Consider the following 230,686-nt stretch of genomic DNA (forward strand, 5'->3'; position numbering starts at 1 on the left):
GGCCTCGGATTTGGATTGCTGTTTTTTCTCGGGCTCGGGTACCCGCTGGTCACGGGCTGGACGGCATTTGCTTTCTTCACCATTGCCTATGCCATGGCGGTGGGGGGCCTTATGGCTTCAACTTTCCACCTGGGCCGTCCCGAACGCGCGATGAAGGCTTTCACGCAGTGGCGCTCAAGTTGGCTCAGCCGTGAAGCCTGGTGCGCTGTGGGCGCTCTTGTTTTCATGGGGCTTTACGCAGCAGGCTTGGTCTTTTTACAGACCCGATTCACCCTGCTGGGATGGCTTGGCGCGTTGTTTTCATTGGCCACTGTGTTCACGACATCCATGATCTATACTCAGCTGAAAACAATACCGCGTTGGAACATGGGCATTACACCGGTCAAATTCCTGACGCTGTCACTGGCAGGTGGCGCATTATTTGCAGGCCAGGTGTCCATGGCGCTTGTCTTGCTGGTGATCGCAGGCGTCGTTCTGATCCTGACCTGGACCGAAGGCGACAAGGCATTGGCCGCCTCTGGAACAGATATGGCCACCGCAACGGGTCTTGGCGGTATTGGCAAGGTGCGCGCTTTTGAGCCTCCCCACACCGGAACGAATTACCTGCTGCGTGAATTCGTGCATGAGATTGGGCGCAAGCACAGTCAAAAACTTCGGATTATTGCGCTTGTTTTGATGGTCTTGGTGCCCTTCATCCTTCTGCTTCTGCCGTTTTCCCACTTCATTGGCATACTTGCGGTGCTCAGCCACGTGGCTGGTGTTCTGACGGCGCGCTGGTTGTTTTTCGCCGAAGCCGAGCATGTGGTCGGCTTGTATTACGGCAAGCGCTAAAAACGAATTTGCGCCACGCGGTGTATCGCGTGGCGCAACATCAAAGACGCCTGACCAAACGAGACGGGCAGAAATCTACCCGCCTGATTGTCTCAGTTCATTAGGCCCGCGTGGCGCAGACCATCCTCGACAAGACCTCTCGTCGCGTCAGACAATCCGCACAGAGGCAAGCGCACTTCATCTGAACACAGATCAAGACGCGACATCGCATATTTCACACCAACCAGGCCTGGCTCTGTGAAGATTGCCTTGTGCAATGGCATCAAGCGGTCCTGAATTTCAAGCGCCTGCGCATAATCGCCTGCAAGGCATGCCGCCTGCATTTCGCTCAGAAGTTTCGGGGCGACATTGGCCGTCACGGAGATACATCCCGTTCCGCCCTGGGCATTGAAACCATGCGCGGTGGCATCCTCACCCGACAGCTGAATGAAATCAGGCCCGCAGGTGATACGCTGATCGCTGACCCGTGCCAGATCTCCTGTAGCATCCTTGACCCCGACAATCCGAGGCAATTTGGACAGTTCACCCATTGTTTCGGGCGACATATCTACAACCGACCGGCCAGGGATATTGTAAATGATGATAGGCAGTTCACAGCAATCATGCAGCGCAGTAAAATGCGCGATCAGACCCGTTTGCGTCGGTTTGTTATAGTAAGGCGTCACGACCAGGGCGGCGTCGGCGCCGACTTTTTCAGCATGGCGTGCCAGACGCATCGCCTCGATTGTATTGTTGGACCCGGCACCGGCAATCACCGGTATCCGCCCCGAAGCAGCCTTGACGACTTCTTCAACGACAATTTCGTGTTCACGGTGAGTCAGCGTCGGGCTTTCTCCAGTGGTTCCGACAGGCACCAAACCATTGCTGCCTTCGCCAATATGCCACTCAACAAGTTTCTTAAGTGTCTCAAGATCCAGCTCGCCGTTCCTGAACGGCGTGACGAGGGCAGGCATTGAGCCTATGAACATGTGCACGCTCCTTTTTTGTGTTTTGGCCGGCAAATGGCCTGAGATTAACGACATGTCAGCACGATCGTGATTTGATACCTCACAACGAAGCTGTATGTAACAGAGGCTCTAGCCTTCAATCACTGGGAATTGCAAGTGACCAGACACCTGCTAACGACGCTGACTTTGGTTTTTTTGACTGCTGTGCCCGCCTTGGCAGAGCGGCCAAGACCCTTGGCCTGGGCTATCGATGCTATGCGCAGCGGGGATTGGCAGACCGCCGCCAAGGCCGCTGCGCGCGATGGCGATGTTGCCGCTGATGTCATCGAATGGTCTCGCCTGAGAGCTGGTAAAGGCAACTATAGCGACGTTGTCGCCTTTCTGAAACGACGCCCCGACTGGCCCGGCGAACCCTATTTGCGCAAAAAGTCCGAACATGTGGTCATTACGCGCAAAGACTCCGACGTTAATGCGTTTTTTGCGGAGCAGGCAGCGCAAACACCCGAAGGTGTGTTGCGGCATTCTGAAGCTTTGGCGCGCACTGGCTCTGAAGTGGCGGCCAGGGACATTGTCGTTATGGCATGGCGGTCGATGCCCATGGGCTCATCCGCACAGAGCCGGTTTCTGGCGTCTCACAATACTCTTTTGAAGAAACATCATACCGCCCGGCTGGATGCAATGCTATGGGCTGGTGCGTTTGAGAACGCGCGGCGCATGTATGATCTGGTGCCCGCATCGGATGTCGCCGTCGCCAAAGCACGCATTGCTCTGCGCGCCCGGGAAAAAGGTGTCGATACGCTGATTGCGCGTATTCCAGCCAGCCACGCTAAGAATCCGGGATTGCAATACGAGCGATTTGTCTGGCGGGCTCGTAAAGGCCGCTGGGATGACGCCAAGTCTCTTTTGATAGAAACCTCAACAAGTGCGGAGGCCCTCGGCAACCCTGAGGCTTGGGGGAATCGGCGCAGGTCAATGGCTCGGGACGAAATGCGGGATGGCAATCCGGAACGCGCCTATGAATTGGCAGCACGCCACTTCCTGACCCGCGGCTCGAATTACGCAGATCTGGAATGGCTTGCTGGGTATATCGCTCTGCGCAAGCTGAATGAGCCGGAAACGGCATTGCAGCACTTCAATAATCATGATTCCGCCGTCCGCTCTCCCATTTCCAAGGGCCGAGCAGGGTATTGGCAAGGACGTGCATTGGCAGAAATGGGCGACGTGGCGGCAGCGGATCAAGCCTATACCCGCGCAGCCCAATACCAAACTTCGTTTTATGGTTTATTGGCAGCCGATCGCGCTGATTTACCTTTCGATGCGGAGTTACAAACGACCGAAGTCCCCGGCAACTGGCGTGAAACATCTCTGGCTGAGAATCCCGTGTTTATGGCAGGCCTCTTGCTTGAAGCATCCGGGGAGCTGAATTTAGCGGAACGGTTTTGGACCCACTTGGCCGAAAGCTTGAGTGAGGAAGACGCTACTCTGCTTGCCGAAGCTGCGATTGATCTCAATCAACCGCATCTCGCTGTCATGATTGGCAAACGCACAGCGCGACGTGCCATTGTTGTGCCGCGCGGGTATTACCCATTGCATCCCGTCGCGGAGCAAAACCTGCCGATGGCCCCTGAAATGGTTCTCGCGATCGCCCGGCGCGAGAGCGAATTTGATCCCGGTGTCCAAAGCGGGGTCGGCGCACGCGGGCTTATGCAGATCATGCCAGCGACAGGCCGGGAAGTGGCGGCCTCGATGGGACGCGCCGGTCAACACTCAACCGATCGCCTGATATCAGATCCGACCTATAATGCCGAACTGGGTGCCGCATATCTGTCGGGACTCGCCGCACGTTTTCGCGGCAACGTTGTAATGATGTCCGCCGGCTATAATGCCGGTCCGAGCAGACCCGATCGTTGGATGTTGGCCTATGGAGATCCCAGAAAAGGCGATGTCGACATGATCGATTGGATAGAGCATATCCCGTTCCGTGAAACCCGTAACTATGTCATGCGCGTCACAGAAAGCCTGCCAATCTACCGCGCGCGTCTGGGTAAGCCTCCCATGCCGCAACCCTTCATTGACGAATTGACGGGTTCAACGCTGTTGTCGTTCGCGCCAAAAGGTGAATAGACCCGCACCAATGATGATCGCAACGCCTAGTGCAACATTGGGACGAATGACTTCCCCAAAGATCGTAACACCCATGAGCGACGCAAATACCAGCTGGAAGTAGGCAAACGGTTGTACGGCACTGGCTTCAGCCGCTTCGTAGCAACGTATCAGCAGCCAGTGACCCGCGACACCGGTCAGGCAAAGGAGCCCCATCCACATCCAGTCGGTGCCAGTCATCGGTTCCCAAAACCAAATACCAATCATTGTCATGATCACTGCGCCCGCAGTTCCGGTCCAGAAAAAGCTAGTGGCAGTGTCATCCTGACGGGCAGCAAAACGGGTCAGGAGCCCATAGAGGGCGAACATCAGCGCCGCGATAAGCGGAATTATTGCGAAAGGGTCAAACACGGAACCATCAGGTTGGAGAATGATCAAAACACCAATAAACCCCACACCGATTGCGACCCATCGGCGCCATCCGACTTTCTCGCCCAACAATGGGCCCGACAGCGCAGCCACCAGCAGAGGGTAACAGGCAAATACAGCGTGGCTTTCCACAAGACCCAGAAGCGTGAAACCCGTCACCATGACGCAGACCTCTAACGCAAGCAATATGCCTCTAAAGGCCTGCAGGACAGGCTGGTTGGTCTGCGCGGCGGCTTGAATTCCTCCCGCCCTGCGGCAGGCAACCGCAATGACAAAGGCTGCGAAGAACCAGTACCGCACCATAACGACCAAATAGACGTTGTACACATCTGCAAGATGGCGCGAAATACCGTCCTGAAAGGCGAAGACCAAAGTCGTGAGGAGCATCAGCATCACTCCCAGTCTTACGTTATTTGACTGGGTCATGGCCTCATGACACCCCGGGACATATGTCGTTTTCGACCGAAACCAACGGATCGTGAAACGTCAAAGCCAGCCGCTTCCAAAGCACGCCTTACAAACCCCGCCGCCGTATAGGTCGCAAAGGTACCATTTGCGACGGTATGCTTTGCCACCTGATGCAATATGGTTTGTGACCACAATTCAGGGTTTTTTGCCGGTGAAAACCCATCAAGATACCAGGCGTCGGCGAAACCAGTCCAATTCGAAAGCTCAACATTTGCATCGCCAATGATGACGTTGAGCAGCACGTCATCATCAAGTTCAAAGGTACCGCCCTCCGGACGCCAGCAGGCGGTGAGTGGTCGACTTATCTCATTCAGCTCCGCAAACACCGCAAGAGCTCTGCCAATGTGCTGAACGCTCAAAGGAAATGCCTCGAAACTAGTGAAGTGCAATCGACCACTCACCCCAGACTCGCGCCATGCCAACACCGTCGTCAGAAAATTAAGACCTGTGCCAAAACCGAGTTCAGCGACGTGAAATCCGTCACAAAATCGTTCCGGCAACCCATTGCCTTGAAGAAATACGTGGCGCGTTTCTTCCAATCCGTTTTCCAGACTGAAATACGGGTCATCGAATCGGTTGGAGACTGGAACGTCATTTTTGTTCCAGCTAACATCTGTGGACTGGTTCTGCATGGATGAGCCTTGCCATGTCGCTGAGATCTGGCGCGACACTGAGGGAGACAACAAAGTTTGGCAATGGTCGATGTAACTGTGCGGGGCGCCGGAATTTTTGGCCTTTCGATCGCGTGGGCTTGCGTGAAACGTGGTGCACGGGTCCAGATAATTGATCCTCATGGAGTCGCGGCCGGAAGCAGTGGCGGCATTGTCGGGGCATTGGCTCCGCATGTCCCTGAAAACTGGAATCCAAAGAAGGCTTTCCAACTGGATAGTCTGCTCATGGCGGAACGTTTTTGGTCTGAGGTTGAAGCGACAGGTGGAGAAAATGCGGGATACTGCCGATCAGGGCGTCTGCAGCCGATAATGGATCCGGCAGGATTGGAGCTGGCCAGACGTCGATCCCATAGCGCTGGAGAGCTGTGGCAACACAACGCGATCTGGGCCGTTGAGGAAAACGCACTTGAGGACTGGCAGCCAAATTCGCCGACCGGATGGATCATTCGTGATACGCTAAGCGCACATCTGCATCCGCGCCGGGCTTGTGATGCTTTGGTCGCTGCACTCAATGTAAGGGGTGTTTCGATCAAGGCCGAGGGGAAAGACAGAGGCAATATTCTGTGGGCAACCGGCGTGGATGGTTTGGACCGCCTGAACAACGAGCAGGAGCGCAGAGTTGGCAGTGGCGTCAAAGGCCAGGCCGCGCTCTTGCAATTTGAAGCCCGCGGTAAGGCGCAGATATTTGCAGATACGATTCATATCATCCCACATCTGGATGGCACTGTCGCAGCTGGATCAACTTCTGAGCCGAATTTCGACAACCCGGTGACCGTCGACGACCAAATTGATGTAATCATAGAAAGGGCGCGTCGTGCAGTGCCCGTTTTAAAGCATGCTCCCGTTATCCAAAAATGGGCTGGTGTGCGCCCGCGCGCGCGAAGTCGAGCGCCTATGCTGGGAGAATGGCCAGACAGGCCGGGCCATTTCATTGCCAATGGTGGTTTCAAAATCGGTTTCGGCATGGCGCCAAAAATCGCCGAGGTCATGGCCGACCTTATGTTGGAGGGTCGTTGTGAAATTCCGGAGGGGTTTGAAGTCAGCGCTTCTTTTTGACTATAAACTCTTGGTCAACCATGCAAAACTTGCAAGCGAGCTTACCACGGACGATCCATGGAACATTTGTATTAATCGGGGACTACACGATGGAGCACGCCAGTATCCAATGCCGCGTTCGCGCGCTCGATCATCTGGTCTTGACCGTAAAAAGCATACCGGACACGGTTCGGTTCTACACGCAAGTTCTGGGCATGCGCGGCGAGCAATTTCAGGTATCAGACGGAACCCGCAGGTGGGCTCTCTTGTACGGTCAAAGCAAGATCAACCTTCACCAGCAAGGGCGTGAATTCGAACCAAGAGCCCAAAATGCTCATCCGGGAACGGCGGATCTGTGTTTTTTGACAGATGCGCCGGTTGAGGCCTGGATGGATCATCTGACCACACATCAGATTGAGATTGAGGACGGGCCAGTTCAAAGATCAGGCGCAATAGGGTCTATCATCTCGATCTATCTCAGAGATCCTGATCACAACCTGATCGAAGTTTCCGTTCCACAGGGCTAACGCTCAATTTCCTCGCGCAGAGCTTTCATCAGTGTCGTAAGCTCGCGTATGTAGATTTCTCCCTTGAGATGGCCTCTTTCATCGAATTGATTGTTGCAGTCAGCAAGGTGAATTTCGGGGCCCTGCAAAATGCACGGGCGAAAAGGCACCATATACCCACGCAAAACCATCTGAGCACGTTCCCCGCCGGAGCGACCCGCAGACGCGGACATCACGGCAAGCGGTTTACCATTCCACGGTTTGGCCTTGGTTCGGCTGATCCAATCCAACGCGTTTTTGAGAACCCCTGAGGGTGCTTTGTTGTATTCCGGTGTTGAAATCACGACCGCATCAGCCCTCAAGATACTTTCTGACAGGGCCTGAACCGCTTCGGGAACTCCATCTTTGCTCTCGAGATCACCGTCATAAAGCGGTAACCGCAGATCCGCGAGTGTGAACTCTTCAGCCTCGAACAGGCGCGCCGCTTCTGACAGTAATTTTGTGTTTGCGGAATTTGCACGGAGGGATCCCGACAGGCCGATAAGTGAATATTTTGGCATTGAGCGTCTTTCAAACAGTTGGTCTCTCACAAGAGCTTGATGCCGGGGTCACAAAAGACAAGAGCCTCGGCGGCAAACCGAGGCTCTTTGAACAACAATTTCTGAGAAAAACTAAGAAGCCGTTGGAAGAATGACGATTTCCACACGACGATTTTGAGCTTTTCCTTCTGCATTCAAATTGCTGGCAATAGGCTGGCTTTCACCGCGCCCAAAGGTTTGAATGCGCGCACCGGATACACCAGCATTCGTAAGGACACCGCCAACAGCGCTGGCCCGTCGTTCAGAAAGCTGTTGATTGTAACCGGCTTCGCCATCGCTGTCAGTGTGACCGATGATCTGAACTGTGGATTGGGAATACTGCTGTAAGTTGCCCGCAACGGTGAAAAGGTCATTTTGCAGATCTGGGCGCACTGCCGCACTATCGGTTGCAAACAGGATGTCCTGGGGCAGGCTTACGATCAAACGGTCGCCAGTGTTTGTGATCGTAACGTCGTCATTCCCGAGCTGTGCACGCAATTCTGCTTCTTGTCTGTCCAGCGAATAACCTACGCCTGCACCGAGCGCGCCACCGACGACCGCACCAACAAGTGCCCCATCCCCGCGATTGCCATCACCTTTGGAAAGAGCCCCCAGAAGCGCACCTGCACCTGCGCCAATCAGCGCTCCTTGCTGTGTTTTGGGGTTGCTGGAATTGGCACCGATCTGGCTTGGGTCCGTGCATGCCGCCAGACCCAGGCTGCCGGACAGGGCAAGGATCAACGAAGCTCGTGAAAATGTCATATTATACTGCCTTCAATGGTTGCGGCCCCGTTCGGGCGGGGTCTTTGTGTGAACTCAGTATATATGGCGCGCGTTCCGATCCAAACCAAGGGGGAAAAAGCGTCGGCAGCAACCCGCCTGCAACACGCACGTTCAACTCTCCGCGCGTACGGCCTCATAAGCAAGCATTGCGCGCTTCATCGGCAAACCCCAGTGATACCCTCCCAGACCGCCGGATTTACGCAGGGCGCGATGGCATGGGATCAGCCAACTGATCGGATTGCGGCCAACAGCAGTCCCAACGGCGCGCACGGCACGCGGCTTGTCGATGGCCTGTGCAATTTCGGAATAGGTTGTGACCTGTCCCGAGGGGATGCTGAGAAGCGCCTCCCACACTTTGATCTGAAACGGCGCTCCAATCAAGTAAAGCGGTGCTGTATCCAGTTGCCCGTCTCCCGCGCCAAAAGCTTTCAGAACCCAAGGGCGCAGCATCATTGGATCTTCTTTGAATTCCGCTTTGGGCCAACGCGACAATAGATCCTGAAGTGCGGCCTCTTCACCCATCTCGGCGGCAAATCCCATACCACAGATGCCCTTTTCAGTTCCCATGACAATCGCGGGACCAAACGGACTTTCAAACCAGCCCCAAAAGATTGTCAGCCCTGAACCACCGCGCGCGAAATCCCCCGGACTCATTGCTTCCCACCGCACAAACAGATCGTGCAACCGCCCGCTGCCGGACAAGCCAACAGCATGTGATGCCTCAAGCGTTGTAAACCGATCGCGCAACAGGTTTTTGGCATGATCCAATTTCAGATATTGCTGATAGCGTTTTGGCGATACACCAACCCAACGGGAAAAAACCCGTTGGAAATGAGCCGTACTCATTCCCATTTCTGTGGCAATTTCATCCAGTGAAAGTTGATCTTCAGACTGATCAATCAAGTCGATGGCGCGTCGCACCACTTGATAATGATAGGCTGCTTCGGATGCATCGGGGAGAGATTGATGATGTGTCATATGTTTCTTTTATGAGGATCGCGCCGTACTGGCGACCCGAAACCTGCGGTTTGCACGTCATTGAACTGCTCGTCGAAGACCGTTCCGTGACATCGGGGATATGCGGCGATTGTAGAACTTGTTTTTTTTGCCGGCCATTCACTGCTTTCCTATCCGCCGATATAGTTTTTCCAGTAATCAACTCACCCTGAGGCCACCAATTGGTTTCGTCTGGGATTGCTCCCGTTTCGCCGTTGATAGGGCGGCGCGCAGCAACAACGTGCCTTACCGTGGAAATTTTCGTGGTGGTGTCGAGACATGTAAATGCAATTCCGTCCGTGGCTTTGGTGCCGCCGGATACACCTATCGGTCGGAATTCCGGGATTGAGTTCCCAATGTCGCAGCGCGCTTGAAACGAAGCCATCATCGGAATTTTAACCGAAGCCTGCCACGCAATGTCCCCTTGTGATGTGTCCAGTCGAGCGGGTTTTGACCAAAATCACCTCAGCTTTTTTGCGGCGCTAATGACGGGGCCACTGCTGTGCCAAAAGTCTTGCATGAACATCCCTCATCGTTCTTCAGGCATTTGCATTGATCTACCCAACAGAGCTGCATCCTTGAAGCCGTTTGGTACCCATCCCAAGGCGCATGGCTCCCTCCCCAACACTCCGAAACGACAAGATCCTGATCGGTTCACACTGCCGCCATAACTCGGTCATTGAACAGCATCGGGATCATTTGTCTGTTGCCTAGAATTAGTAGCAGGCAAAGACAACTGCAGGGACTTACTCCCTGACTTTGACGGGGGTGGCAACACGCCTGTCATCTGTCTGGGTGACAGTTTTCTGCGCTTGTACGATTGGCGCTGGGACCAACGGCGCAGCCCGAAATTCTGTTCCTGGACGGTCTAGTGCTGCATCGCATCCCCAGCTCAGGAATCGTCACACCTCATCGGCCCCTCGTGAAGTTCTCGCTGTGCAATCGATGGTGAGGCGACGAACAGGCCGTTCTTGAAACAAACAGCTTTTTTCATCCTCTTTTGTGTCAAACTTAAGGCTGCCTCACCGAAACTGCAGACACCGCCAGAAGGTCAATCCAAACACTCAGGTCAACAATGTCGCCCTGGAGCAACGCGACGGTTTTGCATCAGATCTCATGCAATACGTCTGGTTGGCCTTGCTCCGCATAGGAAATCCTCGCATACCGGGCATATGGCAAAGCAGCTTGGTTATCATTCTATACGGGAGATATTCTCCCGTTTTCAGGAGGCAGATCCCGCACCAAAGGGGGAACTGGAACATGTTAACGTCTATACGCTGGTTGTCGCCGTTGCGCTGAGCGCTCAGGCGACGGATGCGGGCGTAAACAAGGCGACGCGCAAGTTATTTGCCATTGCAGACACACCGCAAAAGATGCTCGATCTTGGCCTAGAAGGCGTAACAGAGCACATCAAGACGATTGGCCTTTTTCGCCAAAAAGCCAAAAATGTCATCAAGCTTAGTGAAATTCTGGTCCGCGAATACGATGGCGAAGTCCCCAACAGCCGTGCGGCTCTGCAAGGCTTACCGGGGGTGGGTCGCAAAACCGCTAATGTGGTTCTGAATATGTGGTGGCAGTTTCCATCCCAAGCTGTCGACACACATATTTTTCGCCTCGGTAACCGTACAGGGATTGCCCCTGGCAAAACCGTCGAGGCGGTAGAACGTGCGATCGAAGACAATATCCCAGCTGATTTTCAGCTTCACGCCCACCACTGGATGATTTTGCATGGGCGGTATCATTGCAAGGCCCGCAAGCCTATGTGTCCAACCTGCATCATCCGCGATCTCTGTCCATTTGAGGATAAAACAGTATGAAAACCTACGAAGTTGTTGGCATCGGAAACGCCGTTGTCGATGTGATCACCCATGCGGATGATACGTTTCTCGATCACATGGGGATCGAAAAAGGCATCATGCAACTGGTCGATCAGGATCGATCTGAAAAGCTCTTTGGTGCGATGAATGATCGGCTTCAAACGCCGGGCGGTGCTGTGGCCAATACTGTGGCGGGCGTTGGATCGTTAGGATTGCAAACGGCCTTCATCGGGCGCGTGCGTGATGATGCATTGGGCAGGTTTTATGCCAGCGCCATGACCGACAATGGAATTGATTTTGTGAACCCTCCCGTTTTGGACGGTGATACCCCGACTTCCCGGTGCATGATTTTTGTAACGCCTGACGGCGAGCGTTCCCTCAACACCTATCTGGGCATTTCAACGGGGCTAACGTCGGTTGATGTGCCAATAAACGTTTCAGGGAACGCGCGGATCATGTTTTTGGAAGGCTATCTGTTTGATCACGATGCCGGCAAAACTGCCTTTCGTGAAGCGGCACGCGCAACCAAAGCAGGCAATGGCATCGCCGGGATCGCTATTTCGGACCCGTTCTGCGTGGAGCGCCATCGGGCGGATTTCCTTTCTCTGATCGAACATGATCTGGATTATGTCATTGGCAACGAACACGAAATCAAATCGCTGTTTGAAACTGACCTTGAGACGGCGCTTGCCAGAACCGCAGATATCTGTCCTTTGGTCGTGTGTACCAGATCAGGTGACGGCGTCACGGTCCTGTCTGAGGGGAAACGCATTGACGTGCCTGTCCAAGAGGTCATCCCCGTGGATGCCACCGGCGCGGGAGATCAATTTGCCGCCGGGTTCCTTTATGGTTTGGCGACGGGGCGAGATCTGGAGATTTGCGCCCGCATGGGCAACCTCTGCGCCGCAGAAGTCATCAGCCACGTCGGGCCACGACCTCAGATCGACATGAAGGAAGTCTTCCACAAGGAAGGTCTTGTCTGACATTGTTGAGCGATGGCTTTCATGACGTGCCTGCCGGAAAGGTCGCGATGATCGTGACCTATCTGGAGATGACGACGCGTGTGGAAACCAAAAACATCCCCTTGCCTGAGGGCGTGACATTTCACCGTGCCACCCCCGATCTGGACTGGTACCGCGACATATTCCGACGCGTCGGTTCCCTTGATTGGCTCTGGTTCGGTCGGCTGACCTTGGATGACGCGGCTCTGCGGGAAATCATCGAAGCCCCGGATGTCGAGATCTTTACGCTCTGCCGCGATGGTCGGGACGAAGCCTTGCTGGAGCTCGACTTTCGCCAAAAAGGGGCCTGCGAGTTGGCATATTTCGGACTGACATCCGAACTCATAGGCACCGGATCGGGTAGATACCTGATGAACGAAGCGATAGCGAAGGCCTGGCAACGACCGATCACAAAATTCCACGTGCACACTTGCACAATCGATAGCCCTCAGGCGCTTGATTTTTATCGGCGCAGTGGGTTCTTGCCAGTCCGCCAGGCCGTCGAAATTGACAACGACCCGCGTGTGAGCGGCATATTGCCAGTCACAGCGGGGCCGAATATCCCGCTGCTGCGGCCTTAGATCAAATCCCCGAATTCCGCCATGACCGCAGCGTAAACATCACGTTTGAAGGGCACAATATTATCCACAAGATCATGCGCGGCCAGCCAGCGCCATTCAGAAAACTCCGGATGTTCTGTTGCGATGTTGATATGGCTGTCTTCCCCATTGAACTGTAACAGAAACCAGCGCTGTTTTTGCCCGCGGTACCGGCCCTTCCAAAGCCTGGGCACCAGATCAAATGGCAACTCGTAGGGCAACCATTGATCGCTTTCCGCAACGATATCCACCAGATCAGACGTCACACCTGTTTCTTCCCAAAGCTCGCGCAATGCGGCGTCCCGGGCGGGCTCCCCTTTATCAATGCCACCTTGGGGCATCTGCCATGCTGCAATCTGACTGTCGCGGCGCTGACCAACAAAGACTTCTTTTTTGGCATTGATCAACATAACGCCCACACAAGGGCGATAAGGCAGTTTTGCAATCTCTTCAGGCGTCATGTGAGCGGTTTCTCCATTTTGGCGCGCCTCAGATTTTGCCCGTGGCGCGCAACCGTTTCATGATGGATAACGACAAAACCCATCGCCTTAAAGGCTGGTTGCGCCATGAGGCTTGCGTGGGTCCACAATCGCGGCTCACCCCCCTTGCGTGCTTTTAATTCGATATCGGCATAAAGTCGGCGGAACAAACCAGACCCCTGATGCTCTGGCCGGATGAATGCAAGGTCAATGTGGCCCCCCGCCTCAATACTCATAAAACCCATGATCTGGCGATCGTTCTCCGCAATTAAGACATCCATTCTGGCGAGCCGGTCGGTCCAGGGCTTCCCTGAGGGCGGGGTGGATAACCACGCAATACGCTGCTCTTGCGAATAAGGGCTCGCCCCCTTGCGCACCGCTGCATAGAACACCTGCGCCAGTTCCGGCGAATCTTGCGGTTTCGCCCATCGCAGCAGCATCCTATAGCCTCTCGGTTGTTATTGCCAAAGTGACGCCGCGTTCGACGTGACAGCAGATATGTGAAAATGTGATCTCAACACAACCATAACCGGGGAGGGTTCATCATGGCCAATTATCCACATCTTCTGGCGCCGCTCGATCTGGGCTTTACCACATTGAAAAACCGCGTGCTGATGGGGTCCATGCATACCGGTCTTGAAGAAACTCGGGATTGGAACCGCGTTGCGGAATTCTATGCTGCACGCGCGCGCGGTGAGGTCGGGCTGATGGTTACCGGCGGAATCGGCCCAAACCTTGAAGGCTCTGTATTGCCCGGTGCGGCGATGATGGCCAGCCAGCAAGACGTAGACAATCACAGTGTAATTACGCAGCGGGTGCATGACGCTGGCGGCAAAATTGCCATGCAGATCCTGCACGCAGGGCGCTATGCTTACGGACCCAAATGCGTGGCACCTTCTGCGATCAAATCGCCGATCTCGCCCTTCCCACCCGCCGCTCTTGACGAAGAGGGCATCGAAAAACAAGTCGGTGACATCGTCGCCTGTGCCGAGCGTGCCCAACAAGCAGGGTATGACGGTGTGGAAATCATGGGGTCAGAAGGGTATTTTCTGAACCAGTTTCTGGTGACGCATACCAACAAGCGTGATGACGCATGGGGGGGATCTTATGAGAACCGAATGCGTCTTCCTATTGAGGTCGTGCGACGGGTCCGTGCGGCCGTTGGTACAGATTTCATAATCATTTACCGCCTGTCGATGATCGATCTGGTGCCAAATGGCTCGACCCACGACGAAGTTGTGCAGTTGGCACAAGAGATCGAAAAAGCGGGTGCGACGATCATCAATACGGGTATCGGCTGGCATGAAGCCCGCATCCCGACGATTGCCACCTCTGTTCCACGGGCGGCCTTCGCATGGGTAACCAAAAAACTAATGGGGAAGGTCAGTATCCCGATCATCACGTCAAATCGGATCAACACACCCGACGTGGCAGAGGAGGTGCTGGCAACGGGCTGTGCGGATATGATATCCATGGCGCGCCCGATGTTGGCGGATGCTGACTTTGTCGCCAAGGCAAAGGCGGGCAAATCCGCTCAGATTGCTCCCTGCATTGCCTGCAATCAAGCCTGTCTGGATCATACCTTCAGTGGCAAAATATCCAGTTGTCTGGTCAATCCGCGCGCCTGTTATGAAACTGAGTTGGTGATCACGCGAACGGATCATCCCAAATCCATCGCCGTGGTGGGCGCCGGTCCGGCTGGTCTGTCCACGGCGGTAACCGCCGCCGAACGGGGGCACAAAGTCGTACTCTTTGATCGCGCTCAGGAAATTGGTGGCCAGTTGAATATGGCCAAGCAGGTGCCTGGCAAAGAAGAGTTCTGGGGGCTCGTGGATTGGTATAGCACGATAGTCGCCGATCTTGGGATAACGCAGAATTTGGGTCAAAATGTGGTTGCCGCAGATCTTGCAGAATTTGACGAGGTGATCGTCGCGACAGGAGTGGTACCGCGTGATCCGGAAATTCCCGGGCAAAATGCGCCAAATGTGGTAAATTACATCGACGTTTTGCGCGGGAAAGTGCCTGTTGGCAAACGCGTGGCAATCATTGGTGCGGGTGGCATTGGATTTGATGTGGCAGAATTTCTGGTGCACGAAGGTATCAGCCCGACCACAAGCCTACCAGATTGGATGCGAGAATGGGGCGTTGCCGACCCCGCAGAACACCGCGCCGGATTGGCGCCTGAAGGCCCGCAACCGCAAGCACCTGCACGCCAGATCACCCTGTTGCAACGCAAGGCCGAAAAACCTGGAAAACGGCTTGGGAAAACGACCGGCTGGATTCACCGCGCCGCATTGGCGATGAAAGAGGTGAAAATGATTGCGGGGGTAAATTACGAACGGGTCGAGGAAGGCGGCATCATGGTATCTTTCGGTGAAGGCCGTGAAAAGCCAACGCTGATTGAGGCAGATACGATCGTATTATGCGCAGGACAGCTCCCGGATCGCACGCTTGCCGACGTTCTGGAAGCACAGGGAACGCCCTGTCACGTAATCGGCGGGGCTGATGTCGCCGCAGAACTGGATGCAAAGCGCGCTATTGATCAAGGCACCCGCCTTGCCGCAATTTTATAGTGAAAAGGCATACCAGCGACGGGCCTTGGACGGAATGTGACCACAGACGCGCCTGATCCGCGGTGTTGATACATCAGAATTGGCATGGTTTGGCTCAACGCCGGGTGTGGGATGAGCGAAATCAACTTCTGAAGAAGAAAGGCGTGCAACAAAGCGGTAAGCGATGATCTGCCAGAGGTCTACCCTGTGCTTTGGAGATTTTGCATTTCCTTGAACGGCCGCAAGGATTGGGATGAATTGGTTGCACGGTAACCTGCTTCAGAGCCATCGAGAAATCAGATTGGGTTAAGCCGGGAACACACCTTGACCGCTAGATGATGCGTATGGCGCATCGCCTCTGACTGTATGACCTGCGAACCCGCAAGATACGCACTGCTGGCAGGCTTGTTCCCATAGAACAACAGGATTTTGAAGATCAGGAAAATGCCAGTACCGAGGCGAATACCTTCGTTTCTAAAGTGTTTAAGGTCAAAAACGACTTTCCAGAGGCACAGGGCTATGTAGTGTTTTAGGTCGAGGGAATGAGTTACCGCGAGGCCGTCGAAATCATGAAAATGCCTATTGGCACCGTAGTGAACCGTTTGTCCGCCGCACGAAAAACACTGAACCTCAAGATGCCGGATGAACAAAGGTCCGCCCAATGAGCGAAGCCTACTCATATCACAGATGAAGGCCTGAAGGCCTACCTCGCCGGTGAGTCGAGCATCGACCCGAGCCGTCGTATGGAAACGGCATTGGGTCATGACCTTTCGCTTAGCGCGCGTCTGACAGCCATCATTCTTGACGTCAAATCGTTGCGACGAGAAGTCCTTGCCAGCGAACCTGCGACGCCGCAATTGCCTGAATGGCCCGAAGTGCAGAGGGGCCATGGCAGGTCCGGCGTGTTTGTGGCGGGGTCGGCCGCAAGATCGAGCATAAGCGCGCTCCTGATCTCAGTAGATTTGATGCGGCCTCACACCGCCGAAGGCTGGGAAAATTTCGTAACCAGCTATCAGGTGCTTTGCAAACCAGACACGTTGCGTACCGCCGATCCAAGCAGGGCCGACAGGATCAATCAATTGCAACCGGTATCCAGTGCCGTGGGGCTTGACCTGAATGATCTGCGGCAGGCGCCCGGGCTGACGCTCAAGCGTGCGCGAGTGCCGGGCTTTGGCGAGAGCCACTGGTTTAGATTGCGTATAGACGTCCCGGCGGGACACCGGTTGCCCAGTGCATCATACTGTCTGATCCGCCGACGGTTATGTCCGAAAGACCGCGGACACTGCACCGAAGTCGCCCGCGCCATCCGTTCCTTGTGATATGTGATGTAGACGCGGCACCCTTGCCGTAAGCCGCAGAGGTTTTCGCGAGATCTCCGTGACTTTCAAAGCCCATTGGAAGGGTACTATCTTGTTTCCATGATCGGAACGATCCGCACGGAAACCTCTGTATTGTCTCACCTCTGCCGCATTTACGCCTGAATTGGCGAGCACATTGAAGCTAGGAAAGTGGTTTGGGAGATGGCAATGGATCGCCTAGCAGAAATGGAAGCCTTTGCCACAGTAGTGGACCAAGGCGGTTTCACAGACGCAGCCCGCAAAATGGGGATTTCAAAATCCGCCGTCTCGAAACATGTCTCCTCCCTCGAAGCGCGGCTTGGTGCACGCCTGCTAAATCGGACCACGCGCCGCGTCAGTCCAACCGAAATCGGATTGGCTTATTACGACCGGGCGCGCCGGGTTTTGAATGATGCAGGTGAAGCAGATGCTCTGGTGACCTCTATGCAAAGCGCGCCTTCCGGCCTTTTGCGCATTTCGGTGGCGACAGATTTTGGCGTAAACCATTTGTCCCCGGTCCTCAGCGAATTTCTGTCGGATTTTCCGGACATCACAGTCAACATGGTTTTGAACAACCGCTATGTCGAGCTGATTTCAGAAGGTTTTGACATGGCCGTACGCATCGGGGAACTCGAAGACAGCAGTCTCAGGGCGCGCAAACTGACTGAAACCACCAAACGCATGATTGCCAGCCCGTGCTATTTCAAAAAACACGGGCGCCCGGAAAAAATTGACGATTTGAATAATCATAAACTGCTGCACTATTCAGCCCAATCCTCTGGCAATGTCTGGAAGCTCACGGCACCATCTGGTGAAAAACGTCAGGTTCGTACCGCCGGTTGGTTGAGCGTCAATGACGGACAATCCCTGTTGAATGCCGCAATTTCGGGCCTTGGCATCGCCTATTTGCCCAGTTTTCTATACGCGGATGCACTGGACAAAGGCCTCGTGGAAGACGCAATCCCGCAATTACCCATAGAGAGCCAGGGCATCTATGCAGTTTATCCGCCCGGGCGCTTCACACAGCCCAAAGTTCGCGCATTTATCGATTTTCTCGTACATGCCTTTGCGGAAAAAGGCCCTGCTGACTGGTAAGCCTTTCCCGGGTCATTCAACGTTCAAAATAACGGCTTCGACGCGGCGGTTTTGACGGCGTCCCGCCGCAGTCAGGTTTGTTGCCACAGGCGCCAGATAACCCATGCCTTCGGCGTCCAACCTGCCTGCGTCAATACCATATTCCTCAATAAGCCGGGTTCGAACTGAACGTGCGCGTGCGCGGGACAAAGAGATATTCACATCCAAGGCACCCACAGTGTCCGTGTGTCCCACAAGCGCCACGCGCAGATCACGACGTTCTGTCAAGGTAGCGGCAAGTCGCTCCAGCGATGCAAACGGACCCGCGCCCAAGTCTGTTGTCCCTGGTGCAAAATCAAGATCCTCCAGGATCGCAAACCCCTGATCCACGAACTCGTCTGATTGCGGTTGAGAACTTCTGTCGCTATCGGGCAGGAGAGGATCTGTTGGAGGGCTTGCTGAGGATGAGATCGGATTTGGATTGATTTGTGATCCCGCAACCGCCTCGATGATTTGAACATAGGCAGACGCGCTGGTCACAGATACAAGTACGCTGATGGCTTCGACCGGTGCATCGCGTGGACCTTTGAACGCCGTCAGATAGCGGTAAGCGGCAATGTTCACGTACATATTCGGACCCGGAAGGACTTCGACTGCGAAACGGAAGTCAAATCCACCGCAAGACGTGTTCTCACATTCAAATGCCAAGACATACCCCAGGCTCTCGATCTGAGCCCTCAGCGGAGCGATAACCTGCAAGGTCGTCAATCCGCTTGAATCTATGCGCCATGCTCTTCGCGTTATGGATCCTTCCACCGTTTGGAACGGCACAACACCATCGGAAAATACGCCAATGGGTGCCGCAAAACTATCCGGTTGCGTGGCCCGTTCGACGGTCAGGCGTGCCGCATCAGGCAAGGCAAGCTGCGCCGACGACGCTCCAGCGATAAGGCAGAGGGCAAACCCGGTCAGGAAAGCATGCTTCAGGCTCATCTCGCCTGCGCGTGATAGTCATCATTCGGTCGCATTGCCGTCGCGCTCGCCACCCGGTTAGTCATGTTGAAAAAGCCCGCGACATTGGCAATGTCCCAGATATCGCGATCCGTGAAGCCAACTTGTCGCAAAGCGTCACGGTCGCTTTCCTCTATGGTGGCGCTGGATGATGTCATCAGAGCTGCGAAATCAAGCATGGCGCGTTGGCGGGCGTCCAGTTTGGCCACGCGATAATTCATCACCAGCGCTTCGCCGAGCATGGCATCACCGGACATTGCCCGAACGGCGGCGCCATGCGCGACAAGACAGTAAAAGCACTTGTTCACCGAGGAAACGACGACCGCGATCATTTCACGCTCCAGCTTGCTCAGGCCAGATGGCGCCAGCATCAGATCGTTGTACATGCCTGTAAACGCATCCAGTTTGTCAATGTCGAAGGCATAGGCACGCAAGACATTCGGGATCATACCCAGTTTGTCCTGACACACATCAAAATATTTTTGCGTCGGAGCCGGGAGTGGATCCACCATAGGCAGATTCAGGGCCGTTGGGGGTGCAGTGTCAGCCATGTCTCATTATCCTTAAGCAGCTTTGTGACGGTAATGGTAATGCCCCACCCGTTCAAAGCCCAGAGAGGAATAGAGTTTGTTCGCGGGGCGGTTTGCCGCGGTGCACAAGACCGACATATGGGAGGCACCATGTTTTTGTCCCCAAAAAGCCGCAGCACGCATAATCCATTGCGCAACGCCCTGACGGCGCTGTCCGGGCAGGACCTCAACAGCGTGCACCATGCATATGTCACCGTCCACCGCTGCAAAAGCGGCACCGGCGGGCTTTTCATTCCAGCGAGCCAGAATACCGGTCTTCACATGCGCACGCTCCATGACATCAATGCGTTCAGGTCCGATCCCGCCTTTCGCCCAAATTTCGCACATGATGGCCAAAGGCTCCCAAATGCAAAAGGCCGTAACACGCGGCAGCGGAACTTCCGTAAGGCGCTCGATGGCAACGCTATAAACATTGGTCGGATCAATAATGCCGTACCCTTGTGCCGCCAGCAGCGCGTCCAGCTCCTGATCATGAGGGCGGATCATAAAGAGCGGGTCCTGACCCCAATTGTCCATGGCGACCACGGCCTGTTCCACGTCTGGCTGTTGCACAGATCCATGAGCGGTCGCGGATGACACTCGTTTGCCACCCCCCGCACCGCGTCGCAATAGCCACGGGTCCACCATCGCTGTTTCAGCCGCAGGCCAGGTCGCATCGATAGCCGAATAAAACCGATCCGGGTTCATTCCAGAAACAACGCGGACAGACGTTCAAGAGCGACATGCACCAAAGTCGCATCTGATCCACGGATCACCACGTTAGACCCATATTGTCCGCTTTTGAGTTGAAACGGATAAGACCCCATGCTGAGTGTTGGATACTCTGCGGCAAGCACGCCGAGAGGCCCTGCAATATCACCCTCCCCACGTTCAATTCGCAGGGTTTCTGATACCAATGGCGCCCCACCGGTCAGCGTAGGCAACAAACTTTCAACCATCGCCTGAAACACCGACGGAACCCCCGCCATTACATGCACATTCCCGAGCGTGAAACCCGGTGCCCGTGAAACCGGGTTTTCGATCAATTGCGCGTCGTCGGGTATTCGTGCCATTCGCAAACGCGCTTGGTTCAGCTCCATACCCGTTTGAGCATAGTGTGCTTGCAAAATACGGCGCGCATCTTCGCGCACATCAATATGTTTATCAAATGCCTCCGCGATACAATCGGCTGTGATGTCATCATGCGTTGGCCCAATCCCGCCACTGGTGAAAACGTGGTCATTGTCGGAGGAAAGCGCCTTAACCGCTTGTATGATGGCAAACCGGTCATCGCTCACGACCCGCACTTCACGCAGATCAATCCCTGCCTCGGTGAGCTTGCCTGCGAGATGGTACATATTGGCGTCACGTGTCCGACCGGACAGAATTTCGTCGCCGATCACCAGCATGGCTGCCGTTGGGTTGGGCATCGCTTCGCACTCCTTGCGTCTTACCTGTTGCGAGGTATAAACCTGCACTCATGCGCTTTCAAACCGATCTTGTTCCTGCACGGCTGAGCCGGCGGTATAAACGCTTCCTTGCTGACTGTGTTTTGGAAGGATCCGGCACCGAGGTCACAGCACATTGCGCCAATCCCGGTTCGATGATGGGTCTTGCTGATCCGGGCACACGTGTCTGGCTTGAACCAAATGACGATCCAAAAAAGAAACTGAAATACGGATGGCGACTGGTGGATCATGGAAATGGCCACTTTACCGGCGTAGATACCTCGCTGCCAAATCGCGCTTTGAAAGCTGCCCTGCAAACACAAACGTTACTTCCCTTTGCGGCATATGATGTGATCCGCCCCGAAGTGAAATATGGTCAAAACAGCCGGATCGATTTCTTGCTTCAGGCCCGCGAATTGCCGGATGTTTACCTCGAGGTAAAAAGCGTGACTCTGTCGCGCCAGCCGGGCCTGGCTGAATTTCCGGACAGCGTGACGGCGCGAGGCGCCAAACATCTTGATGAGCTGGCCAAAGTAGCGGCGGCGGGTCATCGCGCCGTGATGCTCTATCTGGTTCAGCGCACTGACTGCACCCATTTTGACCTCGCCCGGGATATTGATCCAACTTACAGCGCTGCTTATCATGCAGCGCAAGCGGCAGGTGTTGAAACTCTATGCTATCGTACAAATATTTCACCTGAAGCCATTATAATGGCGGACGCGTTGAAAATTTCGATCTGAGGATCCTCTGGTCCTTCGATATGTTGCGCGTTAAAAGCACACGTAATACAGATGATGGAGCACTTGCGTGAACGAAGACCTTCGGGGCCGTCACACCAAAGACGGCATACGCATATACGAAAAAGCCGACTTCGCAGGCATGCATGCTGCGGGCGCATTGGCGGCGCGAATCCTTGATGAAATGGCGGCTTTGGTTTTCGTGGGCCAGTCGACCGGTGCCATTGACAAAGCGATCACCGAAATGGTGGAAGACGCGGGGGCGACGTCGGCGACCATTGGCTACAAGGGTTATAAGCATGCCAGCTGCATTTCGGTGAACCATGTGGTTTGCCATGGCATCCCGGGCGCGCCCATACCTAAAAACGCCAGCGAAACCGTTTCCAAGGATCTGGAAAAACGCCGCGCTGACGACAAATTGCTGCAGGGCGATATCGTCAATATTGACGTGACGGTGATCGTTGATGGGTGGTTCGGGGATACCAGCAGAATGTATGTCGCAGGGTCACCGCCCAAAAAGGCAGCAAGACTCATTCAAGTCACACATGATGCACTGATGAAAGGTATCGAGAACGTCAAGCCAGGCAATACATTCGGCGACATCGGCCATGCGATCCAGACCTATGTCGAGAGCCAACGCTTGTCGGTGGTACGAGACTTCTGTGGCCACGGACTTGGCCGCGTGTTCCATGCCCCGCCCAACGTTCTGCACTATGGAAATCGAGGCACAGGCGCGGTTTTGGAAGAGGGCATGTTCTTTACCATTGAACCTATGGTCAACCTCGGGCGTCCAGAGACCAAGACACTGGCGGATGACTGGACAGCCGTCACGCGAGATAGATTCTTGTCAGCACAATTTGAACACTCCGTCGGTGTAACGTCGGACGGGGCTGAGATCTTCACGCTCTCTCCCAAGGGCATGTTCCATCCGACTTATGCAACCGGCTAGTCCTCTTTCTGCGCGTTCTGGAGAATGCTCAACAGCATGGTTTCCTGACCCCACGGTTGCACCGCATCGCCAATGAAAACGGGTGATGGACGCGGCGCGGGCGGCTTTTGAGCGCTGCGATCAGGAGTGCTCAGCGGCCAGAAAAAGGAGAGCGTGGAGGCAAACATGGGTTTATACTAACACATCACTCCAGTAGTTTCGACAATAAGGTTATGTGCGTATCGCCATATTTCCGTTGATCCACAGGACGAAATCCATGTGGGGCCGGCATTGCTTCGGCTTCTTCCCAGACGACAAAAGCGTCAGGAGCCAGCCAACCCGAGCTATCCGCATGGATGAGCGCTTTGACACCAAGACCTTTCCCATAGGGCGGGTCGAGAAAAACCAGGTTGTACGGGTCAAAGTTACACTGCGGTAAGTGCCGCACATCGCGTTGAAGAATTTGACTGCTGCCCCCGACCTGCAATTTGGCGATGTTTTGACGAATGAGGCTTTGGGACGCGCGGCCGTCATCAACGAATGTGACAAACTCAGCGCCCCGAGAAAGGGCTTCCAGCCCCAACGCGCCTGTACCGGCAAACAGATCCAATACCCGGGCTCCCGCAATGACATCGTGATGAGTGAGAACGCTGAACAGGCTTTCACGAACCCGATCTGTTGTGGGGCGCAGATGCGCAGATCGATCCCCTTTTCCCACGCTTGCTAGGGCCGTGCCACGGTAGTGTCCTGCGATGATCCTCACGCTTTCAAGAGCGGTTTGAGGTCTGCAGAAGCATCCGCCACAAGAGCTGGATCCGCCGTTTTACCAGCCTCAATCAGACGTTTGCCGATCATATATGCACGCGGGTCGTTCATGGCATCCACGGCGATCAATTCATCGCCGCGATAGTACCAGAAAGAGGCCGTCTGCCCGTCTCCTACCCGGCTCACCACATCTGTATATCCGCTGTTTAGTCCCGCGATCTGCAGTTTTACATCGTATTGGTCAGACCAGAACCACGGTTTTGCGACATAGCACTTTGCGGCCCCCATCAGGTTTTCTGCCACGGTCTCTGCTTGCTCAATCGCGTTCGGGACACTCTCCAATCGGATGCGACCCCCTTGATAGGGCAACGACGTACAATCTCCGGCAGCCCAGATATGCGGATCGGACGTGTGCCCCTGAGCATCAACCTTTATGCCATTCTCCAGATCCAACCCTGCATTTTCGGCTAAGGCCGTCGCCGGGCCGATCCCAACGCCAGCGATGACAAAATTCGCGTCCAGCTTAACCCCATTGCTTAACGTGGCACCGGTTACCGCACCTTCGCCGGTCAAACGCTCCAGCCCCACGCCTTCCAGGATTTCGACACCGTGTGATTGGTGCAGCGCGCGAAAATAGTCACTCGTCTGAGGGGCCGCGACACGTTGCAAAATACGCTCAGCCATTTCCACCAGCGTGACTTTCAAACCCAGTTTGGCCGCGACTGAAGCCGCCTCAAGCCCAATGTACCCACCGCCGACGATAAGGACTTTTTTGCCCGCCTGAAAGCGCGGTGCCATCGCGTCCACGTCCTGCAGATCGCGCACCACAAAGACCCCATCCAGATTGCCCCCAATGCTGTCCGGCAAGCGACGCGGCACGGATCCGGTGGTCAGCACAAGATCGTCGTACTGCAGCGTTTCGTTGCCAAGCGCCACTGTTTTCGCCTCAGGGTCAATCCCAGTAACCGTCTCATCCATCCGCAGGGTAATTGCGTGATCCGCGTAAAAGGCAGCAGGACGCAGGTAGAGACGCTCTAAAGTCATGTCTCCCATCAAGTACGCCTTGGACAAAGGGGGGCGTTGATAGGGCAAAACCGGTTCTGCACCGATGAGAGTGATCTGATCCTCGCAACCGCTGTTTCGCAGCTTTGCCACACAAGAGGCACCCGCCTGCCCGGCCCCGATCACAACGATGTGGCGCATACTGCCCCCTTTATTAACGAAATCTTCTGGTCCTGACCAACGCCGCAGCCTATATCCACGACAACGACAAACGCAATTGCAAGAAAGGCGTATCACATGACGATTTCACAAGGCGACCAACTTCCCGACGCAACTTTGATGGAAATGGGCGCGGAAGGACCAGCGCCTGTATCTCTTGCGGACAAAACCAAAGATCGCAAGGTCGTCATTTTTGCAGTGCCGGGCGCTTATACCCCGACCTGCCACTCCGCGCATGTCCCGAGCTTTGTACGCACCAAGGATCAGTTTGATGCCAAAGGTGTAGACGAAATCATATGCGTGTCGGTCAACGACCCGTTCGTCATGAAATCCTGGGGCGAGGCGACAGGGGCTGCCGCAGCCGGTATCACCATGTTGGGCGATGCGGATAGTTCCTTTACCAAGGCCATTGGCATGGACTTCGACGCGCCACCTGCTGGGTTGCTTGCACGCTCCAAACGCTATGCGATGCTGGTTGAAAACGGTAAGGTAACCCTGCTTCAGCCCGAAGAAAGTCCCGGCGTGTGCGAAGTATCTGCTGGCGAAGCGCTTCTGGACAATATGTAAAACGCGAAAGGCCCGGAACAAACGTTCCGGGCCTTTTCATCAGGGTTTCCCACTTCAGGACGCTTGAACGATCGTTGTCGTTGGAAACGGAATGTCGATGTTCCCCGCATCCAGTGCCTCTTTGACTGCACGTTTCATATCTGCCTGATAGGCAAAGAATTCCGACGCTTCGACCCAGACGCGCACAAGAAAATCGACTGAACTGGCACCCAGATTATTCACTTGGATAAAGGGTTCGGGATCGGACTTGGAGCGTGGATCAGCCATAATCGTGTCGAAGATTATTTTCTCGGCCTCGGCCAGATTAACACCGTAACCAACCCCAAACGTCCACTCGGCGCGTCGCGTTGAATTACTGGAGTAATTGGTGATGACATTGCCCCAAACTTGCGAGTTTGGAATGATGACCTGAACATTGCTCATATCCGCAAGCTCTGTAAAATTCAGTGTGATCGCCTTGACGCTTCCCAGCGTCCCGCCCACATCCACGAAATCACCCAGTTTAATTGGACGAAACAGGATCAACATCACGCCCGCTGCGATGTTTGAGAGCGTCCCTTGCAAAGCCAGACCGATGGCAAGGCCCGCCGCACCGATGATTGCAACAACGGATGTGGTTTGAACGCCAAAGGTATTGAGAACAAAGAGGAATGTGAAACCCAGAACAATGTAACGCACGATCGACGCAAGAAAGTCGAAAAGCATGTCATCCAGATGCGCGTTTTTGCTCCCCAAGGCCTTTACGCGCCGTTGTAGCCATGCCGAGATCGTCCAGCCCACAAAAAGGATGGCAACGGCGGCAAAAACGGAGCCCGCCGCGCCCAGAAGAAATTCCAGCGTCAGAAGATCCGCCAGCGTATTTCCCTGCCAGATTTCAGTATTTAGTAAATCGTCCATTGCTTACTCCGCGAGGCTGTCCATTTTTCGTGCAAGTTTTGCGTCGAGCGCGCTGATGCCACCGACATCATGCGTGGTCAACACGACTTCTACCGTCTTGTACACATTGTGCCATTCAGGGTGATGGTCCCATTTTTCAGCCCAGATTGCCGCGCGGGTCATCCACCCGAAAGCTTCAACAAAATTCTTGAAAACAAAGGTTTTCTTTAGGGCATCCCGTCCGTCGACCATCTCCCAGCCAGCGGCAAAGAGGGGCTCCAGCAAGGGTCCTCGCGTTTCTTCGCTCAATTTTTCGGTCATTCCTGTTCCTCGATTTCTGCCCGTTTAAATGGGCCGTATTCTGTTAACACGTTGATCTCTTCATCCACAGCGTCGCGTTCTGCTTTGAGATAACTGTCTATGGCACCGGCAAAACCTGCATCATTCACCCAATGCAAGGACCAAGTCGGCGTCGGCAAATAACCGCGCGCAAGTTTGTGTTCACCCTGTGCACCCGCCTCTACCCTGGATAACCCCTGTTCGATGGCGATATCGATGGCACGGTAATAGCAAAGCTCGAAGTGCAGGCACGGATGATGTTCACTACATCCCCAGTAACGGCCATAGAGCGCCCGAGCTCCGATGAAATTCAACGCGCCCGCCACCCAGCGCCCGTCCCGTTCAGCCAAAACCAAGGCCATGTCATCACGCAGCGTCTCTTGTGCGATGTCAAAAAACTTGCGTGTCAAATAGGGTGTGCCCCATTTGCGCGCACCCGTATCCTGATAGAACTGCCAAAAGGCATCCCAGTGTTCGGGCTTTAAGTCGTCGCCTGAGAATGTGTGGATATCGCCGCCGAAACGCTGTGCTTGGGCGCGCTCCTTACGGATGTTCTTACGCTTGCGTGAACTTAACGTGGCAAGAAACCCGTCAAAGTCGGCATAACCATCGTTACGCCAATGGAACTGTTGGGTTTTGCGGCGCATCAGGCCAAGTGCCTCACCACTCTCGGCCTCGTCTTCGGTGCAAAACGTCAAATGAAGCGACGAAATATTGTTGTTATCCGCGAGTTGCACGGCACCTTGGATCAACGCCGCGCGCCCTGCGTCCTCAAACCCCGGGCGCACCAGCAGACGCCGTCCCGTGGCGGGCGTATGAGGCACGGCAATCTGCAATTTGGGATAGTAACGGCCGCCTGCGCGCTCATAGGCATGCGCCCAGTTGTGATCGAAAATATACTCGCCCTGACTATGCGATTTAACATACATCGGGGCGACTCCGATAAGCTGATCATCAGCATATGCTGTCAGGTATTGCGGCTGCCAGCCAGTACCCGCGCCCACGGATCCGCTTTCCTCCAAAGCGCTGAGGAACCGGTATGTCGTGAAAGGATCGTTTGGTCGCGCACCGTCAACCGCCTCTGGGCAGGCGCAAGCATCCCAGTCACGCGCAGCGATCTCGCGTAACGACGGAATGATCCGTATTTCAAATTCCTGTTGCTGCATCGCCCCTTACCCTGCCATGTCTAACCTGTAGCACTCATGCGCAGGTTCAAGCGGGAAAGGCCGCGAGGTAGCGTTCAAAGGTAATATTTTGCGCAATTTTGCGTGCGCACGCCTCTTGTTGCGGCGATTTGACTGTCCAACACAGAACAGCAGCGCCTTGTGATTTCAGGTCGGCCACACGCGCACGATCAAGGTCGTCGATGTCGTGACTGATGAAACTGCATTCTGCCTTTTCATAATCGGGGATGTTCCGCAGATGTTCGCGCGTTTCAAGAGGTAAGTTCCAATTTTTTTCCGCGAAGGATTCAGTTACCAACCCACGCGCAATACCCGGGCACAACTCCGCCATGAGTCTTACCGAATTTGGATTGAAGGACATGACCGCAACGGGACCCGGGTACCCTTTCAACGCCTGGGCTACAGCCCTTTCCAGCGGCCCGACATCCTGTCCCATTGCGCCGTCCTGATCCTTGATCTCGATCAGCAAGGGGACTTGGCCGGCCACCAGCTCCAGAACCGCGACAAGATCTGGAATGCCTTCATCCCCTCCGCGCAAAGGTGTCTGGCACAAGGCATCTTTTGTCTGCGCTCGAATTGGACCTGTAGCATCTGCCAGACGGTCCAAGGCGTAGTCATGGAAAACCATGGCCTGCGCATCCGAACTTTGCTGGACGTCGATCTCAATACCGTAACCGGCCGAAATCGCCGCACGGATGGCCGCGCGGCTGTTTTCGGGACGCCCCTTCGCCACATCATGCAAGGCGCGATGTGCAATTGGCGTCGTCAGGAAGGCTTGAGGCAGAGCGACCTTCATTTGATCTCGAAGATACCTTCGATTTCAACTGCAACGCCAAGCGGCAAGGAGGCCGCCGAAACAGCAGATCGCGAATGACGGCCCGCATCGCCCAAAGCTTCAACCAGAAAGTCGGAAGCGCCATTGATGACCTTTGGTTGATCAGTAAAATCAGCGGTCGAGTTCACAAATCCGGTTAGTTTGATCACGCGGACCAAACCATCAATGTCCCCGCCACAGGCGGCCTTGACCTGCGCAAGCAAACTGATCGCGCAAAGGCGTGCAGCTGCGGCGCCATCTTCGGTTTTCATGTCAGCGCCTAATTTACCTGTCACGAGCCCGTCCGGACCGTTCGAGATTTGCCCCGACACATAAAGCGTGGTGCCGGATTTTACAAAAGGCACATAGTTGGCCGCTGGTGCAGGGGCGTCCGGCAAGGTGACGCCCAATTCGGCGAGACGGGAAGCAAAACTCATTTCAGTATCCTTTTGGTGAGATCGGCGTTACGTTTTCCACTTTTAATGACGCATTCTTTTCAGAGGTGCAATTTCGCTTTTCAAATGCACTATGTGCTAGCCAAAGCGAAAGGCATATCCAGCACTCTGGTTCCCCTGTGTCTGCTGACTTACAACCAGATCAATAGCCGTTAGACACGGCTTGAAGATCACTTTATTGAGAGGAGAACATCGTATTTTGCAGTTGCTCCCTGTTTCTAAGGAAGGTTTTGATTGCGAAGTAGACGCATTTCCGCTTACAGGTTTTAATTTACCGCACAGATTGTGGACCTTTCAGGCATTTAGACGTTAAGGTCTCGATGTCGCGTTGCGGCCACATGATACTATTTCCTAACCTTTGCCCCCTAGGCATCTCCCGAAAAACAATTACGTACAGTCAAAATTTCTCACAGGATCCTCCCAGTGTCTTTTTCCCACCAAACGAAGCCTCCGATGCGCCTCGCCGTGCTGTTGGCAGCAGTTCTTTCCATAAGTGCGTGTGCCACTTCTCAGGATGTCGCAACACGCTCGGATGGGATCAATGACCCCTATGAAACGCAGAACCGCAAAATTCACAGCTTCAACAAGGGCTTTGATAAGAACGTGTTCCGGCCTGTGTCGCAAGGATACGGCGTTGTGCCCGTAGAAATGCGGAACACCATCAATAACTTCTCTGAAAACCTGGATATGCCTGGGGTTGCTATCAATAGCCTTTTGCAAGGCGATTTGCGCGGCACCGGTCTTGCGACGGTGCGTTTCATAATGAACACCACCATTGGTCTCGCTGGATTCTTTGATGCGGCCGATGAGCTGAATATTCCGGCCCACACCACCGATTTCGGCGAAACACTGGCAGTTTGGGGTGTCGGCGAAGGTGCCTACATCGAACTGCCTTTCCTTGGTCCGTCGACGCAGCGCGCCACGACCGGTCTGGTTGTAGATTTCTTCACCAACCCGCTGACCTTTAGCACCATTGATGGCGACGCCCGGATCATACCGCCAGCCTCAAAAGGCGTTGCGGCATTGAATGACCGCGAGCGTTTCAGTGACAGCTTCGATTCCGTATTGTATGAAAGCGCCGACAGCTATTCACAGTCACGCCTGATCTACCTTCAGAACCGCCGCTTTGAATTGGGACAGGACGCGGCCAATGACACGGATCCCTTTTCCACCGACCCTTACGAGGACCCCTATGCTGAGTAACTTCAATCGCCGAAATTTCATTCTGAGTGCGGCCGCGGTTTCTTTGCTAGGCACAAATCAGGCGTTTGCCTTGACAGAAGACGCCGCGCGCAGGCTTGTGGATCAAGTCGTTGCCGACATCGACCGGGTCATTTCGTCCGGCAAGTCGGACGTGGCGATTCTGCGAGAGTTCGAGAAACTCTTCGTGCGGTACGCTGATGTTAACATCATGGCACAATATGCCCTGGGTGCGGATGGGCGCTCCGCATCGGCATCCCAAAAAAGAGCCTTCAATGATGCGTTCACGGGATACATCGCCCGCAAATATGGCAAACAGTTCCGTGATTTCGTCGGGGGGCGCGTCGAGGTTCAATCAGCCCGCCAGATCAAAGCCGGTTATGAAATCAAGACGCTGGCGTACCTGCGGGGCGATGGGCCTTTCGAAGTGGCATTCCATGTGTCCGACAAATCCGGACGCGACAAGTTTTTCAACATCTACATCGAAGGTGTGAATCTATTGCTCACGGAACGCAATGAAATTGGCTCCATGCTCGATAGCCGGGGCGGCAATCTCAACGCTTTGATCGCAGACCTCAAAAAAACCAGCTAGTGGATCCGCTGACACCAGTGTCAGCGATCCTCGCCCTTAACGTTGGGCGCGCGTGCGCCATCACCACCGCCACCTAGAATATCGCGCAGCAGACCTTCGAGAATGCCGACAGCGCCGCCGTCGCCTTGCTGCCCTCCGCCGGTGTCACGCGTTTCGCCCGCCTGAGAGGGCGTGACACTGGGCAGCGGTTTGAGCGGCACACCCTCATGCACTCGCATCATCGTCTCGCGCCAGATCTCGGCAGGCAACCCGGCACCGGTGACGCCTGTCAAGGGTGTGTTGTCATCATATCCCATCCACACACCAGCCACGTAATCTGCTGAAAAACCAACAAACCATGCGTCCCGCGCTGCTTGAGTGGTCCCGGTCTTACCCGCCAGCTCACGATCGCCAAATTGGGCACGCTTCCCGGTTCCCTCTGAAACGACCTTCTCCATCATGTAAACCAACTGACGTGCCGCCGTGTCTTGAATAACCCGCTCCCCGATCCCGCCACCGGTCCCCATCAGGGGTTCATTATCGCCCAGCAATCGTAGCTCCACCAAGCCATAAGGGATGACGGAGGAGCCACCGTTCAGAATACCCGCATACGCTCCGGTCATTTCAATCAACGTGCTCTCAGACGCGCCCAATGCCAGAGCAGGACCTGCCGCCAGATCGCTGTCCAACCCAAACTCGCTTGCCACTTGCCGCACGAGGTCGCGTCCCACAAATTCGGAAACCTTTACCGCTGGGATGTTCAGACTGTCCTGCAAGGCGCGCGTCAGCGACACTTTGCCATAAAACTTGTTGGTATAGTTGCGCGGAGACCAAGGGCCTGATCCAGGGATATCAATGGTCAGGGGTTCATCCGTTACCGTGTCATTGGGCGAATAGCCCAGATCCAGTGCCGCAGCATAAACGAATGGTTTGAATGCAGACCCTGTCTGACGTTTGGCTTGTACCGCCCGATTGAAGGCGCCAACAACTTTCGCCTTGCGCCCTCCCACCATAGCCCTCACCGCACCATCGGCAGACATCACCACGATTGCCGCTTGCGCTTTGCTGCCCTCACGGATCTTGTTTTCAAATACCCACTGCATCGCCTCATCCGCCGCACTTTGTATGCGCTGATCCAGCGTTGTCTTGATGATCACATCCTCAGTCGTCTTGCGGGTGAAAAATTCGGGGCCGGATGACATCACCCAGTCGGCAAAATACCCCCCCGCACGCGCTTCAGCGGCTTCAGACAATTCAGCCGGGTTGTCTTGCGCCTCGCGCGCTTCGGCATCCGACAGATACCCCTGTTCGTTCATCAGCCGGACAATTGTCGCCGCCCTCCCTTGCGATCTGGTCAGGTCATTGGTGGGCGCAAAACGCGTGGGCGCCACCAATAAGCCGGCCAGCATCGCAGATTCCGCTGGGTTCAGATTCGCCGCAGACTTACCGAAATAGCGCTGGCTGGCGGCTTCAAACCCCCGCGCGCCCGCCCCCAGAAAGGCGCGGTTCATATAGATCGTCAGGATGTCATTCTTGGAATACTTGGCCTCCATCGCCAGCGCATAGATTGCCTCAGAAGCCTTGCGCTTGATGGTCCCGCGCCGGCATTCCGCTTCGTATTCCGCTTCGCTCTGTGTGGTCGGATCATAAGGCACGCCAAGGCACAACAGTTTGGACACCTGTTGCGTGATCGTTGAGCCGCCATGCCCGGACAACGGGCCACGTCCTTCACTCAGATTGATGCGCATAGCGCCCGCAATCCCCCGCGGACTGAGCCCAAAATGGCGATAGAAGCGTTTGTCTTCGGTGGCTACAATCGCGTTTCTCAGGTGCGGCGATACGGTCTCTGCCGTGACCACACCACCAAACTGATCTCCGCGCCAAGCGAAGACGCGACCCTGATCATCCAGCAAGGTCACCGAGCCCCGTGCGCGACCATCCAGCAAGTCGTTCACATCAGGCAAAGTGGTATAGTAATAGCCAACGGCAAGTCCGAGCAAAATACATACCACTGCGCCAATTCGCCATGTAATGCGCCAGATCAAACGCAGGATCCAGCGCACAATTCTTTGGAAGAAACCGATGATGCCACCTCGGCGCTTCGCCGGTGCTTTGCGGCGCGCGGTCTTGCGTGGCTTGGCCTTGGGTTTGGCCGTTGATTTGGCAGGCGATTTGCGCGCCTTCCTGGACGGCGCAGCATAGCGCTTATCCGCGACCAACGGTCGCTTGCCTTTACGTGAATCACTCATGAAGAACCTGCCCGGCCCAATTTTGTTAGACGTAGTGTAGCGCGCCTGATCAAGATTGTTGAGATCGTCTTGCACAGAAAGATCATCAATTATTTGATTACTTTTTATGCATTTTTGGTATTTCGCTCATTTTTTAATCATGCGACTTCGAAATCTCAACGGGTCAGGACTGTGAATCTTCCATGTTCGCCGGGCGATGGCGTTTTCTGCATGCGCAAACATTGCAGAGAACTCTGCCAAGTTAAGGGGACACGAGGTGAAACTCATCATTGCAACAATCAAGCCGTTCAAGCTGGAGGAAGTGCGTGAAGCACTGACCGAAGCCGGTGTGCGCGGCATGATGGTGACCGAGATCAAGGGGTTTGGCTCTCAGTCAGGCCATACAGAAATTTATCGCGGCGCGGAATACGCCGTGAATTTTGTGCCAAAGGTCAAAATTGAAATCGTTGTTGCGGCAAGCGCCGTCGATCAAGTGGTCGAGACAATCACCAAGACCGCACATACGGGCAAAATCGGCGACGGAAAGATCTTCGTCCTGAATGTTGATCAGGCTGTCCGTGTCCGTACCGGCGAAACCAACGAAGACGCGCTGTGAAGCGGCACTTCACAAACAGGGATACTCACTATGACACATTTTAAGACTTTAGCTGCCGCCGCTGCGCTGGTTGCGCTGCCGTCGCTGGCGCTGGCGCAAGACGCAGCGCCCGGATTTGACGAAATTGGCCCCTACATCATGACAACGCTTTTGTTCTTGATGGCTGGCTTCCTCGTATTCTTCATGGCCGCTGGATTTGCCATGCTTGAAGCGGGCCTCGTGCGTTCCAAAAACGTGGCGATGCAGTTGACAAAAAACATCTCTCTATTCTCTTTCGCCGCCATCATGTACTGGCTCATTGGCTTCAACTTGATGTATCCGGGTGACGGCTGGACCATCTCCGGTTGGGTCGGCCCGTTCTTCTCCCAGACTGTGCTTGACCCTGTTGGCATCGCCGCCGCAGACGCCGCACTGGACTATGCTTCTATCGGTTCGGACTTCTTCTTCCAGCTTGTGTTCGTTGCTGCGACTGCGTCAATCGTTTCAGGTGCTTTGGCTGAACGCATCAAGCTCTGGCCTTTCCTGATCTTCGTCATCGTGCTCACCGGCGTCTTTTACCCCATTTCCGGGTCCTGGCAGTGGGGCGGCGGCTGGTTGTCTGAAGCCGGCTTCTCCGACTTTGCAGGTTCCACAGTTGTACACTCAGTTGGTGGCTGGGCAGCTCTTGCAGGTGCCATCGTACTTGGCCCACGGATTGGCAAATACGGGAAAGACGGGCGCGTGAACCCGTTTCCTGGCTCCAACTTGGCACTTGCGACCTTGGGGACATTCATCCTGTGGCTCGGTTGGTTCGGCTTTAACGGCGGCTCGCAGTTGGCTGCTGGCACTGTCGGCGATATCTCCGATGTATCGCGTATCTTTGCGAACACCAACATGGCGGCGGCTGCCGGTTCAGTTGCGGCCCTGATCATGACCCAGATGATGTATAAAAAGGTCGACCTTACAATGGTGCTCAACGGCGCTTTGGCGGGGTTGGTCTCCATCACTGCTGAACCTCTGGCACCGACGCTCTTTGGGGCGCTCTGGATCGGTGCAGTGGGTGGTATCATCGTCGTGTTGGCCGTGCCAATGCTTGACAAGTTCAAGATCGACGACGTTGTCGGTGCAATTCCCGTCCACCTGCTTGCGGGTATCTGGGGCACGATTGCCGTGATTTTCTACGGCGACGCGAGCCTTATGACGCAGCTCACAGGGATCGTCGCTTATGGTGTCTTCACCTTTGTCGCATCACTGATCCTCTGGTTCATCCTCAAAGCGACGATGGGTATCCGGGTCAGCGAAGAAGCCGAGATCAATGGTCTGGACACAAGCGAGCTCGGGATGGAAGCCTACCCGGAGTTCTCGAAAGGGTAAGTCTTCACCTCAGAAAAACGAGCGAACCCGGGCTTAAATGCCCGGGTTCTTTCTTTTAAGCGGACAGGAATGCACTGGTCCGAACTTTGAATGCTTCCGCTTTAAATGCCCGCGTCGATAATCGCCTTCGCAAGGATTGGCACGGTATGGGCATTCAACCCAGCGATATTCATGCGGCTGTCGGACACCATATAGATCCCGTTTTGTTCGCGCATCTGCTCGACCTTTTCCGGTGTGGTACCCAACCGCGAGAACATGCCACGATGCTGAGCAATAAAGCCAAACCGATCAGAGCCGGACAAACGCTGTAACTCGGCTGCCAATTGGCTGCGCAGACCCAACATGGAGTTTCTGACCTCCTCTAACTCTGCCATCCAATTCGCGCGCAATTCGGCATCATTCAGAATCATCGTCACAAGACGCGCGCCGTGATCAGGCGGAAACGAAAAATTTTGCCGGTTCAGAAACGCCAAAGTATCTTGATGCAATTTTCGTGCTTCGGTGTTCTGGCTAAGCGCCATCAACAGGCCAGTGCGTTCACGGTAGATGCCAAAGTTCTTGGAGCAACTCGCCGCAATCAGGCATTCCGGAACCGATGAGGCGACCAATCGCGTAGGTGCGGCGTCTTCTTGCAGACCATCGCCAAACCCCTGATACGCGATGTCGATCATTGGCACGGCACCGGTTTCGTTCAAAACATCCACAACAGCGCGCCATTCCGTCATGTTCAGGTTTGCACCCGTTGGATTATGGCAGCACCCATGCAGGAGGACCACATCACCCGGCTTGGCTTTCTTGATGTCCTCGATCATGCCAGTAAAATCGACACCGCGGCTTTCTTCGTCGAAATAACGGTAGCGCATGATTTTTATGTCAAGGTAGTTCAGGATCGAAATGTGATTGGGCCAGGTCGGGTCTGAAACGAACACGCGCGCCTCTGGCCGTGCCAATCGAATGAGTTCGAATGCCTGACGCACGGCACCCGTTCCACCTGGCGTAGCGACAGCAGCAATATTTTCGCGTTTGACCGCCTGCGCTAAAACAAGCTCGATCATCGCATCCGCAAAAGCAGGATCGCCGGCAAGACCCGTGTAGACCTTGGTATCCTGCTCTTCCCACAGCTGTTTTTCAGCAGATTTGATAGCACCCATTATGGGCGTCAATCCAGATGAGTCTTTATAAACACCGACGCCCAAATCGATTTTTGTTTGGCGCGGATCGTCCTTGTACATCTGCATCAGGGCAAGAATGCCGTCGGCAGGGCGGTTTTGCAGTGTTTCAAACATCACGCTTCTCCGGTTGCAACAGGGACGGTCGGGAACATACCCCATTCGGCCCAGGACCCATCGTAAAGAGACCAGTTCTTGTGACCCATACGCTCCAGCGCGAGCGCAAGAACAGCGGCCGTCACGCCAGATCCACAAGAGGTAATGATCGGTTTGTTCAGATCGACACCGGCCGCTTCAAAAATCGCGCGACAGGTTTGCGGGTCTTTCATCGTCTTGTCCGCATTCAAGAGGCTTGTGTATGGCACATTACGCGACCCCGGAATGTGACCAGCACGCAGCCCCTCACGCGGTTCGGGGGACTCGCCGCGAAACCGGGTGGCGGCACGCGCGTCTACAATGACGTGATCCCCCAGTTTGGCAGCTGATGATACCTGAGTGACGTCACGCACCAGCTGATTCTGCACCCGAACGGTCATATGACGGTCTCGAATGACAGGCGGCATATCTTCGAGCGCGTGGCCTTCAGATTTCCATTTGGGAAAACCTCCATCAAGAACGGCTACATTTTCCTGACCCATCAGACGAAACAACCACCAAACACGGGCCGCAGAAAGAAGCCCCGCACCATCATAGACGACGACCTGATGACCGTCGCCGATGCCCATAGCCCGCAGGCGTGACATGAATTTCTCGACAGGTGGCGCCATATGCGGCAAATCTGACCGATTGTCTGAAACATCCTCGATGTCGAAAAACCGTGCACCAGGTATGTGCTCGGCCTCATACTCCGCGCGCGGATCACGCCCTGCATCGGGAAGGTACCACGAGCCGTCTAGAACCCGTAAGTCCGGGTCTTTCAAATGCTGGGCCAACCAAGAAGTAGACACCAGTGTTTTTGGATCATTGGTCATGACAGGCCCCGCAGCATTGATATGCCTCTGGGTAACGCCAGCAGGCTGTGGTATCAAGCCCAGTTGGACCGGAGAAGTATCCTAAAGCGTACCCTGCTTCATACCGCTCCAGACATGACAGGTGGGTAAGGTGGGATTTAGGCCACCTTGGATCATCCGTGATCTTTCATGAGGCGGGATTTTTGCCGCGACCAGTCACGTTTTGCAGCCGTTTCGCGTTTGTCGTGCAACTTTTTACCCTTGGCGACACCAATTTTTATCTTCGCCATGCCGCGATGATTGAAGTACAGCACCAGAGGCACAAGCGTCAGGCCTTTGCGTTGAGTGGCGTTCCAAAAATCAGACAGTTGTTTGCGCGAAATGAGCAATTTGCGGCGGCGGCGCTCCTCGTGCTGAAATGTCTTGGCCTGTTTATATGGGGCAATATAGCTGTTGACCAACCAAAGCTCCCCGTCTTCGACAGCGGCATAGCTTTCGGCAATATTCGCCCCCCCTGAACGCAGAGACTTCACTTCAGATCCTTCCAGAATGATCCCGCATTCAACATCATCCTCAATTTCATAGTCAAAACGCGCCCGCCGATTTTCGGCGACCACCTTGTAATTGGGATCGGACTTGGATGCGGATTTCACTTGGGCCATGGTGCCAGATGTAGGCGTAGACTGGGCCTCGTGCAACCCACGAGCCTGCGCGTGTCCAAGTGGTCACAAAAGCCCCGGATAGGCGCAGCGTTCAGAATGGTGTATGACAAATGCATCATACCTGACCGGAGACCATGATGTTTAATCCGACAGCCACATTGGCATCCTCTTTTGGAGACCACTTGTCGGAGACCTTTCTTGATTACTTTTCCGGCCGCGATCCGCAATACGCGGCCTACATCAATGGGTGCGCAAAGATGGTTCTGGAACGTCTGGCAAACTCAGATGCCCTTTACCACAACGCCGAACATACGATAATGGTCACGCTTGTTGGTCAGCAAATTATGCGTGGCAGATTGGTGACAGAAGCGATCCAACCCCGTGACTGGCTGCACTACATCATCGCATTGCTTCTGCATGATATCGGTTATCTGCGAGATATCTGTGAGGGCGATGGAGCGATTGATGTGGTGATTGACGCCAAAGGCAACACTATAACGCCTCCGCGCGGTGCTTCAGACGCATTTCTGGCACCCTATCATGTGGAGCGCGGTATGATGTATGCGCGCCGTCGGTTTTCTGACTCGACCTTCATCGATCAGGAGCGCATTGCCAAAGCGATTGATTACACGCGTTTTCCGGTACCCGAAGATGAATATTATCATTCAACTTCCAGCGAACCCGCCCTGGTGCGCGCTGCAGACTTGATTGGCCAAATGGCCGATCCCTTTTACCACCGCAAAATCGGAGCCTTGTTCCTCGAATTCAAGGAAACCGGGATGGCAGAACAGCTGGGGTATCAAAGCGCAGTGGATCTGATGGAAAAATTCCCGGACTTTTTCTGGTCGCAGGTTCAGCCCCTAATTGGACCCGCGTTGGGCCATCTGGAACAAACGATGGAGGGCAAACAATGGGTCGCTCAACTCTACAATCACATCTTTCAAGTAGACCATCGAACCAGCGTGCTCGGCCCTTTCGGCGGCTCTTGAACAGAGCGACCAATCGCTTGTTTCGGTTCAGATTTCGCTCCAATCCAATCCGCTGAGCGCCAGTTTGCAGACGGGGGATTAAGCGTCCGGAGACGGCTTTTGCGATGGTTCATTCCCGAAAGGTCCGCGACCAACATTGGTAGAACGCCACATGTGGCAGTTCGGACAATATTGGCCCTGTGCAGGAATCCATTGCAACGTTCTTTCCGATACGGGCTACTTTCTAACGGGACCTAGAACTCCAAGTACTAACTGTCGCAAAAAGTTCTTATGGATTTCATCAAGTCGTTCTTGTCACAAGAGGCGCAAATGCAACCATTCTGGAATGATCCCGAACTTTTAGGAAAAGTTGGGGGCTGGAAAAACCACCTGAAAATTTCGCGAATATAATTCTCGCTGAGGCTCAAACCTTACTTTTTTACACCTACGGATGATAAAAAGCGCCCTTCGGAAGTATGTCAGGATGGTTTCTTTGATCTAAGCTGTGCACCCACCGAGCCCTGCTAGAAATTTCAGCATTCAAATGCGGGCTGGCCAGATGCCTCCATCAAGCCCTTGGACAAAATGCAATCTATCTCGCAGGATGCCCCAAAAGTACATCGCGCACGAAAAACATCAATTTGACGCTCAAGGAGACCCTATGAGTTACGCCTATGACGACCAGAACATCTTCGCCAAAATTCTGCGCGGTGAGATCCCGAACACCACTGTCCTGGAAACGGAGCACTGCCTTGCATTTCGGGATTTGTATCCACAGGCACCGACACATGTGCTGGTCATTCCGAAAGGACCTTATGTCAGCTATGATCATTTTGCCGCCGAAGCGTCCAACGCCGAGATTGTCGACTTTACCCGCGCGATTGGCGAAGTGTGTCGCCAAGAAGGCGTGTCACTGGTAGCTGGCGACGGTTTTCGACTGATCTCCAATGCGGGGGCAGACGGCGTGCAGGAAGTACCCCATCTTCACGTTCACATTTTGGGTGGGAGACCGCTGGGTCGTATGTTGGCAAAAGCCTAATACCCTCGACGTTTGGCGGCCCACCAACGGCGCAGACGGTTACGCTTTTCCGCCATATTGTCTTCTGCCGCTTCCCAACTGTCTTGCATCTCTTCGAGTTTTGGATCGATCCGGGCTTGTCTGAAGCGCCGCCAGCGCACCCAAATTGCGCCAAAAAGCACAGCCAAACCACCCAAAATAAGGATGTTCATCCAAGGCAAAGGTTTACTGGCGTCCGGACCATCCACCGGCCACAGCGAAATAGCATTTGGGAAGATCGTGAAGAACTCTATGCGCCATCCATAGTGTCGAATCGCGACGTATTGAGGCGCAGCCGAAGTTGATTTGGCATCCGCCGCCTCGGCCTGAAGGTTAGAGGTATCGAATTTGAAATACGGCGGCCAACCCCAACCTGTGTCTTCGTTCCGGTACACCATGACCTTGTCGTCCACGCGCCGGGATTGAATAAAAAACACATCTCGACTTGTGGCATTTGCATTGGTCCCCACATCCGCCTGCGCCCAGAAAAGGCGATTTTCGCCGGGGTCAATTCTTTTCTCATAAGTGTCCGTAACCCGAACGATATCTACCTGAGGCAATGTGTAATGAAACACCGACGCAATCAGTGCCCAGAGCAAGATTATGAAAACCCATTTGACGTAAAACATAACAGACCCTTTCTCAGGCGAAATTCGTAAAATAGATGAGCAGGCAGACCGCGATTGTCGGGATCACATAGACGCCCAGAATTAATTTGCGACGCAACGAGCCATCGTATTCCCTCAGACCAGCTTTCACAAAGCTTTCCCGATTGCCCGGTCCGCGGTTTTCATCCCACTCTGCTTCCAGTTTACCGCGTCTGACAGCACGTGAATAGAAGGACAGGCATATATAGACAATCGTCAAAACGACGAAGCCCATTCCCAGCAAACGTGCCAGTGCGAACATTACGGTCTCCCTGTCTCTGCGTCTTGCTATCGTTATAACGCACGTCAAGCCAAATAGTATCACGCGTGCTTAAGACGTGCGCCTGTCTTTTCAAATGTGGTCTGTTTTGGAAAGGTCAATTCCAATCGCAGCGACAAAACCTCTGAAACTCGAAACGCCGAATCCTCAAAGGTCAAAAATTGCCAGAGGCCGGGGTGACCCCGGTGTCGGTCCCACAGCACACGAAACGCACTGCGGGACCCTCAATCAGCCTACAACATTGAATTCGGGGCCATAGGGATATCCGGTGATGTTTTCATTGCCGTCCTCTTCGATCACCAAAATATCGTGTTCACGGTACCCGCCTGCGCCGGGCTGATCGGCCGCAAGGGTCAACATTGGCTCCATCGAGATGACCATGCCGGGTTCCAGAACCGTGTCGATGTCCTCGCGCAACTCCAATCCGGCCTCGCGACCATAGTAATGGCTAAGAACGCCAAAGGAGTGGCCATATCCAAAAGTCCGATACTGCAGCAGGTCGCGCTCGGCAAAGAACTCATTAATTTTATTTGTGATTGCCGCGCAGGACGCTCCGGGCTGCAAGAGACTCATCCCGTATTCATGGGCCGCAACATTGGCTTCCCAGATCTTCAGGCTTGCGGGGTCCACCTCGCCGACGAATAGGGTGCGTTCCAAAGCGGTGTAGTATCCTGAAATCATGGGAAATGTGTTCAGCGACAGAATATCGCCCCGTTGCAGGACTCGTCCCGTCACCGGGTTATGCGCCCCGTCCGTATTCAGGCCCGATTGGAACCACACCCACGTGTCGCGGTATTCCGCATCCGGGAAGCGTTTAGCGATTTCCAGTTCCATCGCATCACGCCCTGCCATGGCCACGTCAATTTCGCGAACACCTGCCTTGATCGCATCGCGAATGGCATAGCCCCCCACATCGGCCACCTGAGCGCCGTGACGGATTAACGCGATCTCGGCCTCGGATTTATGCATCCGCTGACGCATTGTCGTTTCGTACAGATCCACCATCGTCAGTGGGTTCAGGAACTCTTCGAGTTTATCGCGCTGCATTAGTGTCAGGTGGTCGCCTTCATACCCGATGATTGCATTTTTGCCCGCAACAGATGCCACCGCGCGCCAGAAATTATCGCGCTGCCAGTCGGTATAGGTAATATTGTCGGCAAAGCTGCGACGCCAGGGTTGTCCTGTATCAATGCCCGCGCTGATCGTGACCGCATCCGTGGCCGTCACAACCAATCCGTAAGGACGCCCGAACGCGCAATACAAAAAACCCGAATAATACGCGATATTGTGCATCGACGTGAACACAGCCGCCGAGGCCCCAATAGCTTCCATGCGTTCGCGCAACTCGGTCAGGCGCGTTTCATATTCACCGGCTTCAAACGGAAGCGGTGATTTTTCACCGTTGTGGTATCGGTACATTTCCGGACGGTTGGCGATATTTTGGGCGGTCATGTCAGACCCTCCTTGTTCAGAAAGGTCCCGGCGTTCAGGACGTATCAAGGCATAACAGGGGCGACGCCATCGCCCGCAACCTGTTTAACCCATGGTCGATTCACCGCGTGCGATCAAGTGTTATTGCCCAGTTAGAAACCGGACCATATCGCTTGCCGGATTTTCAAGAGCATCGATCACGTCAAAATGGTGTTTGCCCGGTACAATCACCTGCTGTGCGCCCCATGCTTTAGCCTGGAATTCGGCTTGCTCCAGAAACACCGGGCGTTCATTCGCGCCAACCCAGATTTTGACCTTCGCCTCCTCCGGTCGCGCCATGCTCGCCAGGCTTTCCGCACGCGCCTCCTCGGCGTCTAAACGCAATATTTCATTCATTGACGTCTCAAGCAGCGGTTCAAGGTCAGCAACCGGGGAAATTGAGGCAATCCGGTCGATCCTGCGGCGTACCGGTTCGGGCAGCACCAAAGGATCCATCATCCGCGACACCAAATGGCCCCCTGCCGAATGACCTGCCAGTGCGATGGGCTCAAACGTGCGATCCGCGATCTTCGTTACTGCGGCGGCAATTTGTTTCGTGATCTGCGAAATCCGCACATCGGGGCATAAATCATAGCCAGGCATCGCAACGGACCACCCGGACGCCAGCGCGCCTGTCGCCAAATGGGACCAATACGTCCGGTCAAAAGCCTTCCAATACCCGCCGTGCACAAAGATCAATGTACCCTTAGAAACACCCTCAGCGTTAAAGAAATCAAACACCTGCCGTGCGCTTGGACCATAGGCCAGACCCGTCTCGGCCCGTGCACCAAGCCGCGTTCGAAATGCCGCGGCGGTTGCTTCCCACCTTGGCGGATAGGCATCAGCCCCAGTAATGTAAGCGGCATTTGCGTAAGCATCGTCCAGTGGCATCATTTTGATCTTCCTCTTTTCGGAACTGGACAATCATACTCAGAGTTGATTTGAGAACCACAGCCATTTTCGCGGAGGACCCGAAATGAAAGATATTCTAAACACCGATCTCAAATCCTTGTTGAAGGACCCAAGCCTCTTGGAAACCCGTGCCTACATCGGCGGCGCGTGGGTCGACGGCGATGACGGAACGTTTGATGTAACGAACCCCGCGCGCGGTGATGTGATTGCGTCTGTGGCCAATCTGAGCCGCGCACAGGTCGCCGGTGCCATTGCCCAAGCGGAGCAAGCGCAAAAGGAGTGGGCCGCCTGGACCGGTAAGGAACGCGCCGGCGTCATGCGCAAATGGTTCGATCTGATGATGGAAAACGCCGACGATCTGGCCACCATCCTGACGGCGGAACAGGGCAAACCGCATGCCGAAGCCAAGGGTGAGATCGGTTATGGGGCCAGCTTCATCGAATTCATGGGCGAACAAGCCAAGCGCGTTTACGGCGAAACCATCCCCGGTCATCAACGCGACAAACGCATTACAGTATTGAAACAACCCATCGGTGTCGCAGCCTCGATTACGCCATGGAATTTCCCCAACGCCATGATCACACGCAAGGCCGCGCCCGCTTTGGCGGTTGGTTGCGCGTTCGTTGCACGTCCGGCGGCAGAAACGCCGCTCAGCGCAATTGTGATGGGGGTGCTGGCGGAACGTGCCGGTGTGCCTGCGGGGGTCTTTAACGTAGTGCCCTCTTCATCCTCCTCTGCCGTTGGCAAAGAGTTCTGCGAAAACCCCGCCGTACGCAAACTGACCTTTACCGGATCGACAGAGGTTGGTCGCATCTTGCTGAAACAAGCCGCTGATCAGGTCATGAAATGCTCTATGGAGTTGGGCGGCAATGCCCCGTTCATCGTCTTTGATGACGCCGATCTGGACGCCGCCGTAGAAGGCGCCATGTTGTGTAAGTTCCGCAATAATGGCCAGACCTGCGTCTGTGCCAACCGCATCTATGTTCAGGCGGGCGTATACGACGCATTTGCTGCCAAACTGAAGGTCGCCGTGGAAAACCTCAATGTCGGCGATGGTCTCACAGAGGGCGTCACCACGGGGCCACTCATCAATCAGGACGCGGTTGAAAAGGTCAAGGAACACATGGAAGACGTGGTGGCCCACGGCGGTACAATCCTGACAGGTGGTAAAGCGCATGAAATGGGCGGCACGTTTTTCGAACCGACCGTTGTCACCGGCGTGACCCAAGACATGAAGGTCGCGACAGAAGAAACCTTTGGTCCACTGGCCCCGCTCTTCAAATTTGAGGACGAGGACGAGGTGATCGCAATGGCCAATGACACGATCTTTGGTTTGGCGTCCTATTTTTATGCCAAAGACCTGAGCCGCGTTTACAAGGTCGCGGAGGCTTTGGAGTACGGGATCGTTGGCGTGAACACGGGTATCATTTCGACCGAAGTTGGCCCCTTTGGCGGTGTGAAACAATCCGGGTTGGGCCGCGAAGGGTCCCATCACGGCATCGAAGATTACCTTGAGATGAAATATATCTGCATGTCGGTCTAAACCCCATGCAATTCACGATGAGGGCCGCTTTTTGCGGCCCTTTGTGCTGGGGCCTATGCGGCAAGCGTCCGGTTCAGGGTTTGGGCCCGTTTCGCGCACGCTGGATGAAATTGAACAGCAAGGTCAACAACAGCACAACAATCAAAGCGCTGAGAAAGATCTGTGGCCAGACAGCTTTGTGATCGCAGGCCGTCAGCACCAACAGCATAGCCAGAATACCGGCCACGCCGATGCGTACGACACCCACCTTGAACGCGATCTTGTCGATCAGACCACTATAAAATGACCGCCAGACTAGCAGTACAACCACCGCAAAAACTGCTATTGTCACTAGCGCGATGTAAGCTCTGCGTGGACAGGACCAGGTGCAAACCTGATCAAAGGTGCCCTGCGCGAAAGCCAATTGGGTCGGCAGTGTCGATGCATTCCACTCGGTTGCTATGATGCGCGCGATCGTTGGGGTTTCAGGGTCGCTTAATTGAGGGATGGGCCAGAAGCCAATACCGGCGAAATTGTCCTGAAAATAGACCACGTCGTCCAGAAACTGACTGAAGGCCTCCGCGTTAGGATCGGAGTCTTGCCCTTTCAGGGGACGTTGCTTGACCAATTCATGCGCACTTGGTGGAATGACAGGGATCAGACTACGCAGAACAGTGGACCTCTCTGTCCCTCTGAAATTCCCCCGGTCCATACGCGCACGCAGGTTCTTTTTGGTTTCTGTCGTGGGGCGCTCCAGAAAAACCAGAATTTTATCTACGGTTTTTTCACCATCTTCACCCGGGATGAGCAGTTCGCGAAGGTCGTTCATAAGGGCTTCGCTGGGTTCCACATCGATCAGCGAAAAATCAAACGCCACATTCACAGTCTGGCCGCGCGGTTCTAATTCATTCTGGACCTGACGAATAATTCTGATCATCTTTGTGACGTTGACGTCATCGTTCGGCCGCCCCGTATAGTCTTCGAAAATCAGCGTCACGCCGTCAGGCTGCATTGTGTCAAAGAGCGTGGGAATAGCGCTTTTGACACCCGCGATCGATCTATCGCGAAAGCGCTCAATAGGACTGGAATGGTCAACGATGCGTTCAACCGCGTAGGAAATCTCCTGCTCCGACCACTCCGCCCAACTGCGCAAATCAAAAGACAGGTCCACCTCGGCGCGATGCTGATGCGCACTGTTGATGAAATCACGCCTCATATTGACCCAATGTGTCACGTTATTCAGCCGCAGGTTCCGGTCTCCTGATGCAGCCTGTGGGAATTCAAACCGCAATTCCAACCCATAAAAAGCAACGCGACTTATCAGCCCGAAATCAATCACTTCGAGCACTGGTGGCTCTTCCTCAGTATCACTTGGCGCCTCTTCAAGCGGCGCGAACCAAAATGGATAGAAGCCATAAACGTTGCTGTTGTCCGGCAGGTTGCGTTCGGGCACACAGTTGCAATCCGCTATCGCGAAGTCTCCGGTCAGACGCGGGTCCGAGGCGTTTTCTACGGTCGTTTCGGCAATGACGGTCGCGCGGGTCATCAGTGCCGGCGACAAAGGGGTATCCACCGGTTGACCAGTCGCGGCGGGGATCGAACCGAGGGCCGCACGAAACAGGCGTTCAGTGGGATAGGTGATGCGCAGGAGGCTTTGCATCCGCTCTTCCAGTTTGGCGGCGGTCGGATCATCAGCAGCCTGCGCCACATCCGGCAGCATTAGAATCTCGTCCAACAAATCCGGGGTCAACTGCCAGTCACTGCTGATGGCCGCTTCAATCAGGGCCATATCCTGCGTTACCATGTCATTTACCTGATCTGGAACCAGAGGACGCAAGAGTGCTCTGACATCCGCTTTTATCAGTTCTACGTTGGTCCCAATCAGGAAAGGGCCGTCATATATTGCCTGCGTGAATACGTCGTTGGTGATGGTTTGGAGCGCCGCTGTAACGCTCGCGTCCGTCACCCCGATCAATGGCGGCAATTCGAGTGGATCAAAGTTCTCAGGATCCACGCGGGGCTCATCAAGCGTCTCGGTGATTTCTTCTGCCGCACTGCTCAGCAAATCTGCTGCCGCCTCGATCTGCGTATTCAAAGCATCAGTCAATGCGTTTGAAAGGTTCACTTCCAATCCCGCGATCAGATCATCACGATTGGCGACCTTCACGCCCGTTAGTGGTTCCAGGATGGGGGCGCTGTCCAGTAGGTCAGGATTGAGCACGAAACCCGCCACACGTTCAGGATCAAGCTGGAAACGCAGGCCAAGTTGATCCGCGTTCAAAACCAATTGGCTGATCCTGTCCAAAGCGCACGGATCAAGCGCCTCACCAAGTGCCGCGCGAAGTGCGCCATCAAGGAGTTCAGCGCTGGAAAAGCTTTGCTCAGCCAATGGCGCCAACAAGCCCGCCACATCGACAGTCTGCACCAATTGATCCAGCTGTGGCTGATCAAAGCTGTAAAACGTAAGTGTGGTCGGATCCGAGGTCATCCGACATGAAGCGGGCTCGTCTGAAGCGTGATCCACTTCCTCGACGGGTTTCATCTTGGCAAAATCCGCCAGCAAGGACATCACCGTATGGCGTGTCCCGACCAGCAAAAAAAGGCGCCTCTGCAGATCCTTTGCCATCCACCGGGCAAAGGCGGGATCCTGCAAATCATCAAGCGCACCAGGAAAGGCGGCTTCAAGTTGGCCGTAGGTTTCCAGCGCATCCGGAAAACCAGAGCCTCCCGCCACCACGGGCATGACGGTGCAAAGATCTTCGAGTGTTTCATCCAAAGCCAGAATGTCAAAAGCCGTCTGCGCCTGTTCGGAGAGTGCAGCTCCAGAAAGGTCATCACAAGACGTGCCAGCCGCCGGGCGCAGAACAGCCGCCGTTTCGGCGGGCGGACCCGCAAGACGCAATAAGGTCATGTCGGGCGTGTCTTCTGGTGTCAGCGGAATGAATCCATCTACAGCCGTCAGACGCCCCCGCCAAAACGGCACGTAGGATGTCAGTTCGCCAAATTCGACCGCCAATTTAACTGTTTCCGCAGCACCGTTTTCGGAGGTGAGTCCGGGTATCTGCGTGCATAGGCGTGCCAGACTATTGCGCGTATAATCCCCCCATGTGCCGTCGGTCAAAAACCGGCTACTGTCCTGAAGGCCGGTGGCTAACCCGCTCTGCATGGTTGCAAAAAGTGTGGATTGGCTTTGATCACTGATCCGTTCGCTGAATTCCGCGCGCGTCTGGGAGGTGAACAAATCATCCGCCGACAAGGTGGCGAAAAGCGGCCCGCAAAACCCCGGATCATTTTCCTGAGCGTAGGAAGCGCCAGGCAAAGCACTGATGATCATCGTGAAAATTGCAAACAGAAACCGGATCAACAGGGTCATGCTGTGCGTCCTTCTTTGCGCATTTCACTGGCAATAGCGCTTTGAATATCCTTGCTGGACACAGTCGCAGACTTGCGCCGCAGTGCCGTAATCGCTGCGTGGCGTACCACATTGGTAATGGATCCGCCGACCAGCGCATGCGCCTGCGCGATCTTGGCAATGTCCACATCTGCGGCCAATGGGACCTGCGCCAACAAGCCTGACCAGATTTTTTTGCGTTGTTCCGGGTCGGGTCGCGAGAAACCCAGCGCCATTTGGAACCGCCGGAAAAACGCATCGTCAATATTGCCACGCAGGTTGGTGGCAAGAATAACCAGACTGCGGCAATCCTCAATTCGCTGCAGCAAATAGGAAACCTCCTGATTTGCATATCGGTCATTTGAAGAAGTGGTTGCGGTGCGGCTGCCAAAAAGCGCGTCTGCTTCGTCAAAAAACAGGATCCATTCGCGTTCCGCGGCCATATCAAAGACAACACCAAGGTTTTTCTCGGTCTCGCCGATGTATTTTGAAACGACCATGGATAAATCCACGCGGTACACATCTAGGCCGGTACGCTTACCCAAAAGTGATGCCGTCAACGTTTTGCCCGTGCCGGGTGGACCATAGAACAGCGCCTTGAAGCCATCTCCCAACTGGCGGGATAGCCCCCAATCCCCAAGAATCTGATCCCGGTTTTCCAGCCACGCAATAATATGGTCCAGATTGTGTTGTAAATCGCGGGGCAAGGCGAGGTCGTCCCAGTCAAGTCCCGTTTGCAACCGCTTCGCAGGAAAGTTGGGCGAAAAATCCGGCTTCGGGGCTGAACCTTCGCACAATGCCACCACACGGTGCACCGGCAATTGAAGCGTCGCGGCGAATACGGTGTTGGTTGTTGTACCCAAATCCAGCCCAGCGATCTGGCGCAGCGGATTATCCACGTCGAAATAGTGCATTGCGCCAATCCGCGCGGTCGGATCCGCGCCAGCTACCAGAAAAAGCGCCGTTTCCGCCGTGGGATGAAAGGCATGTTCACTGATCACGCCCCCAAACTGGGAAAATACACGATCGATCGGTGTATTTTTGACAAAGAATGGATCAAGGATGGAAGAGTGCACATGCGGTGCAAGTGCCAGAGCCAGGATCAAACGAGCGTGGACCGTCAGTTTGGCGCGGTGAACCAATTGTGCCAACGCAGAAGCGGGCGGTAACTCTGGCGGGCTTTCCATTTGAAAATCAACATCTTTACCCGCGAAGAAGTGCTTTAGTCGCGTTTCGATCACATTTGAAAGCCACGCCAATTCGGCAGTGATCGCCTGTGCGTGAATTTGTGCAGGCACGCTGTTTGGAATGGTAAAAAGGGCGGCATCAGACATCGCTGTCTCTCCAATGCACTATGCAAGGTTCGGGCATCCACGGCAAAGCGATGGTGCCAAAACTCCATGGCAACCTATCCAGCAACATATCAAACGGGCCGATGTCGACACGCAAAATCCAACCTGTTTCTTGCTGTTTCAACACGGCGTTTCGACGAATGAAGGCTTCGCGCAAGCCGTCTGCTGACGTTTGTCCCAATGCACCCCATCGTTCAATGACCGACACCAACAGACTATTGATCAGGGCCACATCAGATGGCGTCAAAACATGCGTTGATGGGAGTGCCCAATTCTGCGGAAGTCCCAGAAGCATCTTTTCCACCGGATCGGTCGGCTGATCTTGCGGTGCTTCCTGATCAGCAATGACTTGCAACGCGCGTCGCGCCGCAGGCATGTTTTCCTTTGGAATCTGGCGTTTTTCATCCAAAAGCGCCAGACGTTCAAACAGCATAGGCAGATAGGGATGGAACAGGATCAACCCGCCCCGCTCAGACAAAAAGGCCCGCGCGGGTGAGGCGGGGTGAGCATCTTGATCCACGCGGCCTGTTCGATCCGTTTCCGTACAAGCGTCACCTTCGGAGGGCGCTTTTGCAGATGTCAGCACGGACAAAAGCTGTTCAATTGATGACAGGGCAATCTGCCGCAGATGCGGCGGGTACATCCTATCGCTGTAACTCAGTCGCGCCGCAACCTGGCGCAACGCATTGCGCCGTTTTGGGATGTCCGGAAACAGGTCTGCGATGCGCGCTTCCAAAAATGCCTCAAATCGATCATCCGGACCGCGCGGCGCCGTTACCAACGCCATAATCGCGCGGATATGGTCAGTGTTATGGTTCTGCTCAACGGTCAGGGGCAGGTCCTGTTCAGGCGAATCCACATTTTGGTTTACTTCTGGGCGATCAGTTGCTGATTGGACCTCAAGCTCGGCACTGGAATGGATCTTGTTGTTGGATACCTTTGCGCCCTGATTTTCCGCGGATGCTTCGATCCATGGTTTTGACTCGGCACGTGGCTCACCTGATTGATCGCCTCCAGGCCTGCGAGGTGCCTTAAGTGATGGCTCCGTAGATTTTGGATCCGATACCGGTGAGGCTTCTGCGTCAGCAGCATCCTGATTTAGTTTCGCCGTCAAAGCATCCGGTTCCAGCATTTCATTGGAACTGCCGTCAGGTGAAATGGTTTGCGACGAGCTCGATTGCTTAGACATTGGCGCGACAAGACCAGGTGTTTCGATCTCCGAATTGGATCGGCTGTCTCCGAGCGGTGCAGGTTCTGCGACATTTTCTGCTGCACGACTGCCGACACCCAGGCTGTTCGCGTCTTGGGGGTCAATTGGCAAGGCACGCCAAATCATATCAAATACGGCCCGCCAATACTTGCCACTTTGGAAATCTATCTCTTCGGCAACGGACGTAATTGTCGACACGATGGGTTCACGGAGTGATCGCGGCTGCAGTTCCTTCGCACCTTTGGTGAAGTTACTTTGCCCAGACGACGCCGCACCCGCGAGCCCAATACTGTCCGATGTTTGATCTATCGCCTTTGCAGGCACATCAATTCCTTCGACATGCTGCGGATTATCCTCGTTTGGAATTTGTTTTCCAGGGTTGATCTGCCTTTCCTGATCCCGCGCCAGATCTTGCAAACTGCGCAGCAACTCTGTTTCACTTAACAGCGAAGAAGGATCCCCTTCCTTCGGTTTCGCCTTTGCAGTTTGTCCTGTTGGTGTTTCGAGAGCGGCGGGCGATGCATCGGGACCTTCGGACTCTGAGCCATAAATAACGGCGAGTGCTTCCAGAACGTCCTCTCGTGGATGGCCCGCTGCGATTAACAGACGCATCCAAAGATCGGGGTCTGAGACAGTCAAAGGTTGGGGATGAAACATCCGATCCATCGGCGCATCATGTTGGTTGAACTCTTCCTCGCCGGGATCAAGCGGTTTTGTCTCACGATCCGCTCGCGCCGTTTTATGACCCCGCTGAACAATATTTGGATCCGCTTGCACGCGATTTCGATCAGGTGCTGAGTCATGCGCATGGATCGGCGGATCATGATAATCCTGTCGTACTTTAATCTGATCGTCTGGTGAGATATCGGGTTCGGTGGGTGCCTGAAGTTGGCCGGTCGGAACAGGATTTGGATCAGATCGTGAGGCTTGATGATCCGTAGCAGAGGGTGACCGACGCGCAGTATCACGTGATGTCTGCTCTGCACGTCGATTGCGGCCCGTCTCCTGATCCTCATTCGATGCGGATGTTCGCAACGCAGGTTCGTCCTGAACCACATCTAAGGACAGCATTGCAATATGCGGCGCAAGCGCGTGGGCACGCTCTGCGGCCAAAGGCTGCGGCGTACCGGATTTCTGGATCAATTGTGCCAACGGTCCTTCTATCATCTGCGCACGTCTTGTAACGGCGGCAAGTTGTTCCACCAGTGTATCGGCAATGTCACGCTCCGTTTCTTGTGGCACATCCGAGCCAGCCTGTTCGCTCGCCAGCGCGTTTCGCGAGACGCTTTGAGGGGTATTCAAACGCTTGGCCTGATGTATCAGCTGAGATGGGTCCGCGTGATCCTGATCGTCCCACAACGCCTTGGGAACTTTCGCGAAGTCCTTCTTTGCGTCGTCTGATTTACCGCCGTTAGGCTCGCGCGCAGTTTTCTGCTGGGACGGTGCCGCAGCCGCGAGGTTTTCTGACACACCCTCTGACGGGTTCGTGTAAGACGGTTTCCGATCTATTATTTTCAAACCGGTCGATCGTTCTTGAGACCCAATCAGCGTGCGAAGTACCGACTGTGCCTCGGCATCTAACGAGCGAACAGCTTCTGAAACTGCACCTTGAAGCGACCAATCCGGTCCCGTACCAGGCTTTTCAACCCCAACCAAAGCTGCGATCGCACGGGACATGGCTGCCCGGCGCGCAGCGTCTACCTGCCCACGCATTAACAGACGTAAGCGCGCCAGGTATGCTATGAGACACGCGGCCTCATCTTTCGCAACACCCGAAACAGTTCCGTATTGCTCAGGTGGTTCGGTCGTATCAGGACGACCGCTTTGAGCCGATTTCTGACCGGTGGGTTCATCCGCCACATCGGCTTTGGCATCTTCATCCGTCGCAAATTCAGTTTTACGCGGCGATCTCAGATAAGGTCGCAGAGCACTCAACAGCTTTTCTGAAAAACTGCGGCGCACATCGCTCCATATCGGGTCCTCGGGCCAGTCACCCAAATCAATTTCCAGCACCTCGGCCCTTGCCTGCGCACCAGAATCGGAAAGATCTTCTAATACTTGCTCCAATACTGGTAGCAACTGCGTTCTGGTATGTGAGAGTATAGCTTCGGGCGTTGCGAGTGGACCATTTCCGGAGACCACGTCAAAGTCGATCACCATTGTGCCAACGGAATGCACGGGCTCTCCAGCCATTGTTTTTTGAGCAGCACCCGAACTCATGTCACGGCCCGCCCCTCGGACAGTAAGGCGCGCAATTCACGTTTGGCGTCAGCGTCATCTTGCAGATACCGTTCATGCAACACCTCGAAACGCGCCATTTCCGGTTGACTGAGCCAATACGGTACAATCCTCAGATGGGCCGGAGAGAGAGTCTCGATCAATCGCTCCACATAGGCGCGATATGTCGGTTGGCTGCTACGTGCCGTCCACCCGGTCAACACAAGTGTTGCAGTGTTGGGGCTGAAATCACTGCTGACACTGCGCAGCAGAATATCTTCGATGAGGAACGCACCTTCTGAATTTGCGTGGATCGCCCGCCAACTTGCGCGCATGCGCTGTGTGAATATTTTTGCCGCCTGCGCACTTGGAAACATTTCACACAAATAGAGATGGGTTTCATCGCCTGAGTCAAAGAAGACCGCATGGGAATTTTCCTCGGTTCGCGACACAATAAACGACCGCGGATCGGCGGCGCGCAAGAACAAGTCCGGGGAACACTTGCCATCCACGATCCAAGGGCTGGCGTGCAACAGATCGGCTTCCGGCAATTGTTGTGCAACTGGATCATGCGGGACCAGCATGTCGAAGGGATCATCAGGCAGTTTCAATGCGTTGCGTGGGTAGTCAGGCTCGAAGCCTTCGTTGTCAAACTGAAGCGAAAGGTCAAATCTGACCATCTCCTGAGCCAGATTGCTGTGGTGATCCAGATCCGCTAGCAGGCGAAACTTTGCAAGAAACGCACCGGGAACCTCACCGTCAGGACCCGTGCCGCGACCCCGGTTAAAGTAAGGTAGTGCTGCGAGAAAATCGAGGCGCCAACGGATATCAAAGAATGCCCGATCGGCAGCGCTGCGATAAGTATGAAGCCCTGCGTGGCGCGTGACAGGCATTTCTTCGCCCTGATGGGCGATCAGATAGTCCAACAAATCGACGCGGTGGCGTTGAACGGCGGGGTCGTCGGAAGCCGCATCCGTGGTGGCAGTCAGAAAAGCGGGCAAATCCCGTAATGTCCCTGACATTTCAGCCAGATGCGCGTTCACCGCTGAGCGATAGCGCGCCAGCAAGCTTGCTTCGGTCGACGTCTTGGCACCAGCCACATAGACACCCGGCAACAAGGCATCGACGGGCACCTGATCGAAGTTGCGACGCTGGCCCGCAGTGGGCGGGAGCCAATCATCGGCTTTGAGGTGATGCTGCGCCTGTGCGATATGTTCTGCCGAAACCCGTACGAACTCTTCAAGGATCTGACTCGGATCCAGTTTCAAGGGCACATCGTCCAGCGTCAGTTCCAACTCAATATCAGCGACAGTTTCCGGCAACGTCAGATCAAGGTAATAGGCTTCTGCCGGATCTTCCCCGTCGCGCGGCGTGATGGGCTGACTTGACAGAGAGAACGTGGACACATCAATGACTCCGGGAATCTCGCGAAAGTCGGCCAGGTAATCCTCAAGGTTCGGGACGCTGCTATCCTGATCAGAAGGCGCATGCAAAAAGGCCTGAGGATGATCATAAACTGTCTGACGCGTGGCCCCTTCATTGGCCCGGTGCCCAACCGCCTGTCCCCGTAGAATCGCAGAGACATGAAAGTATATTTCTGCTGCAACCCGTTCCGGAATGGCCGTCGCGGTTATTTTGACGCTCCCAGTAAGCATTGCAGACATACGTTTCGCCACATAGAGACGATTAAGATCACAGGCCAAAGGCCGCCGGGATCGAAAGGCAGTGCGAACTTTCTTTTTGGCCTGCTCACGATGGTTTTGTATCGTTTCGCCATGAGCAGAGCGCGCAGGGATGACAACCGCATCAAATAGCCCTGAACGCGGTCCACGAGACACCAGAACACGCGAAATTCCATCTACTTCGGTAAGTTCTGTCGCCAGATCGAGCATCGTTACCGGATCACCCGGCAAGACCTGCGACGGCAAAAACAGCGATAATCCGTTGAATCGAATATCGCCTCTGTCGTTCGTCAGTAAATCAGCCGTGCTGTGGACGGCCTGAAACGACACTTCACTCAATGCAAAACAAGTCTGTTCCAACAGAGTAACACCGGGGTCATGAAGGTTGTAATCGGTCCAGATGTTGCCAGAGGCGGCCTGCGCAAACCCAATCGCTGATCGACGCAGCGTATCAAAATCCTTGGGGGCAGGCGGTGAGGTCATAACAACCCCTCATCCCTGTCGGTGTTACGGCGTGATCCCTCCATCAGGGAATCGAACCACAAGCGTGTCAGGTAGTAGCGAATATTCTTGCCTGCACCGTAGTTTGCATTTGAGCGCAGTTGCAGTTTGAAGTGATGACGCTCATCTGTCGCCACCCAACGCAGTTTCAGCCGGTCCGCATAGCTGCCATAGACTGCGGTTTGCGCGCGAATACGACGGCGACCAAACATCCAGTTCAGGATCGGGTTTCGGGGATGAAATGCGTTCATCGCGATCGCATGTAGCATCGCATAGTGACCGGCATTCACTTCAGCCCCTGCGCCTGCCATGACTTCAAAGGCCTGGCAACCGGTCATCGCGGACGTAATATCATGCCATTTGCCATCGGCCGGGATATGCGCAATATCAGGTGATGGCATACCCACCCGCCCCGCCATTCGGGCCACGCCATTGACGTCGAGCCGCCATGCAGGGTTTTCGGCGTCCAGACCTGCTCTTCCGTCACGCGTCAGGCTCAAACCCCGTGCTTTGGTCTGAGGCGCATCGTTGTCAAGCTGGTTCGCCTGTGCTCCTTGCTGTGGTTTGAAATGCAATGCGCCGGGTGCCTGACCGGAAGTTGTTGAACCATGCTCGATGGTCCATGACGGTGTCGGCGTGCTGAGCCCCTGATACAGGCTCATTACGCGCAAAGACGTCCCGACAGAATTCAGGTTCAAACCGTCTATCGCAGTTTTGGAATACCCATCTTCGACAGTATTTACATTACTGTCGATCAGATCGCGATAGTGCTCTGCTGTCGGCAGAGCGCCTTCGCGGAAAAAGGATTTGAGCGTCGTACGATCTTGTTTTGTCACGAATTAGTCCCCTGGCCCACGATGAGCATGTCGCCAATTGACAACCGTCCAATACCGCTTTGCGTCGGTCGGTCGTCGTTAGTTCTTAGAAGTGGCTTCAGCGCGTGATCGGTAGCTGACAACGGCAGGCTCCACGGTTGGGCTGCGGTGATCCAGGGCCCATGCGGCCCACGCGTATCAGACTGCGCAGTGTCCATGAGGACATGTGTGCCCGCATCATCAGACGCGAGGTGCAGCACGGAAAAGTCATTTATGCGGTGCACGTAATCAAGCGCATTGATATGCGCGCGCAGCAGTTTGACATTCAAAGACCAGCCGAAACGTTTCAGTGGATCAGGTGCTGTCCAAACGGAGAGATACCGGTTCAGATGCGTTTTGAGGCGTTGCGCCATCGCCCCATCATCCCGGTCACGATCAAAGACCAGACTGGCCCGCACATGCAGACGCTCAAAGCTGGGGTTGACGATGTCATATGTGGCAAATTCCGAACCAAGCCGGGTCAGATGATCCCGTATCCGCTGCAGGGTTGCCACATCAAAGACCAGCGGCGTTATCGGCGCGTCTGCCTTAATAACAGGCGGTTTTCGCACCACGACAACTGTCACCTGCCCGGGGGCTGGTTGAGGGGAGCGGCGATCCAGATGCGGCAGGCATTTGACCATCCAGACTTCAGGAAAGGCATCCAGAACGAGCCGTTCAACGTCCCAGGGCGTGACGGCGCGCTTGCGATGACGTAACCGCTCACCTACCCGAGCGGTGAAATCACGTATTGTTTCCGGGGGACGAACGTCAGCAGCAACCGGCACTTCAACGGGCGCTGACAGACCCGCCTGAGCGGGTTCGAAATTCCAGGCACGCGCCGTATCCGACCCGTCGTAGCTGGCATCAGTACAAAGCGACCAGACGCCATTGATATCAATTGAAGTGACACTGGGAAACACGCTCAGGTCGGGCTTTGTGGCCACAGCCGCAAGCCATGCGCCCTCATTGGGCATTTCCGAGGTCACCTTGATTGCATCCTCGGGCAAGTTGATCGCAACAAGTCCGGACCGCATAAGGTCGGCAGTACTGTCTGATGCAATGGCTGTCGCGGGGAGAGGCGCCCATCCCGTAAACGTCAGATAATACCAGTCGACCGGGTTCGGCTCAGGCACCCGGCGCAGATGCCCTTTATCCGCAACGTTGAACAACAATGTCAAAGGCCCCGTCGCATCGCGGCCGCTGATCTGAATGAAAAGATGTCCGTATCCAAGCCGGGGGGGAAACAGCGATATACTGCGCAACGTTCTTTTGGGAAATACTTCGACCTGCCCGAAAGGCCCCACTTGCACGACCTTCTCGCCCAACCTTGCGGTTTGCGGCGCGTTTATCTCTATCTTTGCATGTGCCGTATATGAAAGTGAGATAGTGGAAATACGCGGCACATAGGGCGCAGACGGTACAGGACGCGGCGGTAAAACCGGTGCAGGCAAAAGTCTCGGACGCATCGCCTTGACCAAAGCAAACGGATACTCATCTGCCAGAAACCCGTTGGCGGTGCCGGTCAGGGTCAAGCTGATCATCCCCGCAGGTATTTTCTGACGCGCACTGAAATCCTGAGCGGTCAATTCGCGGTTCGCAGGGTTTGAGGGTGCATATAACGGGCTGTCAAAGGTCCATTCAGAACTGATCTCACCCAGATCCGACCGTTCAAACATCGGTAGCTCTTTGTCACCCAGCGCTTTCCAGCCATCTCCACTGAGAAACGCCAGTGTCAGTTTTGGATCGGGCACATCTCGGGTTTTGGCATAGTTTTTATAGTGAGCCTCAAACCCTCCCATCGCGGCTGGCGTATCCGCCCAGGTCACGTTGACGCCCACATCAGTGATCGGTTTTGTTGCCATTTCCATGCAGCCGACCCAGATCGAAGCGCCATCTTTTGGACGTGCGCCGAAAGGCATGAAGGACTGGTCCGTTACAACCGGGCCATCATCGGAAAATGCTACAATCTGCTTTACCCCTACCGCCTTCACCCGAATGTCGAAATTCTTGACCTGATACCGTTCGAAAAAGGACACGGGACACACCCGCGCATTGGCAGCGTAACGTAGTGACAATACAGGCGCTGATGCTGGCTCAATCGCTGCAATCGCGGGCAAGGTATCGTTCAATTTCAGCTTCAGGGTCAGCCCGGCATTGCCTGCATGCGTATTGGACAGAACCTGGGTCACTGATGCATGCACCGGCCCCTCTTGCGTACTCAATGTAATGGCAAAAGCATCACTGAGCAGTTTTTCGAAAACATCTTCTGATGCCAGAACGAATGTCCCGTCGTCTGTTGTCTCAAACGCATCAAATATCATCGACTGATGATCGGTATGTCCCTCCATCAATGCAGATTGGCCGCTCAGTTCTGCGCGACAAACATCTATTTTTGCGCGCAGCGCCTTCCAGTAATCACCGCTGGGAAACGTGCGTGTTTCAATCAAACTGAGAGTCACAATACGGCCCAGCAGAATACGCAGCGATGATACACTGAGAGCGTGATGGGCCAGCACTTCATACACCAGCGACAGCGACAGTGTAACGCGCCTCTCTGCCGCCAGAGCCTGAACCTTTCGCGCCACACGTTCAATGCTTACGTCAAGATCAGACTGGCTGAAGGCTTCCATCAACTCCGGGTCTTCGCGCAGCGACAAAACCAGATCAGGATCCAGCGGGTCCTTTCCAGTGCTCGTCATCGGCCTGTCGGGTCGATGGGTAGATTGCGCAGGTAATGCGCTGCGTCGCGTCATGTTGATTGACACTTCGATCCAGCGCTCACCTTCTGCCAGCGCAAACATCGGCGAAGCAAGATCAAGACCAAGCCTTACGGGGTCAGTGGTTGTCGGTGAAAAGACCGGTTGCGCATTGATCCGAGGGCCCGGTGGATAGGCTTCGGCACGCACGCCACTAATCCCGTTCAGCGTCGCATTGAGTGAGATCAGCGGATCCATATCATAGCTCAAGACCGCAGTTTGCGCCAATGTCGCCTGACTGACAGGCACAGTAGCTTCGGTTTCAAACTGTTGGATCGACCCCGTTTCTGTGCGGGCCTGAAGTTTTGTTCCCTTTGCCAAGGCGCCCGACTGGCGGCTGTTTGGCAAATGCAGCAGAACCCGCTCGCGCGAGGGTCCAGCGGGTTCCTGACCAATCACATCGCGGTAATAGTACTGCGTGAACCGATCCAGAAAATCATTGATCTGCGTCTCGACCAACATGGAAGTTCGCAGTTCCGCGATCAAAAGCCCCAGCGTCGGATCCATGTTACCCGATGCGATACGGGCCTCAAAAGCGGTTTGCGCCATGGGTTGGAGGGTGGCCACGGTATTGCGTAAAAGCGCATGGTTGCCACGCAGCCCTGTTTCAATCGCACGCGCTTTTTGCAACGCATCACGATCGTCAGACAGCGCACGTGCGGATACACCCCAGCTCTTGACAGCCGCCAGAACATCTTTGCTTTTGTTGCGTGACAGACTGTTCAGGCGGTGGATCAGATCGGCCTCGGCATTGATTTGAGCAATCTGTTTTGAAAAAATGGTCAGCTGTGCCGTTTCGATCCTTGCCAGCCAATCCCGAAGGCACCGCGACAAATCTCCAATCTGCTGAATGGCCGCGTCAGGATCTTCCTCCATTGCCCTTTCAAACCGGCGCGCCTCATCTTCGGGATGGAACGAGAGTACCTCGGCAAGAACATAGGCCGGCTCAGACAAAAACAGACGCGCCCATGGCCCTACATCGGCGGCGCTGATTAAATGGACATTCTGCGCGCCCAAGTGTTTCCCCGCGCGACAAAACGACTGGGCCAAGTCTAGCGGCAAAAGTTTCAATGACCGTTCTTCTAAAGGCTGCGGCAGGCGCAACCGATCCAGTGCACCCGGCGTGACCGCTATGTTTTTCCAGTCTGTCAGCACATCCAACCACGGCATTGGGAGCAAGTATAATGGCAGCGAACCTTCGGTCGCCGCGCGGAGGCACCTGTCAACGCAGTGATCAGTAACATAAATTCCCCCACTGGTAGAGTGCAGTAACCGAGTGTATCGCGCAAGTTAAACGTTCTCGCTTAGAGCGAATTATCAGAGAGGAAGACGGCTGATAACGTACCGATATCGCTCTCAATAGAAAAAATACCACCAAAGGCATCAGGTGGTGCGGGACGTTCCTGATTTGCAAACTGCATGGACTCGAAATTTGACCGCGCGGGTGCAACAGATCGGCCGATGGCAAATGGACTTGTGGTACGGCCTTCTTCAGAAACAACTTTTACGCTGCCCTGACCGCTGCTGATCACGCGTGTCCCGCACACGCCCAGATTTGCCCAGGTCAAGCTGTCGAATGGCAGAGCGGCACCTTCAGTCACCTCCAGCGACTTGGCCAGGAAACGTGCACGTCCGGAGCCATAGCCAATGTCAACACTGAAGCTCCCCTGTGCCAGTGAGGTATTGATCGTGCCATCTTCGAGAAAATTAGTGAGTGAAACCTGCACTGTCCCGCTATACAACGCACGCCCCGTCGTAGGGATTTCGAAACCCGCTGCGCTGGTTCCGACCACAAGCGGGCCCGTATAATCAATGCGATCCGCGCGATAGGTCATATCGTAAACCGCTGGCAATGTGTCGGATTTTGGAAACCCTTCGCGAGGGATTACAGTGGAGCGGCGCGAGCCGGACAATTCCCCTTCGCCTGAAAGGGACAGCCGCCGGATCTTACTGTCGTCAAATGCTAGATTTCGAGGCAACCCACTGCTACGCGGCACGCCTGTGATCGAGAACATGTCGTAGCCTTCCGTGGCTGTGACCTGCCGAAGGTAGGCCCCTATCAACCGCTTTCCTTCCAGTTTGGTGACGTTGCAGGGCTCAACCGGTGCCAGGCCCAGCCTTTCGCCAACAGCGCTGGACTTAAAGGCGTCAATCGGCCCGCAACTCGTCAGTGCCACCGCCGAAACCGTCAGGATCACGCAAAGACGTTTTATCCGGGGTCGACACGCGGAAGGTTTATCAAGAGCATTCGCCATAGAGCGCGTCACACTGCAGGGATGGGCAAATCGGATACCAAGGTGCCTTCGTTGATATAGTAGGGAAACACCATATTGTGGCGCGTGTTGGTCTGATTGACCGTATAGCTCAACTCAATTCTCAACACCCCCCCGGCCCAGTCCCGTGTCACGACATTAACGGATTTCAGAGTGATGCGCGGCTCAAAGAACAAAATTGCCTGCGTGATCGCAACCCGTATGGCGGCGGCGGTCTCGCCATTCATTGGCGCAAAAACCAGATCATGCAGTCTGCAGCCATAAGTCGGATGCATGACCCTCTCACCCGGCCGGGTTTCCAGCAAAATCCGCAGGCTTTCCACAATATCTTCTTCGCTTTGTGACAGATAGGCCTGCCCGGTATGACCATCAAACCGGGGCGGAAAAGACCACCCACGTCCCAGAAAAGAAGGATCATTTTGCGCCATCTCAGCCTCCGATCATCACTGTCGGGGCACCCACAACAATCGAACCGCCATGCGAGGTGGTATCACCCAAGCGTGCAGCAGGCTTGCCGCCGATCAGGACCGTCGCAGACCCTTTTACAATCGTTGCGGGCGGGCCCACGCAAACGCAATTATCCCCGACAACTGCGGCTGGCATGCTGACAATCAATACCGTTGCTTCACCCGGTCCGATGATCGGGCCACCCACATGTGGCACAAGCGCCGTCACCATTGGGCAGGTTTGCATATCGGTCAATCTGGCGGCGGGTGGCATCGCATATCCTCCTAATTGATCATCACGATGGAGCCTTTGACGACAGTCTGGCCACTTGACGAAATTTCCGCACCAGCAGCGCCCGAAGCCTTGAATTGCGTCTGCGCCGTCAATTCGACATTCATCCCTTTGACAGTCGCGTCACCCGTCGCCTGAAGCGCAATTTTACCTTTTGCTTTCAGGGTGATGTCCCCAGGGCTGTCCAGTGTAATTCCATCGCTGGTCATTTGCATTTTGTTACTGTTGCTGTCCGTAATGACGATGCTCTCTTCGTCATCGCTCAAAACAACACTGTGACCGCCTGGTGTTTCGAGCGTCAGAATTTTCTTCTGGTCCTCAAACTCGATTTTCAGTTGCGATTTGGTGACGATCGCCTTGAACGTGTTTGGATCATCGGGCGCATAGGGCTGTTCGTTTGATCCATTGTGCAAAGAGCCCAGGATCACCGGCGCATTTGGGTCCGCGTTGAAAAAGGCTACAACAACCTCGTCGTCTTTTTCTGGCATGAACTGTATCCCGGCTTGACCCGACGAATAGGGCGCCGCATATCGCGCCCAGACCAGCGTTTCCTCGGTGCCGAACATCGGTAGTTTGATCTGAATCCGCAGGCGTGCGTCCGGATCCTCGATTATTTGAACCACCTTGCCGATCTGCAATCCCGGGATTGGCGTGCTGATGGCCGCCGCATCCGCTCCCCCCAAATCAGAACTATCCGAGCGCCAGCCGTCGGGCAGCCCCATGATGACTTCGGTCGTCCACTCTCCGCCCTCTAATTTGTGTTCCACCCCGGCGACGTAGGCCTTACCGCCAAAGCGGTCCCCAACACCGACGATTTCAATCACGGTATCAGGCAAGGGCAATGCATTGCCAATAAAGGAGCACCGCCCTTGCAGCGCAGAAAGCGAAGACCGCAGTCTGCGCGCGGAAGCCATGACACCGATGTCTGAGGCTTCAATCATATCCGGTGCCGCAAAACTGTGCTCCTGCGCCCCGATGATCTCTGACAATGTGGCATCCGTCAGGTTTCCCCATCCCAGCGCGGGTGGATTGTCGCCCGTCTTTGAGACCGTCTTTTGGGTGCTGTCATCCCAGGACATCCCAGAGGCCGCGCCGATCAACCCACTGGTGTCGACGGCCGCGTCAAAGGAAATGATGTCTACGCCCAAGGTCAGCGTCAAAACTTCCGAGCCACTGGTATTCGGCTCGGATGCCTTAATTGTCCCATCGTCGGCCACAAGTACAAATCCATTGCGATCGGCCAACATCCTCAGGAAATCCCAATCGGTACTATTGTGCTGTACCTGATCCTGAACGCTCATCTTGCCGGCGGCCACATCCGCGGTGAGCCCGGCATTGCCAATGACCTGTTTCATGGCGTCACTGTCATTCTTTTCCTTGAACTGCGCCGTTCGTTTGATGACATTCAATCCAGCTGAATTGTCTCGGCACGTAAGGATCATTTGGGGCGGCTTGAGGCCGCGAATGCGCATCCTCTTACCGTATATCTTTCCCTTGAAGAGTAGTCCCGGATCATTTTCACCGAAATAGGCGGAAATCTCGATTGCTTTGCCAAGATCGAAATCCTTGCCATCAATTTCCGGAAAGTCATTTTCCGGGATTGAGCCGGTTTCAATGGTCACCACCGCTTCTGGGATGCGATTGATCTGTTTGTAAACCTTGACAGATGCAATCATCAAAGTATCCGCGGTGGCCGCACCGGCCACTTTGATGCTTACCCCAAGCGGTCCGTCGGTGTTCAGTGTTGGACTGTCAGCCATAGCTTACCTCACTGGCGGAAAGCGCAAGAGTGTGTTGGGCGCAAGGGTGCGAAAGCTGTCGAGGTTATTCAAGCGCGCCACTTCCAGATATCGCGAGGCATCGCTGTAGATTTTCTGACACAGCAAGGGGAGGGTATCGCCCTGCCGTACCCGCACCATATGCGTCATATCGGGAGAACTTCGGTCCGCTTCCCGCGCTTCCTGCGCCTCCGTTATGGCCTCCACAAACGCCAGCGTGAGTTTCGCGCGCAAAGCAGCGCCCTCGGGATGAAACAGTGTGTAATCCACCGAGAAACTGGTCAGCCGACCAAAGAAGGCTTCCAGCCCTTCGCCCCAAACGACTTTTACCGGGTTCGGTTCATGCGTGTCACCGTCATAATCATAGGCAATGTCACGCAGTTTCTCTATCTGTTCAGCGACGGTCACATCACGGGCATCCGCCACTACGCCGGTGCCATCCAGCGTTATCGCAAAATCCAGCTTTTCCGGTTCGGCGCTTGCGAATTTTGTAATTGCTGCGGATTTCCCGATCGCGCCTGCGCCACTTGCTTGCGACGTCCCGGAATATTTCAAACCCATTTTGTGGGTATACTTCTCCGGATTGATGGTGGCTTCAAAGATATTGTCATCGCCGGATTGCTCCTCGATCTGATCATTGTTGATCTTGCAGCGAATGATCTTGAGCTTGGCCACGGGCTACTGTTCCCGAGCGCGGCGGTCCGCCTCTTCCAATAAGTCGTGCATTTCGTCCAACAGCGTTTGGCGCACCATCGACAACTGCTCTTCGAGTTCTTCCGGGCTGACACCGCCCTTTCCCGCGGCTTGACCAAAGGTGCCACGCACAACAAGACTGCCAATTTCCACCGCCATCACATCATCCTTTTCAGCGTGGTATAGGAGAATTCGATCGTTTCGATCGCGAGTTCGTTTTTCATCGCATCCAGATTGCCAACGGTCCATTTGATCGGAAACGCATTGCCAATCGACCATGTCGCCACTGGGATCCGATTTTCGCTCAGCAGCGCGACGACCATGTCCTTGGGCACAATCGCCTCGGAAAAATCCCCTTCAAGAGTGGACTTGCACCATTGTACCAGCCCGCTCGCCATGGTTGTCATAGAGCGCTTGAGCACAAGGTTAGAGTGCTTAACCGACTTGGGCAACTGATGCACAAATCGGTTTTCACCGCCTTCCGTCAAGGGCTCCAGTTCGATTGAGCTTTCCAAACCGGAAACCTCCTGGAACGCCATATCCGGCACCGGTGGAATAAGCCCCACAAACGATACCGAAAAATGAAACGCGACAGGAGGGTCCATCAGTTTCATGGAATTACGCGTTCTCGATCACGAACCCTTCGTGGGCAATCTCAACGCTTTCCACGGCGACCTCGTTGCCATCCGCCTTGAGGTCCGTGCCCGTCACCTTCACCGGAAAGGCGTTTTGCACCTTCCAGACCATGGTGGGGTTTTGCGCTTCATCCAGTAATGAAATCGTCAGCGCTTTGCGCTTGATCGTGTTCATCTTGATCTCAGCGAACCAGTCGAAAATAGCGTTGTCTTTGACAAACACACCTTTCTTCATGGTGATGTTGCCGGACTTAATCATCCCCGGCATTTTGATCGTTGAAAACACGGGGTTGTTGCCTGCGCGGTATTCTATGACCTCGCTTTCGATATCGAGGCCAGAGACCTCCTGAAAGGCCAGTTCCGTGTCATCCCATTTCACCTGAAAATGAAACTTCGGGAGCGGCCAGACTGCCTGCGTTTGGGCGGAGCCATCATCTGCCATAACTATAATCCTTCATTCTGAGATCGTTCTTACGATTTTTGCATTTGCTGCTGGAAAGTGACTTCGATGAATTCTGCAGGGCGTGTCACGGCCACCAGAACGGTGATCCTCAGAATGCCCTCAAGAATATCGACCGGCGTCATGGTCTCACCCAGACCGACGTGCACACTAAACGCATCCGTCGGCACAGCGCCTGCCAATCCGCCCGCTTTCCAGACCGAAGTCAGGAAGTTCTCGATCATGGAGCGCATTGTCACCCAGGTTTGCGCCGTGTTGGGCTCAAACACATAGGCCTTGGAGGCCAGCCGGATTGATTCCTCGATCATGATCATCGTGCGGCGCACATTGATGTAACGCCAATCGAGACTGTTCCCATCCAGCGTCCGAGCGCCCCAAACAAGCGTCCCCTCACCCACAAACGGACGGATCGCATTGATCGATTTACCCGTGGTCGATACGTTTAGGTTTTCCTGCTCCTCGTGATTGATGTTGACCTTGGGGCCAACTACAGAGTTCACCGACACATTCGCCGGGGCCTTCCAGACACCACGGTTTGCGTCCACCGCCGTATAAATCCCGGCCATCGCTGCTGCCGGCGGCATCGCATTCATATAGGCCGTGATCTCATTCATCACATCCGTGTAAAGTGGCACGGTTGCGCGCAATGTTTTGTCAATTGTGGCTGCAGATGGGTTGTCAAAGACCGGACCCGTCACAGGCCCATCCATCAAAATGCGCAACAAAGCCGGTGCGGTTTCCGCCCCGTCACTGTCCACAATGGTGTAACTTGCAACAGCCTCTGGTCCGGCAAATTCAGGGTTCGGCTTGAATGTCACCTTGCCCGTTTTGGCCACACTCCAGTCGCCCACACCTTTTTGCGACTTGGCTTTGCCCTCCGCATCATCGGAATCGATCAGTTTGACGCTTGCTTTATCCGCGCCAGGATGATCGGCGGCGACATTAATCTCAACGGCCGTACCCGCCTCAACCGCGCTTGGATCCAACAGTCCGCCAACGACTTCCACGTCGATGGTTTTTGCATCCGTTGCGATGCCGTTCTTATCCGTCACGATGAGATCGAACTTGCCCTTCGCACCAGCGTCCGCTTGGTGAACAAAAGACACCTTGCCCGCTTTCAGGTCGGCCTGCGTGAAGCTCGTCGCATCCGCGCCATCGACTTTCAGCGCACCGGCCATGTCATCCGTGCCACCGTCCAGTTGATAGATCAGATCTTCATCACCCGTATCATCGTCCTGGGAAACCACGTCCTTTTCCGTAACAGCAACAGTGCCGCCCCGCGTTACGGACAGGGTAAAATCACCCGCCAGAACCGGCGCACCGACGCGGTCGATTTCCGGCGAAAGTTCCGGGTCCCGCTTTACGCTGCGCTTCATCAATCCGATGAACATTTTGCGGCTTTTGGCATCAACATTTTCAAAGTCAAAATCGCGCGACTGATAAATCGAGGTATCAAGCCACGGATAATAGGTCGTACCAAAATCCAGATCGTTGATGCCGATGTCATTGCGGAACGTGGCAACGGGATTGCCCAGAGGGTCCGCCTGTGCCAGATGCCCGCCAGAAATGTCGAGGATCGCAAAGCGGTTCTTCATGTCCGAGCCGCAGTGTTTCAACATCGCCTGCTGCACTTTTACCGCATTCTGACGCACCATGCGCGTGGTTTCCGGGATGACCACCATCGTGGGTTCAGGTTCTTTCTTCAGTAAAGAAATCCCGGCCATGACCTTGTTGGCGTCGATCTCGTCATCCGCATATGTGCCAACCGAAACGATGTAGCAGGCGCCACCGCCGTTTTGGAAGAACAGCCGCATCGCGCCGTAAAGAGCATAAGCCTTGTTGGTTTGTTTGAGCTCGAAAGCTTCCTCTCCCTGCGGCCCCTGGGTGGTAAATTTCGCGCGCGGTAGTGCCGCAGGTTTGGCTGCGCCCTCAGGAGAGAGCGGTGACACATCGTCAAATTCCGCCCAGGGTATGATCTCGAACTTGGGGTCCGGCGCATAGCCAAAATAGCTGTGAAATTCGGACATCGATGTAATCCGCCACGGCGTATTGGACAGCGAAACGTTGCCGTTCATTGCCATCTCTGTGTAGCCGATAAAGGCCGGTACGGCGGTTGCAACCTGCACAACCGAATTGGGGAATGCGTTTTTCTCAACGATGTAAACGCCCGGCGTCTTCATGGCCATTTTCAGATCTCCTTCACCATAGTGAGACGTAAATGTCTGATTGCAGGCGCGCAGCGCTACCTGGCTGTTGTTCGATCGGTTTGAACGAAATCCCCGCTGCGGGGAGGACTGGTACAAGTGCTTCGGGCCCAAACGCACTGGGCCGCTGTAACGTGAATTTTTGGGTTGGCCGCGCGCGCGCTGGAAGCGGTCTGTCAGAGCGAATAACAAAGGCCTGTTTGCCGTTTGGCAAAACAACAGCGCCTAAAGGGGAAAAAGTCGTCTTGGATGCAGGATCCACGATCTCCAGATCCTCCGAACTTTGCGCGCCAGTGACATGATAAGCCCAAAGCGCTTCAACCGCGCTGAAGTGGACGGAACAAAACCTCTCCTGATCCGGGAGTAGCGCAAACCTCAGTCGCGCCAGACGTTGGGCCTGCGTCTGTGGTAGCCGGTCTGTCGCATCAGTGGCATGAAATTCAAACGCGTCACCCGCGACATCAAAGGCCAGCACATGATGCCAGTCCGCATCCTGAGTCACGATAAAAACGTCCGGGTTCATAGCGCCAATGTCGAGCAACAGCGCATCGGGACGCGCGTCCCCATCATCAGCAACAACCAGAATTTCATTGCCGCTTTGACGCAGAATTAAACCAGCTTTCGAAAACGCATGTGCATCTGCTGGTGAAACCCGCAACGGAACATTTTCAGATCCATAAAAGTCATGCGACAAGGTCAATGTCAGGATCTCGCGATAGGCCATCAGGACGCACCCCCGCCCTGACTTGCCGACTGGCCAGGTCGTGTAATCAGCGGCACCACTTCGGAAACGGCACCCGCATCAATCATCACCGAGCGCATTTTGAACATCACCGATGGTACATAACGTCCACCAAGATTGCCCCACAACTGACCCATTTCCTCAACCTTGAGGTTGGCGATGTCGAGGCTGAGTTGATTCAAACCCGAGGGCATGTCCGGCGTATTGCGTGGAGTCATGACCGGGTTGGCCTGAAAGTAGGTCAACGCCGAGGAGATCAGCTTAAGCCCCTCTCCGTAAGTTTCCGCATCATAGGCCGACGCCAGCATGAAATAGATATCTAGATGAATAGGTTGCGCCTGCATCATTTGCACGGTGCCGCGACCACCAGCGGACGCACGCGGCGTTGAATCCTGCGCGATGTTTGTCAGGAACAGAACCAACCGGTTGCGCGCGTCTGCCGTAGGCTTCCCCTCGGCATCCACCAGCGGCGATATACTGACCAATTCATCCGGAACGCCATACCGAGCGGTAAGATGACTGTTTAGTCGTTGAGCGACCAGACCCAGAGCCAGATCAATCACAACGCGTCACTCTGACGAAACCCATCATAATCGAACTGTCAGGTCCAGTAAATCTGACCGACATCAACAGCCCCCACTTTTGAATTCAATCTCTGTAGCGTAGACAAGCTGCTGCAAAAATCAACTCATGAGTGAATTTATTTTGCCTGTGTTTCCGGTCATTACCACACAGGAGAACGCACGAAATTATGCACCAAGTCCCATAAATACCGATCCCTTTCGTATTTATTACGGCGTGACATGACCGCAAGCCGCCGATCACAACAGTCATACACCTGACGAATAGCCCAACCGATCAATGATCCCAGGGTTCACCCCTCAGAGCCCCTTAGAGAATTGCAGGACGCGAGGTTGCGTGCGCACATATCATCAAGGCCAGTGCCCGCATGCCCAGAACGACCAGCAGCACCGTGAAGAAATCCGCATCAATAAACCCGAGCATATTCCGCATTGCAGACGCGTTCAGCAGTTCGTTTTGATCGTCACTTTCAGTCCGCAAGCCAGACAAATTTATCAAGGGCCAAAAGGAACGATGGGTCGCACAGCGCGGCGTTTTCCACTTGCTCTGTCGCTGGCATGCTCTCGGGCGTTGCGTCGGTACGAAACACTCCATGGCGATAGACTTTGATCTGATTTCGCCAATCGTGCGGCACGCATGCGATATTTTCATTTGCGTACTGGCAAAACATTGTTTCTACGCGGCGGAAAGACTCAGACTTGGCAAAAGACGGTTGGAAAAAAGACTTCCGACCCCACTCAAACCACGCCACACCCCCAAGCACCAAAATCAGACGCCTGTCTTGACGCAACAAAAGCAATGCAATCCGATTTTCGAAAATGCTGTCTTGTAACGAGACAAGTGTCGTCGAAGTCTTCGGGCAGATGCGTGCCTCGAAAACTAGGCACCTGCGCAAATGTCCAAGTCGTTACTGAGCAAGTCGCGGTACACCCATAAGACGATGCCGCGCGCGTGGATGTCTGCCCAAAATGGCCCCTGCTTTCCAGCGGTGCTTCGCAAAATCAAGCGTCATCGTGGTGTTCAAAGTGACTTACCCGTTGTTTTCCAGACCCTGTTGATTTTGTGACGTGACTTTCGCCGGTTCCAAAGCGAACCTGCAACGTTTCCTGCCAAATCGTGGCTGTATACTTCACTTTTGAATTTCGCCGCGGCATCCATCACGACGTCTGACCGGGTCACAGACCCTCGTTCCAATAACTAATTCATGAAGGTACCGCCTCGGCGATAATGCCGTACCCCCACCGTGCGGGACAAAGCGGCGTCAGGAGGCCGTCAATCCACCGCGCCACGCCGTTGTGCAGCAACCAGCTTTCCGGCAAAACACTTTCTGCATTCAGGCGTCGTAGCTCAAAACCAGCCTCCGCCAGCTCTCTGCACAGGCGCCCGGGATCATAAAGCTGGTAAGGCAGCACCACATGTGTACCGTTCATATGGCGCTTGTATTTTATTGCACCTTCGGCATCCGGGCCAGCCAAACGCTGCTCCGCAAAAAACCGCCGTGCCATATTGGGAACGGAAATCAACAATCGCCCCGTCCCCGGTTTCAAGGATCGACACATTTGACAGAGCGCGTCGCGACGGAGATCGGCGTCTTCGATGTGACCCAAAACACCGAAAAGGCAGAGCATGACATCCACTTGCCCCACCCGTTCAATATACTTTTGCAGTGCATCGGGCTCGGGTCCGAGTATGTCTAAATCGTCCCACCCTGCCTGACCCGCGCGCTCCTTGATCAAAGCAATCGCCGCAGGACTAATGTCAAATCCGGCAGCGCGGCCGATCATGCCCTGCAAACGCAGCAAATAGCGTCCACTGCCACATCCAAAATCCACGATATGTGTTGTGGATGTTACGATCTGGCAAATACGATGCCATGTGGTTCTATTCGGGCTCGGGTAGCGTCGGTCATAGTGGCCAGACGTGAAATAGGTGTGATAGGAAGACGCAATTCCGGCGCGCGTAGCTTTATCATCTGTTGGGCCCTCGTCCCGCATCAATTCGGTGCCACGGTGCCAACTCCAAGATAGCCTTCGATGCGTTTTCGCCATCTTGGATCTCGCATGAGTTCGATCATCGCCTTGTCTATGCCGCGCCGCAGATCGCTGCGATCTCGCGAGATTCCCCACCCGTAGGGCTCATTTCGATAGACTTTTGAGTCAACAGAAATCCGGTCAACATACTGTTCCAGACGCGATAAATACGTAAGAGCGACCCAATCCCCCAGAACCGCATCGACGTGGCCTTTGTCCAGTCCTTCAACAGCATCGGCCCATGAGGCGTAGACAAGGCAGGTATCCACTTCGCGGGCAATGGATGCCAATGCGCAGACCGCTTGGGTTTTGTTGACCTCTGGTCTCGGATATTGTGCGATCAGGAAGGCCTGCGCTGTTGAGCCTTCCAGTGTCGCAATGCGCATTTCCGGCAATCTGGCCGCGGGCGTGGCGCCACTGCCGCCAATGGAGCCCACAAAAGCGGTGGTCAGAACGCCCAGGATCGTCGCCGAAAGAACCGTCCCCAGCAAAGCCATGAAGATCTCCAGCAACCGGCCCCATCGCGTCCGAAATTGCTCTGACAGGCCTTTCAGTCCAATGGTGCGCACCAGAGCCTCAACTGTGCTGTCAAACCAGTGACCAACGCCAGCTTCGATTTCGCCCGCACTGGAGCCTGCACGCAATGCAGCCCGGATCAGAATTGCAAGCACAAGGTTGATTGCGAGAAACACCAGAATTGCGCGGATCACGCCCGGTTGCGAAATCGTCTGCACAATCACACCTGTGGCCGCGGCAAAATCAATCGCGCTGTTGGTGCGGTGCGCCAATGTCAGGCCCGACTGCAGGTATTGTTGTGAAAAATCAAATTCCTGCATGCGCTCAGCGGTAATGGTCAAAGGGGAAATAACAACGTCGACATCGCCATTCGCCAATGCTCTGATGTGATCACCAATCCCGTCACACGTGATGATATCGCTCTTGGACATCAGGCCGGATGTCGTCAATTCGTGTTCAATTGACGTCCAGATGTCGACGGCAAAACCTTCTGCCAAACCGTTGTGGCTTTCGGACGTAAAAGGGGGTGCATCACGGATTGCGACAATGACGTCTGGCCGGTCTGCTCCTGTGGCGGCCGTTCGGCAGGCGGCCTGTGCGACCTGCGAGAAAAGCATCAGACACACGAAGATGCCTGCAATTGTGCGGATCGGTGACGGCCAGGCCGTCACTGAAAACTCGCGAACTGAAAAATGCTTCTTCATTCTTAAAGGAGGGTCCGTAAAAGCGTGTGACTTGTTCAGCGCGTGCCTAGTCCGGCACAACGGCATTTCCCTCTCGCATCGCGCGCGCGCCCATTCGGTCGGCTTCGCCCTCCAAACCTGCGTCATCATTGATCTGCTGACCTGCCAACTGCGTTGTCGGTTTCACGCGGCCCTGCGCCTGTTGTGCGACGTGCCAGGCCTCGTGGGGCAAGTGATGTTCCTGCCCCGGACCAAGATGGATCGCCGATCCCTGAGCATAGGCATGTGCCTGAAGTTGGGAAGGTTTTGCGGAGTTGTAGTGCACCTGCACCGAACTCATGTCGACGCCAGACAGGTTTTCCACACCAGCTTGCAGAGCAGATGGCAATCCGTTTCCGGATCCCGGATCCGCTTGGCGTTGCACCGGTTGTTCGCTTGCAAGCTTGGACATTTTCGCCTTGCCTTGCAGCAACTCTTCATCTTCCATGCGTTGGACGGGGTCGCTGGACAATACATCTCCCTTTGCCTTACCCTGCAACATCTCATCCTCCTCCATACGCTGGACCGTATCGGCCGCGCATTGAAGCGTCGCAAGATGATTTTGACTGGCACTCGCGTCCGCCCGGTTCTGCAATCCGTTCAGGTTTGAACCCTTGACAGACCGACCCTCAGGTTGCGCAGATTTTTGCGGTTTTCGTCCGCGTTCAGAAGCAAATATTTGTGCCATCGAGTATCCTCTTCGGCACAACCGTAGCACGAAAATAATCGTCGCGTCACCTGACAATTGTAGCAGGTGAACAGGGTGTTGTTTAGAGGCTTCTTCGACCGCGCGATCGACTGGCGCCTTCTTCAGGCTTTTGCTCTCTCAATGGAAACAAATCATCGAGGCGCGCCAATTGCAAAGAACCTGAAAACCCTTTGTTCAGAAAGCCAGTTGCCTAGCGCTTGTCATCTCCGCAGGGTTTTACCTAGCCAAGAATAAGGCCCGAACACTCGGTCCGGGCCATTCTTATCGAGTCTTATCGAGCGAACTCAGAAGATCAGTTGACCGACTTGGCGTCGACAACGTCTTTTTCAATCTGCTTGGCGGAAGAGATCGAAATCTGACGGGGTTTAAGTGCTTCCGGCACTTCGCGCGCCAAATCAATGTTCAACATACCGTCAACATGTGCCGCGCCGGTTACGTGGACGTGATCTGCGAGGTGGAACCTGCGCTCGAACGCGCGCGTGGCGATACCGCGATGCAAATAGTTGCGCGCAGTATCCTCGTCGGCTTTTCGGGCCGATACAATCAGCGCGTTTTCACGGGTTTCAACGGAAAGGTCCGCGTCAGAAAATCCTGCCACAGCAATTGAGATCCGGTAAGCATCATCTTCGAGCTTTTCAATATTGTACGGCGGGTATGAGGGCTGCGTCTCCTCCGTTGTCAAGACGCGGTCCATCAGGTTGGCGATTTGATCAAAACCGACCGTTGCGCGGTAAAGTGGTGCAAAATCATAAGTACGCATAGTGTTATCCTCTTTTTGAGCGATTACGCGCCAGTGGCTCCTGTTGGACGCACACCGACAATGGTTGTTGCCAAAGCCCTGAACAGGCACTTCGGCTACTCATAATTTGGGGATGGTTTTTAGGCTTTCAAGACCCCTCGGCGAGAACAAATTGCGCGCCACTTTCGGACACAATACTACGACGGTCATCGCCCGAGAGAATAGCGCCTGCGTCAGCGACGGGCCTGTCAGAGTTCGCACGCATCTGCGCTTTCAGGTCCTCAACCAGCTTGGGCAGGATCATCCCATATGTAGTTTTCTTGCCTCGGAACAATCCAACACTGGACACCAAGGACACGATTTGACCACCCTCACCTGCTTGACTGAAAACCGGCGCTCCGGAAGAGCCGAACGTAGCCTCGCAATCCATCAGAATGACGTTTTTATATCCATCAAACACCTCGCATCCACTTTCGTGCGAAAGAGATTCCGCGCGCCCTAGGCCATATGAAACAACATTTACGGGCCCGTCGGTGTGTGTAGAAGAACGGACGGAAAATGGATTCAGAACATGTGTTGGAATAGGTTTGGCAAGGCGCAAGAGCGCCACATCATGACCTACACTTTGGGCCGTGGGACCAACGCGGACGTCATATCCGGGATGAACTTCGACCTGCGCCACTTGACTTTCGGCGACGGCCACCCCGCGGTGAAGACCAGCACGGAATTTCAGGCCCGCAGGTTTTATCAATCGTTTTGTTCTGGATGAGTAAACACAGTGCGCCGCTGTCAAAACGAGATCAGGTGCAATGAGCGTCGCTGTGCAGAATCCTGACATTGCGGCGTCCAACCTCCCGACTGCGCGCCACGCCTCTGGGTTGTCAGTGTCACCGAGACTCACGAGCGTTGCATTGTCCTGCGCCAAAGCACCGGCAGGCAAAGACATCATAAAAGCGACCACCAACGGACCCAGAAAACGTTTCATTGCATCACCTCCGGCTTTACGAATTTGGCACCGCTGGTCATGCGCCCTTGACCGACAGCGATCCGTGGTGCGATTGGCGGTGTGGTTTGATAAACACCCCTGCCCGAGACCAACTCTGCGCGCAGCAAAGACAAGGGCGCCGCCAAGGCGGTGCCCAAGGAGACATTTGCGCCCTCGATCTCTGCTTTGGCCGACACCACGGAAACGATCTGTGCCCTGCCATTGAAAAATTCGAAAATGGGTGCGCCGGAAGACCCGAAATCCACCTCGCAGGACGTCACCAACACGCCCTGCCGCACCGTCAGAACAGTACACATTTCTTGAAGGGATGGGGCTTCGGAACGATCGTGCGCGTAGCTGACGACGCCGACATGCGCGCCAATTGCAGGACGCGCCGCAGTCGCAAAAGGCTTGATTGTCGTATTGCGGATCGGGCGCGCAAGTTCAAGAAGCGCGACATCATTTTCCACTCGCGACGACGAAACCTTTTGTGAATAATCGTAGTCGGGATGCACCACTGCGCGGCGCACATTGCGATAAGCAGACGCGCGACCGTGCCGCCAACCGGCGCGAAATTCTATGATTTCAGGATTGAGCGGCTCACCGGAGGCTTTATCGAACAAACAATGCGCCGCAGTGAGGACCAAGTTGGGGCTGATCAATGATCCGGTGCAAAATCCTTTGCCACCAATATCCAACCGTCCCACGGCCTCCCAAGCACGCGCGTCAAAACCATTTTCCAGCGATTGCAGGCCGCGGTCTTGGGCGAACGCACCTGTTGTCGCGCCCACAACGAGCGCGGCTGAAACCAACCACTGGATCATCTTGAATTCCTTCGTCACTGATCCCTTGACGTTAAGGATCAGTTACGGCGGAAATGCGGCGCTCCCGGGGCCAATGATGGCGATTGTTTACCGTTTGTTTGTCTTTGGGTTAGCGCAGAATTGGGATTTCAGACCCAGGGTTGAAATCTTCCATCAGGGCGGGAGGCTTCGGACCGCCGGTGGCCCAATCCAGCAATTCAACCGTGTGCACGATCGGTAGTTCTGTACCGGATCCGATCTGCATCATGCACCCGATATTACCGGCGGCGATCACGTCGGGGTTCTTTGCCTCAAGTGTTCGGATCTTGCGATCCTTCAGTTTCTTGGAAATTTCTGGCTGCATCAGATTGTATGTCCCGGCAGACCCGCAGCATAGGTGTGGATCAGATGGTTCGACAATTGTATACCCTGCGCGCTTCAATAAATCCTTGGGATAAGTCTTGATCTGCTGGCCATGTTGCAATGAACAGGCAGCATGATAGGCGACCACTGTATTTTGATCCACGCCTTCCGGCAATTCCAGTTGGATCAGCACTTCCGAGACATCCATCGCAATTTCGGAAACCCGTTTTGCATCTGCGGCCAGCGGTTCGTTGCGGAACATATGCCCGTAGTCCTTGACCGTCGTGCCACAGCCGCTGGTGTTGATCACGATGGCATCCAACCCGTCTCCATCCATCTCACGCGCCCAGGCCTCAATGTTTTTGGCTGCTGTGGTATGGCTTTCGCTGGTCTTGCCCATGTGATGCGTCAGTGCACCGCAACACCCGGCTCCTTCTGCCACAACCACTTCGCATCCCAAGCGCGTCAGCAACCGGATGGTGGCATCGTTGATATCCGTATTGAGAGCACGCTGCGCGCATCCCGTCATCAATGCCACGCGTTTTTTACGTGGCGCTTGGGACGCAAAGGTCTGTGGATCATCATTGCGGCTGACCGGCGGAATTTTCTTCGGTGCCATCTCAAGCATCGCCCGCAGACGCGCATCTGGCATGAACCGCGCGAACGGCCGCCCGAGTTTAGCCCCCACAAGGGCCAGCCTGAACCGCATCGGATAAGGTAGGATCAACGCCAATACCCACCGCAACGCCCTGTCGCTCAGCGGTCTTTTGTAGCGTTCTTCGATGTATTCGCGCGCGTGATCGACAAGATGCATATAGTGCACACCTGAAGGGCAGGTGGTCATACAGGCGAGACAGCTCAGGCATCGATCGATGTGTTTGACGGTCTTCTCATCCGGATCGCGGTCGTTTTCCAACATATCCTTGATCAGATAGATACGACCTCGAGGGCTATCGAGTTCATCGCCCAACACCTGATAGGTCGGGCAGGTCGCCGTGCAGAAACCGCAATGTACGCAGGTCCGCAGGATTTCATTGCTGCGCTCAATGCCGGGGTCTTTAAGCTGCTCTGGGGAAAACGTCGTTTGCATATCGGTCAGGCCTAATAAATTGAAAGCAGGGTGGCTGCTAAGAACAGAGGTGTGGAAGCCAAAGCCACTATTGCGACAATCGCGTGCGGACCATTGCGCGTCGCACTGGTGGCCATGGCCCTTTTCGAAGTCGCCGATCCATTAATCAAAAGCTGCATGTCAAACTCCTGCCATCAATCCGGCATTCAAGATGCCGCGTGGGTCAAACCGGGCCCGCAAGCCAGAAGTGATCTTGGCGACGCCTGGCGCTTCGGGGTGAAACACTGGCAATGTTGCTCGCGCCTGCTCGGATGCTTTGACCAACGTCGCGTGCCCATCAAAAACGCCAAGTTTGGCGCGCAAATTCTCGCCTTGAGGCATTCGAACCCAGACTAGCCCACCGGCCCAATCGAAATACCAATCCGGAGCACCCGAGCGCGCCATAAGCGCCGGCGCGTCCGAGGGTTTGCAAGAGACACGCCAGATGTCTTCTGGCGCGTCTTTCCAGAGTTCTGCGTCGCGTACGCTGCGCCACACCTGCTCTGTCATTGCGGCATCTCCGACAGTCATGTCCTTGCAAATGGGCGCAAGCAGGTCTTTGAGGCGATCAAGACGATAGGCGACCGAGGACTCGAACCCTTCAACACGCAGCACCGTCACCAGCCCGTCATCCACAAGCTTGGCGCAATGTGCAGCGCCGCTGACCTCATAGGGCGACCCCATGGCCGCAGACATGGCGCGCACGGCCTCATGGTCATCCAGTCCGCGTAACACAAGCGTGCCTTGCGTCTCTGGAGTGGGCAACACTTTCAACGCGACCTCGGTCAAAACGCCAAGCGTCCCAAATGCGCCGCTCATCAACTTGACCAAATCGTACCCCGTCACGTTCTTCATAACGCGCCCGCCGTTTTTCACAACGTTCCCGGCCCCATCCACATAGCGCACACCCAGAGCGTAATCGCGCGCGGCACCTCCCTGGATACGACGCGGACCGCTAATGTTACCAGCGATCACACCACCAATCGTGGGCTCACCAGACGTGCCGAGCAATGTACGATGATCCATCGGTTCAAAAGCCAAACGCTGGTTTTCCGCCGAGAGCGCCGTGGTGATTTCCCTGATCGGCGTGCCCGCTTGAGCGACAATTGTCAAAGCACCGGGTTCGTAGAGAGATATCCCAGAAAGCCCGCCAACGGACAAAACATCACCGGCAATGTTCATGCCACGCGTACCGCCGCCTTGGATTGCCAATGGCCCTTTGGCTGCCTTGATGGTGTCGGCCAGAGCCGCTTCGCTTTCAGGTTTCATGCGTGTCTCATCTCAAAAAATATGGCCGCGGTGGGGCCGTGATCATTCAGCGGCCAATGCGACAGACCGGCGTAGTTCAGACACAGCAAGTGGAAAGACCTTTGCCGGATTGAGCAGCCATTGCGGATCAAAAACATCCTTGATCGCCATCTGCGCTTCCAGATCTTCGGGCGCGTATTGGTATGTCATCAGGTCGCGTTTTTCGATCCCGACACCATGTTCGCCTGTCAGGCACCCGCCCGCTTCGACGCACAGCTTCAAGACCTCAGCCCCAAATGCTTCGCACAGCTCCAGATCACCCGGTTTATTGGCGTCAAACAAGATCAGCGGATGCATATTGCCGTCACCCGCATGGAAGACATTGCCAACCTGCAGCCCGTATTCCTTGGACATTTCGCCAATTCGGCGCAGCACAAACGGTAGGGAGCTCACCGGGATGGTCCCGTCCAGACACATGTAATCATTGATCTGGCCAATCGCGCCGAACGCAGATTTGCGGCCCAACCAGATCAGCGCACTTTCCTCGGCAGACTTGCTTTCACGCAGTTCAACCGGGTTATGGCGGCGCGCGATCTCCATGATCAGGGCCAATTGGTGATCAATCTCGGCGTCTGAGCCTTCGACCTCAACGATCAGCAAAGCTTCGCAAAGAGGATAACCCGCATGCGCGAAGTTTTCACACGTCTCAATGCACAATCGGTCCATGAATTCGATGGCAACGGGCAAAACACCCGCTTTGATAATGTCGCTGACGCAGGCCCCAGCGACCTCGCTGTCGTCAAAGCCCATCAAAACGGGTCGTGCGCCTTCTGGTTTGGCCAGAATACGCAATGTGGCCTCGGTGATGACGCCCAGCTGACCTTCAGAGCCGCAGACAAGACCGAGCAGGTCGAGCCCACCGCTGTCCATGTAACCGCCACCGATCTCAACCACTTCGCCGTCCATCATCACCATGGTCACGCCGAGTAGGTTATTTGTGGTCACGCCGTATTTCAGACAATGCGCCCCGCCAGAATTCATCGCGATGTTACCCGCGATAGCACAAGCCAGTTGGCTTGACGGATCTGGTGCATAGAAAAAACCGTTTTCCTCAACCGCGCCCGTCACGCTCAAATTAGTACGTCCGGTCTGAACCCGGATCAGGCGGTTGTCATAGTCTGTTTCAAGAACGTCACTCATGCGCGCCACACCCAAAATGACGCAATCCGCCGTCGGCAACGCACCACCGGCCAACGAGGTTCCCGACCCACGCGGCACAACGGGAACGCCTTCTTCGTGGCAAATACGCAAGATGTCGGAGACTTCCTGTGTGGTTGACGGCAAGACGGCAACCATCGGCGGACATTTATAGGCCGTTAGCGCGTCGCATTCATAGGCACGCGTCTCGGACTCTTCGTGAATAACTGCGTCATTCGGCAAAACGGACTGCAAACGTCCCACGACCCGCGCTTTGCGGGCCAGTACGTCCTTGTCGGGAATCGGCATTTCCATCGGCATTCCTCCATTTGGTAAATTAATATTACCAATTTCACCCATTGGCAAGCTTTATTGGAGATGCGATGCGTCTCCTCATGACATTACTCGACCGCATCACCCTGTTTCAAACGCTCGATTTTGTCGGGCTGGCCCTGCTGTTTACGCTGTGGATTGCGATCGGCTTCTGGGTTGAGCACCCCTCGGCCAAACACAAATCCACCTCTTTGATCATGGCCGGCTATCGGCAGGAATGGATGCGGCAAATGGTGACCCGCGAACCGCGCATCTTTGACGCGCATGTTCTGGGCACATTACGGCAAGGCACAGCATTCTTTGCCTCAACCTCGGTCATCGCCATCGGCGGAACACTGGCGGTGATCGGCAACGCAGAACGGCTCGCTGGCGTCGCTTCAGACATCACATTGATGGATCACCCGACGATTGTCTGGGAATTGAAACTCATGGTTCTGGCGTTGTTCCTGACCAACGCGTTCCTAAAATTCGTATGGGCGAACCGGTTATTTGGCTATTGTTCCGTACTCATGGGCGCGGTACCCAATGATCCAAAGCATCCGGACGCATTTAAAGGCGCAGAAAAAGCCGCCCAGATCAACATCACAGGCGCAAGGAGTTTTAATCGCGGTCTCAGGTCACTTTACTTTGCACTCGCTGCTGCCGCATGGCTCGCTGGCCCACTTCCTTTGATCATTGCATCCCTTTTCACAGTGATTGTTATATGGCGCAGAGAATTCGCCTCCGTCTCTCGCAAAATACTTTTGGCCTCTTAAATACCACGTGGGTCGCATTGCATTGGTTGGATTTGAAATGAAGTACACAGTATTGGCTTTGCTTTTATCGGCGCTGCCCGCCCTGGCAGAACCCCCGCGCATAGATAACGTAAAGGCCAAAAAAACGGGCGACAGCTGGCGGTTTGATGTCACAATTTCGCACCCGGATACGGGCTGGGATCACTATGCGGACGCCTGGCGCATTTTGGACATGCAAGGCAATCAGATCGCCATCCGTGAATTGGCGCACCCTCATGTACAGGAACAACCCTTTACGCGATCGCTGTCCGGTGTGCGTATCCCAGAGGGAACCACGCAAGTTCAGATTCAGGCGCGCGACCTTCCGGGTGGCTGGAACAGCACGACGACTGTGATAAACTTGCGGTAACTTGCGCCAGGCGTTGACGGCCAGACGTTTACTCTGCGCATCAACCTGACACCCGTGACTATTTCGGAGGGAAGAAGTTGGAGAATACAGATGAGATCTGAGCTCGAACGTCGCCTGCAAGAATATGATGGGGTTGCCGTTTCAATTTTGTCGGAAGCCAAGACGGCGTACAGATCCATACCCGGCTATTTTGAAGCCCTCTTGCGCCTCACGGGCGAGCCTCGCCAGCACACATCGGAAGCGGCAAGCTGGCTTATAAAAGCAGAAGCCGATGACGGGACGCAATTCGACATAGAATTCACTGATCAACTGTCGCAAGTATTGCATGACATTCATCCTTGGCAAGCGAAACTCCATATATTGCAATCAATTGAGTCTTTTGAATTGGAAAGAGCACAAGCCCAGAGGTTTTTTGATTGGGCCACGTCGCTTGCAGATCATCCCCGGCCGTTTCTACGAGCATGGAGCCTGCACACCAGAGTGGTTATTGGATCGCAATTTGCGGATTTCCGGCATAAGGCCAAGATGGCCCTAACAGCCGCAGGAAGCGATTCCGCTGCATCAGTACGCGCCCGAGCCCGCAAGCTATCACAACAGTTTAGCGCTGGAAGGGGTGATAACAGTTTGCGCGACTGAATTCGTGATGTTCGCCGTGAAGGAAAGAACCCATAGCCGACATCTATCCAGCGTTATAAACCCAGTTCCGCCCATTTCTTCCGGCCCTTAGTCACGGTGGTAAGGCCCGCCCGACAGGATGGACGCTGCGCGGTAGAGTTGTTCAGCGAGCATTACGCGCACTAACATATGTGGCCAGACCATCTTGCCAAATGACAGAGAGAAATCCGCCTCGGCGCGTAGGTCCGGGGCGATGCCATCTGCACCTCCTATGAGGATCGCCAGATCGCGACGCCCAGCATCGCGCCATCTGGCCATGCGCGTGGCAAATTCGGGCGATGTTTCAAGCTTGCCACGTTCGTCCATGGTGACAATCAGCGCGCCCGCTGGGATTGCACGGCGCAATAGTTCTGCCTCCGCTCCCATGCCAGATGCTTTACGATCATCCACCTCGACAACGCGCGCAGGCCCGAGGCTCAGTCCACGCCCGCTTCGATCAAAGCGCTTCAAATAGTCGTCAATGAGTTCCTTTTGCGGCCCCGCACGCAAGCGTCCGACCGCAACAATATGCACGCGCATGATCAGGCCACCAACTCAGGTAAATCAGTTGGTCGCTGACTCCGAACCGGATACAGGCTGCCACATCTTTTCGAGCTGATAGAATTCGCGCACTTCCGGGCGGAAGACATGCACGATCACATCACCTGTGTCGATCAGAACCCAATCTCCGGCGTCTTTGCCTTCCATCTTCGCCGTGCGGCCAAATTCATCCTTGACCTTCTGCGCGAGTTTTTCCGAAATCGAAGAAACCTGACGGGTCGAGCGACCGGAACAGATGACCATATAGTCACCAATCTCCGTCTTCCCGCGCAGATCGATCTGCACGATGTCTTCGGCCTTGTCGTCGGAAAGGGATGAAAGAATAGTCGCCAGGAGCGCGTCGCTGGTGGCTGTGTCGGCAGCAGTGACCATTACTGCGTGCCCGTTTTGAGCAGCACCTGCTGCTTCAGCATGGATTGACAGGACATTGTCCTCCTTTGAACGCGCCGCCAGACCCCCGACGCTGGGGTGACTGAAGGGTAACAACTGAGCGGCAACAATTCAATGACGGGGTTGCAAATGCGTTAATCTTACGTTCCGTCAGTGCTGAAAAGCTAAGCGTCATCCAACATGCGTACTTCGCGCTGAGGGAAGGGGATTGAGATGTCATTGGCCTGAAAGATGTCCCAGAGAGCCAGATAGACATTACCCCGAATGTTTGTCAGACCCCCCGTCGGATCGCCAATCCAGAAGCGCAGAATGTAATCTACCGAGCTGTCGCCAAATCCGACGATATGGCACACAGGCAGCTTGGGGTGTGACAACACTCTATCCACACCGGTTGCTGCCTCAATGGCCAGACGACGGACATGATGCGGATCGCAGCCGTAAGAGGTCCCGAAGTAAATATCGAGGCGCACAAACTGGTCAGAATGAGACCAGTTCACCACCTGCCCGGTTATCAGATCCTCGTTGGGAATGAGATATTCGCGGCCGTCCCGCGTCACAACGCTGACGTAACGCGCGCCGAGCGCATTGATCCAGCCAAAGGTTTCACCCAGCGAAATCACATCGCCAGGTTTGATGGACTTGTCCAGCAGAATAATGACCCCGGAAACGAGGTTGGACACGACCTTTTGCAGACCAAAACCAAGGCCAACACCAATGGCACCTGACAAAACGGCAAGGCCTGTCAGGTCAATCCCAACAGCTTTGACGCCAATGAAAAATGCACATCCGTAAAGGGCAATCTGAATCCCTTTGACCGCCAGCACCTGCATCGAAGGGCTGATGTCTTCATTCATACGAATGCGTGCCGAGACCGTTGTGCTGACAAGGCGCGCGCCGGTAAAAAGCAAGCCAATAACGACGGCAGCCACGAGCATTGCCAGCATCGAAATCCGGAAATCGCCGACTTCAAGAGCCAGCCCGTCCAGAAAAGATGACACCTCATCGCCAAGGCCCGCGAACTGAAGGGTCACATAGACCCACAATCCCCAGACCACGATGCGCCGCATGAACCTGTTGCGCACCAGACGTCCCGCATAGGCGATCATCACCCATGTCGCCGCGAGCGTGGCCACCCCGCCGATCAGATAGGAACGCGACGGCCAGGTGAGGCTCTGCATCACCAGATACACGCTATAGGCCATCAAGGCGAAAAGGATCAGCCCCATGCGCCGCTTGATCTGAATGATCATCCTAAGCTGCCACTTGGACCAACCCTCTACAGCGCGCACACGCGCTTCGATGGCACGCCCGGACACACCGTGCAAAACATAAGCTAAACCGGCCAGAAACAGTAGAATCAGCGCCTGGTTCTGCCGCCAGCCCGGTTCAATAAGATCTTCCGCAAACAGCGAGATGAGGTTCCAGATCTCATCAACCGACATCAATACATGCCCAAGCGGTTCTTCTAGATTTGCAATTGGATCAGCCATTCTCGGACCCTTGCACAGTGCATTGATATCAACAAGCCAGCGGGCCTTGCGGCAGGGCCAACAGCACTGTATCTAAGCACAATGGAACGGGTCTTTGATATGGACGACCGCGCACGGTTGCGTGAACGCTTTTTCGGCGCGACCCATACCGTGCTTGCACGGCTATAACCCGCGCACTGCACCCACTGCTCATTTTCACATTACGGGAGAGGACCACATGTCCCCCAAAACGCTTTATGATAAAATCTGGGATGCCCATGTCGCCGATGAGGCCGATGACGGCACCTGCCTATTGTACATTGACCGCCATCTTGTGCATGAGGTGACTTCACCTCAGGCCTTTGAAGGCCTTCGGATGACGGGACGCACGGTCCGTGCGCCAGAAAAAACAATCGCTGTACCGGATCATAATGTTCCCACCACTCTGGACCGCGCCAATGCTGCAACGATGACAGAGGACAGCCGCATCCAGGTCGAAGCGCTGGACACCAACGCCAAGGAATTCGGCATTCATTATTATCCGGTAACGGACGTGCGTCAGGGCATCGTTCATATTGTTGGCCCGGAACAAGGCTGGACATTGCCCGGCATGACCGTTGTATGCGGTGACAGCCATACCGCAACGCATGGTGCCTTTGGCGCGCTGGCACATGGGATCGGCACCTCCGAGGTCGAACATGTTCTGGCCACCCAGACGTTGATCCAGAAAAAATCCAAGAACATGAAAGTCGAAATCACCGGAAAACTGCGCCCCGGTGTGACGGCAAAAGACATTACCTTGTCGGTGATCGGTGCAACCGGTACTGCGGGCGGCACCGGTTATGTCATCGAATATTGCGGCGAAGCGATCCGCGATCTGTCCATGGAAGGGCGCATGACCGTTTGCAACATGGCGATTGAGGGCGGCGCGCGTGCTGGACTGATTGCACCGGACGAAAAAACCTATGAGTATTGCCAAGGTCGGCCCCACGCGCCCAAAGGCGCGCAATGGGAAGCGGCCATGGCCTGGTGGAAAACCCTGTTCTCAGATGACGATGCGCAGTGGGATCAGGTGATCACGCTCAAGGGCGAAGACATTGCACCCGTGGTCACTTGGGGCACGTCGCCCGAAGACGTGCTGCCAATCACGGCGGCGGTTCCAGCTGCAGATGACTTTCAGGGCGGCAAGGTTGGCGCGGCGCAAAGATCGCTGGATTACATGGGTCTCACACCCGGTACGCCCTTGTCTGAAGTTGAGATTGATACCGTGTTCATCGGGTCCTGTACCAACGGGCGGATCGAAGACTTGCGCGCCGCCGCAGCCATCCTCAAAGGTAAAACCAAGAAAGAAGGGCTGCGGGCCATGGTTGTCCCGGGCTCGGGCCTTGTGCGCGCGCAGGCCGAAGAAGAGGGTCTTGCCGACATATTCAAAGAGGCTGGGTTTGAATGGCGCCTTGCAGGCTGTTCGATGTGTCTGGCCATGAACCCCGATCAACTGGCACCGGGTGAGCGTTGTGCTGCAACGTCCAACCGCAACTTTGAAGGCCGGCAAGGGCGTGGTGGGCGCACTCACCTGATGTCACCCGCTATGGCGGCAGCAGCGGCCATTACTGGCAAACTGACCGATGTGCGCGATTTGATGTGACCTCTTTCCAAGGACATTTCTCGGTGTCCTTGGGCAAAATCAGGAGAGTGAAACGATGAAACTTTGGGTGAAATGGCTTTGCGTTGGCGTCTTGTCCATTCTGTTCGGTGTATTTGTTCTGGCGAACCCTGTCGCGGCATCTATCGCGGTAACCGTGCTGGCGGGCGGTCTGTTTGCCCTCACCGGCGTAATCCAAATCATCGCTGGCATAAGTGAAAACCACACATCGTCCAAAGTCATGGGCATCGGGCTTGGCGCGTTGCTCGTTTTACTTGGCGGCTCGCTCATGTTTCAACCGCTGCAGGGCATCATTTCGCTGGTTACAATCGCCACCATCCTGATCGGTGCAAATGGCATTATGCGGCTCATCTCAGGGTATCAGATGCGCGAAACAGCCCTCTTCTGGCCGATGCTGCTTTCCGGCGCATTGTCAGTACTTCTTGCGGGTTACATCGTTGCAAACTTTTTTGAGATTGCACCACAATTGCTCGGCATCCTGCTTGGCATCGAATTGCTTTTCAATGGCGCGGGCCTCATCGCATTGGCCCTGTTCCTGCGCACGGCCAAAGGTTTGATCAAAGAAAAGCTCGATGACCGTTTCAACACCTAATTACACAGCAAGGGCATATGGCCCGGACTGGAGAGACCATGGATAAATTCGACAAACTTACCGGGATTGCGGCACCGATGCCGATGATCAACATCGACACGGATATGATCATCCCAAAACAATTTCTCAAGACCATCAAACGATCGGGTCTTGGCGTTAATCTCTTTGACGAGATGAGATATGATGATGACGGCGCAGAAATTCCCACCTTTGTGTTGAACCAGGACGCGTACCGCGCGGCAGAAATCCTTGTGGCGGGTGACAACTTTGGGTGTGGATCCAGCCGCGAACATGCCCCTTGGGCCATCAAGGATTTTGGGATCCGCTGTGTGGTTGCGCCTTCTTATGCTGATATTTTTTACAATAACTGCTTCAAGAACGGCATCCTCCCAATTGCGCTCCCGCAGGAACAGGTCGATGTTCTGATGAAGGACGCGGAAAAGGGATCCAACGCGCGGATCAGTATCGATCTGGATGCCCAAACGATCACCACATCCGACGGTGAAGTCTTTAGTTTTGACGTTGATCCTTTCAAAAAGCATTGCCTCATGAATGGTCTCGATGACATTGGTCTGACGATGGAAAAAGCGGCATCAATTGACACCTATGAAAAGGCGGCATCACAAGCGCGCCCTTGGGTTTAAAACCGACTGCTGCTGTTCCATAATAAACATCGCTCCGCCGAGCGATGATGTTGGGGGCGCGCTGGCCACGCCCACAACACCATCCTTGGCGCGCGGTGACCGCCCTCGCACTCCAGAACAGGCCAATATGCTCGCTAAGTCGCACGTTGTAATAAGCGCGGCAATAAAAGCTTATGCAAAGCGGTCAAAAGATGGGCCGAGGGGACCTGCGATACTGAGCCCGCACGCAAATCCAAAAAGATGGCGCGCCTCTTCGCCCAGAGCCCAATAGGCGTTTCAACGCCGTCCGACTGAATATGCCACTTGGATTTTGCGACCATAGTAGTCAAAGCTGCTTTTCTTCTGATAAACTCGAGATGAGATAAGATCACTGATCTGGAAAAAGACATCATGGACCTTCCAGCCGGCAAGATCGTGCACAGCACAACAGCAGACAAATCGTCAAACTTGGGTGCCCGTCTGGGTCACTTTGCGGTCGGGTTATTCGCTGTAACGCTTCTAACTCTTGGTCAAAGCGTTATTGCGGAGACCATACGCGTCGCGTCATTCAATGTGGAACTTCAGCGTAAAGGTCCCGGAATACTGCTGCGCGATATCGCGCGTGGCGAAGACGACCAGATCATCGCAACCCTGCGCATCATCGCAGAGGCAAAGCCTGACATTCTTGCATTGCAAGGTTTTGATTATGACCTGACTGGGGCGGCCTTGTCGGAATATGTCAAAGCTCTGGCCGGGATGGGTGTGGAATACCCGTTCCAATTTTCGGCGCGGCCCAACACCGGGATGCCCACGGGGTTGGATATGGATGGGGACGGACAGCGGGGGGACCCTCGGGACGCCCAAAGTTATGGACAGTTTTCCGGCCAGGGCGGTATGGCAATTCTGTCGCGGCACCCCATAGATTACATCGCAATCCAGGACTTCACACCGACCCTTTGGCGTGACATTCCGGATGCAGTGCTACCTGAAACGGCAGACGGGCCGTTTCCCTCAGAAGACGCACAAGCCATTCAGCGTCTTTCAAGCACAGGTCATTGGGTGGTGCCCATCGAAGTCCCCAAATTAGGGCGCGTCACCTTGATGACCTTCCATGCCAGCCCGCCGGTATTTGATGGACCGGAGGACAGGAACGGCAAGCGCAATCATGACGAGATAGTGTTCTGGCAACACTATTTGGAAGGCGCTTTTGGTCCCGCCGTGCAGGAGCGTTTCATCCTTTTAGGCGATTTCAATCAGGACCGGCGCGGCGGTGAAGGCATCAAGAGCGCCATCACGTCGGTTGTGGATGATCCGCGCCTTCAGGATCCAATGCCGACAAGTGTTGGCAGCGATTTGGTATCAGGCGATACGTTGGACACCGTTGATTGGACAGACCCCGTGCCCGGAAACCTGCGGGTGGACTATGTGCTGCCTTCCTCAGATTGGCGCGTTGTGGACACGGGTGTCTTCTGGCCAGATCGCGCGACCGAACTCGGCGAGATCGCGATGACGGCCTCCCGCCATCGTTTGGTATGGGTCGATATCACGCGGTGATGTTGGTATGGGACCGGCGCATCCATAACTCAAGACCCACCAAATAAGGCGCATAAAACGCAAAGTTCTGTATGAGATCGAACGCCCCTTCAAAAGTCGGCGTTGAGGCGAGCCCACCTGTCAGCGCGTACCAGACTCCATAATGCACGCGGTAGAGCCATGACCCGATGCTGAGCACAAAAAGTCGCAACGCCCAACGTTTGTGATCCGCGAAGCGACGCGCACGCGCGAACCTGATGGCCTGCAGGGCGCTTAAACTCAGCAATACGCCATAGAGTGCGAAACCGAAATCCATCCAAAAGCCCCCGATCGTTCCCCGCAACACGATGAACACCAGCCCGCCCAGGCCCGTCAGAACGGCGCAGGCGCACAAAACACGACCGCTCCAACGATGCAGCACGGGCAGCCGTTTCCTTAAGGCGGTCCATATCTGCAAGGGGATTAGCACCGTGAGCAACCCACCCAAGACCATATGTCCAAAAATCGCTGGATTACTGAAAATATGCCCTGCAATGAAAAAACGGCTGTCCAGCGTGTCAGGCGCAGCCAACCCGACAATGCCCGTACGCGTGGAATGGAGTGCGAAGGGCCACAAAAGAACGATCAGGAGGAAAACGCCGGTCCCAGTCCAGATGATGCGCGCTCTTGCGGTGGCCACGGGTTCGCCCCTCGTCGGTTCGCTTTGGATTTGCAGGTTTATCCAATGATTATGCAAGAGACCTAGGAATGCGCCAATAAGATCTTGGGGGTATCTAACATCCGACCCTGCAATCCGCCAATCGCAAGGCTCTGATCATCTGTCTGCGACAGGCAGGCCAGAAGCCAAGATCCACCAAAACAAGCAAACGCGGGGGGCCGGGTGGGTATAATTACACCCTCCGCTTCTTGACCCTGCCAAGGTCGCACGGTAGGCCGCGTGCAACACAAGTTTCAGGAGTCTCATCATGGCCAATCCCTCCCTCCTTATCCTCGCCGGCGACGGAATTGGCCCAGAGGTCATGGATCAGGTCAAACGGGTAATTTCCTGGTTTGGCGACAAGCGCAATTTAGCTTTTGACGTAAGCGAGGACCTGGTCGGCGGCGCAGCATACGACGCGCATGGCACCCCCCTGCATGATGATACAATGGCCCGCGCCTTAGAGGCCGATGCCGTCCTGCTAGGTGCGGTTGGCGGACCCAAATACGATGAACTTGATTTCAGCGTAAAACCAGAACGTGGGCTTTTGCGGCTGCGCAAAGAGATGGACCTTTTTTCGAACCTGCGCCCTGCCCAGTGTTTTGATGCGTTGGCAGATTTCTCGTCGCTCAAAAAAGACATCGTTGCCGGTCTTGATATCATGATCGTACGCGAACTGACTTCTGGCGTTTACTTCGGAGAGCCCCGCGGTATTTTCGAAGAAGGCAACGAACGCGTTGGCATCAACACACAACGCTATACAGAAGGCGAAATTGACCGCGTTGCGCGCTCCGCTTTTGAATTGGCGCGGCGCCGGTCGAGCAAAGTATGCTCGATGGAAAAAGCAAATGTTATGGAAAGCGGTATTCTGTGGCGCGAAGTCGTGCAGAAGGTGCGTGACACTGATTACCCTGATATCGAGTTGTCGCACATGTATGCCGACAACGGCGCAATGCAGTTGGTGCGTGCGCCCAAGCAATTTGACGTGATCCTCACCGACAATCTTTTTGGTGATATCCTCTCTGATTGTGCAGCAATGCTGACCGGGTCCCTGGGCATGTTACCTTCTGCCAGCCTTGGCGCGCCGACAGATAATGGCCCGCCCCGCGCGCTTTACGAACCGGTGCATGGCTCTGCACCAGACATCGCCGGTCAGGGTAAAGCGAACCCGATTGCCTGTATCCTGAGCTTTGCCATGGCCCTGCGCTATTCGTTTGATCAAGGCGATGAGGCGGCCCGTGTTGAAAAGGCTATCGAACGGGTTCTGGCAGACGGTGCACGCACCGCAGATTTAATGGGCGAAGAGGGCGGCACGCCCATAACAACCACCCAAATGGGCGATGCCATACTGACAGCGCTAGACGAAAGCCTGTGACAGCACAGGGCGGGTCATATTGTTTCTCGAAGGCCTCGGTCCCCCTGAAACCGCGTCCCGCCTGTTGGTCAACATCCAAAACCGAGACCCCCGAAGGCCATCGGGCGTGTGATCCATCAGCCTCTGCGATTTCCTCTATTGACCACGCGTTGGCTTTCAAACCACCAGTCCGACCAGAATTCCGGGAAATGCTACCATGAGCCCGAATACAAAAGGCGCGCTTTATGCGCTTGCGGCCTTTGGTATTTTCGCCAGCCACGATGTCATTATCAAAGTCCTTGGCGGTGGCTATTCGCCCGTGCAGATTGTCTTTTTCAGTGTCCTGTTCAGCTTTCCGCTCGCAATGCTTTACTTGCTGCGCGATGCAACGCATGGAACGCTGATACCGAGACATCCCTGGTGGATGACGGCGCGCACGCTTGCGGCAGTCATCACTGGCTTCTGCGCTTTCTATGCGTTTTCTGTTCTGCCGTTGGCAGAGGTTTACGCCATCCTCTTTGCCGCTCCGTTACTGATCACCATTCTTGCGATTCCTATCTTGGGCGAACAGGTTAAACTGCGCCGGTGGATTGCTGTGGGCGTGGGCCTGACAGGCGTTTTAGTCGTGTTGCGTCCCGGCCAGGCTGATCTGGAATTGGGCCATCTTGCGGCATTGATCTCTGCAATATGTGGATCCATCGCTTCCATCATCGTGCGCAAGATCGGGCGCGAGGAACGCACGGTCGTGATAATGCTGTACCCGATGATGGCGAATTTCGTTGTCATGGCGGCGCTCTTACCGCTGGTGTACCAGCCCCTCCCTCTCGAGGATCTGGGCAAACTTGGCATCGTTGCGGTTTTTGCGTGGATTGCAGGCCGGTTTCTTATTGCGGCCTATAACACCGGTGAGGCTGTCGTGGTTGCGCCCATGCAATATTCTCAAATCCTTTGGGCGTCATTCTACGGTCTCATGTTTTTTGATGAAACACCCGACACCCACACGATCATTGGCTCATCCATTATCATCGCAAGCGGGCTTTTTATCGTGTTACGGGAAAGCAAAGCGCCCGGTTCCGAACAACCCGTTTTACGGACCCGGTCGCGCGCGGAAACCGGCACGACACCCCGGATTTCCACGTTTATCAAGCCCCGCAAACCCAAGAAATAGACGCCAACGCCTCAATAGGCTTGCTTCCCCAAGCCATCTTATGAGCGCCTTAGCATGGTGTCTGTGTTTGATAAATCAAGAGGAAGAAAAAAGCGGCTGGTTCATTCGCGGCTTTCGGGTCGCCTGGCGGCTTCAAGAGTGCCATTTTAAACCCCTAGAGGAACATCACCCATTTTCGTGACTGGCCTTGCTCGATTTTTCGGGGGCGTTGGCACTGTTGATTGCACCGCTGCGAGATGCGTTTCGCCGGTGCGTGCGGCAAGAGTTTTGTGTGTCGCATGGCTATTGGCGGGAAATGGCTCGGCCGCCTAACGGGTATCGACAGATAGGGATTTGCTGTCCTGTTTTTGAAACCCTCGTGAGTATTTGCAAGTCGCTCAGTATCTCGGAGCAGTCCTGGCTCAGAAACAACTCCAGTCACCTGTGTCCAAAAGGGCAGGTAAACGATACGGCAACGGGCAGTATTCAGAACAGTATGAGGCTTGGTATTCACTTCGAGGCGCAATGTGAGCCTGACTATCAAACGGGCTCAGTCTGTACCCTTTGGGCTGATGGCGATAGGCAGTCTTCGTCCACCTTCATGTGTGAAACGGTTCGATACAATAGGGCGTTTTTTGATTTAAAATCTTGCATTTTTGTTGCCCTGATCGCCTCTCATCCCGCCATTTAAATTGCAACAAGGACAAAACCTTTGCGCAGCTTTTGACACCTGTTGAAGGGCGTCAAAAGCCCGGCGCCGCTAAGCCGCTAAGCATCCCGCCATAGTAAACGTCTCTTCTGGCAGATCGTGTCGCCGCAGACGATGCAGTCGCGGTGTCCGAATGGGTCAATTGCCATCCACGTAACCGCGCTGACCGGGTTTAACTCTGTCGCTTTTTTGGAGATCGCCACCAATCTAACGAGGCGGTTGTCAATGCGTTCACCTCATGGGCGGGAACGGCCGCTGAGAACAAGTATCCTTGTCCGTCCTGACATCCCATCCGGGCAAGTGCCTGACGTTGCTCTTCTGTCTCCACCCCTTCTGCAATCACTGAAAGACCCAGATTTGAACCTAACTGCACGATCGCATTGACAATAGATTGCGCGGATCTTTCATGCATATCCCGCACGAAACTACGGTCAATCTTGAGACGGTTCAGAGGCAACGCCCTGAGGTAGCTCAGGGAGGAATATCCCGTGCCGAAGTCGTCCAGGGCAATGGTGACGCCCATATCCGTCAGTTCAAGCAGGGTTGCCGCTGTTTTTTCGGCATCAGAAATCAGCACGCCTTCTGTTATCTCAATTTCCAATCGCGCGGCGTCCAATCCGGTTTCACTGAGCACGCGGCGCACAATCTGTGCGACATCCTCCCGTTCGAACTGAATCGGAGAGATATTCACACAAACCATCGGACAAACACCGCCAGAATGGCAACTTTGCCAGGTCATCGCATCCAAACACGACCGCTTCAGTAATTGCTCGCCCAATGCACCGATAAGCCCTGTCTGTTCAGCCACTGGAATGAAAATATCCGGACCCACAAAACCCAACTCGGCATCTGCCCATCGTGCCAAGGCCTCAAACCCGACCAATCCACCGTCAATCAACGAGTATTGAGGTTGATAGAAAGGCACAATCTGTTCGGCAACGATCGCTTTTTTCAGCCGCTCGGTCACGATCAATCTTTTTTGCAGGCCCTTTTGCATGTCTTCGACAAAGGTACGGCATTGATTGCGCCCACCGTTTTTTGCCGCATAGAGAGCCAGATCAACCTGTACCAACAATTCTTCGCCGTCTCTGGAATCAAATGGAAAACGTGCCAGACCGATAGATGCTGACAAAGACAGATCTAGATGATCGATCAGATAAGGCTGTGAAAGATCCTGTACCAGGTGATCCCCCATTGTAACCAATTCCGGCAACATGAGTTCTTGGGCTGATTTGACGAGCACCAGAAACTCATCCCCGCCCAGCCTCGCCACAAAATCATTCGCTGAAATTGTCTGGCACAGGCGTTCGGCAACCACCTGCAAAAGTTCATCTCCGACGCCATGGCCATAGCTGTCATTCACCTGTTTGAAACCATCAAGGTCAATCAGGAATACTGCCGCATGGTCATTTTCCGGGTCGAGCTTTGCCAATCTGTCCTGCAGCGAGTTCCTGTTGTGGATCCCCGTCAGCGAGTCGTGCGTAGCCAGGAACTCGACTTGCTTCTTAGCCTCCACCATCGCCGTCGCATCTGCAAAAATTCCACGGAAGCCGGAAAAGGTATCATTCTCGAATTGTGGTCGACCGCGCATCATGATCCAACGCCTTGCCCCGTTCTGCACGTCAGTGATCAAAAGCAATACGTCGTGAAAATCCACCTTATTGGAAAACGCGGTTTGCAGACGTTCAAGGTCGGGACAGTTTTCATCCGAAACACGGGCGGAAATGGCTTCCAGCAAAGAGAGCGACGTCGTTTCCCCAGGTGATACTCCGAGCATGTCCAGAACTTGTTGGGGCGCGCGTCGGATACAGAGGTCACCATTGGTCTGCCAGAGCCATTCGGTTGCCTGCTCCTCATAGTCCTTCAGCAAAAGGTCAACAACTTCACTCTTTTCCGCCAGCGACTCGCGGTCATTAAAGGCCCTCATCGAGGATTTGGCTCTTTCAAGCACTGCGTTAAAAACCCCGCCGCCCGCTGCCAGCGCCAGAAATGCGATGAGATAATCGGTACCAGATCCCGTTGCGATCCCAGTCCCCAAAGCGACCAGAAAGCTCGCAGTGGTTTGGACACCGAGATAGGAAAAAGCAGCGGCTGGCGTTCTGGAAAAACCAACTGTGCCAAGCGCGAGACTGCCCGCCATGATACAAGCCAAAACCGCCTTTTGATCACCGCTTACGACGGGATAGAAAAGTGCCATACCCAAGGCCCAGAGGCCAGAATTTGCATATGTTTCCAGTACAAAACGACGCAAGTCTTTGCGATTTCCGTCAGTCTTGTAAGTAGAGTTCCAAGAAAAAAATAGGGCCCATGAAAATGTGAGCATTGCAACCGTCCACAGAATGACCAGTGCATTGACGCCGCTGTTCCATGCCTGAAGGGAGAGTGCTGGCGCAAAGAACGTATTGGCCGCCAAGAATACACGCATCTGTTCGATTGAACCGCGAATCTGACCTCTGCGCATGCGGTTGGCGGCAGCTTCGCTTAAATGGCCCTCTTCAAGTTCATCGAGGCCGAGCAGCAAATAAAACCTGGTCCACAAACGTGCGGCAAACGACTGGCAACCCGCAAGCGCCATAACACTACTCCCTCAAACCCACCGTCAGAAGGCTTACTCTGTCATCGTTTAATTACCGTTTACATCTTGAGGCCGCACAGCTTGCTTGAAACACTCCTGCCCCGAAAAGACCTGCGTTTCGCGCATGCCCATTGTCAGCCATTGGGAAAAAACATTGGCGTTGACACTCGCGTGCCTTGTGCAAAGCGCGCTATTTCCATTCCGTGCATCTGTCACGTGGCGTTCTGCTCCGACCGGACCTTTCGCACATCTGCCGAATTTTCAACAAAGCTTGCATACAGCCGGGGGAGCGAGGATCTCGCTTCCTTTCCCCTTGCCCGGGTCACCGGAAACCATGCGAGGCTTTCACCATGATCTGACCGGATAGGGGGGCGTCCAGCTCATTTTTAACAAATCATCTTTGGTATGGCAGTCTGCATCGACAGAAATCAGTCTTTACAATTAATTTGCATGAAGGCTATCAGGCCATGCGTGGTCCCGTAGCTCAGCTGGATAGAGCACCAGATTCCTAATCTGGGGGCCGCAGGTTCAATTCCTGCCGGGATCACCAGTTTGAGAAGCAACGCGTCGGAATATTTGCTGGTAAGTCTTTTTCGCCACGGTCGCTATTGCATTCATCTAACTGAGGTGCTTGCAGTCTAACCCATTCAAGGAAAATTTCAGTACCGCCTCACTTCACCTGTTTTATGCAGCCAATTGGCGGATCACCGACCTTTGGCGCGCATCACAACTCCAGCACTTTGGATGCTTTGTGGTATTCTGTATGACATGCGCTTGATAGCGAGGGTTCAACTGCGTTACGAAGGTGTAACAAAACAGGATTCCAATTGTGACAAGACCTAAACAGCGCCCCTTGACCCTTCGTGATGTATCAGAAGCCTGTGGGGTGTCTGAAATGACGGTCAGCCGGGTTTTGCGCGATCGGGGTGATGTCTCTGCTGCAACGCGCAAGCGGGTCCTCGAAGCAGCAAAAACCCTTGGGTATGTCCCCAACCAGATTGCGGGGTCTCTGGCCTCACAGCGGGTCAATCTGGTCGCGGTGATCATACCCTCTTTGTCGAATATGGTCTTTCCCGAAGTTCTGACAGGGATCAATCAAGCTTTCGAAGGCACACCGTTGCAGCCAGTGGTCGGCGTCACAGACTACGGGCCGGAAAAAGAAGAACAGGTGCTTTATGAAATGCTGTCCTGGCGTCCCTCAGGCGTTATCATTGCTGGACTGGAACACTCCGAAGCAACCCGCACGATGCTGGAAAGCTCTGGTATTCCTGTTGTCGAAATCATGGACACTGACGGCAATCCCGTAGATGCGATGGTTGGGATTTCTCACCGCCGTGCAGGACGCATGATGGCGGCGGCGATCCTCAAGGAAGGGTATACTCGGATTGGATTCATGGGCACCAAAATGCCGCTGGATCACCGCGCCCGCAAACGCTTCGAAGGCCTGACCGAGGGTTTGACAAAAGCGGGCATCGAGATCGAAGCACGCGACTTTTATTCTGGTGGCTCTGCGTTGGCCAAAGGGCGCGAAATGACGCAATCCATGCTGGAACGTGCACCCGATCTGGATTTCCTTTATTATTCCAATGACATGATCGGTGCCGGGGGGTTACTCTACCTTCTCGATCAGGGAATCGACATTCCGGGACAGATTGGACTGGCCGGGTTCAACGGTGTGGAATTGCTGCAGGGATTGCCGCGCAGGCTTGCCACCATGGATGCGTGCCGGTCAGAGATTGGTGACGCCGCTGCCAAGATTATTCTGGATCGCAGCGCATTGCCCGAAGAAACCGAGCCCGGCGAACCGGTGCGGATTACGCTAACGCCGACAATTTCATACGGGGATACCCTGCGCCGCAACCAACACGGATGAATACTCTGACATTGGACAACACTGCGGCGCGCTGGTTGTTTCTGGACCGCCATGCTCTCAGTGACACACCAAAGGGCGATGCGCGGGGCGCTGATTTGTTGGGGTTGATTGAGCGGCTGGGCTTTGTTCAACTGGATAGCATCAATACTGTCTCTCGTGCCCATGATCTCATTTTGTTTTCACGTCGCCCGCGGTACCGACCCAAAGCCCTGAAGCGCCTATACGAAAAAGATCGTGCATTATTTGAGCATTGGACACATGACGCCGCTGTCATCCCGATGGGATACTATCAGTGGTGGCAGTTGCGCAGAGAACGCGACGCGCAAAAGCTCAAAGCACAATGGCGTGACTGGCGTGACTGGCGTCGAGATGGATTTGAAGCACAGTTTCAAACAGTCCTGGACCAGATCCGGGATCAGGGGCCGCTATGCTCGTCAGACGTTGGCGCTGGCGAGAAGCGCGGTTCCGGGGGATGGTGGGACTGGCACCCGTCAAAAACGGCACTGGAATATTTGTGGCGCTCCGGCGCGTTATGTGTCGTGGGGCGCGAAGGGTTTCGCAAGCGATATGACCTGACCGAGCGGGTCATCGACGCGGCACTTTGCAAACCCCAGCAGTCCGAAGAACACACGACGGCGACTATCGATTGGTGTTGTGCGGGTGCTTTGGATCGACTTGGGTTTGCAACACCCACCGAACTTGCGGCTTTCTGGGATCACATTTCGATTTCTGAGGCGAAAGACTGGTGCGCTGGCGAGCTCGCAGCCGGCAGGCTGCAACCCATCCGGATCACATGTGTTGGCGGTGCCCTGCGCGATTGTTTTGCGCGTCCTGATATTGGCGCGGACCCGGCACTGGACGTGCAGCCTACGCAACGACTGCGCATCCTGAGCCCCTTTGATCCGGCGCTGCGCGATAGAAAACGTGCCGAAAGGCTCTTTGGTTTTGAGTACCGGATCGAGATATTCGTGCCCGAAGCCAAACGACGGTATGGGTATTATGTTTTCCCCATTCTCGAAGGCGACCGATTGGTGGGGCGCGTTGACATGAAGGCCTTCAGGGACCGGGACACTTTGCAGGTGCGCGCTGTCTGGCCGGAACCAAAAGTGCGATGGGGCAAGGGTCGGATCGCCGCATTTGAATCCGAACTGTCGCGTATTCAGAGGCTCGCTGACGTCAGTCAATTGTCATTTGAAGACGGCTGGCTGCGCGATCCTCAATAGGTCGTCGCGGCGCGTGCGGCCTGATCGTACTGCCCCGACATCAGACGCAACAACGACGCGGCCCTGCTGACTTGTTCCGGTTCCAATCCTAACTCACCAACCGCCCGCAAAAGTAAACCTTCACGAATTTCACGGTAACGGACACAGGTTTCAGCGCCTTTTTCTGTTGCGGCCACCGTCTTTTCCTTTCCTTGCCGCCCGTCCTTGACGAGCCCCGCCTTGATCAGCTTTTTGATGGCGTAGTTGACGGTGTGGGTATCCTCCACATTCAGAACCAGACAAATATCTGCCAGTTTTTTGGGCCGCTCTCGATGATAAACTGAATGCAATACAAGCACGTCCAGCGCTCCCAGTTCTGGATAACCGGCCATGGCAATCGCCCGCACCATCCAGCGTTGAAACGCATTATTTGCAAGTGTGAGCCCGTACTCCAGTTCAGAGATTTCAGCGAACGAACCGCTCGCAAGATGGGCAGAGGACACTACAGGGCCAAGATAAGGATCAGTCATACCGATAGACTGCCACTTGCTGACAATTTGTCAACATTTTGTTGACGTGTTGCAAAAGATAGGCAGTATTACCAGCAGAGAATCACTCTAACTAAGATTCGCAACGGCTGACCGTGCCTGAGGCTCAACCTCTAAGCACCAAGTATTCCAGCGGGCGTTAGATCCGCGCAAAGACCAACCAACGGAGAGATCAATGAAAATGACACAGAAATTCATGGCCGGTACGGCCACGCTTGCAATTGCGGTGGGCGCGGTCGCACCAGCATTTGCAGCTGAGAAATGGGATATGCCCATGGCTTATTCCGCGTCGAACTTCCATTCTGAAAACGGCGTTGCCTTTGCGGAGTGCGTAGGCGCGGGCACGAATGGTGAGATCACCATCGAAGTGCATCCGGGCGGATCGCTGTTCGCGGGTGCGGACATCAAACGGGCCATTCAAACCGGTCAGGTGCAGATTGGGGAGCGCCTGCTGTCAGGTCACCAGAACGAAAGTGCCGTGTTCGGATTTGACAGTATTCCGTTCCTGGCTCCTTCGTTTGATGACAGCGAAAAGCTGTTCAAAGCAGCCAAGCCAAAAATCGACGCGCTTTTAGACGAGCAAAACCTCGAAATGCTCTACGCTGTGCCATGGCCGCCACAAGGGCTGTATTTCAAAAAAGAAGTGAACAGCGTGGCCGATATGGCTGGAGTCAAATTCCGTTCATATAACAACACAACCAGCCGTTTGGCTGAACTCACCGGCATGTTGCCCGTCACGGTCGAAGCCGCTGAAATCAGTCAAGCTTTTGCAACTGGAGTTGCTGAATCCATGGTATCCTCGGGCGCCACCGGATATGATCGCAAGGTCTGGGAAAGCCTGACACATTTCTACGAGGTTGATGCCTGGTTGCCCCGCAACTACGTGATGGTCAATCAGGACGTTTGGGCGAATGTGTCTGAGGCAAACCAAACCGCCATCCGGACCTGCGCGGATGAGGCCGCGGCACGGGGACTGGAAGCCTCCAAAGCCTATACACAATTCACCATGGACGGTCTCGCCGCTGGCGGTATGACAGTGCAGCCTGCAGGCGACGCTTTGATGGGCGAATTGCGCGAAATCGGTGCGACCATGACAACCGAATGGCTCGAAGCTGCCGGAGACGAAGGTGCCGCCCTCGTCGATGACTTCAAAGCGATGCAATAAACTTTAAGTAGCGGCCCTGAGTTTCGGGGCCGCTAATTTTCAATCTCCATTGGGTGGGGTGATGCCGTGACTGCGATCCGCAAGACGCTTGATTTCCTATACCTGCTTGCCGGAATTGCCGCAGCACTATGCCTGATCGCAATTCTCGTACTGATCGTGGCGCAGATGGTGGCGCGCTGGACCGGCGAAATATTCCCCGGCGCCCCGAATTATGCAGGCTACGCGATGGCTGCGGCAAGCTTTCTGGCCTTTGCCAACGCGCTGAACAAGGGCGCGCATATCCGGGTTTCCATCCTGCTGAATTCTGTCCCCGCGCATCTTAAGCGTGCTCTGGAAATCTGGTGTTTCACATTGGGCGCAGCGGTCGCATGGTATTTCACCTATTACGCCTATTGGTTTGTGTATTGGTCGTGGAAGTTCAACGAGGTCAGTCAGGGACAGGACGCGATCCACTTGTGGATCCCGCAATCTGTCATGGTTATTGGCGGCGGTTTGCTGGCCATCGCACTGACGGATAACCTGGCACATGTCATTTTCAAAGGCGATCACCGGATCACCCGCGATACCGTCGACGATACATTCGAGGTGTGATGCGATGACCGAACTCTACGCCATCATCCTTTTCCTTGTTGTCCTCTTCCTGCTTCTTGGCACCGGCGTCTGGGTTGGCCTCGCGCTGATGGGTGTGGCCTGGGTCGGAATGGAGCTGTTTACCACCCGTCCCGTGGGCGACACGATGATCACAACGATCTGGGCGTCTTCGAGCAGCTGGACCCTGACTGCCCTGCCCCTGTTCATCTGGATGGGAGAAATTCTCTACCGCACGCGACTGTCCGAGGACATGTTCAAGGGTCTCTCGCCCTGGCTTGCGCGTTTGCCGGGCGGATTGGTCCATACCAACATCGTCGCCTGCACCGTTTTCGCGGCGGTCTCGGGATCCTCCGCCGCCACGCTAACCACCGTCGGCAAGATGTCGATCCCCGAACTGCGCAACAGAAACTACCCGGAAAACATGGTAATTGGCACATTGGCAGGCGCGGCCACATTAGGACTGATGATCCCACCATCCCTTGCGCTAATCGTCTATGGCGTCACTGTGAACGAATCCATAACCAAGCTGTTTTTTGCAGGCGTATTCCCCGGATTGATCCTCGCGGGCATGTTCATGGCCTATGTGGCAATCGTCTCCTTTATGTCAAAGGATTGGAGCCCCACGGTCGAGACGGGAATGAGCTTTGGTGAAAAGCTTGCGAACTCCCGGTTTCTTGCACCCGTTTTTGCGCTGATCACAATCGTCATCGGCTCCATGTATCTGGGGTACGCCACAGCAACCGAGGCCGCAGCCATCGGTGTCATCGGGGCGCTGCTGCTGGCGCTGTTTCAGGGATCCTTGAGCCCAACCTCGTTCCGCGACAGCTTGATGGGCGCGATGCGCACCTCTGCCATGATCGCCTTGATCCTTGCGGGGGCGGCGTTCCTGAAACTCTCCATGGGTTTCACTGGGTTGCCCCGCGCATTGGCGGATGGGATTGCAGCGATGGAACTCACGCGGTTTCAGCTGCTTATGGCGTTGTTGGTTTTTTACATCATCCTTGGCATGTTTCTGGATGGTATCTCTTCGGTGGTTTTGACCATGGCTGTGGTCGAGCCAATGGTACGCGAAGCGGGCATCGACCTGATCTGGTTCGGCATCTTCGTTGTTGTTGTTGTCGAAATGGCCCAGATCACACCACCCATTGGGTTCAATCTCTTTGTGCTGCAAGGCATGACGAACCATGAGATGGGGTACATCACCAAAGCCGCGCTGCCGATGTTTTTGATTATGGTCCTGATGGTTTTTGTGCTGATCTGGTTCCCGGACATCGCGACCTGGTTGCCCGAAAATCTGCGACAGACCCCGAATTAGCAAAAGTGGTACGACTGTTATGGATGATATCCGACAACGCGCGCACCTGTTTGATCGCAGGTCTCGTGGCAGGTCTGGCGCTGCCGGGGCTCGCCAAAGCGATGCAGCCCTGGTTGCCACAAATGGTTGCGGCATTGCTGACCGTTACCGCTCTGCGCATCGGTCGGGATGCCGCGATGGGGGCGATATCGGATCTGCGCTGGGGGCTGGGGTCCGTCGCCGTATTGCAGCTCATTCTGCCGATTGTCTTGTTTGGCCTGTGCTGGGCCCTTGGCATTTCGCAAACGCCCGTAGCCATGGCAATCATTTTGGCAACAACGGCGCCTGCAATCACCGGGTCGCCCAATCTGGCGCTGCTGTTGGGACAGGATGGCGGGCGCATGATGCAAATCATGGTACTGGGAACTGCCGCTTTTCCCCTGACTGTCATCCCGATCCTGTGGTTACTGCCCCAACTAGGCGCGCTCAGCGCAATCCTGGCAGCTGCTGTAACCGTGTTGGTCGTCATAACAGTCGCAACTTTTGTCGGTTTCAGCCTGCGCGCGACCTTTTTCCCATCGCCGAGCGCAAAACAGATCAAGGCCCTGGATGGTCTTTCCGTGCTGGCGTTCTCGGGCATTGTGGTGGCATTGATGGCTGCACTGAACCCCGCTTTGCGCAGCGATCCCGCGAATGTTGCGTTATGGGCTCTTCTCGCTTTTGCCATTGGGTACGGTGCACAGGGCCTGACCCTCTTGTGTTTGCGGGGCTCGCGCCTGAACCATGTGGCGGGGCCGCTAGCCATTGGTGCGGGCAACCGCAATATCGCCCTCTTTCTGGTCGCCTTGCCAGCGGATGTATTGGCACCGTTGATGGTTTTTGTCGGGTGCTGGCAATTGCCCATGTATCTGACCCCGATCCTGCTGCGCAGGCTTTACCGTTCAAGGGCATCAAATGACTGAAACGCCACGCATCCGTACGGTTGGCTTGTCAGGGCTCCTTGTCAGTTTTGGCACATCCATGAGCGAACCCGCCAATCGTGCCGCATTGGCATTTCGAGCCGCCCTTGAGGCGCAAGAGTGGCCCGAAGTCCGCGAAAGCATGATGTCGCTTGTGTCTGTCTTTGTCGCCGTGGATCTGGTCACAACGCCCGCTGAGGCGACAACAGAAAAGCTTCAAGTGCTCCTGGAAACGCAGGATTGGTACGAAGCCGCCTTGCCCGCGGGCCGGACGTTGCTGCATGTTCCAACGCTCTACGGCACGGACCTTGCGCCACAGTTGGAAGAAGCCGCCGAGGTTGCCGGGCTGGACCCGGATGAAGCCATCCGGCTGCTGTCTACTTCCCGGGTACGGGTCCTGACTTTGGGATTTGCTCCGGGCCAACCTTACCTTGGTGAATTGCCCGAGGTTTGGAACATCCCGCGACAACAAAACCTGACCAAAAGTGTACCCACCGGCGCTTTGGTGGTGGCCATCCGACAATTGATCACCTTCACGGCTCCGACACCAACCGGATGGCGGCATATTGGACAAACTGCGTTTCGCAATTTCGTTCTGGAAGCCGAACACCCGTTTGCTTTGTCGCCGGGGGACGAGCTGATCTTTCCGTCCATTGATCGGGCAGCTTTTGACAAAATCGACCCCAGTGATCGTTTTGGCGCTGCTGATCGGGAAATGATCGCATGAGCGCGCACCTCAGGGTTTTATCGGCAGGCCCGGCCATGAGCATTCAGGATTTGGGCCGTGAAGGGCATCTGGCCTTTGGCCTTACGCGGGGCGGCGCGGCTGACCGATTGGCCCTCTTTGAAGGGGCTGCGCTTTTGGGACAACCCGCAGAATGCGCCACGATCGAGATGGTCGGTATGGGTGGTACATTTGAGGCCACTGCGGATACGATCATTGCCCTCACCGGGGCGCGCATGGCCGCAACCCTTGATGGTGCGCCAATGGTCTGGAATGCATCGCATACGTTGCCAGCGGGCGCCAAACTTGTGATTGGCGGGGCGCAAACCGGAACTTATGGCTATCTGCATATCGCAGGCGGGTTCGATACACCTCTCTACATGGGTGCGCGCGCCACGCATCTGACCGCGCAGATTGGTGCCGTGTTGAAGACCGGCGATGACATCGCCTTTCGCCCATCGACCCCGGCACGCAGTGGGTATTTCCTATTACCTGACACCAGATTTCAAGGCGGCGCTGTTCGGGTAACGCCTTCATTTCAATCGGAGCATTTCTCGCAAGAAACGCGAAACCGCTTTTGCCAAACCACGTTCCGCCGCGATCCACGCAGCAACCGTCAGGGCGTGCGCATGGATGCCGATGCCCCCGGCTTTTACGCCGAAGGTGGATTGAGCATCGTTTCCGAGGTGATCACCACCGGCGATATTCAGGTTGCCGGGGACGGCGCGCCTTATGTGCTTATGTGTGAAAGCCAGACCACGGGCGGATATCCCAGAATAGGTACGGTCATCCCGTCTGATTTGCCGAAAGTCGCGCAAGCACCTGTTGGGACCGTGATTGAGTTTGAGTTCATTTCACATGATACGGCAATCGAGATTGAGAAACGCATCCGAAATGAGATCAAAACGCTCTCCTCTCGTGCGCAACCTTTGGTGCGAGATCCGCACGACATTCCCGACTTACTTGCCTATCAACTCATCAGTGGCACGGTGTCGGCAACCGCCGATCCATTTGCGTCTTAAAGGAGATATCGCATGACCCATGTAGATCTTAACGCCGATATGGGCGAGAGTTTCGGCCCTTGGAACATGGGCGATGACGCTTCCTTGCTGAAAACTGTGACCTCAGCAAACATCGCCTGCGGCGCGCACGCCGGTGACCCGGATGTGATGGCCACGACCATGCGTTTTGCGCTGGAAAACGGCGTCGGAATTGGCGCGCATCCTGGTTTTGCGGATTTGCAGGGGTTTGGTCGCCGACGGATGGATGTGCCGCGCGCAACATTACAAAACTCGATACGGTATCAGGTGGCAGCCTCGATCGGGATGGCCAAATCGCTGGGCGCAGAGGTACGTCACTTAAAGGTGCACGGCGCTTTGGCCAACATGGCCTCTGAAGACGAAGCACTCGCCACAGATCTTTATCAAGCTGCCCTTTCCGTGGCACCTGATTTGATCGTCATGGTGTTATGTGCCACGGCGCAGGAAGCGGCGGCGCGCAAACTTGGCTGCGCCTATGCTGGCGAGATTTTTGCGGATCGTGCCTATAACGATGATGCGACACTGGTGGATCGCAGTCTTCCCGGCGCCGTAATCCACGACCCGGAAATCGCTGGAAAACGCATGGTGGAGATGGTTCAGGCCGGTGCAATCATTACGGAAACCGGCAAGCGGATCGAAACCGATATCGATACAATTTGCCTGCATGGCGACACGCCAACGGCGGTGCAGATCGCAGTCTCTGTGCGCCACGCCCTTGAGACGTCAGGTATCAGCGTCCGTCAATTCGAGGGTCGGCGCGTTTGATCACACGCCGCGATCATTGATCCGACGTTTCCTGCTTTAGAAAGGCGATAAGGTCGTCGCGATCCTTGCGCTTGGTAATACGCTGCATGGGCATTTTAGACCCCGGGATGTAGTGATCAGGCCCCTGATCAAACAACAGGTCAATCGTTTCATCTGACCAGATGATCCCGGAGTCTTTGAGGGTGGAGGAGTATAGGTAGCCCTCTACCGTTCCTGCAGGACGCTCGAAAAGCCCGTACAAAGTTGGACCCGCACGACGTTTTCCGTCAGCACCCAACGTATGACAAATCGAGCATTTCCGCTGGAACTGCCGTTCTCCGTTGGACATTTCTTCAGGCGCTTTCAGGAAGCTGCGTTTGGTGTCGGACATCTGCGGTGACGCACCCAAATCCTTGATCGGCCAGCTATACATCGCGTCATCCAGACCTCCTGCATGAATGTTTTCTCCACTTTCGGAAAACGCCAATGCCCATATGGGACCAGACAGTGTTGCGCGAAAATCATTGGAAATACGCCAATCCACTGTGTCGATCAGCATGATGTACCCTTGCGCATCCCCAACAGCGATGCGTGCCGCTTGCGGATGGTACGCCATCGCAAGAATAGGGCGACGGTCGGCTGTGAAATCGCGCAAAGGCTCCCCCTCAGGCAGACTGGCAAGCCGTGTCGTGCCATCCACCGCCCCATAGGCAATCCAACTGTCATCCGCCCCAATTGTCAGCGTATTGATACCGAACCCATGATTGACGAGGCGCCGCAGCGGTGCACCGGTCATCGCATCCCACACACGGATGGTCCCATCTGCGGAAGCGCTATAGAGTCTTTGCCCATCCGCGGAAAATGCCACGTCATTCACGATGTTATCATGGCCGGTAATATTAATGACCGGCGTGTCATCCACGACGGACCAGATCCGCAGGGTTCTATCCCAGCTTGCAGACGCCACGCGGTTGCCATCCGGTGACATGGCAAGTCGGATGACTTTGGCTGTATGCGTGCCGAGCACTTGAGACTGACTCGTGGCCTCATTCCAAACACGCACGGTAAAATCATCACCAGCCGAAACCACACGCCCTTTTGTTGCCAACACAACCGCATTGACGGCTGCGGTATGCCCTTCAAGCCAGACCGGAACGCCATCGCGCCACAAGCCGACCGAATTGTCAAAACTGGCGGTCAATATCGTTCCATCTGATCCCGCCGAGATGCCTTTGATCGGACCGCCATGACCTTTCAAGGTAAAAAACTCCTGGGCTGTACTGCTCGGCGCCGCGCAGAGATTTAGACATAGCACCAACAGACCAAAAACAGGCAAAAGCCTGCCTTTCAAGACGCGTGCTATCCTGTCATTTAAATCGGCCATGTCATCCCCGATTTATCAGGGACCGCGCAGGTCGGGAAAGATCTTTTTTCTTGCATGTCTGAACTATCGCAAAAATGCCCTGTGTGGTCCATCGGCGTGCACTTGCCTGCATTTGATGCGCGATCTAACGCATGGTCAATTCAGAAATTTCTGCACCCGGTTGATGTATTTGGCCTGCATCAGACCGGCGCGGTTTAGATGCAGGCGGTGATGGTTGCCGCCGTTGGGTTTTGGATTCTCCTATCCGGTCTCTTATCTCGACCAATTTCGCCACCAGACGGCGGCCAATTTCGGCGCCGGCGCCATGTATCGAAACACTACGAAATCAGAAGCTTATCCTTGCCACCAGGATCGACTCGCCCATCGAAGGCTGTGCGCAATAATCCGCCAAAACGGACTTAAAGAAAGCGCGTGACACCACAATGCTTCTGCGGAGCGCGCTCGCCGCAACCTCGACTATGGCGAGGTTTCCTCGCCGATCAATGAGAGCGCTTGGCCCCAAGCAGACTTGCCCGGATGCCTGACACTCTGCGACGCAGGACCCCCTGTCATCGCTGGCGAGCAGATGATTCATTGCCTTTGGACTGCGTCCATCACTGAACCCAAATACCAGATCAAACAAATTGCTTTAAACCATATCCTGTTCGCACACTTGCACGCTCGGGCCGAATTTCGCCTTGATGAACAGCTGTTACTTCTTGAGACAAGCCAGCAAACAACAACTGGCTTTTTACGTGAGCTTTTTAGGACTGTGCTTTTCGCTTAGCTGCTTTTCGATACGACGCGGAATGAATTGTCCCGGCATCGTCCAGTTGGGTGTTTCACCGGCAAATTCTTCAAAAAAACCGATGGCAAGATTCACGTCCTCACGCACGTTTTCCCGAAAGGACCACCAGGCACGCAGATCACCCAGCTTCGGCGCTGTATCGGCGGTCAAAGAAAAATCCTGCTCGATCACTGAATCCCGCACCGCGAGGCAAAAAGAAACATACAAGTAACCTTCAGGCCAAAAAGTGGCCGGTTGATCGCGATCACTGTCCGTTTCACTGGCGGTAACAGGCGCATGACGCACCAATTCACGTAACATCAAACCGGCGGCAAATGTAACGTATTCCAAGCGGTGATCTTCGGCCTTGTACTTTTGCGTCTCGAACGAACGAAACCACGTACCAAACGCCTCTAGGAGCTTACCTTCATCAAGTGTCAGGGTTTGACCCGTTTCGAGCTCTACTTCGGCAAGAAATTCCCGGAAAGAACTGACGAACCATCGCGCGCGACGGATCGTCTTGCGCACCGGCATGTCACTTTCTTCCAAAACGTGGAGGGATTCTTTCACGTCAGATCCTTTCAGACACGTCCAACAGGATCGCATTCAACGCTTCGGGATCGTTCCATGCGTTTTGGCATGCTTCCAGAGATCCCGCGCCCAGCCAACCCGAAATACGTACCAGTTCCTCTTCGGATGTTTTGCCGTCCCCGGGTTCGGTCAACAACCAGAGGACCGCGCCAATACATGTACGCAGCGGCAACCCGGCCTCGGGGCCCTGTCCTGAGCCCAGCAATCCCGGGGCAACGCCAAAAGGTTCGCGACGGATCATCGCGTGCAGCAAAGCCGCCGCACGGAAGGGCTCGTTTTCCGCATCATGCCAGCACAGGGCGAGGATCGTTTCGCTGACCAGAAAATCGGACTCTTTTGCCTCTGCCAGCAAGATGGAAATGGCAAAACCCGCGCATGCTGCCATCTCGGTCGCAGACATATCCGCACCCTGCATGGCTGCTGCTGCCTCCGCGACAACTGATGTCTCAGGCGGTCCGGAAATGCCGGCGCCCTTTGGATCAAACGGCGTGATGTTTTCGACGGCGTGGCGTAACGGACCCGGCAAGGCTTCCAGCGCATGAGAGACCACCGAGGCCGCAGGCCCCGCATGCTGGCGCACGCCCCGCACGAGGTCGCGCAACGGGAGCGTCAAGGCGCGTGGATTGGGATAGGAACTGCTCATCATGGCAGGCCTTCTATTGGAGTCACGCCCCAGTATACGCCTTCAAGCCAGTGTTAGCCATGAAAGAAAGAGTTGTATCCAGATCAACGACTCCTGCCTGCGATCCCAGACCAGTCGCATTCTGCGCCGAACTGGCCTGACCCAAACGGATACAGTCCTCGGTTGATTTGTCCAAGTGCAGACCCGTTGCAAACCCCGCATTAAAGCAATCACCGCAGCCGCAAGTGCACACCACGTCGATTTCATAGGCCGGAATATCGATATTCACGCCACTCTGATCTCGATACATGGCTCCGTCGGCCCCCAATGTCAGGATGACAGCGCCAGTTCCCTGATCCAGCAGGAATTGCGCAATGTCGTCAAAATCCGTGAGCCCGGATAGCGCCATTGCCTCTTCTTCTGAGGGCATAAATACATCGGTATGCACCAAAAGCGGCTTGATCAGAGCCAGATCATCAGGCGTCGAGGCAAAGACATCCAAGGTTGTTTGACAGCCCCGCTTCTTCGCTTCCGCCAGGACCTCGACGGTGCGGCCTTTATCCATCGCATCCATCAATCCTACGCCGCCAACGTGCAGGATTCTAGTGTCCAACACGCGATCCAACTGCGCGTCATCCACGTAAAAACCCGCCGTCGCACCCAACTTGTGTAGCGCGGGACGCGCGCCGTCAGGCCGCGTGGTGACAATGCTGGACGAGGTGGAAAAATCCGGACAGCGCTGCATCATGTCCCGATCAACGCCGAAATCATCAAGCCGGCGCAACACCCAATCCCCCATCAGATCGTTCCCAACGCCGCCAACGGCCTGCACCTGCAACCCATGTTTCGCCGCCACAATAGCCGCCGATCCGGCAGCACCTGAAACAGCCAGCGCGAAGTCATCCACAAAGAAAGTATTTCCACCCGGCGGGATATCGTTCACCGGCCGGCACAGTGCATCAAATGTGTAAAACCCCATGGAGGTGTAATCGAATGTCATAGGATCCCCCGGATGTTCGGCTTAGTCAGCGATGCGCTGCCCCGTCTGTGCATCAAATAGAAAAATGCGCTCTTTATCGAACTTCACTGAAACAGAGGTGTCAAGTTTGGCGCGAAAGTCACGATCGGCTTTGACCTCGACACGTCTATCGCCCACCTCAATCGTCAGGTAGGTCAAATCGCCTGTAGGCTCCACGCCAAATACCGTTCCCTTGAGCTGTGGCTGAGCGCCACCAACGGTACAGTCTTCGGGGCGAAAACCAAGCACCACTTGTCCACTCTGCGCCGCAGACAGGCCCGTCACTTCGATCCCGGGCGCGGTAAACACACCCTCCTGAACCTGACCTTCAACAAGGTTCATCGGGGGCGAACCAATGAAACCCGCCACAAAGGTATTGGCAGGGTCATTGTAAATTTCATCAGGCGTGCCGATTTGCTGGATCGCACCCCCTTCCATGATCACGATGCGGTCCGCCAGGGTCATTGCCTCGATCTGATCATGGGTCACATAGACAGTTGTTACTTTTAACTGCCGCTGAATATGCTTGATCTGGACCCGCATCGCTTGACGCAACTTGGCGTCCAGATTGCTGAGCGGTTCGTCCATCAGGAACACCTGAGGCTGGCGCACGATGGCACGCGCGAGTGCAGCACGTTGGCGCTGCCCCCCGGATAAAGCGCCGGGTTTACGATCCAGATACTCTGTCAGTTCGGTCATTTCAGCCGCGCGCTGTACCAAGGCATCCTGTTCGGGCTTAGGCACCTGCCGCATACGCAAAGGAAAGCGGATGTTTTCATAGATCGTCATGTTGGGATAAAGCGCGTAGCCCTGAAACACCATCGCCACATCGCGGTCCCGGGCGTCAACGTCATTCATGACCTCACCGTCCATGATCACATCGCCCTCGCTTGGCTCCTCAAGGCCGGCAATCATCCGCATTGTCGTGGTTTTGCCGCATCCGGACGGTCCAAGAAAAACAACAAATTCCTCATCCGCGATATCGATGTTCACATCGCGCACGCCCCAGACGTTGCCCCATCGCTTCTGGATGCCGGTAAGCTCAATGCGTGCCATTTTTATCCCTTCACCGCGCCCATCGTCAGACCACGTGACAGATGTTTCTGGATCAACACGACCACGATAAACACCGGCACGAAGGCCAGAAAGGCGACCAGTGCAATTGCGTTGTAAATAAGCCCGTCCGAGCCGCCGGTAAAATTCGCCAGCGCCACCGACATTGTATAAGCATTGGGTGTCGAAGCGATCAGCAGCGTGAACAAAAATTCGTTGATGGCAAAGATCATCGCGATGACGCTTGCCGTGATGATGCCGGGCAGTATGGCGGGGATGATGATTTCCCACAGGATGCGCAGATCACCCGCGCCATCCGTTTTGGCGGCATCTTCCAGTTCTTTGGGGATGTCCATCATGTAAGACCGGATGATCCACGTCACAAATGACAGATTAATCGCCGCGTAGATCAGCATTAAGGCCCAGACCGTGTCCAGCAATCCCATGTTACGAAACAGGAAGAAAATCGGGATCGCAACAATCGCGGGCGCCATCATCCGGGTAGATAGAATGTAAAACCCGATGTCATCGCGCCCCCGGTAGGTATAGCGCGAGAGCGAATAGGCCGCCGGGATCGCCAGCACCAGATCAATCAATACGGACCCGATGATGGCCAGCACCGAATTGCGCAGGTATTTGGCCATGGGCCAGTCTTCCCAGATCATATGCCAGGCATCGAGGCTAAATGTGGGCCAATAGATCGGCTGAGTGGTGATGATCTCGGTCCGTGGGCGGAAGCCGATGGACAGGAACCACAGCACTGGCATCAGACAGAACAACGCCCATGCTCCGAGGATCGCATACCGGAGTGTGAGGCTTTCGCCGCGGGATTTTCTGCGCACCGATGCCATAGTTATACCTTCGCCGACACAAAGGCGCGTTTGACCACAAACTGCGCGATGATGATGGTCAGGATCAGCATGATCACTGAAGCAGAAGACGCATAGCCGAAGTCAAAGAACTTAAAGCCTGTACGGTAGATGAAATAGCTGATTGTTTCTGTGCCAAAGGCCGGCCCCCCTTTGGTGATGACAAACACGTTAGTGAACATCGTGGTGATGTCGATGCCGCGCAGGATCAGGGCGACGGCAATCACCGGTTTCATCATCGGCAAGGAGATGTTCCAGAAGATCTGATACCATGAGGCGCCATCCAGACGCGCAGCCTCTTCGACCTCTTCGTCCTGACCCTGAAGGGCAGCCACAAAAATTATGAATAGAAACGGGGTCCATTGCCAGACATCCGCGAGGATCAGAATGGACCGGCTCATCCAGATGGAAGATTGAAAAGCGATGTTGCCGTCGATCAACCCCAGCCGGATCGAGATATCAGCAAAAACGCGAGCATCCAGAAAGAACAGTTTGTAGATGAACGCCACGGCGGAGGGCATGAACAGCATCGGGATCAGAAAGATGATCCGCCAGCCTTTGACCCATGGATCGCGGTAGGCATAAAACGCGATTGCCAGAGCGATCAGACATTGCAGCGTCAGGGAAATCGACCCGATCACAAAGGTATTCCAGAGCGCACCCCAGAATTGATAGTCGTTGAACAGACGCGCGTAATTGGCAAAACCAACCGGCTGCCATGGTCCGAACTTGACCGCATAAAAACTCTGAACAATGGCATAGATGCCAGGATAGAGCGTAATCAGCAGCAGATAAATGACTGCCGGGGCCACCAAAAGATACGGGAACCATGCCTTTAGACGCTTGCTGCGTCTTTTGAATGTCTTCTGTGTCGGCCTTGCCGGGGCGGTTTGATCCGCCCCGGTGCCCGACAGGTTTGAAGTGCCCATATTGAGGTACAGCCCGTCTTAAGGTCGTGGATCGTTTAGAACGGCAAATCCTTGCCTTCACCCACATAAAGACCCGGCGCTGCCGCGGCATAATCCACCGGATCATTGCCTTGGTAGAACCCGTTGCTGGACATGATCTGCTTGACTGCAGCGGCCGCATTATCGAGCGCCTCCTTCGGCGTGATCTGCCCCACAACAGCGCGGTTGATCTCATTGCCGATGGCCTGCTCAATCGGGAAAGCGCCAGGCAGGCGCGGCGAACACCACGCGTGTTCAAGGCTGTCGGCCCAGACTTTCGCAGGCTGTGAGACTTCTTGCAGGTTGGTGTTGGTCAGGACGGATTTGTAACCCGGAGCCACACCATTTGCATTGGCCTCGTTCATCGCCATGATCGACCCGGTGGTCAGGAAGGCCAGCATCAGGAATGCACCTTCTGGGTTCTGCGCACTGGCCGCGACACAGGATGTCGAGCCCGCGATATTTGGCGGTGCAAAACGACCCCCATCGATGCGTGGTTCGTAAATGGTGACGAAATCATCGACGATCTGGCTTTGATCCGGCCGCATCGCCTGCGTCCCTGAATCCTGCCAGCTGATGTTGGTGGCGACCTGCCCGCCCAACCAAGCCGCGCGATTTTCCGGCCAACCGGCACCCGCGTGACCTTCATTGGCGTTTTTGGTCAGCGCCATGATGATCTCCAGCCCCTTCATGCCTGCGTCACCGTTAAAGATCGGCTCCCAGTTTTCATCAAACAGCATCATGCCGGCCTGAGCGGCAATATGCTCCCACGTATAGGTCGACCAGAAGCCGGGTGCTGCCATCATGCCAACACCGGATACGCCAGGTTCGATCTTGTTCAACTCGCCAGATACACGGATCAATTCATCATAGGTCGGGATCGAAGTGACTTTATCAACAGAGCCCCCCAACAGGGTTTCCATGTAACCTTTGCGTACATGCACCATCTGAATGTCGCAATCGAACGGAATGCCATACATCTTACCATTAAAGAAGCCGTAATTCAGACGATAGGTGTCATAGAAGTCATCCAGCGGCAGACCCCATTTGTCAGCATAATCATCAAGGCTGGCGAGGAAACCCGGTGCCGCGAAGTCGCCTAACCACGGGGAGAAGAACTGCAACGCGTCAAAGGAGGCATTGCCGGAAATGAACTCGGCAAGCGCCTTGTCATAAAAGCTGTCATCCGGGATCGGGACCAATTCAACCGTGATGCCCGAGAGTTTTTCAAACGGCACCAGACCCTCGGCAGCCGATTCCGCATCCGCCGCGCCAATGGCGAAACGCACAGTCGTGCCCGCCAGTTCGGAGCGCACGGCTTCCCAATCTACGGTGCGGATCCAGTCTTTATTGCTGTCCCAGATCGGCTTGTCGTCGGACATGCCATAAAGGTCGCGGTAGTCCTGCCGCACGTATTTATTGATCGAAATATCATCCAGAACGCTTTGTGGATCGGGCAGATGCCCATCAGCAAGCGCTGCGCTGCCAAAGCTCAGACCACCTGCGGCAAAGCCCGCAGCGGATGAGCTTTTCAGGAAAGAGCGCCGTGATAGGTGATTGCTATTCGTCATTTTTGTTGTCCTCCCAATTGGTCTGTCGTGCCGTTACCATCCAGCCAGTGAAACAGCCCGGCATCAACCCCGATCCTCCCGATCCGGGCCTGAACATATGAATGCCCTTGTTAACGATTGTTCATTTTACCAATCCGGTCAACTCCTATTTTAATTATGACTGAACATTTGAATTGACAATAGAACCAAAGTTCATGCTATTGAAAGAACACCTCTTGCGCAGAAGGATCGTGCCTCATGGCCTCCAACATCTCCCTCACAGGTCTCGCCAAAGATCTTTCCGAACGGGCAGCCTCTGGTAAACCAGTACGCATTGGCCTGATTGGGTCAGGCGAGATGGGTACGGATATTGTGACCCGCGCCGCAATGATGGACGGTGTCGAGGTCGCTGCGATTTCGGAAATCAACCCGAGCGCCGCCCACAAGGCCGTGGAGATTGCCCGCAGCACAGATGGCTTTAGCGCGGATGCAAATTCGGCGGACAGCCTCAATACGGTGATAGAAAGCGGCAAGACAGCGATTGCGAATAACGCAGACGCCATTCTCGAATCCGGACTAATTGACGTTGTGATTGATGCAACCGGCATCCCGGCGGTCGGGGCTGAAATCGGCCTCAAGGCGATGGAACGGGGCAAGCACCTCGTCATGATGAACGTCGAGGCGGACGTGACAATTGGGGCCTACTTGCGCCGCGAAGCGGATCGCCTTGGCGTGGTGTACTCGCTTGGGGCCGGCGATGAGCCGTCTTCGTGCATGGAACTGATCGAATTCGTCTCCGCCATGGGGCACAAGATCGTCTGTGCAGGCAAGGGCAAGAACAATCCCTTGAACATCGACGCCCTGCCAGAGGCTTATATGGAAGAAGCTGCGCGGCGTCACATGAACCCGCGTCTGCTGGTCGAATTCGTTGATGGTTCCAAAACCGCCGTAGAAATGTGCGCAATCGCCAATGCAACGGGCCTGATCCCGGATTGCGATGGCATGCATGGTCCTGCTGCCGGACCCAAAGAGCTTGCCAAAACTCTGATCCCCAAGAAAGACGGCGGCTTACTCGACGGGATTGGGCGGGTGGACTATTCCATCGGCAAAGGCGTCTCACCCGGCGTTTTTGTGGTGATTGAGGCCGAACATCCCCGCATTCGCGAACGCTTGAAAGATCTGAAAATGGGGGATGGCCCTTATTTCGAATTCATCCGCCCCTATCACCTGACGTCTCTAGAGGTACCGCTGACCTGCGCACGTGCTGTTCTTTATGGTAAGGCCGACATGGTCCCAATGGACCAGCCTGTTGCTGAAGTTGCAGCCGTTGCCAAACGCGATCTTAAACCCGGCGAAACATTGGATCAGATCGGCGAATACACCTATCGCGCCTGGGCGATGGAAACGTCACGCGCACGGATCGCGCGGGCCCTGCCGGCAGGTTTGCTGACGGGCGCTACAACCACCGCCGCAATCGCAAAGGGTGAATTGATCACCGCTCATAACACCACTCTGCCTGATGCCCGCATCGTGGATCTGCGCCGTCGTCAGGACGAGATGCTTTATGGTAAGGACGCGGCGAATGTCTGAGCCCAAGAATACGCCCTATGCCATCCGCACCTATGACGCGGATAAGTTGAAGGGTGCGCTGCGCAAGATGTTCTTGATCCGGAAATTCGAGGAAGGTGCTGAGGACAGTTACACGCGTGGTCTGATCCACGGGACGATGCATTTATCCATCGGACAAGAGGCCTCGGCTGTAGCGTCCTGCATGTCGCTGAGCGATGAGGACAAGATCACCTCTACCCATCGAGGCCACGGCCATTGCGTGGCAAAAGGTGCGGACTTGGGCCGCATGTTTGCCGAATTTTTCGGAAAAGAAGACGGCTATTGCCGAGGTCGCGGCGGCTCGATGCACATCGCGGATGTGGAAAAGGGCAACCTTGGAGCCAATGGCATTGTCGGAGGTGGGTTGCCCATCGCCGTAGGCGCGGCGCTTTCAGCCAAACGCCTTGGTACCGGTGCTGTGACGGTCTGCTTTTTTGGTGACGGGGCCAATAATGAGGGTGCCTTCCATGAAGCTTTGAACATGGCTGCGGTGTGGAAACTGCCCGTGGTATTCGTTTGTGAGAACAACCGGTATGGCATGTCGACATCGACGGAACGCTCAACAGCCGTGAAAAACATTGCAGACCGTGCGTCGGCTTACAACATGCCCGGCGTAACCGTGGACGGAAACGATTTTTCAGCCGTGAGCGAAGCGGTTGATACCGCAGTTGCGCGCGCGCGCGCGGGTCAAGGACCAAGCCTTGTTGAAAACCTGACATACCGTTGGCGCGGCCATTCAAAATCGGACCGCAACCGGTATCGCACCAAAAAAGAGATCGCCGATTGGATGGCACGGGATCCCATAAAGCAGATGTCCAATCTGCTGGTGACGCATAAAATCATGTCAGAAGAGGACATCGCGTCTTTGGAAACGGAAACCGAACGGGTCATTGAGGACGCGATCGCTTTTGCCAATGCGAGCCCTTCGCCCGCCGCGAGTGATGCGACACGCTTTGTCTATACCGATGAGGCCGCTGCGTGAACATGCACGCCAAGCCCGGTTTGCGCGAGCTATCTTATGCGGAAGCGATCCGCGAAGCGATGGATATTGCCCTCGGGCGCGATGAGCGCGTCATTTTGATGGGCGAGGACATCGGTGTTTATGGCGGCGCGTTTCAGGTCACAGGCGACCTGGTCGAAAAATACGGCACGGGCCGCGTGATGGACACGCCAATTTCCGAGCTTGGTGGCGCGGGCGTTGCCGTTGGCGCGGCGATGACCGGCTTGCGCCCGATTTTTGAGTTTCAGTTTTCGGATTTCGCCACGCTTGCGATGGAGCAGATCGTCAATCAGGCCGCCAAGATCCGCTTTATGCTGGGCGGTGCGGTCTCTGTCCCGCTTGTGATGCGGTTCCCCGCAGGTTCCGGCACCGGGGCTGCGGCACAGCACAGCCAAAGCATCGAAGCGTGGCTGGGTCATGTGCCCGGTCTGAAGGTCATCCAACCCTCAACCCCAGAAGACGCCAAAGGCATGTTGCTCGCAGCGCTTGAAGACCCAGATCCTGTGATGATCTTTGAGCACAAAATTCTCTACAAGATGAAAGGGCATGTGCCGGAAGGGCATTATACAACCCCCATTGGCAAGGCCTCTGTGCGTCGCGAGGGTCGCGATCTGAGCATCGTCGCGACGTCCCTGATGGTGCACAAAGCGCTCGCAGCCGCAGATGATTTGGCTAAAGACGGGATAGATGCCGAAGTGATAGACTTGCGCACAATTCGCCCGATGGATCGTGAAACGGTGCTGGCCTCCGTGCGCAAAACCGGGCGGTTGATTTGCGTCTATGAAGGCGTAAAAACCCTTGGCGTGGGCGCCGAGGTTTCTGCAATGGTCGCTGAAAGCGATGCTTTTGACTATCTGGATGCACCTATCATCCGGTTGGGAGGTGCGGAAAGCCCGATCCCCTATAACCCTGAGCTGGAAAAAGCCGCCGTCCCGCAAATCCCGGATGTTCTTGAGGCCGCAAGGGCGTTGGTTCAAGGCCGCCTCTGATGCCCATCGAAGTGATCATGCCCAAGGTCGACATGGACATGGCCAGCGGTGTCATCAGCGCATGGCACGTTGAGATTGGGGCAACCGTCGCCAAGGGGGATCCCTTGTTTGATATTGAAACCGATAAAGCCGCGATGGAAGTCGAGGCGCAAAGTGATGGAATTCTCCATCATCCCATTGCTGAGGGCACCGAAGTCGCGATTGGCCAACCGGTTGCATGGCTGTACGCGGCGGATGAAGTCGTTGGCGATGCGCCCGAAGGTGAAAGGGCGGCCTCGGCCCCTGCTGCGCAAGACACGTCCGATAATGCGTTTGCGGAAGCGGATCAGGTTGCAGCATCTGCAGTTCCATTGACGGACAAAATCCGTGCCACGCCCCGCGCGCGATCGCTTGCCCGCGAGGCCGGTTTGGACATCACAACCCTCACAGGGTCCGGTCCCCGCAATCGCATCCAAGCCGAAGACGTGCCAAGCAAGCTCCATGTTAACCCATCATTGCCTGCGTCTTTTGTACCCGAAAACGGGCCTCTTTCAGTGACACATAAGAAAGGCAGCGGCGGAACACCCATTGTCCTGATCCATGGCTTTGCCAGCGATTCCAAATCTTGGGCGCCGCTGGAACATTATCTGGCAGATTGTCCCTTGATCCGCATCGACCTGCCTTGCCACGGCAAGTCCCCCAACCTGCGGATCACCGGTTTCGCTGATCTTGTAACAGTAGTGCGCCAGACTTTTGACGATCTGCATTTGGAGGCTGCGCAACTCATCGGCCATAGCCTTGGCGGCGCTGTTGCATTGGCGCTTGCGGATACGAGAGCTCGCAAGATCAAGTCACTAAATCTGATCGCTCCCGGTGGGCTTGGTCCAGACATTAACACGGCATCGCTCAACGGGATCACAAATGCCACGCGTGTGGAAAGCCTTACACCGTGGCTGAAAATGCTTGTCCATGACGAGGCTCTGATCACCGAAGGCTACGCTCGCGCCGTAATGGCAACTCGGATCAACGCAAACATGCGTGCCGCGCAAATGGCCCTCGCTGACGCCGTTTTTCCGGATGGCACACAAGCATTTGATCTCCGCGCTGCCTTGCAAAGGGTTGAAATGCCGACCCGTGTGATCTGGGGGCGTCAGGACAGAATAATTAAATGGCAACATGCTCTTAACGCTCCCGGCGATGTCGCGTTGCATCTTTTTGATGCCACAGGTCATATGCCTCAGATTGAACATACAGATGAGATTGGGAAGCTGCTGAAATCAGCGCTATAGTGGCGCAACCAGAATGACCCGCGCAGGAGCCACATATGCCCGATGATCTGAAAAAAACCGTCGAGCTGCACCGAGACCGGACGTTAAACGATCCGCACAGCCAGATGCGTATTCGAGCTGCATGGCTCTATTATGTTGAGGGAAACACACAATCTGACGTCGCGAAAAAGCTGGGTGTGAACCGCATCATGATCACCCGGTTACTGTCAGAGGCCAAGAAGCGAGGCGAGGTGGTCATACAGATCAAATCCAAGCTCACCTCTTTGGTACAAGCGCAAACAGAACTCGAAGAAAAATATGGTCTGCGCAAAGCCATTCTTGCACCTCACGCGGATGCTTCTGCCGATCCGACTCGTGTGATCGCCGCCGCAGCGGGCGAATACGTCTCAGGCCTTATGCATCACAATATCACTGTTGGGGTGGGGTGGGGTCGCACCTTGCATTCCATGCTGCCCTATATTGAAGGTCAGACACTCAAAGGCGCGCGCATCGTGTCGTTACTCGGGGGGATCGCTCAGGCCCGCCGCTTTAACCCTGCGGAATTTGCATGGCAATTTGCAGAGCTTTTCGACGCCGAAGGGTTCCTTGTCCCTGCCCCCGCCATCGTCGATTCCCCGCAAACCAAACATGCGTTGCTGGAACACTGCGGGTTGGATCGGATCATTTCCATGGCGGATGCTTGTGACGTGGCCCTATTGTCCTGCGGCGGCATAACGACCCTGACAACTTCGTATCGCGCCGGGCATGTGTCCGAAGCAGAGCGGACATCCCTCATTGAAGCAGGCGCGGTGGGGGATCTACTCTACAACTTTCTCGACCGGGACGGCGTGCCGCTGGACCATCCCGTCAACACACGCAACATATCTGCATCTGTGGATCACCTTGCGCGGCTCCCGAACAAGGTCCTCATTTCAGGTGGGTCAGAAAAAGTTGAGATTATCCGAGCCACTTTAAAAGCCATTATGCCCGGCACGCTGATCACCGACGAGGTTACGGGCGCGCAATTGCTCAGTGATACCGTTTAGATGTCTATTTCTGAGTGCTGTGCCAACTCAGGCGGAACCAGTCAGTGCACGCGTTGCGCAATTTGGCCTCTGACCTTTGCATTGGATGGAACATTTGGTTAGCTGCGCTCAGGTCGGGGGGGTCTTTCATAACTGCACATCCAAGGCCGATACCATATCAGCGCCTCTTTGTTGATGCGTTGATATTTTGGGTAAATGCGCTGTGCGACTGCCAAATTCATAAGATAATTGCGAGCGTCAACCAAGTAGACATTCACGAACGCAACGCCTCTGCTCCCTCCACGTTGAACCACAGTCCTGCGAGCGCAAAACACAAAGAACCAGCATCGATCTGGTCTTGCACCTCGTGGTTTTTGCGGAAAAGGAGAGGTTTTATCCAGTCTACGGCAGTTTTGGCCGGTCGGAGTGCGCATCCGTTGGCCACTTGCATTGTAAGGTCGAGGTCATCACATCATATCCAGGCCGCCGTCAGATTTGAAACTGACGCACGTCGCGCAGACACCTGAGAGTATTCTGCGCGCGCATACACGAAAACCGAAGGCTTGAATCGAAAAAGCTCAGGAATTCTCTTCAGGCTTCTGTGACGGCCTTGTTCCGAACAACCGCACCACCGTTGGTTTGGCTCATCAATCTCACCCGAATGGCTTTCAGTAGCCAGAATATCAGGCTTCTGAGCAGAGCACTGGTGTTCTCATGCGTGGATCTGTTGTCGGCATGAAACGATCCCTGATCACTGTGAAACATCCTCGGGACGCGCGCTTGCGGTCCTTGTGCAAATTCAAAAACCCCACGCTCTAAAAACCGGAAAAGACTTGCACCAGTAGCAGCAATCATAGAGGACTTTGTGGTTCGCCTGCCAATGTGAGGGCCGGTGCATTCGCTATCAATCTTGATCGCTCACGCGAGGCTGCTTTTGAATTTCCCCGCCCGGGAACAGCGTGAGCAAATCACGATGATTTAGTGTTTGAGTGAAACACATGTTGAAGCAACTGGAGAGCAAACCAGCAAGTGCCTTTGAAGATTTTCCTTTCCCGCTCGGTGTTACCAATATTGAGTCTGGCCGTACTTGTTTTATCCTGTGTATCGGCTTTCATCGGCTTGGAGGCTTCCAGCCTGTGGGTTGACGAATTGTTTTCCACCTACTTCGCCGACACAGCTTTGCCGGATTTGGAAGCAGTGTTTTCGCGGGCAACGGAAGATACGAATCCGCCAGGCTATTACCTTCTTCTTTGGGAAAGCCTGCGCCTAACAGGTATGTCATTCGTTCCGGGCGGCCGGGGACTTTCGGCGTTACTGGCCATCCTCGCGATCCTCGCACTTGTTCTGGCACCAACCAAAGGGATCGGTTTCACGCCGCGGCTTTTGGCAGCCGTCTTCGTGGTGGCAACTCCGATCTGGTTCTTTAACAGTCAAAACATAAGGGCTTACGCGCTGATCTTCCTGCTTGCCGTTGGTATGGCTGCAAGCGCCCTTCGCACAATGGATGGTCTTCTCGTAGGGCGCGCGCCTGTTGGTCCACTGGCACTGTTGGCAGTCCTGTCGCTCGCGGCCAGTCTGAGCCAATACTATGCGATTTTGCTCGCTGGCGGACTGTTCACTGTTTTGTTGTTTTTCTGCCGCTCGGTGACAGCGCTGACTGGGGTCGCACTATCTGGTTTACTCGTTCTTGTCCCATTTCTGGCTTTCATGACTTGGCATCAGGAAAGAATTATTCCTGAGATCGGCGACATGTGGTTTGCAACCGATCTGAGTTTCGAGTGGATCTTATCGAACTCCATCTTTGGGCTGAAACAATTGGTCGGGACGCAATTCTCACTCCTGATATTGGGTGTTCTGATCGCGCTGGCTGTCTGGGCGCTTTTTGCACAGGGCCCACGAAAGTTTTTCTCCGTACTGACCCGTGATCGTATTGGGGCCGCGCTTGCACTGCTCATGGGCAGTTTTCTAGTTGCCTACCTTTATGCAATTGCGGTGACCTTCGCATTCACGCCGATCTTTGCTGCCCGGCTATTTGATGTCTTGGCGCCCATGGCTTGGGTTGCGCTCGCATATGGGGCGCATGCTGTGCTTGGGCTGATGGACACCCCGGTTCGCAACGTCGTCGCGACGGCCTCGCTGTCATGCGTTGTGTTACTGGCAGGAACCAAAATGTTGGACCGTGGACAAGACGCCATGCAACCATGGCGCCACTCGGCTGAGGCAGTAGCCGCAAAAGATGGGTGCATCGGTTCAACCCTGCCCGTGGTGTGGTTCGAACAACCCCTTTTTAAAGAAAACAATCCAGAAAGGTTCTACGGTTTTTACTTGCCGCCGGATCAAGACCGCAAATGGTTACCGCTCAGTCGTCATGACCTTCAAACCGATCTCGGCAGCGAGAAAATGAGAGCGGTTGTGCAGAACACAGCGTCGGGACTGCGTGAGTGCACCCTACTTTTGTGGTCAGTCCATATGCAAATTGATGATCTGGGTGCCGTCACTGAAGCACTTGCAGCACATATGGGTCAGGATGTGATGTCATCAGGTATAGACATAGAGATTGTTCGGCCCAGACATTCCGTATCTTCTGGCTATCTTTTTGTTCTGCAACCGTCATCGACCGCAAATCTGCCTTAGTGCGGACTTGGCAACCGGGGCCAACGAGCCAACGAGCCAACGAGCCAACGAGCCAACGACTAATTCGCCAGTACGATGGAAATCACCAAACCAAAATGGCGCTGCAACTACTGTCCCGCTTTGACTGTCAGCAGAGAAATGACCGTCGGCGTTGTGAAAGTTGCGTATCGCAATGCTGATCAATCAATTCGCGGTCTGCCCCGTCGGGATAAAACCATCCGTCTTGTATAACTGATCGATGACCAGTGTATTTGTCGTCGCATCTAAATGTACGGCATCCGCGATCTGACACTGGCAATTCTTAACGTTTTACCCGCAACCAATGCTTTGCCGGCCCACGCTTGATGAACTGTCCTCATATGCCTGATAAGGCTAAAACGTTGGAATACCAGATCAATCGGCCTGTGCCCGTCGCCAAGCAGGCGGATGATGTTCAATCACGTCGGAAAACACCCGGTCAAGACAGTCCCACATCGCTCCGCTTGAAGGACGTGCCACGTTCCTCTTCATTCTTGCGAGAATGAGGTAGTAGCGGAAGTGGGATCTGAGTGGTGCGCGAAATTTGGGCTGACCCGGATCAATTTCCCAGGGGTGAGAATAAAAAATGGGTCGCAAATCGGCTCCGGCGGCTCGGTTTAATCCACGAAAAGAACGGGGATAGGGCAAAAGCCGGAACCACCCACTACACGAGACAGGCAGTCTCGTGCTTGCCGCACGGATCGTGGTCATGGGATTCTCAACAACAATTGAAGACATCGAAAACGGAAACTGTAGCGCATCCGGCTGGCCGCACTGATCATGTCGGATCGAATTAATGCCCGATCTAAAGACAAGGCCGGTCTCTGCCAAAACTTCGCAAGCCCACCAGATTGTTTGATTGAGCGCGAAATTGGCGGCGCAGTATCCGTTGATCTGCGCTTAAGGCACTTGTTCAAGCGCGGCCTTCGCGCGGGACACATCGGTTTTAAACTCCTTTGGCGGCTGATCACTCAAACGATGATGCGCCCATCCATGACTGGCCAGTTCGTGCCCTGTGCTGAAAATTCGGCAAATAAGGTCAGGATGTTGCTCAACCACTGTGCCGAGAACAAAAAAGGTCGCTGTGACCGAATGCTGGTTAAACATATCTAGATTGCGTGACGTTGTAGCCAGAACGCGACGTTGCTTGTTGACCCATTCCGCGCTCAGCGTGGCAGCGTGATGGGCTTCCTCCAAATCCACAGTCATCGCGCCGGTCCATGAAACCTTATGTGCATGTGTCACCGACCTCATGCCGCGTCATACCCCCGTGAGCGCCCGTCCACGGCCCGAGTTTAACTGGTCTGCGAATAGGAATGTCTTCGTCTAAACATCAAGAGTTTTTATCGCTGTCCAAAGATCACATTCTAAAGACAACACGGCATTGCTTCAGAGCCAGCAGCACAGGCTGTTCCAGCAGTTTCGTCACGCTCGTTACGTCAAGGTTTGAGGCGCAATGCCGCCGCAAAGCTTAGACATTTACCCGACTGAGCACTGAGAGCAGTTGCACCATCCCTATCGCGCGCCTTCGGCAAAAAAAGATAACGCGCATCGTCTGAAAGATGATCTGTACCGATAGCAAGGATCCGCGGTTGTGAATGCAATAGAGATCATAGCCGACCTTTTCAGCGGCACCTTCAAGGACTGCACCATAGGGAAAATTGACTTGCGCCTAACCAGTAAAACCGGAACGCACGCAATAACGATGATCCTAAAGTGGAATTTTTTGCCGCAGATCCGCAACAAAATCTGGTCGCTCGGGGCGCGAACCAATCTGTGACATTTCGCCACGAATGACATTGAAAAATTGCCGCAGTTCTTCCAGCGGTCCGCTATACTCGGCCTGAATCGCGCAAACAACATCAATTAGTACATTGCAGAACGGTTGTTATTTGATTTCTGCAGCTTGGCTCAAATTCTCATCCGCGTCCGTCGACCGATCAATGCCACAGATACTCAGTTCTTCTTCTTCGCCGCTGTGTTTGCCAATTGGGATATTATTGATGCGAAAAAGAATACTCAGGTTGGAAGACATCTGCGCATCAAATCGCCCTGTATAAAGACTTTCGATCGTCCCATCTTCGAACATACTATAGAGCGCGCATGAAAACTTTTCATGAAACCCTTCAATTTCTGAAGAAATTACAAAGGCGTACGGCTCATAGGTGTACTCTTCGGGATCCGCAAACTCGACGGGACATTCTAAACCAGTCTTGTCGCGATGCTCACCAATAGATGCACGCAGAATGTCCAGATCGCCATAGTATCTGTCCAGCTTACCCTGACAGAACGCTTCGGCTGCATCCCGATGCGAAGAGAAGGTGCAGGCGATCGGCTCCACGAAGTCCGCTTCAAAAGTCACCACTTTCTCGCTGATTGTGGAGCCTGAAACGTAGCCCAGGACCTGTACGCTTGTAATCGTTTGGGGCGCCGGATCTTCCGTGGGTTCAGGACGTTTGTACCGGAACTGAATGAGGTTGCGCCAGCTTTTTGCTTCCTCATCTTCGGCGATTTCTGTGTTTGGGGGTTGCTTACCATCAAGCCCATCTGCAGGCTTCGTTGCTTTCGCTGCCGTCGCCTTGATTGCTGCTTTGTCTTTTGCCTCACTAAAGAGGGTCTCACAGGTCAGCGCTGTCGTTCCGTCGGGCCGATGATCACCCAATCGCTTTTGAGAATCGACGGTCATACTGGCCCCGGGCATAACGTACCCACCGTTCGCAACGAAAATAATCTGTGAAAATCCGAGGAGTTTTGCCTCTCCGGTATCGGCGAAGTTTTTCATACGGGCAAGGGTGATTGTTGTCGGATCACACAAGACATCATACCCACCGTCACCGGTATTCAAGAAGACATCGCGCATAATCGCATTCACCGCTTTTTCTGTGAACTGGTATCCGGCACGGGTCACGGCCTCAGTGCAAATATCGTAAAAATAGCCGACATATGCACCCGAATTGGTGTCGATGGAAACAAAGGGAGGGGTATCAACGCGGACGCCAATACTGACCTGATCCTTTGCAAAGGAGGGTGTGAAAGGCATCAGCATCGCAAAGGCCACAATGAGAACATGAATGGACTTTTGCATCACTATTCCGCCGGTTCAGCCGCAAAAGAGCGCCGCCGACGCCCATCTATCGGCCATTGGTTCAACAACACTTCCGAGATTACGTAAATCACCACGAAACCGATCAACCAGGAATATAGTGTTGAATAAAAAATGAGCCCGTAGTCGATGGCGTCCAGGCCGGGTCGCGGCGGGTTGGCCACCCGCGCGGAAACGATGCCAAAAAATGTGCGAGAGAACGCACCGATGAGTGCCGTTCCTGCAGCAGCGCGAAGTGCCCAGCGCAAGCTTGCCCGCCACGTGGGTCGCCCGGACAGGGAGGCCAATCCGGCTGAGTGCCCGTCAAGCAGGAAGATCACAAACAACGCCAACACCGAACCGCGCAAAATGACAAACACCTGGCTCTCGAATGCGGTGCGAACGGCAACCCAGTCGTTATTGGCAATCCCGTTCGTGATCGCCACGTTCCAAAGATTGATCGCGACGACCAGGAACATTGCGAAAGCCCATGACGCAAAAAGAGCGAGTGCAATTTGCGGAAAGGACGACGTCCAATGCCCGCGGCACACATTCATCCAATGACCCGACTGCCGACCTGCATCCCGAAGCGCGAGCGCTATAAGCATTGGGACACAGAACCCGTTCAAAGCGTCAATTGAATAGCGGATCATGCGTTGATAAACGCTGCCACTATCGCCAAACCGCATCAATTCTTGCTCAAAAATACCAAGTCCCTGGCTCCAAGCCAGGGTAACGACCATCACAAGAAAGAGCGACCACAGTAAAGTCATAGTGGTGAACGAGGGCAGCCTTTCGTGTGCTGATTTGCCTACAATATCCTGCAGAAAAGTCATCAGCCTGTCGCGCGCAATGTCTTGTTGCGCAAAGATCTCGCGCATTTTGCCTTCGCTCGTCTTTGATCCGGAGTCTTCAATGGCGGCCTTGTCGTTCCCAGAGACAGCAAGGCTGGTATGAAGTTCTTCAGCCGTTTCACGCGGGATCAGTTCGTGCTCCACGTAAAGCGCAAGTAAGATACAGAGATCTTCGGCAAGCGCGTCTGCGTCCGACGCCATCCGTTCCCAAGTACCACGTTTTACTTCGGTTATCCCTGGATCATCTTCTGGCTGAACTTTTTCTTCTTCCGATTTCTGCTCGCTCCGTCCGGGCGTAAACTCTGTTCGCTCATCCAACTCCAAGATAAGGACATCCTTGCGCGAGCGCAGTTCCTGCTCCAGCAATTCGAAGCGTTCGCGCGCTTCGATATTTTCCAGTTTTACCCGCCGATCCAGAATCCACGATGAAACCGCAAAAATTAGGTCGAGGTTTGTGCTGAAATCTTCCGGGGCGGTGAGTTGACCCGCCGCAGATGTGCGATAATGCTCGCGTCGGTCCCAGTCGCCTTTCGGGATCAGCAGGCTTTCGTCATTCTTTCTTGACAAGTTGATCGCGCTGCGACGCAGGTCGTCGGTTGCACTCAGTACACGCGTCGGAATACCAGCAAGACGGTGTGCCGTAACGCGCATGGAGTCCTCAGCGCGCTTCAGGAATGGAACCGTTGGGGCCGCCCCTACCAAAGCGAGCGCCACACCCAAAGACACCGAGGCAGGGATGGCGAAAGTTCCGTCCTCGTTTTCACCTGAAGGCAAGTCGGTTGCGCCCACAATACTTGGATCGATGTTGAGCGCGGGCAGGACTTGCGCATAGACGCACAACATAAGATAGGCAATCAAAAGTGCCAGCGTGTAAAAGAACCATGCCTGCACGACGACACGCCGCGCCCGCAGCTTGTCTGGCGAAAGTAGCGATACAAGCCGTTCAAGCCGCTTTCCTACGTCATAGGTGGTGCGGTTGAAGCGTTCGTAAGAGAAAAACACGATAATTACCGCTCCGTAGAGCAGTGCAGCAAAATCAGACATAAAATAACTTAATCAGCTCGCGCGCGGGCGAGCTAGCGGCACTTTTGCACAGCAGGATTACAGGTCTGAGCAGAAGAAATGATGGGTGTGCTGAAGACGACGATCAGCGCTAAAAATAAAGCTTTCAAAGTAGGCCTCCATTATAGAAAATGTTTCAATGTATTATGGTTAATTGATGTTAACTGATTCTGCAACTATTGCTAGATGTCACCGCGGAGCGCTTGCCTTTAACGCACATTCTCTGCTCCGCGGCCTTCTCATCACGGTTAACGTCTTCGGCCTAAAACAGGTTAACAACGACTTTTTGAGCTTCTTCCGTAAAGGCTGAAGGAATTGCCCTATTTTGGAATTTTGGGCGTCGAATCGTTCTTTTCATTTGATGTCGAATCGTTCTTTTCATTGGATAATGCCCAAAAACTCGGACCTGAATGTGTAAGCATTTCGAATTTCCGGCGACCCGACCAGTCTCGCGATCCCAACATGTGTCAAAATTTAGGCAAAAAATCCGCAATTAACTCTTTGGTAGTTTATTGGATGGTTAATCCACCATGAGTTCAAAATCCGACTGATGTTTTTCAGACTGAAATGACACGGAAAGTTCAAATGGCACCAATTTCAAGTCGAACATGATGAGACCAGCAAAAATGCGCTTCTTTTTTTTGAAACACTGTGCGGCAAGACCAAAAACCGCTAAGTAATTTTTGATTTCGAAGAACATTCGGACAGTTGAGCCCACAAAGATTTGTTTGTTGGATTAGAGAGAAATCTCGGGGAATATAATGCTGATCAACCAAAACCTGAGTGTATCTGTTGGCTCAAGTGTCGCTGACCGCGGCGATCTCAACTCAGAACAGTCAAACACCAATTTTTCAAGTACCAATCCAAGTGGTTCGGGAATACAGGACGAGATGGACAAAATTGACCGGCCAGGCGATATCACTGCCTTTTCTGAAACGCGTACTGAAGTGTCTGTGGCCGTTTCCTATGACGAAGGATTGATCGGACCGGGACCGACAGTGAAAAAAATTCCATCTGTGGAATTTGAACATATTGGCGGCTGTGGTTGTCCCGGCTGCGGTGGTATGCGAACCGAAGATGCAATTCTGCGAGAGATGGTAACTGGCAATGACGCAAATACCGGGCTGAGCGGGGGCGCGCTGTCAGCGCCATCACAACTCAGCGATTTGGCGGATTTTCTGACCACAGGTTTTTGGAACAATTTCGGCCGGGCACCGGGTGAATTTAACATGACCGGGTCGGGCATAAATGCCAAAAGCGGCGTGCTGCATTACAACGTTACAGGCTTCTCGAATGCGGGCCGCGCTGGAACGGATACCAACGGCCTGTCGAGCGCCCGTGCAGATCTCGTCCGCGATGTAATGGACGTCTTTGGTGAAGTCCTTGGGATCTCCTTCCAAGAGACGACCTCGTCCAGCGTCAACGTCACTGACATCTTTTTCAAAGATACAGATGCCCGCAGCGCGTACGCCAATTCTGCGGGTTCTTCTGGAAACTTTCAATATTCCTGGATCAACGTATCTCAGGATTGGTCTGGCAGCACGTCAACATACAACGACTACACTCTACAAACGATTTTCCACGAGGTCGGTCATGCGCTTGGGCTCGGCCACCAAGGTGTTTACAATGGCTCTGGCTCTTATGCCACCGACGCCGATTTTGAGAATGACAGCTGGCAGGCGACGATGATGTCGTACTTCAGTCAGAACGAGAATACATCCATTCCGGCGAGCTTTTCTTTCCTTCAGACGCCGATGGCAGTCGACTGGATTGCGCTGCAGGACATGTACGGTGATCAGAGCTTTGGCGGCACAAATTTTGGCGTTGGGAACGCGTTTTTGGGCGACACGGTTTACGGCTTTAACACAAATATCTCATCAAACACCTCAAACATCTGGGCCGAATTCGCGACATATGCGGATAAAACTGCGTCAACAATTGTTGATGCGGGCGGCATCGACACATTGGATTTCAGCGGCTATTCGGCAACTCAACTTATCAACCTGACGCCAACCAACCAGTTTGACACGGCGCCTTCGATTTCTGACATCGGCGGACGGATCGGGAACCTAACGTTGGCCGAAGGGACCATCATCGAAAACGCAATTGGTGGGAGCGGAGCTGATACATTTTTTGGCAACAACGCCGACAATACGTTCACCGGTAATGCAGGAAATGATCTTTTCTACGACAGCCTCGGCGCAGATAGATACTTCGGCGGCTCGGGCACTGATACGGTTGATTTTCAGGATATTTTTGAGAGCTTCTCCTTTAACATCAGCGGCGCTTTTCTGCAGGTCATAAATGCGGCAACCGATTTTGTTGAAAACACCGTCGAGTTCCTGAAATTTGGCAATCAAACGCTCAGCTTTCAGTCGATTGTTGATGGTTTAGGCACCAATTCGGCACCGACAGCCAATAACGACACCTATGCCACGGACGAGCAAACAGTTCTGACAGGTGGGAACCTCCTCGCAAATGATACCGATACAGAGGATGGCGCCTTGGTTGTGTCGACCGTAAACGGCGGAGCTGCGAATGTTGGAGCGCAAATTTCACTCGCTTCTGGCGCGCTCCTTTCCGTGAATAGTGATGGTACGTTTGAGTATGATCCGAACGGAGCGTTTGACTGGTTAGCCGAGGGACAGGTAGGCACGGACGCATTTTCCTATACCGCCTCCGATGGTAGCGCGGTCTCAAATCAGGCGACTGTGAGCATTTCCCTTTCTGGCATCGATGATACTCCAGCCGCCACGGCCATTGGACAAAGCGGCGTAGCAACCGTTTCACAATCCGGCCCGAATGAATGGCACACCGTCACGTTTGGCGCAGTGATCAGCGACGCAGTTGTGGTTATGGGCCCGGCCACCAATTTAGATACAGCACCGTTGAGCACGCGCGTTCGCAATGTGTCGGACACCGGTTTTCAATTCCAGATTGACGAATGGGACTATCTGGACGGCGTTCATGGGCTCGAAAACATCGGATGGCTGGCGGTTTCCGAGGGCTCTCACACACTCAGCAGCGGGGAAAAAATTCTTGCGTCAACGGCTTCGGTCGGAGACGGCTTTTCCAATGTGTCCTTTGGCGAGACCCTTACGGACGCCGTTGTGCTGGCCGAGGTAACATCGGTTAATGAAAGCGACGCGGTCGTCACTCGCATCCGAGGGGTCAATGACACGGGTTTCCAGACGCGCATTCAGGAACAAGAAGCCGGTAACAGCCATGTGGATGAAACGGTGTCCTGGATCGCAATTGAGTCTGGTCTGAACTCTGCATTCGAAGCATTTCAAACCCCGAATGAGGTGCGCCACCTGGTCTCCAGCTATGAATTCACAAATGATTTTGGCGCAACGCCGGTCCTGCTTGCTGACATGCAATCCAACGATGGCGGTGACACCGCAACAACACGACTTGCTGCGCTGGACAGCGGTGGCGTTTCACTGTTTGTCGAGGAAGAGCAATCAGCAAACGTCGAAACGAACCATGCGACCGAAACTGTTGGCATTGCAGCTTTTGCGGGCGGTTTGCTCTATGCGAATGAACAACCCGATGCAGGATTGATCTTGCAGGACGATACAGCGACGGTTTCTGAAAGCAATGTCCTGTCACTCGATGTGCTTTCCAATGATGCAAACAAGGGCGGAGGCGCGCTGGTACTGACGCAAATTGAGGGCGTGGACGTCAGCGTTGGCGATAGCGTAACGCTTGCGTCAGGTGCGCGCGTCACACTAAACGCGGATCAGACCGTTACCTACGATCAAAACAGTTCATTCGATGCCCTGAACACGGGGCAAAGTGCAACGGATCAATTCGTCTACACGGTGTCCAATGGTGAGAGCGCAACCTCTGCCGCAACTGTAACAGTGACGATTTTGGGCGCGGATGACCCAACGCCGGCCGGGGACGTGATCGGGCAGAGCGGCGTCGTCTCTGTCAGTCAGGCTGGACCGGGCCAATGGCACAGCATTTCATTCGACGCGGCGATTGAAAATGCTGTTGTTGTGCTGGGACCAGCAACCAGCAACGACAGTGCACAGCTGACGACGCGCGTACGCAGCGTGACTGAAACCGGATTTGAGTTCCAGATTGACGAATGGAACTATCTGGACGGGGTCCATGGCGTTGAAAGCATCGGGTGGCTTGCGATTTCCGAAGGGTCTCATACGCTGGGAAGCGGTCAGACTGTTGTTGCCTCCACCGCATCCATCGACACGCGTTTCTCGACATTGTCTTTCGGCGAAACGCTGGACGATGCGATTGTCTTTGCCGAAGTAAGTACGGTAAATGAAAGCGACGCGGTCACCACGCGCATTAAAAGTGTCAGCGAGCAGGGATTTGAGGTCAAGATCCAGGAAGAGGAGGCTGGTGACGCTCACGGTTCCGAGACTGTGTCGTGGATTGCAATCGAGAGTGGCTTGACCGACGGGTTGGAGGCAGTCCGTGCCAGTAATCTATTTGGTAACGACGGCGCTGGTTTCGAATTTGAGAACGCCTTTGCGGCCACACCGGTCCTGATTGCGGATATGCAAAGCACGTTTGGCAGTGATCCCGCGACAATCCGCTTGAGCAGTCTTGATGCAAATGACGTATCAATGTTCGTAGAGGAAGAGCAGTCCGCAAATGATGAAGTCAGGCATATCGAGGAAGTTGCGGGCTATATCGCTTTGGATAGCGGTCTGATCTATGAGGACACGTTCATTTTCTGACCCCTTCGTCGCGCTCTGGAATTGTGTGCACACACTACATTTCCATGCAACTAATGGCACCGACTCCGCGGAGACAAGCGCCTCGTTGAAACGACCCCCGGTTTTTGGAGCGAAATGAACAGCACTGAAGAGTTTGTTCGACTTTTTGGTCCAGTAAGAAACACAGCGTTGTGGAAACAAAAATCTCTCCGTGGCATCGCGCACTCCATGCTGCCCTGCCCCAAATCTATGGGCCACTTTTGAGCAAGGTTTCTGGAACGGGTGGGCGCATGTTTAGCGCCTGATGTGGTCGGACACCATTGTACTGTCGCAGCCTAGTATTGATGACGATCTGTGCCTGTTTGGTGGTTTGGAACATTCTGCCTTGAAGACTTCGCGGCGTAGTGTGCCATTGAAGCGTTCTGTATAGCGGTTCTTCCAACGCGACCCCGGGTAGATCTGCATCGGCTTGATCCCGACTTTTCTCAGCCAGTCTTTCAGTGCCGCAGCAATGAACTCTGAGCTACGGTCTGAACGAAGATCCCCGGTCTTCCGGCGCCGTAAAAGCAGTGGGTAGAGCGCATCCTGCACATCTGCGCTGGTCATCTTTGGTTTGACCGCGAGACAAAGCGCTTCACAGCTATGTTCATCGAGCACTGCCAGAATTTTGTATGGGCGTCCGTTGCTCAGCGTGTCGTGCACGAAATTGGCGCTCCAGATGTGACTGGGATGTTGCGACAGCAGTCGGATGATGAGCTGTCCTTGTGGTGCAGCCGTTTGCGCTTCTTGTGCCACTGTAGAAATTGCAGACCTTCTTCGCCCCATAGCCGCTCAATCTTCTTGTGATTGACGAGCCAGCCTTCGACTCGCAGCAGTTCCGCAACCTTACGATAGCCGTAGCTGCCATATTGCTTTGCCAATCGGAGCATTGCCAGGCGCAACACGTCATCATCCGTGGAAAGCGCCTCGTATCGCAACGTGCTTCGAGCCACGCCCAGAACCCGACATATCCGCCATTCGGAGGTTGCCAGCTTTTGCTCAGTTTTAGGGGGCCAGAATAATGCAAGCACTCGTTTTCAAAAGAATGCAGCCTTTCTGTGTAAAGGACAGGAGCGTTGAAAATTCTTTGATTTTGCGGGATCTTCACAGTGAACACGGGATCTCGGCCGACGATGCAATTTTGGACCTGTCATCGAAGAGAATAGACGGCATTCTTTTCGTTTGGCACCCGGCAAGACCAGAGATGTCCTGTGCACGGCCAGAATGTAAGTTCGACCTACGACGCGCACATAAACCCAAAACGGTTTCCGGTTGGGAACTATGACTGCATGAAGGTCGTCATGAAATGCCTTCTTGGCAGCAGGTCACTAGCACTTTTTCGAAGGCACCTTTACAAATATCTGAACATCTGGATTTGCGAGGAGGTCGAAGGCGTGGCGTATGGGACGCCCTTTTTGCTGACGGTTGTGACCGCTGATCGAATCTATACAAGTGGTTGATTTATTGTCGAATATCCCGAAATCTATACGACAAGCATTTGGGATCGCGATATTAGGCAGAAACCTTCGAACCGTTCCAGTGGTCATCGCCAAAGATCACCCACCAAGGTAGACGGAAAATTGGACGTTTCGATCGGAAAGTGATGCAAAATCTGAATGACATGCTGATTCATCCCGAAAGTCCAAGCATTAGAATTCACAATGAAGCTGATCTCTTCCAATTTGCAATCATGCTGAAGGGTTGCCCAATCCACATTGATAAGAAGTGAGCCTCTCAAGGTCATTCAGGCGGATCTATTTTGGACCATTGCCCACGTCGTTCCGAAAAGTACGTATCTGCAGAGTAGTTTTCCGGAAAGCGGCGTAGAAAGATGTCCGCCCGTCCGCCTCAAATCATTCTGATCATCCCAACAGCCTCAAAAGTCACACATCCGTCACAACTCGCTGAATTGATGAACTGACCTCGCCAACCACTCCGGAGAAATCTCAACGCCCCAACCAGGTGCATCGGTCACAAAGGCTTGTCCGCCATCGATGGAATAGGGCGATTGAACGAAAAGTCCCTCTTGCCACGGGTAGTAGTCAAGACCTTCGATGGAGAATTCCAGATACTTCCCCGCATTCGGAATGGCGCGCAGCAAATGCATCGTGAACAGTGTCACCAACGACCAATTCGCGCAATGCGGTGTGACCGGCAAACCGGCCGTTTTAGCCATTTCCACGACTCTGAGGGTGCGACAGATCCCACCCAAGTAAAGGATATCCGGTTGGACGATATCCACGACTCGCATGTCAATCATGCGCTGCCACGTCGGCAGATCGCAGTCCTGTTCGCCGCCTGTAACGTCGATATCGAGAGCGTCTGTGACCTGTTTTGTTTGTTCAAAGTGCCAATAGGGGCACGGTTCTTCAAAATGGCAATAATCCTGATCTTCAAGCATGCGACCGACTTCAATGGCCCGGTCCGGTGTGTAGCAACTATTGGCATCTATCAGCAGGTCCACATCATGGCCTAACGCGCGGCGCAGGGTGGGAATGATCTCCTCGGTGCGCCCGGGCCATTCGTCCCGGTTGCGTCCCACTTCGGCACCTGCGCGTATTTTGAAGGCGTCAAACCCTTGTGTATCGCGCAGATGTTTCATTCGGATCGCTTCGTCCTGGGGTGTTATGTCTCGCTTCATTGAGGACGCATAGGCGCGGATCGGTCCCGGCGTTCCGCCCAGAAGCTCGACCACGGGTTTGCCCTGTTGTTTGCCACGCAGATCCCAGATCGCTGTGTCAACGCCGCCCATCGCGCGTCGCAGATAGGATCCCGGAAACTTGTGTTCGCGCTCGGTGACAATATCAAGCAGATCATCCAGATCGGTTATGTCCTGCCCAAGCATCCACGGGGCGACCTGGCGGTGCAGCACCTGACATGTGATGTCCGAATGATAGGTGGACACCTGCCCCCAGCCTTGCGCGCCATCTTCGGCGGTGACACGCACAAAACCGACGTCCTGTGTGGTAAAAGTCTCAATGGATTTCAGTTTCATATGCAAACGCCTCTCAGGATGTCGCGCTTTGGAGGATAATATCGGATGCTTTTTCACCGACCATGATGGCTGGCGCATTCGTGTTACCGGTTGGAATGGTGGGAAAGATCGAGGCATCAGCAATGCGCAACCCTTTCAACCCGTGAACCTTGAGCTGTGGATCGACCACGCTTGTGGCAGGATCTCGACCCATGCGACAGGTTGAGCAGGCATGGAAAACGGTCCAGGCGTTCTCTTGGATATATCTGGATATGTCTGCATCGCTTGTAGCCTGCGCACCAGGTAAAAGCTCGCTTTCAATCACGGAACGCAACGCAGGGGCTTGAGCGATCTCGCGCATCAATCTTGTCCCGGCCACCATCAAGGCCCGATCCTCTTCGGTGTCGAGATAATTGGGGTGTATTTCAGGCGATGCCATAGGATCTGGCGAACAGATGTTGAGATGCCCGACACTCGTCGGTTTGCACGGATTGAAGCCCATCAAGAACCCCTTGAAGGGATCCGGGCGCATCAGCGGGCGGATCCCTTCGGGCGCGCGGGTATAGCTGACGGGCGAAAAGTAGAGCTGCAGATCCGGGCCTTGAGACGCGTCGGACATGCTAATGAACCCACCCCCTTGATTAAGGCTCAGTGAAAGCGGGCCCGTGCGCATTAACGCATACTGAAGCGCGGCTTTGGTCTTCCCCCAAAGCGGTCCTAGAGCCTGATTGAGGCTTGGTACGTTTGAGGTATAGTAATTGTCGCTGCCCAGATGATCCTGGAGGTTGCGTCCAACATGCGACGCATTCAGTCGCACGGGGATGCCATGATCCTGCAAGACTTCACCTGGCCCAACGCCAGAAAGTTGCAGCAATTGTGGCGAGTTGATCGCGCCCGCGGATAGGATCACTTCGGCGCGCGCTTGCAGGGTTTTGGTCTGACCATTCTGTTGAAACTTAACGCCGGTCGCGCGCAGGCCTTCAAATAGCACCCGCGTCACATGGGCACCTGTGCGGATTTCAAGATTTTGGCGTCGCTTTGCGGGTTTGAGATAACTGCGCGCAGTAGAGGCGCGAAAACCTCCCTTGGTAGTGATCTGATAGCACGCGGCGCCTTCCATATTCTCGCCGTTGTAGTCCGGGTTGGTCGGGATGCCGGTCTGTCGTGCCGCCTCAAGGAAAATGCGCGTCAATGGATGCACTTCATCCGTGACATCATGCACGGGCAGGGGGCCGCCTTTGCCGCGCGCCGGGCTGGATGGTCCGTCCCAGTCTTCCATACGGCGAAATATAGGCTCTACGTCATCCCACGCCCAACCGGGTGCCGCCGCATTCCATTCCGCATAATCGCTAGGATGGCCGCGCACATAGACCATCGCATTGATCGAACTGGACCCGCCGAGCACCTTGCCGCGCGGCCAGTAAGAGCGACGATCCTTTAAGCCCGCAATAGGTTCCGTTGTGTATTTCCAGTTGACCTTTTCGTCATGAAAAACCTTGCCGTAGCCAATTGGCATCTGGATCCAAAGGTCCCTGTCATGCCCTCCGGCTTCGAGAAGGGCGACGCGAAAGCGGCCACATTCCGTGAGCCGGTTCGCCAGTACCGCCCCCGCAGAGCCAGCACCAACGATAACGTAGTCAAATGCCTCCAAGCTATTTCTCCGACCCGCCGCGTCCGAACACCTGTGCAAGGACCATCATCACTGATGTAATGATGATCATGATTGTCGAGATCGCTGCAATTGTCGGGTCGATTTGATCACGCAACGCGTTGAACATATTGCGTGTTAGCGTCGGGTTGTCGCCACCTGATATGAACATCGCGACGACGACTTCATCAAAGGAGGTCAAAAACGCCAGCAGGGCTGCGGTCACGATGGCAAATCGGATCTGCGGTACGGTTATCGTGAGAAATGCCTGCCAGCGTGGGGCACCCAAACTGCGCGCGGCAAGTTCCTGATTCATGTCATAACTTTTGAGCGCGGATCCGGTCACAATGATCACAAGCGGCAGCGCTAAAACGCTGTGTGCCAGTACAAGTCCGGTTAGTGTGTAAAGCAGGCTGAGTTTGACAAAGATGTAAAACGCCCCGATCGCGACCAGAACCACCGGCACCATCATCGGGGTGATCAAGGCAAGATAAGCAACCTTTACAAAACGCACGCCGCAACAATGCAGCCCGTAAGCCGCAACAACGCCGACCGGTGTTGCCACGAGCATTGTCAGGAAAGCGGCCTTGAGAGAGGTCGCGGTTGCCTGCATCCATTCCGGCGACCCAAAGTAATTCCGATACCAGCGCAGCGACCAGTTTTCCGGCGGAAATTCGAGGTATTGCGAATCCGAAAAGGACATCGGGATCACGATTAAGGTCGGCACCACCAAGAGCAGCATGACAACACCGGCAAACACATAGAGCCAAAGGCGCTGGCCGTGGGTGACCTGAGTGTCAGAGGCGGGTTTATCAAACCATGCGAACATCAGTGCCCACCTGCCCCCATATTTGCCACATTGGAGAAGCGAGACGCCACCCAGAGGATTGCGATGGTTAACACCAGAAGCACAACGCCAAGCGCACTTGCTGCTCCCCAGTTCACAAATAATTCGATGTTGGAGACGATTTTCATCGACACCATGATCACCTTGCCACCGCCCAACACGGCGGGCGTTACAAAGAAACCCAAGCACAATACAAAGACCATAAGCGACCCAGCCAGCAATCCAGGCGCGGACAGCGGGAAAAACACGGTCCAAAAGGCCCAGCGCGGGCTGGCCCCCAGATTGGAGGCTGCTTTCAGGTAATCGTGATCTATCGCTTTCATAGCGTTATAAACGGGCAGGATCAGGAACGGCAGCATGATATGGACCATGCCGATCAATGTACCCGTCATATTGTGCACGATCTTGATCGGCTCATCCCAAACCCCGAGCGAGATGGCCCATTGATTGACCAGACCCTGCTTTTGCAACAGCACCAGCCATGCATAAGTGCGTACCAAGAGTGACGTCCAGAACGGTACAAGGACCGTGATCAACGCCAGATTGGCCCAGCGGGTTGGCAGTTGGGACATGAAGTAAGCCAGCGGATAACCGATGAGAATACATAGGCCAGTGGTCAAAAAACTGACCTGAAATGTAGTCATGAAAATACGGTAATAGGACTTGCGTTCGATCATACGGGCGTAGTTTTCGAGCGAGAATTGCCCGTCCGCGCCAATGAAGGACACATAGAACAACCACCCGACAGGGATCACGAGTATCACAAGGACCAAGAGCAGCGCAGGTGAGCTGAGGCCAAACAACCGGAGCCGCTCAAGCACGCCATCGCGGTGCAGGCCCGCGCCTTGTGGCAGGGGAATGGAACTATCAGTCATCATCATTCGCAATCAAAACGGTGTCGGCGGCATCCAACGTCAGGGCGATCTGATCTCCGGGAGCAGGTAATTTGGCGACCATATTACCGCGGATACCGCCGCGCAGGCTGACTTCGGTACCGTCGGGCAATTGGGCATACAAAAGATAGCTGTCGCCCTGATAGACGACATTTGACACCGTTGCCTGAAACAGATTGGCCGTATCGGGTGCGTCATTTGATGCCATCCGCAATCGTTCGGGGCGTATCATCAGAAGTAGTTTTCCTGATGGCGCGTTGTTTCCCGCGTGTTTGAGGGGGGCGCCCGCGAACATTATCTGACTGCCTTCCCGCGATACCGGCAGAAAGGTTGAATCCCCGATGAAGTCCGCCACAAACCGGTTCGACGGTGCGTCATAGACTTCCTGTGGGGATGCCAGCTGCATGATCTTACCGTGATTGACCACGGCGATCCTATCCGACATGGTCAAGGCTTCGCGCTGGTCATGCGTCACATAAACCGTTGTCATACCTAGTTTTTCATGCAGATGGCGCAGTTCGATCTGCATCTGGTCACGCAATTTCTTATAAAGCGCGGAAAGGGGCTCATCCATCAAAAGGATACGGGGTTCAAACACAATTGCACGTGCCACTGCCACGCGTTGTTTTTGACCGCCCGACAGCTGGTGAATGCGCCGCGCGCCGTACCCCCCTAATTGAACGGTTTCCAATGCTTGCTCAACCCGCGCGTCAATCTCGTCCTTGGCGGTTTTACGCAGACGTAACGGATAGCCGACGTTTCCTGCCACTGTCATATGCGGAAAAAGCGCGTAATTCTGAAACACCATACCCACGTCGCGCAGATGCGGCGGTTTGCGGATCACTTCTTCATCGCCGAACTTCAAACTGCCGCCATCAGGTCGTGTGAACCCCGCCAAGACCATCAGCAAGGTTGTTTTGCCAGAGCCTGAAGGACCCAGAAGTGTCAGAAATTCGCCGCTTTTTACGTCGAGTGAGACATCATCAAGAGCGTGGACTGAGCCGTAGGTTTTGGTGACATTCCGCACCGAAATCGGCAATGCTTTAGACAGAACCTCGGTCACAACACACTTCCTGTATACCTCTGTGGGTGACAACCGTGCCCACAGAGGTCGTTTTTTGTCACCAAGCTCACTCGGTCAGCATTTCCTGATACATCTCGTCAGCTATGGTTTCCCATTTGGCGTACCATTCCAGTGAAACTGGCAGTTGCATAGCAGCGTTTTCCGGTGACGAGGGCAGTCCCGCCGCCACTTCATCGGTGATCACGCCGGTGCCATAGGCCGCTTTGTTTGTCGGGCCATAGGTGATGTAAGTGGGCAGATCATCCTGATATTCCGGTTTGGAGATTTCATTGAGAAACGCCATCGCCACATCCTTGTTTGGCGCACCTTTGGGAATGGCAAAACAATCATAATCAAGCAAAGCCTGGTTGAAGCTGTACTTTACCTGAGCGCCATCCTTGGCGGCGTTGTCAAAACGCCCGTTCCAGCCGGTGGTCATGTCGACCTCACCGTCTTTCATCAATTGCGCCTGCTGGGCACCTGAGGACCAGAAAACATCAATATTCGGCTTAAGTTCGCGTATTTTGTCCAGAGCCCGTTCGATGCCCTCTTCAGAATCCAATTCAGCATATACATCTTCGGGGGCCACGCCCAAAGCCATCATCGCAGGCTCAAGTGCGCCCGCCACTTTGTTGCGATAGGCTCGTTTGCCCGGGAATTTCTCAACGTCCCAGAAATCCGCCCAGCTTTGTGGCCCGGCATCGCCATATGTCGCAGTATTCCATGCATAGACGGTCGAAAAAACATCACCGCCGACGCAATAGTCGGTGTAGAGGCCCGGGTAGAAACTGGACACATCAATTACGCTGTAGTCGAGTTTTTCCAACAGCCCTTCTGCCGCTGCCCGCGCCGCGGAACCCGAGCCGCTGGCTACAATGTCCAATGAGACCGCGCCCGTAGACACCTGCAGGCGCACATCCGACATGCCGCCATAGGATTCCTGTTTGACAACAATGCCGGTATTGGCAGCTGCGGGCTCAAACAGTGCTTTACTTTGGGCTTCCTGATAGGATCCGCCCCAGGAAGCGATGGTGACAGTCTGATCCTGCGCATGTGCTGTTGAGCCAATCAAAATGGCGGCCAGTGTTAGGCCTCTTGCCGTGTTCATGTCTTACTCCTTGTTGTCTGTTTGAGCTTCCCATGCGGAAAGCACATACGCCTTTGATTTTCCCGAGCAGTACGGCGCATCAGCCGCCCGGTGTCAGTTGTCAGACAGCAGTCGCTGCGCGTTTCATTTCAAGGCGATCCTGCCTGCGATACCAGGCGACGGTTGCCGGCAAGAACCATGGTTTTCCAGTGTAAAATGGCCGCGTCGGGTTCGACAAACCGTCAAGTGCGGTTGACCCCTCGGCAAGTCCTAGCACTTTTTGACCCAAACGCTTCCCAAGGTAGCTGGCCATGGACACGCCGGATCCGCAATATCCCATCGCGTAATGGATGCCGTTATGAACGCCGGTATGGGCCAGTTCGTCAAAGGTGTAAGCGACGCGACCCATCCAGGAATGCGTGATGCCGTATGAGGCCAGCTCTGGGAAAATCTCACACATATCGGTAAAAAGCTTGGGGCCGCTGATGGATGTATCCGTTTCATTTGCCGAAACCCGCCCACCAAAAATTACCCGCCTGCCGTCCGGTGACGCACGATAGTAGTAAACAACCTTGCGCGTATCGCTGGCAATGCGGCCCGTCGGGAACAGAGCGGTGACGAGATCTATAGGCAAGGGCTCCGTTGCAATGATATAGCTGCCAATTGGAATGACACGCCGCTGGAGCCAGGGCGTCAGGCCAGTAGTATATCCGTTTGTGGCCACAATCACTTCTCGGGTGCGGACGTTACCTTTTTCGGTCGACAGAATAAAACCGCCGACATCTCTGGTGATTGCGGTAACCGCGCACCCGCCCAAGACGTCTGCACCCGCTGATCGCGCGAGCGACAGAAGCCCGCGATGGTATTTGGCCGGATCGATCGAGGCATGTCGCGTAAAGACCACGCCCCCATGATAGGCATCAGAGCCCAGTTCACGCCGTTGTTCAGCGCGCGGCACCACAAAGGCTTCGATGTTTTCGGTGCGCGACAAAGTTTCTGCATCGCGCGCAATCTCTTCATAGTGCGCGGGAGTATGGGCAGCATGGAACCTGCCACTGCGGGCAAAATCACATTCCAACCCTTCATGCGTGATAAAATCACCGATCCAATCCAACGCCGTCTCGCCTTCCTTGCGGATGGCGCGGGCACGTTCTGCCCCATATGTTGCGGTCAGTTTTTGCAAAGATGGTTTGACACTTGTGCTGATCTGACCGCCATTGCGTGTGCTGCATCCCCAACCCGGATCCTGCGCGTCCAGAACCAATGTCTGGCAGCCGCCGCGCGCGGTTTCAATCGCGGCGTGCAGACCAGTGTATCCCGACCCAATGACGACGACGTCGACGGAATGCGGTAGGTTTTCTGTGAGGGAGGAAGGAACTGACACTCCTTCCAGCCAATAGGAACTGTCTTTGCAATCTGGTCTGATGACCGTGTTCCCCGCCATTGTCCACTCCCTGGAGCACTTGACCTAAATGGGTCTGAATGCGTTGATCCGCAGGAAATCCCAGATCGCAAACAGATCATTCATCGACGATAGGAAGAAAGCTGTATTAAATCAATACAATTGGAATTACGGTAATATTCGATTTACTTATGGCGTAAGGCGTACGTATGGGACCATCCTTAAAGCTGCGGCATCTGGAAGTGTTCAATGCATTGATCGAGGCCGGATCTGTGTCCCGCGCTGCGGTCCGGCTTAATCTGACACAACCTGCCGTGAGTATTGCGCTCAGTAACTTTGAGGCCGACTTGGGGTTTGCCTTGTTTCATCGTGAGCGCGGGTTTTTCACACCCACAAAAGAAGCCATGCTGTTACATGAAGAGGTTGTGCACGGCTTGCAGGCGATCAGCCAGGTTCAGGAGCGGGCAGTCAGGATCCTTTCGGGTCAAACCGGATGCGTCCGCATTGCGACCAACGGTGTTCTGGCGTTCAACTTTCTACCCGGTTTGCTGGCGAATTTTCAACGCGAACATCCTGGAATCACGATTGAAATCAAGGTGCATTCTTCCCGCCAGATTGCGACATGGGTTGCCACGCAGACCATTGATATCGGGCTGATTGATCTGCCCGTCCCCGTCGCGGGTCTGGATGCTGAGATTTTCAAGTTCGATTGTGTCTGCGCGATGCACAAGGATGATCCGCTCACTGCATTCCAAGAAATCCATCCAAAACTGCTGGAGGGGCGTTCGGTAATCAAAATAACCGGCGATCACCAAATAGATCAACAACTTGACACGCTTCTGGCCGCGGCCAACGTGTCGGTTTCCCGGAACATGACAGCTTATTACTTCGCAATTGCCCGCAATCTGGTTGCTGCAGGCCAACATCTCGCCGTTCTTGATCCAGTGAATGGCAAGGCTGATTTACAAGACGATGTGACTTGGCGACCATTTACACCCAACATTTATAACAGTCTTGCTGTGGTCACCCAAAAAGATCAGCCCATCGGCCAAGCCGCGCTGGAAGTACATGAACGTATTCGGGGCGCATTGAATGCGCTGGCCGTCTGAAGGAAACCAACCCGTCGCAAGGGCCCTCTAAAGTGACAACAACCTCCCGCCTCAATGGATTCATGGCCGCCGCAAGTGCTCAGTTATTGCGTGACGACAGCAAGATAGCGGATCACATCGGCACGGCACTTGCTGCAGGATATGCAGGGCCGCGAGCACTGCCACCCGCCTCAATGCCAGCCTGCGCGATTCTGGACTCCATGCTATCCAATGCCGAAGAGGACCACATACAGAAATTGGCCGCTTGTGCCGAGGATCTGCACTGGCGCATGGCAGGTTTCGGCAAATTGTCAGGCGAAATCAATAATAAACTTGCAGTTGCCGAATTGATTGGACCGGATGGCCTGTTTGTCAGGCCGGATATTCGTATTGGCCTGCTGTTACAGCGAGAAGGCTTTCACTATCCTAACCACTCTCATGCAGCGGAAGAAATCTACCTCGTTCTTAGCGGCACTGCGATGTGGGCGGTAGATAACGCAGAACCGATCCCGCGCGGACCCGGTGGCATTATCCGCCACAGATCTTACCAGCCCCACAGCATCGAGACCATAGGCGAGCCATTATGCGCGCTTTGGGGCTGGGTTGGCGATGTCGCTGGCGGGTCCTATTCCGTGTGACGTCAAACCATGCGGCTCTGGGCCCGGGCGTCGTTTGAATGAAAGACTCAATGAATGAAGTTTGTCGGACCAAGGACGCCGGACCCTGATGATGCGTCGATTGGGGCAATAGCTTTACTTGCGCCACCGCGAGTTGGATCGGTAATTTGTGTAAATACGTGAGGAAGGTACATACCCGGGTTCGCCCAGCGCAGATGTTTTCCGCCCACTTCAACGATAACGGCCTGACTTCCGTAAACTACACCAAGGGACTGAGAATGTTGCAATTGCTCAAACGCAGCCGAAGTGTTGTTGCTCTGTAGGCACTCTTGATCTGTTGAATGATTTTTTAACCCACTTACTGCAGTGCAAGCGCGTTCCGGTAGAATGAATGTATTTTGAGGCAGGGCACTCTAACGCTTGGACCCGTATGATGCCAATACGCGGCCCTCTTACAGTCATCGTGCCATTTCACCCAAGAGTGTGCCTACTGGCGCAGCATGATGACCACTGCGGTTTGCACAAACAGCATGCACAGATATCGGCTGCCGTGGTTGTGTTCCTGCTCAATATCGCCTGCCCGCCAGTGCGACTCTGTCGCGGGATCAATCCGAGCCAGGCGTAAAATCGCGCCCATGGTCACAGGCCTCGTCCTTGCCGATTGCAGCACCCATTGCCGTCGTGCGGCTCGCAGCCGAATTCATAAGCCCGATTTGTTCAACCACGACCTCTTGGAGCCCGCCGAATTGCACGGCGCAAATACATTAGACTCGGATGATGCGCCCTTGAAGGTTTCTACTTTATCGGTGAACCCGATGAGCTTTTCCCGTCGGTCGCGAGCAATACTTGGAGCTTCATCTGATCGGAACGTTCTGCATCACTTCTAAAAAATATCCTTTTTCTGAAACACTTTGCGACTAGAGCAATCAATGATGCAACGAGAACGCGCCGTCGCTTGATCGGCCTGTTGATGGGCTCAGGGTCAATGCCCCCAGAAAGCTGGGCACAACAGACAGGACGAGATCGCGTGCGAAGTACGCAACTAGAAAGATCGCATCACTCGTCCGGGTGCCAACGCTTAGCTGCCGCGCTTTGGTGTCATCTTTCGCAGCTTATCGCGATTTTTTTGGCACATTCTGATCGCGACGAGCGGTGAAAACGGCGTGATAGTGTAATTATGTGCCAATCCTCTCCCCATCTGATGGGAATTGCAGAAACTTCGCGGGTCTAGTTTTGAAAAAAGGGCACAGTTGAAATTGACATTTTGGCGGACCCATCTTGAACCTCGCGCGCATGCGCAATGTAAATCAGGGTCTTATTTTCCTCATCCAGAATACGTTTGACGTTCAAGGACTTCCACACAATTGATCTACGCTCGGAAAAGACGTTTTCGCCCTCGTCCGATCGATCAATATCGCCGATTGATACAGGCCCGGTCTGGCGGCACGCGATCGAAGAGTTGGAGGGGTCTTCAAACCAATCGCCTTTTTGCAGCCGATCTATGAACCCTCTTTCGAAATAAGCGACATGGCAAGTGACACCGTCGACCAATGGATCGGCAAAGGCCTCAATGATGATATCATTGCCGAGCCAGTCCACATCGACTTTGCCGACTGTCTCTGCCTTGGCGGCACTGGAGATCAGCGTAACTATGGCAACGAACAAAGCGATCATTCTGCGGATTTCTGAACGGTATGACATCATTCGCATCAACCTAATCCCAGGAATGAAATGATCGCCAAAATCACTACCACCAGACCTATGACGTATATTAATCGATTCATGACTGTTCCCTTGATGGCCTGCTCTTGGACGCGCCTATTGGCCCGACGGAACACAACGCTCAGGCAAGAAACTGGTTCCAAAGTTTCGCAGCAATAATCCCAAGCCACATGCACCGTGGTTTCAGCATCGCGTCGGCGGCGTCATCCATGTCAAAATCGCGACGATGTATCTGCCGACTCTCTTGATGGCTCGTCATCAATGTGACCGCACAACTTTTATGAACAAGACGCTCGATGTCATCATGTTCTGCTGCAGTGAGCCATTCGCTAAGTATGATAGGCGACTTCTGATCTTTGGGCGTCGATCCAGCGGAGAGTTTCACTGCTCCAATGTATCTTGTCGGCCTACTCACGCGCCACCGTCAGAATGTGGTTGCCCGATGACATGCATCATCCCGTGACAAGATGGATCTTCTTTCTCGGGGCCATGTTACCCCGCCTGGGAACCGGTAAACGATATGCGACTTAGCGCAGTTCCTGACGGCCAAGAGGCATCTATCAAGACGGATGCATCCAAGTCCGCTGCATCATCCTCATCCTTTGGACCACCGGACGACACTTGGCATGACTTTGATGTGCACAAGAAAATACCCTTGAACAAGGGAGTGTTTGGTGGGCAAACGCATTGGCGATTGATCCAGCTTGGCACGGATGGCTGGTAATCTCACCGGGATAGACGTCGTAACCACGCATCATGCCGAAGCGTTCCTCGGACAACTAGAATTCCGCGACGCATTCTGGCGTCACCGGGAACTTTCATTGCCTTGGCGAATTTGTCCTGCAACATAGGAGGCGCCGGCAATTTTGTTGCTGAGAGCCAAATAGAGACCTTTGAAAACGCGGTGTATAAGGACGAAAGATGGGTTTGATAAAAGCGGTAGCCAGTGCCACCTTTTTGATGTGTTGGGTTTTGCTCCTGATGCCGCTCCAGGCTGCCCCCTCATTCGCTCAGTCCACCGCCACCACAGCTGACGCCGAACCCATCGAAACCGAACAACAAGTTGACATTGAGCCGGTCGCCGCGGATGCCGATATTGCGGGACGGATTGCGCGAATCCTGAATGCTACGGGCTGGTACCAAGGGATCGATGTGGGTGTCGATGAAAGCGTCGCCTTTCTTGATGGTGTCGCGCAAACTGAGGCGCATAAGACCTGGGCGCAAAACCTGGCTGCCAAAACAACGGGCGTAGCGGCAGTCGTAAATCGCATTCAGGTGAACGACGATGTTGAGTGGTCCTTTGATCCGGCCTTGGTCGAATTGAACCGGCTTGTTCAGGATACTGTCGCCGCGTTGCCCTTGTTTCTACTAGCGCTTCTGGTGCTGCCTTTAGCCTGGTATGCCGCGAAACTGGTCGCGCGTTTTGTGCGTTGGCTGCTGGGCGCACGTGTTCAAACACCCTTCCTGCGCTCCATTATATCGCGCATCGTGGCATTCCCGGTTTTCCTAACCGGTCTCTACATTGTATTGCAGGTTGCGGGCCTCACGCAGCTTGCGCTGTCACTTTTAGGTGGTGCTGGCGTGATCGGTATCGTCATCGGTTTTGCCTTTCGCGATATTGCCGAAAATTTTCTGGCCAGCCTGATCCTGAGCGTACGCCGACCGTTTCAGCGGGGCGACTTCATTGAGGTTGCCGGGCTGGCCGGTACCGTCAAGAGCATGACCACACGCAGCACGCTGTTATCCTCGGTGGAAGGCAATCAAATACACATTCCGAACGCCACAATTTTTAAGAACGTCATCGAGAATTTTACATCCTCTCCAAGCAGGCGCGGCGATTTCAACGTTGGGATTGGATATGATGCCACTGTTCCGGATGTTCAGGCCATTATTCTTGATTGCTTGCAGAAACATCACGCGGTCATGTCCGACCCTGAGCCAATGGTGTTGGTTGATGCGCTCGGCGCGTCGACGGTGAATATTCGCACATATTATTGGTTCAACGGTCATGTAATCTCTGCGATCAAGCTCAAATCAGCCCTGCTCAGGACAGTCAAAACCGCCTTGATGAATGCAGGTATTTCTCTTCCGGATGAAGCGCGCGAGGTAATTTTCCCGCAGGGCGTCCACGTGATCACCGGGGCCGAGCAAGAAGCCCCGACACTGACCAAGGACACTGCCGCCCGCCCGCCAGTAGAAGAACCCGATGCAACCGATGCGGAGGGCGATTTGCTGACAGAGAACACACCAGATGAAGAGGGATCTGATGTAGAACAAAAAAGTGATCTCTTGGGATCCAGCTAGTCTTCATTCGTGGAGAACGCCGATCTGCCTCGTTGGGGGCAAAACACACTATGTTACCACTTTCAGTGCCGGACATCGTTGCCGTGAAGTATATCAAAATCACAGGCTCCCTCCGGATGCTTTATCGCTTTTTTTGAAAATTGCGCGGCATCAATCAAAGTACACTGCAGCAAAAAGCAAAGTTTTTGCCTTGCAGTTTCAGGGCGGGAATTCCGTGCCAAAAAGAACGATGGTCGCACAGCCTGCAACTCAGGGCTTATACTGCAAACTGTCCTATAAAATGAAATCGCTACTCAGGTAGTCACTTGCCGTAATCCCTGATCCATCATTGATCCGAATTGCGAATTCTATGGTCGTGTCATTATCAGTATTCCCGAACACCCGCGTTTGACCGCCTGCATTTTGCACCCACAAACCCCCGGCACCAAAATTCAACCCAACCGTGTTGGAAACATTGCCAAGGAAGGTAAAGGACTGGTTGCCACCGGACATAGAGTTTGCGTCAATACCCGACACGTCGATGACGTCACCGCCTGCGTTACCGACACCTTCGATCCCGTCAATGATATCGGCAAGGGCCAAAGTCGACGCGCTGACGCTTCCAAAGACAAACGTATCAGCCTGCGCATTGCCGCGCAGAATGTCCATGCCAAAACCGCCCACCAGAATGTCTTTGCCGTTGCCACCGACCAAAATGTCATTTCCGGCACCGCCATCGAGGAAATCAAACCCATCGCCACCGCGCAGGATATCATTCCCATTCTCTCCAAAAAGTTCATCGGCCTGCGCGTTGCCTTCCAGCGTGTCATTGCCGTCGCCGCCCTGCAGAAAGTCTTCTCCGGCCGAACCAAACATCAGATCATCATTGCTGCCACCATCCATGACATCGTCACCGCCACCGCCGCGCATGATGTCATTGCCGTTGTCACCGAACAGGATATCTTCGCCGATTTCCCCGATGATCAAGTCATTGCCAGACCCGCCCGAAATGAAGTCATTGCCGCCACTGCCATTGAGCGTGTCATTCCCGGCGTCTCCTGCGATATTATCAGTACCGTCGCCACCATAGGCCGCATCATCGCCATCGCCGCCCTCCAGAAAATCATCGCCTTCCGCACCTCGAAGGATGTCATTTCCCAAACCCCCGACAATCCCGTCATCCCCGGTCAACCCAACAAGTAGGTCGTTGCCAATACCTCCGACGATATCATCCGCGCCAGCGCCGCCGAAAATCCTGTCAGCGCCGCCACCGCCATCAAGAAAATCATTCCCCTCACCTCCGTTCAGGGTATCATTGCCATTGCCACCCTGAAGGGAGTCGTCACCCGCATAACCCAGAATTTGGTCATTCCCACCGCGTCCCGACATGACGTTGTTTTGAGCAGTGCCAAACAATGTGTCGCTGCCATTTCCGGAGACGATGTTTTCAAAGTTAGAGAACAATTCGCCCACGATGCTGGTCAAGCCTGTGGCCAGGTTAACAGTGTAACTAAAGCCAAAAAGCGTCGTATTGAGGGTATCAATCCCACTGCCCCCATCAAGAAGTTCGGCAGCGCCCAGACCCGCAAAAATCGTATCATTGCCTGCTTCTCCAAACACCGTATCTTCACCCGACGATGTGATCGTGTCATTGCCGCTCCCAGCAAAGATCTGGTCTGCACCGCTGAAATTTGTCGATGTGATCACATCGTTTCCAGCGCCGGCTTCAATAGTGTCATTGCCGCCACCGGCATTAATGATATCGTTTCCCGCGCCCGCAAGAATGGTATCGTTGCCATTGCCCGCATTGATCGTATCAGCCCCATTCCCGGTCTCGATAACGTTCGCCCCCGCCGTTCCGGTAACTGTATCATTGCCGCTGCCCAATACTATGTTTTCGAAATCCGTGAAGACTTCCACCGGGAAGTTTGTATCTCCGGTTGCAAGGTTCACATTTTGATCGGTGGTTGTGGTGCTCATGTTCAGCGTATCAACACCGGTGCCGCCGCTTAATTGTCGCAAACCGACAACCGGGCTTGCTCCGGAGTAATGGATCGTGTCATTGCCGCCACCGCCAAAGTAACGACCAAAACTCGCTGTGAAAATCGTGTCATCGCCGTCTTGACCCAATACAATGCTATCGTCGGGGCCTGCCAGAACGGTCGATCCAGCAACGCCGGTTGTGACGGATCTCGACACCAGAAAGTTCTCCGTTACAACCATGTAGTCGTCCGGATCAATCGTCGACGGGCGGGGATCCCAGATAGAGGCGAATATCTCACCAAGATCGCCTTGCCATGTGAACAATATACGCCCATCACTGGCCAGGCCGACATCTATATTTGTCGTGTTGGCATTTTCCACAGTGAACCGTGCACCATCAGGCGTCCCGTCCGCATTGAAACGCCGTGCAAACAAGTTGCTGTTGGTATCATCATCCCAAGCTATGACATAGCCACCGTCGGTCAGCGCCACTACCGCTGCTTCATTCTGATTGTTGGGCCCAGAGGCAACGATGACCTGTCCCTGAAAAACACCTGTGTTTGAATAGGTTCTGGCAAACACATCGTTGTTGTTGGTCGTGTAGGTCACAACGAATCCGCCACCGGCCAAACTTGTGACCGCAGGATCTGTGGCGTTACCGGCCACGGCGCTGGCGACAACGCCAGCTATCCCCGCAGGGGTACGAATGACGAATTCGATGCCTTCAACACCAGCATCTGTCTCTTCGTAAACAGTTACGAAATTGCCATTGGTGAGTACCGCTACGTCACCCAAACGATCAGGATCCGCGCTGTTTTGTGCGGAAGCGAATTGCGCTCCCAGTAGTCCATCTTGGTCAATCACCCTGGCATTGATGTCCGTATCTGTGCCATCATTGTCATGAAAGTTGACATAGACATCATCGTTGGACGCAATCAGATTTGCTGAAATTTGAGGGTTGCGCAGATCGTCTTCAGCAGTGGTTTCTGTCGCTATCGTCGCGCTGTCAATTTGGAATCCAGCAAGGTTGAAACGCTCATAGCGTATGGCAGAGGCATTGGCGGAATCAATATCGTCATCGACATACGCGATCGCGAATCCATCATGCGTTGCCGTCAGATCAAAGTCGCGTTCGTTATCTACAAAAAAACTGCTGTTCAATCGGAATGGGTCACCCGAAGCCTCGCCGGTAGCGCTGTATCTCTGCGCGATGATGTCTGTTCCTGCTGCTGTCCCGATAGCTCCCAAGACACCTTCTTGCCACACTACGACAATGGTCCCGTTCGCAAGCCCTACTATTTTCGGTTGTGTCTGCCCGCCTGTTGTCGCCGATCCTGTATTTACCTGAAATGGACTTAGCCATTCTGTGGGCGCCGGCATAAAAAATTCCTTGGTTGTTAATAAATGCAGTGTGGTCCTATTCCATTGCATTGGTCAACAACGCCGAAAGAAACTGTCTCAAAATATGGGCGTTTTGCGCTCCCGGATCGTAGAAACTTGATGCCGCCAAGCGGATAGTTATCGTGAAGCAAGAGACTTAAACTTTGCCTCAATTTAAAAGGTAGTATGGAAAGCAACTGAGTCTTTCATGTCCCGCTTGCATTGAGCCGGTGAGATGTTGGTTTTTCACCTCTGTGCGTTTTGAGTGCTGTGTCTTGTGCCAGGGTAAAAAGACTAAAAAGCCGATACCCCTAGTGACAATTCAAAATTAAAATCTGTGGCGACCACAGTGCCCCACGGTGGTGACCAGAAGAGCGCAGCAGCAGGTGATCAAACCATTTGCAACAGACCTGTCGAAAAGAAAACATCAAGCGCTCAATGCGAAATGACGTTGTCACTCGATCTGTGCGATTAGATAACAAAGGCCAGCTCCGGGAGAACTCAGCCGAAGGTAAACAGATGCAAGTGGACTCTCAGCCTAATTGAAAATGCTGTTTGCGGTTCAACTGGCGCGGTTCTGCAAGCCCGCGTTGGTCTTTGACTGGCTACGTTTGGCGTTGTCCGTAGAGGTCAAGTTGTGCGAGTCCAACGCATCAGGCGACAAATCCAATGCCCGTTTCAACCATCCGGTTGCTTTGACGGCATCGGCTGTGCGAGACGTTGTTTCATCTACAGACAGACTTAATTGTGACGAGTCATGCTGCGCTGTGATTCTCAAACGATTCTGAAGCGTTACAGATTTTGGACGGTCCAATAAGAAAGCCGTCCGGCCCCAATGACCGTCGGAGTGCAACCCATTTGTCAACAAGACATCTGAGGCTAGTTGCATTTCGAAGCTCACAAACACAGCGTGAGCCGTACCTGCAACGGAACAGAAGAGGTCTTCTGTCGCACGCGCTGGTTTTACATTCGGTTTGGCGAAATCAAATTGAAATAGCTCCGATGCTGGTCCCAAAGGATTGAGGCCAAGCGCCGCAAAATCATTTGGCGTAATTTGCGCGATCTTTGAGAAGCGATGAAAAGCTCTGAGATCAAAACCTTCCGCCTCTCCCGGCCGCCACAGATCAAGCAGTTTTTCACTTTCAACGAGTTGGGCCTTTAGTGTCCCATGTTCAGGGACGGTGCGCGCCTGGGGTTTGGCAAGCATGAACATTGCATGCGTGAGTGTCGCCAACGCCCCTTCGCCGAGCAAGACGGTGTCCACGATTTCTGAGATTACGACATCAGCAGGTTCCGGAATGTCCACACCGACGACCAGATTGTGCGACGATTTCGGGATAACCGTAATGCGGTCGCTGAGCCCGTTGTCTTCAATGACCTGGATTGCTGCTTGTGCTATCAAGGGTTGCTGCTCGCAAGTATATACGTGTTTCGCACCGGCCTGAGCCGCCAACATAGCTGTCAAACCCGCACCACAACCGATATCGAGCACAATGTCTCCATGTTGCACTTTCGCCTCGATGGCCTTGGCATATGCGCTGTTGCGAGCCGTGTCTGCCAGCATTGGAAAGTGCCAGCGGGGAACAAACATTTGATGAAGCCGTTCCTGCAGTATCTGTGCGTCGTGGTGCTGGGGAACTAAGCTAAGGGCTTGCGAGAGAACCTCTGACGTCCGAATACCGCCATCCGTCAGGGGTTCAAGTTTGGCAATACCGACGAGGTTTTCCGCTTCTTGCGCGCTCTGCTGATCGCTTTCTTGTTTCATTCGCAAAGGATCAGTTGAAATATTCTTAGCCAATTTTGGTTCCTCGTCAGAAATGAAAGCTGCCGAATTTGCGTATGCATCAAAAGCATCTAAGAATGGTAAAGGGAAAACGGCGACTTCGCGCTGCGTTGCCTGACTAGTTTGCACGGCTTTTCGCCCGAGCGCATTACAAACAGGAATTGAACAGAGCTCGCTAACGCATGCATTAGCCTGGCATTTGGGACCTGAAAAGCGGGAATTGTTCTGGGAAGAAAGCTGTTCAAGAGACATCGCTTCTTTCGTGTGGTCATTCCATGCGCAGCCCAGATGCAAATGCGATATCTGCTGTCTTGCCAGAATGCGCAGATTTTCTAGCGGGGCATGGACGTGGATCGCGCGACCGTGTTTCTTCGGGCGCAGAAGTTTGACACGGAACTCGCAAAGAGAACGGAACATCCCTAGATCGCACCAGCCAGAACAGAAATGCCCCTCTCACCAGATTGTATCGCAATCGCCTGCCGAGCAGGGGATGAGACCTAAATAAGTGATGTAGCCGTTTCTCATCGCTGCGGTCGGCAACTGCCGATACCGAAGCCAAGCCAATGTTGCCAATGGGCATTTGGTGGATTTTCGTTTGACAGCCCGACAGGATGCAAAGGCTGCCAAAGCCGTTTTGAACACATCCGCCTTCACAGGCCACTCTCTTTATGCACGGACAAAGCGCCTGGGTATCGCGAGGCAATCGGAAAGATCAACCATCCGACCCACATTTTGACCCCATTGCGCCTATTGACGAGACGTATCGAAAGAACGGCATCTAGAGCGGCCATGCCGCCACAAAAAGGCTGATCGGTGACTAGCAGAGCGTCATCACTGAGGTCTGCAATGGTAACCAAACATGGGGTGACCCCCCAGAAGACTCAAAAACAGACCCATTCAGACGCAACAGCCGAGCTTGCGGGGCGAGATCGCATTCGGTCACCAACCATTTGGTTTGGCACCTTGAAATCAATGGCCTTGTGCAACGGAAATTTACAGACTGCCAACGCATGCAACAGGCCGATTGTGCGTGTCATCTAAGGTGGCGTCATGGGCAGGCGACACAAACATATTCGCACCCGGTTCACCTAAACAAATCATCAGTTATGTCGTCTGCTGCGGTGACGCCAACACCATCCTTGATCCTCAGTTGCCAGTTCCTGATATTCTTCATCATCAAGACTGGTGAAAATGCGGGTTTGACCCACAGTTTCCATAAGCCTCAACTCTCCGGCAGCCAGAGCGACACTGCCATCAAACGTTTGAACGCCGGCGAACACAAATGGCTGGGACCTGGGCAGAGAGCGGTTGGCGTCGGTCATGGAGAGATCGATTATGCCACCGCCGACCTTCCCGACACCTTCAAACCTATCGACCGTGTCTGGTGGGTTCATGCGGGCGTGGCTCACACCGTTGCTCGCAACTGAAAATTTTAAGACTTGAGCGTCCGTGCGTCCCACCAGCACATCTTCACCGGCGCCCCCGACCAGCGCATCGTCACCGACGCCGCCGAAGAGAACATCATCGTCTCCACTGCCAGAGACATAATCGTCGCCGCACCCACCGCGCAGCTTGTCATCACCGGCGTCTTACGCCGAGTTTTCATCGCCAGACGCTCCGGCAAAAACATCAGTTCCGTTACCACTGTTGATCTGATCGTCACCAGCGCCACCGTCTAGTTTGTTGTCCCGACTCTGGGAAAAGTCGTATCGTTGTCACCACCGCCGAAGGTTCTGTCACTACTGCCGTCGCCGAAATAGGACCCGCAGCCGGAAGCGATTTTCGTATCGTTGCCGTTCGCGCCCAGGCGAGGCGACCGGCACACGTCTGGCATGAAATTCGAGCCAACTGTCAAAGCGCATGGACGAATGCTTTGTCAGTCGGTTTACTGGGCCGTGAGACGTCTCACGGGACCTGGTTTGCACAGGTCCACAGCTTGACGCCAAGAGCGAAAAATTTGCTGCTGTTCTCCACCCGGATCGTAGCCGGACAACCGGTTTGACGCCACACGCGTGCTGGCGGGGCGATAAATATCACGTCCTTTGTGGCTGAACCTTGGATCCGCATCCGCTGGATCCGAGCGCTTTTATCCCCCGCTGTCAGCCGCTGCCTCTTGCGGCCCGTCGGCAACTGTTCATCGCCAGAATCCCGTTCGGCTGAGTGTGCTTGCACAATCGCCTGACAGGCAAAGCATGCCTCAAATCTCATTTGAACGGACCGTATCTGGTCGTTCGTCTCCCAGACCGGTTGTGCCCGGCACTTCGGGCGCCTGTCCCCGAGTTGCAGGCCCAACATATTCAAAACCCTGTAGACCTTCTTGACCGCTCTCGGGACATCGCAGCGCCATGCCCTGTCAGGCGGTGTTTGATCTGCCGATCTTCACGGTGCGGGACGTGGTGCGCCCGTCTGCCCCAGAGCGAACAGGTGTTGCGCAGATTTCTGTGAGGCGCTGTTTCAATGCGGCCAGCTCCCCTCTTATCGTGTGAAGGTAAACCACCGCTGGGGCAGTGGGGGGCGTCGTGACAGATGTTGACAGGCGGCGCGATCAAACAGAAGGACTTTGCACGAACGCCGAATCAATATCCACCAGTCCTTCCGAACACCATCGACAAGCGCACAGGTCCGATCCGACCTCAAGGTTTTCGCCTCGTGACATCCGCTCGCCATTGTGCCGGGACCAATATCGGACAAATCTCGCCGTTCAGGCGCAGGTTCGCAGGGAGGCGTTTCAATTGATTGCGCGCACCAGCCCGTTCTCTCAATTCCAACCTGTCTAACGACAAAGAGCTAGCAAGTTTCTTATCGATGTCCGCTTGGCTCGCCTGCCCCAGACTAGCAGAGTGCGGCGCAATCAGCTGCCAGACACTCGATGCCCACCGCCCGGCAAATCTGCGCAGCCGGCCTGCGAAACAGGCTGCGGAAAACGTCATTCAAAACGTGAAAAAAATCACACCTCGGGGCACCTTCCAATTAGTCATGCTCTTTCTCAATGACGGCGAGAAGCGCGACCGCCAACGCTTGATCTACCAATAGTTTCTTTACGAAACCAGCCCGTAGAACCGCCAGTGTTGCAGCGAGCTTACCAGCGCCTCCGGCAAGCAGAACGGTATCCATCTCCGCCATGTCCATTGGTCGAACGCAGGGTGTGCAGCGGTTCAATTCGATATCCGCGACCGATCCGTCCGCCTTGTAAAATACGCCACAACAGTCTCCGACCACATCTGCATGACGCAATTGCTGGATCTGGTCCGCGCTGAAAATCCCGCTATCAAATAGAATGGCGCCTTCGCCGCATTCGCCGACGCTCATCAAGGCATGATCTGCCCCACAGGCCGACTCCATTGCGTCACGCACAAGCCGCTGTGCCATGATGCGCTCACAGTCTGATGCGCTATCTGCTACAAAAGGCGCAGGCATCAGGATCGCCCGCCCGCCTGTCTGTGCTGCCAGCCGAACACAAACATCGCCGGGCGCAGTGTGCGAGGCATAGGTCACTGACCCCATCAGAGACACAAACGTCAGACCGCTGTTGCGCACACCGGTTAAGTTATCCGCCATCCCAGACAATGTGCGGCCCCAGCCAACACCGACAGTGACCGGCGCGTCCGAACTTGCGATCCGCGCAAGATAGCCACTCGCCAGTATCGCGACCGCATTACGCGCAAGGATATCATCACCGATCTCGCCCTCAATGGGTGCAACCTGCGCCTCTTGCAAGTTAAAGGCATTCACCAACCGGTCCGCCAAGGCCAACGTCTGTGCGGTGCGATGCTCGACCGTGATCCGAACAAGCCCCTGTTCACGTGCATCAGCCAGCATGCGCAACACTTTGAAGCGGGAAATACCAAGCCGTTTGCTGATTTCCTGCTGGCTCAGATTGCCCACGTAATACAACCACGCCGCCTGCGCGATATCATGATCAGCCTGACGTTTATGCATCAGCATGACCCGTTAAGTTGCTCCCGGAGAACTGCGACAAAATATCTTGACCTAGGGGTGTCAATTTATATAGTCACAAACGTGCAGTCAATGCACAAGTGTGAGATTAGCCGCTGCTGCCACAATGTGACTAACTGATACTGCGGCATGACACGACGCATTCTAAAGGAGTTTTGGCGCAGGCCTGACTCCGGCAAACGACCCGCTAATACGGGTTTAGGGAGGAAGAATAGATGAATACCCAGTTTAAATTGTTGGCCAGCGCGGCGCTGACATCGACGGCGCTTCTCGGCACACAGGTTGCAGCCGATGGACATTCCAAAGACATCGCCACGGTAGTCAAGATCGCGGGCATTCAGTGGTTCAACCGGATGGAAGAAGGCGTCACCAAATTCGCCGAGGAAAGCGGCATGAATGCATTTCAAGTGGGACCGGCACAAGCTGACCCGCAGCAGCAGGTTGCTTTGATCGAAGACATGATTGCCCAAGGCGTTGATGCGCTGGCGGTCGTGCCGATGTCACCCGAAGCGCTTGAGCCGGTTCTGGGACGGGCCATGGAAGCCGGTATTGCAGTCATCACCCATGAAGCCGCAGCCCAGCAGAACACGACCTATGATCTCGAAGCCTTCGTAAACGAAGATTTTGGCGCGAACCTGATGGAGCAACTGGCCACCTGCATGGGCGGTGAAGGTGAATACGCCGTATTCGTGGGCTCGCTGACGTCACAGACACATAACCAATGGGTTGATGGTGCCATCGCACATCAGGAAGCCAACTTCCCGAATATGACACTGGTGGGTGACAAGAACGAAACCTTCGATGACGCGGAACAGGCCTACACCAAGGCGCAAGAAGTGCTGCGCGCCTTCCCGAACATCAAGGGCATGCAAGGGTCGGCCTCCACCGACGTGGCAGGTATCGGACGCGCGATTGAAGAGCGCGGCATGGAAGACGCAAGCTGTGTCTTTGGCACTTCCCTGCCCTCCATTGCGGGCCAGTACATTGAGACCGGAGCGGTTGATGGCATCGGCTTCTGGGATCCGGCCGTCGCCGGCGAAGCAATGAATAAGCTGGCTGTTATGGTCATGGACGGCGAAGAGGTGACCGACGGCATGGACCTTGGCCTGCCGGGTTACGAAAGCATCTCGCTTGATGGCAAGGTCATCTATGGTCAAGCATGGGTGAACGTGAACGCGGACAATATGGCGGACTACCCGTTCTGATCAACTGTTCTGAGGGGCGGTCCATGTGCCGCCCCGCATTTTCCCGAAACACGTAATTCAAGTTGGCTGTTCATGTCCTCTGACCATGACACCGCATTCATCGACCTGCGCGCGATCACCAAACGCTACGTTGGTGTCACGGCGCTCGACTCCGTCGATTTCACCGTACAGCCGGGTGAAGCCGTTTGCCTTGCCGGGGAAAACGGGTCGGGCAAATCGACGCTCATCAAGATCATTTCGGGTGTCGAACCCGCCACTGAAGGCACCGTGCACATCGCTGGACAAGAACGTCCTGTTTTGAACCCGCGCATATCAGCCGCCGCCGGGGTCATGGTGATTTTTCAGGACTTTTCGCTGTTTCCGAACCTGAGCGTCGCTGAGAACATCGCCTTTGCGACGCAGCTTTCCAAACACGAACATTTCTACAAATCCGGAGCCACCCGGGAAATTGCGCAAAAAGCGCTAGAGCGCATCGGCGTCACGATCGACTTGGACGCTCGCGTGGAGTCCCTGCCCGTTGCACAAAAACAGCTTGTCGCCATATGCCGTGCGCTGGCGTCTCAGGCGCAGCTTATTATCATGGATGAACCGACAACGGCGCTCACCGAAAAGGAGGTGCGTCGCTTGCAAGGCATCATTCGCATGCTCAAAGAAGACGGTGTCGCGGTGATTTTTGTCAGCCATAAACTCGCCGAAGTGCTTGAGGTGTCTGAAAAAGTAGTCGTGTTGCGCAACGGCAAGAAAGTCGCGGAAGGCCCGGCGTCAGAGTTCGATACCCAATCCTTGACCTATCACATGACCGGACGTGACGTTCCCGAAGTGCCGCCCAGCGACGTGATGTCCGGGGCGGAAACACTCATGCAAGTGCAGGGACTCACGAAAGAAGGGTCCTTTGCGGACATTGGTTTCGACCTCAGGGCAGGTGAAGTCCTTGGCATTACCGGGCTTTTGGGCAGCGGACGCACTTCAGTCGCCAAGGCGTTGTTCGGTTTGGTCGCGCCGGATGACGGCACGATCACCGTTGACGGGCAGCCCATCCCCACCGGTGATCCGCAAGCAGCCTCGATGGCGAGGATCGGATATGTCCCCGAAGATCGCCTGACAGAAGGCCTGTTCCTGAGCCAATCCATCCTGCGCAACGTCGCCATCGGGCGGCTTGACGCCCACACAAACGGCAGTTTCCTGAACATGGGGGGGTTGGTGGATGAAGCCACCGACTGGCTTAAAAGGCTCAACGTCAAAGCGCCTGATGTTAACGCACCAGTCCAGTCGCTCTCTGGTGGGAACCAGCAGCGTGTGGCTCTGGCCCGATGGTTGTCGCGCGCGCCTCGGGTTCTGATCTTGAACGGGCCGAGCGTCGGTGTTGATGTCGGCTCCAAAGCCGATATCCATCACATCATTCGCGACCTTGCCAGTGAGGGCATCGGGATCATCGTGATTTCGGATGATTTGCCTGAATTGCTTGCCACCTGTCACCGCATCCTCGTGATGCGTGATGGGCGGATCATTGACGCGCTGGACGGACGGTCTGTGAGCGAAGAAGATCTTGCGCGCAGGCTGGCCTCATGAACGACTGGTTTCCCAAAGATTTCTGGACGCGCAATGAAACGCTGGTCGCTGGTGTCATCGTGCTGTTCTGCATCATCGCTACTATCTCGGACCCGCGCTTTTTTACGATCACGACCGTATCGGACCTTCTGCGCGCCTCTATTGTCATCGGCATCCTTGCTGTAGGTGCGATGCTCGTTCTGGTGTCCGGCGGGATCGACGTAAGTTTCACAGCCATCGCTGTCTTTGCGATGTATTCCTCGTCGGTGCTGTTTCTGACCATCTGGCCCGGTGCGCCGTGGCCACTGATTTTTGCTATGTCGGTGGTTTTCGGCGCCATGTTGGGAGCGATAAATGGCTTTTTCATCGCCTTTCTGGGGTTGCCCACGCTGATTGTGACGCTCGGCACCCTGTCGGTTTTCAGGGGCTTTCTACTGACCTTCATTGGCTCACAACGCATCTCGGATTTGCCGCCCGCCATGCGGGACTTTTCGCGCGGTGTGTTGGCGCGCGGCACAACTGAGGCCGGGAATTTTTATTCCATTCCATGGGCTGCGCTGGCGCTGCTTTTCGTGATTTTGCTGACGTGGTTAATCCTCAAGAAAACAATGTTGGGACGGTCGATCTATGCCATCGGCGGGTCGGTCGAAAGCGCACGGCGCATCGGGATCAACGTCAAGTGGACACAGTTTTTCGTCTATGTCTACGTCGGTGCGCTGGCCGGCCTTGCCGGGATCATCCACGGCTCGGTCGGGCGCATGGCGGACCCGTTCTCACTGGTCGGGCTGGAATTGTCGGTGATTGCCGCCGTCGTTCTGGGCGGTGCGAGATTAATTGGCGGCTATGGCACGCTGACCGGCACGCTGCTTGGTGTTGCGCTTATCGTCATCGTGCAGAACAGCCTGATTGTCATCGGTATCCCGACCACATGGCAATCCGTCACCATCGGCATTTTAATCCTCTTGGGCACCGGCGTTCCCGCCTACCGCGCCAAGCGGGCGGCCGCGCGGGCAGGATGAGGACATTATGACAACACACTCCCCCACTCGCGATATCACCGCATCTCCGGAATTCCGCCTGTTAGTCATTGCGGTGCTTGTCTTTGGCCTGATGTCTGTGCTGTCACCGGACAGGTTTCTCTCGGCGCAAAACCTCACGTCGATGGCCTTTCAGTTCCCTGAATTCGCCATTCTTGCCTTGGCGATGACCATCACCATGATGACTGGCGGGATCGATCTGTCTGTTGTTGGCATAGCCAACCTGTCGGCGGTCGCCGCAGCACTCATCCTGACGCAGTTCTCCGACCCGTCGATGCCTGCCTCCCAATCCGCAGCCTGGCTTGCCTTCGCCGTCACCGCCGCAATGTCCATTGGCGCCGTGGCTGGATTGCTAAACGGCGCGCTTGTGGCCTTCTTCGGCCTACCACCCATTCTGGCCACGCTGGGCTCAGGGTTGGTGTTTACTGGATTTGCCATCGCGATGACCGGCGGCAGTGCGGTGATGGGCTTTCCAGACACCGTGGCCCTGATCGGAAACTCGCAGATATTTGGCGTTCCCGTGCCGTTGATCCTGTTTGCGGTCCTTGCCATCCTGCTGCACCTGATCCTGACACGCACGGCCTTTGGCTTGCGCGTTACCATGTACGGCGCAAACCCCGTCGCCGCGCTCTATGCCGCGATCGATATCAACCGCATGCTGCTCAAGGTTTACGTGATCTCGGGCATGTTTTCCTCCGTTGCAGGGCTGATCATCATGAGCCGTGCGAACTCTGCCAAGGCGGATTATGGCTCGTCCTATCTGCTCTTGGCCGTTTTGATAGCCGTGTTAGGGGGCGTAAATCCATACGGCGGATATGGCCGGGTGATCGGCGTTATCCTTGCCGTCCTATCGATGCAATTCCTGTCCAGCGGGTTGAACATGCTTCAGGTCTCAAACTTTGCGCGTGAATTGATCTGGGGCGTTTTGCTGATCCTCGTCATGGTCATGAACACCCACGCCGTCGCCGCCCTGCGCGAGAGTTTTGCCAAATCACCGAAATAACGGGCCAGTCCCGACCGAGGGGAGAAGAAGATGAAAAAGATACTCAACAAACCAGAAGATTACGTAGTTGAAATGCTGGCCGGCATGACAGCCGCGCATCCTGAATATTACAAACTGCAGGGCGATAACGGCAAGGTCGTCGTGCGCGCCACGCCGGGAAAGAAGGGTAAGGTCGGCATCGTCACCGGGGGTGGCTCGGGCCACCTGCCTGTCTTCACCGGGTATGTGGGCGAAGGGTTGCTGGACGCCTGTGCCATTGGAGATGTCTTTTCCTCACCTTCTGCCGAGCAGATGGCAGATGCGATCCGGGCGGCAGATACCGGCGCGGGTGTCCTGCGACTTTACGGAAACTACGGCGGCGACGTGATGAATTTCGACATGGCCGGAGAATTGGTGGAATTTGAGGATATCACCTGTTCCACCGTTTTGCTGGCAGATGACGTAGCTTCGGCGGCCCCGGAAGAAGCTGAAAAACGCCGGGGCGTGGCCGGTATGGTCTACGCATTCAAGATCGCCGGTGCCGCTGCCGAAGAAGGCCGTGACCTTGATGGCGTGACAGCCGTGGCGCAAAAAGCTGCGGACGCTTGTCGCTCCATCGGTGCTGCGTTGTCGCCTTGCACTGTGCCTCAGGCCGGAAAACCGACCTTCGAGATTGCCGATGATGAAATGGAAATGGGCATGGGGATTCATGGGGAGCCCGGTGTCTGGCGCGGCAAGCTGCAAACGGCGGATCAGATCGCGGGTGAGATGATGGATCGTTTGTTGGCGGATATGCCCGTGGCCAGCGGTGATCGGGTTTCTGTCATGGTGAACTCGCTGGGAGCAACGCCGCCGGAAGAGCTTTATATTCTATATCGCACCGTGAAAGCCCGTTTGGAGGGCGCTGGTGCCACCATCGTCATGCCATTGGTTGGGCGTTATGCGACATCTATGGAGATGACAGGTGTATCTTTCACCCTGTGCAAATTGGACGCGGAATTGGAAGCCCTGCTGAACGCCCCCTGCGATTGCGCTTTCTGGAGCGTCAGATGACCATCACGCGGGACATGTTACTTGGCGCAATAGACCGTATCACTGAGGCGATGGAGCGGGATTTTGATATGCTCAACGCGGCGGATGGGGCGCTTGGGGATGGTGATTTGGGCGTGACCATGGCCCGCGGCATGCGCGCCATCACCGAGATGAAAGACGACCTGCCCGACGACATCGGCATGGCGCTGTTTCAATGCGCGCAGGCCTTTACCAAATCGTCCGGGTCGTCTTATGGCACGCTGATGGCCACCGGCCTGATGAGCGCGGCCAAAACCCTGCGTGGATCGCACACCATCGATCCCGCCGGCATCCCGGATCTGGTCGCTGGTGCGCGTGACAAGATGCAGGAGCGCGGCAAGGCGGAACTGGGCGGTAAAACCGTCCTGGACAGCCTTGATTACGTCGCAAGAGCTACGGCAGAAGAGGGTGACAAAGCACAAGCGGCAGCAGAAGCCGTCGATAAAGCCCTTGAGGATTTCCGCGACAAACCCGCCACTATTGGGCGCGCGCGCATTTTTGGCGACAAGAGCATCGGTATGGACGATCCCGGGATGCTGGCCATGCAGTCCATCGTGAAGGCTGCGACCGGGCAGTAGATCCAAGGCAACATGCTCAAGTTAGAATACGATTTGCCAGAGAAACCGGCCTCAAAATGGGCGCCGCGCCCTAAACCAGCGGGTCTTCTCCGCCGTAATGCCGATCCGGGTAGTCCGCATGCAAGGCCTGATCCGCGTCGCCGAAACGGGGCCGGGCAAAGTTGTGCTGGTGCCAGTACGGATAGATCAGTGGCAGGCGACTGACATCGTTGAGACGCGTCAAATCATCTTCTGACAGTGTCACATCAACCGCGCGGAAGTTGCGCTCAAATTGATCAGCGGTGCGCCCGCCCACCACCAGTGATGCCACCGCAGGACGGGTCAAAAGCCATGCAAGGGCAATTTGTGCGGCCTCGACGTTATGCGCCTCACCGATCTCAACCAGCGTGTCGACGATGTTCCAAAGACGCTCTGTGTCGCGGATCGGCGGCTCGTTCCAGCCCTCAGACTGGCGCGATCCTTCGGCGGGCCCTGTACCGCGCCGATGTTTCCCCGACAGCAACCCGGCGGCCAGCGGCGACCAGATCAGCACGCCAAGCCCCTGATCAACAGACAGGGGCAAGAGCTCGTACTCCGCCTCTCGTGCTTCGATTGTGTAGTGAATTTGCTGCGTGGCGAAACGACTGGAATGGCGCGGCGCGGCGGCCAGGGATTTCATCACATGCCACGCCGAATAGTTTGAACAGCCCGCGTAACGAATTTTGCCCTGCTGGATCAGTGTGTCCAACGCTTCCATCTTTTCCTCAACAGGCGTCAGCCCGTCCCATTCATGCATGTAGTAGATGTCGATATGATCTGTACGCAGCCGCTTGAGCGAACGTTCACATTCCCGGATTAAGTGCCAGCGCGACACGCCCTCATCATTGGGGCCATCCCCAATCGGCATCCGCGCTTTGGAGGTGACGAGAACATCATTGTATCTCCCTTCCAGCACTTCGCCCAAGATCTCCTCGGAGAGCCCCGTGGAATACATATTCGCCGTATCAAACAGATTAACGCCATGATCGATGCACGTGTCTACAAGCACGCGGGCATCGCTCACGCCCTGACTTGCTGTGCGCCCGAAATCGCCGCGCCCGCCAAAAGTGAACGTTCCCATGGTGATGGCCGATACCTTCAACCCGGTCCGTCCCAATGTACGATACTTCATGATGTCTCCCCTCGCTTTATGTGTCCTCAGCCGCCCGCGGTCCGTAGTCCTGAAAGGCGACCATCACCTCGGCAATCTCAGCGTCCGACAGAATGAAAGCCTCGCCGCCGATGCTGCTGAACAGATACGTGCGCGCCAACGTTTCAAGTTCTTCCAAACGCCAGAAGGCCTTGTCGATGGTCTCGCCCAGAACCGTCGCCCCGTGATTGGCCATCAGACAGCCATGCCTGTCTGCCATGATTTGCGCCATATTGGCACAAAGTTCCGGACTGCCAAACAGCGCGTAATCCGCAATCGGCACATCGTTCCCGCCAAAGGCCGCGATCATATAATGGCATGCCGGGATTGATCGACGTTGCACGGCAAGGACACTGCAATAAGGCGGATGTGCGTGCAGAACCACAGGCATGTCAGGGCGCGCCTGATGCATACCCTGGTGGAACGGCCATTCAGAGGACGGTTTCGGGCCATTGCTATCAGGCAAACCTGTCATCGGGATCGTGACCATCAAATCTGGGGTCAGCTCCTCATAAGGCACTCCTGATGGTGTAATCAGAATGCCACTGTCTATCCGGGCGGAGATGTTGCCTGATGTGCCTTGGTTCAGGTGCCTTTCGTTCATCCGAAGGCAGGCGTCAATCAGGGCTTGCCGTGTGGAGGTCGTATCAGAAAGCGGATGCACAGGCGTCATGATGTCATCTCCAACAATTCTTCTGCTACACTCGTGCTGGTCGCAAGATGCGTCACGAACCCACCTTTTATGGCTGCTCGCGCGGGTCCTGCCCTGCCTGGCCCGGCGGCAACCAAAAGCGCCATGTCTTTGCCCCTCATCTGGTCCAGTGAAACGCCAATCATCCGCTTTTCAACATCCGCGATCATGGGTTGGCCCTCTGCGTCAATCAATCGGCCACAAATCACCCCCGCTGCACCCTTATCACGGTAATCGGCAATGCCCTCGGCGCTAAGGATGCCGCTGCGCACGACATGCGCGTCCGCATCACAGGTCCCGCACGCCAGTACTGTCTTGTTACAGGTCGCCAATGCCCCAAGTTGATCCCGCACAACCGGTTCATCGCAGAGCGCGTCGCGCAGGCCTTTGTTGGACAGCACAAGTGGCACATGCAGGTTGATGCACTGTCCGCCCAGACGTTGCGCCAGCATCGACGTGCAGGCTTCAGCTTCAAAACCAAGTGCTGCCGGGCGCGAGCCCAAAAGCTGGATCACGGTGAGATCCGGCACCGGCGTATAGGGAACTTGCTGCGCCATCTGATAGACGGTTGCGCCCCAGGACACGCCCAGACTGTCACCGGGCTCCAACAGCCGGGGCAACCAATCCGCAGCAGCCCGCGTGACCCGCGCAACACTTGCCCCGGCCCCGTCCTGATCAACGGGCCCTTCTGGCACCACCAATGCCTCAGACAGCCCGTATTTAGCGCAAAGTTGCGCTGCCAGGCGATGGCCACAAAACACATCACTGTCCAGATGCACCCGCACCCAGTCCCGCGCACGCACCTCGTTGAGGTAGTTCACCACAGACGCGCGGCTGATCCGCATACGCGCCGCAATCTCGTTCTGATTCAAACCATCATGATAATAGAGCCACGCAGCCTCGACATAGAGCGCGTCATCGCGCGGAGGAAACCGCGCCAGATCAGGCGCGGCACTTTTCGCCTTGCCGATGGGCCCTGCCGAAAGAGGCACGGCCTTACTCTGCCGCTTTGGCAAAGTCCGGGAACAGGTCGGACAATCCGGCCTCAGAGGCCTCGCAGACGCCGCGTTCGGTGATCAGGCCCGTGACCAATCGATTTGGTGTGACATCAAAGGCCGGATTGCCCCCTGATGTCCCTGTGGGTGTGACCTGAACTGTGCCAAGGCCGCCCTCCTCGATCAGACCCTGCACATGTGTGACCTCTTGCACGTCGCGCTCCTCGATGGGGATCTCGGCCACACCATCGCTTACCGTCCAATCGATGGTGGGCGAAGGCAATGCAACGTAAAATGGCACGCCGTTATCACGTGCCGCCAGTGCCTTGAGATAAGTGCCGATCTTGTTGCACACGTCGCCGCGCCGGGTTGTGCGGTCGGTTCCCGTGATCACCATATCGACCATGCCGTGCTGCATGAGATGTCCGCCCGCGTTATCGGTGATATAAGTGTGTGGCACGCCGTGCTTGCCGAGTTCCCAAGCGGTCAACGCGCCTTGATTACGCGGGCGGGTTTCGTCAACCCACACATGCAAGGGAACACCTGCGTCCTGGGCATGATACATCGGGCTGGTGGCAGTGCCCCAATCTACCGTCGCAAGCCATCCAGCGTTGCAATGTGTCAGCAAACGCACTGGTTCGCCCGCCGGTTTGCGCGCAGCGATCTCGCGGATAAGGGCCAGACCATTCTCCCCGATCTGGCGGTTGATCTCGACATCCTCATCGGCAATCTCATGTGCCAGTGTCAAGGCAGCGGCGGCGCGGTCCGCCTCGGGCAAAGGCCGCAATGCTGCGCGACAGCGATCCAATGCCCACCGCAAGTTAATCGCAGTCGGGCGGGTTTTTTCCAGAAACGTCCAGGCCGCATCCATATTCGCATCCGATGGGTCTTCGGCCATCGCCAGCGCCATACCATAGGCCGCTGTGGCCCCGATAAGCGGCGCGCCCCGCACCCGCATCTGATAGATAGCATCGGCAAAATCCTGCATCGTAGCCACGGGGATGACGCGAAACTCATGCGGCAACCAGCGTTGGTCAATGATTTCGAGAACTTTGTTTTCGCTGTTCCACCACAAGGACCGGTAATGTGTGCCGTCGATCTTCATAGGAAGTCCTTTCCGTTAAAGTTCCGCGCCAGGGTGCAAACCGATTGCGCATTCGCCAGCGTATCTGCCGCATGGATCAATTCCGCCCCCATGCACAGATTGCGCGCTTCAAGCTGGGCTCGCACCGCCACATCGGCAATTTCCTCGAAATCAGCATTATGCGCCAAGGACAGACACCGTCGGTGCATCTCAATCCCGCAGACCGCCCATGCATCGCACCATATCCCCGCCAGCACCGCATCACAGGCCGCGCCGCTGTCGTGTCCCTGATCTTCAAACAGAGAGGCAGGGTAAAGGATGCCCGTCCGCTCAGTTGCCCACAGATGACGAAATTCTTCGTCAAAGATGCGACAGGTGTCCGCAATCACCCCTAAAATCCATTCCTGATACTCGGAAAGGTCCGAGCTGCGGTGCGCAGGCTGGCTGAAATAGGCCATCAGAAAATTCGCGCATAGCATGCCGATATCGAACCCCATCGGGCCATATTGAACGAACTCAGGATCAATCACCCTGCTATCGCTGTCCGTTGACATGATGGAGCCGGAATGCAAATCGCCATGCACCATCGTTTCTGTGTTTGAAACGAACCGCTGCAATGCTTGCTGCGCCTTGACCTTGAGCCCGGTATCACTGCGCAGTTTCGTGATGATGGGCTCCAGACCTTCGGTGTGGCTGTTCATCTCAGCATCATGATACGGGTCGGTGAATACCAAGGATTCGGTAATGGCCGGAATTTCCACATTGCCGGCAAAGAGCGCCACGTCCGCTTTTTTGGCGGGACTCTGCATCGAGAGCTCGGAGCCGCGAAAGGCTGTCCTTGCGCAATACCGGCCCAGAAAATCTGCAAGACCCGCCACTTTTTCCCCGGCAATCAGCTTGCGACGCAGGATTACATGCGGCGCGAGAAATTCCATGATGATCATCGCCTGTGCTTCATCGAAATGGAATATGACCGGCACAGCGCCCGGATCGCGGGCAGCCTGACGGGTCAGCGCATGATATTCATAAAATGCTCGATAGAGCGGCAAGGGCCAGCTGTCGCCGACAAGGCGCACGTAAGGTAAAGCTTGCTTTACAATTGCCCTGCCGCTGGGGCCACTGACGATAAAGACGAGGTTAAGATTGCCGTCCCCGACCTCATTGACCTGCCAGGTCGCCGCGTCTTGTCCAACGTGTTGCGTCAAGGCGTCGAGGTCTTTCAGGCGCTCTGACAATGTATCAACGGTTAAGGCCTCATACACCGTATCTGCGGTCATCGCTGGCCTCCCTCTCTCGCTCCAACGCACCTTACCTTCAATTACATACCGGCGGATTTATACTTATGTCAAATCATTTGACAAAAGTATTTCACCCCGCCTATCGTCGGGCCACCAAGGGGAGGATGTGAGTGGTCGATGACGCGCTCCAAGTGAATGGTTTGCAGAAATCGTTCGGGAAAAATCATGTGTTGCGCGGCATTGACCTGACCCTGTCACCAGGGTCTGTGACGGTCCTTATGGGGGCAAATGGCGCCGGGAAATCCACTTTGGTCAAGGTCATCTGCGGCCATTATCGCGCCGATGGTGGAACCGTGACATTGACCGGGTCCCCATTTGATCCCATCGATGAGGCAGACGCGATCCGCAAAGGCGTGGTGACCGTGCATCAATCTATTGATGACGGTGTCATTCCTGACTTGGATGTGGCCAATAACCTGATGCTAGATCGCCTTGTCGAGCGTGACCATGGCATTTTTGTGCGCGAACGCCATCTGCGGGCCGAGGCCTCCAAGGTAGCCGCATCTATGGGCATCCATGTGGATCTGCGAGCACGGGTATCGGATTTGTCCGTCGCCGACCGTCAGATGATCGCAATCGCCCGCGCCATGGCACGCGCGCCAAAAGTACTGATCTTGGATGAACCGACGTCATCGCTTTCGGCCTCCGAGGCAGAACGCTTGTTTGACCTGATTGGACGTCTGCGCGCGCAAGGTGTGGCGATCCTTTACATTTCTCACCGCATGTCAGATATCCGGCGCATCGCTGACCGTATTGTGGTGATGCGGGACGGCGCGATTTCGGGCCTGTTCGACACAGAACCCTTAGATTATGCCGCCGCCGTCACGGCCATGCTGGGCCACCGCATGACCGATGTAGACGTCACCGTGCAAAGCGGGACGTCTCCGGTTTTAGAACTGTCCGATCTGCGCCTCTTTGCAGATGCCACGCCTTTCGATCTGACAGTGCATGACGGTGAAGTGATCGCACTTGTGGGTCTCTTAGGGAGCGGTAAAAGCCGGCTGGCCGATGTCCTCTTTGGCATCGCAAAAACCGCAGATGGTCATATTCGCATCAATGGAGACGACTACGCGCCCCGTTCGGTCAAAGAAGCGGTTGCAAAAGGCGTGTTCATGTCGCCCAAGGACCGGAGCACCAACGCGGTGATCCAGGCATTTGACATCGCCGACAACATGACTCTGCCCTTCCTTCAGGGCCTAAGTGCCGGACCATTCCTCAAATCGCGACAACAGCGCAAACGCACCGGCGACATGGTGGATCAGCTTGGTATCGTCTGCCAGTCAACGGGCGATGGTATCGGGACCCTATCGGGAGGCAACCAACAAAAGGTCATGATTGCGCGCTGGCTGCTCGAGCCATCGAAGGTCCTGTTGCTGGATGAACCGTTTCAGGGCGTGGACATCGGCGCGCGACGCGATATCGGAAAACACATCCGCGCCACCGCACAGGGACGCGCCACCCTCGTGTTCCTTGCGGAAATAGACGAAGCCCTCGAAATCGCAGACCGCATTTTCGTGATGAATGAAGGCACAATTGTTGGCGAACACATCAATCAGAAAGTCGATCTCGCTGCATTGGTCGCAGACGTGACCGGGACCAGATCGACCGCATCAGGCACATCCCCATGAACGACCGATACCTCGATTTCGCCATTCGCTATGGCTTTTTGATTCTCCTGATTGGGCTGATCGTCTATTTCAGCCTCGCTGCACCGGGATTCTTTGGTCCTTTGTCGGCCGCCTTTGTGCTGCAATCAGTTGCCATCACGGGCATCCTTGCTCTGGGCGTGACCTGTACACTTGTCGTGGGCGGTTTTGACTTGTCGATTGGTGCGGTGGCGACGTCGGCGCTGATGCTGTCGGCCTACTCCATGGTGATCCTGGAGCACCCCGCAATCGTCGCGGTGGCTTTGTGTCTGGGTATGGGCGCGCTTGTCGGTTTGATAAACGGTCTCCTGATCGTGAAGTTTCGCGTGCCAGATTTGCTGGCCACGCTGGGTATGATGTTTTTACTCATCGGGTTACAGCGCATACCCACTCAAGGAAACTCCATTTCGACAGGTATGATGCTGTCCAATGGCACCGTGGCTGAGGGCACATTTTCAACCGCTTTCCTGTGGCTTGGACGTCACCGCTTTGATGTGGTCATCGAACGTCTGTTGCCGATGCCGGTTGTGATCTTTGTGATCATAGCTTTGTTAATCTGGCTGTACCTCGGCTTTACCCGTCATGGGCGGCTCATGTACGCCATTGGATCCAATGAACGTGCGGCCAGCCTCGTGGGCACGCCAGTCAATCGCTACAAGATCACGGCATATATGATTTCCGGGGTGACCGCTTCCGTCGGAGGCATCCTGTTGGCGGCACGGTTGGGCCGTGGTGATATTGCCAGTGGTAACAACCTGCTACTGGACAGTGTTGCCGCAGCACTGATCGGTTTTGCCGTGCTTGGCGCCGCCCGCCCCAATGCTTTCGGGACGGCCATGGGCGCGCTTTTTGTCGGCATCTTGCTGCAAGGCATGACCATGATGAACGCGCCTTATTACACTCAGGACTTCGTCAAGGGTGCCGTTTTGGTCGCCGCTCTCGTTTTCACATTTTACCTATCCTCGCGCCGCACCGGCTCGGGGCATTGATCATCAGCAATAGGGAGGACCAAATATGCTGAAACGTCACTTCATGGCCCTTGCGAGCGTGGCAAGCCTCGCGCTTGGCGCGGGCGTCGCGACGGCGCAGGACGCACCTGCACCCCTGGACAGTCCAGAGGACGTGACCATCGCCCTCGTGCGCTATCTTTCCACGGGAGACTTCTTTCAGGCCTATCTGTCAGGTGTCGAGAACCAGGCAGCGGCTCTTGGTGTCAATCTGCGTGTTCTGGACAGCCGACAAGACGCCGCCCTTCAGGCCGATATGGTCGAACAGGCTATCGCTCTTGGTGTGGACGGGATCATCATTCAGCACGGGTTGACTGAATCCATGCGGGATGCGGCCCAGCGCGCTGTAGATGCGGGCATCAAGGTGGTTGCTTTTGACGTGAATGTCGAAAATGAGGCCATCCCACAGATCGAGCAGTCGGATTACCTTCTGGGCAAACTAGCTCTGGAACAGGCTGTTGCGGACAATGGCGACAGCTTTTCTGCAGGCTATGTCTACGTGCCGGGCATCGCGCCGCTGGACCGTCGCCACGTCGCTTGGGAAGAGGTGAAACAAGCCAATTCCGGCATCACCGAGGTTGCGCGCATTGGGACGCTCGACAACCCCATTGCCAACGCGAACGCAAACCAAGCACGCGCGGCGCTTCAGGCAAATCCTGGCATTTCCGTCTTTTTCGCGCCCTATAACGAGTTCGCAAAGGGTGTGAAAATTGCTGCGGACGAATTGGGGGTGAGCAATGACATGGCCATTTACTCCGCTGATATCTCGACTGCGGATATTGCCCTGATGCGCGAAGCCGACAGCGCGTGGAAAGCGACTGTGGCGACCAACCCGGCCGTGGTGGGCGAGGTTTCAGTGCGCGCGCTGGCATTGATGCTGGTTGGCGAAAACCCCGGTGCCTCGGTCATCGTGCCGCCTACCTTGATCACACAGTCGTTCCTGAACGACAACAACATCCGCAACATGGAAGATCTAGGCGTAAAAATGCCCCAGTTCCAACATGCTGATGTGGCGATGGCCGACTGGATGCCCCTGCCGGCACGTTAATAACAACAGACCCGGCCCCGCGACTCACGGGGCTGGGTACTTGATGAAAACGAGGGCGACCCTGCTGTTTTGGCCGAATCCGCAAACGAAACTAAAACCCTTTAATTACCCGCGCAAACAGGTTTTGACACCGGCGTTTTGACCGAAACAAGAGGTAGCATCGACTGAGAAATCTCGGCGATTTTTCTACTTGATGACGTCATCTTCGATCCGGGCCGGACCTCCAATTGCGGTTCTGGCACATTGTTCGAAGACGCGGCCTGACATTAGCTCCAAACTGCCGATGTGTTCCGACCCAAATTAGTGCTGTGAAGCCTGCGTTTGATGCCGTTGACCGGCCTTTCAGTGGCGTCATTTCACGCGGCGGATTTCTGTTCCATCATCGCTCCTCAACGGCTTGCATGAACTGCCCGTCATCAGAACCTTGAAAGACTGGCAATTCGGCGATCGCATGCAATCATTCCACTTGTTCACAAAAAGATTGTTCACGTCGTCTTGGCTTAAACTTTCCTAATTGTTTGAGTGTCATATCACCTTCGAACAACGTAGAACCCGGCCGTGATACCTGCTCTGATCCTCAATCAAATCAATGAGAAGGCTATCGAGGGCCTCGCGCTTGCTTTGGCATCAAACGATGATGGCGCTATCATGGAGATTAAATGGTGTAACAGCGCTTTTACCCGCATCACCGGGTACAGCGAGGCGGAGGCCGTAGGTCAACGTGGCTCCATTCTGATCGGTCCGGATGTAGAACAGGGCGTTCACTTATCTATCATGGAAAGATTGATGAAATGGGAAACCTTCTCGATCAAGGCGCTGAACAACCGCAAGAATGGAGAAGCCTATTGGCAAAAGATGAGTTGGACGCATCTATCCGATCCTCAGACGGGAAATCACTGGTGGCTCTGCTCGATCATTGAAGTGGACGACGAACGCACCGGGTCGGTCGAGAATGCGCCACTCAGTCCTGCAAAATTGGATCTGGATGGCTACGAGAGAGTGGACGCTAAGGTTCGTCGCTTGGAGAAAGAGAATGCGCGGCTGCACAAACTTGCGAAATCGGTGGCCCGGGATGCGAACGAAGACGCGCTGACCGGTCTTTCAAACCGGCGACATTTTGCAGTTGAGTTGAAAACTTGGATTGCAAACTTGAAAAAGTACGGAACGGAATTTGCCGTGCTCTACATTGATCTCGACCGTTTTAAGTTTGTAAACGATACGCTTGGCCATGAAGCTGGCGACCAGTTATTGGTTTCGGTTGCCGGCATGTTGCGCAAGCTGACCGATAAATCCGATCTGGTCGCCCGTCTTGGCGGTGACGAATTCGTGATTTTGAAACCGCTGGCGGAAAGCGCTCTCAACATCAGCACTCTAGCCGATCAAATTGTTCAGCGGATGCAGATACCATTCACCTGTGAAGGAATGTCGATCGCCTGCAGCGCGAGCGTCGGCGTGGCAATTGCAAATGTGAAGATGGCAGATCCCGAACAGGTGGTCGCAGATTCTGATGTCGCACTTTATCATGCGAAGTCGCAAGGCAAGGGACGCTGGTCGTTCTTTACGGAAGACATGCATGCCATTGCAATCGCAAGCAAGCAACTGGCATCGGACTTGCTGCTGGCATGCGAAAGACGCGAATTCATTCCCTATTTCCAGCCTTTGATTGACGCGAAGACAGGTAGAATCGCGTGTGCCGAGATGTTGGTGAGGTGGTCACATCCAGCCAGAGGCATTCTCGCACCAGCTGCATTTCTTGGTACTGCGGCAGATTTGGGGATCCTCAAACGGATAGATGAAATCATCTTTGCCACTCTGCGCGAGTCTCTGGCTTGTCTGGACTCTGCTGGCATTGATCTTCCCCGTGTTGCTGTCAATGTCTCAGCAGCCCGGTTGGCAGATCCCACCTTTATTCACGACATAAAAAGCTCTGGTATCAGGCCGGAACGACTAACGGTCGAGATTCTCGAGTCAGTCTATCTGGATCAGATGGATGACGTGGTGCGATGGACCATTGACGAACTTGACGAGTTGGGCGTGACGGTTGCTCTTGACGATTTTGGTACCGGGCATGCTTCGGTCCGTGGTCTACTTGAAACAAGACCGGCAATCCTCAAGATTGATCGCCACTTCATCCAACTTGTCCTCGAGGATGTGAGCGCAAGGCCGCTTGTTGAATCTATCATCGGCATTGGGAAGAGTCTCGGTATGAGCATCGTTGCTGAAGGCGTCGAGTCCGAAGAGCACGCGCTAATCGTTACGGAAATGGGTTGTGATTTCCTGCAAGGCTTCTATTTCGGCGAACCAATGAGCAAAGAGAATCTGCGCGACCGACTTAACGAAACCGGGGGCACGTTCTGGTCGCCCAGACCTGAAAACCGGAAAGACAACACGGAGCCCGGCAACGGTCAGGCGGGTTGAGCTTTCAACTTTGACTATGCGCAACGTGTAGCCGGAGGTTTTTCTGTCACAAGACTCTTGCTTAGGTGCTCTCAGACCTAAGGTTTGATCAAAATAGACATTGTTCAAGCCAACTGATGACGCGAAACCACTATGCTTTCATTGAAACGTCTAAGCGGCGGCGGTTACAGCAAGGTCTATCGCGCGGGAAAGCGCGTCGTTGGCGCAGTGCACCGGTCTTGAACTGGCACAGACCTGCCTGCGCCCTGGTCCAACTTCATAGACACAGGACATATATGCGCCATCCACATTGACGGACGCACATGGGATCCACCTGCCGCCAGGCCCTTCGACGGCATTTCCAATCTGCACGTTCACGCAACCCGGAGGCGGGCAGGACACGAGAAGATCCTCACTGAACAACTCATTGATACTCATAGCGACCCCTTTGGCCCGCAATAATTCAGACTGGATTTGGCCAAAGTGTGGCTATGCTTGCGCTTGCGCCTTCAAAGTGTCGCAATTCAGACAACCAGAGTAAATTTAACAGAGCCCGCAAATGGACTGTGAGCATAGTTTGAACTCCGAGAGCGCCAGTAAACATATTTAAAACAAAGAGTTGGCGAAAGGTCAGAATGAAGCCTCAATTTCAATAATTTTTAAGGGCTTTCCTTGCTTTGGCCGTTTTTTTGTCCCGGGTGTTCAAGGCGCACCCGGATGGCGGGAAGCGCGGAAGGCTTGCAGATACGCGCGCAAGAACGACATGAAGTACAGCAGTAAACCGGAGATAGGACGCAAGTTCTCGATTTGCGTAGTCCACGAGCTGCACACAGTGGAACGAGCAACCTAACGCAAGGCCCGCTCCTGATGAACGTAAGATGATCGGGCAGTCATCTTCAAGTCTTACAACCCAACAATCGTAACTAACGCAACATTAACCATTTGATGGGACCTTGCAGGCTTGATCGGGAACAGAGGGTAAGTTGCATGGGGATGTCACCACGTAGACTGTTTGGATTGACAAAGCATCTGTCACGCATCCTCCATGACCTTGAAGAGGCGGGAATTCAGGTCGAAGTTGGAGACGACTTTTCCAGGTATCGCGCCTACCGGAGCCAGCAGCTTGATCGGGGTCCCATCTATGCCATGTTCGATGTTACGAGTTCGTTTGTTGATCGGACTAACGGCTTTTGGATCTGCGGTTTCAATTCAAGTGGTGAATTGATCCATACTCAGGCCGTGCGACTTCTTGACCTGTCAGGCGTGTCACTGGCAAAACATCTCAGCGACCACCGCCATAAATACATTACCCCGGACACAACGCCCGATCCGGATCTTACATATTACTCGGGTCCGAAAGCGCTCAAAACAATCACTGGAACAGTCTGCTACCAAGGCGATTTTTGGCTCCGCGCCCGTGGCCTTGGTGGTCCGCGCAGTCAGGGTGCGACTGCACTTTTGTCGCGAATTCTGCTTGAGATTGCGATGCAAGCTTGGGATCCAGACTATTTCTTTGCGTTCGTACCAAAACAACTCGGAGCAAAGGGCGCACATCTTCGTTATGGCTACTGCCATTGCGAACCGGGCCGTTGGCTGGGCCCGGATCAACAAGTGACGGAGGAAGATTACCTGATCTGGATGGATGCGGATGACATGGCCAATATGAAGCCACAGGAGGCACTCAGCGTTCAGCGCCCTGCCGGGGTTACATCTCTCGGATCCCTTCGCACACCGGTTCACGAAAAGGACGATCTCAATGTGCGAGAAAACATGTGACCGGCGTCAATACACACCAGTTTCCAGCACATTCTTGGCATCAGTAGAGATCGTTCCATGGCCGGTTCATCACGCATAGCGATTATTGGACCAATTGTCGCAAACATAGCATTTGTAATGGAACTTACGCTCGTCCCATTGCTTTTGCCGGCAATCCAAAAGGAATTCGGACTCTCAATCGGCGATCTCGCCTGGGTGTTTAACACATACGGCATTGCGGTTGCCGCCGGCGTTTTGTGCGGCGGGTGGTGTGGTGACGTTTTCAATACAAAGAAAGTCTTCGGTTACGGGGTCGCCTTCTTCGCTTTTGGATCGTTCCTCGTGGCGGCTTCCAACAGTTTCGACATGCTTATTATTGGACGCATGTTACAGGGCTTTGGCGGCGGTATGTTTTCTCCACTCGTGCCAATTCTTCTGACGCGAGCCTCGTCGCAGAAACCCGGAAGAACGCTCATCTTCTGGGGCAGCGTTGCGGGCTATGTTGCCGCGTTGGCGCCACTTTTCTATGGGAGTTTGCCGGGCGCGCAAAACTGGAACGTCGCCTTCATCGTGAACGCGATGGTAGCAATTGCGGCTTTGTTGATCCTTTGCGGATCACCAGTTGTGGACACCCCCTCACCGCATTCGCCTGCGCAGAAGGTGCGTGCTGGTCTGTTTCGAAATCGAGATCTCTGGGTGACTTTCCTATATGTTTTCTGTACATATGGATCGATTACCTATTGCCTGTTTTATCTTCCTATCCGACTGGCAAGCGAAAACGTTCAGGCGGCGAGCGTCGGTTTCATTCTATCGGTTATGTGGCTGACATTCTCCGGCTTCAGCACTGTCCTGCGCAACCTTGTGGACAAACCCCATATCCGAATAATCATGCTTGCGGCGCCGCTCCTGATAGCCGCCGCGTTGCCGCTTTTGTTTTTTGCAGACAACCTTGTGCTGCTTGTGATTTCATCCGTTTTCATCGGTACGAGTCTGGCGTGTAGCAACGCGCCTTCTACACAACTGATCCTGAGGTTTGCACCCATTGGAATGAGTGCAGTCGCAACGAGTATTGACATCACAGTCGCGCGTCTTGGCGGCATTGCGACGGTGGCCCTCCTTGCGGAAACGAAAGTTGTCTATGCCGCCACTGTGATATGTTTTTTATCCGTACTCGCAGTATGTTGTACGTTAACCGTCAGCAGAAGGCTTACCGATGGCACATGAATCCAAGCGATTGACAATGAACACTTTTTCTTGTTTCGTAGATACTTTCAATTCTTTGGTGCTATTCGGAATGCTGGGGCACTAGGGGCAGGTTACATCATGATAGGATATCAACGACCGCAAAGAGGCAGGCGAAATCGCAATGCAACTTAGCTGATATACCGCTGCGCGCGAAGTATATGCCAGATTGAACAGATCTATAGATCTCGGTTACATGGTTCTGGTCCAAGTCCCACGCTTTGTGCAGAAGCACGACCCGCTTAAAACAGCACGTGATCGCTTCGAACACCCGTCAACCGGCACAAGTCGTATTCGGTGGCGAAATAGACCACTTTTCGGGAAATGTAATCCATTCCAAGATACGTTGGCATTGCGGTTTTGCTCTTTCGTGACGTTTTTGTTGCCGCTGTCACGCAGGAATCTGGGTGGGCTGAAGAGACTTGGGGCAACATTTGTCGGCGAGGTGGACTTTGATGGGTCGGCTTTTCTCAAGTACCGACTGGAGACGGAATGACCGTTTTGATCTGCTCGACAGATCACGATCATGGACCCGTTTTCGATGCCCCGGGCGACAAGCGGTTCTGTGAGTGCGAGGGGGTGACGTGTTCGGGCTGCGTATCCTTTGGGGGTCTATGTGAAGTTGGTCCTGGCGCTTGATGAGGGCGTCCGGGGTTTGATCAGTCGGAATGGCATTAGCCCGGGCAGAAGTGTGCCACCGCTGCCACAACAGGCCGGCTTGATCGGCCAACATGATCTATCGGGCAGGTGGTGGTTGTTTTGCTCACGCCGCAGTCCCCATGTTTGGGTCATGAACTGTTTCATTGCGCCGGATTCAGTGCAGGGTGATCGCGATCTTCCCGGCAGCAGCGGCAGGTTTTTGCAGCCTTTTCGCGGGTGCCGGCCTGTCGCCCCTGCCAGCAAGGATCATGGCTGTTTGATTCGAGGGATTGATGTGGTGGCCGCCGCAGATCACGATCCCCGCCTTTTGGGATGCGCCCTGCCCCCTCCCTTTCACCGGATTGAGAGCGTCGTGGCGTGAGGCCAGCAAACACACCGACATTTTTTATTTCTTGAACCGCGCCGCCTCACCCCGGTGGCTGGATCACGGGCGCCCGCTTTGACAGGCTGATCGCCAGAACCCTGCCGCATCATGGCGCGATGCGCGCGCCAAAGGTTTTCAAGACGCCGCATCGAAGGCCCCCGCAATGCCTTACGCATCCGGATCAGAGGGTCACCCGTGGCGGTCAAAACACGCATGCATCCTGGTACCTCGCGTCCCGTCACTCGCACCGCCCTCGCCCAGGAAAACCACCGCCAAAAAAATACAGCGGCCGGAAAACATCGTCTATTTGACCGAACTCATATCGTAAGACTGTTGCGCGATAATGAAACCATTGACGCATGGGGGCGCATATAAGCGTCGACGACAACTGGCGCCGCTTCTCGCGTGTTATTAATCTAATTGGTAATGATCGACTGGCACCGTAAGACGTGACGCAACATCAATTTGGTGGGGGCGTTCCTCAGTCTGGCCCGCGAGCATGCCTGGTTGTATCAACCGCGTTCTGTCCCAACCTGCAAGTGCCACAGCCAAGCTCGTGCTTGGCTGTGAACTACTCTGAACTCCCGGTGCAGCCATCCTGCGTTTCAATCGCCCGTGGGAGACCAACCGAATGAGCGCGACCAAGCGGCACGCAAAAAGCGGATCGCTCTCATACGCGGCTTCATCTCGCTGTCATCTGTCCATGCAACGCTCCGGAGAACGGAAGCCACGCGAACGATCTAATATGCGCACGCCCATCACGAACAGGCAGACGTCGCAGGCGAAATTCGCGGGGTGACGCGCTCGTGTGAACCGACGTTTCGACCAATGCGTTTCTCACGCAGAAACATACACCGATGCCACAAACCCTTCATATGCCCTGCATTTAGGTTAGTAGACGGAAGCCTCGCGCATACCGTGGTGTTTAGTGCCTTGCCCCGGCGTCACATACTTGCCGAAAAGGGAGAAACGGCAAGAGCGTGCAACAGAAGCGTTGCTCTACCAGGCGGGCGCGGGCGGGGTGGCAACCACGCCTCCCGGAGTATCACGAGCCTTGATGTCAGCGACGGACGCGGCCTCATTGCGTTGGTTGAGAAGATGAACCGCTTCGGACAGATATGTCGCAAGCGGCACCCAATCGGCCTTCGGGAACCGGATGTTATCGCCCAGTTTAGGTACCATATTGCGCATCTCGAAGACGGCTGCCATGCGCTCCGGCTCACCCGCAGGGCGCGTATCGCCCCCGCGCGTCCCCCCGCCCGGATCTATGCTTTCATCTGGTCTTTGTTGGAAGCCCCCGAAGTTGGCGGTAATCCCGTCGGTGGCCTGAGTGAAGACATTGTCGGCAAAAGTATTGCAGGTCGTCGCCATGTAGGGGGGGACAGGAGCTGCATAGTTCTCGGCCGGATTGTTCATCAGACGCGTTCCACCCGCCCGTCCGCAGACCCCCATCAACCACCCGATAACCATATTGCGGTTCGCCGCCGATGCTTCAATCCAGACACGCTCTGCCGGTGGGACCAGGCGCTGGTAAATATGCGACAGATCCGTGCGCGACAAAAGGTCGGTCAGGTTCTTGTCCAGCGGGTTGTTGCCCACGGCCCAATGTTTGCCCAGACGCAGATACTGGCACATCAGGATCAACAAGCCGCGCATATTGACAAAACTCGGGGCACCACCGCCGATTTGCGCCTTCATGTTGTTGACGACTTGCGTGGCGCTATTGACGGCAAGGGCCATTTCAACCTGGGCGCGGTTGACCGTGACACCGCCAGCGCCCAAAGGCAACGTATCGGCCTGATGTTGAAGGCCGAAATGAGCCTGCGGCGACGAGAAGGCAATCGTGCTATTCATCAGAGCCCCGATCTGGGTGAGATCAATGGCAAAGGTCGATTGGATCGATGCATCTGTATTCTGATAAGGTACGTTATCGTTCCCGACATGCGTGTTGGGGCGCAGGATGTTGGCATTGGCCATGCCGTTCAGAGGTGCCCGATTGGCGAAGTTGTTTGTGGCTCCCTCAACCGCCGTGGCAAGGGCCACAGCCTCGGTCATCGCCGTAACAAGATCCGCGCGCCCAGCCGGCGTCTCGGTTTCATAAGGGCGCGTGACGATTTCAAGAATTGACGCATACCGAGAGGTGCCTGCCCCTGCGATTGGGTGTTCTGTTTCGACCGGCGGGGCCGGGTTTGCAGCCGTTGGGTCCGGCTGAAACAGACGTGCCATGCCGCCGGGAATGGCCGCGTTCGTCGGGTCCGTCCAGAATGCGCGATGGTGATGGGCGGAGGTACGCAATTGCCCCAGCATAGTGCGCGCGCCCCGATACCTGTTGCGGCGTGCATTGCTTCTGAACAGTCGCCATGTCGGTGGCATATCGTTTGTTGCAAGCCAGCTGGTCGCACTAAAGACGATGGTCCGCATGGCGGCGGCGGCATCTGTTGGCTCCCAGTTCTGGTGGGCCCGTCTGTAGTCGGTAATGGCGTTGTCAATTTGCAGCAGCCTGTTGTTCTGAAGGCCAGTAGTGTTGTTGTTCGGAGGGCGTGCATAGATGGTCGCATCGTTGGTTGCGGCTTGCCAGGCAGCCGGATCAAACATGCCAAGGGCGGGTCGCGTATCTGCGACGGGTCCGGCGGCAGTTGGATCAGCGCCGACCTCGGTTGAGTAATTCTGCGGCAGATCATAGGCCCCAAGAGTCACCGCGTTGATGTTTGGGTTTGCGGCTGTTGGCAGCCGTGTGGCCACACTGAAGTTCGCATTCTGAGGTGCCGTTGGTGTCGGACCGGCCACCTGACCGTTGTGATCAACCTGCAGTTCGAGCTGCTGAGCTCCGTAGCTGCCCAGAAATGTTTTTTCCGGGGGAGGGCGACCATTTATATCGACCAGCGCGAGCATTTCAAGTTCGAAGCCCATCTTGGCCTGGAGGACATCACCGCCAGTCGCACCGGGCTTATGCTGCAGCTGCGGCGTTTCGCCCGAGTGCGCGCGGCTGCCAAGACGTGCGGCACGTGCGCCCATCTGATCAGCCTCTTGTTCCAATGCTGTGTCATCGTTGATTGCCTGAGCGCGAAGCTGCGTGGTCGGGCGCACGCGGCCCTGAGATTGCTGGACGACATGCCAAGCTTCATGCGGCAAATGTTGCTCTTGCCCGGGACCCAGATGGATATCGCGCCCCTGAGCATAGGCCATTGCGCCCATCCGTGCCGGGTCCGGCGAATTGCGGTGCACACGGACATCGGCCACAGAATGCCCCGACAGTTGGTGGATACCGTGCTGCAAGCCCTTCGGCAGATCGCTGGATCTATCCGACGCGACATTTGAATCTGTCGCAGATGCGTCCTGTGCGGGATGCGGCTCTGCCATGGCTTGCAAAACAGCCAGCCTTTGGGTCACCTGACTTCCCTCGGCCGCTTGCTGCAGGTCGGCCAGAACGTTCTGCTCACCGGAGGCTCTTTGTGCAGCCTGCAGGCTACTCTGGCTCAGTTGTCTGACCGAGCGCTGCGACGTCGTTTGAGGCTTTTGGCACTGCACTCTGGTACACCTGAACGGCCGTAAGAATCCACGTTCTTACGCCTCGTTAGCAGAAATCCAGGTCGGTTGCATTAATTATGTATCTTCTGGCATGCGTTACATTGGTCGTTACCAAAAGGGGATTGTTTGCGTCGGCCAATGAATGAAGTTTCCATGTTGCGTCAGAAATTTCGAAAATCCGGGACCCAAGGCAATCGCACGGTTCACGAGCGAGACCGGACCTTTCGCCTAGGACGTGGTGCTTTTGGCGGTGCATTGATGCAATTAATGCTCCCTGTTTGGTCGCGGTGCTCAGCATTTTCTTGCAGAACGCCGTATCGCCGAGGATGTGATTGCGGTTTTGCAGGCAGCGTGTCTTTGGGGCTCTCTGCCGCGCGACATTGATCAAATCGGTCAATTGGTCGATTGTCATCGGACTACCGCCTGGCGTGAAGTCGTGCAGTGACAAAAGGGAGCCTAAAGAAATGTAAAATAAGCACAAATATTTGAATATCCGTAAAAGGTGTGACTTTGGGCATTGAAACAACCTCTCGGGATCAAGAGATGGATCCAACACCTATCGGCGGCAAAGAACATTCTGAAAGGTAACTGGACGCAGAGAGCAATTCAGAAGGGCCGCGTCGCAAACAATCAATCCGGAGACCTCAATAAAATTGTCGCGGCTACGCGTCTATCTGAAAAAGAGGACCTAAATGGAGAAGTCACGGCGTTCCTATCGCGGCGTAACTCGGCAAGATGGACCGCTTAATCCCATTGCAATCGACATCAAATGCACCACGGCGCGTAGATCCAAAACCCAACTCACTCCAGAGCGGCGACGACAAATTCTTCGATCAACTTCAGGCGTATCCGGTCCTGTGTCGCAATCAGCCATGTGTCTTTTTGCTAGGTCAGCTCGCGGTGCATGACTTCGACCAACCATTCCCGCAACAGCGCATTTTGCGCAGGAAAATGGCTACGCCGCTGCCTTGTAAAACCGCTTCGCATCACCGGAAAGGTGATCATCGTGATCGACTTTTGGAGGGGCAAGCCTGCCTGAGACAGTTTTGTCGAGAAACTTGCGCATTGGGGAGCCGCGTTTCGAGATGGTCAACCGCTCTTGCAAAAAATTCCGACGGGCCGACAATCCTAACCGTTAGTTGACGCATCGATCACTGGTCCTAAGTCCGCGAAACGGTGTCGGACTATGCCCGGTGCACTTGTCCAGTCAAACAAGCTAAAATTAGCGTCCACATCCAAATGACGTTGTGAATAAAGCGCGACGATGCGCAGCGCCGGATGCGACGAGTTCGCGATGACTTTGAGCCATGCGCGCTTTACAGTGTCATATCCTTCAACGCGCTTGGGAACTTTTTCATTCAGTGCGACAAACCCGTCCGCGAGGTCGCAGAAATCCTCTCGCGCAGGTGTCAGCCATACGCTGTCGCGGCCACTCAAAAGCAAAAGGGGTTCCAACGCTCTGCTCAAGGTGCGCGATTTGCTGCATTACGGTGGATTGGGTGACATCCACCCGGGTTGCGGCTACAGAAAAATTACCGGTGCGCACCACATATGCGAATGCAATACTCTGATGAAAGTTGGGACACGTGGATACTCTCCTACCCGGCACGATGTGCTCCAGTGGTTTCACGAATACGACGTCACAGACATATAGCCTCTTCCGCCTACTGTTTGAATAACTGAGGGGGAATCAACGATGACCAGGGAGCGATAGACCGCGTTTTACATGGCGTAATCATTGTTCATCTGTTTTTCAGGTGACCAACGGATTTGGCGTGCTGCAAGTGCTTCAATTTCATAGTTCTTCTCGTCTTTTCGCCTTGTTTCGCAATGGCTGTGTCCTGCCCAGAGTAGATATCAGTGGGCGCGAGACCGTTTAGGCCCGCCTGCCAAAGTTGGTGAGCATAGTAATAAACAAGGGTTCGATATGGGCCGCGAGATCACCGGGCGCGCGTCACAGACGATAGCTGTGCGCAAGGGCCAGACGCCTTGGGGCCAATGCCCGGCATGCGTTTCCCACTGCAAATCTGACGAGGGGAACAACAAAACGCCAATAGCAACACGCGCAACTTATGCAAAATGCGTCTGTGCGGCAGATGTGACCTCTCGTTAGTCCAATGATCTCCAGCTTTTCTTAGGAAAAGTGGTTCATTTTGTTCGCTACCATTCACAACTCCGGTAGGCGACTGCATGGCATGGGTGACAGATTGCAACGATGATATAGGAAGCAAACGTTGCTTAAACGCCTCCGTCTGTCCGGGTGACACAGGTCCAGGACGGTTCTGTCAAGATTGACGTTTCATCGTCTAAAACGCACCAATAGACTTGGTGGCCTGACGGTTGACTCCTGTCAGAGACAGGTCAAAAGGCGCGCTGACAAATTTCGCATCCAATACTCCCATGGCAGGCGAATTCGGCAAGAGCGACAGATCTGGTGGTCTTGTGTCAGGGTCAGCAAAGAGCGGATCCTGATCAACAAGGTTCTCGGAAACCAGAAACCCGTCCCGCCCGCCAAATTCGTCCAGAAACTGGGTTTTGCCATCGCTGCGCCAGAGAATGTTGCCGATAAATTCAAACCCGTTGACAATACCTGCGGCCAACCACTCCCGGTCGGCCCAACTGGACAAACGTGCCTCGCGGCCAGAACCGCGCCGCGCTGCGTTAAACACCGTGTTGAAACGGATCCGCACATCCTCGATCACACCATAGGGCCCGTCACCGGGGTGCCCTTGACAAAAAAGCCCTACAATTTCGAGATCCCACATCACATTGTTGTAGATGTTTATATTGCGTAGCCGTTGGGTAAAATCCTCTACCGGGTCGGCCTTGTTGAAATCCGCCTCGCGGGCAAGCACAATTCCGGCGCCACAATTCCAGATCTGGTTGTTATACACGTCGATATCATCCACAAAACGCCGCCCGGCATCCAGATAGATGCCATAACGCTCCATGTTCCAGATGCGATTGCCATAAATCTCACCGCCCCGCACACCCGCCTTGTAATCAACACCGTATTGACGCGAGTCGTGAATATCATTGAACCGGGTGATGACATCACCGGCTGCTGCCGCCACGCTGATGGCCTCGTTCACGCCGCCCGGTACGCGCTTATGATTGTTGTAATCCGTGACTGCATTGGTGGCCGATATGTCATTTCTTTCAATGAGAACATCAATGGTACGCAGCGTTTCCGTCTGTTCTGGCGTTATGCGATGGTCAGGGCGAAATCCGCAGACAAATATTCCTGAACTGCCGGTACGGCGCACCACATTGCCTGCGAAAACATGATGCCCATGTACCTCGTTCTGGGTGCCAACCACATAGATACCGGAGCGCCAGGCATCTTCAATTGTCAGGTTGCGAATATGAATATTGTCCTTGCTGTCTATTCTAATGATATCGCGGGTTCTATGTTGTGGCTTCAGGCCGGGGCCGCCATTTACGACATGCTCTTGCAGGTCCCCTCTGATGATCGCCTGATGTTCTTCTCCGGGCAGAGTGGTATATGTAATCGGTGCCTCTTGCGTGCCTGATCTGGCAATCTCAAAGGGCGCATAGATCCCGGGGCGCAAATAGATCGTGTCACCCGGACGCGCGACCAGCGTGGCCTGCCGCGGCTGGCGCAACGGCGCATCCGAAGCACCAGTCCCGTAAACGTCATCTCCGGCGGGCGATACATATATTGCGCCAGCCTCTCGGGGCGGTTGTTGCGCCTGTGCGCTGGCGGACCCGAAAGGCAGCGTTTTGAAAACCGGGATAGCTGCAAGGAGAGAAGCGAGTGGGCGCAGAAATCTACGCCGCGTGAGACCGGGTGCGGGAGCGCGATGTCCAGATGATCCTCGCGTTTCTCGTTCCACTTTAAGTTCCCTTCTATCGTCCTGCAATTCTTGCTCGTACCAAAGTCGCAGGATTGTGAGCGCTCCGCAACGATCCCAGCGACATCTTTGGCCTCATCGGATGCTGTCTGGCAGGTTGCCGCCAGCAATACTGACGCCCTTTAAAGCCGATCATAGCATCAGAGTTCAAACACCGTGTGCTGGCAATAAGGTGACCGGACCCAGAGGCCTTATTGGACCGCTCCGCGCAGTGTTTCCTTCCACCCGGCAGCTTCGGCTTTACGCCCAAAATACTGCGCGCCTTCCAAGGTCCAATGGCTTCTATCGTACATTGTCTTTTCATTCTGTTCGGTGCTCAAGGTACAGGAATTGCTGTCCTTGGGACAGACCAGAGCACGTCGGGACAAATAGATTACAGCATTGCGCTCTGCGATCTGCTCCACGGTGGTATCGACCTGAGAAATCGCGCTTACCAACGACCCAAAGGCCAAGCTATTCACTTTTTCCATGTCGATTTTCTGTCCCTGCCGCCGTAAATGCCAATCATACATGGGCAAAGCCCCGGGAGAGGCGAATTCAGGCGTACTTCCGACGACGACCACGGTTTTGCCCTTTGCCTGAATCTCGCTGATCATGCTTTGCAACAGGTTCTCCACATTTTGCGCCTGGTATCGCGTAGAGATCATGATGACATCCGCATTCGTGAAATTGGGCGCGGCGAAAAGCTGTTGGCGCTGATCTGCGGGAAATTTCGTGGCCATACCGAAACGCGCCACTTCCAGTTCATCGCTGTTTTCATACGTCTGATAAAGCGCGTTGAACATGTCTTTGGAATGGGAATTGCCAATGATCAGTACCTTTGTCGCATCGGGTTTTTCAAACCAAAGCTGTGTTCGCTCGTGCTCGGAGGGACCATCTGCATTCCAAGTGCCGATGCTCTCTTCCTCGCCCGCCAATCCGTCAAGAATACCCCAGGACTGATCTCTCAGGATTTCGTTGTCGTAGAATTCTCCGCCGTAAAGTGCGGCCAGATCGCCCGTGCGTCCCTTACCGAACAGATCAGTGGTTGTATCAACCACCACGAAACTGAGGATCACGGCCATGCTTCCACCCAACGCGATGCCGAAGGCGCGTCCGCTTGCGGCAAAACGAAACCTCTGTTCGACAAGATAGTAGCCTGCAACCGAGAAGGCCAAAGTTAATGCAACCCAAGCCAGCATATCCAGCGCATCGGGCTTTTCGACACTGCTTAAACGTCCAAAGGCAAAGATTGGGAAATGCCAAAGATAAATTGAGTAAGACAAGCGTCCGATAAACACAAAGAGCCGTGTTGACAGCAGTTGCGTCACGCCTTCCTGCGGTCGCGCACACCAGATGATCGCGCACGTGGCCAGAACAACAGGCAACGTAATGACCCCGGGGTGGCGCCATTGCGCAAGATCAATCATAAACATGCAAAGACCAAGAACCAGAAGGCTTACTTTGGGCAAGAACCAAACCATCCACGGACCCGGTTGTGCGGCTTTTGGGAAAAACGTCAGACCGAAAGCCATGATCGAACCGGCCATCAGTTCCCATGCCCTACTGACGGGAGAAAAAAACGAAAGTTGCTTGTTGAACGACGTGGTGAGTTCCGACGCCGCGAGGCTGCCCAAACAAAGGGCAACGATAATGACAAGCGCAAGGCCGGGATTTCGCGTCGGTTTGATCAGAAGCAGGAGGAGTGGGAAGATCAGGTAGAATTGTTCCTCGATCGCAAGGCTCCATGTGTGCAGGAACGGTTGCAAAAGACCCGACTGAGCACCGTATTCACCGAGAGCAAAGAACCAAAAGATGTTGCTCACGAACCCGATGGCGGCAAGTGCCGACATACTGAAGCGGCTCATCTCGGAAGGAGAAAGCAGCATGAGAGCGGCGATCATGGAAGTCAGGATCATCAGGATCAACGCTGGAAATATGCGCCTTGCACGACGTATATAGAAATTCTTGATGCTGAAGGTGCCGGTTTTCTGCAACTCGCTGAGAATGATCTGAGTGATGAGAAACCCCGAGATCACGAAAAAAACGTCAACCCCCAAGAAACCACCGGGCAGAAGGTAGCCATCAAGAAAGGGAATTTTGAGGTGATAAATCAGAACAGGTACGATCGCGAGTGTTCGAATCCCATCAATTTCTGGTCTGTAACTCAGAGATTTTGACATAAACAGCTTACCCATCAAAAATTATGCGTCTCTATCAAAAAGGCGCATTAATGGATTCTATTGCAACACACAATTTCATATATTCACTCTTCGGATTAAAACCCCCTGCCTTCCAGACGGGAGCGCTTAAGCACGAGGCATTTTCTGCAGCCTGCGATCATGCCTGTGAGCCCATTTGAACCAATCATGTGGTGTCGGTATTCCGCACAGCACGTTTTACCGATGGTATGATCTTTATGTCGATGGTGGCCTGGACGCGTTGGCGGATCATTCACCGCGTCCTAAGTCTGTCTGGAACCGCATCTCCGACGTTAGACGTGATGACCTGATTGAGTTTGCGCTGGACCATGAGGCGCTGACGGCGTCAGGTTGCGACCAAGCCGTTGTGCGCCACAAACCGCGTCTTCTGAGCGATAACGGCTCATGCTACATCTCCAGCGATTTGGCGGAATGGCCGGAAGGGCCGGAAGGGCAAAATATGACACACGTGTGTGGCGCACCGTTCCACCCGCAAACTCAAGCAAGATCGAGCGCTGGCACCAGACTATGAAGAACCGCGTTTTGCTGGAAAATTACTATCTGTCTGACGTCAGCGCTTATGGATCCAAATAGGGTTATTTGCTAAGGGAGTGTTTGTTGCTCATCGTAACCACCGAGGAGTGGACGATGAGAAAGACAGCGAAGAGCCCTGGCGAGAAGATCGTCAAAGATATTAAACGTGCAACGCGCAAGCACTATTCATCTGAAGAGAAGATCAGGATCGTGTTGGATGGTCTGCGTGGTGAAAACAGCATTGCTGAGCTGTGCCGCCGTGAAGGGATATCGCAGGGCATCTACTACAAATGGTCGAAAGACTTCATGGAGGCCGGAAAGAAGCGGCTAGCTGGGGACACAGCACGCGCTGCGAACACTGATGAGGTCAAGGAACTGCGCCGCGAAGCCAAGGAGCTCAAAGAGGTGGTGGCAGAACAAACGCTCGAACTGCGTCTTCTCAAAAAAAGCATGCTCGGGCCCTCTCAGTGAATGCAAGACATTCACCTGCCGGGTAATAGATGGGGGCGACCACGAATGAGGTACCCCGCATCTGAGAAGCTTGAGATCATCCGGCTGGTCGAGGGGTCGCATCTGTCGGCCCGTCTGACATTAGCCAAGCTCGGCATTCCGCGCACCACGTTCTATCGCTGGTACGGCCGGTATCTTCAACGCGGTGAGGCTGGTCTGCAGGACCAATCGCCCAAGCCAAAGCATGTCTGGAACCGCGTGCCTGACGACGTGAAGCGCAAGGTTGTCGACTTCGCCTTGAAAGAGACAGAGCTGTCACCGCGCGAACTGGCAGTGACGTTCACGGATCAAGAGCGCTACTTTGTGTCAGAATCCACTGTCTATCGCGTGCTCAAAGCGCATGATCTGATCACCAGCCCAGCCTTCATCGTCATGAAAGCCGCCAGCGAGTTCAAAGACAAAACCACGGCCATCAATCAGCTTTGGCAGACCGACTTCACCTACATCAAGGTCCTTGGTTGGGGCTGGTTCTATCTCAGTACGGTTCTGGACGACTACAGTCGCTACATCGTCTCCTGGAAACTCTGCACGAACATGCGGGCCGAAGACGTGACCGATACACTGGACCTCGCGTTGCAAGCGTCTGGCTGTGATCAGGTCCATGTCGTTCACAAGCCACGTCTGCTCAGCGATAACGGATCAAGCTACGTCTCCGGGGATCTGGCGGAATGGTTGAAAGACAAAGGCATGAAGCACTCGCGCGGAGCCCCCTATCATCCGCAAACCCAAGGCAAGATCGAGCGGTGGCATCAAACCCTGAAGAACCGCATCTTGCTGGAAAACTACTTCCTGCCAGGTGACCTCGAAGCGCAAATCGAAGCCTTCGTCGATCATTACAATCATCAGCGATATCACGAGAGCATCAACAACGTCACACCTGCTGACGTCTACTTCGGGCGTGACAAAGCCATTCTAAAACAACGCGAAAAGATCAAACGAAAGACACTCGAAGCGCGACGCTTGCATCACCGCCAGCACGCCGCATAATCAAACCAACCAGATGAGCCAAACTCTCTCTTAGCTTAGGCCGCCTTTGGTGCCAAAAACCCTGACGACGGACACCATAAGCGCTGACGTCAGACGGCTAGGAGTCGAAAGCTGGGTTTTGCTAAAGGACTGATAGTTCAGCAACTATAGTGATTTCATGCTTATGCCTGAAATCTGCACTCATATGCCTTACTGACACAATAAGTGTGGCGAGTCACCATTGTTGACCACTGCGCGTCCGTAACCCATTGAAATACTTAGCGCAGATTTCGGCGAGAGTCATTGCCCAGGTCATTTGACTCATCAACTCTGGCCACTCTTAAGACGAAAGAAAACCGGCGGAGCCGGTTGTCTGATCTTCCGTTGATGAAGATTAAAGTAAGCTGTCAGGCAGATCGCGCCGTCGATAGATCACACTCATGTTCCGCTCGACAGCCATTGCTTCTATACCCTGTTGCTTCAGTTCTTTTACAAGTTGATATGATCTGGTGGTCCACCGATAGCTCAAACGACCGACAGTCTCATACTCTGCGAGGAATCTGTTGATCTCATCGTATCGGAAAAGTTGGACCGACTTTCGTGTCCGGGGATGAAGAACCTTTTCGGTTGAAAGCAAACCTCTCGAGACAAGCCATGGGATGGTCAAGTAATTGATCCGCAGATGTTTGCGGAGTTGTTCACTGCTAAGTCCCGGAAGAGGTGGCCCTTCCAACTCGTCCAGCAATTCCTCTTTAGCAATACAAATTCCGCTGATCCCAGCGTGATCCGTCAGCCTACCAACCGTCTTGAGCCGCTTATCCAGTAGCAATTGTAACAAATTACTGATGCTTGTTTTACATGAACTCTGAACTGAACCAATAGCCAGCATACCAGGTGGGATATCCATCAGTGGTATTGCATTCTCACTTATGGATTTCACAAAACCATCAAGACTTGAAAGTGAGTAACGAGGCGCAGTTTCGGGAGCAAATGCGAACGGTTTGATGAGATCGTTAGAAACCAGGCGCGAGAAAGTCGATGGGCACACCCCCAATTTACGTGCGGCGGGCTTTATGGTGACAGTGTTCCCGTAATCGTGGAGCCAAGCATCCCAATCAGCAGATTTAACCCACAAGTTACTGGAGGGTCGCGGTAGGTGTTCGAGTGCCAATTTCTTCTGCGTGGCAGATAATATCTTCCGCATTCGAAGGAAAGTAACGTTCGCTTTCTTGGCGGCGCTTGAGATTGAATGTACTTTCCTTTGTTCTACTCGTTCTCCCAACACGACTTCGCCGACAGAACATGGGTAGTTGTTGACGACAAAATCGCGTACGGTTTCAATTAACGGAGTGCAAGTTGGCCGATGCTGGATTCGATCAAGGCACTGTGAAAAAGGGAAGAAGTCGGAGTAAAAGCCACCTTTCGAGTGTTCAGGTTGGAGGCCTCTTAGTCTCTCGCATAGGTGCTTCGGCCCGACAGACAGGATATCAAAGCCGCGAGAAGTCGCATTGAGTAATACTTTCTCATCAACAATCGTCTGATCACGCATCGTTAAACCCAATGTCACAAGTCCGAGCTTCTCGCTGGCCCCAACGACTGTAGCTAAATCAAGTTTATCGAGCCAGCTTGACGACGATACTCCGCACTTCAAACGATTGATTATGTATTGCTCAAATCTGCCCGGTGAGAGTTTGTCCCCAGATGCTGAGGCAGACGTAATCAGTGCTGCGTTATCTCTGACCCGTCCGGCAAAGTCATGCTTGCAACGCCCCCGCTGAGGAGCTGGCAGGCATAACAGTGTTCTTCTATGGACTGGACAAACTCTCATCCCCTCAATGTACCACCAGACAGGGGCACCTGACTGAAGGAAACCGTCACCATTTCGCCTGGCCCCAGCGATGCAGTCGGGGCAAAGATTGAGAGTATCAAAACGCATCAGCTTCGGGGCTATCCATTCGCCACCGACCCATTTCGAGGTTGCCGACCTTCCCAATCTGTACGTAGACCTTAGCAGCTTCTCGGAATCAACGCCCGCCACATCGCACAATGAGGCAACTGACGCCTGATCACCTATCCTAAAGCGGGCCCACGAAACTCCCATGTCGTGAACGAAATCCTGCACAGTGGTGCAACCGTTTTTCTCAGCAAGCCGCGAGGCCCACGAGGTTGCCGGTTCACATTCCGAAGGATCGACAAGAAGGGCAAGGCCGCTCATTGCCTGGCCTCCAGTACAGCCGTACTCGATCCCGCGCCGTCAAGAAGTTTCCGCGCATCGATGCCGCGCCAGTCGTCAGACACGATTGGATTGCCGACGTGTGAGCAACCTGATCGACGCGCAAAAGCTCTGGCAAATGCATCCTTGTCGAGTTCATCGGCTGCTCTCGCGAGGGCATCTTCAATCGCCGCTACGATGAGTTCGATGACCAGTCCCAGCTCTCGTGCAGCAGCATGGATTAGGCGTCTCGCGAATTCGCCACTGTTGAGGTGATCATGGTTCACACGAAGACCCGCAATTTCGGCGTAATGAGCAACGATTCCCCTAATTTCCTTGGCATGCGTCGTCATATGGATCGAAGGGAATTCTACCGGCGTCAGTCTCCGACTCAGCTGCGCGTCCATGTTGACGAGAGATTGCAGCTCCCTAGTCCCCGACAGAATCAGACCAGTTGGCCAATCGGATCGCTGCATGAGCGATTTTAGCGTATTGACGACGGCCTGCGAGTCCCGATTGGCTCTTTCGTTATACAAGTGCTGGACTTCATCCAAGTGTAGGAACAGGACCTTTCGCTCGCTCAGGAGCGTCTGGACCTTAGACCAAATAATAGCAGCAGTTCGGTCGCGGTTCAGGGGGTAGCCAAGACTCGTGAGGCAGTCGTACCCGACTGATTTCAGTGTTGCGGGTGCCGGTACTAGAAAACTAACCACATCGGCCCGTTCCACATCGGGCTGGGGCAAGTGCAGGTCCTGATGCTTGGCGAACAGTCGACGGATCGCTGTTGTCTTCCCTGAGCCTGAGGCCCCGATTACGACCAGGCCCCTCGCTTCGGAATGCAGACCTCGCTCGATCTCAGCGCGCCTTCGATAGAGTAGCAGGTCAAACTCTTCAGCAAGGTGCAGATACCGCTTGTGCTTGACGAAACGCGTACGCAGGTCGGCTGTGATGCGCCCGATTTCTCGGGCGCGTTTCAATTTTTGCTGGGCGTCAGTCATCTTCGACCTCCCAACCCGAAGCACCACTATCTCCATCATCGCCGTCTTCCGACTCAGATGCGGCATCGGTATCGTCAGGTGACCACATAGAGGTTAGCGGCGACCCAAAAGGGTGGTTCTGCCGGTCGTCGTCCGTCTTTGCCTCAGAGCGCCAGGTCTTGTTTTGAAACAAGGTATCCTCAAGCCTATCGAGCGCCTTGGCGTCGACGCCTTCTGCGCCGGGCAGGAGTTGGTTTAGGCGGTCCTGCACGCTGTCACGAATACTGCGCAAGGCCTCTGCACGCAGTTCCTGTCCAAGCTTTGCCTCGGCCTGATGCTCTCGAGCAATCCGTGCAAACTCCGCCTTCCAGGCTTCGAGGGTCACACCATCGAAATCGGCATCACGCGCTGACGCATCGTGCCAGCGGCGATCCTTAAGATATGCGACACCGCCGATATCATCTGGATCGATCCGCACTCGGAATTTTCGCTGGGACGAATGCGCAAAGTGCTTCTGCAGATCCTCGGACGTGTAGAAATTGCTGAAAAGCCGCAATCCATGCTTATCCAGTGTTCGCTCGACTTCAATGCCTGTCGCAACACGACGCGTCAGTCGGTCCGGCGGGCTGGGCACAAACCTCTCTCTTGCAAGCTCCTTCCACCGGCCTGCAGGGGTCTGTCCCTGAAGGCCAGAGTGCGGCGCATGATGGTAGAGGTCCACGATCCATCTAATGATAATGCGAAGAAGATCCTCATCATCCAGAACGGCCCTCTTGTCCGCTTCATAGTCGCCGCGATCCGTAACATTGGAGAATGTCCTGCCGGGCAGAAGGGACGCCAATTTGGTCGCGAATGTCCCGAACGTACGCTCGACAGTTGCCCGGAGTTCCGGCACCCCGACAGGACCGAAGTGCAGATGACCGCCAAGGTCGGTAACAGCGGTCTGGAACTCGGTCGACATGAACGCCGGGCCGGTGTCGCAGGAAACTGTACAAAGACCCCCGTAGTGATCCCACATTGCCTGCGCGCCGATTGCACGCGCAAACTTAGTTTTGTCCGAGACTGCCATCGCCAGTGTTCGAACCGCGTCATAGGCGGACGGATTTTTGGCAATCCGAATGCCAACAATCATCCTGGTTGACACATCGACCGCGACACAAACCCATCGGCGGGTTTTCGGTAAGGCCGCGACGGCATGAGTTGGCAAATTGTCGATTGCTCCGAGGCGGGTCAGGAATGTTCGAACGTCGACTTTCCACTCATCCATTTCAATCCTCTGCATCGGGTAGAGCTTGGCCAAGCCTCCAGAAGATGACGATGCTAACGCGCGAGCTCGTTCCGCACCAAATCTTCCAGCATTAACAAAGAATGGATCTAAGCCGTTGATGTGCCGCAAGACTGTTGAATAGCTGAAGGACTTAATCTCAGGTCGACCTTCCAGTCGACGTTTAGCATTTTCGTCTCTCACGTCGTCTTCATGCCGTTCAAACACTTCCCTTTTGCTTGGGCGCTCCGGCGCCGCGTACTTGAGAACAGATCCTCGCAAGAATTCCTGAGAGTCGTAGTCATAGTGCAAAGGCCTCCGCGCAAAGCCTTTCTTTGGCATGAATGGCTGCATGGATCGCCCAAATCTACGGTACTTTCGATGGAGTCGCAAAAGCGTTGAATTAGATGACAAAACATGGACTTCGGCCTTCGAACGCCCACGAGGTTTTGCCTTGAGGTTTTTTCTCTCAATGTCACGCTTGTTGATCAGTGCTTCTAACGTCTGACGATTTGCTGCGAAGCTCTCATGGCTGTAGGCAAGCTTTCCAGCGTCATGTAGCTCATCGATAACCCCGAAGACCATTCTGAGCCAAGCAAGCTCCTCCTGATCCTCAATCGAGAGCGCTGATGTCATCGCCTCCGGTACTTTGGCTGCCTCGATCGGGGAAGCACTCTCGGCAAACCAGTTCTTTTCGTATCGCCATCCGGAACTCTTCCGCATCTTTTCGATGTCGTCATAGGTGAAGACCGAGCAGACATCCGTGCCATCGAGGTGACGAAAACGGACATATTCATCATTTTGACCATCTGGCTGAAAGAAAACTCCATTTAGAGTCATTCTGTCGAAGCGCGACGTTTCAAAGCGGGGACCGGACATTGTGCCACCTCCCGGCTAACCATTGTTTTTGGTCCGATGAGCGCTTGCCTGTCCCAATGTAATAGGTTGTTGTACATCGCGCGTACAACCGCCGGGTATCCGCGCTCAGCCAAACCAGAAACCTTGACGAGATCGGAAACTGTCATGTTGCTTTTGAGAGCTGAAATTATCTCAGCAAGTTGATCGTCTGCGTCAGGATCGATCTCCCGTTGGCAGTTCATGAATTGCTCAGCATTTTCGATCTGGGTGTGGGTAAAGTTTCGCTCGGTAAAGAGAAAAACCTCATCAGCGTAGTCAGGCACCAGTCGCGATGCCGCATCGCTTATCTTTTCAATGACCTTTGGCTTTTTTGCTTGTTGCGAAGTCTTGACTTCAATTGCGATACGGCGGCCATCACGCTTGGTGACCAAGTAATCAAAGGTGTATCGGCGCGTCCTGCCAGCGGCATCAATATAGCGAAGCGTGAAAGGCTGCTCCACAATATCGACAGTTTCTACTCCCGCTAGTGCCATGAGGGCGAACGAGCGCTCGAGTGAGCTTTCGTATCCGATGCGCGTAAGGCGCTCAGCCCCACGGATACGGGCTACGAGTACGCCGCGAGCACTGATAGCTGACCGCGACCGGATCTTGCGGCTTCCGCGAAGTTTCTGCGGGAGCTGAATTGGAACTGATGCCGTGGAAAATTCGAAAACCGGGCCAGTCGGCCGAGTGGGTTGGGTATCTTTAGCAGAGATGGTCATGTTGTTCTCCTTGATCATGAATTGGACACGCCGATTGCTTCAAGGCTCGCAGCGCGCTTGACTTTTGGTGTGGTTCGGTGGATCAAGGAGATAAGAAACTGGGCTCCTTGCCCTCCTAAGGTCCTTAGAGTTGGCGCTCTAAGGCCTTTTCTTTTTCTGACTTACTGTAGACTAAGTCACGGTTGGCCCTCCTTCTCGTAACGTTCGGGAAAGAGACCAGCGGCTGTGGTATCAAGTAGTTGAGCTATATGCTCTTCAACCCGCGCGCTTCGTCTATACCCTTGGCTGACGGTAGTTACAGAAGCTGGCGATATGCCCAATTCGCGCGCGATATCCGACATAGTGTATCCGCGCAGCTTCAATGCCTCACGGATTTCTTGATGTCGAACCAACGGGTTCGTTGAGTGTAAGCCACGCCGCTCAGCAGAATTGTAGACTAATGGCATCGTCATTCCCGTCCAAACTGTGGAGAGAATCGCATAATCGTGACTCGCTGGCTAGAGGGAAAAGGGCAGTCAAGCCGAAAAATTCATTTAAACCAGATACTTGTGTCTAATCTAGGTCTGGGATTAGACAAGCCTTTTAGTACGTGGTGGATAGGACCCGTCTGCTACAGTGCCACAAATGAATGGAATAAATTGTTCCTTGCATTGGTTCGTTAGAAGTGTTGCGAAACTAACTCCAAATTGGAACCTGACATTCGTGACTTGTGCCGCGAATGCCGGGAAAGAGCCCACAGTGTGAATTTGGTTTTCCTGCTGCGTGCGCTCGCAGCGTGGACAATGCTGCGCCAGCGAAAAATTCGGTGCTGCCGCGCGGCGGGAAAACCAGCCGTTCGAGCAGTGCGCAGCAAAGATCAGTGGCCGAATTTACAGACTGCGGGACATTCCGGACTTGTGCAGACGCAGTAATTGCTGACGCAGAAAAACCTCGCATCTGCGGCATAATTGTTGCTGCGTTGCAACCCACGTCGCCGAAACGGTCATTGAACCCCGCCACGAGACGCCGAATCCAGACCACCCTTTCGCTGCAGTCAGTTTTCGACAATCGAGACGCGACACTTTGCCGTCGTTGAGTTCTCTTTGGCGAATGGCTGCTAGATCAATGTGGTTTCAACAAATCGCCGCAACACAGGCTTCAAATTTTTCTGCTGGCGTTTGGTATTGCAAGGTCTTTCGCTGTCGCTCGTTGAGCTGCCGAGCGACAGCGCTGATTTTGGTTTGACTAAAGCCCGATGTATCAGCGCCTTTCGGGAAGTACTGCCTAAGAAGCCGGTCGGTGTTTTTGTTGCTACCGCGTCGCCATGCACTACCCGGCAGGCGATTGCTTTGGCCATCTGCTGGGGGGGAGACTGAGGATCAAAAAAGAAGACGTTGATTTTTTGGGCCATGGTGAACTTCGCCAGCCTGAAGGGGTTCTCGTTGAGCAGTTTGGCGGTCCAGGTGTCTGCCTTCAGGGCTGAAACCAAAATGCGGAAGCCGATATCTGCAGATGAGTAAAAACTTAAAAGAATATTGGATTCTGCCCAGATAAGGCCGCGCATTTTTGTGCGTTTTTCGATCAACCGTGCCAAATTTTCAAGCAATGGCCGGATTTGCATGTTCTTTGTCCGCATACATTAACGCTTTGTCAACACTGACCAGCGTTCACGGTTTTCCTTGAATCAATCCATGCAACTCTACGGCGCAAGTTAGATCGACACCACAGCAAGTCGCAAATCAAATTATCTAACTGCGTTGTCCGCTGCATTTTTAGAAACATGCCATCGGCAACCAAAACAATACTGGAGTATCTGATGACTGCTATTCCCACGACAGTACTGACCGGATTTCTCGGTGCGGGAAAAACTACGCTTTTGAACCACATCCTTCACAATACCACGGGTGAGAAAATCGTGGTCGTTGTAAATGAATATGGTGAGGTGGGGATTGACGGACAGCTTGTGGTCGATACCGAGGATGAGGTGGTTGAGCTTAACAACGGTTGCATCTGTTGTACGGTTCGGTCCGATTTAATCAGCGCCTTGCGTAACCTTTTGGAAGCCGGTCACGATATTGACCGGATCGTGATTGAAACCTCTGGCCTTGCTGATCCGGCACCGGTTGTCCAAACTTTCGTACTCGACGAAGTGCTCTCAAAACGCATGGCACTCGATGCGATCGTGACTGTGGTCGATACCCGCCACATCGCAACTCAGCTCGAGCAAGAGATCGCGAAAGAACAGATCTGTTTCGCGGATCTTGTGATCCTCAACAAAGTCGACCTTGAATCCGAAGACACGTTGCGCGCGGTCGAAACTAAGATGCGGGGCCTCAACCCGCTGGTGCGAATTGTACGGGCACAAAACTGCAATGTGGCCCCATCAGAAATATTGGACATCGGCGCGTTCGACCTGAAACGGATCCTTACCATCGAACCCGATTTGCTCGACGATCACGAACATGATCATGAGCACGACGAAAGTATCACCTGCGTCGCCTTGCAGGATGATACGCCACTGGTCCCTGAATTGTTCAACAAGTGGTTGAACACGTTGGTCCAAGACACAGGTAAAGACCTTTTTCGCCTAAAAGGTGTCATGAATTTCGCGGATGAGCCCCGCCGCTTTGTCTGCCACGGTGTTCATATGACGCTGGACGGGCGACCTGGTGCTGTTTGGAAACCCGGCGAACATCGCAACAGTCAAATCGTCTTCATTGGCAGAAATCTGGATGAGACCGCTCTTCGGGCCGGTTTGCAGTCCGCCTACGCACTTGCAGAAGAACTCGCCGTTTGAGGCGCAATAATTACGGTCGAAAAGGCCGAAGCGTGCAACCAACAAGGAGAAATCGTTATGTTCCCACCTCTTGTCGCGGCTATGATCAGTCTTGGCGTACTGGGTGCCATTGACACCTACATTACAGCAACTCTCATCCTGGTTCCGGTGTGGGTCACGTTCATCGCATGGGCTTCGTTTTTTGCCTGCGGCGGCGGCACGGCCGGAATTATCAAATCGATTGCGTCCAACTTCACCGGTATCCTCATCGCGTCGACCACCCTTTTGATCATTAAGCTAGGACCTTCCGGACCTTTATTTGCAGCCATTTTAGTGGGCCTTGGAACTTCAGCAATGGTGTTCGCGTCCATTAAGAAATTGCTGGATTTCACACCAGCTATCGTTTTCGGCTTTGCTTCTTTGGTTGGCACAACGGCTGCCACGCAAACAACGATCACCGTCGGCGAAGTTGGAATGCACCCAACATTGGTCGCGATGCTCGCCATGGCCATCGGCGCTGGGTTTGGCTTCGCCTCCGAAGTTGTCACCAAAGCACTGTCAGCGGAACAGCCGGCCGAAGCTTGATCGCGTCGGTCCCATAAAAACTGGAGAAAACAAATGAAACTACAGCATCGAGTGTGTACCGTATCCGCTGGGTTCCAAGCCAATCGCTGTCACCCAGTCTCGCACAAGTCGACCATATTGACGTGTCGAGATATGCGGGCGGTCATGGAAGCGGCTAGGGAACATGAAGCGGCACCCGATCATCTCAGGTGATCTTACCCACGCAATGACTGTATCTCTCGTATTTTCAGTCAGTTCGAACTGTACGGGTTTCTTGGTCTTACTCTGGATTATTGAAACGCGTTCACGAACGCGATCCTCTTTGACCAAATCCGTGACGGCGAGAGTGACCAGATCGCAACCACGTAGTTTGCTATCAATTGCGACGTTGAACAGCGCAAGATCGCGAAGATAACCTGCAAGTTCGAGCCGGGCACGTATGGCCCACACTTGTTTGGGAAGCAGCGGTCGTTTCTGACCTACTATCCGCCCTTTGTTCCATGCTTTATGTTTTGAGGTGACTGCGGGAAGTTGGACTCTTGGCATTACTTGCCCTCCAATCCTCCCTCCAAACCCAGACATCAGCACCGCGCTGACAGCAAGAACATAGCATCAGGTTGAACGGCTGGTGTCCGAAGTCGCTGGCAAGCGGTGTTTCTGCAAGTGCATTGGGCCGCTCCGAGCCCACACCGGACCGGTATTTTTCTCACTTTGAGCGCTCGCAGCACGATAACTTCTGCACCTTCGCTATTTCCAGTGTTGCGGTGCAGCGCAAGAGCTGGTCATTCAGGCAGATCGCATCGCAGAATCAAAACTCTTCAAGCGGGAACAAAATTCAAAAATGTGTTGCCGGATAGATGAGCATTCAAGAGGCGAAATTCCGTCCCATTCTTAATGTATTCAACACCGGAGGCTCGCAAACATGCCTCCAGATTTGCACTATTGGAATATTTAAGGTCCAGTGCCACGAAAGCAGGCTCCCCGTCATCCGTGACAGGTGCTGGAAGGGGTCCGTAGAGCGATTCGATCGCAGAACGCACCAGCAATTTGAGTCTGCCGTTTGCAGTCTCAAATGCAACGCCACCGTCGACCGAACGTGGGTCACCGTACAGGCCAGAGAATTGGTCGATCAGGGGTGCCATATCATCCAGTTCGGCCAACACGGTCGCCCCTGCATAGCCATGAACAGAATTCGGGTGCCCCATCCAAGAGGGCACATAAATCAACTCAGGACGGTGCTGCTGGCACAAGAAGAGCGACAGGCGCGGGTAAGTTCGGTTTGGCAACAAGGCGAGCGAGGTCTTGGTGCGGCCCCCGCTGCCGTCCGGCAAGGTCACGTCACGGCCGAATTCGAGGTGGCCCGCTAGGTGGAACCCCGCTTTTTCGGCAAAAGCGGCATCTTCGATTGAATTGGTACTGTGCAGCGCTGACAGGGCAACGCCTTCACGCTGCTTGAGGTTTTCATAAACATGCCGCCCGAAGTGAAAATCACCTGCGGGGACTTCATCAATCAATGTTGCGTCATAAATGCCCATGATTTCCAACAAGCAGCCTTGGAACATCGCGAGGCTGGTGCTGGTGCCCCATGGGTGTTTGCCGATCGGGGTCATGTTGAACCCCATTGAGATCAGCCTGTCGCGCAACGCATTGATGTCGTGCAAGGCGATCAAGGGGTGGTCTATGCCAAAGGAGGCGTTCATAAAGCTACTCCTGCGGCTCTCGAAAAGATACTTTGGCGGTCCCAACCTGTCTGGCTTTGGCACCAACGACGACGGTTCCCGGTGCTACATCGGTGACGACCACCGCGCCTGCGGCCACATTTGCGCCGGCCCCGACGGTCACATTGCCAAGGATCGTCGCACCCGCCCCAATGACGGCGCCGTCCCCGATGATCGGATGGCGCTGCGGTCCGCTGTCGCACAGGGTGCTGCCCAAGGTCACGTTATGCCAGATCGACACGTCTTGTCCGATCACACAGGTTTCGCCCGCCACAAAGCCCAAGCCATGATCCAGCCAGAAGCCTGCGCCAATACGCGCGGCGGGGTGGATATCTGTTGAAAAAGCACGCCCAAGACGCGACTTGATCGCCAGAGCGCGGGTGTGATCCCCCTCCTGCCACAGATGATGCGCGATGCGGTGGGCCATGACGGCGTGAACCCCGCGTGCAAACAAGAGCGTGGCAACTGCGCCTCCTGGCTCAAAATTGCGCCGTGCCGTTTCCGCAACGTCACGAATGCTGAGGTCCACCAAGGCGGGGCTCGCCTCGTAGACGCGCTGCACCATTTCTGCGGATACGCCACCAAACGCGGCCAAAACTGCGCCTGCGAGGTCGGGGAAATCGACAAATCGCCGCGGCTCGATCCCTAAAATGGCTGCGACCTCAGGATTGTCGTGCAACAGCGCTTCGGTGTCCGCGATCAAAGTCATAGCACTGTCTTCATCGTTTTGCGCCTTCAACCAGTGTTGCAAGAAACTGCGCTCCGACAGGAAGGATCGCATCGTTGAAATCATAGCGCGGTGAATGTAGCGCGCCAAATTCCGAAACGGGACCATTGCCGAGCCAAACATATGCACCTTGTACCTGCTCAAGCATGAAGGCGAAGTCTTCAGACGCCATCGAAGGGTTTTGCGCGTCGTGAACGGAGTCCTGCCCTACGATTCGCGTTGCTGTCGCTATTGCTTTTTGCTGACTGGCTGGGTTGTTGATTGTCGGCGGATAAACCGCGCTGTAATCAAGGCTGACGTCGACCGAGTGTTGATCGCCAAGCCCTTTGCAAACCTCGGCCATGCGCGCTTGCAACTGCTGTTTTACTGCCCCGTCAAAATAGCGCGTACAACCCGCAAGACGCACCGCAGCTGGTATGATGTTGTAAGCATCGCCTGCATGAATTTGTGTTACACTGAGCACCGCAGGCGATTGTGGGTCAAGACTGCGCGATACAATGGATTGTAAGGCACCTATCAATTGCCCCGCAGCAACGATGCTATCAGTGCACTCATGCGGCATTGCTGCATGCCCACCGCGTCCGCTGACCGCAATATCGAAGGTATCAAATCCGGCCATCTGCGCCCCTGGACGCACCGAAAAGTTACCCGCCGCCAGACCAGACCAGTTGTGCAGGGCATAGACCTCATCAACGGGATGGTCATTAAACAACCCGTCTTCGATCATGCGGCGCGCACCAGCCTCACATTCCTCGGCGGGTTGAAAAATAAACGTCACCGTGCCGGAAAAACGTTTGGTTTGTGCCAGATATTGCGCCGCTGCGAGCAACATTGTTGTGTGCCCGCCATGACCACACGCATGCATGACACCGTCATGGACAGATTTGTAGGGTGCTTGGCTTTCTTCAACAATCGGCAGTGCATCCATATCTGCGCGCAGGCCAATGTTGGGGCCATCGCCGCATTTCAGCACGCCGACGATCCCCGTGCCGCCATACTCGCGATGCACCTCTATCCCCATCTGGGTCAGTTGTTGGGCAACAAACTCGGATGTGCGATGCTCTTGATACGCCAGTTCCGGATGTTTGTGGAGATCGCGCCGCCACCGTGTCCATGTCGGCTGTTGTGTCGTGAAAAAATCAGGAACCGGCATTTTACTGCTTTCTTTGTTTAGGCAGGCGCGCCCTCGCCTTTCCGTTTATTACGACACATATCCAAATGCGATCTTGGGCGTTTTGCCGCTATCCAACCAAACCGATTTGGGGCTGGTATATTCAATCAAGGCGTCACTGCCGCTGGAGCGACCAAAGCCGGAGTTCAGTGATCCGCCAAAGGGTGAGGACACATGGATCGCCTTATAGCTGTTGATCCAGAAGGTGCCCGCCCGCACGGCGGTTGACACCCGATGGGCACAGCCAACATCAGATGTCCAAACTGCGCCCGCCAAGCCGAATAATGTGTCATTGGCAATGGCGATGGCCTCGTCTTCATCCGCAAAAGGGATCGCTGTGACCACGGGGCCGAAGATTTCTGTCTGGGCGACGGTGGCGGTGTTCCCCAGACCGGACAAAACAGTTGGCGGCACAAAAAAACCGGTCTCGGGCGTGGTTGATCGCGTTCGGACACTGGCCCCTTCGTCGCGCGCGCCCTGGATCATGCCCGTCACATGGGCGAACTGGCGGCCATTGCTGATCGGGCCGACTTCGGTGGCCTCATCCAGCGGATCACCCAATGTGATACCGTCCATCCCCCCTGCGATCATATCCGTCAGCTCATTATACACCGACTGCTGCACCAAAAGGCGCGAGCCTGCGACACAGCTTTGCCCCGCACCCGAAAAGATCGCCGCCTGCGCGCCAAGGGCTGCGTGTTTCAGGTTGGCATCGTCAAAGACAATATTGGCCGATTTTCCGCCCAGTTCCAGCACCGCAGGTTTCAGCGCTTGCGCGGCTGCCACGGCAACGCGCCGCCCCGTCTCGGGGGAGCCTACGAAAATGACCTTGCGCACCTTGTCATGTTTAATTGCAGCCTGACCTGTTGTCGGGCCCAATCCACACAGCACATTCACCAGCCCTTTGGGCAGGCCCGCGTCTTCGGCGATGCGGACCAAGGCAACGGTTGTCAGCGGCGTCAACTCGCTGGGCTTGATGACCACGCCGTTGCCCGTGGCGACGGCCGGGGCGATTTGCCAACCCGCCGTAAAAATAGGTGCATTCCAAGGTGTGATCTGGAAAACCACGCCCAAAGGCTCACGCAGAGTATAGTTCAAATGGCCGCTTGGGACGGGGATAACCTCGCCGTGCAGCTTATCAGCCCAACCCGCATAATAGCGGAACATCTCCGCGACCTTGGCGACCTCGACCCGACAATCGCGGATCGGCTTGCCAGCGACCAGGGCTTCGAGCTTGGCCAACGGCTCCGCATTGTCGAGGACTGCGCGGGCAATGTCCTGCATGACGTCACCACGTTGTGCCGCAGAATATCCAGATGCCCAACCTTCCTGAGCGGCTGCCGCAGCAAGACAAGCCGCAGCCGCCAGTGCTGCACCGCAATCAGCATAACGTGCCAATTCGATTTGGGCATAAGGATCTTCAAGGATCACAGCATCACCTGCACCATCACAGAGCTTGCCGCCAACAAGGCTTTGCACAGTTGCACGAAGCCCCAGATCAGACATCAGTGACGTTAGAAGGTCTTTACGATCAGACATTTTCAGTGGCCTCGTATTTGAATATTTCATTGAAATCAGCGCTGTCCTCTAACAGCGCCCGGCTGTTTTCCCAGATCGCCACGATGGCTTTTGTGGCGGGCAGATTAAGGCCGCCCTGGGACGCCAATTTTGTGGCGAGCCCGACGTCTTTGCGCATCAAACCCATTGTAAACCCTGAATCGTACCCCTCGTTCAGAATCCATTTTGGGAAATTTACCTCGCTGACGCCGCTGCGTCCGGACCCTGCATTGATGCCCTGCAATAGGCTTTCGAGCGGGATGCCATTGCTGTCGGCCAGGCGCGCCATTTCGCTGACCAGCACAAGGTTCGCGGCACACAAAAGATTATTAGCGATCTTCGCGGCATGGCCCGCGCCTGCAGGGCCAACATGCACTGTCTTGGCCGTCAAATCATCCAGCACGGGGCGCAATGCGTCTATTGCCTCGGCTGGTCCGCCCAGAACCATGGTCATCGTGCCCGCACGCGCGCCGCCCGGTCCGCCGCTGACGGGCCCATCCAGAAACGTATAGCCTACGGCGGCTGCGGCATGCGCTTTGGTAGTGTCCGGCTCAGAGGTGGAGGTGTCCAGAATGATCGTGCCCGCGCGCACATGGGGCGCAAGGTCCGCCATAACGCTGGTCACGATCTCGGCTTTTGGTAGCGACAGGACAATCTGGTCACATACTTGCGCCAGCGCGGCCAGACTTTCACAAGCCCTGCCGCCAACCGCTTCGGCCTGTGCGCGTGCCTCTGGCATTGCATCAAAGCAATGAACTTCGTGGCCCTTCTCAACCAGCCGCGCAATCATCGCGCCGCCCATTGCACCGCATCCTATCACCCCAATCATGTTTCTCTCTCCTCAACCTGTTCTTGTTAATGTCTGTTTGCACGTGGCGCAGTGTCCAAAAGCATCCGAGTATAGTTGTTCTCCGGCGCGTCATACAAAGCCTCGGCGTCGCGGCATTCGACGATCTCACCTTGCTTCATCACCGCCACGCGATCGGATACCTGACGCACGACGGCCAGGTCATGACTGACAAACAGCATCGTCAGCCCAAGCGACCGGCGCAACTCCATTAACAGGGCCAGCATGTCGGCCTGAATAGAGACATCCAACGCCGACGTTGGCTCATCACACAGAAGAAAGCGGGGCCGTACAGACAGCGCGCGCGCTATGCAAATGCGCTGACGCTGGCCGCCCGAAAACTGATGCGGAAACTTGCGCCCCGCTACTGCCGGAAGGCCCACACGCTCCAGTAAGGCACCAACCAGCCGAGGAATTTCGTGGCGATCCGCCAGACCGTGGAAGCGGATAGGTTCAGCCAGAATTTGATCAACGCGCATGCGACTGTTGAGCGATGAATACGGGTCTTGGAAAACCACCTGAACATCCCGGCGTAGCGCCTTGCGCGCCACGCGGGAGCGTACGTCTACCAAAGGCCCGTGATCGCCATAGACCACCTCACCCGAACTGGGCGGTATAAGGCCCGTCATCATCCGCCCAAGGGTCGATTTACCCGAACCGCTTTCGCCAACAAGGCCCAGAACCTCACCGCGTTGAATGTTGAGACCGGGGATATCCACGGCCCGGAATGAGCCCGCTTTGCCCCAGAACGACTTTTTCTTGGTTGCAAAATCTTTGGTCAACGCGCTGGCGGTGACGTAATCGCCGCTGGCTTCGTCCTTGTGCCCTTGGAGCAGCCACTGGTCGATTTCGTCGGTTTTCTTGACCGGATTGCGAAACCTTTCTTCGCGTCGCTCGATGCTGGGGATCGCGGCAATCAGCTCTTTGGTGTAGCGCTCGCCGGGCCTCTGGATGACCTGAGCCGTGGGGCCCGTTTCCACCAAAGCGCCGTGTCGCATCACATAGACCCGATCCGCAGTTTCGGCGATGACCCCCATATCATGGGTGACCAAAATCACCCCCAAGGAGCGTTCCACACAAATGCTCTTGATCAGGTCTAGCACCTGTTTTTGAACGGAGACATCAAGCGCCGTTGTCGGCTCATCCGCGATCAGCAGGTCGGGGTCTCCCGCCATGGCAAGGGCAATCACGACCCGCTGGCGCATACCGCCGGAAAACTCGTGCGGGTATTGATCGATGCGCGTGGCTGGCTCAGGGATGCCCACACCGTCCAACCGTTCGATCGCCATTTGGCGCGCCTGTGCCACGGGGATGTCTTGAAGCACCGCGATGGATTCCGCCAGTTGCGCGCCAACGGTCATCAGCGGGTTGAGCGAGGTCATCGGGTCTTGGAAAATCATACCAATCCGCCGCCCACGCATACGCGCCATCGCCGGCTCAGACAGCTCAATCAGGTTCTCGCCCTCCAGCGCGATCCGCCCACCGGACACCTGCCCGGGATGGGACAAAAGCCCCATAATCGCGTTGCCGACGGTCGATTTGCCCGCGCCGCTTTCGCCGATGAGCCCGACAATCTCACCGCGCCGCACCTTCAGGTCAAAGCTATGTACGGCCGTGAAGTCACCCAAGCGATGGGGGAAGGTGACCTTGAGGTCTTTGGTTTCGCACAGAATATCGGTCATCGCAGCCTCGGGTTCAAATAGTCGCGAATCCAGTCGGCGACGAGGTTGAACGCAACCACCATCACCAGCAGCATGATGCCGGGGAAGATCACGACCCACCAAACACCCGAGAACAGGTATTGGCTGCCGATCTGGATCAACGCCCCCAGCGAGGGTTCGGTCAGGGGGGTGCCAAGGCCCAGAAAAGACAGCGTTGCTTCGGTCACGATGGCCACGGCGATTTGCAACATGGCAAGCACCAGCACCGGCCCAAGAATATTGGGAGTGATGTGGCGCAGGATAATGGTGAGCGTCGGCAAGCCCAAGGCATGACAGGCGGTTACGTAGTCCTGATTGCGCTGAACCAGTGTCGAGGCACGTACAATCCGCGCAAATTGAACCCAGCCCGCCAATCCAATGGCGAGGATCATGATCGGCACAGCGGCTTGCGCAAAGACATCTGCGGGCAGCGAGGCCTTGAGGATGCCATTGAACAAAAGCGCGATCAGAATGGGCGGGAAGGCAAACTGGACTTCGGCAATGCGCATCAGGACTGCATCCGTCATCCCGCCAAAATACCCTGCAAGCAAGCCAACAGTCATGCCAATCACAACCGACAGGGCAACAGCGCCAATACCGACCAGCAGCGAAATCCGCCCGCCATAAAGCATGGCCGACAAGACGTCGCGCCCCTGCAAATCCGTTCCCAACAGAAATCGCGGATCAGCGCCGTCAGCCCAAGCAGGTGGCATGTTGTTATCCATGATCGAGATCGTCGCGGGATCAAACGGCGTGTGCGGTGCGAAGATTGGGGCAAAGGTGCAGCCAACAATCATCAGCACAATGATGATGGCAGAGACAATGGTGACGGGCGAATTGAGCAATTCGTACCAGAAATCAGAGCGGATACGGTCAAACATATCAAAGTGCTCCATGTCGAATACGCGGGTCGATCAGCACATAGATTGCGTCCACCAAAAGGTTGGAAATCGTGAACACCAGACCGACAAAGATCAGATATGCGGCCAGCAGCGGGATGTCGCTTTGCCCGATGGCATGCAGCAAGAGCGAACCCATGCCCGGCCATTGAAAGACCAGCTCTGTGATGATCGAAAACGCAAAAAGCGAGCTGAGCTGCAAGCCAATCGCGGTGACAACCGGCACCAGAGTGTTTTTCAGCGCGTGGCCGAAGTAAACTCTTTTGCCGGGCAGCCCGCGCGCCCAAGCAAAGCGGATGTAATCGGTGCGCAGCACCTCCAGCATTTCGGCGCGGATCAGGCGCAGGATCACACCAAGCTGGAATAGGCAAAGGACAGCGGCCGGCATCAGTGCATGGCTGAGCCCGTCCCATGTAAACAGGCTGGAGCGTAATCCGAAAACCGTCGCCAGATCGCCGCGACCAAAAGAAGGCAACCAGTTCAGCCAGACCGAGAACACCAAGATCAGAAGTATACCGAGCAGAAACGAAGGGATGGACACGCCGATGACAGAAATCGCCATGATCGTCTGGGCAATCCCGCCCTTGCGTCGAATGCCGGTGTAGATCCCTGCGGGAATGGCCAGCAGCAGCGACAGCACGCCGGACAACAGCACCAGTTCAACGGTTGCGGGCAGTCTGTCGGCAATCATTTCGCTCACGTCGCGATTGAAGCTGTAGGAAATCCCGAAATCACCCTGCACGGCGTTCACGACATAGCGGGCGTATTGCATAAGGATCGGATCGTTCAAACCAAGGCTTTCGCGCAGCGCTTCGCGGTCTTCTACGGTTGTTTCCTGTCCCACCAGAGACAGAACCGGGTCGCCCACGAATTGAAAGACAAGGAAGCCGACAAGGGCAACGCAGAGCATGACAATCGTGGCCTGAAACACGCGGGCCAGCAGAAAGTACATTTCAGTGTTCCATTTGATAGGAGAGACTTTGGAGGATGCGGTCCGATATGACGGGTGATGTGACCAGGCCGCAAAACCAAGGCTTAGTTGACGTTGAAGTATTCCAGCGGGAATTCAAACGTCGGGTGCTGCACAACATCGATATTCTCGGCCGCACCCCAGACCAATTGCTGCACATGCAGCGGCACCAGGCAGACATCTTCGACCATCAGCGCCATGGCGTCTTGCAGCATAGCCTCGCGTGCCGCTGCATCCATGGTCACCGCAGCCTCTGCCGCCAATGTGTCCGCTTCTGGCACCGAGCAGCCGGAGATGTTCCAGGCACCCACACCGTTGTCCAGATCGCGCGTGCCCAGCACGTTTTGGAACACGTTCAGGCTGTCCATGGTGGAGGGTGTCCAGCTGAGCAGGAAGAACGAGGTGCCGAAATCAGGCGCAACCACTTTGGGAAAGAACTGGGCTTTGGGCTGGGCGATCAGGTTTACCGTGATGCCGACCCGTGCCAGCAGGCTGACCGTGGCCTGACAAATCTGCCCGTCGTTCACATAGCGGTCGGTAGAGCAATCCATCGTCAGCTCGAACCCATCGGGGTAGCCTGCCTCGGCAAGAAGCGCCTTGGCCGTGTCCACGTTATATTCCAGCCGCGTCAGATCGGGGTTGTAGCCGTTCACCTTATCCATGACGTATTGAGTGGCCAGCGTGGCCTGCCCCTGCATCACGCGGTCGATGATGGCCTGTGCATCCACGGCGTGGGCGATGGCCTGACGGACCCGCAGATCAAGGAACGGGTTGCCCTCGACAGGGCTTTCGATGATTTGATCGCGCCATTGGTCCATTCCGATATACATCGTGCGCGCCTCGGCGCTGGAGACGACTTTGACGCCCTCACCGGCTTCGACGCGTGCAATGTCCTGCAATGGCAGTGGCATCACCAGATCAACCTCGCCAGACAACAGCGCCGATACAAGCGTCGCCGCGTTGTTGATGGGCGTGAAGACAACTTCGGTCACATTGCCTGTCTCGCCCCAATAGCCATCAAAAGCGGTCAGCGTCGTCTCTTCACCCTGCGCGCGAGACACGACGGAAAATGGACCAGTGCCGTTGGCGTTGGTCGCGCTGAATGCCTTTTCTTCGGCCTGAAGATTGATTGGTTCCGCCGCGCCGTTCGCTTCGGCCCATTGTTTATCGAGGATCATAAGGTCCAGCAGATCGTTCAGCAGGATCGGGTTCGGCGCTTTGGTTACGATTTCGACGTTCATGTCGTCGACCGCGCTGTAGCTTTCGACGGAGGCCAGCACGTGTTTGAAGTTCGAGGTTTCAGACAAGGCGCGGTCCATGCTGAAAATCACATCATCGGCGGCGAAAGCAGACCCATCATGAAACGTCACACCATCGCGCAACTTGAAGCGCCATGTGGTTGCATCGACCTGTTCCCAGCTTTCTGCCAACTGGCCTGCAATCTCGAAGTTTCTGTCGCGTGCAACAAGACCTTCGTAGATATTGGCCAAAAAGTAGTTGGTAAAGCTCTCGTTGTGGCTGTGCGGATCAAGGCTGGTTGCATCGCCCTGCGACGCCATACGCAGCGTTTCTGCGTGGGCTGGTGCAACCAGCGCGGTCGAAAGAACCAATGCCGTAGAAAGAGGCGCGAGGTAAGTTTTTAGCATTTTTTCACCCTGTTGAGATTTTGATTCCCATCAGGTTATTGCCAAAAGCATCATGCTAGAATTGCAGCAAATAGAATTTATCGTTGCGCCTTGCGCAACATTAATGTGCTGGTTGAAATGCGACCATTGACCTCGTGATATGTTCAACCAGTCGCGTGGCCCCTTCAGGCAAGCGTCTCCCATAACGCGTAAATACCGAGGCCTCCCCCTTGCTCAGCTCCGGCACCGCCAGGCGTTTTGTAATGATTGTACTGTCGGCGATTTCGCGGGTCACGACAAAAGCAGGCAGAACTGTTACTCCAAGCCCTTCGCGCACAAAATTTCGCAGCACAGCCAAAGAATTGGAATGGACAAGGGCGCGCAACCTCACACCATGTGCAGCTTCGGCCACGGCGATCATATCCCCCACACCAAAGCCCGATTTCAGCAGGGCACATGGCAAAGCTTCGAGTTGCGGCATCGTGATCGGTTCAGCCAAATCGGCCCATTGCGCAGTAGGGCTGACCAACAAATCCAACGGTTGTTTGGCTTGCGCTGCTATGCGAATGGCGCGCTCTTTGCCCACATTGTAGGCTAGACCAATGTGGGCGCGGTCCGTTCGAACAGCATGTAAAACTTGTTCTGTTGATCCGCTCAGCAAATCGTAGGTAAATCCGGGAAACACCTTGCTATAAGACTTGATCGCGTTGCCCACGAAATCACTGATAAAGCCGTCCCCCACCGCAATCACCAATTCGCCGCGCCGCATACCTTTGAGTTCGTCGAACTCTGACAGTAACGCTTCCTGCTCGCCTTGTTGATGCTTCAAGTAAGTTTGCAGGAGCGTTCCCGCTTCGGTCGGGCGCACCCCTTTTCGGCCCCGTTCAATTAACGCTGTGCCCAGTGACGTTTCCAGTGCCTTGATCTGGCGGCTAATTGTGGAAGGCTCAACGCCCAAACGTTCTGATGCAGATCTTATTGATCCCTCTTCGCAGGCAACGAGGAATGCGTCTGCCTGAACTATATCGATCTTAGACAAATGAGGTTCCTTGTCGTTGCCACATGGTTCTACACCACTCCAGAAGGTTGCCTCTTATCTGCTATTTAGTCCAGATCACCGATGGCGAGGGCCTCGCCTGAGCACGCTGGTTTGAGTTCTTCGCATCGAAGTTCAATTTGGATACGACTACGGTTTTGAATGACCGCTTCCGTGAAAGGCGCGGCATCGCAACAAGTCACGTGTCGCACACGCAAAAAAATGCTGCGTCAGCAATAACTGCAACTGCACAAGCCCGGTTTGTCCGCATCTGGAAAGTTGATGCTCGAAACAGCGAACGGCCGAAAATATAGTCCAGCCCTGAAAAAATGAACAATTCCTGAGAACTATTTCCGCATCAAACCTGGTAACTTGTGCGGGTCAATCCTTTGCTTCCCGTCGTTGTCGCTGGCCCAAGGGTTGCCGAAGGCTTTCGGGTCGGGTGGCGTGTCTTCTGTCAGGTCCGCAGCTTTGAGTTTCCGGCGCGCTCGCTTGTGTTCTGCCTTCTTGAAGCGCTTGTCGCTCTGGGCTGTGGTGATACCAATAATCGGTGTTTTGCGTCGGGATCGGGACATCTTACTGCGCCTCCACATTGCCGTTGAGTTCGTGCGGATGCGTGTATGGCGGCAACGTCCAGCCGCGCTTCAAAAGCTCTTCCCTGATTTGCGCTCTGGCCCACCAGCCACCTTCGACATCTTTGCTGTATCGCGCATGCAAGCCGCATTCGATCATTTGTGCGATGATGCTGTCGTCTAGATCGCTTTTCGCGCTACCGCCAGATTGGGTCATCTCAAAGCTCCGCGTTGTGTTCGACGTCTTGCCAGTGCTTGTTCTCGGGCAATGTCTTTGAGCGTTGTTCGATGTCTCTGATTGTGATTGGGACATAACCCCAGACATCAATTCCGACATTGACGGCGTTCCGGCTACCCATCCACTGGTCGTGGACATGGCCGAACAGGTGCAGCGCGCCTTTTCGGGCACGGTGCCATGTGATCATCGGGTAGTGGCAAAGCACCGAATGAGGGCCTTTGCCATCCGCCACTTCGGCAAGATGCGTCACGCTGGTCCAAGGCAGCTGCTGGGTCGCTTCGCCATCGTGGTTGCCGATAACGAGGTGCTGTTCCGCGCCCGGCAGTTTTGCGAAAAGCTTCGTCAACCAGTTGCGATCCTTTGCCTTTTGACCGAAGGCGAAGTCGCCAACAATCCAGAGCGCGTCCTTCGGGCCGACCTTCGCGCTGAGGTTCTCAATCAGCACCGCATCCATGTGGCTCGCCGATTGGAATGGGCGGCCACAGTGTTTGATGATGTTCTCGTGGCCGAAATGGGTATCGGCTGTATACCAATGCATCATTGTTTTACTCTGTTTGCCGGTTGCCCATCAGGACAGTTGGTGCCTTTTGACCGAGAACACGGTCGATCTCAGCTTTCAGGCGCGCGGTGCGCTCTTCGTAGCGTTTAGACCAAATGGTAACACCCGCAAAGATACAGCCGAGGAGCAAGATAGCATAGGTTTGGAGGCCAGTTGCCGAGAAGGCGCTATCAGCGAGACCGATGGCATCCAACATCATGAACCATGGGAACAGTCCGGGTAGGGCCAAAAGAAGACCGAACCCAAACGTGCTGATGATGGTCACGCCGGGCGTCGTCTTGACGGTCAGTTCGGCAGCATCGTGGATCTTCTGCGTCGTTACGTTTGCAAAGGCGATGAGCTTGCCGGAGGTTCGGTCACTGACGACAGCAACTTCGTGGCCGGGCTGCGCAGCTTCAAACAGCTCGCCCTGAAACCGGTGCTCATGTCCGGCGCTGTCCCGCAGCCACAGCTCGCACGTACTGTTGATCTTGCCATAGCCGGTAGTCTGGTTGACGCGCACCGAGTCCATTTGCTTTTTGTAGACCGTTACGATGCCGCGCACGACATCAAGTGACGCCGTTGCAGCGGTCATGATGCCATGCTCTCTCGTTCAGATATCAATTCTAGAACTTCATCGGCCAGTTGGATGCACCGCCGCTGCCAGTGATCTTTCGACGTACTCTGACTTTTGTTGCGATTGTGATGTGGAATAAATCCCAAGAAGTTCGATTCGAAGGGCAGCTCTGTTGTCAGTATTGACAGCGGCGAGAACGCGGCGCGGACTTTCTGTGGCTGCTCGGCACCTGCCACCAAACATCTGAGCCTGTCTTGTCGGATTAAGAACTCATCTGGCAGACGGTCCCTAATCTCTCTGGCATCTGAAGCATTCCGCGCAGGCGCTATCAGCAGGGAGGATCTGTCCGCCGCCTCAAAAACAGACGCCGTTTGGTGAGCCGGGGTATCAACAATGGCATAGGCCCAATTCTCTCGCCAAAGCTGATCCAGCACGACTTTTAGATAGGGAGCGGTTGTTGCTCGAATATATTGAAGCTCCCCACCGCAAAATGAGCCATTTTGCGCCGTCTCGGCCCATCGACCAAGGACGCTATGATCCGGCACAGCGCCGTGGCCGCGTCCGGTTATCACAAGTTGTTCCTCAAGCGGAACTGCATATCCCGCATCAATAAGAGCAACGCGCTGGCCGATTGATACGAGTCCGACAGCCAGCGCAGCCGCCGTGGTTGTCCGACCCGCCCCACCCTTGAAGCCGAGGCATGAAATGGTGTGCAAGTTTGGCTCCATTTGAAGTTGCTCCTCTACCTCAAAACGCGCAGCACGCTCCCGCACCCACGCTTCTGACCCACTTTTTCTAATGACTATAGTAAACTGTTACTATAGTCATTAGCGTTATCGAAGCCGTTCCCTGACAGAGTCAGGATGGAACGGAAAAACCAAATTTTGATGGCGGCTTACGCGCGGACGCTTCGCGAAAAGCGGAAAGCCGCGAACCTTTCACAGGAGGAACTCGCGTTCCGCACAGATCTTTCCATGAGCTACATCTCATTTTTGGAAACATGTCGAAGACAACCAACCCTCACAGTGATGGATGCGATCTGCCGAGAGCTGGGCATCTCGCTTGCCGAGTTCGTAAGTGATGTCGAGCGCGCCGCCGTAACGCACAAAGCAATAAAGGGGTCGTAGCTTCGATCAACCGATCACATCGGGGTTGGTGGATATTGCAAAGTGTGGGGACTAGATCGGCCCAAAGCTGCCATGCGCCGACGATGACAAATGCTGCGATGCGGCCCGTCGAACCAGCCGTTCGCTGCGGATGCGAAATCTACATCCAAGCGAACTCACACATCGCGGGACAAACCCGTCTTTGAGGCCATAAATGGGAACGGCCGCTTGTGCGCTTTGCATTAGTTGCGAAAATCAGAATGTGCGGAAGGCGTTCGTTCGTACGGACTTCGAGACGATCTGAGCATCACTATGAAAGCGGACATTGGCTATCCTTGTTTCTTGCGCCTTGTTTGAGACCCGCCCTACTAAGCGCTAGCAGTACCGATCCAATTTTCTCAATCGCTTAGTCTTTCAAGCCCAAGGATGGCCCGTGCCTGCAGTGGGGTTGCAACAGTCCGATCATGCTTTGCACAAATGCCAGCTAGTTTTGCGACAAGCGCTGCATTTGACGGCGCCAGCGTATCCCTATCAAGTCTGATATTATCCTCTAGTCCTGTGCGTGCATGTCCACCGGCAGATACGGACCATTCGTTTAGAACCTCCTGGTTTGCCCCAATCCCTGCCGCGCACCAAGGGACGTCGTCACCAAACAAGCGTTTAACTGTTTGAACATAGTAGTCGAACACGTTCCGGTCCGCAGGCATTGCATTCTTAACACCCATGACGAACTGCACATAAGGTGTGTCTTTGATCTGACCACGCTCGTGCATCGCGGCTGCAGCGAGGATATGCGATAGATCAAAAGCCTCCACCTCGGGTTTCACCCCATAGGTCAACATTTCCTCAGCCAGCCAATCGATTAAGTCAGGTGGATTTTCGTAGACGCGTGTTGGAAAGTTCGTTGATCCGACTGAGAAAGACGCCATATCAGGGCGCAACGATAGCATTCCGCCTCGCGTTTTACCTGCCCCTGAACGCCCACCGGTCGAAAACTGAGTAATTATGCCCGGACAATGTTTTTCAACACCTTCTTTAAGGGCTGCAAACTTGTCGGGGTCGCTTGACGGTGTTTCATCGTCATTGCGAACATGGGCGTGCATGATGGTCGCTCCGGCCTCGAACGCAGCATGTGTGCTTTCGATCTGTTCCGACACAGTGATTGGCACGGCAGGGTTGTTCTCCTTGCGTGGCAAACTGCCTGTGATGGCCACGCAGATAATGCAGGGATTGGTCATGTCGCGTGCGCCAGAACAAAGTCATGGACGACTTCATAAAACGGCCCCTCAGCACCTTCCGCTGCAATACGGTCGGGATCTTCGATCAAGTCGAATTTTGCCAGAAGGCTCTCTTTGACCCCGAATACAGCATCCGAGTGAATGTATTTATCGTCGGGATCGAAGATATGCGTGATCAATGTTTCGTAGCCCTTTGCCTCAAGAATGTAGTGAAGATGGGCCGGCCTGTACGGATGTCGGCCAAGGCTTCCAAGCAGTTTGCCAACGGGGCCATCATCTGGGATCGGATAAAAGCGCGGTTTGGCACCCCAGAAGGTATAGTTGCCGTCGGATCCGGTCCGGAATACGCCCCGCAGGTTGAAATCGGGCTGAATACCTTTTTGTTGGACGTCATAGAACCCGTCGTCATTGGTTTGCCAGACATCGATCTTGGTGCCCTCAATAGGCTGCCCTTCGGTATTGATGATGCGCCCCTTGATCAGCATCGGGTGCCCTTTGCCGTCCAAACAGATATTCGATCCCATTGGCGATTCAGGTACATCTGGTACGTGGAAGGGGCCAAGAACTGTGGATTCAGACGCTCCACTTGGTTTTCGATTGTTGACTGCATCCACCAGCATTGAGACGCCGAAGATATCGCTGAGCAGGATAAATTCTTGCCGCCAATCATCCGACATTTGTCCCGTTTTGGTAAGGAACATGATTGCTTGCAGCCACTCTTCTTGAGTTGGTTCGATCTCTTTGACGGCTGCGTGAAGGTGGCGGGTTATCGCTCCAATCACTTCTGCCAACCTTGGATCGGTTGTTTCAGCAATCTGGGCAACAACTACGTCAGCGGAATTTTCCTCGGTGAAATAACCTTGTTTGTTCTGTTCCATTTTGACCTCCTATCGCGCCAGAATTGAAGTGAGGACGCGTGTCAGTTCTGCGACTGGATCATCCACCATCGCATCATTGCGCCAGCAGACATGTTGATCGGGCCGGGTTAAGATGCAGCCTGCATCACCAACCTCGCGTGCCCGTGCCCAATCGCCGGTGTGATCGACATAGTCTTGACGTGGGCCAATCACATGGGCCTCAAGCTTGATGCCTAGGTCTTTGGCGACTTTCTGTGCGGCCTCCGCCCAGCCCTTGCCACCCAATCCGGTGAAGAGGGTAAACGCGCCGCCGCCAGCTAAATCGAGTGTAGAATGCTTGCCGCCCTTGTCATCAAACAGCCACGCATGCGGAATGCGCGCGCCGGGCCATGTTGTGGGTTGGTAATGGAGATCCGCGTCAAGTGCGAAATCCGGTTCGATCTGGCCGTCAGTAACAGTCGCATCCGATGCATAGCGTTGGTTCATTTCAACACCGTGCGCGTCAAACTCGTACTTTTTGAAAGCGATTGCGGCATTCAGGGCTGCGCGCTGCGCTTCGGCCTCAGCGGTCGTGTCACAGCGGGCGTCCATGTTTGCCTTGATCTGCGCGATATCTGAACCGCCGGTCATACCAAGGGCTTCAAAGATCGGGCCAAACTCGCCGATGGATTGGTTCGCACGGGTGACGATCTGTTTGGCAATCGGTGCCCGTTCAACCGAATAGCTATCAAGCAAGGCTTCACCAGCTTCACCTTTCACAACGGCTGCTACTTTCCAACACAAATTGAAGGCGTCCTGGATCGATGTGTTCGAGCCCAAACCGTTGGACGGTGGGTGGCGATGCGCTGCATCGCCCATAATGAAAACGCGTCCCTTTGACATCTGGGTGGCGTAGGTGTCGTTGACGGTCCACGTGTTTGCACTGATCAGATCGATCTCAAGTTCGGGATCACCGACAAGCTGGCGTGCGACGTCTGTCGCCATGGCTTCGTCCACGATAGGCGCCGGTTCGTTGATGTCATAGCCCCAAACAATCAGCCATTCGTTCCAAGGGCGGATCGCGCGGATCAAGCCCATGCCAATGCCGCCGACATTGGCACCCGGTTGCATGACCCAGTAGAGCACCGAAGGACGGTGGGCCACGTATTTGGTCAGGTCTGCGCGGAAGTAGATGTTCATCGATCCGCCAACGCCCATCTTGCCTTCAAAAGGTAGATCTTCATTTTCGGCGACCAGTGAATTGCCCCCATCGGCTCCGATCAGATATTTGGACCGGATGGTTATTTCTTTGCCCGTCATGCGATCAAGACAGGTTGTCGTTACTCCGTCAGCGTCTTGGACATGGCTCTTATATTCTGTGCTCATCCGCGCGCGGGTGCCGCGTTTGCAAGCGGTCTTGAACAGGATCGGCTCCATAAAGGTCTGCGGCAGATCGTTCATGAACGTGGGTGAAGACAGCAGATGTTCTGCTTTGGACAACGGATGGGTGCCCCATGACTTCATGCGTCCGATTTCTTCTCCCGCAAGGCTTTCGCAAAATACGTTCTCGCCCATCAGGTTTTGGTCCATGGCGTTGAGGTAAACTTCATGTTCGACCTCGCGGCCTAGATCGCGAAGAACCTCCATCGTGCGCTGATTGGTGATATGCGCGCGTGGCGTATTCGCCAGCCAATGGTAGCGATTGATGACGATGTTCTCGACGCCGTAGCTTGACAGCAATGCGCCGCTTGTTGATCCAGCCGGACCGGTCCCGATGATGAGAACTTGTGTGGTGATATCAGCCATTATTATTCCTCCGAAGATGTGAGTTTTCCACCAGACAAGCGGCGGCGAATTGGGAAAAGATGAAGTCCAGTGCGCTCGGACACCAGGCCCCAAAGGCCTCGCGGGGCAACAAGCATGATGATGATGGCCAGAACGCCAAGTGTCATGAGATACCAGCTTCCAAAGTCGGCGAGCAGGGATTGCAGTGCGAAAAAGACCAGCACGCCGATGATCGGACCTTCGATCGTGCCGATCCCTCCGATGACCACGATGAAGATCACATAGGCCGTCCAATCCGTCACGCTGAACGCCGCATCTGGGCTGATCCGTGCCTTTTGCATATAGATCAAACCGCCCGCGAGGCCGGTTCCGAAGGCAGAGGTCAGAAAGACAATCCACTTCATGCGTCCTGCATCGACGCCGACGGATTTTGCGGCTTCGGTATTATCGCGAACGGCAGCCAGAGCCAGCCCGCGTCGGGTGCGCAGCAGCCAATAGATGCCGCCGATTGTGGCAAGCGCAAGCAACAGGGCAAGCCAGTATGCAAGGATGTCACGCGCCGCAGCGCCGCGCACGCCAAGCAAGTCCTGAATACTTTGCACGAACCACATGTCACGGGTTGCATCGCGCGGCAGCGACGTGCCCGTGCCACCGCCGAGTGTTTTCCATTGCGCAACGAGCAGGCGAACAACCTCTGCGATCACCCAGGTGCCGATGGCAAAGTACGCGCCGTTCAGACGGAACGCGAAGAACGCTGTTGGGATTGCGATGATCAGTGCCGCGAAGCCTGCGACCAAGATTGCAGGGACTGGATCAAGCCCCAATAGGATCACCGCACCAAAGAGCGCATAGGCCCCCATCCCGACAAAGGCCTGCTGACCAATGCTGACCAGTCCTCCGTAACCCGCCAAAAGGTTCCAGAATTGAGCTAGGACCAACATGGTGAGAATGAAGAACATATCTTGAATCGTGCCGCGTCCAGCAAAGAACGGCAGGGCGATCAGGACAACGATTAGGATCAGACCAAGGATCGAGGCAATGCGCGAAGCGGGGGTTTGCGTTGTGACGGAATAAGCCATTAGTCATTCGCTCTCGGAAAGAGGCCACGTGGCCGGACAAGAAGGACAATCAGAAAGGCGATATGTCCCGACAGGATTTGCCATTCCGGATTGATCGCAGCACCTAAGGTTTGCGCCACACCAATAATGATCCCGCCGATCAATGTGCCCCACAGCGAGCCAAGACCACCAATAATCACGGCCTCAAAAGCGTAGATCAGCCGTGCGGGGCCGATGTTGGGGTCAAAGTTCGCCCGCAGGCCAAGGTAGAGTGCCGCGATGGTGACAATGACCAACGCAATGCCAGTCGCAGTCGCAAAGATGTTGGCAGGTTTGATGCCCATTAGGCTGGCGGTAATCGCGTCATCGGATGTCGCGCGAAAGGCGCGGCCAAGTTCAGTGCGGTAAAACAGCTGGTTTAACCCCACGATCACCAGAACCGCAGAACCAAAGGTCAGCAAGGGCATGACACCCAAGGCGATTGGGCCAATATCTACAGATGCGGTCGTTAGCGCATTGGTCGGCAGGCGCTGACTGTCGGCCGAAAACCCTTCGAGCAAGACGTTTTGTAGAGCAATCGACAGACCAAACGTCACCAGCAGAGGCGGTAAAATGTCGTCGCCCAATGTCCGGTTCAGCAAATACCGTTGCAAGATCCATCCGAGCGCAAACATAAGTGGCATTGCGATAAAGACGGCGACGAAAGGTGAAATACCTAGCAAAGTCACCAAGACAAGGATGAGATAGGCGCCCATGACGATAAGATCACCATGGGCAAGGTTCACAAGCCGCATGATCCCAAAGACAAGGCTGAGACCCGAAGCGAAGAGCGCGTAAAGGCCACCCAACAGGATGCCTTGAATGATTGTATCGATCCAGATCATTGGCCTGCTCCGAAATATGCGTTGTGAATGTCATCGCGGCTCAGGGTGTCGGGCGTACCGGATAATGTGACGCGACCCTCCATCATGCAGTATACGCGGTCGGCGACCGCCATGGCTTGGGCAATATCTTGTTCCACTACGATCATGGACGCCCCAGCCGCTTTGATCTGAGGGATCGCTTTGTAGATGCCTTTGATGACCACGGGCGCGAGGCCGAGGCTGATTTCGTCGCACAACAGCACGCGCGGATTGCTCATCAGTGCACGGCCGATTGCAACCATTTGCTGCTGTCCACCCGATAGAGCGGTTCCCGGATTATGACGTCGCTCACCAAGGATCGGAAACAGGTCATAGACGGTTTCAAGGCTCCAGTGTCCTTTGATTTTGCGGCCGTAGGTGCCAATCAAAAGGTTTTCTTCAACACTCAGAGACGGGAAGAGTTTGCGACCCTCTGGCACCATCGCAATTCCCTGCGACATGATTTCATCTGCAGGTAGGGCACCGATTGGCGTGTTTTCATACGATACGGCGGCGGCCTCATTCCTCAGCACCCCTGCGATGGATCGCATCAGCGTTGTTTTGCCGGCACCGTTCGCGCCGATAATCGCGATTGTTTCGGCCTCGGCCAATTCGATGTCGACACCGAACAGGGCTTGAAAATCGCCGTAGTGGGCAACGAGGGATTGCGTTTGCAAGAGGGCCATCAGACTTCAATCCCTAGATAAATTTCCTGCACTTCTTTGCTGGCCATGATCTCCTCTGGATCGCCAAGGCCGATCACTTTGCCAAAATCCAAAACGAGCAAGCGCTCAACAACAGACGTCAGAGCGTGCAGGACGTGTTCGATCCAGATGATCGTGACCCCTTGGGCATGGATGTCCTTGATCGTGCCGATAAGCGCCTGACATTCACCTTCGGTTAGCCCACCTGCGATTTCATCGAGCAGAAGAAGTTTGGGCTGGGTCGCCATGGCGCGCGACAACTCCAACCGCTTTCGTTCCAACAACGATAATTGTCCAGCGGGCGTATTTGCTCGCCCAATCAACTCGGTTCGATCAAGCACATCGGCGCAGTCATCGCGCACTGCAGCCTCCGACAGGTTGCGCCCGTGGGTCGCTGCAACCAACAGATTTTCGTAAACGGTCAGTTTTTCAAACGGTTGGGGGATCTGAAATGATCGGCCGATCCCTGTAAGGCATCGCTCCATTGCAGACACCTTCGTTACATCGCGGCCTTCAAAATGGATTGTGCCTTTGTCAGATTTGATGTTGCCCGTAATCAAATTGAACAACGTCGATTTGCCCGCTCCATTGGGCCCAATAATACCGAGCGCTTGGCCCTGCGGTACATCAAAGCTGGCGTCGTCTGTCACAGTGAGCGCACCGAAACTTTTTGAGACTGAGTTGAGCGATAAGATTGACATAAGGGTATCCCTGACCCACTGAAGTGGGCGCATAAGAAAGGTGTGGTTGTGCCCCGCGAAATCCGCGAGGCACACGACTGATTAGGAAATTTCTTCCATTGTGCCACCGGTTGGAATGTTGGGATGGTCGGAGTTGCCGACGATCACCAGATCATACCCACCACCGTCTTTGAGGCGCCACTGACCACCAACGAGCGGCGTCTTGGCAACGTTTGCCGCAGCAAACGGCGGCAGACCCGCACCATCAAAGGCGATGCGTCCGACCATTGACGAAAGCTGTGTAGCGGCAATAGCAGAGGTAACTTCATCAGGATCGCGGCTGTCTTCGACACGGCCCATGACATCAGCGGCCATCTCAAACAGCGCATGCACAAAACCAATCGGCTGGGTCCACTGCTTGCCAGTCGCGGACGTATATCCAGCCGCCAGATCAGCCGCAGACGCGCCCGTGAGCGAGGATGCAAACGGGTGCGTCGGGGACCACCAGACCTCGGAGCTGAGGTTGTGACCTTGATCGCCCAGTGCTTCGACAGCCTGAGGGAACAAGATCGCCTTGCCGATGCTGGCGGCTTTGGGGTTGAAACCCTGCTGCTTGGTTTGGGTCCAGAAAGTCGTGAAATCCGGCGGGATCGGCACACCTGTCACGATCTCGCAATTGGCGGCTTTGAACGCATTGATCTGGGCGCTGAAATCGTCCGTCAGGTTCTGATAGCGGCCCGTATCGATGAGGCTGAACCCCTGTGCGTCGAGAACGGGCGGGAATCCGACGTTGGGGTCACCCCACGCGTTGCCATCACCATCGTTGGGGAAGATGGCACCAACTGATTTATTAGTATCAAGTTGGTTCCACATGGACGTAAAGGTCGAGATCACGTCCTCCAAGCCCCAGAAAAAGTGGAAGCTGAAATCAAACGGACGCCAGCTGCCAGGGTCGCCAGGATTGCCTTGCTGGCCAATGAAGTATGGCTGCCATGGGGCGACGGTCGAAATTACGGGGATTTCTTCGGACTCGCACGTCGTTGCGACGGGGTTCGTTGTTTCAGGTGTTGAGGCGACAAGCATCATGTCGATTTCGTCGTCAATGATCAGTTCTTTGGCGACCTCGGCGGCACGGTTCGGATTGGATTGGCTGTCTTTGACGATAACCTCGAAGTTAGCCCCCGCTTCGGATTTCAGGAACCCGTCGATGATAAACTGGTCAGGGTCCGAGAATGCGGCCAAGGGGCCCGATTGCGGGCTAACATAGCCCAGCCGGATTTTCGCGCCTTGTGCCAGAGCTGGTGCGCCAAGACCGCCCGCGGCCAATGTCAGGCCTGTGGCGGCGGATGATTTCAGTAGTTTGCGTCGTGTAAGCATGATGTCCTCCCAAACGTCGTTCGCTTTAAGTGATTGGTGTTTGCCCAGCCCAAGCAGCTTGCAGAAGCGCGCGAATATCGGTGCGCGTTACGGGCCGTGGATTGGGGTAAGGTTTTGTTGTTGCAAGGTCTGCGGCGCGGTCGAGGTCCTGCTGGGATAGGCCAAGGTCACGCAAAGACGTTGGCGCATTCATCCGCTTCGCGAACTCATAAAGAGATGTTCCCGCATTCTCACCACCCAGCAGATCGCAGATCGGTTGAAGCTCGGCAGCGGCAGCGCGCGCATTGTAGGCAATTGCGTGCGGTAGAATGATCGCGTGCGTCTCTGCATGTGGCAAATTAAACGACCCTCCCAAAGTGTGGCAAAGCTTGTGATGCAAGGCCATACCGACCTGTCCCAAAACAGTACCGCAGGCCCACGCCCCGCGCTGTGTGGCCTCGCGCGCATCCAGATTATTGGGGTTCGCAAGCACCGCAGGTAGGCCATCCGCGAAAGCACGAAGACCGGTGATCGCAAGCTCGGTCGTTTCGGTGGTGCGATCGGTTGCATAAAGCGCCTCGGCAGCGTGTGCCATCGCATTCAACGCGGAGGTCACCGTCATTGCGACGGGCAAAGTTCTAACTAATTCGGCATCATAAAGGATCACTTCGGGCAAAACCCGCGGATCGCTCAGCGTGGTTTTGATGCCGTCTTCGGTCTGGCCGAGGATCGGAGTTGCTTCGCTGCCTGCATAGGTCGTTGGTATGGTGATTTGTGGTAGATCGTTGCGATAGGCAATCGCCTTACCAAGACCCGTGGTTGATCCGCCACCAATCGCGATCAGGCAGTCAGCACCGACTTCTGAGATATGCTCCATTGCTGCATTCGTCACATCAACGGGCGTATGCATCGCGGCTTTGCAAAACACCCCAACAGCCGACGGCCCCAAAAGTTCTGCGATTTCCAAGGCTGCATCACACTGCTGTGGTGTGGCTAGGACTAAGGCTTTCGTGGCACCAAGACGGCCGGTTTCCGCTGCAATCGTTGCGCGGACACCAGCGCCAAAAACAACACGAACGTCAGGTTCTGTAGCTTGAGCTGGCTGGGCCAATGTGCGTCCTCCCCGATTTGACTTAAGAGGACACTAGACCATCAAGATTGACGTATTGATCCAATTAATGACAATCAATATAACTCAATGGTATGAAAATTGACCCAAATCACCTCCATATGCTTGCAGCGATCATTGATTCCGGCGGATTGGGAGAGGGCGCGAGCGCTTTAAACAAATCACAACCCAGTCTCTCGCGCACAGTTGCAATGCTAGAACAGCGTCTTGGCTCGCGTTTGTTCGAAAAAGGAAAGCGCCCGCTGCGTGCAACTGAGTTGTGTCATTCACTCGCAGAGCAAGGGCGGGTGATCGGTGCTGCAAGTATCGCAGCTCAACACGCAGCTGAACTGCATTCGGGTGGCAAAGCGGGGACAGCGCGGATCGCCGGTACGCCGATTTTTATTGATGGCGTGGTGTCAAATATGATCGCCAGCTTTCAGACAGCCTTTCCAGACGTCGCCATTCATCAAACATATGGGTATCTTGATGAATTGACCGAGCAGCTGAATGTAGGGAACATTGATCTCGCCATATGCCCTGTTCGCCCGGACAGCGTACCAGCAAGTTTGTCGTTCCAGCCGATACTGCGCGGCCGCAATGTCATCGCGTGTGCGCCATCTCATCCACTCGCCCGAAAGTCAGCTTTTAAACTATCTGATATTGCACCTTACCCTTGGATCGCACCCCCCGCCGGTAGTCCGCTTTATGCCGATCTGAAAAATGCGTTGGGGAGTATCGGTATCAAAGATTTTCGAGTGAGTTTTACTGGGGGATCGCTGACCTCGATTATCAGTGTCATGGCAGGATCGGAATCCTTGACGGTATTGCCTTACTCTGTCGTTTTCATGCAGGCTCACACAAAGACGATCACAGCGCTGCCAGTGAAGCTTGAGCATCCAACCCGAGAACTAGGGTTCTTGTGGCGCAATGATCGTGTGGCGCGTCCGGCGGTAAAGAGGTTCCAAAAGTTTCTCGAGACAGAGTTTTCGAGTCTGGCTCAAAGGATCGATGAGAAGGGTCGCGATTTAGTCTGGCGCGAATAAGTGTATCTTAGTATTTTGCCGCTGACCGATTGATAACAAAACAACAGATATGGTCTTCAAACGAAGTGTGCTCTGCGTCGTTGGATTACGTTCGCTTTCAGGAAGATGCACTGCCGAAAGCTATTACCATGCTGAAGTTCGGAGTGAGCTAGGGACCGCTAGAGAAAAGCCACCATTCTCGAATACGGACTTTAGCTGCGATTTAGCAATTGAGCGGTATGGGCTCGCAGCAGCCAATAGATCTGTCGCAGTATCTTACCGGATTTGCCCAAATCGTGTTGTCACGGACGGCCCTTAGAGGATGAGGTGGGTGGCCCCTGCTCCACCGGCATCGAATGTGCCAAAGTGCAGTTATCAACGACTGCTAGGAAAGGAGCCACCCAATGACAGTAAAGACCGTCGGCCTCGATTTGGCCAAGGACGTTTTTCAAGTGCACGGCATTTCTGAGAACGGCCGGGTTATTTTCAACAAGCCGATCAAGCGCGCGAAGCTACTGGCCTTTTTTGAGACGCTTCCGCCCTGCGTCGTAGGCATGGAAGCCTGCGGTTCATCCCATCATTGGGGCCGTCAGCTGCGCACGCTCGGCCATGATGTGAAGCTCATGCCCGCTGGTTACGTCAAACCGTATGTGAAGCGGGGCAAGAACGACGCGGTTGATGCGGAAGCAATATGCGAGGCAGTTCGACGCCCAACCATGCGCTTCGTCGAGATCAAGACGGAGGACCAGCAAGCTATCCTCTCGATCCATCGCACGCGCGACCTGGCCGTCCGGCAGCGCACCCAGCTGGCCAATATGATCCGCAGCCTGCTGCGCGAGTTCGGCCATATTCTGCCCATTGGGATCGAAGCGGTGACGGCTTTTGCGAAGCGTCACTTGGCAGGGGATCACCCGGACATGCCGGAGATCGCGACCGGCATGCTCGGCATTCAGTGCTATCAGTTCATCGGCCTGAACGAGCGCATCGACGGATACTCCAAGATGATCGAGCAACATGCCTTGCTGAACGCAGATGCGCGCAGGTTGATGCGCATGCCGGGGATCGGGCCGATCACGGCCTCAGCGATTGTCGCCACTATCGGCGATGCGCATCAGTTCCGAACAGGAAGAGATCTGGCCGCCTGGCTGGGCCTCACCCCGCTCAACAAGTCGAGCGGCGGCAAGGAGAAACTGGGCAAGATCACCAAGCAGGGGGATCGCTACATTCGAAAGCTGTTGGTTGTGGGTATGACATCGCGCGCGGTCATGGCAAAACGGTCGCCAGAGAAAGTCGATCTCTGGACAGCCAAGATTATTGCCGACAAACCGTTTCGGCTGGCAACAGTCGCGATGGCAAACAAGGCAGCGCGTTCCATCTGGGCGATGCTGACAAAGAAACAAGAATACCGGCAGTCAGCGTTCTGACCGCGCAGACTGCCCACGAGATGCAAGACGTTGAAGTGATGATGCGGAAGTAACTCAACCAAGAGCAAGGACACTCCGGGAATGTCTTCGGCCCTCTGAGGTCGATAAGCCGATTGGAACCTCGCTCGCGGAATTCATCCACTGCCCGGCAGGGCATTGCGCAGCAATGCACGAGAGGGAGGGCCAGTGGAGGCAATGCCAAAACATAAACAGGCCGGACAGACGACAGTACTGACGAAACGACCGCGCAAATAGCTAAAAAACTCTTGCAATGCAGGAGCCACCCACAGAAGACATTCAATCCAGCGCTCCATGCTGCAGTCGCAGCCCGCTTTGCAGACATTCGCCGCAGGCGCAAAATCTCAAGGCCGGAGAACTCACAGATCGCAGGACAAAACAGACCTTCTGCGGAACGATGCCGCCGTCCGTTTTCCTACATTCCCGATACGCTTAAACGAAGAGCGGGCAGCTCTGAACTTCCGCCTGTCGAGGTCGATTTATCTCCCCTGACACAACAGAGCGAATGAAGTGTGCCCGCATTGTCCACCTGAAAACGAAGATACAACACGAATTGCCCACAGCTCTAGGTTGCGGGCTCGACACTGCGCCTGCCCATACCCTCGATAGTCCGGCGTACCCCAATTCGTCCCACAAGGTGCATGAATGTCGTGAACAATGCCGCCAGGATTGTCTCCGTTATAGACTGTAAAGAGTTGTGCGTTATGGCGCCGCGCGAGAACAACTTTGTCTTGTTCAAGTTGAGACACTCTCTGACTAAGATCGCCAACTTGCTTACGCTCATCACTAAGCGAGTCTTGTAACTGGACGGCTTTCTTCTGAGAGACCGCAAGCTCAGAGCTCAAAGCCTCAAATTCTCTCAAGCGCGCGTCTTCCGCTTTCGATGGCGAAACAATTGTGAAAGAGCCTAGACTGGTTTGAACAGTGGTCGTCGTGTTGACGTCAGTCTGGCGTGCGCACGACACCGCTATAGGGGTTGAAGTTGCCTTGATTGGTTGTTCGGGGCTCAGCCCTTCCGGTATGGGTTGTGACGCAATCTTACAGGAAACACCTGCGGTTTCGGGTAAATGAGATATGCCCTGAATATCGAAGGACAAGTTGGTCTGAGTACCCCCGACCCTTCTATGGATTTGCGCTTCGACAATTTGATCTGCGCCAACGCCAACAAGATTGTATTCGAGATAGGCTAGGCTGGCAGATGTTCGTTGTACGCAAGCTTCGAAGGCTTGCAGCGCAAATCGCCCATTCCGTTCTTGGTAGTTTGAACCTAAAGATCGCGACAAATCAGCAGTGGATTGACTGCAAAACCGAGTCCGTTGGACGGAATAGCTTCCTTCGCTAGACTGCTTGGTATCCACCAACGAGTTATCAAAAATATCAAACAGCTCAAGTCCCCAACCGCCTGACCTTAGCTTCTCAGTGACCTGGCCCTTACTATCGAAAGTTCGATTGCAGATGTCGGATTTCATGCCAGCGATGATTCGCTCGCTAAGTTCCATGCTTCGTGTGTTGATGACTTTCTCTGATAGGACCTGTCCACAATCAATAACCTGAGATTGAGCAATGCCGGGAAAGATCGCCAACCCGATAATTACGTTTGCAAAAACATTCAATTTCAAAGCCTCCGATACAATATTTTGAGATTTCAACACAAAAAAATACCGAATTGGCAATTTCATTCATGAGCCATTTGGCTCATGACACGCAAATTTTTGTATCTTTTATGCCCAGTAGGGTTATCTTGATCGATCTCAAGCTACTGGAGGCAGCACGCGGAGGATCAGCCGCAAGAGCTCTATTCGACTGCTAACCCTTGCCTTTGAGAGTACCATGGATACTTGGTTTTTTGCGGTCGCACGACTTGTACCTCGCCGTTCGGCTATTTCTGCAATGCTTGCGCCGTCGGCAATCCATCGACAGACATCAGATTCTGCTTGGGTCAAACCGTAGAGCTCTGTGAATCGATCCAATCGAAGGTATGGAATTCGTTCGGGATCAATGATCGTGACAAGTGCGCCGTCTAGCCCCCTTTCCAACTCAGCTTTACTGTCACTGATAGGACCGATATCCAACAGAAGCGGTGTTAGGCCTGACGGGCGCACAACTGAAACCAAGGACTCATGTCGATTAGCCTGACCCTGAGCGGTAGAGCCCACGTCGTGGATGTGATTTCGAATTTTGGCGGTTACATCAGGATCAGAGGTAACAATCCTACCGCCTCCAGTTAGCACAATACCATCCTTTAGCCCCAGGATTCTCTCAGCCTCGGTATTCTTGACGATGACCTGCCCATCCGGCAGTGCAATGGCAATTCCTGCCTGCACCTGATCCAATGCGGAAAGCGTAGCCTTATATCGAGCTTTTAGAAGGGCAAAAACGCGACCAATTTCGAGAGCCTTTGTCAAATGAGGAAGCAAGGCTCTTGACCTTTCATTTGCGGAAAGGGGTACCTCGAGCTCCTGCTGATCAAAACCAATGCTCATCGCGTCAAACCAGACAGAGTCCGCGTTCAAACGAACCCCAAGTCGTCGTGCAACACCTGTTCTTCTCCTGAGAAATTCATAGTCTTTGCGGGCATCGAGGGTATCGGCTGAATACCCTGTGTCCAAATCAGGTATCGGTTGGTGAGGAGGCTGGGCCTGGAGAAAATCCCAGTCTTGGTTCTGCATCCGCGAAAGCCAAGCACCATAGTACCAACCCGCAGGTGTGCGAGAAAAATCTAGATAAACACTAGACATCATCGTTAAGTCTTTTGATCCCGCTTTCTTGCCACGTATCACCAATGCGATGGCCTTAGCTTCGATAGCAGTTGCCGTCGCATCTAGAGCACGACGCCAGCTCCCAGGGTTGACCGCCGTGTCGTAAATTAGTTCGATTGCTTGATAGCCTTTAGCATCCATCTACGTTCGCACTCTCTTAGGTTAAGTGGGTTGCATGACGCCACCCATCCAAAGTGGCATTTTCGGTCCGGCCCAAAGCCGACCTTGGATACACCCTCTGGATGCTGCAGTCGCAGTCCGCTTAGCGACCATTCGCTTCAGCTCCTTTGCTAAGCAAACCCTGATCAATTGGTTAACAGCCAGACACGAATGATAGGCTCAAAGTCAGCAGACTTGTTCCAAGTCGTGTGCAAAACTCGCAGACTAGCGCAATCCCGCTCCCGTAGTCGAGACAAAGGCCCGCGTCGCGTTATTGCAAGAACAAGCCCCCGCATGCGCGGTTTCGATATGTTCTGTAAGCAGCATCGACCAACAGAACTCTCTCCTCCTCCACGGCGCGCCATCGCAACAGCCCCAACCCGATGACGGCGACGCCTGCGTTCCAAAAAGTCGGATGGCCAAGGACTTCCGCCATATCCATAACCACATAGCTGCAATACAGTGGATGTCTGACCAAACGATATGGCCCATCGGTTTTGACCTCCCTTAACACCGGACGCAATCCAAATGACGTTCCAAGTGAGACCGCCGCCCAGATGGCGAAGAGGCCTGCCGAACACATCAATACGGTGGCCAAAACCGGCCAACCTCTGTCTACAGCAGTCGGATCGAACCCGAAAACATAGAAGGTTCCCAGCACGGCCAGAACATGCGGGAAATAGCTTTTGGGATAGGCTTTCGGCGGCATGCGAATTGCATACAAAACTGCAATCAGGATATTGAGCGTGAAAAAGATCACGTGGACGGGACTGTCCAGCAGCACCCCCTCGCGCACCGCAAACACGGCAAAAGCGAACCAAGCCACCGCAAGTATCCAGCTCAGCATATTTTCATATTTGTGAAATTTGTGTCCGGAGATCTTCATCTAGGAACTCTGATGGCTGGTCGATAGGTTGAGCGTGTCGATGTGCTGTTTGGCCTCGAAGACGTAGACCGGTTGTTGCCGAATACATCGGGTCTGATTGCGGGCACATAGCCGGCTGTGGTTGCAACCTTTCTG

The 230,686-nt window shown here is 54.7% G+C and carries 196 protein-coding genes, 1 tRNA gene and 4 pseudogenes (2 of these 201 running past the window's edge); 71 read left to right on the top strand and 130 right to left on the bottom strand.

The features are described from left to right. Positions 1-831, top strand: the 3' portion of a protein-coding gene (locus R8G34_10205) for a DmsC/YnfH family molybdoenzyme membrane anchor subunit (protein MDW3223241.1). Its footprint begins 42 nt before the window's first position; only the last 831 of its 873 coding nucleotides appear in the window; the start codon falls outside the window, past its left edge; it ends in the stop codon at positions 829-831. Positions 832-923: 92 nt separating this feature from the next. On the opposite strand, the gene dapA is transcribed toward R8G34_10205, so the two are convergent. Beyond that, complete coding sequence (gene dapA, locus R8G34_10210; GenBank protein ID MDW3223242.1) at positions 924-1,799, bottom strand: 4-hydroxy-tetrahydrodipicolinate synthase; 876 nt, start codon at positions 1,797-1,799, stop codon at positions 924-926. 135 nt (positions 1,800-1,934) lie between these two features. Here dapA and R8G34_10215 point away from each other — a divergent pair, with 135 nt between their 5' ends. Further along, positions 1,935-3,902, top strand: coding sequence for a lytic transglycosylase domain-containing protein (locus tag R8G34_10215; GenBank protein MDW3223243.1), 1,968 nt, complete (start codon positions 1,935-1,937; stop codon positions 3,900-3,902). Here the strand turns inward: R8G34_10215 and R8G34_10220 are convergent. Both R8G34_10220 and mnmD read right to left on the bottom strand, forming a co-directional pair. Further along, positions 3,867-4,736, bottom strand: coding sequence for a DMT family transporter (locus tag R8G34_10220; GenBank protein ID MDW3223244.1), 870 nt, complete (start codon positions 4,734-4,736; stop codon positions 3,867-3,869). The two genes, R8G34_10215 and R8G34_10220, sit on opposite strands and share 36 nt — an antisense overlap. Continuing rightward, a complete protein-coding gene (mnmD, locus tag R8G34_10225) occupies positions 4,733-5,410 on the bottom strand; it encodes a tRNA (5-methylaminomethyl-2-thiouridine)(34)-methyltransferase MnmD (GenBank protein MDW3223245.1) in 678 nt (225 codons plus the stop codon). Before mnmD ends, R8G34_10220 begins: the two co-directional genes overlap by 4 nt. Positions 5,411-5,473: 63 nt before the next feature. Here mnmD and R8G34_10230 point away from each other — a divergent pair, with 63 nt between their 5' ends. Continuing rightward, positions 5,474-6,505: an FAD-binding oxidoreductase gene (locus R8G34_10230; protein ID MDW3223246.1), complete on the top strand. Its 1,032-nt coding sequence runs from the start codon at positions 5,474-5,476 to the stop codon at positions 6,503-6,505. 89 nt (positions 6,506-6,594) lie between these two features. Continuing rightward, a complete protein-coding gene (locus R8G34_10235; protein MDW3223247.1) occupies positions 6,595-7,011 on the top strand; it encodes a VOC family protein in 417 nt (138 codons plus the stop codon). Here R8G34_10235 and R8G34_10240 read toward each other — a convergent pair. From R8G34_10240 to R8G34_10250, 3 genes are all read right to left on the bottom strand, one after another. Further along, entirely contained in the window at positions 7,008-7,550 is a 543-nt protein-coding gene (locus tag R8G34_10240; GenBank protein ID MDW3223248.1) for an NAD(P)H-dependent oxidoreductase, read from the bottom strand. The genes R8G34_10235 and R8G34_10240 overlap by 4 nt on opposite strands. A gap of 111 nt (positions 7,551-7,661) precedes the next feature. Next, positions 7,662-8,330 (bottom strand): OmpA family protein, encoded by a 669-nt coding sequence (locus tag R8G34_10245; GenBank protein ID MDW3223249.1) that lies wholly within the window; start codon positions 8,328-8,330, stop codon positions 7,662-7,664. Positions 8,331-8,462: 132 nt separating this feature from the next. Beyond that, a complete protein-coding gene (locus tag R8G34_10250) occupies positions 8,463-9,329 on the bottom strand; it encodes a bifunctional helix-turn-helix domain-containing protein/methylated-DNA--[protein]-cysteine S-methyltransferase (protein ID MDW3223250.1) in 867 nt (288 codons plus the stop codon). 1,190 nt (positions 9,330-10,519) lie between these two features. On the opposite strand from R8G34_10250, the gene nth reads away from it, so the two are divergent. The 3 genes from nth to R8G34_10265 are packed head-to-tail and all read left to right on the top strand — an operon-like array spanning position 10,520 to position 12,746. Continuing rightward, positions 10,520-11,164 (top strand): endonuclease III, encoded by a 645-nt coding sequence (gene nth / locus R8G34_10255; GenBank protein MDW3223251.1) that lies wholly within the window; start codon positions 10,520-10,522, stop codon positions 11,162-11,164. Then, complete coding sequence (locus R8G34_10260) at positions 11,161-12,147, top strand: adenosine kinase (GenBank protein ID MDW3223252.1); 987 nt, start codon at positions 11,161-11,163, stop codon at positions 12,145-12,147. Before nth ends, R8G34_10260 begins: the two co-directional genes overlap by 4 nt. Before the next feature lie 2 nt (positions 12,148-12,149). Further along, positions 12,150-12,746: a GNAT family N-acetyltransferase gene (locus R8G34_10265; GenBank protein MDW3223253.1), complete on the top strand. Its 597-nt coding sequence runs from the start codon at positions 12,150-12,152 to the stop codon at positions 12,744-12,746. Here the strand turns inward: R8G34_10265 and R8G34_10270 are convergent. Both R8G34_10270 and R8G34_10275 read right to left on the bottom strand, forming a co-directional pair. Then, complete coding sequence (locus R8G34_10270) at positions 12,743-13,225, bottom strand: RNA pyrophosphohydrolase (protein ID MDW3223254.1); 483 nt, start codon at positions 13,223-13,225, stop codon at positions 12,743-12,745. The genes R8G34_10265 and R8G34_10270 overlap by 4 nt on opposite strands. Further along, on the bottom strand, positions 13,222-13,683 hold the full coding sequence (locus tag R8G34_10275) for a GNAT family N-acetyltransferase (GenBank protein MDW3223255.1): 462 nt from the start codon (positions 13,681-13,683) through the stop codon (positions 13,222-13,224). The genes R8G34_10270 and R8G34_10275 overlap by 4 nt, the downstream gene beginning before the upstream one ends. A gap of 105 nt (positions 13,684-13,788) precedes the next feature. On the opposite strand from R8G34_10275, the gene R8G34_10280 reads away from it, so the two are divergent. The 4 genes from R8G34_10280 (at position 13,789) to R8G34_10295 (ending at position 18,227) form a co-directional block, all read left to right on the top strand. After that, positions 13,789-15,816: an NADPH-dependent 2,4-dienoyl-CoA reductase gene (locus R8G34_10280; protein MDW3223256.1), complete on the top strand. Its 2,028-nt coding sequence runs from the start codon at positions 13,789-13,791 to the stop codon at positions 15,814-15,816. 521 nt (positions 15,817-16,337) lie between these two features. Further along, on the top strand, positions 16,338-16,460 hold the full coding sequence (locus R8G34_10285; GenBank protein MDW3223257.1) for a hypothetical protein: 123 nt from the start codon (positions 16,338-16,340) through the stop codon (positions 16,458-16,460). A 78-nt stretch (positions 16,461-16,538) separates the two neighbouring features. Beyond that, on the top strand, positions 16,539-17,114 hold the full coding sequence (locus R8G34_10290; protein ID MDW3223258.1) for a hypothetical protein: 576 nt from the start codon (positions 16,539-16,541) through the stop codon (positions 17,112-17,114). Positions 17,115-17,321: 207 nt separating this feature from the next. Then, positions 17,322-18,227, top strand: a complete 906-nt coding sequence (locus tag R8G34_10295; protein MDW3223259.1) for a LysR family transcriptional regulator — start codon at positions 17,322-17,324, stop codon at positions 18,225-18,227. Positions 18,228-18,239: 12 nt separating this feature from the next. Here R8G34_10295 and R8G34_10300 read toward each other — a convergent pair whose 3' ends face one another. Genes R8G34_10300 through R8G34_10315 form a run of 4 tightly spaced genes read right to left on the bottom strand, consistent with a single transcriptional unit; the run spans position 18,240 to position 21,216 of the window. Further along, positions 18,240-19,199: an OmpA family protein gene (locus tag R8G34_10300; protein ID MDW3223260.1), complete on the bottom strand. Its 960-nt coding sequence runs from the start codon at positions 19,197-19,199 to the stop codon at positions 18,240-18,242. Further along, a complete protein-coding gene (locus tag R8G34_10305; GenBank protein ID MDW3223261.1) occupies positions 19,196-19,768 on the bottom strand; it encodes a peroxidase-related enzyme in 573 nt (190 codons plus the stop codon). The genes R8G34_10300 and R8G34_10305 overlap by 4 nt, the downstream gene beginning before the upstream one ends. Before the next feature lie 12 nt (positions 19,769-19,780). Continuing rightward, positions 19,781-20,494, bottom strand: coding sequence for a GNAT family N-acetyltransferase (locus tag R8G34_10310; protein MDW3223262.1), 714 nt, complete (start codon positions 20,492-20,494; stop codon positions 19,781-19,783). Next, positions 20,491-21,216, bottom strand: a complete 726-nt coding sequence (locus R8G34_10315) for a molybdopterin-binding protein (GenBank protein ID MDW3223263.1) — start codon at positions 21,214-21,216, stop codon at positions 20,491-20,493. The genes R8G34_10310 and R8G34_10315 overlap by 4 nt, the downstream gene beginning before the upstream one ends. A gap of 50 nt (positions 21,217-21,266) precedes the next feature. Here R8G34_10315 and sfsA point away from each other — a divergent pair, with 50 nt between their 5' ends. Both sfsA and map read left to right on the top strand, forming a co-directional pair. After that, positions 21,267-21,974, top strand: a complete 708-nt coding sequence (sfsA, locus tag R8G34_10320) for a DNA/RNA nuclease SfsA (protein ID MDW3223264.1) — start codon at positions 21,267-21,269, stop codon at positions 21,972-21,974. Positions 21,975-22,041: 67 nt separating this feature from the next. Further along, positions 22,042-22,920, top strand: a complete 879-nt coding sequence (gene map / locus R8G34_10325) for a type I methionyl aminopeptidase (GenBank protein MDW3223265.1) — start codon at positions 22,042-22,044, stop codon at positions 22,918-22,920. On the opposite strand, the gene R8G34_10330 is transcribed toward map, so the two are convergent. The 3 genes from R8G34_10330 to R8G34_10340 are packed head-to-tail and all read right to left on the bottom strand — an operon-like array spanning position 22,917 to position 24,867. After that, on the bottom strand, positions 22,917-23,087 hold the full coding sequence (locus tag R8G34_10330; GenBank protein ID MDW3223266.1) for a hypothetical protein: 171 nt from the start codon (positions 23,085-23,087) through the stop codon (positions 22,917-22,919). The two genes, map and R8G34_10330, sit on opposite strands and share 4 nt — an antisense overlap. A 17-nt stretch (positions 23,088-23,104) precedes the next feature. Continuing rightward, complete coding sequence (rsmD, locus tag R8G34_10335) at positions 23,105-23,662, bottom strand: 16S rRNA (guanine(966)-N(2))-methyltransferase RsmD (GenBank protein MDW3223267.1); 558 nt, start codon at positions 23,660-23,662, stop codon at positions 23,105-23,107. Beyond that, positions 23,659-24,867 carry an FAD-dependent oxidoreductase gene (locus R8G34_10340; protein MDW3223268.1) on the bottom strand — a complete coding sequence of 403 codons (1,209 nt, stop codon included), beginning with the start codon at positions 24,865-24,867 and terminating at the stop codon, positions 23,659-23,661. Before R8G34_10340 ends, rsmD begins: the two co-directional genes overlap by 4 nt. A 96-nt stretch (positions 24,868-24,963) precedes the next feature. Here R8G34_10340 and R8G34_10345 point away from each other — a divergent pair, with 96 nt between their 5' ends. Further along, the gene (locus tag R8G34_10345; protein MDW3223269.1) at positions 24,964-25,452 is read left to right on the top strand and encodes a peroxiredoxin; all 489 of its coding nucleotides are present in this window, start codon (positions 24,964-24,966) and stop codon (positions 25,450-25,452) included. Between the two features lie 54 nt (positions 25,453-25,506). Here R8G34_10345 and R8G34_10350 read toward each other — a convergent pair whose 3' ends face one another. Genes R8G34_10350 through R8G34_10370 form a run of 5 tightly spaced genes read right to left on the bottom strand, consistent with a single transcriptional unit; the run spans position 25,507 to position 29,102 of the window. Continuing rightward, the gene (locus tag R8G34_10350; protein ID MDW3223270.1) at positions 25,507-26,349 is read right to left on the bottom strand and encodes a mechanosensitive ion channel; all 843 of its coding nucleotides are present in this window, start codon (positions 26,347-26,349) and stop codon (positions 25,507-25,509) included. A gap of 3 nt (positions 26,350-26,352) precedes the next feature. After that, complete coding sequence (locus R8G34_10355) at positions 26,353-26,649, bottom strand: 4a-hydroxytetrahydrobiopterin dehydratase (protein ID MDW3223271.1); 297 nt, start codon at positions 26,647-26,649, stop codon at positions 26,353-26,355. Continuing rightward, entirely contained in the window at positions 26,646-27,833 is a 1,188-nt protein-coding gene (locus tag R8G34_10360; protein MDW3223272.1) for a GNAT family N-acetyltransferase, read from the bottom strand. Before R8G34_10360 ends, R8G34_10355 begins: the two co-directional genes overlap by 4 nt. Positions 27,834-27,879: 46 nt before the next feature. Continuing rightward, positions 27,880-28,647 (bottom strand): glycerophosphodiester phosphodiesterase family protein, encoded by a 768-nt coding sequence (locus R8G34_10365; GenBank protein ID MDW3223273.1) that lies wholly within the window; start codon positions 28,645-28,647, stop codon positions 27,880-27,882. Beyond that, complete coding sequence (locus tag R8G34_10370) at positions 28,644-29,102, bottom strand: RidA family protein (protein ID MDW3223274.1); 459 nt, start codon at positions 29,100-29,102, stop codon at positions 28,644-28,646. The genes R8G34_10365 and R8G34_10370 overlap by 4 nt, the downstream gene beginning before the upstream one ends. Before the next feature lie 483 nt (positions 29,103-29,585). On the opposite strand from R8G34_10370, the gene R8G34_10375 reads away from it, so the two are divergent. Together R8G34_10375 and R8G34_10380 are read left to right on the top strand one after the other, a co-directional pair. Then, a complete protein-coding gene (locus R8G34_10375) occupies positions 29,586-30,323 on the top strand; it encodes a VacJ family lipoprotein (protein ID MDW3223275.1) in 738 nt (245 codons plus the stop codon). Continuing rightward, positions 30,313-30,912 carry an ABC transporter substrate-binding protein gene (locus R8G34_10380; protein ID MDW3223276.1) on the top strand — a complete coding sequence of 200 codons (600 nt, stop codon included), beginning with the start codon at positions 30,313-30,315 and terminating at the stop codon, positions 30,910-30,912. The genes R8G34_10375 and R8G34_10380 overlap by 11 nt, the downstream gene beginning before the upstream one ends. A 20-nt stretch (positions 30,913-30,932) precedes the next feature. Here the strand turns inward: R8G34_10380 and R8G34_10385 are convergent, their stop codons facing one another. Next, positions 30,933-33,140, bottom strand: a complete 2,208-nt coding sequence (locus R8G34_10385; protein ID MDW3223277.1) for a PBP1A family penicillin-binding protein — start codon at positions 33,138-33,140, stop codon at positions 30,933-30,935. Positions 33,141-33,396: 256 nt separating this feature from the next. On the opposite strand from R8G34_10385, the gene R8G34_10390 reads away from it, so the two are divergent. Together R8G34_10390 and R8G34_10395 are read left to right on the top strand one after the other, a co-directional pair. Beyond that, on the top strand, positions 33,397-33,735 hold the full coding sequence (locus R8G34_10390; GenBank protein MDW3223278.1) for a P-II family nitrogen regulator: 339 nt from the start codon (positions 33,397-33,399) through the stop codon (positions 33,733-33,735). A 30-nt stretch (positions 33,736-33,765) separates the two neighbouring features. Continuing rightward, positions 33,766-35,088, top strand: a complete 1,323-nt coding sequence (locus R8G34_10395; GenBank protein MDW3223279.1) for an ammonium transporter — start codon at positions 33,766-33,768, stop codon at positions 35,086-35,088. Between the two features lie 101 nt (positions 35,089-35,189). Here the strand turns inward: R8G34_10395 and R8G34_10400 are convergent, their stop codons facing one another. The 3 genes from R8G34_10400 to smpB form a co-directional block, all read right to left on the bottom strand. Continuing rightward, a complete protein-coding gene (locus tag R8G34_10400; protein ID MDW3223280.1) occupies positions 35,190-36,374 on the bottom strand; it encodes an amino acid aminotransferase in 1,185 nt (394 codons plus the stop codon). Further along, positions 36,374-37,228, bottom strand: coding sequence for a 3-mercaptopyruvate sulfurtransferase (gene sseA, locus R8G34_10405; protein ID MDW3223281.1), 855 nt, complete (start codon positions 37,226-37,228; stop codon positions 36,374-36,376). The genes R8G34_10400 and sseA overlap by 1 nt, the downstream gene beginning before the upstream one ends. Positions 37,229-37,380: 152 nt before the next feature. After that, positions 37,381-37,869 (bottom strand): SsrA-binding protein SmpB, encoded by a 489-nt coding sequence (gene smpB, locus R8G34_10410; protein MDW3223282.1) that lies wholly within the window; start codon positions 37,867-37,869, stop codon positions 37,381-37,383. 137 nt (positions 37,870-38,006) lie between these two features. On the opposite strand from smpB, the gene R8G34_10415 reads away from it, so the two are divergent. Together R8G34_10415 and R8G34_10420 are read left to right on the top strand one after the other, a co-directional pair. Next, the gene (locus R8G34_10415) at positions 38,007-38,858 is read left to right on the top strand and encodes a hypothetical protein (GenBank protein MDW3223283.1); all 852 of its coding nucleotides are present in this window, start codon (positions 38,007-38,009) and stop codon (positions 38,856-38,858) included. 640 nt (positions 38,859-39,498) lie between these two features. Continuing rightward, on the top strand, positions 39,499-39,876 hold the full coding sequence (locus R8G34_10420; GenBank protein ID MDW3223284.1) for a histidine triad nucleotide-binding protein: 378 nt from the start codon (positions 39,499-39,501) through the stop codon (positions 39,874-39,876). Here R8G34_10420 and R8G34_10425 read toward each other — a convergent pair. The 4 genes from R8G34_10425 to R8G34_10440 all read right to left on the bottom strand — a co-directional run bounded on the left by R8G34_10425 (position 39,873) and on the right by R8G34_10440 (position 43,182). Then, positions 39,873-40,523: a DUF1523 family protein gene (locus R8G34_10425; GenBank protein MDW3223285.1), complete on the bottom strand. Its 651-nt coding sequence runs from the start codon at positions 40,521-40,523 to the stop codon at positions 39,873-39,875. The genes R8G34_10420 and R8G34_10425 overlap by 4 nt on opposite strands. Before the next feature lie 13 nt (positions 40,524-40,536). Continuing rightward, a complete protein-coding gene (locus tag R8G34_10430) occupies positions 40,537-40,803 on the bottom strand; it encodes a hypothetical protein (GenBank protein MDW3223286.1) in 267 nt (88 codons plus the stop codon). Positions 40,804-41,049: 246 nt separating this feature from the next. After that, a complete protein-coding gene (locus R8G34_10435) occupies positions 41,050-42,273 on the bottom strand; it encodes an aminopeptidase P family protein (protein ID MDW3223287.1) in 1,224 nt (407 codons plus the stop codon). Between the two features lie 120 nt (positions 42,274-42,393). After that, entirely contained in the window at positions 42,394-43,182 is a 789-nt protein-coding gene (locus R8G34_10440; protein MDW3223288.1) for an alpha/beta hydrolase, read from the bottom strand. An 85-nt stretch (positions 43,183-43,267) separates the two neighbouring features. Between R8G34_10440 and R8G34_10445 the strand changes: the two genes are divergently transcribed. Beyond that, the gene (locus R8G34_10445; protein ID MDW3223289.1) at positions 43,268-44,746 is read left to right on the top strand and encodes an NAD-dependent succinate-semialdehyde dehydrogenase; all 1,479 of its coding nucleotides are present in this window, start codon (positions 43,268-43,270) and stop codon (positions 44,744-44,746) included. Between the two features lie 73 nt (positions 44,747-44,819). Here R8G34_10445 and R8G34_10450 read toward each other — a convergent pair whose 3' ends face one another. The 27 genes from R8G34_10450 to R8G34_10580 all read right to left on the bottom strand — a co-directional run bounded on the left by R8G34_10450 (position 44,820) and on the right by R8G34_10580 (position 79,531). Beyond that, positions 44,820-48,098, bottom strand: coding sequence for a hypothetical protein (locus tag R8G34_10450; GenBank protein ID MDW3223290.1), 3,279 nt, complete (start codon positions 48,096-48,098; stop codon positions 44,820-44,822). Beyond that, positions 48,095-49,450 carry an ATP-binding protein gene (locus R8G34_10455; GenBank protein ID MDW3223291.1) on the bottom strand — a complete coding sequence of 452 codons (1,356 nt, stop codon included), beginning with the start codon at positions 49,448-49,450 and terminating at the stop codon, positions 48,095-48,097. Before R8G34_10455 ends, R8G34_10450 begins: the two co-directional genes overlap by 4 nt. Further along, positions 49,443-52,898: a contractile injection system tape measure protein gene (locus R8G34_10460; GenBank protein MDW3223292.1), complete on the bottom strand. Its 3,456-nt coding sequence runs from the start codon at positions 52,896-52,898 to the stop codon at positions 49,443-49,445. Before R8G34_10460 ends, R8G34_10455 begins: the two co-directional genes overlap by 8 nt. Further along, entirely contained in the window at positions 52,895-55,060 is a 2,166-nt protein-coding gene (locus R8G34_10465; GenBank protein MDW3223293.1) for a hypothetical protein, read from the bottom strand. The genes R8G34_10460 and R8G34_10465 overlap by 4 nt, the downstream gene beginning before the upstream one ends. Beyond that, positions 55,057-55,914 carry a hypothetical protein gene (locus tag R8G34_10470; GenBank protein ID MDW3223294.1) on the bottom strand — a complete coding sequence of 286 codons (858 nt, stop codon included), beginning with the start codon at positions 55,912-55,914 and terminating at the stop codon, positions 55,057-55,059. The genes R8G34_10465 and R8G34_10470 overlap by 4 nt, the downstream gene beginning before the upstream one ends. Continuing rightward, a complete protein-coding gene (locus tag R8G34_10475; protein ID MDW3223295.1) occupies positions 55,911-59,861 on the bottom strand; it encodes a hypothetical protein in 3,951 nt (1,316 codons plus the stop codon). The genes R8G34_10470 and R8G34_10475 overlap by 4 nt, the downstream gene beginning before the upstream one ends. A gap of 134 nt (positions 59,862-59,995) precedes the next feature. After that, positions 59,996-60,946, bottom strand: coding sequence for a hypothetical protein (locus tag R8G34_10480; GenBank protein MDW3223296.1), 951 nt, complete (start codon positions 60,944-60,946; stop codon positions 59,996-59,998). Positions 60,947-60,954: 8 nt separating this feature from the next. After that, positions 60,955-61,392 (bottom strand): GPW/gp25 family protein, encoded by a 438-nt coding sequence (locus tag R8G34_10485; protein ID MDW3223297.1) that lies wholly within the window; start codon positions 61,390-61,392, stop codon positions 60,955-60,957. A gap of 1 nt (position 61,393) precedes the next feature. Beyond that, on the bottom strand, positions 61,394-61,684 hold the full coding sequence (locus R8G34_10490) for a PAAR domain-containing protein (protein MDW3223298.1): 291 nt from the start codon (positions 61,682-61,684) through the stop codon (positions 61,394-61,396). A gap of 11 nt (positions 61,685-61,695) precedes the next feature. Beyond that, the gene (locus R8G34_10495; protein MDW3223299.1) at positions 61,696-63,462 is read right to left on the bottom strand and encodes a phage baseplate assembly protein V; all 1,767 of its coding nucleotides are present in this window, start codon (positions 63,460-63,462) and stop codon (positions 61,696-61,698) included. 3 nt (positions 63,463-63,465) lie between these two features. Next, positions 63,466-64,155, bottom strand: coding sequence for a peptidoglycan-binding protein (locus R8G34_10500; GenBank protein ID MDW3223300.1), 690 nt, complete (start codon positions 64,153-64,155; stop codon positions 63,466-63,468). Between the two features lie 3 nt (positions 64,156-64,158). After that, positions 64,159-64,332, bottom strand: a complete 174-nt coding sequence (locus R8G34_10505) for a hypothetical protein (protein MDW3223301.1) — start codon at positions 64,330-64,332, stop codon at positions 64,159-64,161. Next, on the bottom strand, positions 64,332-64,787 hold the full coding sequence (locus R8G34_10510; GenBank protein MDW3223302.1) for a phage tail protein: 456 nt from the start codon (positions 64,785-64,787) through the stop codon (positions 64,332-64,334). The genes R8G34_10505 and R8G34_10510 overlap by 1 nt, the downstream gene beginning before the upstream one ends. A 4-nt stretch (positions 64,788-64,791) precedes the next feature. Further along, positions 64,792-65,250 carry a phage tail protein gene (locus R8G34_10515; GenBank protein MDW3223303.1) on the bottom strand — a complete coding sequence of 153 codons (459 nt, stop codon included), beginning with the start codon at positions 65,248-65,250 and terminating at the stop codon, positions 64,792-64,794. Between the two features lie 29 nt (positions 65,251-65,279). Then, entirely contained in the window at positions 65,280-67,454 is a 2,175-nt protein-coding gene (locus tag R8G34_10520; GenBank protein ID MDW3223304.1) for a cadherin-like domain-containing protein, read from the bottom strand. Between the two features lie 13 nt (positions 67,455-67,467). Next, positions 67,468-68,196: a hypothetical protein gene (locus R8G34_10525; protein ID MDW3223305.1), complete on the bottom strand. Its 729-nt coding sequence runs from the start codon at positions 68,194-68,196 to the stop codon at positions 67,468-67,470. Continuing rightward, positions 68,196-68,777 (bottom strand): DUF4255 domain-containing protein, encoded by a 582-nt coding sequence (locus tag R8G34_10530; GenBank protein ID MDW3223306.1) that lies wholly within the window; start codon positions 68,775-68,777, stop codon positions 68,196-68,198. Before R8G34_10530 ends, R8G34_10525 begins: the two co-directional genes overlap by 1 nt. A gap of 328 nt (positions 68,778-69,105) precedes the next feature. Next, positions 69,106-69,276 (bottom strand): hypothetical protein, encoded by a 171-nt coding sequence (locus R8G34_10535; GenBank protein ID MDW3223307.1) that lies wholly within the window; start codon positions 69,274-69,276, stop codon positions 69,106-69,108. 722 nt (positions 69,277-69,998) lie between these two features. Then, positions 69,999-70,790, bottom strand: a complete 792-nt coding sequence (locus R8G34_10540; protein ID MDW3223308.1) for a class I SAM-dependent methyltransferase — start codon at positions 70,788-70,790, stop codon at positions 69,999-70,001. Then, on the bottom strand, positions 70,790-72,046 hold the full coding sequence (locus R8G34_10545) for a transporter substrate-binding domain-containing protein (protein MDW3223309.1): 1,257 nt from the start codon (positions 72,044-72,046) through the stop codon (positions 70,790-70,792). The genes R8G34_10540 and R8G34_10545 overlap by 1 nt, the downstream gene beginning before the upstream one ends. Before the next feature lie 46 nt (positions 72,047-72,092). Then, on the bottom strand, positions 72,093-72,752 hold the full coding sequence (locus R8G34_10550; protein MDW3223310.1) for a DUF4157 domain-containing protein: 660 nt from the start codon (positions 72,750-72,752) through the stop codon (positions 72,093-72,095). A gap of 313 nt (positions 72,753-73,065) precedes the next feature. Then, entirely contained in the window at positions 73,066-73,533 is a 468-nt protein-coding gene (locus R8G34_10555) for an Hsp20 family protein (protein MDW3223311.1), read from the bottom strand. A 127-nt stretch (positions 73,534-73,660) separates the two neighbouring features. After that, a complete protein-coding gene (locus tag R8G34_10560; protein ID MDW3223312.1) occupies positions 73,661-74,497 on the bottom strand; it encodes a trypsin-like peptidase domain-containing protein in 837 nt (278 codons plus the stop codon). Beyond that, complete coding sequence (locus tag R8G34_10565) at positions 74,494-75,321, bottom strand: trypsin-like serine protease (GenBank protein ID MDW3223313.1); 828 nt, start codon at positions 75,319-75,321, stop codon at positions 74,494-74,496. Before R8G34_10565 ends, R8G34_10560 begins: the two co-directional genes overlap by 4 nt. Positions 75,322-75,430: 109 nt before the next feature. Further along, a complete protein-coding gene (glcF, locus tag R8G34_10570; GenBank protein MDW3223314.1) occupies positions 75,431-76,753 on the bottom strand; it encodes a glycolate oxidase subunit GlcF in 1,323 nt (440 codons plus the stop codon). A 159-nt stretch (positions 76,754-76,912) separates the two neighbouring features. Next, a complete protein-coding gene (locus R8G34_10575) occupies positions 76,913-78,040 on the bottom strand; it encodes an FAD-binding protein (protein ID MDW3223315.1) in 1,128 nt (375 codons plus the stop codon). Between the two features lie 42 nt (positions 78,041-78,082). Then, a complete protein-coding gene (locus R8G34_10580) occupies positions 78,083-79,531 on the bottom strand; it encodes an FAD-linked oxidase C-terminal domain-containing protein (protein ID MDW3223316.1) in 1,449 nt (482 codons plus the stop codon). A gap of 80 nt (positions 79,532-79,611) precedes the next feature. On the opposite strand from R8G34_10580, the gene R8G34_10585 reads away from it, so the two are divergent. The 3 genes from R8G34_10585 to R8G34_10595 all read left to right on the top strand — a co-directional run bounded on the left by R8G34_10585 (position 79,612) and on the right by R8G34_10595 (position 81,328). Further along, positions 79,612-80,304, top strand: coding sequence for a DUF599 domain-containing protein (locus tag R8G34_10585; protein MDW3223317.1), 693 nt, complete (start codon positions 79,612-79,614; stop codon positions 80,302-80,304). A gap of 37 nt (positions 80,305-80,341) precedes the next feature. Continuing rightward, positions 80,342-80,692 (top strand): hypothetical protein, encoded by a 351-nt coding sequence (locus R8G34_10590; protein MDW3223318.1) that lies wholly within the window; start codon positions 80,342-80,344, stop codon positions 80,690-80,692. Between the two features lie 90 nt (positions 80,693-80,782). Then, positions 80,783-81,328 carry a hypothetical protein gene (locus tag R8G34_10595; GenBank protein MDW3223319.1) on the top strand — a complete coding sequence of 182 codons (546 nt, stop codon included), beginning with the start codon at positions 80,783-80,785 and terminating at the stop codon, positions 81,326-81,328. 87 nt (positions 81,329-81,415) lie between these two features. Here the strand turns inward: R8G34_10595 and rlmH are convergent, their stop codons facing one another. The 3 genes from rlmH to R8G34_10610 all read right to left on the bottom strand — a co-directional run bounded on the left by rlmH (position 81,416) and on the right by R8G34_10610 (position 83,787). Further along, positions 81,416-81,886 (bottom strand): 23S rRNA (pseudouridine(1915)-N(3))-methyltransferase RlmH, encoded by a 471-nt coding sequence (rlmH, locus tag R8G34_10600; GenBank protein MDW3223320.1) that lies wholly within the window; start codon positions 81,884-81,886, stop codon positions 81,416-81,418. Positions 81,887-81,910: 24 nt separating this feature from the next. After that, positions 81,911-82,279 (bottom strand): ribosome silencing factor, encoded by a 369-nt coding sequence (gene rsfS, locus R8G34_10605; GenBank protein MDW3223321.1) that lies wholly within the window; start codon positions 82,277-82,279, stop codon positions 81,911-81,913. 182 nt (positions 82,280-82,461) lie between these two features. Further along, positions 82,462-83,787 (bottom strand): mechanosensitive ion channel, encoded by a 1,326-nt coding sequence (locus R8G34_10610; protein MDW3223322.1) that lies wholly within the window; start codon positions 83,785-83,787, stop codon positions 82,462-82,464. Between the two features lie 217 nt (positions 83,788-84,004). Between R8G34_10610 and leuC the strand changes: the two genes are divergently transcribed. From leuC to R8G34_10630, 4 genes are all read left to right on the top strand, one after another. Continuing rightward, positions 84,005-85,411, top strand: coding sequence for a 3-isopropylmalate dehydratase large subunit (gene leuC, locus R8G34_10615; protein ID MDW3223323.1), 1,407 nt, complete (start codon positions 84,005-84,007; stop codon positions 85,409-85,411). Positions 85,412-85,466: 55 nt separating this feature from the next. Then, positions 85,467-86,021: a DUF308 domain-containing protein gene (locus R8G34_10620; protein ID MDW3223324.1), complete on the top strand. Its 555-nt coding sequence runs from the start codon at positions 85,467-85,469 to the stop codon at positions 86,019-86,021. Positions 86,022-86,059: 38 nt separating this feature from the next. After that, complete coding sequence (gene leuD / locus R8G34_10625; GenBank protein ID MDW3223325.1) at positions 86,060-86,665, top strand: 3-isopropylmalate dehydratase small subunit; 606 nt, start codon at positions 86,060-86,062, stop codon at positions 86,663-86,665. 390 nt (positions 86,666-87,055) lie between these two features. After that, positions 87,056-88,198, top strand: coding sequence for an endonuclease/exonuclease/phosphatase family protein (locus R8G34_10630; GenBank protein MDW3223326.1), 1,143 nt, complete (start codon positions 87,056-87,058; stop codon positions 88,196-88,198). Here the strand turns inward: R8G34_10630 and R8G34_10635 are convergent. Then, positions 88,188-88,856 carry a DUF2306 domain-containing protein gene (locus R8G34_10635; protein ID MDW3223327.1) on the bottom strand — a complete coding sequence of 223 codons (669 nt, stop codon included), beginning with the start codon at positions 88,854-88,856 and terminating at the stop codon, positions 88,188-88,190. The genes R8G34_10630 and R8G34_10635 overlap by 11 nt on opposite strands. 286 nt (positions 88,857-89,142) lie before the next feature. On the opposite strand from R8G34_10635, the gene leuB reads away from it, so the two are divergent. Both leuB and R8G34_10645 read left to right on the top strand, forming a co-directional pair. Further along, positions 89,143-90,249 carry a 3-isopropylmalate dehydrogenase gene (gene leuB / locus R8G34_10640; GenBank protein MDW3223328.1) on the top strand — a complete coding sequence of 369 codons (1,107 nt, stop codon included), beginning with the start codon at positions 89,143-89,145 and terminating at the stop codon, positions 90,247-90,249. A gap of 196 nt (positions 90,250-90,445) precedes the next feature. After that, entirely contained in the window at positions 90,446-91,396 is a 951-nt protein-coding gene (locus tag R8G34_10645; protein MDW3223329.1) for a DMT family transporter, read from the top strand. A gap of 860 nt (positions 91,397-92,256) precedes the next feature. On the opposite strand, the gene R8G34_10650 is transcribed toward R8G34_10645, so the two are convergent. Beyond that, the gene (locus tag R8G34_10650; GenBank protein ID MDW3223330.1) at positions 92,257-94,659 is read right to left on the bottom strand and encodes an EAL domain-containing protein; all 2,403 of its coding nucleotides are present in this window, start codon (positions 94,657-94,659) and stop codon (positions 92,257-92,259) included. A 473-nt stretch (positions 94,660-95,132) separates the two neighbouring features. Between R8G34_10650 and R8G34_10655 the strand changes: the two genes are divergently transcribed. The 3 genes from R8G34_10655 (at position 95,133) to R8G34_10665 (ending at position 97,755) form a co-directional block, all read left to right on the top strand. Then, a tRNA-Arg gene (locus tag R8G34_10655) sits at positions 95,133-95,209 on the top strand. Positions 95,210-95,488: 279 nt separating this feature from the next. Continuing rightward, positions 95,489-96,532 (top strand): LacI family DNA-binding transcriptional regulator, encoded by a 1,044-nt coding sequence (locus R8G34_10660; GenBank protein MDW3223331.1) that lies wholly within the window; start codon positions 95,489-95,491, stop codon positions 96,530-96,532. Continuing rightward, positions 96,529-97,755 (top strand): crosslink repair DNA glycosylase YcaQ family protein, encoded by a 1,227-nt coding sequence (locus R8G34_10665; protein MDW3223332.1) that lies wholly within the window; start codon positions 96,529-96,531, stop codon positions 97,753-97,755. The genes R8G34_10660 and R8G34_10665 overlap by 4 nt, the downstream gene beginning before the upstream one ends. On the opposite strand, the gene R8G34_10670 is transcribed toward R8G34_10665, so the two are convergent. Next, complete coding sequence (locus R8G34_10670; protein ID MDW3223333.1) at positions 97,749-98,264, bottom strand: winged helix DNA-binding protein; 516 nt, start codon at positions 98,262-98,264, stop codon at positions 97,749-97,751. The genes R8G34_10665 and R8G34_10670 overlap by 7 nt on opposite strands. A 193-nt stretch (positions 98,265-98,457) precedes the next feature. Here R8G34_10670 and R8G34_10675 point away from each other — a divergent pair, with 193 nt between their 5' ends. The 7 genes from R8G34_10675 to R8G34_10705 all read left to right on the top strand — a co-directional run bounded on the left by R8G34_10675 (position 98,458) and on the right by R8G34_10705 (position 104,820). Then, positions 98,458-99,447, top strand: coding sequence for a TRAP transporter substrate-binding protein (locus R8G34_10675; GenBank protein MDW3223334.1), 990 nt, complete (start codon positions 98,458-98,460; stop codon positions 99,445-99,447). A 66-nt stretch (positions 99,448-99,513) separates the two neighbouring features. Then, positions 99,514-100,038: a TRAP transporter small permease gene (locus R8G34_10680; protein ID MDW3223335.1), complete on the top strand. Its 525-nt coding sequence runs from the start codon at positions 99,514-99,516 to the stop codon at positions 100,036-100,038. Positions 100,039-100,042: 4 nt separating this feature from the next. After that, positions 100,043-101,353 (top strand): TRAP transporter large permease subunit, encoded by a 1,311-nt coding sequence (locus R8G34_10685; protein ID MDW3223336.1) that lies wholly within the window; start codon positions 100,043-100,045, stop codon positions 101,351-101,353. A 23-nt stretch (positions 101,354-101,376) separates the two neighbouring features. Continuing rightward, the gene (locus R8G34_10690) at positions 101,377-102,294 is read left to right on the top strand and encodes a hypothetical protein (protein ID MDW3223337.1); all 918 of its coding nucleotides are present in this window, start codon (positions 101,377-101,379) and stop codon (positions 102,292-102,294) included. Further along, a complete protein-coding gene (locus tag R8G34_10695; protein MDW3223338.1) occupies positions 102,287-103,018 on the top strand; it encodes a carboxyltransferase domain-containing protein in 732 nt (243 codons plus the stop codon). Before R8G34_10690 ends, R8G34_10695 begins: the two co-directional genes overlap by 8 nt. Then, a complete protein-coding gene (locus R8G34_10700) occupies positions 103,015-104,037 on the top strand; it encodes a biotin-dependent carboxyltransferase family protein (protein ID MDW3223339.1) in 1,023 nt (340 codons plus the stop codon). Before R8G34_10695 ends, R8G34_10700 begins: the two co-directional genes overlap by 4 nt. 12 nt (positions 104,038-104,049) lie before the next feature. Beyond that, positions 104,050-104,820, top strand: coding sequence for a 5-oxoprolinase subunit PxpA (locus R8G34_10705; GenBank protein MDW3223340.1), 771 nt, complete (start codon positions 104,050-104,052; stop codon positions 104,818-104,820). A 13-nt stretch (positions 104,821-104,833) separates the two neighbouring features. Here R8G34_10705 and R8G34_10710 read toward each other — a convergent pair whose 3' ends face one another. From R8G34_10710 to R8G34_10745, 8 genes are all read right to left on the bottom strand, one after another. Then, positions 104,834-106,057: a c-type cytochrome gene (locus R8G34_10710; protein MDW3223341.1), complete on the bottom strand. Its 1,224-nt coding sequence runs from the start codon at positions 106,055-106,057 to the stop codon at positions 104,834-104,836. An 856-nt stretch (positions 106,058-106,913) separates the two neighbouring features. Then, positions 106,914-107,498, bottom strand: coding sequence for a hypothetical protein (locus R8G34_10715; GenBank protein MDW3223342.1), 585 nt, complete (start codon positions 107,496-107,498; stop codon positions 106,914-106,916). A gap of 22 nt (positions 107,499-107,520) precedes the next feature. Beyond that, entirely contained in the window at positions 107,521-108,183 is a 663-nt protein-coding gene (locus R8G34_10720; protein MDW3223343.1) for a hypothetical protein, read from the bottom strand. A gap of 22 nt (positions 108,184-108,205) precedes the next feature. Next, positions 108,206-109,162 carry a PfkB family carbohydrate kinase gene (locus R8G34_10725; protein ID MDW3223344.1) on the bottom strand — a complete coding sequence of 319 codons (957 nt, stop codon included), beginning with the start codon at positions 109,160-109,162 and terminating at the stop codon, positions 108,206-108,208. 21 nt (positions 109,163-109,183) lie between these two features. After that, on the bottom strand, positions 109,184-110,236 hold the full coding sequence (locus R8G34_10730; protein ID MDW3223345.1) for an ABC transporter ATP-binding protein: 1,053 nt from the start codon (positions 110,234-110,236) through the stop codon (positions 109,184-109,186). 2 nt (positions 110,237-110,238) lie between these two features. Beyond that, a complete protein-coding gene (locus R8G34_10735; GenBank protein MDW3223346.1) occupies positions 110,239-111,000 on the bottom strand; it encodes a carbohydrate ABC transporter permease in 762 nt (253 codons plus the stop codon). 86 nt (positions 111,001-111,086) lie between these two features. Next, positions 111,087-112,031 (bottom strand): sugar ABC transporter permease, encoded by a 945-nt coding sequence (locus R8G34_10740; protein MDW3223347.1) that lies wholly within the window; start codon positions 112,029-112,031, stop codon positions 111,087-111,089. Positions 112,032-112,066: 35 nt separating this feature from the next. Further along, the gene (locus R8G34_10745; GenBank protein ID MDW3223348.1) at positions 112,067-113,620 is read right to left on the bottom strand and encodes an extracellular solute-binding protein; all 1,554 of its coding nucleotides are present in this window, start codon (positions 113,618-113,620) and stop codon (positions 112,067-112,069) included. A 237-nt stretch (positions 113,621-113,857) separates the two neighbouring features. Here R8G34_10745 and R8G34_10750 point away from each other — a divergent pair, with 237 nt between their 5' ends. From R8G34_10750 to R8G34_10775, 6 genes are all read left to right on the top strand, one after another. Next, positions 113,858-115,189 (top strand): SAF domain-containing protein, encoded by a 1,332-nt coding sequence (locus R8G34_10750; protein MDW3223349.1) that lies wholly within the window; start codon positions 113,858-113,860, stop codon positions 115,187-115,189. Then, on the top strand, positions 115,182-116,189 hold the full coding sequence (locus R8G34_10755) for a thiamine pyrophosphate-dependent dehydrogenase E1 component subunit alpha (protein MDW3223350.1): 1,008 nt from the start codon (positions 115,182-115,184) through the stop codon (positions 116,187-116,189). Before R8G34_10750 ends, R8G34_10755 begins: the two co-directional genes overlap by 8 nt. Positions 116,190-116,191: 2 nt before the next feature. Next, the gene (locus tag R8G34_10760; GenBank protein ID MDW3223351.1) at positions 116,192-117,196 is read left to right on the top strand and encodes an alpha-ketoacid dehydrogenase subunit beta; all 1,005 of its coding nucleotides are present in this window, start codon (positions 116,192-116,194) and stop codon (positions 117,194-117,196) included. Beyond that, entirely contained in the window at positions 117,196-118,464 is a 1,269-nt protein-coding gene (locus tag R8G34_10765) for an acetoin dehydrogenase dihydrolipoyllysine-residue acetyltransferase subunit (GenBank protein ID MDW3223352.1), read from the top strand. The genes R8G34_10760 and R8G34_10765 overlap by 1 nt, the downstream gene beginning before the upstream one ends. 35 nt (positions 118,465-118,499) lie before the next feature. Beyond that, entirely contained in the window at positions 118,500-119,489 is a 990-nt protein-coding gene (locus R8G34_10770; protein ID MDW3223353.1) for a sugar-binding transcriptional regulator, read from the top strand. 1,050 nt (positions 119,490-120,539) lie between these two features. Next, positions 120,540-122,102 carry a hypothetical protein gene (locus R8G34_10775; GenBank protein MDW3223354.1) on the top strand — a complete coding sequence of 521 codons (1,563 nt, stop codon included), beginning with the start codon at positions 120,540-120,542 and terminating at the stop codon, positions 122,100-122,102. Positions 122,103-123,020: 918 nt separating this feature from the next. Here R8G34_10775 and R8G34_10780 read toward each other — a convergent pair. The 3 genes from R8G34_10780 to R8G34_10790 form a co-directional block, all read right to left on the bottom strand. Continuing rightward, positions 123,021-123,329, bottom strand: a complete 309-nt coding sequence (locus tag R8G34_10780) for a polysaccharide deacetylase family protein (GenBank protein ID MDW3223355.1) — start codon at positions 123,327-123,329, stop codon at positions 123,021-123,023. 679 nt (positions 123,330-124,008) lie between these two features. Further along, a complete protein-coding gene (locus tag R8G34_10785) occupies positions 124,009-125,205 on the bottom strand; it encodes a transporter substrate-binding domain-containing protein (GenBank protein MDW3223356.1) in 1,197 nt (398 codons plus the stop codon). A gap of 2 nt (positions 125,206-125,207) precedes the next feature. Beyond that, positions 125,208-127,100 (bottom strand): hypothetical protein, encoded by a 1,893-nt coding sequence (locus tag R8G34_10790; protein MDW3223357.1) that lies wholly within the window; start codon positions 127,098-127,100, stop codon positions 125,208-125,210. A 779-nt stretch (positions 127,101-127,879) separates the two neighbouring features. Here R8G34_10790 and R8G34_10795 point away from each other — a divergent pair. Further along, entirely contained in the window at positions 127,880-131,827 is a 3,948-nt protein-coding gene (locus R8G34_10795) for a M10 family metallopeptidase C-terminal domain-containing protein (protein ID MDW3223358.1), read from the top strand. Between the two features lie 273 nt (positions 131,828-132,100). On the opposite strand, the gene R8G34_10800 is transcribed toward R8G34_10795, so the two are convergent. From R8G34_10800 to R8G34_10835, 8 genes are all read right to left on the bottom strand, one after another. After that, positions 132,101-132,601: a DDE-type integrase/transposase/recombinase gene (locus R8G34_10800; GenBank protein MDW3223359.1), complete on the bottom strand. Its 501-nt coding sequence runs from the start codon at positions 132,599-132,601 to the stop codon at positions 132,101-132,103. A 1,138-nt stretch (positions 132,602-133,739) separates the two neighbouring features. Next, a complete protein-coding gene (locus tag R8G34_10805; protein ID MDW3223360.1) occupies positions 133,740-134,957 on the bottom strand; it encodes a mandelate racemase/muconate lactonizing enzyme family protein in 1,218 nt (405 codons plus the stop codon). Further along, positions 134,854-136,470: a GMC family oxidoreductase N-terminal domain-containing protein gene (locus R8G34_10810; protein ID MDW3223361.1), complete on the bottom strand. Its 1,617-nt coding sequence runs from the start codon at positions 136,468-136,470 to the stop codon at positions 134,854-134,856. Before R8G34_10810 ends, R8G34_10805 begins: the two co-directional genes overlap by 104 nt. 1 nt (position 136,471) lies before the next feature. Then, complete coding sequence (locus R8G34_10815) at positions 136,472-137,296, bottom strand: ABC transporter permease (protein ID MDW3223362.1); 825 nt, start codon at positions 137,294-137,296, stop codon at positions 136,472-136,474. Beyond that, entirely contained in the window at positions 137,296-138,189 is an 894-nt protein-coding gene (locus R8G34_10820) for an ABC transporter permease (GenBank protein ID MDW3223363.1), read from the bottom strand. The genes R8G34_10815 and R8G34_10820 overlap by 1 nt, the downstream gene beginning before the upstream one ends. After that, a complete protein-coding gene (locus tag R8G34_10825; protein ID MDW3223364.1) occupies positions 138,182-139,270 on the bottom strand; it encodes an ABC transporter ATP-binding protein in 1,089 nt (362 codons plus the stop codon). Before R8G34_10825 ends, R8G34_10820 begins: the two co-directional genes overlap by 8 nt. Positions 139,271-139,337: 67 nt before the next feature. After that, on the bottom strand, positions 139,338-140,378 hold the full coding sequence (locus tag R8G34_10830; protein ID MDW3223365.1) for a polyamine ABC transporter substrate-binding protein: 1,041 nt from the start codon (positions 140,376-140,378) through the stop codon (positions 139,338-139,340). 100 nt (positions 140,379-140,478) lie between these two features. Next, positions 140,479-141,801 carry an FAD-binding oxidoreductase gene (locus tag R8G34_10835; GenBank protein ID MDW3223366.1) on the bottom strand — a complete coding sequence of 441 codons (1,323 nt, stop codon included), beginning with the start codon at positions 141,799-141,801 and terminating at the stop codon, positions 140,479-140,481. A gap of 167 nt (positions 141,802-141,968) precedes the next feature. On the opposite strand from R8G34_10835, the gene R8G34_10840 reads away from it, so the two are divergent. Next, the gene (locus R8G34_10840; protein ID MDW3223367.1) at positions 141,969-142,868 is read left to right on the top strand and encodes a LysR family transcriptional regulator; all 900 of its coding nucleotides are present in this window, start codon (positions 141,969-141,971) and stop codon (positions 142,866-142,868) included. A 32-nt stretch (positions 142,869-142,900) separates the two neighbouring features. Then, a complete protein-coding gene (locus tag R8G34_10845) occupies positions 142,901-143,485 on the top strand; it encodes a dimethylsulfonioproprionate lyase family protein (GenBank protein MDW3223368.1) in 585 nt (194 codons plus the stop codon). A gap of 466 nt (positions 143,486-143,951) precedes the next feature. Here the strand turns inward: R8G34_10845 and R8G34_10850 are convergent, their stop codons facing one another. From R8G34_10850 to R8G34_10860, 3 genes are all read right to left on the bottom strand, one after another. Beyond that, complete coding sequence (locus tag R8G34_10850) at positions 143,952-144,101, bottom strand: hypothetical protein (GenBank protein MDW3223369.1); 150 nt, start codon at positions 144,099-144,101, stop codon at positions 143,952-143,954. A 590-nt stretch (positions 144,102-144,691) separates the two neighbouring features. Continuing rightward, positions 144,692-145,138 carry a CreA family protein gene (locus R8G34_10855; GenBank protein ID MDW3223370.1) on the bottom strand — a complete coding sequence of 149 codons (447 nt, stop codon included), beginning with the start codon at positions 145,136-145,138 and terminating at the stop codon, positions 144,692-144,694. A gap of 169 nt (positions 145,139-145,307) precedes the next feature. Next, positions 145,308-145,571, bottom strand: coding sequence for a hypothetical protein (locus tag R8G34_10860; GenBank protein MDW3223371.1), 264 nt, complete (start codon positions 145,569-145,571; stop codon positions 145,308-145,310). Positions 145,572-146,167: 596 nt separating this feature from the next. Between R8G34_10860 and R8G34_10865 the strand changes: the two genes are divergently transcribed. Then, on the top strand, positions 146,168-147,490 hold the full coding sequence (locus tag R8G34_10865; GenBank protein ID MDW3223372.1) for a mechanosensitive ion channel family protein: 1,323 nt from the start codon (positions 146,168-146,170) through the stop codon (positions 147,488-147,490). 273 nt (positions 147,491-147,763) lie between these two features. Here the strand turns inward: R8G34_10865 and R8G34_10870 are convergent, their stop codons facing one another. Then, positions 147,764-150,832, bottom strand: coding sequence for a calcium-binding protein (locus tag R8G34_10870; protein MDW3223373.1), 3,069 nt, complete (start codon positions 150,830-150,832; stop codon positions 147,764-147,766). Between the two features lie 562 nt (positions 150,833-151,394). Then, positions 151,395-152,597, bottom strand: coding sequence for a 50S ribosomal protein L11 methyltransferase (locus R8G34_10875; GenBank protein ID MDW3223374.1), 1,203 nt, complete (start codon positions 152,595-152,597; stop codon positions 151,395-151,397). 1,028 nt (positions 152,598-153,625) lie between these two features. Between R8G34_10875 and R8G34_10880 the strand changes: the two genes are divergently transcribed. Continuing rightward, positions 153,626-154,042 carry a hypothetical protein gene (locus R8G34_10880; protein MDW3223375.1) on the top strand — a complete coding sequence of 139 codons (417 nt, stop codon included), beginning with the start codon at positions 153,626-153,628 and terminating at the stop codon, positions 154,040-154,042. A gap of 12 nt (positions 154,043-154,054) precedes the next feature. Continuing rightward, entirely contained in the window at positions 154,055-154,294 is a 240-nt protein-coding gene (locus tag R8G34_10885; GenBank protein ID MDW3223376.1) for a hypothetical protein, read from the top strand. Positions 154,295-155,585: 1,291 nt separating this feature from the next. On the opposite strand, the gene R8G34_10890 is transcribed toward R8G34_10885, so the two are convergent. Next, complete coding sequence (locus tag R8G34_10890; GenBank protein MDW3223377.1) at positions 155,586-156,560, bottom strand: sugar-binding domain-containing protein; 975 nt, start codon at positions 156,558-156,560, stop codon at positions 155,586-155,588. A gap of 227 nt (positions 156,561-156,787) precedes the next feature. On the opposite strand from R8G34_10890, the gene R8G34_10895 reads away from it, so the two are divergent. The 6 genes from R8G34_10895 to R8G34_10920 all read left to right on the top strand — a co-directional run bounded on the left by R8G34_10895 (position 156,788) and on the right by R8G34_10920 (position 162,993). Then, positions 156,788-157,777 (top strand): autoinducer 2 ABC transporter substrate-binding protein, encoded by a 990-nt coding sequence (locus tag R8G34_10895; protein MDW3223378.1) that lies wholly within the window; start codon positions 156,788-156,790, stop codon positions 157,775-157,777. Between the two features lie 72 nt (positions 157,778-157,849). Continuing rightward, on the top strand, positions 157,850-159,346 hold the full coding sequence (locus tag R8G34_10900) for a sugar ABC transporter ATP-binding protein (protein MDW3223379.1): 1,497 nt from the start codon (positions 157,850-157,852) through the stop codon (positions 159,344-159,346). After that, positions 159,343-160,344, top strand: a complete 1,002-nt coding sequence (locus R8G34_10905) for an ABC transporter permease (GenBank protein MDW3223380.1) — start codon at positions 159,343-159,345, stop codon at positions 160,342-160,344. The genes R8G34_10900 and R8G34_10905 overlap by 4 nt, the downstream gene beginning before the upstream one ends. A 7-nt stretch (positions 160,345-160,351) precedes the next feature. After that, on the top strand, positions 160,352-161,365 hold the full coding sequence (locus R8G34_10910) for an ABC transporter permease (GenBank protein MDW3223381.1): 1,014 nt from the start codon (positions 160,352-160,354) through the stop codon (positions 161,363-161,365). A 30-nt stretch (positions 161,366-161,395) separates the two neighbouring features. Then, positions 161,396-162,397, top strand: a complete 1,002-nt coding sequence (locus R8G34_10915) for a dihydroxyacetone kinase subunit DhaK (protein MDW3223382.1) — start codon at positions 161,396-161,398, stop codon at positions 162,395-162,397. Beyond that, the gene (locus R8G34_10920; protein MDW3223383.1) at positions 162,394-162,993 is read left to right on the top strand and encodes a dihydroxyacetone kinase subunit L; all 600 of its coding nucleotides are present in this window, start codon (positions 162,394-162,396) and stop codon (positions 162,991-162,993) included. The genes R8G34_10915 and R8G34_10920 overlap by 4 nt, the downstream gene beginning before the upstream one ends. A gap of 70 nt (positions 162,994-163,063) precedes the next feature. On the opposite strand, the gene R8G34_10925 is transcribed toward R8G34_10920, so the two are convergent. From R8G34_10925 to mtnK, 5 genes are read right to left on the bottom strand one after another with little or no spacing between them, the layout of a single operon-like run. After that, entirely contained in the window at positions 163,064-164,143 is a 1,080-nt protein-coding gene (locus tag R8G34_10925; GenBank protein MDW3223384.1) for an aldo/keto reductase, read from the bottom strand. Positions 164,144-164,159: 16 nt separating this feature from the next. After that, the gene (locus R8G34_10930) at positions 164,160-164,834 is read right to left on the bottom strand and encodes a class II aldolase/adducin family protein (protein ID MDW3223385.1); all 675 of its coding nucleotides are present in this window, start codon (positions 164,832-164,834) and stop codon (positions 164,160-164,162) included. Beyond that, positions 164,831-165,844 (bottom strand): sugar-binding transcriptional regulator, encoded by a 1,014-nt coding sequence (locus R8G34_10935; GenBank protein MDW3223386.1) that lies wholly within the window; start codon positions 165,842-165,844, stop codon positions 164,831-164,833. Before R8G34_10935 ends, R8G34_10930 begins: the two co-directional genes overlap by 4 nt. Positions 165,845-165,848: 4 nt before the next feature. Continuing rightward, a complete protein-coding gene (gene mtnA, locus R8G34_10940; GenBank protein MDW3223387.1) occupies positions 165,849-166,952 on the bottom strand; it encodes an S-methyl-5-thioribose-1-phosphate isomerase in 1,104 nt (367 codons plus the stop codon). Next, a complete protein-coding gene (gene mtnK / locus R8G34_10945) occupies positions 166,949-168,208 on the bottom strand; it encodes an S-methyl-5-thioribose kinase (GenBank protein ID MDW3223388.1) in 1,260 nt (419 codons plus the stop codon). Before mtnK ends, mtnA begins: the two co-directional genes overlap by 4 nt. Before the next feature lie 131 nt (positions 168,209-168,339). Here mtnK and R8G34_10950 point away from each other — a divergent pair, with 131 nt between their 5' ends. From R8G34_10950 to R8G34_10975, 6 genes are all read left to right on the top strand, one after another. Then, positions 168,340-169,857 (top strand): sugar ABC transporter ATP-binding protein, encoded by a 1,518-nt coding sequence (locus R8G34_10950; GenBank protein MDW3223389.1) that lies wholly within the window; start codon positions 168,340-168,342, stop codon positions 169,855-169,857. Then, positions 169,854-170,864 (top strand): ABC transporter permease, encoded by a 1,011-nt coding sequence (locus R8G34_10955; GenBank protein ID MDW3223390.1) that lies wholly within the window; start codon positions 169,854-169,856, stop codon positions 170,862-170,864. The genes R8G34_10950 and R8G34_10955 overlap by 4 nt, the downstream gene beginning before the upstream one ends. A 25-nt stretch (positions 170,865-170,889) precedes the next feature. Continuing rightward, positions 170,890-171,930, top strand: a complete 1,041-nt coding sequence (locus tag R8G34_10960) for a substrate-binding domain-containing protein (GenBank protein MDW3223391.1) — start codon at positions 170,890-170,892, stop codon at positions 171,928-171,930. A 558-nt stretch (positions 171,931-172,488) separates the two neighbouring features. Further along, the gene (locus R8G34_10965; GenBank protein MDW3223392.1) at positions 172,489-174,348 is read left to right on the top strand and encodes an EAL domain-containing protein; all 1,860 of its coding nucleotides are present in this window, start codon (positions 172,489-172,491) and stop codon (positions 174,346-174,348) included. A 972-nt stretch (positions 174,349-175,320) separates the two neighbouring features. Then, positions 175,321-176,103 carry a hypothetical protein gene (locus tag R8G34_10970; GenBank protein MDW3223393.1) on the top strand — a complete coding sequence of 261 codons (783 nt, stop codon included), beginning with the start codon at positions 175,321-175,323 and terminating at the stop codon, positions 176,101-176,103. Positions 176,104-176,220: 117 nt separating this feature from the next. Continuing rightward, complete coding sequence (locus R8G34_10975; GenBank protein MDW3223394.1) at positions 176,221-177,306, top strand: MFS transporter; 1,086 nt, start codon at positions 176,221-176,223, stop codon at positions 177,304-177,306. Positions 177,307-178,138: 832 nt separating this feature from the next. Here R8G34_10975 and R8G34_10980 read toward each other — a convergent pair. The 5 genes from R8G34_10980 to R8G34_11000 all read right to left on the bottom strand — a co-directional run bounded on the left by R8G34_10980 (position 178,139) and on the right by R8G34_11000 (position 187,913). Continuing rightward, positions 178,139-178,366 carry a hypothetical protein gene (locus R8G34_10980; protein MDW3223395.1) on the bottom strand — a complete coding sequence of 76 codons (228 nt, stop codon included), beginning with the start codon at positions 178,364-178,366 and terminating at the stop codon, positions 178,139-178,141. A gap of 981 nt (positions 178,367-179,347) precedes the next feature. Continuing rightward, entirely contained in the window at positions 179,348-181,738 is a 2,391-nt protein-coding gene (locus R8G34_10985) for a DUF4157 domain-containing protein (protein ID MDW3223396.1), read from the bottom strand. Between the two features lie 1,266 nt (positions 181,739-183,004). Further along, the gene (locus R8G34_10990; GenBank protein ID MDW3223397.1) at positions 183,005-183,331 is read right to left on the bottom strand and encodes a hypothetical protein; all 327 of its coding nucleotides are present in this window, start codon (positions 183,329-183,331) and stop codon (positions 183,005-183,007) included. An 851-nt stretch (positions 183,332-184,182) separates the two neighbouring features. Continuing rightward, positions 184,183-185,733 carry a right-handed parallel beta-helix repeat-containing protein gene (locus tag R8G34_10995; GenBank protein ID MDW3223398.1) on the bottom strand — a complete coding sequence of 517 codons (1,551 nt, stop codon included), beginning with the start codon at positions 185,731-185,733 and terminating at the stop codon, positions 184,183-184,185. A 209-nt stretch (positions 185,734-185,942) separates the two neighbouring features. Continuing rightward, positions 185,943-187,913, bottom strand: coding sequence for an acyltransferase family protein (locus R8G34_11000; protein ID MDW3223399.1), 1,971 nt, complete (start codon positions 187,911-187,913; stop codon positions 185,943-185,945). Between the two features lie 193 nt (positions 187,914-188,106). Here R8G34_11000 and R8G34_11005 point away from each other — a divergent pair. Further along, positions 188,107-188,495 (top strand): annotated as a pseudogene (locus R8G34_11005) (hypothetical protein). A gap of 84 nt (positions 188,496-188,579) precedes the next feature. After that, positions 188,580-189,962: pseudogene (locus tag R8G34_11010) on the top strand (IS3 family transposase). Positions 189,963-190,335: 373 nt separating this feature from the next. Here R8G34_11010 and R8G34_11015 read toward each other — a convergent pair. The 5 genes and pseudogenes from R8G34_11015 to R8G34_11035 form a co-directional block, all read right to left on the bottom strand. Beyond that, positions 190,336-192,156, bottom strand: coding sequence for a TniQ family protein (locus tag R8G34_11015; GenBank protein MDW3223400.1), 1,821 nt, complete (start codon positions 192,154-192,156; stop codon positions 190,336-190,338). After that, positions 192,153-193,151, bottom strand: coding sequence for a TniB family NTP-binding protein (locus tag R8G34_11020; protein ID MDW3223401.1), 999 nt, complete (start codon positions 193,149-193,151; stop codon positions 192,153-192,155). Before R8G34_11020 ends, R8G34_11015 begins: the two co-directional genes overlap by 4 nt. Beyond that, positions 193,144-194,412 (bottom strand): Mu transposase C-terminal domain-containing protein, encoded by a 1,269-nt coding sequence (locus tag R8G34_11025; protein MDW3223402.1) that lies wholly within the window; start codon positions 194,410-194,412, stop codon positions 193,144-193,146. The genes R8G34_11020 and R8G34_11025 overlap by 8 nt, the downstream gene beginning before the upstream one ends. Before the next feature lie 818 nt (positions 194,413-195,230). After that, positions 195,231-196,013 (bottom strand): TnsA endonuclease N-terminal domain-containing protein, encoded by a 783-nt coding sequence (locus tag R8G34_11030; protein MDW3223403.1) that lies wholly within the window; start codon positions 196,011-196,013, stop codon positions 195,231-195,233. A 1,112-nt stretch (positions 196,014-197,125) separates the two neighbouring features. Then, positions 197,126-197,412, bottom strand: a pseudogene (locus R8G34_11035) (hypothetical protein). Positions 197,413-197,808: 396 nt separating this feature from the next. On the opposite strand from R8G34_11035, the gene R8G34_11040 reads away from it, so the two are divergent. Continuing rightward, complete coding sequence (locus R8G34_11040) at positions 197,809-198,789, top strand: GTP-binding protein (GenBank protein ID MDW3223404.1); 981 nt, start codon at positions 197,809-197,811, stop codon at positions 198,787-198,789. Between the two features lie 81 nt (positions 198,790-198,870). Further along, positions 198,871-199,353, top strand: a complete 483-nt coding sequence (locus R8G34_11045) for a DUF1097 domain-containing protein (GenBank protein ID MDW3223405.1) — start codon at positions 198,871-198,873, stop codon at positions 199,351-199,353. A 45-nt stretch (positions 199,354-199,398) separates the two neighbouring features. Here R8G34_11045 and R8G34_11050 read toward each other — a convergent pair. From R8G34_11050 to R8G34_11125, 16 genes and pseudogenes are all read right to left on the bottom strand, one after another. After that, positions 199,399-199,878, bottom strand: a pseudogene (locus R8G34_11050) (integrase). Between the two features lie 272 nt (positions 199,879-200,150). Beyond that, positions 200,151-201,032 carry a VOC family protein gene (locus R8G34_11055; protein ID MDW3223406.1) on the bottom strand — a complete coding sequence of 294 codons (882 nt, stop codon included), beginning with the start codon at positions 201,030-201,032 and terminating at the stop codon, positions 200,151-200,153. Positions 201,033-201,036: 4 nt separating this feature from the next. Continuing rightward, complete coding sequence (locus R8G34_11060; GenBank protein ID MDW3223407.1) at positions 201,037-201,789, bottom strand: serine acetyltransferase; 753 nt, start codon at positions 201,787-201,789, stop codon at positions 201,037-201,039. Beyond that, complete coding sequence (locus tag R8G34_11065) at positions 201,770-202,930, bottom strand: M20 aminoacylase family protein (protein MDW3223408.1); 1,161 nt, start codon at positions 202,928-202,930, stop codon at positions 201,770-201,772. The genes R8G34_11060 and R8G34_11065 overlap by 20 nt, the downstream gene beginning before the upstream one ends. Before the next feature lie 48 nt (positions 202,931-202,978). Continuing rightward, positions 202,979-204,487, bottom strand: a complete 1,509-nt coding sequence (locus R8G34_11070) for an aldehyde dehydrogenase family protein (GenBank protein MDW3223409.1) — start codon at positions 204,485-204,487, stop codon at positions 202,979-202,981. Continuing rightward, on the bottom strand, positions 204,480-205,334 hold the full coding sequence (locus tag R8G34_11075) for an NAD(P)-dependent oxidoreductase (GenBank protein ID MDW3223410.1): 855 nt from the start codon (positions 205,332-205,334) through the stop codon (positions 204,480-204,482). The genes R8G34_11070 and R8G34_11075 overlap by 8 nt, the downstream gene beginning before the upstream one ends. A gap of 26 nt (positions 205,335-205,360) precedes the next feature. Continuing rightward, positions 205,361-207,034, bottom strand: coding sequence for an ABC transporter ATP-binding protein (locus R8G34_11080; GenBank protein MDW3223411.1), 1,674 nt, complete (start codon positions 207,032-207,034; stop codon positions 205,361-205,363). Further along, complete coding sequence (locus tag R8G34_11085) at positions 207,031-207,933, bottom strand: ABC transporter permease (GenBank protein ID MDW3223412.1); 903 nt, start codon at positions 207,931-207,933, stop codon at positions 207,031-207,033. The genes R8G34_11080 and R8G34_11085 overlap by 4 nt, the downstream gene beginning before the upstream one ends. A 1-nt stretch (position 207,934) precedes the next feature. Continuing rightward, positions 207,935-208,903: an ABC transporter permease gene (locus tag R8G34_11090; GenBank protein ID MDW3223413.1), complete on the bottom strand. Its 969-nt coding sequence runs from the start codon at positions 208,901-208,903 to the stop codon at positions 207,935-207,937. A gap of 83 nt (positions 208,904-208,986) precedes the next feature. Continuing rightward, positions 208,987-210,567: an ABC transporter substrate-binding protein gene (locus tag R8G34_11095; protein ID MDW3223414.1), complete on the bottom strand. Its 1,581-nt coding sequence runs from the start codon at positions 210,565-210,567 to the stop codon at positions 208,987-208,989. A 100-nt stretch (positions 210,568-210,667) separates the two neighbouring features. After that, positions 210,668-211,585 carry a LysR family transcriptional regulator gene (locus R8G34_11100; protein ID MDW3223415.1) on the bottom strand — a complete coding sequence of 306 codons (918 nt, stop codon included), beginning with the start codon at positions 211,583-211,585 and terminating at the stop codon, positions 210,668-210,670. Between the two features lie 344 nt (positions 211,586-211,929). Further along, on the bottom strand, positions 211,930-212,157 hold the full coding sequence (locus tag R8G34_11105) for a hypothetical protein (GenBank protein ID MDW3223416.1): 228 nt from the start codon (positions 212,155-212,157) through the stop codon (positions 211,930-211,932). A gap of 1 nt (position 212,158) precedes the next feature. Continuing rightward, positions 212,159-212,371, bottom strand: a complete 213-nt coding sequence (locus R8G34_11110; protein ID MDW3223417.1) for a hypothetical protein — start codon at positions 212,369-212,371, stop codon at positions 212,159-212,161. A gap of 1 nt (position 212,372) precedes the next feature. After that, entirely contained in the window at positions 212,373-212,933 is a 561-nt protein-coding gene (locus R8G34_11115; protein MDW3223418.1) for a metallophosphoesterase, read from the bottom strand. A gap of 4 nt (positions 212,934-212,937) precedes the next feature. Continuing rightward, positions 212,938-213,525, bottom strand: coding sequence for a hypothetical protein (locus R8G34_11120; GenBank protein ID MDW3223419.1), 588 nt, complete (start codon positions 213,523-213,525; stop codon positions 212,938-212,940). Beyond that, positions 213,522-214,223 (bottom strand): AAA family ATPase, encoded by a 702-nt coding sequence (locus tag R8G34_11125; protein ID MDW3223420.1) that lies wholly within the window; start codon positions 214,221-214,223, stop codon positions 213,522-213,524. Before R8G34_11125 ends, R8G34_11120 begins: the two co-directional genes overlap by 4 nt. A gap of 171 nt (positions 214,224-214,394) precedes the next feature. On the opposite strand from R8G34_11125, the gene R8G34_11130 reads away from it, so the two are divergent. After that, a complete protein-coding gene (locus R8G34_11130; GenBank protein ID MDW3223421.1) occupies positions 214,395-214,634 on the top strand; it encodes a helix-turn-helix transcriptional regulator in 240 nt (79 codons plus the stop codon). Between the two features lie 377 nt (positions 214,635-215,011). Here R8G34_11130 and R8G34_11135 read toward each other — a convergent pair whose 3' ends face one another. From R8G34_11135 to R8G34_11175, 9 genes are all read right to left on the bottom strand, one after another. Next, positions 215,012-215,851, bottom strand: coding sequence for a 3-keto-5-aminohexanoate cleavage protein (locus tag R8G34_11135; protein MDW3223422.1), 840 nt, complete (start codon positions 215,849-215,851; stop codon positions 215,012-215,014). Further along, positions 215,848-216,729, bottom strand: a complete 882-nt coding sequence (locus R8G34_11140; protein MDW3223423.1) for an intradiol ring-cleavage dioxygenase — start codon at positions 216,727-216,729, stop codon at positions 215,848-215,850. Before R8G34_11140 ends, R8G34_11135 begins: the two co-directional genes overlap by 4 nt. A 9-nt stretch (positions 216,730-216,738) precedes the next feature. After that, positions 216,739-218,493, bottom strand: coding sequence for an FAD-dependent monooxygenase (locus R8G34_11145; protein MDW3223424.1), 1,755 nt, complete (start codon positions 218,491-218,493; stop codon positions 216,739-216,741). 2 nt (positions 218,494-218,495) lie between these two features. Next, a complete protein-coding gene (locus R8G34_11150; protein ID MDW3223425.1) occupies positions 218,496-219,551 on the bottom strand; it encodes a branched-chain amino acid ABC transporter permease in 1,056 nt (351 codons plus the stop codon). Next, on the bottom strand, positions 219,551-220,414 hold the full coding sequence (locus R8G34_11155; protein MDW3223426.1) for a branched-chain amino acid ABC transporter permease: 864 nt from the start codon (positions 220,412-220,414) through the stop codon (positions 219,551-219,553). Before R8G34_11155 ends, R8G34_11150 begins: the two co-directional genes overlap by 1 nt. Beyond that, on the bottom strand, positions 220,411-221,118 hold the full coding sequence (locus R8G34_11160) for an ABC transporter ATP-binding protein (GenBank protein MDW3223427.1): 708 nt from the start codon (positions 221,116-221,118) through the stop codon (positions 220,411-220,413). Before R8G34_11160 ends, R8G34_11155 begins: the two co-directional genes overlap by 4 nt. Then, positions 221,118-221,837: an ABC transporter ATP-binding protein gene (locus R8G34_11165; GenBank protein ID MDW3223428.1), complete on the bottom strand. Its 720-nt coding sequence runs from the start codon at positions 221,835-221,837 to the stop codon at positions 221,118-221,120. The genes R8G34_11160 and R8G34_11165 overlap by 1 nt, the downstream gene beginning before the upstream one ends. 81 nt (positions 221,838-221,918) lie before the next feature. Further along, complete coding sequence (locus R8G34_11170) at positions 221,919-223,193, bottom strand: ABC transporter substrate-binding protein (protein ID MDW3223429.1); 1,275 nt, start codon at positions 223,191-223,193, stop codon at positions 221,919-221,921. A gap of 25 nt (positions 223,194-223,218) precedes the next feature. Then, entirely contained in the window at positions 223,219-224,283 is a 1,065-nt protein-coding gene (locus R8G34_11175) for a maleylacetate reductase (protein MDW3223430.1), read from the bottom strand. A 92-nt stretch (positions 224,284-224,375) separates the two neighbouring features. Between R8G34_11175 and R8G34_11180 the strand changes: the two genes are divergently transcribed. Both R8G34_11180 and R8G34_11185 read left to right on the top strand, forming a co-directional pair. Further along, positions 224,376-225,326: a LysR family transcriptional regulator gene (locus R8G34_11180; GenBank protein ID MDW3223431.1), complete on the top strand. Its 951-nt coding sequence runs from the start codon at positions 224,376-224,378 to the stop codon at positions 225,324-225,326. 383 nt (positions 225,327-225,709) lie between these two features. Further along, positions 225,710-226,729 (top strand): IS110 family transposase, encoded by a 1,020-nt coding sequence (locus tag R8G34_11185; GenBank protein ID MDW3223432.1) that lies wholly within the window; start codon positions 225,710-225,712, stop codon positions 226,727-226,729. A 497-nt stretch (positions 226,730-227,226) separates the two neighbouring features. On the opposite strand, the gene R8G34_11190 is transcribed toward R8G34_11185, so the two are convergent. The 4 genes from R8G34_11190 to R8G34_11205 form a co-directional block, all read right to left on the bottom strand. Further along, the gene (locus R8G34_11190; protein ID MDW3223433.1) at positions 227,227-228,426 is read right to left on the bottom strand and encodes a hypothetical protein; all 1,200 of its coding nucleotides are present in this window, start codon (positions 228,424-228,426) and stop codon (positions 227,227-227,229) included. Positions 228,427-228,498: 72 nt separating this feature from the next. Next, entirely contained in the window at positions 228,499-229,647 is a 1,149-nt protein-coding gene (locus R8G34_11195; protein MDW3223434.1) for a helix-turn-helix transcriptional regulator, read from the bottom strand. A 289-nt stretch (positions 229,648-229,936) separates the two neighbouring features. After that, entirely contained in the window at positions 229,937-230,512 is a 576-nt protein-coding gene (locus R8G34_11200) for an isoprenylcysteine carboxylmethyltransferase family protein (protein ID MDW3223435.1), read from the bottom strand. Between the two features lie 35 nt (positions 230,513-230,547). Then, on the bottom strand, positions 230,548-230,686 hold the end of the coding sequence (locus tag R8G34_11205; GenBank protein ID MDW3223436.1) for a hypothetical protein. The gene runs 1,973 nt beyond the window's last position; the window shows 139 of its 2,112 coding nt (coding positions 1,974-2,112); its start codon lies off the right edge, out of view; its stop codon occupies positions 230,548-230,550.

This window comes from Paracoccaceae bacterium (assembly GCA_033344815.1).
Taxonomy (GTDB): Bacteria; Pseudomonadota; Alphaproteobacteria; order Rhodobacterales; family Rhodobacteraceae; genus Roseobacter.

Coding starts and splice junctions, on each gene's coding strand:
- R8G34_10435 (MDW3223287.1), bottom strand. CDS start 42,273: ATGACCGCCCAAAATATCGCCAACCGTCCGGAAATGTACCGATACCAC.
- R8G34_10460 (MDW3223292.1), bottom strand. CDS start 52,898: ATGAGTTCGGGTGCTGCTCAAAAAACAATGGCTGGAGAGCCCGTGCAT.
- R8G34_10690 (MDW3223337.1), top strand. CDS start 101,377: ATGATATCCGACAACGCGCGCACCTGTTTGATCGCAGGTCTCGTGGCA.
- R8G34_10565 (MDW3223313.1), bottom strand. CDS start 75,321: ATGATCCAGTGGTTGGTTTCAGCCGCGCTCGTTGTGGGCGCGACAACA.
- R8G34_10955 (MDW3223390.1), top strand. CDS start 169,854: ATGAACGACCGATACCTCGATTTCGCCATTCGCTATGGCTTTTTGATT.
- R8G34_11155 (MDW3223426.1), bottom strand. CDS start 220,414: ATGATCTGGATCGATACAATCATTCAAGGCATCCTGTTGGGTGGCCTT.
- R8G34_11190 (MDW3223433.1), bottom strand. CDS start 228,426: ATGAAATTGCCAATTCGGTATTTTTTTGTGTTGAAATCTCAAAATATT.
- R8G34_10580 (MDW3223316.1), bottom strand. CDS start 79,531: ATGGAAATGCCGATTCCCGACAAGGACGTACTGGCCCGCAAAGCGCGG.
- R8G34_10900 (MDW3223379.1), top strand. CDS start 157,850: ATGTCCTCTGACCATGACACCGCATTCATCGACCTGCGCGCGATCACC.
- R8G34_10620 (MDW3223324.1), top strand. CDS start 85,467: ATGAAACTTTGGGTGAAATGGCTTTGCGTTGGCGTCTTGTCCATTCTG.
- R8G34_10725 (MDW3223344.1), bottom strand. CDS start 109,162: ATGACATTCGATTACACCTCCATGGGGTTTTACACATTTGATGCACTG.
- R8G34_10395 (MDW3223279.1), top strand. CDS start 33,766: ATGACACATTTTAAGACTTTAGCTGCCGCCGCTGCGCTGGTTGCGCTG.
- R8G34_11055 (MDW3223406.1), bottom strand. CDS start 201,032: ATGAACGCCTCCTTTGGCATAGACCACCCCTTGATCGCCTTGCACGAC.
- R8G34_11080 (MDW3223411.1), bottom strand. CDS start 207,034: ATGACCGATATTCTGTGCGAAACCAAAGACCTCAAGGTCACCTTCCCC.
- R8G34_10490 (MDW3223298.1), bottom strand. CDS start 61,684: ATGCCACCCGCCGCCAGATTGACCGATATGCAAACCTGCCCAATGGTG.
- R8G34_11165 (MDW3223428.1), bottom strand. CDS start 221,837: ATGTCAATCTTATCGCTCAACTCAGTCTCAAAAAGTTTCGGTGCGCTC.
- R8G34_10440 (MDW3223288.1), bottom strand. CDS start 43,182: ATGCCACTGGACGATGCTTACGCAAATGCCGCTTACATTACTGGGGCT.
- R8G34_10380 (MDW3223276.1), top strand. CDS start 30,313: ATGCTGAGTAACTTCAATCGCCGAAATTTCATTCTGAGTGCGGCCGCG.
- R8G34_10875 (MDW3223374.1), bottom strand. CDS start 152,597: ATGAAACAAGAAAGCGATCAGCAGAGCGCGCAAGAAGCGGAAAACCTC.
- R8G34_10430 (MDW3223286.1), bottom strand. CDS start 40,803: ATGTTCGCACTGGCACGTTTGCTGGGAATGGGCTTCGTCGTTTTGACG.
- mtnK (MDW3223388.1), bottom strand. CDS start 168,208: ATGACCGCAGATACGGTGTATGAGGCCTTAACCGTTGATACATTGTCA.
- R8G34_10920 (MDW3223383.1), top strand. CDS start 162,394: ATGACCATCACGCGGGACATGTTACTTGGCGCAATAGACCGTATCACT.
- R8G34_10960 (MDW3223391.1), top strand. CDS start 170,890: ATGCTGAAACGTCACTTCATGGCCCTTGCGAGCGTGGCAAGCCTCGCG.
- R8G34_10610 (MDW3223322.1), bottom strand. CDS start 83,787: ATGGCTGATCCAATTGCAAATCTAGAAGAACCGCTTGGGCATGTATTG.
- R8G34_10700 (MDW3223339.1), top strand. CDS start 103,015: ATGAGCGCGCACCTCAGGGTTTTATCGGCAGGCCCGGCCATGAGCATT.
- glcF (MDW3223314.1), bottom strand. CDS start 76,753: ATGCAAACGACGTTTTCCCCAGAGCAGCTTAAAGACCCCGGCATTGAG.
- R8G34_10695 (MDW3223338.1), top strand. CDS start 102,287: ATGACTGAAACGCCACGCATCCGTACGGTTGGCTTGTCAGGGCTCCTT.
- R8G34_10830 (MDW3223365.1), bottom strand. CDS start 140,378: ATGAACACGGCAAGAGGCCTAACACTGGCCGCCATTTTGATTGGCTCA.
- R8G34_10685 (MDW3223336.1), top strand. CDS start 100,043: ATGACCGAACTCTACGCCATCATCCTTTTCCTTGTTGTCCTCTTCCTG.
- R8G34_11065 (MDW3223408.1), bottom strand. CDS start 202,930: ATGCCGGTTCCTGATTTTTTCACGACACAACAGCCGACATGGACACGG.
- R8G34_10925 (MDW3223384.1), bottom strand. CDS start 164,143: ATGAAGTATCGTACATTGGGACGGACCGGGTTGAAGGTATCGGCCATC.
- mtnA (MDW3223387.1), bottom strand. CDS start 166,952: ATGAAGATCGACGGCACACATTACCGGTCCTTGTGGTGGAACAGCGAA.
- R8G34_10365 (MDW3223273.1), bottom strand. CDS start 28,647: ATGAAGGTCGCTCTGCCTCAAGCCTTCCTGACGACGCCAATTGCACAT.
- R8G34_10250 (MDW3223250.1), bottom strand. CDS start 9,329: ATGACACATCATCAATCTCTCCCCGATGCATCCGAAGCAGCCTATCAT.
- R8G34_10780 (MDW3223355.1), bottom strand. CDS start 123,329: ATGACTGTGGATTTGGAGGAAGCCCATCACGCTGCCACGCTGAGCGCG.
- R8G34_10340 (MDW3223268.1), bottom strand. CDS start 24,867: ATGCGCCACATCGTTGTGATCGGGGCCGGGCAGGCGGGTGCCTCTTGT.
- R8G34_11200 (MDW3223435.1), bottom strand. CDS start 230,512: ATGCTGAGCTGGATACTTGCGGTGGCTTGGTTCGCTTTTGCCGTGTTT.
- R8G34_10590 (MDW3223318.1), top strand. CDS start 80,342: ATGAAGTACACAGTATTGGCTTTGCTTTTATCGGCGCTGCCCGCCCTG.
- R8G34_10545 (MDW3223309.1), bottom strand. CDS start 72,046: ATGAAGAAGCATTTTTCAGTTCGCGAGTTTTCAGTGACGGCCTGGCCG.
- R8G34_11170 (MDW3223429.1), bottom strand. CDS start 223,193: ATGCTTACACGACGCAAACTACTGAAATCATCCGCCGCCACAGGCCTG.
- R8G34_10310 (MDW3223262.1), bottom strand. CDS start 20,494: ATGAACCCGGATCGGTTTTATTCGGCTATCGATGCGACCTGGCCTGCG.
- R8G34_10850 (MDW3223369.1), bottom strand. CDS start 144,101: ATGGGCGCGATTTTACGCCTGGCTCGGATTGATCCCGCGACAGAGTCG.
- R8G34_10520 (MDW3223304.1), bottom strand. CDS start 67,454: ATGGCCATGAAGACGCCGGGCGTTTACATCGTTGAGAAAAACGCATTC.
- R8G34_10540 (MDW3223308.1), bottom strand. CDS start 70,790: ATGCGGGACGAGGGCCCAACAGATGATAAAGCTACGCGCGCCGGAATT.
- R8G34_10705 (MDW3223340.1), top strand. CDS start 104,050: ATGACCCATGTAGATCTTAACGCCGATATGGGCGAGAGTTTCGGCCCT.
- mnmD (MDW3223245.1), bottom strand. CDS start 5,410: ATGCAGAACCAGTCCACAGATGTTAGCTGGAACAAAAATGACGTTCCA.
- R8G34_11195 (MDW3223434.1), bottom strand. CDS start 229,647: ATGGATGCTAAAGGCTATCAAGCAATCGAACTAATTTACGACACGGCG.
- rsfS (MDW3223321.1), bottom strand. CDS start 82,279: ATGGTCACTGCTGCCGACACAGCCACCAGCGACGCGCTCCTGGCGACT.
- R8G34_10275 (MDW3223255.1), bottom strand. CDS start 13,683: ATGCTGCTGCGATGGGCGAAACCGCAAGATTCGCCGGAACTGGCGCAG.
- R8G34_10855 (MDW3223370.1), bottom strand. CDS start 145,138: ATGATCGCTTTGTTCGTTGCCATAGTTACGCTGATCTCCAGTGCCGCC.
- R8G34_10280 (MDW3223256.1), top strand. CDS start 13,789: ATGGCCAATTATCCACATCTTCTGGCGCCGCTCGATCTGGGCTTTACC.
- R8G34_11095 (MDW3223414.1), bottom strand. CDS start 210,567: ATGCTAAAAACTTACCTCGCGCCTCTTTCTACGGCATTGGTTCTTTCG.
- R8G34_10785 (MDW3223356.1), bottom strand. CDS start 125,205: ATGCAAAAGTCCATTCATGTTCTCATTGTGGCCTTTGCGATGCTGATG.
- R8G34_10930 (MDW3223385.1), bottom strand. CDS start 164,834: ATGACGCCTGTGCATCCGCTTTCTGATACGACCTCCACACGGCAAGCC.
- R8G34_10485 (MDW3223297.1), bottom strand. CDS start 61,392: ATGGCGCAAAATGATCCTTCTTTTCTGGGACGTGGGTGGTCTTTTCCG.
- R8G34_10835 (MDW3223366.1), bottom strand. CDS start 141,801: ATGGCGGGGAACACGGTCATCAGACCAGATTGCAAAGACAGTTCCTAT.
- R8G34_11115 (MDW3223418.1), bottom strand. CDS start 212,933: ATGATGCATTGGTATACAGCCGATACCCATTTCGGCCACGAGAACATC.
- R8G34_10970 (MDW3223393.1), top strand. CDS start 175,321: ATGTCACCACGTAGACTGTTTGGATTGACAAAGCATCTGTCACGCATC.
- R8G34_10525 (MDW3223305.1), bottom strand. CDS start 68,196: ATGGCCTATCGCGAGATCCTGACATTGACCTTGTCGCATGACTTTTAT.
- R8G34_10420 (MDW3223284.1), top strand. CDS start 39,499: ATGAGTTACGCCTATGACGACCAGAACATCTTCGCCAAAATTCTGCGC.
- R8G34_10650 (MDW3223330.1), bottom strand. CDS start 94,659: ATGGCGCTTGCGGGTTGCCAGTCGTTTGCCGCACGTTTGTGGACCAGG.
- R8G34_11130 (MDW3223421.1), top strand. CDS start 214,395: ATGGCGGCTTACGCGCGGACGCTTCGCGAAAAGCGGAAAGCCGCGAAC.
- R8G34_10465 (MDW3223293.1), bottom strand. CDS start 55,060: ATGACCTCACCGCCTGCCCCCAAGGATTTTGATACGCTGCGTCGATCA.
- R8G34_11085 (MDW3223412.1), bottom strand. CDS start 207,933: ATGTTTGACCGTATCCGCTCTGATTTCTGGTACGAATTGCTCAATTCG.
- R8G34_10595 (MDW3223319.1), top strand. CDS start 80,783: ATGAGATCTGAGCTCGAACGTCGCCTGCAAGAATATGATGGGGTTGCC.
- R8G34_10350 (MDW3223270.1), bottom strand. CDS start 26,349: ATGGACGATTTACTAAATACTGAAATCTGGCAGGGAAATACGCTGGCG.
- smpB (MDW3223282.1), bottom strand. CDS start 37,869: ATGGCCCAAGTGAAATCCGCATCCAAGTCCGATCCCAATTACAAGGTG.
- R8G34_10285 (MDW3223257.1), top strand. CDS start 16,338: ATGAGTTACCGCGAGGCCGTCGAAATCATGAAAATGCCTATTGGCACC.
- R8G34_10560 (MDW3223312.1), bottom strand. CDS start 74,497: ATGAAACGTTTTCTGGGTCCGTTGGTGGTCGCTTTTATGATGTCTTTG.
- R8G34_10820 (MDW3223363.1), bottom strand. CDS start 138,189: ATGACTGATAGTTCCATTCCCCTGCCACAAGGCGCGGGCCTGCACCGC.
- R8G34_10355 (MDW3223271.1), bottom strand. CDS start 26,649: ATGACCGAAAAATTGAGCGAAGAAACGCGAGGACCCTTGCTGGAGCCC.
- R8G34_11045 (MDW3223405.1), top strand. CDS start 198,871: ATGATCAGTCTTGGCGTACTGGGTGCCATTGACACCTACATTACAGCA.
- R8G34_10450 (MDW3223290.1), bottom strand. CDS start 48,098: ATGACCCTGTTGATCCGGTTTCTGTTTGCAATTTTCACGATGATCATC.
- R8G34_11185 (MDW3223432.1), top strand. CDS start 225,710: ATGACAGTAAAGACCGTCGGCCTCGATTTGGCCAAGGACGTTTTTCAA.
- dapA (MDW3223242.1), bottom strand. CDS start 1,799: ATGTTCATAGGCTCAATGCCTGCCCTCGTCACGCCGTTCAGGAACGGC.
- R8G34_11030 (MDW3223403.1), bottom strand. CDS start 196,013: ATGACCATCTCTGCTAAAGATACCCAACCCACTCGGCCGACTGGCCCG.
- R8G34_10555 (MDW3223311.1), bottom strand. CDS start 73,533: ATGCGTACTTATGATTTTGCACCACTTTACCGCGCAACGGTCGGTTTT.
- R8G34_10575 (MDW3223315.1), bottom strand. CDS start 78,040: ATGAAACCTGAAAGCGAAGCGGCTCTGGCCGACACCATCAAGGCAGCC.
- R8G34_10260 (MDW3223252.1), top strand. CDS start 11,161: ATGAAAACCTACGAAGTTGTTGGCATCGGAAACGCCGTTGTCGATGTG.
- R8G34_10755 (MDW3223350.1), top strand. CDS start 115,182: ATGTCTGAGCCCAAGAATACGCCCTATGCCATCCGCACCTATGACGCG.
- R8G34_10345 (MDW3223269.1), top strand. CDS start 24,964: ATGACGATTTCACAAGGCGACCAACTTCCCGACGCAACTTTGATGGAA.
- R8G34_11135 (MDW3223422.1), bottom strand. CDS start 215,851: ATGACCAATCCCTGCATTATCTGCGTGGCCATCACAGGCAGTTTGCCA.
- R8G34_11120 (MDW3223419.1), bottom strand. CDS start 213,525: ATGACCGCTGCAACGGCGTCACTTGATGTCGTGCGCGGCATCGTAACG.
- R8G34_10745 (MDW3223348.1), bottom strand. CDS start 113,620: ATGACGAATAGCAATCACCTATCACGGCGCTCTTTCCTGAAAAGCTCA.
- R8G34_10475 (MDW3223295.1), bottom strand. CDS start 59,861: ATGCCGTGGTTGGATGTGCTGACAGACTGGAAAAACATAGCGGTCACG.
- R8G34_11160 (MDW3223427.1), bottom strand. CDS start 221,118: ATGGCCCTCTTGCAAACGCAATCCCTCGTTGCCCACTACGGCGATTTT.
- R8G34_10515 (MDW3223303.1), bottom strand. CDS start 65,250: ATGGCAGATGATGGCTCCGCCCAAACGCAGGCAGTCTGGCCGCTCCCG.
- leuD (MDW3223325.1), top strand. CDS start 86,060: ATGGATAAATTCGACAAACTTACCGGGATTGCGGCACCGATGCCGATG.
- R8G34_10425 (MDW3223285.1), bottom strand. CDS start 40,523: ATGTTTTACGTCAAATGGGTTTTCATAATCTTGCTCTGGGCACTGATT.
- R8G34_10765 (MDW3223352.1), top strand. CDS start 117,196: ATGCCCATCGAAGTGATCATGCCCAAGGTCGACATGGACATGGCCAGC.
- R8G34_11180 (MDW3223431.1), top strand. CDS start 224,376: ATGAAAATTGACCCAAATCACCTCCATATGCTTGCAGCGATCATTGAT.
- R8G34_10910 (MDW3223381.1), top strand. CDS start 160,352: ATGACAACACACTCCCCCACTCGCGATATCACCGCATCTCCGGAATTC.
- R8G34_10865 (MDW3223372.1), top strand. CDS start 146,168: ATGCCGCTCCAGGCTGCCCCCTCATTCGCTCAGTCCACCGCCACCACA.
- R8G34_10330 (MDW3223266.1), bottom strand. CDS start 23,087: ATGTTTGCCTCCACGCTCTCCTTTTTCTGGCCGCTGAGCACTCCTGAT.
- R8G34_10735 (MDW3223346.1), bottom strand. CDS start 111,000: ATGCCAGTGCTGTGGTTCCTGTCCATCGGCTTCCGCCCACGGACCGAG.
- R8G34_10975 (MDW3223394.1), top strand. CDS start 176,221: ATGGAACTTACGCTCGTCCCATTGCTTTTGCCGGCAATCCAAAAGGAA.
- R8G34_11150 (MDW3223425.1), bottom strand. CDS start 219,551: ATGGCTTATTCCGTCACAACGCAAACCCCCGCTTCGCGCATTGCCTCG.
- R8G34_10645 (MDW3223329.1), top strand. CDS start 90,446: ATGAGCCCGAATACAAAAGGCGCGCTTTATGCGCTTGCGGCCTTTGGT.
- R8G34_10455 (MDW3223291.1), bottom strand. CDS start 49,450: ATGTCTGATGCCGCCCTTTTTACCATTCCAAACAGCGTGCCTGCACAA.
- R8G34_10915 (MDW3223382.1), top strand. CDS start 161,396: ATGAAAAAGATACTCAACAAACCAGAAGATTACGTAGTTGAAATGCTG.
- R8G34_10770 (MDW3223353.1), top strand. CDS start 118,500: ATGCCCGATGATCTGAAAAAAACCGTCGAGCTGCACCGAGACCGGACG.
- sfsA (MDW3223264.1), top strand. CDS start 21,267: ATGCGCTTTCAAACCGATCTTGTTCCTGCACGGCTGAGCCGGCGGTAT.
- R8G34_10495 (MDW3223299.1), bottom strand. CDS start 63,462: ATGGCTGACAGTCCAACACTGAACACCGACGGACCGCTTGGGGTAAGC.
- R8G34_10300 (MDW3223260.1), bottom strand. CDS start 19,199: ATGAGCCTGAAGCATGCTTTCCTGACCGGGTTTGCCCTCTGCCTTATC.
- R8G34_10360 (MDW3223272.1), bottom strand. CDS start 27,833: ATGCAGCAACAGGAATTTGAAATACGGATCATTCCGTCGTTACGCGAG.
- R8G34_10815 (MDW3223362.1), bottom strand. CDS start 137,296: ATGTTCGCATGGTTTGATAAACCCGCCTCTGACACTCAGGTCACCCAC.
- R8G34_10795 (MDW3223358.1), top strand. CDS start 127,880: ATGCTGATCAACCAAAACCTGAGTGTATCTGTTGGCTCAAGTGTCGCT.
- R8G34_10290 (MDW3223258.1), top strand. CDS start 16,539: ATGGAAACGGCATTGGGTCATGACCTTTCGCTTAGCGCGCGTCTGACA.
- R8G34_11105 (MDW3223416.1), bottom strand. CDS start 212,157: ATGTCCCGATCCCGACGCAAAACACCGATTATTGGTATCACCACAGCC.
- R8G34_11140 (MDW3223423.1), bottom strand. CDS start 216,729: ATGGAACAGAACAAACAAGGTTATTTCACCGAGGAAAATTCCGCTGAC.
- R8G34_10295 (MDW3223259.1), top strand. CDS start 17,322: ATGGATCGCCTAGCAGAAATGGAAGCCTTTGCCACAGTAGTGGACCAA.
- R8G34_10220 (MDW3223244.1), bottom strand. CDS start 4,736: ATGACCCAGTCAAATAACGTAAGACTGGGAGTGATGCTGATGCTCCTC.
- R8G34_11090 (MDW3223413.1), bottom strand. CDS start 208,903: ATGTACTTTCTGCTGGCCCGCGTGTTTCAGGCCACGATTGTCATGCTC.
- R8G34_11070 (MDW3223409.1), bottom strand. CDS start 204,487: ATGTCTGATCGTAAAGACCTTCTAACGTCACTGATGTCTGATCTGGGG.
- leuB (MDW3223328.1), top strand. CDS start 89,143: ATGGCCAATCCCTCCCTCCTTATCCTCGCCGGCGACGGAATTGGCCCA.
- R8G34_10880 (MDW3223375.1), top strand. CDS start 153,626: ATGCAACAGGCCGATTGTGCGTGTCATCTAAGGTGGCGTCATGGGCAG.
- R8G34_10480 (MDW3223296.1), bottom strand. CDS start 60,946: ATGGCGAATGCTCTTGATAAACCTTCCGCGTGTCGACCCCGGATAAAA.
- R8G34_10370 (MDW3223274.1), bottom strand. CDS start 29,102: ATGAGTTTTGCTTCCCGTCTCGCCGAATTGGGCGTCACCTTGCCGGAC.
- R8G34_11110 (MDW3223417.1), bottom strand. CDS start 212,371: ATGACCCAATCTGGCGGTAGCGCGAAAAGCGATCTAGACGACAGCATC.
- leuC (MDW3223323.1), top strand. CDS start 84,005: ATGTCCCCCAAAACGCTTTATGATAAAATCTGGGATGCCCATGTCGCC.
- R8G34_10730 (MDW3223345.1), bottom strand. CDS start 110,236: ATGGCACGCATTGAGCTTACCGGCATCCAGAAGCGATGGGGCAACGTC.
- nth (MDW3223251.1), top strand. CDS start 10,520: ATGGCAAAGCAGCTTGGTTATCATTCTATACGGGAGATATTCTCCCGT.
- R8G34_10740 (MDW3223347.1), bottom strand. CDS start 112,031: ATGGGCACTTCAAACCTGTCGGGCACCGGGGCGGATCAAACCGCCCCG.
- R8G34_10790 (MDW3223357.1), bottom strand. CDS start 127,100: ATGTCTGATTTTGCTGCACTGCTCTACGGAGCGGTAATTATCGTGTTT.
- R8G34_10270 (MDW3223254.1), bottom strand. CDS start 13,225: ATGACGCCTGAAGAGATTGCAAAACTGCCTTATCGCCCTTGTGTGGGC.
- rlmH (MDW3223320.1), bottom strand. CDS start 81,886: ATGCGCGTGCATATTGTTGCGGTCGGACGCTTGCGTGCGGGGCCGCAA.
- R8G34_10245 (MDW3223249.1), bottom strand. CDS start 8,330: ATGACATTTTCACGAGCTTCGTTGATCCTTGCCCTGTCCGGCAGCCTG.
- sseA (MDW3223281.1), bottom strand. CDS start 37,228: ATGACCAATGATCCAAAAACACTGGTGTCTACTTCTTGGTTGGCCCAG.
- R8G34_11020 (MDW3223401.1), bottom strand. CDS start 193,151: ATGACTGACGCCCAGCAAAAATTGAAACGCGCCCGAGAAATCGGGCGC.
- R8G34_10585 (MDW3223317.1), top strand. CDS start 79,612: ATGACATTACTCGACCGCATCACCCTGTTTCAAACGCTCGATTTTGTC.
- R8G34_10840 (MDW3223367.1), top strand. CDS start 141,969: ATGGGACCATCCTTAAAGCTGCGGCATCTGGAAGTGTTCAATGCATTG.
- R8G34_10870 (MDW3223373.1), bottom strand. CDS start 150,832: ATGCCGGCGCCCACAGAATGGCTAAGTCCATTTCAGGTAAATACAGGA.
- R8G34_10905 (MDW3223380.1), top strand. CDS start 159,343: ATGAACGACTGGTTTCCCAAAGATTTCTGGACGCGCAATGAAACGCTG.
- R8G34_11040 (MDW3223404.1), top strand. CDS start 197,809: ATGACTGCTATTCCCACGACAGTACTGACCGGATTTCTCGGTGCGGGA.
- R8G34_10980 (MDW3223395.1), bottom strand. CDS start 178,366: ATGTCGGTGTGTTTGCTGGCCTCACGCCACGACGCTCTCAATCCGGTG.
- R8G34_10445 (MDW3223289.1), top strand. CDS start 43,268: ATGAAAGATATTCTAAACACCGATCTCAAATCCTTGTTGAAGGACCCA.
- R8G34_10760 (MDW3223351.1), top strand. CDS start 116,192: ATGCACGCCAAGCCCGGTTTGCGCGAGCTATCTTATGCGGAAGCGATC.
- R8G34_10805 (MDW3223360.1), bottom strand. CDS start 134,957: ATGCCTCGATCTTTCCCACCATTCCAACCGGTAACACGAATGCGCCAG.
- R8G34_11145 (MDW3223424.1), bottom strand. CDS start 218,493: ATGGCTGATATCACCACACAAGTTCTCATCATCGGGACCGGTCCGGCT.
- R8G34_10550 (MDW3223310.1), bottom strand. CDS start 72,752: ATGGCACAAATATTTGCTTCTGAACGCGGACGAAAACCGCAAAAATCT.
- R8G34_10750 (MDW3223349.1), top strand. CDS start 113,858: ATGGCCTCCAACATCTCCCTCACAGGTCTCGCCAAAGATCTTTCCGAA.
- R8G34_10235 (MDW3223247.1), top strand. CDS start 6,595: ATGGAGCACGCCAGTATCCAATGCCGCGTTCGCGCGCTCGATCATCTG.
- R8G34_10630 (MDW3223326.1), top strand. CDS start 87,056: ATGGACCTTCCAGCCGGCAAGATCGTGCACAGCACAACAGCAGACAAA.
- R8G34_10665 (MDW3223332.1), top strand. CDS start 96,529: ATGAATACTCTGACATTGGACAACACTGCGGCGCGCTGGTTGTTTCTG.
- R8G34_10670 (MDW3223333.1), bottom strand. CDS start 98,264: ATGACTGATCCTTATCTTGGCCCTGTAGTGTCCTCTGCCCATCTTGCG.
- R8G34_11025 (MDW3223402.1), bottom strand. CDS start 194,412: ATGCAGAGGATTGAAATGGATGAGTGGAAAGTCGACGTTCGAACATTC.
- R8G34_10315 (MDW3223263.1), bottom strand. CDS start 21,216: ATGCCCAACCCAACGGCAGCCATGCTGGTGATCGGCGACGAAATTCTG.
- R8G34_11075 (MDW3223410.1), bottom strand. CDS start 205,334: ATGATTGGGGTGATAGGATGCGGTGCAATGGGCGGCGCGATGATTGCG.
- R8G34_10505 (MDW3223301.1), bottom strand. CDS start 64,332: ATGGCGGTGGAAATTGGCAGTCTTGTTGTGCGTGGCACCTTTGGTCAA.
- R8G34_10720 (MDW3223343.1), bottom strand. CDS start 108,183: ATGAGCAGTTCCTATCCCAATCCACGCGCCTTGACGCTCCCGTTGCGC.
- R8G34_10240 (MDW3223248.1), bottom strand. CDS start 7,550: ATGCCAAAATATTCACTTATCGGCCTGTCGGGATCCCTCCGTGCAAAT.
- R8G34_10305 (MDW3223261.1), bottom strand. CDS start 19,768: ATGGCTGACACTGCACCCCCAACGGCCCTGAATCTGCCTATGGTGGAT.
- R8G34_11000 (MDW3223399.1), bottom strand. CDS start 187,913: ATGTCAAAATCTCTGAGTTACAGACCAGAAATTGATGGGATTCGAACA.
- R8G34_10400 (MDW3223280.1), bottom strand. CDS start 36,374: ATGTTTGAAACACTGCAAAACCGCCCTGCCGACGGCATTCTTGCCCTG.
- R8G34_10230 (MDW3223246.1), top strand. CDS start 5,474: ATGGTCGATGTAACTGTGCGGGGCGCCGGAATTTTTGGCCTTTCGATC.
- R8G34_10675 (MDW3223334.1), top strand. CDS start 98,458: ATGAAAATGACACAGAAATTCATGGCCGGTACGGCCACGCTTGCAATT.
- R8G34_10895 (MDW3223378.1), top strand. CDS start 156,788: ATGAATACCCAGTTTAAATTGTTGGCCAGCGCGGCGCTGACATCGACG.
- R8G34_10890 (MDW3223377.1), bottom strand. CDS start 156,560: ATGCTGATGCATAAACGTCAGGCTGATCATGATATCGCGCAGGCGGCG.
- R8G34_11015 (MDW3223400.1), bottom strand. CDS start 192,156: ATGAGCGGCCTTGCCCTTCTTGTCGATCCTTCGGAATGTGAACCGGCA.
- R8G34_10385 (MDW3223277.1), bottom strand. CDS start 33,140: ATGAGTGATTCACGTAAAGGCAAGCGACCGTTGGTCGCGGATAAGCGC.
- R8G34_10510 (MDW3223302.1), bottom strand. CDS start 64,787: ATGAAACTGATGGACCCTCCTGTCGCGTTTCATTTTTCGGTATCGTTT.
- R8G34_10415 (MDW3223283.1), top strand. CDS start 38,007: ATGTTTAATCCGACAGCCACATTGGCATCCTCTTTTGGAGACCACTTG.